Here is a 175063-nt window from a genome sequence, read left to right as displayed (position 1 = left end):
TGAGAATACTCCTTAAATTGTATATTTGCACTATCGATTAACATGCTCTAAGATAAACATTTTAGAGCAAATTAAAAAGTCCGAGCTTGGGAAAGTTCGGACTTTTACATAAAAAAAGAGGGTACCCTTTTCGGACACCCTCTTGTACACCCTCAGGGACTCGAACCCTGGACCCATTGATTAAGAGTCAATTGCTCTACCAGCTGAGCTAAGAGTGCTTGTTTCTCGTTTGCGGTTGCAAAAGTAGGGCTTTTATTTCATATTGCAAAACAAATAGGAATCTTTTTTATTCTTTTTTTCTCACACTTACTCAAATTCATAGAGCTCTGATGGCGTATTTCTCTTTAAAGCAAGCAGTTGCACATCCTTCCCAACAATGACGCCTTTATTCTTTAATTTCCATTCAACCGTTTTATAAGCCAGTTCCGGATGATTATTATCTTTGCTCAGATGACAAAGCCAGATATAACGAAGATGTTCCGTGATATTCTCAGCAAGAAAGTCGGCAGTATCTACATTACTCATATGGCCTGTACTACTTGAAATACGTTCTTTCAGATATGTAGGATAAGGTCCCATACGAAGCATTTCTTCATCATAATTAGCTTCAAGAATCAAATAATGGGCTTTACAGATATATCGGGCAGCAGTCGGAGTAATCTCTCCCAAGTCTGTTAGAAAAGAAAAGACTTTACCATCAACTTCTATACAATAACCCACATTGTCTGTTCCGTCATGTGGAACTTCAAAAGATTCAATGCGGAAGTCTTCCAATTGCATAGGCTCTTCTTTCTCCAGATAGCGTACAGAAGCATGCAATTTTTCTGTCATACAATAACTTTTATTAATCCCCGCATGTATACGTGCTGTGGTATATACCGGAATATTCAACTTCTCACCTAAATGCCCCACAGCTTTGATATGATCAGCATGATCATGCGTTATAAACACTGCGCGTATCGAATCCATCGTCACATTTATATCTCTCAACGTTTTTTTTATGGTACGAATTCCGATACCTGCATCAATGAGTATGCCGTATTTTTCGGTACCCAGATAATAACAGTTTCCGCTACTGCCACTTGCCAGGCTTATAAATCTAATCTTCATTATTATTCTCTTCTTTTAAATGCAAATTGCCGTCAACTTTTATGGCAAAGTGACGGCAAATATACATAAAAAAGGAAACAATCAGGTGTTAGCTTTCTTCTTTTTATCGATGAAATCGGTGATTTTTGCAAAAATAAGCAATGCAATTGCTGCAATCAAACCGATTGCTGCAAAGTAATACCAGATGTAATGAGCATTTACACTGGCGGCTTCCCAAGCTTCTCTGGATTCAAACAGGGCAGGATCCGGACAATACTTGGTCAGCAGCACCCCTGCGAGCCCAAAGCCAAAAATAGAAGACAAAAAAGAGTGAAGATGGCTAAAACCTAAGTACATGCCTTCTTCACCTTTAGGAGCTTGTAAAGAGAAATATTCCAGATAACGCGGAGAAATAAAGCATTCTGCCAAGCCTTGTACCACGATGCCGGCAATCATCATCAACGTAATATTACTCATTCCCGAGATAACTTCATTGCCCAAGAGATTACCACATGCCATCAACAGCGCTGATATCGGAATCAGAAACATACCAATATTCATCGAAGTGATAGCACTTCGTCTGGCCATCCAGCGAGTCACAAAGCTCACACAACAAACAACGACAAAAGGATTTACATTGGCAATCCACCCCGGTTTTGCAGTTTCACCAGCCATGCGAATAACATACTTAGGCATTGTAGCATAAAGCTGATGTTGTACCATCCAGAATCCCGTAATAATAAGGATTAAGATCAGCAAACGCCAATTAGTGACAATACGCAAGAAACCTTGTCCGATCTCACGCATACTCTTTCCTTCTCCTACGGTATGAGTCGATTTATACAAAAAGAAAACAGCCAACAAAGCGATGAGAGTCATGACTCCTGAGAAATAGTTAATATAGATATAAGCTTGGTCACCAATAACATTCCGTAGAGGATCGATAACCGTTTTACCGGTAAAGGCACCGATATTAACCATCATATAAAAAATAGAATATCCGCGTGCCCGAGTCGCTTCAGTTGTTTCCTTGGCAACAGAAGCTGAAATAACCGATTTAATAAATGCGCCGCCTATCATAATTATAAATAGAACCGGAACTATCAACCAACGGGAGGCACTATCCGTCAGTCCATCGAAATGAGTGTTTTCTCCATAAGTCACTAATCCGGCGCTTTCAAGTAACGTGGGTAATACTCCCAGGCCCAAGTATCCGGCTGTCAATAATGAAAAAGCAACAAGCATTGATTTGCGAAAACCGATTTTATCGGCATATGCTCCGGTAAAAATAGGAAGCAAGTATAATCCACCGGAAAAAAGGCCGGAAATCATACTTGCTTCAAAATCATTAAAACCTAAAATTGTAGATAGATAAATAGTGAGAACGATAAACACGGCATAGTAAGCCATGCGTTCAAACAGTTCGACTGTGTTGCTGACATAAAAGGCTCTTGTGAACCCTTTAGCAGCAGGCTGAGGGGAATTGTTCATTTATGTTTTTCTTTTTTTAATTGATAATCGAACGCAAAGATAAGATTTTTTGCCAATCCGACCAGCCACTCATGAAATAAAAGCCGGAAAAAGGCTTGGAGAACCAGTTTCCGACTTAATTTATTATAACAGTTAAATAAACAGGTAATTAAAACTGAAAAAAGTTTTTAGCATTAAAATAGCTGATATCTTTAACCATCTGACAGACACGGTCCATCTCAAATGCCGGTATTTCACCGCTTTCCACATCACGCCCCAATAGATTACACAATGTACGGCGGAAGTACTCATGACGAGGGTAGGAGAGGAAAGAACGAGAATCCGTCAGCATTCCTACAAAGCGACTCAACAATCCAAGTAAAGAAAGGGCGTTCAATTGTTTTTCCATTCCATCCTTCTGATCAAGAAACCACCACCCCGATCCAAACTGAATTTTTCCGGGGATACTGCCATCCTGAAAATTACCTATCATAGTAGCAATCATTTCATTTGCACAAGGATTCAGATTATATAGAATTGTTTTGGCCAGTCTACCTTTTGAATTCAGACGGTCCAGAAATTTACTCATTGCTTTAGCGGTCATAAACTCACCAATGGAATCAAACCCAGTATCAGGTCCCAGCAATTTAAACATCCGACTGTTGTTATTGCGAATTGCACCATAGTGAAATTGTTGTGTCCATCCCTTCTCCCAATCCATTTCACCCAGTATAATCAACATAGCCGATTTAAATTTCAGAACCTCCTCTTTTGTTAGTTCAGATCCACCATAAATTTTATTGAAAATAGCTTTAATCTCGCCATCCGTATACTCTTCAGCATAAAATTCTTCGATTCCATGATCAGACAGCTTACATCCCTGATCGGCAAAGTAATCGTGGCGTTTACGCAAGGCTGTTATCATATCGTCAAAATCAGAGATATCGACCTCACTTATTTCCGATAGTTTTTCAACATAAGCACGAAAGTCTGATGGTATTTCTACAGCCATCACTTTATCCGGCCGCCAAGTGGGTAACATCTTTATTTCAAATCCACTTTCACGTGTTTTAATGTGATACTCCAATGAATCGATAGGATCATCGGTCGTACAAACGACTTCCACATGATAGCGACGCATCATTCCACGGGCAGAATATTCTGGAGAAGCCAGTTTATCGTTACATTCATCATAAATTTCACGTGCTGTTTTGGGGTTCAATATTTTATCAATACCAAATGCTGTTTTCAACTCCAGATGAGTCCAGTGATATAAAGGATTACGTAAGGTATATGGAACTGTTTCCGCCCATTTCTCAAATTTTTCCCAATCTGATGTGTCTTTTCCTGTACAAAAACGCTCCTCCACACCATTTGAGCGCATGGCACGCCATTTATAATGATCACCACCGAGCCAGATTTCGGTTATAGATTTAAACTGGTAATCGTCCGCTACCATCTGGGGAACTAAATGACAGTGATAATCAATAATCGGCATCTTAGATGCATGTTCGTGATATAATTCCTGAGCCGTTTCTGTTTGCAGCAGGAAGTTCTTACCCATAAATTTTTTCATTTCTTTGTGTTTTTATTGTACAGAATAGTTATTTGTATTAAAGCCAAGGTATATTGTTGATTATAAATACAATATATTCTATTTATATTTCGATTTTATTTATCGTTATCGAACACAAAATTAAAAAAATTACTTAGAGATGCAAAGACAAACCAGATATTTATGAATTTAAACTTTAAAATAATATGGAAAAAACACTCTTTTAAAGGGAGGGGTAAGATATTAACTTCATAAAGGATAGAAAGTTAATATCTTGTTTGCAAGAAGTTAACTTCCTGCCTTTACGATATTAACTTCCTAAAAACACTGTTTTTCAGATTATTAGCATAAAAAGTATATCACTGTTCATACTCTATTGAGAATTCAGATTTCCTCTCTTTTTCTTGCGGAACGGAGAATAATAGTAGTAGCTCCAATAGTAATGATAGCTCCGTCTTCAATACGAATACGGTCTTTATCACCCAAAATTTCGTTCATAAGAAAAGTACCTGTCAGACTCGGGGCATCACGTAAAGTATAAACTAATTCCCCCTGCTTGTTACGTTTTACATTGATAATGCAGTGACGTCTGTCCATACTCATATCGCCGGTTTCAATCGGAGTATTGATATTTGTACCGATACATCGACGCCCAATGATGTTATCACCTTCCTGCAGGGGTAGGACTTGTTTGAAACCAAATACGTTCTCAATCACGACGATACAGCCATATTCTTCTTTATATACCTCCTCGTCCAATTTCTCTTCCTTACGGGAAGCTTTTATTTTGCTCTTTCCCAGTCGGATACTAAACTGTTTACCACAATGTTCACATACAAAAACCAATGATTGGCCTTCGCTATATTTGGTTTCATCAAAAGAAAGGTAATTTTCACACTTAGGGCAAAGAATTCTTTTCATTATAAAAATATTTATTTAGCCAGCATCCAGGCATTCTTATAAGCCTCGTTCTCTCTTAATTTCAACAATTGACGGTTAGCGTCTTCACGATTGGCACATGACATTATGCTAACACGAATTTTGCCGTCACCTGTCAATACACTGGCACCTGCATAACCTTTAGTTTTCAATTCAGCAGCCATTAACTCAGCCTCCTTGGTATTAGCTACACTGGCTATGATTATATGATATGGAAAAGAAGCTTCTGTAACCTTTGCATCAGCTGTTTTCATTGGCTTTTCCGCATGGGCAACTTTTACTTCTTTTACTGCAACCGGTTTTGTTACAGACGCTTTATAGACAGTCGTCGTTTTCTTCTTTGTAGTTACCGGTTTAGCTTGTGGAGTAGCAACGTTTGCTTTCAGCATAACCGGAGTCATTGCTACCGATTGTTTTTCTATCTTCTCAAACAAATCAGTAGGAAGCAATCGAGCATAATTACCCTTTTCTACATATGTATTTTGGACAGGAGTAGACATTAGAAAAAACAATGCAACCGCAGCAATCATTGCTACTGCATTTCTTAAAAATGCCCAGTTTACGCTGATTTCACGATTTTTCTTTTCTTTAGGAATGAGCGGAAGAATTTTCTCTCTTTCCGGACGTCGTAAAGACGTTAACTCTTTTATCTCAAACGAATCGAGTCCGTAAAGATAAGGAGTAGTAATTTTATTGTCGTATGGAATAAACTCGTAAGTGTTATGAATAGTATAACGGATTTCTCCAATATTAGGTAAATCAGTTTTTCCTTCTTCATGGAGAACGGCAATAAGCTCTGCCACTTCTCTTTCCACCATTTTTGTGGCATCCGAGAAATTGGTATCATACACAGCCATATATGATTGCACTAATACTCCGTCATTCAACCTCAATTGGGGATTGAAACCGATAACACGGGTAGGAGGGAGAAATATATTTTCTTCAGCCACTCTCATAGCAGGAGCGTAGTGAGCGATAAATCCACCAAATCCGGGAACAATTACACAATCATTCTCCAATAATAATACTTCAATATGCTGTGCCAATTCAATCATGTGTGCAAAATTAACAGATTAATTCAAGATATGCCATAAAACTGCACATTTTATTATTAACAAATGCTAAACTCAACCTTCCTTTCTTATCTATCTATACCTGTCATATTAGAAAAAATGCCTACTTTTGCGCTACTTAATAATATCATCAGAAACGAATGAATTATATACAAACAGAAATAGATGGTGTGTGGATCATTGAGCCGAAGGTTTTTTCTGATCCGCGCGGATATTTCATGGAAGCATTTAAGCAGCAAGAGTTTGATGCTACTATCGGGCAGATAAATTTTATACAGGATAATGAATCCAAATCTTCATTCGGCACGTTGCGCGGACTCCATTATCAGAAAGGAGACTATTGCCAAGCTAAACTGGTACGCGTCATTAAAGGCGAAGTTTTGGATGTAGCTGTTGATTTAAGAAAATCGTCTCCCACGTTCGGAAAACATATCAGCGTATTGCTAAGTGATGACAATAAGCGCCAGCTTTTTATTCCTCGTGGTTTTGCTCATGGATTTCTGGTGAAAAGCGAAGAGGCCGTTTTTACTTATAAAGTAGATAATATATATGCTCCTCAGGCGGAAGCCTCCATAATATACAATGATCCGGCATTGGGCATCGACTGGCCTATTGCCGATTCACAACTCGTCATGTCGGAAAAAGACCGGCAGGCAGGAAATTTCCGAGCAGCAGAGTATTTTGAATAGAAACCCTCAATAATCAAAAGAATATGAAAATTGCAATTGTCGGAACCGGATACGTAGGTTTGGTCACAGGAACCTGTTTTGCAGAAATAGGCGTGGATGTCACTTGTGTTGACACGAACAACGAAAAAATAGAAGCACTTAAAAAAGGTGTTATTCCCATTTATGAAAATGGGTTGGAAGAAATGGTTATCCGTAATACCAGAGCTGGAAGACTGAAGTTTACAACTTCATTGGAAAGCTGCCTGGATGATGTAGAAGTGGTGTTTTCCGCTGTTGGAACCCCTCCCGATGAAGACGGAAGTGCCGACTTGAGTTACGTACTTGCAGTAGCACGCACTATCGGACAGAACATGAAAAAATATAAACTGGTAGTTACCAAGAGTACCGTACCCGTAGGTACAGCCTGTAAAGTTCGTACTGCCATTCAGGAAGAACTGGACAAACGGGGAGCCAAAATAGAATTTGATGTGGCTTCGAATCCTGAATTCCTGAAAGAAGGTAATGCTGTTAATGATTTTATGAGTCCTGACCGTGTTGTCATTGGCGTCGAGTCGGAACGTGCAGAGAAACTAATGACCAAGCTTTACAAACCGTTTATGCTAAATAACTTTCGTGTGATATTCATGGACATTCCTTCTGCTGAGATGACTAAATATGCTGCCAACTCAATGTTAGCTACCCGGATCAGTTTCATGAACGACATTGCGAACTTGTGTGAATTGGTAGGGGCCGATGTCAATATGGTACGCAGTGGTATCGGTTCAGATACCCGTATCGGACGTAAATTCCTCTATCCGGGCATCGGTTATGGCGGATCATGTTTTCCAAAAGATGTAAAGGCTTTGATTAAAACGGCTGAACAGAATGGATATCAAATGCGGGTATTACGGGCTGTAGAGGATGTGAATGAAGCTCAAAAAAGCCTGTTATTCGATAAGTTAGTAAAACAGTTCAATGGAAACCTGAAAGGCAAAACCATTGCATTATGGGGACTGGCATTCAAACCCGAAACAGATGACATGCGTGAAGCACCTGCGCTGGTATTAATTGATAAGTTGCTTAAAGCAGGATGTCACGTACGTGCTTATGATCCGGCAGCGGCAGATGAGTGTAAAAGGCGGATCGGCGACTCCATATATTATGCACGCGACATGTACGATGCCGTTTTGGATGCCGATGCGCTGATGCTGGTTACCGAATGGAAAGAATTCCGTCTGCCTTCATGGGCTGTTGTGAGAAAGACAATGTCACAACAGGTAGTCATGGACGGTCGTAACATTTATGATAAAAAAGAAATGGAGGAACAAGGCTTTATATACCACTGCATCGGTAAATAATATCCAATATCCATATCCTCAAAAAAGTAATAACGGAGCTGAAAAGTCAGGAGTTTTTTTGTAATCCCCGACTTACTTTTCAGCTCCTTTTTATATCTTTATCGATATAAATGAGTAATTTTGCACAAAATTAAACAGATGATAAAGTACATTGCAACATTGTTACTGATGGTCTTATTCGTAGCATGCAATAATGGCAAAGGACAACAGCCCTCTGAAGACAATGAAGACCCCAAAGCTAAAGAAATCCTCCAAGGCATTTGGCTTGATGATGAAACAGAAACTCCCCTGATGCGCATAATCGGAGATACTATATATTATGCCGACACTCAGAGCACTCCGGTTTACTTCAAGGTTTTAAAAGATACTCTTTATACATATGGCAAAGATATAACCCGATACCAGATTGACAAACAGAGTGAATACTCTTTTTGGTTTCATTCTCTGGCTGACAACATTGTCAAGTTGCATAAATCAGAAGATCCGAATGATACATTGGTATTCTCTCGCAAATCTGCAGAAGTTATCCCAACTTATACGGAAGTTACTAAAAAAGATAGTGTAGTAATATACGATGGTGTCCGTTACAGAGCCTACGTATACATTAATCCGTCACAAATGAAAGTAGTAAAAACAACATATTCAGACGATGGCATCAGTATGGACAACATTTATTATGATAACGTGATGCATATATGTGTGTATGAAGGCAAAAAGAGTCTATATGCCAAAGATATCACCAAACAAATGTTTGTTGATGTGATTCCTGCCGACTTTTTGCAACAAGCCATTTTGTCCGATATGAATTTTACAGGAATTGATCGCACAGGTTATCATTACCAAGCCTTAGTTTGCATTCCGGAAAGTCCGGTATGCAATCTTGTGAATTTGACCATTAGCTTTAATGGACAATTGAATATAGCAGCTGCTAAATACAAATAAGCATCTGATTGTAAAAGATATCAAAGAGACATATTTTAGAAAAAAAGGGTAGGGGGCAGAAAGCGTACGCTTATTTTCTGCCCGATCTGGGTGATGCAGAGCGTCCCCCATTACTGTTTCTTCTACCTCCATTTCGAAAGTTTCTTCCTCCTCTTCCGCCACTATTATTCGAACGAGGGTTATATTGAGGTGCTTCTCCTAATTCTGAAGGTACAGGAATCTTATAAATTTCCTTCTCAAGAAAGTTCTCGATATTTTTAAAGTTTGTCTGTTCTTTTTCATTAACAAACGTAAGAGCGACTCCATCATTATTTGCACGCGCAGTACGTCCAATGCGGTGTACATAATCCTCACTGTCATGCGGTACGTCGAAATTGATGACTAAACGGATATCATCAATATCAATACCTCTGGATACGATGTCCGTAGCAACCAGAATATTAATACGTCCCGATTTGAACTCATGCATAATAAACTCACGTTGTGCCTGCTCAAGATCCGAATGCATCTCTCCGACATTCAATTTCATCATTTTCAAGGCTTTTGCAACCTCCTTTACCTTTAATTTGGAAGATGCAAAGATGATCACTCTTTCAGGAACTTCCTCCGCAAAGAGACTTCGTACAATGCCTAATTTCTGATTCTCGTAACAAACATAGGCAGCCTGAACGATTTTTTCAGCCGGTTTTGATACTGCCAGTTTGACCTCCACCGGATTATTAAGAATAGTATTGGCCAATTGCTGTATCTTGGAGGGCATGGTAGCAGAAAACATAATGGTCTGACGTTCCTTGGGCAAGTATTTTACAATCTGCATTATATCTTCGTAAAAGCCCATATCAAGCATGCGATCCGCTTCATCCAGAATAAAATAAGAAACTCGGGATAAATCAACGTAACCCAAACTCAGATGTGCAATCAAGCGTCCCGGTGTAGCTATAACCACATCAGCCCCGAGCATCAAGCCTTTCTTCTGTTGTTCGAAAAGTATTCCGTCATTTCCACCATAGACAGCTACACTTGAAACAGGCATAAAATAAGAAAATCCTTCCATTTGCTGGTCTATTTGCTGAGCCAGTTCACGAGTAGGGGACATGATCACACAGTTAATAGCATCCTCCGGGTGTCCGCCTTCGGACAATCTATTCAATATAGGCAACAAAAAGGCAGCCGTCTTTCCGGTTCCCGTTTGCGCTACTGCTATTAAATCTCTACCTTCAAGTATTACAGGAATCGCTTGTTCTTGTATGGGAGTACATTCCTCAAAACGCATAGCGTCGAGTGCTTCAAGTACATTGTCATTTAATTGTAATTCGGAAAACTTCATCGTTTCTTTTTATTTGCTCGCAAAGATAGAAAATTCACTACGTAGTACAAATTTTTCGGGTTCTTTTATTATTCCCACTCTTACATATTCAGATATGAGTCTTTAAAGCCCAGAAAATAGAGTACCCCATCAAGCCCAATTGTATTAATAGACTGCTTGGCATTGGCTACTACTTTAGGCTTTGCATGAAAGGCTATGCCAAGACCTGCAATCCCCAACATTGGCAAATCATTGGCTCCGTCACCCACGGCAATGGTTTGAGCAATATCCACTTTTTCTACCTGAGCAATCAGCCGGAGCAATTCCGCCTTACGCTTTCCGTCCACTACATCTCCCAGATAACGGCCTGTCAGTTTGCCATCGACTATTTCAAGTTCATTAGCATATACATAATCAACACCATATTTTTTCTGCAAGTACTGTCCGAAATAGGTAAAGCCTCCCGAAAGAATAGCAATTTTATAACCATATTTCTTCAGTACATACATCAGACGATCGACTCCTTCGGTAATTGGTAAACTCTCGGCAATCTCTTGCATAACAGACTCGTCCAGCCCCTTCAACAATGCAACCCGTTCGCGAAAGCTTTCCGTAAAGTCAATCTCCCCGCGCATGGCACGTTCGGTGATTGCTTTTACTTCGGCCCCTACACCCGCACGCATAGCCAGCTCGTCAATCACTTCGGTCTCTATTAAGGTAGAATCCATATCAAAACAGATTAGACGACGCATACGACGATACATATTGTCGAGCTGGAAAGAGAAGTCCATTTCAAGTTCACTGGCCAACTTCATCAATTGTCCCTGCATAGCTTCTTTATCCCGGGGGGTACCACGAACTGAAAACTCAATGCAAGCACGAGTGTGCATTTTCCTTTCGTCCAATGGAATACGTCCGGTCAGACGTTTGATAGCATCAATATTCATGTCCTGTTCAGCTAAGATGCGGGTTACCGCTGCAATCTGACGAGCAGTGAGCTTACGTCCCAACAAAGTAAGAATATAACGGTTCTTACCCTGCAGATTTACCCAGCTTTCGTATTCTTCCGCAGAAATTGGATAGAAACGAATAGTCACTCCCAAAGAAGATGCTTTGAAAAGTAACTCTTTCATCATAAATCCCGAAAGTTGCTCCTCAGTCATACAAAGAATACCCAACGAAAGAGTATTATGAATGTCTGCCTGACCAATATCCAAAATAGTAGCATCGTATTTTGCCAATATTTCTGTTACGGAAGCTGTGAGTCCCGGACGATCTTCACCGGTGATACGGATCAGAATTAGTTCTGTTTTTGATGGTTGCATAGCGGATTGTTCATTAAGTATCCTGCAAAAGTAGGAGAAAATTCCCAGTATTTATGCTAAATAACATAAAAAACTGCACCTAAAAAGTGAGAAATTTACTTGTTTATTTGGAAGTTGAAATAATATTTACTTACCTTTGCACCCGGTTTCTGAATTAAAGGCCTTGACAGTCAACAGATTCCTCTCTGTTGTGCCTAAAAAGACGATGTTTCGGGGAGAGACCACTGTTTAGAGGACAGTCCCGGATAGTATTAACTAAAACCGAATTACATGAGGCATGTAAAATGGATTTTTGTTGTATTACTAATTAGTTCCTTGACTTCTTTCGTAGAAAAAGACAAACCCACCGGAGGTTTGAACGTGGGTGACGTAGCCCCTGATTTCAGAATCGAAACTACGTCAGATGTACAGCACAATCTTGATTTAACCGATTTGAAAGGTAAATATGTGCTGCTTAGTTTCTGGGCAAGTTATGATGCGCAGTCCCGGATGCAAAACGCAAGTTTAAGCAATGCGCTTCGATCAACTTCTCAAGATGTGGAAATGGTTTCCGTTTCGTTTGACGAGTACCAGTCGGTATTTAAAGAAACCATTCGTAAGGACCAAATAGTTACGCCCACCTGTTTCGTGGAAACTAAAGGCGAAAGCTCCGGCTTGTTTAAGAAATACCGTTTGAACCGGGGTTTCACTAACTATTTATTGGATGGAAATGGTGTGATTATAGCCAAAAACATCTCTGCTGCAGAACTTTCTGCTTATGCAAACAAAATCAAAGGTTGATTTTAAGGCGTAAGAAGAAAGTGGGGGTTCCCTACAGGACTTCGGTCTTGGGAACGAGACAAAAGAGGAAATGAATACAACAAAAAATTCCGCCCGCACTTGTGATTTCACAGGAGCAGGCGGAAATTCTTATTTTTAGACCTTTCATATTCAGATGCACTCCATTATTTGGGAGCCTTTCTATATAAGTAAAATGCAATCAGTGCATATAGTAAGTTAGGAATCCACATTGCGATCACCGGAGGCATATTTCCATTCACTGCGAAAGTGGATGCTACGGTCTGGAACAGGATGTATGAGAAACTCAAACCAAGCCCGATTCCCAAATGTAACCCCATTCCCCCTTTTGTTTTTCTTGAAGAAAGAGATACTCCGATTACAGTCAGGATAAACGATGCAAATGACATGGCGATCCGCTTATGATACTCGATCTCGAACTCTTTGATATTAGCGATGCCTCTTTGGCGCTGTTTATCAATATAAGCGCTTAATTGCGGACTGGTCAGCATTTCCTGTTGATTACGCATGATCATAAAATCGGCAGGTTCCATCGGTATGATGGAGTCCAGTTTATCCCCACGGATAATTGTCTCCTTCAATCCGTCCAGATTACGAATCATATAATCCTTGATCGTCCATTTATTAACAGCTGTAGTGTCATAAGTTATACTGCGGGCGGTCAAATGAGACACCAGCTTCTTATCTACAAACTTATCCAGCGAAAAGCGGTTTCCCGTTTTGTTATAATCCTGATAATTATCAATATAAGCAATCACGCCTGTGTCGATCTCCAACTGTATGTTATGTACATAAGTAGTCTTTTTTTTCTTTACGTATTTATCTTCAAAATCCAAACGCGTCACACTTCCCCTCGGGATAACATACGATCCTAATATAAAGGTAGAGATCGCGATGATACCGGCCGATATCATATAAGGACGTAGCATGCGTTTAAAACTCATACCGGTAGAGAACATCGCGATAATCTCAGAGTTCTCGGCCAACTTTGAAGTAAAGAATATGACAGCAATAAATACGAACAACGGACTGAACAGATTTGCGAAATAAGGAATGAAGTTCATATAGTAATCGAAGATGATAGCCGACCACGGTGCACTTCGCTCCATAAACTTATCCATTTTCTCGTTAAAGTCGAATACTACTGCAATAGAAATAATCAATGCAATAGCAAACACGTATGTCCCCAAGAATTTCTTGATGATATACAAGTCCAGGCGTTTAATAAACCGATTGCTTCTCATAAGTTTATAGTCTTGTTGACACTCTTTTCACCATCATAGGTTTCCAGGTTGAAAAGTCCCCTGCAATAATGTGCTTGCGTGCTTCTCCCACCAACCACAAATAAAACGCCAGATTATGGATAGATGCTATCTGCATGGCCAGTAGTTCCTGAGCATGAAACAAATGGCGCAGATATGCTTTACTGTACAACGTGTCCACATACGAAGCACCATCAGCCTCAATAGGAGAGAAGTCTGCTTCCCATTTTTTATTACGCATATTCATGATACCATCTTTCGTAAACAGCATTCCATTTCGCCCGTTACGGGTAGGCATTACACAGTCGAACATGTCAACTCCACGTTCAATGCCCTCAAGAATATTAACCGGCGTGCCCACACCCATCAGATAACGAGGTTTGTCCTTCGGAAGTATTTCATTCACTAACTCTATCATCTCGTACATCTTGTCTACAGGCTCGCCTACAGCGAGTCCGCCTATGGCATTGCCATCTGCACCTTTAGAAGCTATATACTCTGCGGATTGTTTACGTAAATCAGGATATACGCATCCTTGCACAATTGGAAACAAAGACTGATTGTAGCCATATTTAGGTTCCGTCTCGTTGAACCGTTGAATACAACGGTCAAGCCAGCGATGCGTCAATCCCAATGACTTTTTGGCATATTCATAATCCGAATCTCCCGGCGGACACTCATCAAATGCCATCATAATGTCGGCACCGATAATACGTTCGATGTCCATTACTTTTTCGGGAGTGAAGATATGCTTACTTCCATCGATATGTGAACGGAATTCAGCTCCTTCTTCACGCAATTTACGAATTCCGGATAAAGAAAACACCTGAAAACCACCGCTATCGGTCAGCATCGGACGATCAAATCCATTGAACTTATGCAACCCACCGGCCTTCTCGAGCACCTCCAGTCCCGGACGCAAATAAAGGTGATACGTATTTCCCAGAATAATCTGAGCTTGAATATCCTCTTTCAATTCAGTCTGATGTACTCCTTTCACACTGCCGATTGTACCTACCGGCATAAATATAGGGGTTTGTATTTGCCCGTGGGCTGTCGTGATCAGACCGGCACGGGCATTACTTTTTGCGTCTGTATATTGTAGTTCGAATGTCATTCCTGGCTGGCTTTCTTTACGGATAAATCAATGGCATCGGCAACCTTCTCCTGGGTCAACGCAATAGCAAAAACTTCTTTTACATCATTCACATAATGGAAAGTCAGTCCTTTCAGATATATATCCTGTATTTCGTCAATATTCTTTTTATTTTCGGCACTCATGATGATCTCTTTGATACCGGCACGTTTAGCAGCCAGAATCTTCTCTTTAATACCACCCACCGGAAGCACCTTACCACGTAAGGTAATCTCGCCGGTCATAGCCAGGTTAGCCTTTACTTTACGCTGTGTCAAAGCAGAAGCCAATGAAGTAGCCATTGTGATACCTGCCGAAGGACCGTCTTTGGGAATAGCTCCTTCGGGAACATGGACATGAATATTCCAGTTATCAAAGATTTCTTCATTCAGGTTCAGAAGTGAAGCGTGTGCTTTGATATATTCAAGTGCCAACATTGCAGACTCTTTCATTACTTCACCCAAATTTCCGGTTAAAGTAAGACGACCGCCTTTGCCACGGCTCAAGCTGGTTTCGACAAACAAGATCTCACCTCCTACAGCTGTCCATGCCAAACCTGTCACTACACCGGCATAATCGTTGCCCTGATATTTATCACGTGTATATTCCGGAGCCCCCAGGAAGTCGTACAAATCAGCCGGTTTAATTTCGGTTTTGGAAAAGAAACCATCTGTAGCATATTGACGGGCGGACTTACGAAGGATCTTACCGATCTTCTTTTCCAGTTCGCGCACACCGCTTTCACGTGTATATGATTCGATAATAGCCTCCAAGGTGTCTTTTGGAATCTTGATATCGGTTTTCTTCATACCGTTTGCTTCCAATTCTTTCGGCACTAAATGCTTCCGTGCGATCTCCACTTTTTCCTCAGTGATATAACCACTTACTTCGATTAACTCCATACGGTCGAGCAATGGTCCCGGGATAGTATTTAAATTGTTTGCCGTAGCGATAAACATCACTTTAGACAAGTCATAATCCACATCCAGAAAATTATCATGGAAAGCCGTATTCTGCTCCGGATCAAGCACTTCAAGCAAAGCAGAAGAAGGATCTCCCTGACGATCGGCACTTACTTTATCAATCTCGTCCAAAATAAACACCGGATTAGAAGATCCGGCTTTTATCAGGTTTTTGATGATACGTCCCGGCATTGCACCGATATAAGTTTTACGATGTCCGCGGATTTCCGCTTCATCGTGCACACCTCCCAATGACATACGGATATATTTCCGTTTCAATGCAGCGGCAATGGATTTACCCAATGACGTCTTACCGACTCCCGGAGGACCATATAAACAGATAATAGGAGACTTCATGTCACCTTTCAACTTCAGTACCGCCAAATGTTCCAGAATACGCTCTTTCACCTTTTCCAGACCGTAATGATCTTTATTAAGAGTCTTTTCCGCATTCTTCAGATTCAGATTGTCAGTGGTATATACTCCCCACGGAAGATTAAGCATCGTCTGCAGATAATTTAACTGCACACTGTAATCAGGTGATTGAGGATGAGTACGTTCCAGTTTAGCCAATTCTTTCAGAAAAGTCTCATGCACCTCGGGACTCCACTTCATGTGTTCCGCTTTCTGACGCATTTCCTCTATTTCTTGTTCCTGGCCTCCGCCACCCAATTCATCCTGAATGGTTTTTATCTGCTGTTGCAGGAAATATTCACGCTGTTGCTGGTCAATATCTTCACGAGCACGCATCTGGATAGATGCTTTAATTTCGGCCAGTTGTACCTCGCGGTTCAAAATTTCAAGTAACCGATAGGTACGTTCGCGCAAAGAATCGATGCGTAACAATTCTATTTTCTCGTCCTTCTTTAATGGAAGGTTCGTGCAGATAAAATCTACCAGGAACATGTGATTCGTCAGGTTCTTGATGGCAAACGCCGATTCCTGATGTAAAGAGTCCGATGACTTAATATATCGTATTGTTAGGTCTTTGCAGGTTTCTACCAATGCCTGGAACTCCTTATCGTCTTTCGAAGGTATCTCTTCGTCAATAATGTTCACTTCTCCTTTCAGGTATGGATGTGTTTCTGTAATGTTCTTCAACTCCAGGCGTTTCATCCCTTGGATAATGACTGTTGTCGTCTGGTCAGGCATTTCAAGCACACGTACAATCTTACCTATCGTTCCGATTGGATGCAAATCTTCGAATGCCGGTTCGTCTGTTTCTGCCATTTTCTGGCAAACTACTGCAATATAGGATTTTTTCTTATCAGCTTCCCTCACTAATCTCAAAGATGATTTTCTACCTACAGAAACAGGCATAAATACTCCGGGAAACAATACCATATTACGGAGGGGGAGAACCGGAAGAGTTTCACCAACCTTAATATCAAACACTTGATCTTCATTTCCGTCAAAATCGGCAATCAATGAAAATGCGTTATCATTCTGGTCATCCATCTCTCTTAAATATCTTTCTTTCTTCATTTCGTATAAATTAGTTTATGTCATATCAGCGAGCATAAAACGTTCGCAAAGTTAATCGATTCTTCATTAAGAATAAAACATCTGTTCGATAAAAACACAAAAACAATGCCAAATAATAATACGGACGGAATGTCATATCACAATATTTACCTATTTTTGGCGAACTTAATTATTTATTAGCTAAATGAGCCAACCTTATTTTCAGTTTAAACAGTTTACCGTTTGGCACGATAAATGTGCCATGAAGGTAGGTACAGACGGCGTCCTGCTCGGGGCATGGACTCCCGTAAAATCCTCGGTCCGCATTCTCGACATTGGTACCGGCACAGGACTGGTGGCACTTATGTTAGCCCAGCGCAGTACAGCTTCCATTACAGCCCTTGAGATTGATGAAGCCGCTGCTGCCCAAGCAACAGAAAACATAAACCGCTCGCCCTGGAAAAATAGAATAGAGGTAATCCAACAAGATTTTAAACATTATAGCAGTAAAAATGGTATATCCAAATTTGATACAATAGTTTCCAATCCTCCTTACTTTAACGCTTCATTAAAGTGTTCTGACGAACAACGTAATAAAGCCCGTCACAACGACAGCCTGACATATGAAGAATTATTAGCAGGTGTATCCGGACTACTTTCGCAAGAGGGAGCATTCACTATAGTGATACCAATGGATGTCGGTGAGCAAATTAAAACACTTGCTCATAAATATGGGCTATATCCTTCACGTCAACTCTTTATCATAACCAAGCCCGGCGGAACGCCCAAACGAACTCTAATTTCATTTAGATTCACCAAACAGACATGCGAAACAGAAGAATTACTGACTGAAACCTCCCGTCATCAATATAGTGAAAAGTATATAGAACTCACCCGGGATTTTTATCTGAAAATGTGAAAAAACTAACACAAGTTCCATCTATAAAGCCGTGCAAGCGTTCTGTCGCAGATGGTATTCTTGGTATTATACGATGTGCATCAACAATTACATAACCAATTCACCATTGAACCGCAAGAAACCATCAACAAGAGCACTATTACGGAGTTTGGCAATAATTATCTCAGGCATACCGCAAAGATCGTTTCCTTTATAATCTTGAAATATCTCATAATATCCCAGGCGATGAATGAATATCACCATATCAGAATCATCGCATAAAGTATCACTATCCCGCAAATCGGTCAATTGAGAACGCTTAACTTCAAATCTTTTTCTAATTTCAATAGCCCGATTCATTTGAGAGATAACAATTAAAGGTATATATAAGATGGTTGGCTATTCTACAAATTATTCCCTTCTTGTATCCCATTTTAGAAGAGAAAGAAAGCATTTAAGTTTATCAGTGTAAATTGCTGCATGTACGATATGCTAATTTTCAATGGGAGCTTCTCATCTTTCTGTTTCACAGGTTGGCATAAGTAGAATTATATGGATAACATTTTAAAATTTGCGTTTTTTGCAGTATTTTCATTCTTGAAGAATCATAAATCCTGGTTCTTCTTCAAATTTGGCGGTAAATTCTTTATTTCTTTATTTTCAAGTTGATAATTGTCCTTTTTGCTTGCTTTAAAAAGACCAGACACCGGCTGAATAAGATAACTCAAGTTTCGGAAGTGAATTTGCGCCGTCCGGACCGGTATCTTCACTCTTATACCTTTCTTCAATTAACATTGTTAACGCCTTTTGGAGGTTGTCAGGTTCTTGTGCGCAAATAATAAGTCTTTTGCATTTAAAGAACTTGTTATTCACATCCAAAGAACAAGCTTTAACTCTGTGTTAAAACAAAGCTTTTGAGGATAGAAATCTTACTTTTTAAAGATATTGATTTTCAGATGGTTTATTCTAAAATTCGCTTCTTCACCTCATGGATGGACTCTTCGGGAGAAAACCGGGATACTTGCTTTTTTGTCAACTATAAACGAGGGCTTACACTTCCGAAAACGGAATTAGATTCCATGAGTAAAAGAAAACTTACCACCAAATTTGAAGAAGAACTTAAATCCTTTTAATATCCATCTGATAAATAAAAAACACTGATAGTTAAGTTGCAAACTTAATTACCAGTGTTTTTTTATTGTCGGGGTAGCGGGATTCGAACCCACGCCCCCCCTGCTCCCAAAGCAAAATAAAACGCTGATAATATATTATATATCAATTATATAGAAATAAGAGATCATTCTTTTGCATGAAATTTGCACGCAAAAGGACTTATTTCTAAATTTTAATGTCAGACTTAAAGCCTAATGAAGATTTCCATTCTTCTTTTATGTAAGCTGCTCCATAGATTTCTCCTTGGTGTATCCATATTCGAAATTTAGCTTTAGCTATACAATTATTATTTAACATAAATTCATAAAGCTCTCTATTTTGTTCTCTTCGAACGTATCCCATTAATTTGTGATCTCCTTCTCTGTAGACTCCAACCGCATATTTATCATACCGATTATTAAGCTCTGCTTTTGCATATCCTTCGTGTACGCCAATGTCAAATCCTGTTAGCGCTTGATATCTCATTCCTCCTAATTCGTAATAACAATATCCAGGTCCTGGGTGAGGCAACTGTCCTATTCTTACCAAATGCATGGATGCACTCTCCTGAATAGAGTGCATATTGGGAGGAGGGAGTATCTGATCTGAGTTTTGGTTGTAACGAGTACATATTATCTTTATTAAATAAATTGATATAGCGATTATAACCATGATATAAGCTAATACCAATACCATAATAATAAATTTAGCCGTCATATTTAGGTTTATTATCTATCCTTTAACATAAACTTAGTCAATAAATTATCTTTTAATCCATTTGCGACAACTCGCAAGCGATCATTTAAACTCATAATAGTTTAGTACTTAGATTTAATTTGACTGTAGCACAACTAAACAATTAAGCACATTTTTTAGATCATTTTTTTATGTTACCATTCTCAGCTCTGATTTTTTCCATCTTAAACTCCAACAATTCTTGAAGAACTTGAATTTTTCGTTTTAATAGGTTATTTTCCATTTTAAGTTCTTCTACTAAGACATCGGAACTAATGCTCGAAGAAGAATTACACACCCTACCTTTGCCTCTAAGAAGCCACTCGGAAGAAACATCTGGCAAGCATGCTACTATAGATATTAATGTATGCAAATCAAGACTCCTTGAACCAGTCAACTTTCTACAAAGTGACGTTTCCGACATAAGAATCATACCAGATAATTCTTTATAAGTAATATTCTTTTCAACTAAAAATTGATTAAGCCTTTGCGTTACAATATCATGCATCTTTTATATTCTATTAGATTTGTTTCAAAGTTAAGGATTATACACTCTTATTATTCATTATTTAGATTTAATAAAACCCTATTGGATTACAAGGTTTTTCTTCCGCCTTCTTTTCGCTTGCAATTCTGCCAAAGTTTGATTAATTAATTCCAATTGCATGCACGTATCATCATTTATATCATTGTAGTCAGTAAACACTTCTTCGATATAATCTTTTGTTAATCTCAATTACAACTTCACTGTTTAAAATAGAGGAAAGCATAGCTACGCCCAACTCAATAAAAGCAAAAGGCATATACCTTGTTCCATCCCTTTTGTTTGAGGTTATAAATTGACTCAAAGTATTTAACATAAAGTCGTCATGAAAACGTCTTATATTACACTATAGCATAATGCAAATAAAAATACGGGCTAGATAGATCCAAAATAAAATATCATTCAAGCTATTTAGTCTTGTTCTCTACTTTTCGGAGTAGTCCGGCTAGTAGTTTATCTTTTAATACCACCTGAGCCCTTAGAGCTTCCAATCTTACCTCCATTTGCTGCAATCGACTTTTATATTCATTTACCGAAACAAGAGTTATCGGCATCTCAGGAGTGGATTTATCTTGAATCATTTCTCCCTCTCCGGTTAAAAGCCAAGTCGCGTTTAAATTCGGTAGATACTTAGCTAAATTCTCCAAAACTCTAGCCGGAGGTTCTGTATTACTCCGAACAGACAAACAACTATAAGCTCTTTGGTCCGATATTTTTGCGGCTCGAGCAAAAGCCGCTTTATTCCCATGAAAAAATTCATTTACAACAATTCGTAAACGATCATTTAAACTCATAATAATCTACAGTTTAGTATTTAGGTTTAATTCTGTTACAACTTGATCTCTTAATAATCTATTGTCATCCTCGAGCTGACGAATACGCTCTTCCAATATACCATTTTGCTTTAATAAAGTTTTAACCTCTTCTCTTTCTTCTTTATACATACTGTATATAAACGAGGTCTCCCCTGTAAATATAGGTACTGATGAAGATAAAATAGAAACACCAGAACTAGATTTAAACATATCACCTTCGCCACGAAGAAGCCATTCAACAGAAAGATCCTCAAGCCGTATTGCAATGGATATTATTGTATTAAGATCTAGCGTTCTTGTACCATTCAATTTGCCTTTAAGCGTCGCCTCTGACATAAAAATCATAGCCGACAATTTTTTACAAGTGATATCTTTCTTTGCTAAAAACAGTCTAAGCCTCTGCGCTACAATATCATACATGGTTTATATTATTCTAGAACTCTTTTCAAAGTTAAGAATTACGCACTTTTGCCATTCATTGGGTGTCAGCGCATATTCATTGTTTAGTGTTTAGGTTTGATAAACCCTATTGGGTTACGAGGTTTTTCTTCCGCTTTCTTTTTCGCTTGCAATTCTGCCAAAGTTTGATTAATTAATTCCAATTGCATGCGCGTATCATCATTTATATCGTTGTAGTCAGTAAATGCTTCTTCGATGTAATCTTTTAATGCTTTGATTTCTTCTTTCAGTTTATCGACTCTATCAACCGGAGGATTGGAGATTAACTGACGAACTGCTATAAATGCCCTTATGATTTGAATATTAATCTCAATTGCCAAATCGCTGTTAAGAACTGAAGAAAGTTGAGCAACTCCATGTTCAGTGAAAGCATAAGGCATATATCGGGTCCCGCCTCTTTTTGAGGTGCTAAAACTGCACCTCAAACTGTCGAATTCTTCCTTCGTTAGCTCAAACATAAAATCTGATGGAAAACGTTTAATATTATTTTTTACTGAACGTTTTAAATATTTAGTTTCAGTACCGTACATTTCCGCCAAATCAAAATCCAGCATAACCTTCTGTCCACGTATCTCATATATTTTGCTTTGTATTAATTGCAATTGGTCCATATTTCATTTAATAACTTAATCGTTTCCTTTGCTTAACCTCTCAATAATCACCCAAAGAAATGTCACGCTTTTCCTGCTAACGGATGTTTGGAACTTGAAGGACGTTCTACGGGCGGATAATCTTCTTCGTAGTCTACTAATGGTAGATCGGAAAAAGTATCGGTTATCCTATCAGCTCCTGACTGACTTCTTAATGATTCATTGTCAGCTTCGAGTTGGCGGATGCGTTCCTCTAAAACGGCATTCTGCTTGATTAGGGTTTTATTTTCATCGTCTTTCTCTTTATACATCTTATAGATTAAAGAGTTTTCATCTGTAGATGCTGACTCAGCCCGATGAAGGCCAAGGTCTTCTCTTTTCTCCCTCAACATCTCACCTTCACCTCTAAGCAGCCATTCAGTAGATATGTCGGTATATATACCACACATCTTCATTAATATATCCGCGGTTGGATTTTTAGCTTTATTTATGTACCCTTTTGATAGGGATAATGTTTTCTCAAATCTATAATCACTAATTCCTTTATGATTAAGATATTGCTTAATTCTGTCGATTATATCCATAAGATGATTAGGTTAATAAATTATAATAGTTGGAAATATACCACCAATGTTTTTTTGAGAGTGGTTTATATTCTATTATATTTGTCCCCGTATTCAAATCACTCAAACGAAAACGGATACAAAAAAGGCTGTCCGAGAGCGCTCGTCACCTATATTTTCGTCTTTAGTCATTCGCAAATACCACTCAGCTATTGCATACCCAATCTATTTATTTAAATTTTCAATAATACGCAATAATCTATCTATTTGTTCATCCCTTTTGTTTAACAAGCTAATAAGTTTATCAAAGTCTGCTTTATTTACAGTGACATTGTGCCCGTTTATATTATCCCCGTTTATATTCCCTTGATGAATGGCACTCTCAGGTATTAAGTACTCTTTAACTACCTCTTCTCCATATTTATCGAAGAGAATTCTTGTTTGATACTCTTCAAGCCCTCTTTTTCCAGTCTCAATATCTGAAATATTGCTCTGCCCACAATTGAATAAATGAGCCACTTCAACCTGTTTTAAACCAAATCGTTTTCTAAACGCTTTTAAATCAAAGTTCATAATAATAAAATTAATGTTAATTATCAGTGATATATCTTGTTTATTGGGAATATATCACCGATATTTGTCCCCGTATTCAAATCACTCAAACGAAAACGGATACAAAAAAGGCTGTCCGAGAGCGCTCGTCACCTATATTTTCGTCTTTAGTCATTCGCAAATATAACCAGCCTTTTTCTTTTATCCAACAATTCGTATAAGAATTTGAAAGTGGCGCGGTTGCGTGGAAGTTTCCGCGAGATTTAAGGGTTAGTAAAGACATTGATAAAAGCTCGTTCCGAGTAATAGGCAAACTTCCACATTAGGCCTATGAAAGGTTCGAGCTTTGCTTTTTAAGGAGATAAGAATATGGAATCAAAGTTTCATGAACTGAAAAACAGGCTGCTGAAGAATATTGACCAGACGTCCGAATCTAGGCTTTATATGGATATACAGCTGGCTCAAAACTGCGAAACTCTTATGTCTATTATCAAAAAGGATATCGGATATCTGGCAAAGGAAGGTATCCTTTCCCCCGGCATAGCAGAAGATTTTAAGGACGTATTTCTATCTGCCGGCATAAAATGTAACTCCGGAGGCTCATCCGGATATATGTTAATATGGGACGGCACTGCGGTTGATATTTCCGGAACTGCCACGGCTGTAATCTGGAAAAGTGAACGAGCCTTCATCAAAGGACGCGCATGCGCTTTCCTTCTTGGAGAGGTCTCTGCAATAACCTGTGAACGTTCGATGGTCATTGCGGCAGGAAGCTCCACTATCCTTGCCGAGGGAGATTCCGTTGTTGGAGTTTCAGGCTATCATGCCTCTGTAAAGGCGTCAGACTATGCTACTGTCGTAAATATGAACTGTCCCAACATTGACCTTCGTGACAACACCCGCCTTTGGCTTCCTGCACGCGGAAGCTTTGCAGCCCGAAAAAATTGTGATATAATTATTAAAAACAAGGAGGAATAAGTCATGATCACATCCGAAGAACCAACAGTAAGCAGCACCGGTCGCTATACCGTAACCCAAACTTGCGAAATACTCGGAATACACCGCAACACTTTAAGGGAATATACCAGTAGCGGACGCATAAAATGCGGATTTCGCCGTGAGTCAGCACGAAAATTTTACGAAGGTAAGGAAATCATAAGATTCTGGAGGGCACAATTATGAATGAAACTTTCCTCGCCCTGTCCATGTGTCTGTGCATTGGCCTGTTTTGGGCCATCCTATTCCTGTTCCGGGCTTTGGAATCCCGGATCAGGCAGGATCTTACCGGACTTCGCGGCAAGATAGGCGAAACAGACTCCCGTCTTTTAAAAATATACCTCCTGACTCTGGAGGAAAAGATAAACAGCCTTATCGAAGAAGAGAGATACGAGGAAGCACAGAGCCTGACGCTCCTTCTCAAAAAAGAGCTTAACCCATTAAATGAAGAACAAGATGACAAACATGAATAAGCTTTCCAAACATATCATTATCGCAATCATTACGATAACGACCATTGCCGGCTGTATCTATGCCGGAAATGTAGAGCGTAACGATGCCGTCCTCTCGGGCATGTCCATGGAGAAGTACCAATATATCCACGACCGGATCGGCGGGCGGGCTTCCTCCTCCGATGTGGTGAAGGAGTACCTGCGCAATCAGGGATTTTACGATTCAAAAGATTATTAACCATAAACAGGAAAGGAGCACCCATGTTAGTGAATCATATACAAGTGGCCTATGTGCTACAGATAACACCCTTGGAAGCCAAATTTATGCTGGCTCCGCATATCGAGAGAATCCGGGAGATGGTCATACCCGGAAAAAAGGGTCTGGACGAATGCGCAAGGCTCGTCAGGGAAACAGATGTGGTAGAAAGCCTCTTGCTGAATATCAGATTCCGCCATCCGAGCCCCGAACTCGACGGCAAAGACCGGATAGCATATACCATTGAGAAACTGAAAGAAGCACCTCTCAGTCTTAAAAAGAAGATAGCGGATGATCCGGGTTGCCTGAAAAGCGGGAAAATATCCGGCAAATTCCGTGCTCTGAACAGTATCCTCGAAGAGGAATCTATAAAGGAGATAAGAGAAATACTGCGCCAAAGAGGTGGTTATATTGACAGAAAAGACACGGCCATGTCCCAAAAGAAAAGGAGGAGGGCGTCATGATCCTGGCCGTTGACTTTGACGGAACGATTGCGCGAAGCAGCTTTCCCGATATCCTGGGGGAACAACCGTATGCCGGTGAAGTGCTGCGCAAATTGCACGAAAGAGGCCACTATATCATTATCTGGACCTGCCGTAGCGGAAAGAACCTGCTTGATGCAATCAACTGGCTACTGGAGCACAACATTCCCTTTGACAGGGTGAACGACCACTGCCCGGAAAATATAAAGCGGTACGGGAAAGGATCCGGCAAGATATACGCCAATATCTACATCGATGACAAGAACCTCGGCGGGTTTCCCGGATGGCTCCGTTGCCTGGAAGAGATAGAGCGGATGGAATCTGCGGAAAACGACCAAATATGACATATATGGAACTTTTGAGAACATGAAAGTAATACATGTGCATTTGATCTTCAAAAAGAAGAACTACTATTTCGGTTCGCTCAGCGCCATTTTTGAACATCTGAGCGAAAACGATATAGGAATCAAAAAAGGTACGCTACTGCATCGGTCCAAAGAGGGAACGATCTCAACGGACCGGGCGATCATCATAAAAGGAGTCCTGCTTAAATGCAGGAAACATGTTAAACAATAACCAATGCCGGTACTAAAGGATGCCGTCGGGAGTGTGCCCCGGTTAAGTTTTATATTTTGCAAACCACTCCCCGGGGAGAAGTCCCCGGGATTCGGTTCCCCCGAAGCGGGAGGCTTAAAATGATCAGCTTATGAATATCATCCAGACCATCCCCCGTATCGATTGCAAGGCATTCGCCAAATGCGGAAAGAAATCCCTGTCCCATTGCAGGAGGTATAAGCTCACGGATGAAGAGTGCGCCGGCTGCGAGCTGGTCCGACGGCGGGAAAGAGGCAATTATCGCACCTTGTCCGACGGTCGCGTGATGAAACGGTGCTCCGTTTGCGGTGAGTGGTATGGCGTTCACCGGTTTTATCCCAGAACCCTGAAGAGAGGAGAGAAGGTATACTTTACTTTCAGTTCCGAGTGCAGGAGATGCAAATCACTGAAAGCTTCAGTATACCAAAGAAATAAACAGCAATTAAAAATCGAATGATATGGCAATGCATACCTGGTTTGAATGCAAGATCCGCTACGAAAAGACGATGGAGAACGGAATGATTCAGAAAGTTACCGAGTCCTATCTGGTAGACGCTTTGAGTTTTACGGAAGCGGAAGCACGCATTATTGAAGAGGTAACCCCGTTTATAACAGGAGAGTTTACGGTATCGGACATTAAACGCGCCAATTACAGCGAACTTTTTGTCAGTGATGAAGAAGCGGCGGACCGCTGGTTTAAATGCAGGCTCTTTTTTATCACCCTGGACGAAAAGAGCGGCGCCGAGAAGAAAACCGCCTCCTTTGTGCTGGTACAGGCCGCCGACCTGCGTGACGCCGTGAGGAAGCTGGACGAGGGAATGAAAGGCACTATGGCCGATTATCAGATAGGAGCGGTTACGGAAACGGCTATTGTGGATGTGTACCCATACGGTTCAACAGCATAAAACGCCTCGAGTCATGCTTACCCTTGTCAGTCCTGCTTGCGAGGTTAAACCCAGAAAGGACTATATCAACCATTTTCGCCAGAGCAAACCACTGGAAGGCATCCATTTTACCTCGTTTGCCCAGGAAATGCTTGAAAAGCGTTCCAGACGAAAGTCTGCACACTATGCCGCAGTCTATGATGCCATCATAAAGCACGTAGACAATTTCTCGAGAGAATACGACTGTGATATTTTCACCAATTCGGTTACAGCCGAGTTTCTGGATGACTTCATAATCTATCTTGAGAATTGCGGGCTACGACATAATACGATTGTAGGATATATCCAGAAGCTCCAGTCGCTTATCCGGCGGGCATCGCAATATAACTACGCCGTGGATACCACTTATGATGAAATTGACATGAAAGAAGAGCCAACGAATGCGATTTTTTTAAGTATGAACGAGATCACCCGTATCTACTATTACAAGTTCGCCAAACAGGACAAGCGCAAAGCCAAGGAGCGAATCCGGGACTTGTTTGTCATCGGTTGTCTGACCGCCCTGAGGTATTCGGATTACTCGACATTGACCCAAGACAACCTGCAAGGATGTTTCATAGTCAAGCGTACCAGGAAAACGAATGTGGATGTAAAGGTTCCTGCACATGATTATGTCAAAGAGATATTTGAGAAGTACGACGGGGATATTCCGACAGGGCTATGTATCCAGCACTTCAACAAATATCTTAAGGTGATCATGCGTGAAATAGGCTTGACTGACAAAGTTTCCTATTCATTTACCCAAGGCGGGAAACTGCATACGGTAACTAAAGAGAAATGGGAGTTAATCAGCAGTCATACCGCCAGGAGATCGGCTGCCACGAATATGTATCTGACCGGCCGCATGAAAACATTGGAGATCATGAAACTCACCGGACACCGGAGTGAGCATAACTTCTTCCGGTACATACGGTTAACGGGTGATGATACCGCCAGATCCATAAGCGGAGATATGTTTTTCAGAAAATAAACTTGTTAAATTTTAAAATTACGATTATGATAAAAAAAATTATCCGGTATTTGAGAAAGCGCAAAGATATGAAATTGCGCAAATGGTGCATAACGCTGGCAGCAAACGAATTATCTCGCGGAGAGGCTATCGATGCCGCCAACGAGATCTACAAGTGGGTTAAAGAGCAGCCTTAATCAAAGCCTTAACTTCTTCGTAAGATTCTTGAGCGTTAATAAAGATGTCCCCCTTGGACGACGGCGCTGTGAGTGTAATGCGCGTACGGCCGTCTTTTATAGTGTACAGACAACTGATAGTGTTAACATTCACAAGAAATTTGCCATTTTCTGTTGAAACTTCAATAAATTTTTTCATGGTGATAATTTTTAAAATTCGACAATGGCAAAAATAGAAATAAAAAGCAAGGAGCGCGTCTTTCTATATGATAATTTTAAAATTCGACACTTTGATTTTATCTCTTGGCGCGCTCTTTATTGACCGAAGTTTAGATTAGAAAAAATAAGATATGAATATAGATACAGAGTTTAATGTAGGTGATAGTGTATGCTATCTAAGTGGAGACAATATCTGTCATTCCACTATAAGCAAAATTACTATTGAAATATCCTATACAGATCGCAGTTTTTTTATGGTATACAAACTTTCTGACGGATTAAGTGTGCCGAGAAACAATTATCCACAATGGGATAAAAAACTTTTTAGAGACAAGGATGATCTTATAAGATATTTATCAGAATCATAACCGAATAGAAAGGAATAAAATGGAATTAAATAAGATATATAACGAAGACTGTCATAATGGTATAAAACGAATCACTGATACAAGTATAGATTGTATTTTAACTGACCCACCTTATTTGTATTTGAAGAATCAAAAGTTAGATCGTCCGTTTGATGAGAAAACTTTATTTCTTGAATTTAAGAGAGTTCTCAAGCCGACTGGTTTTGTAGTTCTATTCGGACGTGGAACTTCATTCTACCGCTGGAACACAATTCTTGCGGATTTAGGATTTGCGTTCAAAGAGGAAATTATATGGGATAAAGGACATTGCACATCTCCATTGATGCGTATGTCTCGCGTGCATGAAACAATATCCATGCACGGGATGCCTAAAGCAACAATCAATAAGTGTAAAGTGCCTTATTTGGAAATGAAAAAAAATGATATTCACGGAATAATTCAGGATATAAAACGCCTGCGTTCAGTTTTTACGCAATCTAAATCAATGGAGGCTGTTTATAATTTTTTAGAAAATAATTGCCGAGATACATCTGACAGATGGGAAGCAAACAACATATCAATATCATCTGATATTACTAAAGAAGATAGATGTGTCTCCGTAATGCGAGGGTTAGAGCATGGCATGAACGAAAAATCAATCATTCGAACTGATCGCATTGAATGCGATCAGTTCACAAAATTCGGAATCAACTCAGATAAGCGTAAAACAGGCGACAGATGCTGTAACGTGATGCAATCGATGGAATTTGGATTAAATGAGAAATCTATTATTAAGGCTGTGAGAGACCATTATTCCGCAATACATCCTACTCAAAAGCCTGTAAGGTTGCTAGAACGTATACTTGCTCTTACGACTAACCCCGGTGATGTAGTCTTAGATACATTTGCGGGAAGTTGCTCAACGGCTATTGCATGCGTAAATACAAATCGAAAGTTTATTGGTTTTGAGATTGATAAAGAGTTCTATGATGCAGGAGTGAATCGCTTGAAAGAGGCTCTTTCAGAACCTAAATTAGCAATGTAAATTAATTCAATACAGAACAGAAATGAGCAAAATAACAATATCAGAAAAAGTACAGCAATTTATTTCAGAGCGTACAGATAAAGCAGGTGGCTACTATGAGTATATCGATGTCATAGCACAAAAACATGCCTTAGAAGCTGCAGAAATGGTAAAGCAGGAAACAAAAGAGAAATGTCAAATAGCCTTTCGAAATTTTATGCTTAGAGCAACACTTGCAAATGTTTCCGGTGAATCACTTGACTTTGAAAAAGAGTTTGCAGATACTATGAGTCAAATTTAGCTAATAACATAACAGATATGAAAGAAAAGAGAATGGTTTCTGTGTTAATCCCGAAAGACGGATTTACAGGATTAATAGCCCAAAAGACAGGTAGAAATAAAGTGTGCCCTTGTGGCTCTGGAAAGAAAGCGAAAAAATGCTGTGGTGCTGATACCAAGTATTATTCCCGGCAACCGTGCGATTCTGAGACATCGGAAGATCGAAAACGTAGATTTGACGGAATAAAATAACGCATTGGAATAAATAATAACGCAACTATTACCCAGACCCGTTTTATTATGGCAAGACCAACGAAACAAGGTATTGAATACTTTTCCCTTGATGTGGATTTCTTTTCGGACATTAAAGTCCGTAGAATCTCCAAGGCTTGCGGTCCGGCTTCGACCTCCATACTAATTTGCCTGCTGTGTAATATCTATCGAGATAAAGGGTATTACATCGAGTGGGATGAAGATTTGCCTTTTGTGGTGGCTGACACCATTGGTACCACCGAGGGCGCAGTAGAGGAAGTAGTAAAGAAAGCCGTGCAAGTGGGATTCTTCGACAAGTCATTGTTCGACCAATACAGGATCCTTACCTCAAACGGTATTCAAAACCGCTTCAAAAGCGCCGTTTCCAGACGTGAAGGATTTGAGTATATTCCCGAATATCTGGTTTCTGTATGCAATAACCCCATTCAATCGAATTTCTGTATACAGAAACCCTCCTCAACCGAGTTTCTGTATGCAGAAACCCAGCCCAACCGAGTTTCTGCATGCAAAAGTACACAAAGTAAAGTAAAGGAAAGAATATCTCCCCCTCCTCACGCGCGTGAAGGAGGCATTTCCGGAATCAGACTTTTTTCAGACAAGTCTTTAACCGAGTGTTACGGGGAGCTGAAAGCGAATATCCCCTGGATGGAGCAATTCTGCATGAACATCCGTCTGGATTATCCGGATTTTACCCCGGAGCTGTTTTATGGCTTTCTGGACAGGTTCTTCCGTAAACTCCAGAATGAAGGGGAAATAGTCAAGTCACCCAAGGACGCCATGTCGCATTTTGCAAACTGGTTGAATATTGAACTTGAAAAATTAAAAAAAGATGGAAGTAGAACTAGTAAAAACCACCCTGCATGCGGTTCTGAGCCCGTCTCAGTTACAGAAACCCTGTGTCCGAAAGAAGGAGCTGACGCCTCTCCAGATCTCGTTAAAAACTGGATCGACGGCCTCTCAATTGGTGGATGAATGGGGCGGGACAATTGCCCAACTGAACATGGGCGCCCCACTTTACGATGTCGCCGCAAACGGAGAAATCCCTACATTGGCTGATGTGGGTGTGGTCTTCGGTAATTCGACATCCGTTCGGATTATCACAAGCCATCTGGAATCCGTTCTGAAGTACGCCGGCGTTGAATTGAGCCGCGAGCAGATGGCGGAAACCGCGCTGGCGATACTTTCAGGATACTGGTTCCTGAACCTGGCCGAGCTCTGCATTTTCTTTACCCGCCTTAAGAACGGAAGTTGTGGGCAGCTTGTCTGGGGAAAGAGCCTAAACAATCAGGCGGTCATGGTCGCCCTATCGGATTTCTGCAAGGAACGCCGTGAAGTGATCATTCGCAAAGAGACAGAGCGGATGGCCCGGGCTGTGGAAAAAGGCTTTTCCAGAACGGAGGATTTTGCCGCCGGTATTGTGTTGGGCGTACAGGGTATAGCCGTGAAACGTGAACGGGCCAAGGCCGACTTTAATGCTTTTTTGGAGTTTTTCCCCTGTCTGCCATCAGGATATGACCCGATAGCCTTATGGAAGGCCTGGGGCGGTGATCCGGATGCCATCAACTTACTCTTCGGCAACAATCCTCCCGGAGTGGAAGCGGCGGCGGAATCTGTCGGCAGATACCTGTGTGATTACAATGTCTATCAGGCCCGTGTAAAGGCCAAAGCCTCCTTGTAAACCATGAAAGTCGTCATCTATTGGCAGAAGAAATCCACCGTCCACCATCGCCGCCGGATCCGTGACAGATTCAGGCTTCCCGATGGTATGACCATTAACGGTGAAACTCCCGCCGATGTGAGGCCGGAGGATATGAAGGAACTACAGACCCTGGAAGAAATGGGTTATATTAAATTAAGAAACAAGTAAAAAAAACATCAACTTATGATAACCACGAAAATAACAGTAGAGCCGCACCTGGCTCAATATTGCTACGCCAAATATTCTTCCGATCCGGAAGGCAGCATGCCCGTCCGCTTTGCGGACCATCTGGATGTATACCATCTGGTTTATAACCTGCTGGAAAAACGCCCGGTTAACTGTCCCCGGGATAATGGCAATCTTGAGATCGTCTTGCCGGACCGCAGGCAGGGTGACGTCCCCGGTGGCAAATCCCCGGAGCGTTTCAACTATCTGGGCCAGCGCAGCCAGGGTATCATCAATAAGAAGCTAAAGCTGATGATGCGCGCCGAGCTCCATGACTTTATTGACGAGAACAAGCACCGGTTCGGTATCGACCAGCTTCAGTCAGTCCACTGCTTTATGAAGAAGTACTGCATTGACAGCTTAAGCGAGGATGCTCTTCTGAAAGACTACCAACGTTGGCGTGACCGGGTAAGACGTTCCAGCCTTAAGCGGCCCTACAAGAAAAAGTAGCATATATTTCACCTACCAAGCGTAGTTAATTGTCCTTTTTAGGAGGTAAAATTGACGGAAAAATGACGGAATTTTGACGTATTTTTGACGGAAAAATGCGGAGTATTTGAAAATCAATAAGTTATACAATATGAAAACAATAAAAAGACCCTATACCCCCGTTTGTGATCTGGAGTTGGTTCCGGTGGAGTGTATCAGTGATTTTGCAGTCATCCTGCCGCGCGCTTTTATTGCCGTGCGGGATGGTTCTTATCGCATTCCTGTTATTCCGGGATCATTCACTCCCGGAGTCGAATCCGAGCAGGCGGATTCAGGAACTATATATTATAATGTAGGGCATACGTTCGAGGTTGCCTTGACAGGACCGGACAGCCAGGAGTTGTTATCTGCCTTGAGCCTTCAGGACCTGGTGGCCATTTATACGAATGAAGCGGGAGAGCGTATTGTTTCAGGCAGCCCGCAAACACCACTTAAACTTACTTTTTCCATTGTTTCGGGCAAATACCAGTGCAAGTTATCCGGTAAGCAGGTTTATATCGAGGCCTATCACAGTCCTTTCTAAAGGATTTGCAAAAGGTTTCTTTTGCATTAAAAAAGAAACCGTGGATAAGATTCAGCAATTTTTTTTCGATAAGTGGGCCATTGAGGAAAGGAGATACCACCAGCTCCTTTCCATTCTGTTGCCCGGTCTGAAAAACGGCAACCTAGCGTCGGTGGAACAATATCTGGGGGCCAAGCATATAGAGGCCTATGCCGCCGTCCCCTATGTAGCCGACCGATGGGAACTGGATGACGCCTCCCTCCCTCAAGGAGCGGTAGTGGTGCTTACCTGTGAAGGCGTGCTGTATAGCTGGGAGACCTACCGGCTGGAGAGATATATTTCCGCCGCGATAGCCAACGACCGCATATCGGGTGTCGTTCTGTTTGTGAACGGGCCCGGAGGTATGATTACGCGTGTGGATGTCCTGGAAAAGCTTATACGGCAGTCCCCCAAACCCATAGTGGCCTATATCACGGGCGTATGCGCTTCGGCGCATTTCTGGTTCGTTTCCGCATGCGCACGCAGATTCGTCTCCTCGCCCATGGATGAAATCGGCTCCTGCGGGGTGGTCTACACTTTCCAGAGCTTCAAGGAGTATTACGCGCAAATGGGGATTGAGATCGAGGACATTTACCCCGACAGTGCGGACCTGAAGAACCGCGCCTATCGCGACAAGGAAGAAAAGCAGGATGACACCTTAATTAAAGAGAACCTGTCGTTTTACCACCATCTTTTTGCACAGACCATCGCCCGAAATCTGGGAGTGAAGTATGACGCGCAGGATCCCCTGTTCAGAGGGCAGACTTTCTTTGCCGATACGGCACTGGCCAAGGGGTATGTGGATGCCTACGGAAGCCTGGAGGATGCCATCCTGTGGGTATCCGCCCAGAAAACCGTAAAGCGGGCTAACAAGATGATTTAATACTCACTATAAAAGTAAATTTGTTTATGAAAAATTATTTCGCATCATTCATTCCGGCCGTAAAGGCCATTCTGGGTATCGAGGCCTGGAGTAAGGACGCCGACAAGAAAGACGCGTTACTGGAAGAGCAAAAGCAGAAACTTAAGGCATTGAATTTCAATGACACCTTTATCAATGGTTTTTGTGAGGCCCTGAAGGATGGATTCCCGGAGGATTCTTCCCGCAAGGACGGGGAGTCGGGCACGAAAGGCAGTGGTCCTGACCCCAATACCTCCAACGCAGTAATACAAGGATTACTGGCTGATATGACTGCCAAGCTGGTTACGGCCCAGGAGGAAATCGCTGTGCTTACCAAAGAGAAAGGGGAACTTTCACAGGAGGTATCCGCCAAACAAACAGAAATCACCGGTTTGCAGACCAAGATTCAGACCCTTTCCGGCCTTGCGGAGCAGGACGGGGGGAAGGGCTCCCAGCATGCACGTCTGGAACCGGACGCTAAAGACATTGTCATGAATTGGGATGACGAAAAACAACTGGGCGGCCTCTCGGGGGAGATGTTCGCAATGGACCGCCCTTATAACCAGCGCCTGCGCGCAGAGATGCTTTACCGCAAGGGGTTGACCGTTCAGGTGCCCACTGCCAGTTCGATCGATTACTCCCGCCTGAAAGAGGACCTGGGAGCCTTCTACCGCATCCCCTGGCAGGAGCGTTTACAGTCTTTCCTGACCCTGCTTCCTTCCATCGAGAGTATTTTCCCGCTGGAATCGGGATATCAGGACCTGGCCGTGCTGACAAACATCTGGTTGGGTGAGTTCTCCCAGGCTGACAATACCGCCAGTGATTTCGACAATGTAACGAAAGGTAATTACGAGTTCGACAATGAAACGCTGCGCATGTCGAGCGTCATGTTCGCGCATAAGTTCAAAGACCTCAAGGCACTTGAAAAATCATGGATCGGTTCTTATAACAAGGAAGGGTCGCAGGTCATCAAATGGTCGTTCATCGAGTACATTCTGGCCGAGACTGCCAAAAAGCTGCACAATGAACGCGAACAGCGACGTATTAACGGCGTCCGTAAAGAACCGGACCTGAACAAGCCCGGACGTGCGATGGAGGCTGCCGACGGGCTGTACGAATTCCTCAACAAGAAGGTGAACGGACACATTGACATCAATAACGGCAAACTGGTTTACCAGGTAAAACCCTTTGAACTGGGTACCCTTTCTCCTGAAAATATCGGTGAGAAGATCTACCTGGGCACCTCCATGATTCCTGCGGTCCTGCGCGACTCGGGTTCCCTGGCCCTGTATATGCCCTCACACATGATCGTGTGGTACCATAAATACAATGAGATGCACTATGGTCAGAACCAGGACTATAAGGCAGGTATCATGTTTGTGAAGGAGTATCCGTCCGTGAAGCTTATACCGGTTCCCAACGCTGACAACCACCACCGCATCTTCTGGACGATGGAGGGTAACATACACCTGTTCGAGCACCAGAGCGGCGAAATGACCCGGTTCAACATCGAGCAGCAGGACTGGACGCTGAAGGTATGGAGTAACTGGAAAGAGTCCGTGTGGGCTTATGCCGTCGGATTCAAATACACTAAAAAGGAAGATATGGACTATACCCGTCAGATGATCTTCTGCAACGAGTACGACCGCCCGGCTTCCTATTTCGTGGAAGCTGACAAGGACGCCCAGCCATCGGCCGGCTCCCATACCTCGATCGTGACGGCCGGCAATACGAACCTTTTGGCAATTACCGACATTGAGAATGCCGAGGTCGGAAGTGTCATTACCCTGAAATGCGGAAGCGTGAACAAGGGGGTAAAGATTGACAAGAGCGGTAAATTCGACCTGATCTCCGCGGCTTGGGAACCCAAGAAAGGCGATATGATCCGCCTGATGAAACGCCAAGACGGGAAATTCATCGAACTGGGCCGTGAGACGGGAGCTACGGGAGCCCTGCAATTCCCGGATAATGAAGCAACCCCATCGCTTCAGGGAGGTGACGTCTTCGTAACGGGAGCCAACACAACTCCTACCGCAATAACGAATTTTACTGACGCTGTTCCCGGCAAGACCTATACCATTCATGGAAATGGGGATAAGAATGCCAGCACGATTGCTGCGGGAGGCAACTTTGTGCTTACCTCAGAGATGACCCTTGGTACGGGGAAATTCATCAGGCTGGTAAAAGCTGATGACGGAAAATTCTATGAAGTGGCCCGCGGCTGATAATTTATCACCAGGGGGGGAGATCCCCCCTGGTTTTTCATCACTTAAAAATCGAGATATATGAATAATTACGTTAAGACTTCCGTTCCCAGACCGGTGGGCAATCCCGGAAACGGTATCAACCCCAAAGACGTGCTCACCCTGATCGACATCGACGATCTGGTCTATTTCCCTCCCCGTGACGGTGCCGGAGTGGTGCTGGAGGGTGACATCGTGGTAAAGCCGTCGGCTTACTCCACGGACTTGTATTTAACTCCCGGTACTGTGGAGCTGAGCTCCAACGGTGAAGGGGAAACCGACGCCAAGGGCTTCACCCCTTCGGTTAAGGGAAAACATCCGGGTAACAAACAGGAGGTTCGTGAGTTCAAGACCAACTGGCTGGGACGCCACTGCATAGCTATCCTGCAATACTGCAACGGGCAGGATCCGGATATCCTGGGTTCCCCTTGCAACCCTTTGGAAATGTCGGTCAATTATACCGGAAATAAAGACGGCAACGCCTCGGAGTTCACCTTCACGCAGATAAGCAAAGGAGACGATATCGGTATCTATAAAGGCACCATCCCACACGAAGAGCCGGTGGCGACTGTTCCCGCATCGGCAACGGAAATTCCCTTTAAAGGCCGCGGGCAGTACCAGCTAAGCGCCGGAGCGGCCAAGATCGCTACCATTAAGGGGGCCAAACACGGCGACCTGTTCACCCTGCTCGGGGTGGTGTCCGGCGTAGCTCCTACAATCGAAAAGGCAGGACAGACAGCCTTCATGCTGAAAAACGGAAAGACGTTCACCGCTTCACCGGGCAGCCAGATTACTTTCAAGGCCTTCGATACCGGCGGGGGAGCCATCCAGTGTGTGGAACAGTCGAGATTCGAGGTTTAATGCCCTTAGGATTGTATGATGGTCTGATATCAAGACCATTCCACTTTCAGGCAATTGCCTTGTTTTCCCTTTACGGGGCAAGGCAATTGCCTTTTTTCAGTCCTTTGTACCGCAGCCGGTATCGGGTATCTTTACGGCGTATCATTTAAAATTCAATTCAATGAAAGAGCAAATCATTTCCTATTTAGAAGGACCGCGTGATTACTCCCAAGGGGTAGCCCTGTATGAGCAGTTCGGTCCCAACCGCATGCTGAAGGCCAAGTTCCGGCAGATCGGGGAGTGTGAGATGACAAGGGGAACCCTTATCGAGGAGCTGCGCAAGCTTTCCGGCATGAGCGAGGCGGAATTTGCCGGCATGCACAGGAAGGCGCACCATATTCCGTCGAAGGCGGAACAGCCTGTCAGCCCCGTCCCTGTCAGGATGTATGCGGACGACCTGCTTATCGCCCTTGCCTCACGCCTGGGGGTAACGGTGGAAAAACTGGTAAGCGACGATTTTGTAAAAGAGCGGCTCTCCCAAAGTCCGGATATGGAACAGGTGCGGGGTCTGAAGGAAGAACTCGAAAACGCACAAAGCACGTACTCGGAGGCACCGGAAACCGTCCGTAAGGCCATCCGCTTCCGGGAGGAGTTTCCATTCCTGAGACAACCTGACTGTCCGGACGAACTCAAGGTGCTCGTAGCGGACATGTTCTCCGCTTATGATCTCTATCGGGAAAGCCACCGCATGCTGGTCGAGACACCGGATGACGTGGCCACCGGGGAGACTTACCTTTGGGCTAAAACGGCCGTGGAGAACTTCCTGGAGAACCGCCAAATGTGGGAAGAGTTGGAGTATTATAAGAATAACGGAGAAATCCTCGGAAAGGCGCAGGCCATGCGGCAGGCCAGGGAGAAACAGGAAATCTCCTCCCTGACGGATCTGGAACTGTCCAAGCAGCTGGGTAATGCCAAGTCTAACATATCCAAGGGAAAAAACGAACTCGAAAAAGCACCGGATGAAGAAAAGAGGGTCAAGGCCATGGAGAAGACCCGCAAATGGACGGAACGCAAAAATCTGCTGGAGGCTGAAATGGAATCCAGAAAAAAAAACTGATTTTTCATCGCCGGAGGCTGGAAATCAAAAGGGCCTCCTGGCTGAAAATGGGGACCCGTTACCTTCATCCCTGCGACCGCAGTGAAGCGGGCATGCAGGCACGGAAGCTGGATAACGAGATCCTCTCTTGTAATAACCGTTTAATGAATTTATATGAATAATATGGAGCGTTTGCCGGCGGACACCTTTTTCCTGGACCTTGAACTCCGCCAGGAGGTGGAGCGCATGGCCTCCCTGGGATATGCTCCGGACGATATCGCCTCTTATCTGGGGCTGGATGCGGAGAGTTTTGTCTTTGACGCCGGAAGGGAAGGGACCACCGTGTATTCCCTTATGCGCCGGGGAGCATTGAAGGCCGGGGCCGGAGTGGAGCTAAAACTGCAAGAACAGGCACTTTCAGGGGATTTGGATGCCATGGAACTGCTGGAGAAAGTGCGTGGTCGCAGGAGTTTTGAAATAATAGTGAAGCAAATCGATGAAGACGAATTTGGTTAAGCCCTCGAGGGTGAATTTTGAAAAAGCGGATATCGGGCAGATAGGGCGTATCCTCGCCACCGGTGATCTGGACTCGCTTCCCGAGGAGCAGCGGGCGTATTACGACCTGATGGAGATGGTGCGCGGACTGCGTGCCCGTATGAGGTATAACGGGAAGGTGATTACAAAAGCCGGGATCATCCGGCTGCTCAAGTCTGAGGTATACGGGCTTTCCGACTGGATGGCACGGCAGGTATACGCCGACTCCGTCAATTTCTTCTACAGCCAGGAAAACATACGTCCGCAGGCTTTTGCCAACCTCTATGCCGAAAAGCTGGAGAAGTGGGCCGATTCCATGTTCCTGACGGGCAAGGGGGAGGAAGCCTCCCGGATACTCGAGCGGGCGGCCAGGCTCCGGTTGCGCTTCGCATGTGACGAACAGGAGATACCCCAGGAACTTTTAGACAGGAAACCCGTGGTGATCTATACATGTGACCGGTCCGATATGGGCGTTCCGGATACGGACCGCAAGGAGCTGGAGGCGTTCATCGACTCCATTCCCGAGGTGCCTTCCGTGGTACGTGAGAGGGTAAAGGAGGATGCACGCATAAAGAAGTTTGACCTGAAAAAAAGGATGTTGGAAGATGCGGAAGAGTTCGGAGGGCAGGATGCACAATAACCCCACCGATGATGTGGAGGTTCGTTACTCCCATATCATCAAGGTCATCACCGACTGGATAGACACCACCAACCTGGTTGTCGTCGGCGGGCGCGGCCTGGCCAAGAGTACCGTCATACAAGCGCGCCGGTCGGCCGATTGCGTGTATGACATGCCCGGTGCGCCGTTGGCTTTCGTGGGGAATACATATACCAACTTAAGGGATAATATCATGCCGGCCGTCAAGACCGGCTGGGAACTGATGGGACTCTATGAAGGCGTGCACTATGTATCGTCCTGCCGGCCACCGGAATCCTGGCGCAGGCGTTGCAGCGTGATCGTCGACGATTACAAGAACACGGTCTCTTTCTTCAACGGATGCATTATCTTTCTGGGATCCCTGGACCACCCCTCCCTTCTGGCGGGCAAATCGGTCGTTCATTTGTTCTTCGACGAATCCAAATACGCCCCCGACAATAAAGTCAACCGGGCCATGCCCGTATTGCGCGGGGATGCCATACGTTACGGATGCAGCCACTATTTTCTGGGGGTGACCATTACCACCGACATGCCCGACGTGCTGGAGGGTGAGTATGACTGGTACTTCCGTTACGTCTGTCTGGTCGATCCTCAGCGCATCCTGCGTATCGCCCAGGCGGCTGCGGAGCTGAACAGCCTGCGCGTCCGCCTGGTAAAAGCGGGAAGGACACGGACGGACTGCGGGGCTCTTAAGAAGAAAATCGCCTGGTACGAGGCGGGGCTGCTGAAGATGCGCAAGGGGCAGACCTACTTCATCAACGCCTCGAGTTTTACCAACATCGACATCCTTACGCCTGAGTACGTCCGTCGCCTTCTCGACGGGGCGCTCGAACTCCACGACTTCCTTAAGTCTGTAGTGGGGATGCGTCCGGGGCTTCGCCGTGACACGCGCTTCTATATCGCTTTCGGGGAAAGGCACAAGTATACCGACGGGACACGGTACGGAGAACCTGCACAAAGCTGCCTGGACCTGCGTTTCCTCAGGCGCGGCGAGCCCATCGACGGCGGCGTGGACTTCGGTAACCAGCTGTCCCTGATAGTAGGACAGCAGGACGGACCGCTGTACCGCCTTCACAAGAACTTTTACGAGCTTCCTCCCGGATGGTTCAGGCAGCTGGCCGACCAGTTCCTGGCATTCTTCCTTAACCATGAGGAGAAGGAACTGAACCTGTATTACGACCGGGCGGGCAATAACTTCGAGAAGCAGAAAGAGGATTACGCCCGCAAGCTCAAGCAGGCCATCGAGATAGACGGTGACGGTAACCGCACGGGATGGATTGTCAACCTGATGAGCCGCAAACAGTCCAATATCCGCCAGGATGAAGAGTACGATTTCATGCAGGAGCTGATGACAGGCGACAACGACGCCCTCCCCACTTTGCTTGTTGACGCGGTGAACTGTCGCGAGACCATCTCCAGTATCGAGAAGGCGCCTGCGGGTATCCGTTACAAGGGACAGCAGAAGATCATCTACAAGGTCAAGAAGTCCGAGAAGCTGGAGCCCAAGAAACTGCCCATGCTCTCCACGAACTTCTCCGACGCCTTCAAGTACCTGATGATGCGGGGGGCCTGGAGGCGTGCCGTCAGGGGCAAGTCCGGCCGCAGCAGGTCCGGTCCCTACATGCCCGGACTCGATGACCTGACGGGGGGATAAGAAAGGCAATTGCCTTGTTTTGCCTGACCGCTTCCGGAAATACCGGAAGCGGTTTTTCGTTCCCAACCCTTCTGCCTGCCTGCCCTTAATGTAATCATATTTCACCATTTGCCCCTCAGGCAATTGCCTTTCGGCTTCTGAGCGGCGCGGTCTTCGGAAGGTGTTCTTTACGAGTGTTTGCGCGTGTAAAAACAGTTAATTGTTTTATTACAAGTAAATTAACGAAAGGAAGACCAAAATTTTATGTCCAAAAACGATGTTTTTAACACGTTTTAAATGAATTTCGTGCAAAAATCAAGGCAAAACGAAAAAAAAACTCATTTTGTGGATGGAATTTAGCTTTTTCCTCTTAAAAATGGCCTTTTCCCAGCCTCTTTTTTACTGTGTGATATAACCGTTGTTGCCTCTTAGGATGTGTCAATTTATTATTTTAAAGAATGCCTGTTGCATTTTTTCCACATCTATTCAAACCTGTATTTTCGCTCCTGTCCGGCTAATATCCGATACCGACCTGCATGATGTCGGCTTTGTCCTTTATCCTGTACCCTGAAAGGAGCAAATTTGCTTTAAAAAACAAAAGGATGAAAGGATTGACAGAACTGATTGTGGCGGGCTGTATTTTATTCGGCCTGCTTCTTACGCCGCTGGTTTTCTCCATACTGGATTTTATAAGCGGAGTGCGCAAGGCCCGGCAGCGCGGTGAAAGGATCACCTCGGACCGGTATCGCAGAAGCGTAAAGAAAGTGGCCGGTTATTATAACCTGCTGCTGGCATTGGTGGTTGTGGACTGTATGCACATGGGTTGCAGCTGGTTTCTCAACAGTTATTACGATTACCATATTCCTACGTTCCCGTTCGTTACCCTGGCGGGGGCGTTCTTTGTAGCCGCCATCGAGATCAAGAGCATACGGGAAAAGGCGGAGGATAAGGTCAAGAAGGAGCTCACCGACGTGGCCCTGCTTGCCGTGGAAATCGCCAAATACAAAGACACGCCCGCGGAAGCTGCCAAGGCGATTGCGGACTATTTTAACGGAACCTCAAAAAAGGAGTGATATGAAACATGTTTTATACGCCCTGCTCCTGTGCGCCCTTTTCCAGGGGTGTGGCAGCTCCAAGTCGGTCCTGGAGAAAACGGACAGACGGATAATGTCCGACAGCCTGGTGGAAATCAAGGGTAACCTCGAGCGGCGGGAAGGCGAAATACGGACCGATTCGGCAGGGTACATCCGGCAAGCCCGGCAGGACCGGATCGTGGTTATGTTCGACACCGGAAAACCGGTATCCTCACAAACCGGATTGCCCCCCGTCAAACAGATCTCTTTTACCGGGACCGCGCTTCATGAGGAATCGGGGTCCACCGCGGCGGTTTACTCCTTCCAAAGCAGGCGGGCGGATTCCTCCTTGCTGCTACGCACACACCGGGAAGAGGAAAACAGGAAAGAGCTCCGGAGCGATCGGAAGACAGCACCCGGATCACTGCTCCGAAGCATCGCTTTACCGGCCGGCCTGATCGTGGGTGCTTACCTCCTGCTGCGTATGCTATGTAAACGTTTGCCTGAAATCAAAGCGCTATGGAAAAGGATATTCAAAGGATAAACGTTTATACGGCCATCGAGCAGATGAAACGCCTTTCCCAAGAAGGGGAAACATTTTCCCTCTCTTTCCGCAAATATGACCGCCAGCGACACAGCGGCGGGGATACGGTAAGGCTCAACCACGCCCGGCTTCGCCCGAAAGCTTCGGATGAAGAGATTGAGAATGCCTCTTATAAGCTCTTTCTGGTGGATACCGATACGGGCAGGGCCATCAATTGCTGGCAGATTCTTGTGACCAGTTTTAACGGAATTAAAACTTATGTGTAGATTATGGAAATCAGAAGAACCGGAAATACCGGATTTATAGATACCGGGGAGGGGCAGCTTATCTCCTTCGCCATGGGAAAGGGATGGTCTCCTTCTTCCATCAGCTTCAGCCGCCCGGAGAGCTGGCAGACCCGCAAGATACGGGTCGCGGGTGTGAATATCGTGCCCATGGGTGCCAATAACGACCTTCCCGGCGACGTACAACGCCTGCTGGATAACTTCTACGGCGGTGAGGGTATCATGGGTAAAATACAGGGATTGCAGTGGGGAGAGGGCCCCCGCTTCTTTGAGGAGGCCATCGACTCCGAAAACAACCGCTTTTACCGCAAATGGATACTTGATGACGTCATACAGGCGGATCTGGAGAGCTGGGATTACCGTGACTATATGCTCCGCTGCCTGGTGGACCTGGTGCACATGCAAGGGTTCTGGGTAAAGTTCATCCGTAACCGGGGACCGCGTATCGGAGAGGATGGAAGGATAATCAGGCTGGAACATATCCCTTACAGGAAATGCCGCTTCGAATATCCCGATGACAGACACGATTTGCCACAGAACGTATATGTGGGCGACTGGCCCTTCCCCGATCCCGACAGGCTGGCCAAATATCCCGTTTTCAATCCGGCGGACCCGTTCCGGCATCCGGTATCGGTCGGCTATTTCAACATATACTCCTTTTGCAGGGACTTTGTCAGCACGCCCCGTTTCCTGGGGGCTTTCCCGTGGCTGGAACTGGCGGGCACCATCGCCCCCTTGCTGGCAGCCTATAATGCCAACGCGTCGGCACTGAGCCTGCATATAGAGAGCCCGCAGGCCTATTGGGACGCGGCAGAGGACAGGATCAGGGAAATATGCAAGCGTAAGGGGGTGCCTTATTCGGCCAGAATGCTCGAGGAATTCAAGGATGAAGCCATGGAGAAGTTCGCTTCAGGAGTGACCGGCAGGGAGAATGTGGGCAAATACATGCACACGACCAGGTTCTGGGATGCGGACGCCAATGACTTCCAGGGCTGGACGATAACCCCCATCGACAAGAAAATAAGGGATTATATCGAAAGCCAGATCAAGATCGCCAACAAGGCTGATGCCGCGGCCACATCCGGGTTCGGACTGGATCCGGTGCTCTCAAACCTGATCATGGATAACAAGCTGTCCTCAGGGTCGGAAAAACTGTACTCCATCAAGGTGTACAATGCCAGTGAGACGGCCATACCGGACATGATCCTGTGCAAACCGCTGATGCACTACATACGGGCCAATTATCCGGGAAGCAGAACACAGGTGGGGCTTTACCGGAGTGTGGTGGAATCCGAGCAGAGTGTATCACCCGCAAACAGGATGAAAGAAAATATATAAAAACAAAAAAGGAGGATCCATGAACCGTTTTTTTATAGACTATAACCAATTGAAGACCTTTGACAAAGAGCTTATACGGCTTTATCACGAAGAAGCGGGCAAACGGATGGCCGATTTAAAGGAAATCGAGTCCCTGATTACCGACAGGGCATACCGGCTGTTCAGTATATATTATGCGGTAGAGATAGCGGTGGTCGGGTACGTACTCACCCAAATAGATAAAACCCGGGATATGGGATTGATCAATGCCGGCATGGCAATTGTGGTTTTCACCGCAATATCGCTTTGGTATGTGGTTAAGGTTATGAGGCCACATGGGGTGATGCCGGCGGGCAGATCACCGGAAAACCTCCAAATCGGAAAGAACTGCAGGTATTTTGAAGAAAACAGATTCGCCAATAAGTATGCTTATATCATGGCAGGGGAGTTGATGAACCTGCAATATAAAATAGATGCCCAAAACGAGAAAAATGCGGAAAGAGCCAGGCTCAGCAATGTATCGATAAACTTCATGCTGGCAGGACTGGTTCTTGCCGTACTGGTCTTTGTCCTTACGGTTGTTTTCCGGTGAATCCGGGAATGTCTACCGGATTTGATCACCAAAACTTTCCGTTCCACCTGTTTCGGTGGGAATGTCATAATCTACATCCGGTATGACAGGGAGTGTATCCCCGTCATTGAGAAGGATTCCATAACCGTTTTTTTCTTCGTATGGCATATTTCCAAAAGGGTGAACCCCTATCACTACGTGCCCAAAAGGTACATCCGAACCTTTAATCCGATTTTACGGATTACGCAATGAAAAGGGATTCGTGTTATGATATTAATTGGGCGGGGCTAAGATACGAAATAATCCTAAACGCAGAAAGAGTCATGTATTTATATGCGGTATTTTTTAATGCAAGCTGAAAAAAAGTGATAAAAAATATGAAACTGATATTTGATAAAGATTCAAACGGCACGCAGGAACTGGTCGACGCCCTGGGTCTGATCGATGCCCGCACGGACTTCTCCAAATGGAAACCGTACATACCTTTAAGCGTACGTCGCCTGACCGCCATCATAGGGCAGGAGGTTTATGACAAGGTTCTCGACTTCTACCAATCGGCAAGCGTCGATCCGGATGGCAAGCTCACCCGCCTGTTGGGAATGGTGCAGCAGTCCGTAGCGCTGTTTACCTGGCTGAAAATCATCCCCACACTGGATGCGCAGCATGGGAACACAGGCAGGCAGAAGCGCCTGGGGGAGCACGAAAAAGGGCTGACAGCCTTACAGGAGTACAAGGATGAAGCCAACATCCTGAGTCAGGCCTATGAGTCGGTAGATGCCCTGATAGCATATCTGGAGCAGGAAAAGTTCGATTTCTGGATACAAAGCCCCAAAAGGAAGGCTGTATCGGAATTGCTCCTGAGTAGCAAGGAGGCATTTGATTTTTACTATGTAACCGGCAGCCACCGCCTGTTTCTGACCCTGGCACCCATCATCCGGGAGGTGCAACAGAGGCATATCATCCCGATAATCACGTACGGCCGTTATGAAAAGCTGGTAGCGGGCCAGCAGGTGGCAGAGGGGTTCCGAGACGCCGTCTGCCGGCCGCTGGCCCTGCTGTCCATGAGCAAGGCCGTGGAACGTTTGCCCGTGGAGGTCCTGCCCGACGGTGTGGTGCAGGTGCAGCTTGCAGGAAGCGTCCGTGAAAAACTCAGGGCGGAAGCCGAAGCGCGCAAGACAGTGGCAAAAAGCCTGGAACAAGATGGCATGCGGGATCTTGCCGCGCTGGAGGACCTGGTCGCGGCGCTCGACGCCGCACCGGACGAACCGGATCTGTATGTACCCTCGATCACCCTTCAATCAAAAGGCATAACATTCTGACTATGAAAGAAATTACATACAACAATCAAAAGAAAGAGATTCCGGACTCCCTGGAGGAGTTATCACCCAAGGAGTATTACCGTTACCTGGAGTTGGTATTAATGATGAATGCAGGGGAGATTTCTCCTTTCCAGATGCGCTGCAAGCTGCTTTCCTGCCTTCTGGGGATGAAGCACAGCCTTCTTCTGTGCCGGGGAGAAATACAGGAAGAACTTTTGGCGCAACTCCCCGCCCTGGACGGGTTCTTCGATATCACCTCGCAGGAGGGGATGACGGTTTACGACGCCCGCCTGAAAACTGGCCGGAACCTGCTGCCCGCCTATAAGGAGTGGAAAGGCCCGGGGGATATGCTCTCGGGGATTACTTTCGGACAGTTTATCGAGTGCATGGGTGTGATGGCGGAAATGGAGCGCGCCCGGGAGCAGGGAAATGAAGAGGGTATAGGGGAACTGATATCTTCCATAGGCAGACTGCTTTATAAGAAACAGGGTCCTCAGGAAACCGGCACTCCTCCTTTCCCGGTCTGCTTCCACGCATACATCTTCTTTCTCGCGGTCTGGGAGCTGATTTACAGTGTCCCCATTTCAACCAACGGGAAGGACATTGACTTCTCGATCCTGTTCGAGAGATCCGGGCGGGGGAATGCAGGGGACAATACCAGCTGGGTGGGAATCTCGTACGACGTGGCCGCATCGGGTGTTTTCGGTGATTTCAGACAGGTAAACGACACCCCTTTCTGGGATGTGATGCTATACATTTATAAATGCAGGTTTGAAATGTTACATAACAATAAGAAGCAATGAAGTATTTTACAATCAAGGAATTAAGCCACAGCGATACGGCCGTGGCGCGCGGGATTGACAATACCCCTACGGGGGAGGTGGTTCACAACCTGACAGAGCTGGTGGAAAACGTCCTCGACCCGCTCCGTGAAAAGTACGGGAAGCCCATCCGGGTAAGTTCCGGTTACCGGAGCGCTGTGCTGAACAGAAGCGTGAACGGGGCGACCTCCAGCCAGCACCTACTGGGTCAGGCCGCCGATATTACCGTAGGCAGCAAGGAGGGAAACCGCCGGCTTTTCGAGATCATCCGCAAGGAACTGCCTTTCGACCAGCTGATCGACGAGAAGGATTTCTCCTGGGTGCATGTGTCATTCCGCACAGGCAAAAACAGAAAACAGGTATTAAAACTCTAAAACTGTTCAGCTATGGTAGATTTACAGCAATATGAAGAATATTTCCGGGAACTCAGCCAGGCGTTACCCGGGATCGGTTCGATGCTCCCTGTCACCTATGATATAGACATATATGAATATGTCCAGTCACTCCGGGCAGAAGACCTGCCTGTACTGTTTGTAGTCCTGCCCACCTGCGAATCCCTCAGTCGGGATCCGGATTGTGTGGTCGAAAGGAATTTCGGCATGTGTCTTCTTCTGGACAAAACCGACTGGCAACGGGAACGCGGGTTGGATGCACAAAAGCGCCTTCAACCGACTTTTGAAGAGATCAAGAGCATGATGCGCCAGGAGTATGGCCGGTGCGGAATTTTTTCACGGCTGAACCTGGAGGAGATGACATCCTCTCCCGAGTCCGGACTGTTCAAGGAGTTGTCCGGATGGAGTCTGGGGTTTACGTTTGATTCAATATAAAGGCGGACAAAAATGGAGAACGACAGAGTTTCTTTAGAAGATTTGACCCAGGGACAGTGGCTGGAACTTCGTTACCAAATGGAACCCAGGAATTTCAAACGCCTGGTAGAGCGTGCCCGCAATGCCGGAATCGATGTTCCCGCCTGCGTAGGGGTAAAAAACTATGCCCCAAAGATTAAATTCTCTACGTTAAGTGAAACGGCACGTTATGTCCGCTCCCAGGATATTGAGGCTGTAAAGACCTTTAACCGCAGGTGTGAGAACTGGTCAATTTTCGTGACCGCCGAACTGCGCAGCCAGGCACGTATGTCCTTCCCTCACAATCCTAAGCGCTCCAAGGGTGCCACACCCTTGTCTGAAAGCATCAATGGCAATGTCAGATACGACAAGAAATACAAGGTGGAGGTCCGCTCCCTGGGCTTCTCCTTCGCCCGGCATGGCGTCATGCTGCATTACGGGGCGTCAAGCGGACACGGAGGATATATCGGCAGCAAGTGGAGGGATCGTTTCGGGAACATACGCACCACTAATCCCGCCAGTTTTGGCAAGATGGGGCAGGGGAACCGTAAGGCGGTGCACTGGTTCAATCCGGTGCTTCGCAAACATCTTCCCACCCTGGCGGATATCGCCGCCGAATACTGTATGGACATGTCTCTGAATCTGGCCGGGCTGTTCCTGGAAGAATAGCAACAACAAAGAGAGGTACGCGTGGAAGAGACATGCTCCCTCCCTTTGTCCTTTACCCCATGGACCGTATCCGTGATATTTGCCCTAAAAAAGAATAATATGGCGGACAAAGATCTAACCAGGGGTATCAAAATTTATCTGGATACCACTAAATACAGCCAGGGGATGAAACAGCTTTCCCAGGCGACAAGGGAATACGAATTCACGCTTAAGGGATTGCGGGAAGCGGGAAAGGGAAATACCGAGCAGGCCAAACGCCTGGAAGCCCAGATCGCACAGAACAAGAAAATCTACCAGCAATACAGCGCAGAACTCGATCGGCAGAAAAAGATACTGGAGAACCTGGACAAGGCTACTTATCCCGAACTGGTGGCCATGCAGAAGAAATTACGTGCCCAGGTGCAATCCAGCAAGCGGGACACTACGGAATATACCGTGGCATTACAACAACTGACCCGGGTAAACCTGGAGGTGGCCGAAGCTCAAAAAGAGATGCGCCGCCAGAGCGAAAAGCAGCAAGAAAGCTTTTCATCCCTTACCAGGATGAAATCCGCAGTAGTCGGTTTTTTCGCCGGTATAGGTGCCAGTGCCGGCTCCTTCTTTGCAAACAGCATCTCGGAGGCCAGGTCCTGGATGTCCGAAGGTATCAGACTGGCGGCAAACGCCGACGGTGTCAGGCGCGCTTTTGACAAACTCGACCGCCCGGGAATGCTTTCGGAGCTCAGGAAAGCCACTAAAGATACGGTGAATGACCTGGAGCTCATGCAGGCCGCGGTACGCGCCAAAGACTTTCGTATCCCGCTCGATGACCTGGGGAAATACTTGCAGTTTGCCCGGTTAAAAGCACAGCAGACCGGACAGAGCGTGGATTATCTGACTGACTCGATCATAACCGGACTGGGTCGTAAATCGCTGCTGATACTCGACAACTTAGGCCTGTCGGCCGCGGAGGTCAACGAGGAGATGGCCAAAACGGGGGACCTGATGACAGCGGTGGCTGCAATCGTGGACAGGCAACTCGCACAAGCGGGGGAGAATTACGTGTCAGCTGCGGACAAGGCCGCTCAAAAAGCCGCGGAGCTGCAAAACAGGCAGATGGAAATCGGAAGGCTCCTGCTTCCTCTGCAAGAAAAATGGAGCAGTCTCTTCCAGTCTCTCAAGCTCGGTTTTTCAGATGTGGCGCTCTGGATATTGGAACATAAAAAAAGCATCATTACGCTTATCTCCGTGGTTACCGGTTTTATTCTGGTTTATAAAACGGTTATTCTTCTGCAAAAAACATGGAACGGGCTTTTAATGCTGGGCAAGGCGGTCAGTCTGGCCTACGCCTCTGTTGTGGCCATGCAGAGAGGAAACATCCTCAGAAGCGCTGCCGTCATGAAAATGTATAATGCCTCGGTGGCGTCCAACAACATCCTGGTAAAGGCATGCACCGCATCCACTTATCTGTTTGCCGCCGCCAAGGCGGTGCTTACCGGGAATATCAACAAGGCCCGGATTGCCATGCAGGCCTTTTATGCAATCACCAAAATAAGCCCGCTGGCCATAGTGGCCACCGTGGTCGCCGCCCTGACATACAAGCTGGTGTCTTATCGCAGGGAACTTACGGCGACGGAAAAAGCGGAGCGGAGCCTGCACCGGGTGCGGGCGCAGGCCGCCGACACCGTAGCCACCGAAACCCGGGAACTGAATACCCTCCTGGGAATCGCACGCAACGAGAAAATAAGCAAGGAGCAGCGGATGGAGGCCATAAAAAGGCTCAACGCCTTAAGTGAGGAATACCTTGGCGGCCTGAGGCTGGAAACAATCAACACCAGGGAAGCCACGGCCGCAGTGAAGGACTACACGGACAACCTGTTGTCCATGGCCAGGATACGCTCGGCAAACTCAAGGCTGGAGGAGATCCAGAAAGAAAAAAGGGCACTGGAGGAACAACGTAAGGATATCCATGCCAACCGGAATCTCTGGGACAGTTTCAAACTGGGGCTCGCCAAAGGGTTCAATTCCTTGTCCGTAGCGGTAAAGGGGTATTCCGACACCTGGTCGGAGGGGGTCATCCATGACTATTTTGCAAGGGAATTCGATCAGATACAAGCCTTGAACCGGGAAGAAAAGAAACTTACGCAGGAGATCACGGCCTCACAGCAGGATATCATTAAGGTCGATACCCAATCCGAGGCAAAAACCAAGGACCTTATCCAGGCCAAAAAGGAAGAGATTGCCCAGGCTGAGCGGGAAGTCGCCTCGACGCCGGCCCTGCTGGCCGCCAAAAACCGGAAACTCCAACAGTTGAACGAGGAGCTTAAAGCGTTGCAGCAGCTGGGGACTATCCGGGAAACCCCGGACGGATTCGCCTCGCAGACCGACAAGGTCCTCTCGGCCCTGAATGAGAGGCATGAAAAGGAGCTGCTCAAGATCCGGGAAAACAAGGAGAGGCAGCAGCAGACACAGGCACAATATAATAAGGCCGTGCTGGCGGAAGACATAAGGTTTCACACCCAAAGGCTCGGTATCCTCGAAGGGCTGGAGAAAAAGACCGCCCGGACCAAACTCAGGCAGCTGGCCGACATCCGGGCAAAAATGACGGAAAGCTCCGCCAAAATACTGGAGTTACAGCGGAAACTGGATGAAAACGAGGTTGCCCTGCTACAGGAACAGCGGGATAAAAAACTGGCCATACAGGAGGATACGTACAAGGCCGCCAGGGCACAGATAGAATTGAATTATGCAAACCTGCATATTACGCAGCAGCAGCGCGACATGTTGCTGTTGAGCCTGGAGGAGTCCAATTCCCGGGAAAGACTCGGTATCCTGAAGGAATACCGGAAGGATGTGGAAGCCCTGGAGCTACAGACGGGGGATGTGAAAATACAGGCCGTCAAACTCTCCGGGCAAAAGGTATTGGAGGCGGAGCTGGCCAACGCCAAAGACAGGGCCGCGCAGCAAAAGGCGATCGAAACCATGCTTTCCTCTTTCAAAAAAGAGTTCAACCTTTTCAATCTGCCGGATGAAACGGACCTTCAGCTCAAGGTGCTGGAAGCGTCATACCGGGCCCGGCTGGAACTGATCCGCAATGCGCTCAAAAACGAGCTTGTCACAAAGGATCAGGCCGCCCGGCAGGAAAGGGAGCTGGAAGAAGCGTACAGCACCGCAAAACTGAACATAACCCGGGGTGCCGAAGAGCGCAGAAACGGGATTTTGGAGAAGTACGGGCTGCTCGGATTCCAGCAACGCTATGCCATGCAGATGGCGGCCCTCAAGCGGGAGAAGGAACAGGGGTTGATAGGTGCCGAAGCATATGCAAAGGCCGAAAAGATGCTCAAGATACAGTTCTGGAAAGAGGCTTTCGATTATTATTCCAACCTGTTTTCAGGCGCTGTCTCGGCCCTGCAAAACGCCGAGATCGCGAACATGGAGGCCAAATATGACGCCGAGATCGCCGCGGCACAGGGAAACGCGCAGGAGGTCGAACGACTGGAAACGGAGAAGGCGCAGAAGAAGCTGGAGATCGAGAAGAAATACGCCGACGTGCAGTTCGCCGTAAAAGCCAGCCAGATCATTGCCGACACGGCCGTGGCCATCATGAAAGCGCTCTCGCAACTGGGACCGATCGCAGGACCGGTGGCGGCAGCACTGATGGGAGTAACCGGAGCCGCCCAGCTGGCCGTGGCCAATGCTGAAAGACAAAAGGTAAAGAGCATGACGCTCTCCGGAGCGTCCGGCTCCACACCCGTAAGCGCCGAAAGGGTGGTGAACGCCTCCGGGGGATATGACCAGGGAGGTTACACCGGGGACGGAGACCGCTACGAGGTGGCGGGCGTCGTCCACAGGGGAGAGTACGTCATTCCGGTGCCGGAAATGAAGAACAAGCGGGTGGTCAACATGGTAAAGGTTATCGAAAGCATACGCCGCAACCGGACATCGGCCAATCCATGGCCCGGGTATTACGAGGGAGGGAAGGTCACGGAGAGAGAGCGCCCCGGACAGGACATCGACCGTCTGAACCGGGCGGCGGAGAAATTGGAAAGGGCCTCAAGGAATCTCTCCCGGCCGGCAAAAAGTTACGTCCTGCTGAGCGACATCAACGCGGCACAGGATTTACAGAAGAGTTCAGAGAAACCATTTACAAGAACAGACCAATAATACAACCAGTATGGCATTAACCATTCAGACAGAGAAAGGGATATTCGACCTTCCCCAGGATTTCAGCGTGGAGATAGAGAACACATCGCCCATGTACACCGACAAGGGCAGCCAGACGATCGCATCGACGTTGCCGGCAACTGGGCACAATCTTTCGATGGTGGATTACATCCACCGCCCGGATATCCGCAATGCGCCAAAGCGGGACGCCGCGGCGGTGGTGACCGACGGGGTTTACCGGCGGACAGGAAAGCTCAATATCACCTCCGTGTCAACGGAGTCGGGCATCGTATGCAACATCGGTTTTGATGAAAGCATCATGTACGAAGCCTGGAAAAACGTATCACTCAAGGAACTTCCGGGACTGCCGGTCATCAAATACCCGGAAGGCGTCGCAGCCCTTGCCCGTCACCTGGAGGAAGTGATGCGCTACCAAACCCCGGCGGATTATCACGTGTTCCGCATACAGGTGGCGTCTGAAACCCTGGAAGAGACGGAGTATCCGGAGTTCATCAATCCCATAGGGTCGGACGGGAAGACATACGCCCTGCTGAAGGAAGCACGGACCGAGAGGGTTGTCATATCGGGCCAGGCCGTAGATGTAAAGGTGCCTGCAGGATACGGGATATCGCCGTTCCTGAAGGTATCCCGCATATTGGAGATGATATTCTCGGCATACGGCTTTACATTGGTGGAGAATCCCTTTGCCACCGATTACCAGCTCAGCAAGATGGTCGTGCTCAACAATGTGGCGGACACCATTGTCACCGGAGAGATCGACTACAGGAATTTGATGCCGGACTGTACCGTCAACGAGTTCCTGGACGCGCTGTTTTGCCGTACCGGGGCCAAGGTTTACGTAAATGCCGGCCGGAAAGCCGTCATACGCCTGCTCAAGGATTCGATAGGCGCAACGGCATCCGCCGACTGGACACCGCTCAAGGCCTCGGAACCGGAAATAAACTACACGCCCGCAAAGCAGCTCAAGCTCTCGGCGGGCACATCGTTCAAGGAAGCCGAACCGGCGGCGGACTCCTTTGAGAAATTCCTTAAGCCTTATGGGGGGATCATTACGGAATTTACAGGGGACCGGGACGTGCCCGACGAACTGTACATAACCTACCAGCCTTCCACCGGAAGATATTACAAGCGGGACATCGTGAACAAGAAAAAGAAGTGGATATCCAGCGACTTTTTCCCATGGGACAAGGGCACCCCCGGTGTGGAATACCTGGAGATAACGGGAAAGGACGAATGTGTCCCCATGGCATTTAAAACGGGGCTGCTGACTCCCGGATATCTGGCGGGGGCGGTCAACATCAACACAACCCTCAGAGGGGCCGCCAAGGAGCAGGGGGAGAAGAAGCAGACACCCCTGGCTTTCTGCTTTGCCATGGGGAAAACCAATCAGATTATAGGGGCCGGGGCCCTTGTGGAGGAGTATTATTTCGGCAGCTCACTCTGCCGGGGGCCCAAAGGCGAATACTTTCAGGACCCGGGGGGGAATGTTTACAGGTATTCACTGGTTTTCAGGGGAGAGGACGGGGCGTTTAACCGGTTCTTTAAGGAGTACGACGCGGTCCTGAGGCATGCCGATCATGTCTATGCGGTGCAGATGAACCCGGACAAGGCCGGACTGCTGAAGCTGGACACTTCCCGGCCCGTCATGCTGCACGGACAAAGGATGATGGTCGAAAGCCTCAAGTACGCGCTTCCGCTGCGCAAAGGACGCCCTTGCCAGGTGAAACTGCGTTCCCTTAAACTCTTGCAGCCCTACGACCTGGACAAGGAGCAGGAATTGGTGCCGATGACTCCGCAGCAGGCGACATGGAAGGTCTTTACCTATTTCGACAGGGATATGGAACTCAGGGTGCAGGAGCTGCGGGAGCAGCCCGGGATCATCAGGGTCGACGTCGTGGCAAAAGAGGTGCTGACCAGGCCGGAAGAGGGTGATTTCGACATGTACCCGCCACCATCCTTGCAGGATGTTGCCGACAGAAGGAAGATCATGTACACCTATAAGGGGAAACTCAAATACAGACCGTATCCACCGGGGCTTACACAGGAGGAGGTTGTAAACTACAGGGCGGGAGTCATTGCCGTAAAGATATAAATCCTGTCCTTTAAACTACCGTGCCAAACGGTCATTTTTGCAGCATGGAAACAAAAAATCAAAATAAGATAGTGACGGCGCCCTCCCTGGAAAATACACGGGAGCTTTACGGGATTTACCGCCAAAGATACGGGGCTGACAAGACCCCGGAGGACTTTTACCGGTTTATGACAACCCCCGGCGTGGAAAGGCGATCCTTTCTGCTTGAGAATACCCGAACGCGGCCGCTATCCATTAACAACACGATCATTCATAAGTGCGTATGAGTTTCGAGATTATCAGAAAAACCGGAGAGATCGCCTTTGTGGCAAACCCTATCGCCTTTGAGGTAAAAACCTCCGGGGAGGCCGAAATTGAAATCCGTCTCAGGGTTGGAGCACAGGAGGTGTTTTCAGCCTCCTACGTACCTTTTGGCGACAGGATCCATTTCGACATTGCCGAAATCTTGCAGCCCTTCGTTACTTCCGGACCCTTGGAGGACTCGGAGGATCTGATCCTGCCCGTATCCGGTTTTATGGCCGGTTACACGCTCGAGGTAAAAGGGCGGGAGACCCGGACACTCACCGGCAAGGCGATATGCGGGGGGATCAGCAAACAGGCGGCAAGGGAAATGGCCGGCAGGGGAATGGACTTTATCCTGAACCGGCTCAGGGATTATTCATCACAATTCCTCTTTACCACGCGGACCCGCGGGAAGCATATTGCGATAAGGGAAACCGAAGTCTCCCCCCTGATCTTCATTCATCCGGACAAAAGGATACAGGTGGAATCTGAATATGGAAACAGAATAAAACTGCCTGAAGGGACAGCCGGAGAAATTTATGCTTTAAACATAGGGCAGATCCGGCGGGAGTTTTTCCACAGATATAACCAGATCGTGTCATTCATCCGGGTATTGGTGCCAGCCGAAGAAGCCTTTGACATTTCTTTCACACCCGGGGAAGTGTCAGAAAACGGACTGTCATTTCTCTTCAGAAACTCTTTGGGATGCTATGAAGTGATAGAAATGCCGGGGAAAATGATTTACTCCCTTGACCGGGGGGATGATGAAAACTACCGGACATTCGATGAAGAGGGCGGTGATTATATAACCGGACGTCCAAGGCCCGACCTCCTGCAAAAAATGAAGCTGAATACAGGATTCAAGAGGAAAACAGAGTTGAAATTCATTCAGGATCTGCTCTCCTCGGATGATATCCGGCTGCTTGACGGAACCGCCCGAAGGCGTGTACTGGTAACTTGCGAAGAGTACGGTTATGAAGAACCCATGAAGGAGCCGACATCCCTGGTGCTCGATATCGAGGTTGCCGAGCGGGAATCCAATTACACCCCGGACATGGACGGGGAGAACGCCCCGCCTTTCATCGAACTTCTGCCCGGGGAGGTGGAAATACCCTCAGAAGGAGGGCAGGTCAGAGTACGGGTCGAATCAAATATCATGTGGGAGGCGGTTTGATTCCTAGTTCTTATGGAACTTGGAAAACACCTCGGACGGGGAGTGAAAGCAAAGCGAATTAAAAACAAAGCGAATTAAAAACAGTAGAAATCATTTAATAAATTACAAGTATGGCAAAAGCAAGTTGGTGCAATGTAAGCCCCATGTCAGGCAAAGGAAATGGCACTTTGACAATTAGCGCTGGTGCTCACGGAGGGCGTGTAGCACGAAGCACGACGGTTACAGTAACGGCGGTAAACGGAACGAAACCGTCTAAAACAATAGCAGTATCCCAAGCAGGGGTAGGAACTGTGACTACAATGGATTCATCTAAACCAGATGTACCCGCTACAGGGGGAACTGTGACTATCAACGGAACATCTACCAGTTCAAAACTAAGATGGAAGATACCTGCACGCGCAGGCGCTTTACAGATTGTAGATCTTCTGACGGCGAGTATGTATGGTGTGACATGTGCTGTTACGGTAAACGGAGGAGCGATAACAAGTGATGCGGCGATAGCCGGTGACCCGGGAGCTTCAGGAAGATATAATTTTGTTGCTACGGTGACTTTTTCAGCGGCAAAATTTCCCGTTAACACGACGGTGAATTTTACGGTAATTGATGACACCGGTGCCGAAAAGGTATGTACTTTCACCTGGAACGCCGGGGCATCTACTCTTTCATTAGATAAGTCTTCCCTATCATTGGTTAACGGTGGAGCCGGACAAACCGTAAATGTTACTTCCAATGATGATTGGAATGTCTCTTAAAAGGTAAAAAAAGGATAGGAAGCGTCTAAATCGCAACCTATCCTTGTTTCTTATGATGCCGCCCATTCGTCATTGGAAGTAACATTTACGGTTTGTCCTGTCCCTGCATTCACAAGCGATAGCAAGGACTTGTTCACCGAAAGAGTAGACGTTCCCGCTGCCCATTTAAATTGGCACCTTGCCGTCTTTCCTGCACTATCAGTCACGTCAACATTAGGAGCTAACGGTGTGGGCAACGGATTGCGGGCTATTTCCAGTTTGATGGAAAACGCATAAGAACCGTTCGCTCCGGGGGCTGCTGGGATAGTAACCGTCTCTGAGGCGGCAAGCACTTTGTTAGTAATTCCCGGAGCATTGAATTTTGCGGAAGCGGTAACCCCCGGAAAGTTAATCAGAGGAACCGATATTTTCAATGTCGGGCTGTTAGAGCTCCCGTTAATAGTGACAGACCCTCCTTCTCCGGGTAAATCCGGTTTAGAGGTATCCATCGTTAATTGCACTCCTACGCCGGCTTGTGATACCGCTATACTGGCCGAGGGCTTCGTTCCGTTTTTAGCCGTGACGGTCACTGTCGTACTGCGGGCCTCCCGTCCGGCATGTGCTGCCACACTGATTGTTAAAGTACCGTTCTTGCTCCCTGACATGGGGCTTACATTGCACCAACTTGCTTTTGCCATACTAATCGTAATTTATTAAATGATTTCTACTGTTTTTAATTCGCTTTGCTTTCACTCCCCGTCCGAGGTGTTTTCCAAGTTCCATAAGAACTAGGATGTCCTTTACGCCCTGAAAAGAGTATGCGAACTTTGCGGCAACCATTAAAATTACATCGACGTGAAACTTATTGTTTATAACAGCCGGCTTGCAAAACGCATGCTGTTTCCGGGGTATTCGACAATCATGTTATTTGGCATTATCCTGACTAAAAGTGGGAAAGAAGAATGTCCGCCTGCATTGATCCGGCATGAGCAAATACACCAAAGACAGTATTTAGAGTGTTTTATACTCCCAGTTTTACCGGCCGTCCTGTTTACCCCATGGATACTGACCCTATGCCCTTTGAGTTTCTATATACTTTATCTGACAGAGTGGTTCATAAGTTTCGTACGGTATTTTTGGGGTCAGGGAATGACGGATCCGGGCAGAGCCGGCCATAGGGCATATATGTCGTCGGCCATGGAGATGGAGGCTAAGGTAAAAGAGGTGGAAACAGGGTATCTCGAAAGAAGAAAACACTTTGCATTTATGAGGTATTACGACAAAATATAAATGAGATACAACGGAGAATACCTAATTATAGGTAAATTAAAGTAGAGTTCTCCATAGTTTAACTTTTTTAACCAATAATAGTATGCAGGAATGTATTAATGAAATACTTTTGTGCAAAAATATATTTATTCGCCATAAAAACACTTCGTTGTGAAACGCGGGAGTTGCTTATATTTTATAGAAAAGGAGAAGAAAAATCTCCAATCTACACTAGGGGATACATATCTCTTCACTAATAAATGATCCCCACTCAGTGTTTAAGTTAAATTTTTATATGTATCCCCGCCACTTAGTGATAAGAGGCGGGGTTTGTTTTGGAAAATCATTATCCCTATTTAAATAACTTACTTCAATGGATATGGTAGTTTCCCTATAGATAAAAGTCCCGTTATTTATCGAATATACAAGGTCATCTACTGAAATACACAAGGTGATTTTGGGGAATTATGCCACAATATGTATAGCGATTCTACACTTTTTCTACAATCCTTTTTTTAGTCATATTATATAATAATCTATTTATCAGCATATTATACTTATTATAAAACTTTGGCATACACCTTGCTCTTTGATAGATAAAGTTAGTTTTAATTATCCATACTAAAAATGTAATTATGAAGAAAGTATTAGTAGCATTGACAATGGTTATGGGGATGGGCAGCGCAGTAGCGTTTGCACAAGAACCGGTTAAGCTCCCCGCTATGGAACAGAATCAACAAACATCTCAAGACAAATTCACAAAGATTACTGTCAAAGAGCTTCCGCAAGTAGTCAAGAGTACTTTGTCCAAGGATTACGAAGGAACTATAGTTAAAGAGGCTTTCGTTGCTGAAAAAGAAAACGGAAAGGTTTACAAGATAATTGTAACAGCAATCAAAGAAGACCAATCAACTGAAGAGATAACTGTATTGTTGAATGAAAAAGGGGAACCTGTGAATGAAAAAGATTGCTAAGGAAAGCATTTCATTCACTATGTGACGAAATCAATTTCTTTTTTTAATCTTTAAGTACGAAAAAGAGGGGAATAAATACCTCTTGAAGGCAAAACAGTGATTAGTACCTTCTCCAAGCGTAAATGTGTTAATAGTGTCCTGCTTCTTAGTGATAAGAAGCAGGAATTAAAAAAAAGTAGGTTTAAAGCGAATTATAATTTATATGCACGCTTTTTCGATAAAAATCTTTCATTAAATTATTTGCCACAAAATCCTCGTTGAGAAACGCGGAAGGTAGTTTGTTTTATATGGGAATGGCTTAATATTACCCCTCTTGCACTATCGGTCATTCTCGAGAAAGCTATTCATAAATAGTAATCTTTTTTATTCTATCCCGCTTCTTAGTGATAAGAGGTGGGATTTTGTTTTCATATCCTCACCTAAAGAGTTATCCTTCCCGTGTCTCAGATCTCCCTTTGCTAACTTAAAGAGCGCGTGCTAATCACTATTTATTGGTACTCCCCCTTCCTTGAAAAAGTGCATATCTTTAAAACAGGAAAATCCTAAATAGATTTTTCTAAAAAAGTGTATTTTTATCCAAGTATATATTATGTTTTAATTATATAATATTATATTTGCATCGGTTAATATTTCGTTGGGAAACGGAACACTCGATTATGTTTAGTTAGTGTAAAAGATAGGAAAACAGAAAAAGAGATTTCTGTATATAGTAAATGTATGATATTACATTTTTCACTTTTGCATAGTATAATTTTATAATTGTTGGTACTGCTTCTACAAAATGAAGAAGCGAAGATGTTTTTTACGCTAAACAAAATTGTACAGTGTATTGCCTACGTTGCGAAACGCAGGCAATATAATTAATAACACCAACATGACCATTGGGCTGTTTGAATGTGAATAGATGGCCGGGAACACGCAAGTAATAATTTATTAGATTGTTGTGAAACAAGACTTATCCCTCTATTATAAATCTAGTGTGTATCAACCAAAGAGAGGGGAGTTTGCTTCAAATATATATATCCCCTCTCCACTACATCGCATGAAGCGAAGTTTAGTTAAAAATCTATTTCTTAGAGCAAGGACTAAAAAAACTCTCATGCTTAGTATTCAGTATATATTGCCTACGTTTCCCAACGTAGGCAATATTATTCTTTTCTTCAACAGTATTTCATTTCAAGTTCTCTAAATAATCAAGCACCTGTCGGTTGGCTTTGTCCACTTTCTCCATATCATAATCGATATAAATACTTGTAGTTTTACACCCAAATTCATGACCAAGGGCCAATGAAATAACATCTTTTGACACTCCTATTTTATGTGCTATTGTCGCCCATGTATGACGCGCCCAATAAACCGTTAGCTCTGGAAATAAGGGAAAGCGTTTTTTTACTCGTCTTCTTTTACCATTAATCACCTTTTCTACTAGTTCAACACTTCCGATCTCTTGGAGGTTTTCATTAAGTCTGTGAGCGTAATCTTTATAATTCTTGTAACGCTCAAGAATATTAAGTAAATACTTACTTCCTTTGTATCGTTCGATTATCTCGGCTGCTTCGGGTTCTACTTTTATATTGTATATTTTCTTAGTCTTAGCCCTTCGATATTCAATTCTGCCGTTTCTAATTTTCTCCAAACGACATAAATCAACAGTATTTATGCCTACAAGATAGAAAATTAACATAAAAATATCAACATATTGCTTCTGATGCTCTTCGCAAGGATAATCTCTTAGAGTCACAAGTTCCTCTGGAGTCAATGCCCTTTTTGCAGTTGCCTCTTGTTTTATTTTAAATCTCCTAAATGGATAACATGAAATAGTTTCAGTATTAAGAGCATCATTAAATACAGCTCGGATATTTCTCATGTGAATACTAATCGAGTTAACTTTAGAGGTCTCTGAAAGATGAATCTCAAAACTCTTTAGCCAAGCATAGGTCACATCTTCAAATCTAAACTTATCTGGTACATCCACAAAACGACATATGCGATCAAGTGTATATTGGTAGACTGCCTTCGTTTGGGGATTTTTCTTTCCTTCCACAAACCTTGTATAATACTGCACAAAAGAACATCCAGTTTCTTCCTGTTTCTCCTCTAATTTTCCCCTCAATAATATTCGTTGAAGATGCTCCTTGAACTGTTTTCCTGTCATTAAGTCCAACTTTCCGGCAATCCTTAAATTCAATAATTCCGTTTCAGCACAATGCACTCGCTGGGAGATATAGCCATTAAGGAATGACTTGTTAGGACCATTGATCACCTTTCCTTTTGTGGAATCCCACTGATCTGGAGATAATAAAACACCAAGATTGATTAAGGCCTGCTGCCTTTTGTGTGTGACATTAATTTTAAGAGGAAACTTTCCATCTTTCCTATTCACACGTTTGTCGAAATACAATTTAATAGAAGCCATAATAAATACTCAAGATTTGCATGATTTTTGCATGATTCGGCATCCGAAATGCCCAAAATTCATCCAAATAATGCAATTAAACTCTTTTTTTTTAATGACTATTAGCAGAAAAAAAAATGCCAATAATCAAGTTCTAAAACTTAAATATCAGCATTTTTCTTTGTCGGGGTAGCGGGATTCGAACCCACGACCCCCAGCTCCCAAAGCTGGTGCGCTAACCGGACTGCGCTACACCCCGAAACACTTGTAAAAAAAAGAGAACTTCCTTTTTCTTTGTCGGGGTAGCGGGATTCGAACCCACGACCCCCTGCTCCCAAAGCAGGTGCGCTAACCGGACTGCGCTACACCCCGTTCTTATAGGGAAGTTCCTTTCAAAAGCGGTGCAAAGATAGGGACTATTTTTAAATATGCAATAGTGAAAGAAGCATTTTTTCATATTTATTTTTTAACATCCTATCAGTCACGCATTTGGATATATAAGAAAAATAGAAGCTATTAACCTAAAAAGTCCCGATTCCGCCAGAATCAGGACTTTTATGCTAAACACACGACAGAGACAAGTTATTCAAGATCCTCTTTGATCACTTCATCTATTTCCTTGATCTTCTTTTCTCTTATCTTTTTGCTTTGGGCAGGTTTCTTTTTGGTATCATCATACACATTGTCTGCACGATCCACCATCTCTTCACTCCAGTCATCATACATGTTCGATGCCGGCTGACCGGTCAGGGTGGTATTTTCTTCTGCGATAGGTACATCCCTATTAATTACTTTAGCCATATGTTCTACGTTTTATTGTTATGCTATAATGACAATAAAACATAGAAAAAGTTCTCTCTGTTAATGAAGTTTGATACTATTAGATAGATTTTAAACGGTACTTTCCGGCAATATTTCCGAAAGCTGTGAACTAAATCCCGTTTCAAACGTATAATACAGAAACATCACTATAAAAACAAATATCATGAGACTTAGAATTCCTAAACCTATGTATTTCATTGCTTTTGCCGGTATGGCTTTGTTTATGGGCAGTTGTGCCAAAAATACCACCATTATTTATGGCAACGGAGAAGATAATCTTCCCGAAACTCCACAAAAGGAGACGACACTCGTCACTTTCAATGCTTCTGTCGAAAGCCGAAACCTGACCCGTGCCATGTCTCCTATGAAAAAAGGAATCAAGAGCACTTTGTACGCCTATCAAAAGGCACAGAGTACCACCAGTCAGGAAACTCTGTTTGCCGAAGGATTGTACATCACTTCCTCTCCGGGGGTATTATCCGGAAAAGACGGGTATAAAATGTATCTTGCGAACGGCATCTATAATTTTTACGCCGTATCCGACAACTTCTCAACCATACCGCCTTCTTTTACCGGACAAGAATCAGAACCTTTATTCAATGGCATCGATTATCTTTGGTGGGGTAGTACCGACCAGGATGTAAGCAGTGCACAGATCAATATTCCCATTGTATTCCAGCATGCCTGTACACAAGTTGTCGTTGAAGTCTCTGCCGGAGATGGTATTCAATTAAGCAGGCTACTATCAGCTACTATCACTCCGCCGGTTCCAGGAGCGAGCATGACACTCTCCACCGGAGTTATTCCTCCCGCAACATCATATGACAAACCCGATAAAATGGGCATTAATGGATTTCTGGCGCAATATATCATGCTTCCACTGCAGACCAATGATCCGATGACACTTACGCTTGAAGTGGAAACAGATGGAAACAACAATTCGAAAACTTATAGCGTTCAGATCCCTGTCCCAAGCGGAGAGTTGAAAGCCGGAGATTCTTACTTATTCAGTGCGGTGATCAATGGCAGTTCCGTTTCTATTCCTTTCGTCAGCGTAAAGGATTGGACGGAAGTAGACGAGACAGGTAACCCGCTTTATCCATCACAAAAATAACAACTTTTATGCTTACACAATTTTTAAGTCTACTGGCTACTATTATCAGTGTCATCAGCTTGCTGATTGTCACTTATGGGGCGCTGATTGCTATCCTCTCTTTTATCCTCAATGAACTGAAGAGGATAACCGGCACCTATACCCCAACTAATATACGGAAGCTGAGAGCCGTATTCGGAACCTATTTATTATTGGGGTTAGAATTTCTGATTGCTTCGGACATCCTGAAAACTGTATTGGAGCCTACAATGAACGAACTGATTATTTTAGGCGGTATCGTTGTCGTAAGAACCATATTATCGGTATTCCTGAACAAAGAAATCAAAGAATTAGAAACAGAAAATAACTAAAATGTAATGAACCATCCATCTGTGGGGGTGTTTACATTATTATTAACTAAATAAAGGAGATCGGATTTATGAATACTGAAAAAGAGAAAACTTCATCGGAAGAACAGAAGAAGGCTGAAAAGGTACTTAAAGACAAAGTACCCGTACAGCAAACCGGAACTTACAGCGAAGCCACCAAAAAAGAAGTGCGCGATGCAGTAAAAGAACTCAATCCGGACATGAGCGGATTGGATAGGGGTTAACAGCCCCTATCTTCCCGGAAACATCAGTGTAAAACAGCTGCCTTTACTTATCTCTGAGGAAACAGTGATAGTGCCCCCATGCAGATTCATAATCTGTTTACACAAACTGAGTCCGATACCGGACCCCGAAGGTTTCGTCGTAAAAAACGGAACGAATATTTTATCCATCACTTCCGGAAGAATGCCCTCACCGTTATCACGGACCGTCAAACTGCAGACTTTTCCGGGTATTTGTTCCAATTCCACTTCAATCTGCGGAGCAGTACTTTGTCCACAGGCTTCTTTCGCGTTTTTAATCAGATTAATCAATACCTGTTCTATCTGTGCACGATCGATGTAGAGAGTAGCACCTCTATGTGTAGCCGCAAAATGGATAAACGCATCCGGAAATAGTTTCCTCAGATCAGAAAAAAGTTCGTCTACCATCACCAACGCACAGACAGGAGTAGGGATACGGGTCAGCCGACGATAGTTTTCCACAAACCCGAGCAGTCCCTTGCTTCTCCGATGAATGGTCTGCATAGCCTGCAACATGACACCGTATTCTTTCTCGCTAAGCCGTTCGGGTATTCCACGTTCACTCAATGTTTCAGACAGAGAAATAATAGGAGTAATAGAGTTCATAATCTCATGAGTCAATACCCGTATCAATTTTTGCCAGGCCTCCATCTCGTTACGTTCCAATACCGAATGGATATTTTTCAGACTGACCAGTAACCTTTCCTTGTTTTGTGCAGCAAACAGGGTGCAGGACACAGCCATTTCGACAGAAGTTCCTTGCTGCCGGATGCGTACTACTTGCGTCTCGTTCCAAGAAGTGGTAAGCCATTCCTGAGGCAATTGGGTTTCTTGCCCGACTAAAGCCACAGCCGCATGATTCATCCATTCTACCCGGCCTGAACGATCGGTCACCATCACAGCCGTATCTACCTTACTTAACAGATTCTCATAATATTGATGCTTTACTTCTTCCTCAAGCAGTCTGCCTCGGAACAATTTCAGCGTTTGCGAGAGTTCATCCGCCAGTTCAACCATCATCCTGCTTTTAAACGGCGGCTGAAAACTTTGCGTCATATCATTGAAGCGGATGCTATCCGTCAGTCGCCGCATCATGCCTGCCAATCTCATCTGAATGGAATAGAGGTGCACTCCTGTGGCAATCAGCAAAAGTGTCACAATCAAAGTGCTAAACCACAATTCGTAATGGAAGAGCAGATATCCTCCGATGGAGAGTATTACCAACAAAAGGATGTGTAGCACTACACTGATAGAATAGCGTTTCATAAGCCGAGTTTTTCGAGTTTACGATAAAGAGCAAAACGGGTGATTCCCAGATATTCGGCCGCCCGGGTGATATTGCCTTCGCTCAGGCGCATGGCTTTATCTACGGCTTGCCGTTCCAACTGTTCCAGATTGAGTACTTCCTCTTCTTTTTTCTGCCGTACAGAAGAGTGGAAAAGGAAATTCTCCGGCTTCAGCAGAGAGCCGTCGCCCAGAATCACAGCACGCTCTATGGTGTGTTGCAACTCGCGCACATTGCCGGGCCAGTTATATTTCAACAATTTATTCTTCGCCTCACGCGTCAGCCCATGCATATCCTTTTTATACTTGCGGGCATAACGTTCCAGAAAGAACTCGGCCAGCAAGATGACGTCATTACCACGTTCACGCAGGGGAGGAATATGGATTTCTATCGTATTGATGCGGTAAAGTAAGTCCTGACGGAAGTTTCCTTCATCCACCATTGCCCGGATATCCGCATTGGTTGCACATACCAGACGTACATCGATAGGCACCGACTGAGTGGAACCCAACCGACTGATTTGCCTCTTCTCAATCGCAGTCAGTAACTTCGATTGCATTGGAAGTGAAAGATTACCTATTTCATCCAGAAACAAAGTTCCGCCCGTAGCCACTTCCATCCGCCCGGCTTTCGCTTTCCGGGCATCGGTGAAAGCACCCTTCTCATAACCAAACAATTCACTTTCAAACAATTGTTCGGGGATACTACCCAGATCAATTGTCACAAAGGGCTTTCCGTAACGGGGAGAACAACGATAGAGCAAACGGGCAATCACATCCTTTCCGGTACCATTCTCGCCCAAGATCAGGATATTCGCATCCGTTTCACTCAATTTATTAATGGTAGCAAACACTTCTTGCATGGCTGCCGACTCACCGATGATCTCGTTCTCTGATCCTCCCTGTCCGCTCAATACTTCCACCTGTTCCTTCAGCATATTCACTTCGTGACGTGACTGTCGGAGTTTCATGCCCGAAGACAAGGTTGCCAGAAGTTTCTCTTTCTCCCATGGCTTGGGAATAAAATCTGTTGCACCTGCCTTGATGGCCCGTACAGCTTTGTCCGTATCGGCATATGCCGTCATAAAAATCACGATTGCCTGCGGGTCAATCTTCAGAATCTGTTGCAGGCTCTCAAATCCTTCCTGCCCACTGATGGCGTCACGGCTAAAATTCATATCGAGCAGGATGATGTCCGGGCCGAAAGTAGTCATAAAATATTCAATGCGATCGGGGGTAGTAGCCACTTTAATCTTTTCGGTATAAGGTTCGAGCAAAAGATTGAGGGCAAACAATACATCTTCATTATCATCTACAATTAATATCTTTCCAAGCTGTTCCATATTATATTACGAGCTAATTTATATTCCTTTAAAAGATAAGATATACCAGTTGTACAGCTCGTCATATCCCGGTTATACATCTCGTACATCTTATCTTACTATGCAATGATGCCAATGTAAGCCGGATACAACTGCTTACCTTTAGGCTGAGGGCAAAGATACAGATTATATTCATGCGTTGTGTGTGCTAATTCGCACTATTTTTGTGCGTATATGCACATGAAGACAAAGAAGCGCGCACATATAAAATGCTATTAAAAAGCAACTTACATTCATGGCACACCTTTTGAATGATTTATATAAAAAGTAAATACACAATGAATCTGAAAACGATATTTATTATTGCCGGATGCAGTTGCATCTCATTGGTCGCCGCACAGGAACACACGATGGAGCTCTCTTTGGACGAAACCGTGAAGCTTGCCAAGCTTCAGTCGCCGGACGCACAAACGGCACGCCATAGTTTCCGTTCGGCTTACTGGAATTACAAATATTATAAAGCAAACTATTTGCCTGCTTTGAGCCTGACTTCGGACCCCAATTTAAACCGGGCCATCAACAAAGTAACACTGGGAGACGGAACTGTAAAGTTCGTAGAACAGAATATGCTCAGCACAGACCTCACCCTAAGCCTGACTCAGAATATCCCCTGGACCGGAGGTTCACTTTTCATAGAGACGGCAGCGCAACGCATGGATCTCTTCAGTGATCATACAACGGCTTGGCAGACTTCACCTATTAATATAGGTTACCGCCAGTCGCTCTTCGGATACAACAGTTTGAAATGGGACCGCCGCATTGAACCGGTACGTTACCGGGAAGCAAAAAAATCGTATGTAGAAACACTCGAATTGGTAGCTGCACGGGCTACACAGAAGTTTTTTAACCTTGCCACCGCACAAAGCAATTACGAAACCGCCACCATCAATTATGCCAACGCAGACACACTCTATCAATATGCCCAGGGGCGCTATAACATCGGTACCATTACCGAAAACGAAATGTTGCAACTGGAACTGAACAAACTAACCGAAGAAACCAACCGAATGAATGCCCGTATTGAGATGGACAACTGCATGCAGGAGCTACGCTCGTATCTGGGCATTCAAAGTGATGAAGAACTAAAAGTGAAAGTCAATGACCATGTGCCGGACTTCAGTGTAGAATTGCACGAAGCGTTGTTGCTGGCCAACGAGAACAGCCCGGAGATACAGAACATGATGCGCCGGAAACTGGAAAGTGAAAGTAATGTGTCATATGCCCGAGCCAATGCCGGACTGAAAGCGGATATTTATCTGCGTTTCGGATTGACACAGACAGCCGATAAACTGGGGAGTGCATACAAACGGCCTTTAGACCAGCAATACGTCAGTTTGGGCATTGCGCTTCCCATTCTCGACTGGGGACGCGGCAAAGGCAAGGTACGTGTGGCACGTTCCAATCGCGACCTTGTATACACACAGGTGGAACAGGACAAAACCGACTTCGAACTAAATGTGCGCAAACTGGTGAAACAATTCAACCTTCAGGCGCAGCGGGTACGGATAGCCGCACGTACCGACGAAACTGCCCAACGGCGTAGCGACGTGGCACGCAAGCTCTATCTGCTCGGTAAGTCGACCATTCTCGACCTGAATGCTTCCATCACAGAGAAAGACCAGGCGCGCCGTAATTATATAACAGCCCTTTATAACTACTGGAGTTTGTATTACACCTTACGCAGCCTCACTCTCTTCGACTTTGAAGGGAAGGCACCACTCACCGAGAATTATGATCTGTTGATAGACTGATCCGAAACAAAAATCGTTAATCGAAAAAAATAAAAATAATATGGATATTAAAATTGAAAAGAAACCCTGGTACATCCGCTATAAATTCTACATAGCCGGAGGCATTGCATTCGCCGCTTTCCTTGTTTACGTCATTATTTTGTCGGTCGGTCCGCGCAAGCTCCGCATCGAATCGGAAAACATACAGATAGCCGAGGTCAAAGACGGTAAGTTTATGGAATATGTAGATGTGGAAGGACTGATCCAGCCAATTCTCACTATCAAAGTGAACACCCGCGAAGCCGGCAGCGTAGAGCGTATCATCGCTGAGGAAGGAAGCCTGCTCCAAAAGGGAGATACGATCCTTACCCTTTCTAATCCGGATTTGTTGCGCAGCATCGAGGACCAACGGGACGATTGGGAGAAGCAGCGCATCACTTACCAGGAAAAAGAGATCGAAATGGAACAGAAAAGCCTGAACCTAAAACAACAAACGTTGGAAACCAATTATGGACTGGCGCGGCTCAAAAAGAGCTTTGCGCTGGATAAAGAAGAATTTCGTATGGGTATCAAGAGCAAGGCACAACTTGAAGTATCGGAAGACGAATATAACTATAAGGTAAAAAATGCCGAACTGCAACGTGAAAGTCTGCGCCACGACTCGGCTGTGACCATCATCCGTAAAGATCTGATACGTACAGATATGGAACGCGAACGCAAGAAATATGAGCGAGCCACAGAGCGTCTGGGCAATCTGGTAGTAAAGGCACCCCTCGGCGGACAACTCAGTTTCGTCAAAGTGACACCGGGACAGCAGGTAAGTTCAGGTGAGAGCATTGCCGAAATCAAGGTACTCGATCAGTACAAGATTCACACTTCATTAAGCGAGTATTATATTGACCGCATCACCACCGGACTACCTGCTACCGTCAACTATCAGGGCAAGAGGTATCCGCTTCGCATTACTAAAGTCGTACCCGAAGTGAAAGACCGCATGTTCGATGTCGATCTGGTTTTCACCGGTGAAATGCCCGATAATGTACGTGTAGGCAAGAGTTTCCGTGTACAGATCGAACTGGGGCAACCAGAACAGGCCATTGTCATCCCACGCGGTAATTTCTATCAGGCTACCGGAGGACAATGGATCTACAAAACCAATGCATCAAAAACAAAGGCAGTACGTACGCCCATCACCATCGGACGCCAAAATCCTCAGCAATATGAAATCACCGGAGGATTAGAGCCCGGAGATTATGTCGTTACGACAGGATATGATACCTTTGGGGAGGCGGAAGAATTAATACTGAAGTAATATAAAAAATGGATCAAACTCACCACAGAGTAGCATAGAGATGGTTTTCTTTTAACATCCTATAAACAAGAGATTAAAACTCTGTGGTGCTCTGTGGTGAAATCAAACTCAAAACCATTACAAACATGAAAACTATAAAGCTGGCCTGGAAAGCCCTGGCACGTTTCAGAACATATACATTTATCAATATACTGGGCCTCGCCTTGAGTCTGGCTTGTGTACTTATCATCCTACGGTATATCCATCAAGAGGTTACTGTAAACCATTTCTGCAAAGACCTTGAAAACACCTATCTGCTATATTGCGAGTACGAAGATGGAACGCGGACAATAAGCAGCAATGAAGATAGAAATAACGACCCCAACTTTATCGATCCGTTGAAAGATCCGTCTGTTCTGAAAAGTACCCGGTGGATTAATTTTTCGGAAGACAGGATTACAGTCGGCAAACAGATATATAATGTGAAAACCGTGGTGACAGACAGTGCGTTTCTGCAAATACTGCCATATCCGTCTGTATCCGGTATCTCCTCTCTGAAATCTCCGAATGATGCCATCATCACCCGGCGATTGGCTGAAAGACTGTTCAAAGGAGATAATCCGATTGGGAAAACAATGACTTACAGCACAGGAGACATCATCACGATTACGGGAGTAATAGGGGAGCCGCCTACGAAAAGCTTTTTAGATTTCGACCTGATTGTATCCGAACAATTGCAACATTCATGGTCACGTTCAAGCTATAGCTTGATACAACTGATGCCCGGAACGGACTTTAAGAAGCTGAACGTCAAGAACGAAAAGTTTATGAAGTTAAGGTGCTATATGGACACACCGACTCGCCTGCAATTTTTTCCATTAAAAGATTTCTATTTCGACAAGACCATTCGTATCTATGATAACGGTAAGAGTAATTTCCAAAGAGGCAATTATAATAATATCTTAGTACTTGCTGTTGTCACCATTGCTTTGTTGATAATCGGTTTGTTCAATTTCATCAATATCTATACGGTAATGATGCTCAAACGCGCCAGAGAGTTTGGAGTTAAAAAGGTATACGGTGCCGGTACAAAGGATGTATTCGCACAGATTTTCACTGAAAATTTTATCCTGACAGGCATGGCTCTATGTATATCCTGGTGCATCATCGAAATAACCGGTGGTATGATGGAACATGTGCTCCGGATACCGCAAATCTCCAATACGGAATTCAGTGCCATACTTTCTGTCGGAGTACTGATTCTGTTGCCATTATTGACTTCTATTTATCCATTCATCAGATACAATTACGTTTCGCCTTCCGTATCTATCCGTTCGGTGAATGCAGGAGGACATTCCATCGTATCCCGTGTGCTATTTTTATTCGTTCAGTACCTCATCACCTTTGTGCTTATTATTGTTTCTCTCTTTTTCACAAAGCAAGTGCGTTTCATGTTGGCTGCCGATTTGAACTATACTACCAAGGACATCATTCAGTGTCAGTTATATGCCGAACGTTCTTCATATGATCTAAATATGTCGAACGAAGAGTGGGAGAGACGTAAACAAAGAGAGAAAAGTAATCTGGCTTACATCAAAGAAGAAATGGACCATTCTCCGCTCTTTATCCGTTGGGAGTATGGAGAGAACCCGAATCAATTGGACGGTAATTATAATAATGTGCGGAATGTGCAGCGGGACGAGTTCAAGCAAGTTATTTATAGCAGTCTAAGCAACAAATATATTGAACTGTTCGGCTTTCAGCTAAAAGAGGGGCGCCTGTGGAATGACTCTGTTGATCAATGGAGTGATTATAAAATGATCATTAATGAATCGGCCAAATCACTCTTAGAAATAGATAATATAGAAACGGCCCTGATTCAACCCGAAAGAAGATTGTGGTGGTCTTCTTCAAAATCCGAAGAAATGGAGAAGAATCCTCCATATCAGATTATCGGAGTGATCAAAGACTTCAAGATCGGTCACTTATCAAAAACCACTCCTCCGCTCTTCATTGTTTACGAAGATCCGCGGGGCAGTTATAGAGATCGACTGATGGCACAAATCATTCCCGGAAAAAAGCAAGAAGCCATTGCCTTCCTGAAAAAACTGCACGATGAAATACTGGGCGAAGGTGAGTTTGAATACAGCTTTTTAGAAGACGAGATAGCGACCATGTATCAAGAAGATAAGCGAACTGCCGAGATATACTCCTTGTTCAGTGTCATTGCCATTCTTATATCTTGCCTGGGGTTATTCGGATTATCTATGTTCGACATCCGTCAGCGATATCGTGAAATTGCACTACGTAAAGTGAACGGAGCCACCCTGAAGGAGATCTATCCGCTCCTGTTAAAGAAATACTCGATTATTCTGGGAGTGGCATTTGTCATCTCAGCACCTTTGTCCTGGTATATCATCTCAAAATATCTGGAAGGATTTGCCAACAAAGCTCCTATATCCTGGTGGCTGTTTGCTGTTGCTGCCATAGTGACTTCCTTCATTTCGCTGGCCACTCTGATATGGCAAATACGAAAAGCTGCCAATATCAATCCGGCCAAAGTGTTGAAAGGAGAGTAGTAAATTTGTATTTTTGTGCGCATGCGCACTATGATCGTGCAAATTCACACGGTGTATCTATACATCATAAGCATATAAACAATAGTGTCTCAACGAGTTGCTTCTTTGGCATACTTCTTGAAACACTATTTGTATAAACAAGAACCAAATGATACGACACTATTTTAAAATCGCATTCCGAAATCTGCAGAAATATAAAACTCAGAGTATCATCAGTGTTATCGGATTGGCTGTAGGAATTACCTGCTTCACGCTTGCTACCTTATGGATACGCTATGAAATGACATACGATACTTTTCATAGAAAGGCCGACAATATCTATATGGTTAGAGCACAGCTCAAATCGGCAACCGGTGTACTAAGCAATTCACTGCCATATCCTGCCATAGAATATCTGAAAAAGAATTTACCCGAGATAGAAGACATCTGCGGAATCTCTCCCATAAGACGGAAACTTCAGTTCAATGACAGGAGTGAGAATCTGCTGACTGTCGAAGTAGACTCTGCCTTTATCAACATGTTCGATATACGTCTCCTAAAAGGAAATGTCAACTTTCTTAAAGAAAGAGGAAAAGAAATAGCCATCACCGAATCGCTGGCTAAAAGTTGGTTCGGAGAAGAAGACCCTTTAGGAAAAGAGGTTGAGTTGGGAGGGCGTCTTTGCCGGATATGTGCAGTCGTCAGCGATTGGTCACAACACTCCAATCTGGCATACAGTATCTTGCTACCCATCCGCCATTACCCCGACTGGTTAAGTGAAACGGAACAAATATTTATTCGCATACGTTCCAATACGGACATCGAGAGCTTTCAAAAAAGAGTATCTGCTATCAACCTCTCTAAACAAGAAAAAGAGAGCAGTTTGGGCCAATTGGCCATAACGCCGATTACCTCACTCCGCTATTCAGATTACTTAAATAGAGACGAAATCGTTATTTCGTTTAATTATATCCGTTATTTTGCCATAGCAGGGGCTCTGGTCATCCTATGCTCGCTATTCAATTACCTGACTCTCTTTATCAGTCGTCTTCGCATGCGTGGCCGTGAAATGGGACTTCGCAAAGTTTGTGGTGCTACAGACCATTCACTGTTCGCACTATTCTCCATCGAATACCTGTTAGTATTGATTGCCGGATCTGCAACAGGAATGGTCCTTATAGAGTTATGTTTATCACGATTTATAGAACTGGCACAAATATCAGAAACAACATCACTATATTCAGAAGCAATGATATACATCATTGCGGTAATTATCCTGTCATTTATCATTTCACAAATCCCTCTGTATTACTTCAGAAAACGGACTTTACAAAATAATATTCAAAACAAAAAAGAGACCGCCCAACGGGGGATATTTCGCAAATCCGGATTGGTCATGCAGTTAATTATCAGCTTAGGCTTCATTTTCTGCACAGCTGTCATGATGAAACAACTTTATTATCTGAAAAACACAGATCTGGGTATGGAACGACACAACTTAGCCAACGTTGCCATCTGGATGAAGGGAGGTGATATCAATGAATGGAATACTAAAATTGCCGGTTTGCCCATGGTTACGGAAACTTTGCCGCCACACTATTTCCCGATCATTCCCACAGGGCCAATGATGTATACAGAGATCAACGGATGGGATGGACAGAACAAAACAAATGATGAAACATATTCGGTCGGTATCATGCCTTCGGGCGAAGATTTCTTCAAATACTACGGATTGCATTTGTCGGAAGGAGAATGGTTATCTGATAAGAGTATTACAAATGATGTTATCATCAATGAAACCGCCGCATTAAAATTCGGGTGGAAAAGTGCCGTCGGAAAGAAATTCTACTCAGAATACGACGGACAGAAAACATTCTATCATGTGATAGGAGTTGTGAAAGACTTTAGCCATCTTCCCCCTACGGTTGCTCCGCAACCTATCGCCTTTGTCCGTGCCGAAGAGCAGCAATATTTGTGGGGACGTGCCAGTATCCTATTCAAGTTTAAAGAAGGAAGCTGGAAAGCTTGTCTGGACACAATTCAAAAAATGCAGAACGAAGATTTCCCGTCTTCTTTCATGAGACTGTATAACGAAGAAGAGGAATACAACAAATATCTGCGCTCCGAAGATGCACTTATGACCTTATTGGGAATTGTTTCTTTGGTCTGTATCATTATCTCCATTTTTGGCATTTTCTCTCAAGTGACTTTGTCATGCGAACAACGACGTAAAGAAATAGCTATCCGCAAAGTGAACGGAGCTACCATAAAGAACATCTTGCAGATGTTCTTTAAAGAGTATTTCATTCTTTTGTTTATAGCCGCCATCATTGCGTTTCCAATCAGCCACATCATCATGCAAACATGGATTGAAAGTTACATCCGGCAAACGACTATTCCGGCCTGGATGTACGTCGCCATCTTTACAGGCATAGCGGGAGTTATTGTCATCAGTATTTTCTCAAGAGTATGGAGTGCTGCCCGGCAAAACCCGGCAGAGGTAGTAAAAACAGAATAAAAGAGGAAAAGTATGATACGACACTATTTTAAGATTGCTTTCAGAAACTTATTGAAATATAAGGCCCAAAGTATAATTAGTATAATCGGACTGGCTATGGGATTCACCTGTTTCGCTCTTACCGTTTTATGGATTCGCTATGAAATGACATACGACACTTTTCACGAGGGAGCCGACCGAATCCATCTAATATACAAGAAATCCATACTGGATGCTACAGGATTTGATAAAACGGTGCCATATCCGGTTTCAACTTCTTTAAAAAGAATGCTCCCTGAAATAGAGGATGCATGTGCTTTTGAATTTTATAAATCGGATATAACTGTCAATGACGGTGCCACACAACAGCTATACCGGATCAATGCTGACTCTTGTTTCATGAATATGTTTCGGATACGGGTTCTTGAGGGAAACCTTGACTTTTTAGAATCAGCCAATAAGATAGCCTTGACGGACAAAGCTGCCAACCGTCTTTTTGGAACAGAAAACCCTATCGGTAAAGAAATCAAAGTCTATGGAGACCCCAAAACAGTTTGTGCCATTGTCAACAGTTGGAGCGAACATACCAATTTACCATTCTCCATATTAGGAGGCGGAATACGGCAATGGCAGGACGTCTGGTACAATAATGGATTCTATGTTTTTATTAAACTTCATCAAGGAGTAGATGCCAAGGCACTAAGTAATAAACTGAAGCAAACAGAAATAAAGACAAATAAAAACGAGGGGGCTATCAAGGAGTTATTAATGATGCCTGTCAGTAAATGCCATTACACGATATTGGCAGACAATAATGCCATTCAGTTCAACTATATTATTCTCTTCGCTGTGATTGGAGGTTTGGTGATCCTTTGTTCGTTGATCAACTATCTGTCACTGTTTATCAGCCGCCTATGGATGCGGGCCAAGGAGCTTGCATTACGCAAAGTTTGCGGTTCGTCCAATCGGAACCTGTTTGCTTTACTGACCATCGAGTTCCTGGTTATCCTGATTTCGGCCGGATTGATAGGCATGGCATTAATAGAATTAGTATTGTCGGAGTTTAAGGAACTTTCGGGAGTGACAGACGGAAATATATATTGGGAATCATCTCTGTATTTTATGATTATTATTGGATGTTCTCTTTGCCTCTTCATGCCCGTCACTCTCTATTTCAACCGACAGACCCTGCACACCAACATACAGAAGAGTAACACAAACAGACATCGATATTTCATTCGTAAGGCAAGTATCCTGTTTCAGTTATCAATCAGTATAGGATTCATTTTCTGTATCTGCATTATAATGAAACAACTCTATTTCCTAAGTACTACAGATATCGGCATAGAACGTAAAAACATTGCTACCTTAAGCTTGTATCCGCAAGACAATCTACCTCCCGCAGCAGATAAAATAGAGCAGATACCTTCTGTTACTCAAATACTGAAAGGACATTTCTCTTTGCTCCCGAGAACAGTGTCTATGTCTATGGCTTTCAAGGACTGGGATGGCAAACAACCTTCGGACCCCGATATGAACATGGAAGTACTGATGGAAAGTGAGGAATTGGCCCAATTCTATGGCATCCGGCTTTTAAAAGGGAAAATGCTGAAAGAAGGAGAGAGTGACGCAAGCACTATTGTTATCAACGAAACGGCTGCAAAAACTTTGGGCTGGAACGATCCGATTGGCAAGAAATTAATCAGGCCTAACGGAACAGCCACCACTGTCATCGGTTTGGTCAAAGACTTCCACACTACTTCGCCCACTGTTCCTGTAAAACCAATAGCATTCATAGCCAAAGGGTTTTCCGGTTTCTATCTTGGCAAAGGAGATATTCTGATAAAATACAGGGAAGGGGAGTGGCCTAAACTGAAACAGGCTGTTGAAGATCTTTGCCGAAAAGAATATCCGGACACAAAAATCGTATTATCCAACATGGAAGATGTTTATAACGATTATTTAAAATCTGAACATGCACTCTTGAAATTATTAAGCTGTGTAGCAATAGTTTGCATTTTGATCGCAATTTTTGGAATATTTTCGTTAATAACACTGGCTTGCGAACAACGTCGCAAAGAGATAGCTATTCGAAAGGTGAACGGAGCAACACTTAAAAATATACTCTCTATTTTTGCAAAAGAGTACCTCATATTGATACTGCTCTCTTCTCTTCTGGCATTTCCACTCGGTTATGTCGTCATGAAGTCATGGTTACAGAGCTATGTGGAACAAACCTATATAAATGCTTGGATTTACATCGTTATCTTGGCAGGAACTACTATTGTCATAAGCCTTTGTATTGGTTGGAGAGTGTGGAAAGCCGCCCGGCAAAATCCGGCGGAAGTAGTAAAAACAGAATAAAAAAATAGCATGATACGATCTTATTTAAAAATAACATGTAGGAATCTTCTGAAGTATAAAGCTCAGAACATACTCAGCATTATTGGACTCTCCATCGGTTTTATAGCCTTTTTGTTAGGTGGCTACTGGTACTACTGGGAGCACCATTTTGACAGTTTTCATCCACAAAGTGAACATACTTATGCCTTGACGACTACCGGAATATTTAAAACAGCCGATGGGTTGGAAGGAGAACTGAACCAAATACACCAGCTGGCGGAGAAAGAGATAATAGCATTCCCTGAAATAGCTAAGGTATGCCATGTCAGCGATGTGAAATATGAAGCAGATGGTAAAGAAAGAAGTTGGATAGGAATGGCAGTAGACTCCACTTTTTTTGATATCTTCCAATGCCGGATGATCGAAGGAAATTATCATAAAACGCCTTATAACGCAAACTTTGTAATTCTGACCCGGAAAATGGCAAAACATCTTTATGGAGATAGCAGCTGTATAGGGAAAGAAGTGAAAATTAATAAAGAAATATCTTACACCGTTGCGGGAGTAATGGAGAATTATCCGCAGAACAGTGATTTTAAGTTTGAGTATCTCATTCTGAATACCCCCCAAGCCAATATTGTGAAGCGTAGTACCACTTATGTATTATTACACTCCAGTGCCAATGCATCACATCTGAATAAGAAAATAACATCTTTCCGGATTAAAGAGGCAGACACTCAAAGGGATACTTATTCCGAATGGCATTTCCACTTACGTTCATTGCCCGAGGTTCATGTCTACTGTTCTCCGGAACTCAAGGGAAGATTTCAACATATCGGCATTTTGGCAACAGCAGGTTTACTGGCTTTTGTCAGTGCGTTAATGAATCTGCTCGTATTGTTCATCGGACAACAGCAACGAAAAGCACGGTATAATTCAACTTTTTCAACTCTCGGAGCTTCTACCCTGAGCTTGGTAGGTAAAAACCTGCTTGAGCTCATTATACCTTTATTCATCGCTTTTTTGATATCAATGGGAGTTTGTGAATTCTTATTTCCATATTATAAAGATTATACCAGTCTGGTGGCAGAGAGTAACAGTTATTATTTTGGCACGATTCAAAGTATCACCAGACAGGAAATATTTGGAACAGCTCTTTGGATTTATCCGTTATGTTGTGTTGTTTTCCTTGTCATAAGTCTGCTTCCCATCATCGGATTGCTGAAACGAAGCAGTCATGGGACTTCAACGTCCTTACGAAACGGATTAATCATCGGACAAATATTTATTGGTGCTTTATTTCTTTTCACTTCATGTATGTTCTACAGTCAATATAGCTTCATGACACACACAGATAAAGGGCTCGTTACAGACCATATATGGCAAATCGATTTAGGATATGATGCGACTTATAATAAAGACTGCAGTCCTTTTATAGCAGCATTAAAAGAAAGCTCTGCTATCGAAGGAGTGACAGCTTTAACACAGCCGATCCTTGTTTTCAGAGGGGAATGGTATTGTACTTTCATTACCAATTTCCCTATTGAAGGACGGAATTCTGATGAATCTGAGGAGGATAACTGCGTCATCGTACAAAAGAATTTTCTCCCATTCTTTGGGATGAAGATGAAAGAAGGAGAATGGATACAAAATCAAGGAACAGAAGATATCGTTGTCAATGAAACCGGGGCACGCCAACTTAATATCCCTTCCTTAACAGGTCGTCCTATTATCAATAATACAGGAACCGATGCAAAGTCTTATAGAATCAGTGGTATTTTACGCGACTTTTACTATTGTCCGATGCAATATCCTCTGTCGAAGACCTTCTTTATGTATCAAAGCAATGCCGATGCTGCGAAAGCTTACAACGGTTTCCGGTACTTCTATATAAAGGTACGTCCGGGAAAAGAAAAGCAAGCATTGGAACATGTCCGGCAGATTTATCCGGAATATAGCAAAGGAGAGATTACTGAAGATGCACAGATCATTCAGCTCTCTACATTGATGGAATTGTTCAACCGGCCGGAAAAGATGATGTTCCGTATTTTCCTGCTATTGGCTATCCTTTGCATTCTCATTTCTTCATTCGGAGTATACTTTCTGGTTTCGCTCTCTACTGAGCAACGCAAGAAAGAAATAGCCATTCGGAAAGTAAACGGTGCACGATTCTCTGATATTTTGTGCCTGTTTTTTAAAGAGTATTTATGGCTGACTTTAACCGGTAATGCGATTGCTCTTCCGTTAGGATATATCTTTATCCGCCGCTGGCTGGAAACCTACGCATACCACACGGGCTTCCACGGATGGCTGTTTATATGTGTGTTTCTTTTTACCGGTATTATTGTTATCCTTTCCGTTATAAAACAAGTAATAATAGCAGCTAAAATAAATCCGGCGGAATGTATGAAAAGTGAATAAGCCGTCAGAGTGCGTATTCGCACCGGAATCGTGCAATATCACACACTGTTTTTGAATGAGCAATAGATGTAATATACATGAATACAGCACTATACAAGTTTGGCACATTTATTGAATCTATAATAACAATAATAAAGACATAAAAACAAATAATACAAACGAATTATGATATTACATTATATAAAAGCTGCATTCAGGCAATTGATAAAACACAAAACGCAGACTATCATTTCTATATTGGGAATCACTTGCGGATTGCTTTGCTTCAGTGTTTGCAATTATTATAATCGTATTTTCAGTACTGGCAATAAAGATTTAGCGACTTATGAACGTCAGGCTGAAATATGGATAGAGGGAAATGCATACCAAGTAAATATTCCAATACAAGATTTTGAAAAAAAAATCGGAAAAGAAAACTTTGAAGCAGTTGCTTTTTATTTCAATGCTAATGCCAAGATTACTTTGGATGAAACCATTTATTATAAGATAAGCAAAACTGAATGCAATGCTGATTATTTCAAAGTATTTCCTGCCAAGTGTGTGAACGGGTCATTACAACAGTTTGGAATATCATGTAATGAGGCAGTAGTAACTACTGATTTTGTAAGAGAATTCTGTGGTAATAAATCTCCGTTGGGAAAGAACATACTAACTGAAAATGGAAGAAACTATACGATTATTGCCGTCATAGAGCCTTATCCGGCAGGAATGAACAACTACCACAATCAGTATGATGTTTTTCTCCCGTTAGCAGAAAACGCTTCATTTGGAGCACACAAAATCTTATTAAAACATGCAGAAGATGCCGAACGGCTCTCTCAATATCTACAAAAGTTGGAACTTTTTCCAAAATTCCCGGAATGGGTACCTCAAATAGTATTAGAAAGCAAAATGGAGCACAAGTCCGGTGCCGAATTATGGATTGCAATTCTTGGGATATTGGTTTTATTGGTAGGTATGATCAACTATTTCTCGTTCAGCATAGGAACATTTGCCAATCGCTGCAAAGAAATCAGTCTGCGTAGTACATTAGGAGCTACTTATTCAGGACAATTCATGCTACTTTTCCTTGAACAAGCTGTCGTTATCCTGATTAGTGGAATAATCACCTTAGCTGTCACCGAAAGTTTCCTACCCTGGTTTATAAGTACGTTTTCGTATGAGATGCAAAAAGAATTGTATATTGATACCTATCGGCTCTGGAAATACGAATGCCAATACTTGATTGGGATACTGTCAATCAGTGCCTTAGTCTCTCTTCTTTCATCATGGTATATTACGCGTAAAACTGCGGCGCAAGGTTTAAAGGGGGGAACTGCTACCGGTCAGCGTCACATCATAAGAAACTCTTTATTGGGTTTCCAACTTTTCTTCTCCCTCTTATTCGTCATTGGAACAGTCAGTATTTGGATGCAGATGCAGGAGTATAACCGAATAGCCAATCCGTACTTGAGCGCTAAAGAAAAGAAAGAAATCATGGTATTGGATATTAGAGGATATAACCGTATCGAAGAGAACCGGCAGGAACTTATAAGTTTTCTCCGTTCACGCCACTGGAACGAAAAAATGGCATATAGTAACAGAGATTATGCTCAGGATTATGGGTTCACAGAACTTATTTACGTTTCAGACGAATATTTTGAATTGATGAATATAGATTGTAAACACCAGGCAGGGGAACCATTTTGTTATGTAAACGAACAGCTATATCAGACTTTACAGACAGATTCTACTCCGGAAATCTATCGTTATCAAAACAAAATATATCTAGTGAAAGGTTTGGTGCATATAGGTTGTGACTCACCAAGCGCAAAGCTACTCGCCATTCTGCCCATTTCTGCAATGAACAATGAAATTGGAAAAATTTATATCCAATTAGCCTCCAATGTTTCTCACAAAGATATAGAAGCAGAGATGGCCGGGGAGATAAATCAATATTTGCCGCAAAACGAACCTTTTGAGTTCATCAGCTTATATAAAGAACAAATCGGTCTGAGGACTATCTCACTTATATGGCTATTCATTGTTTGCTCCTCTATTTGCCTACTGATTACGATGTTAGGAATTTATGGTGCAATCAGTATTGACACCGTACGCAGACAAAAAGAGGTGGCTATCCGTAAAATTAATGGTGCACGCCTGTTGAATATTTATTGGTTATTTGGGAAAACCTACCTGATTTTATTCTTAATATCTTCTATTTTAGGGAGTTTGAGCAGTTTGTTTATCATGATTACAGGTAGCCAACATAAAATCATTCTATTTGATTACGCTAACCCATGGCTTTGGATATATTCTCTTTTGCTCTTAATAATAATTATAGCAGGTACTGTTAGCTGGCAAATATACCATATTGCACGAACTAACCCGGCGGAAGTTATTAAAAACGAATAAAAACAAATTACACTATACACCATTATGATACTACATCATTTAAAAATAGCCATTCGCAGTCTCTTGAAGTACAAGACTCACTGCTTGATCTCAGCCATTTGCCTTTCGGTAGGTATGACCTGTTTCTGTATTGTACATTTCTACATTAGTGAAATAGATGGCGCCACTCGTCGTCTGCCCAATTTTGAACAGAGAATCGGACTCCGGATCATGAACCCCAACAATAAGGAAGACAGGGCATGGGGATGGTTTCTCACCCCTTCCCAAATCAAAACATTAACAGATCATCCTATACCCGGAATCAAACAGCTCAGCTGCCGATCCTTTGAAAGTCAAGCTGAAGTCGTCTTTATCAATCAAGAACAGGAGGAAAAGCCCTATATTGTATCTTATATAAGTACAGACCCCAACTTCTTCCCGCATTATCAAGCGTCATTCTTATACGGGAATACACTTCCTGTTGAACCTGACGAGGTTGTGTTATCCGAAAGTTGTGCCCGCAAAGTTTATGGAGAAAAGAATCCGGTCGGTACTCTGCTGAAAATAGTACAATTCAAAGAAGAAGAAAAGAAAAAAGACATTTATTACAAAGTCGTTAACGTAGTAAAAGAGTTGCCGAAAGTACTTCGTGTACAAGCCGATATCTATTTCTCTTATCGCAGAGACGATGCCCAGCAAAATGGATTTATTATGGAAGGAGTGTTAGACACTCCTGACGGACTTGATAAAGCAAATGAAAGCTTAAAAGGAGTCCCTTTTCTGCATCGTGGAGAAATGACATATCTTGTTGCCTCCAAAGAAGCCGATTCATATCAAGAGCCACAACGCCTCATTGCTATGGCATTCATCACTTTCTTATCTTCCTTAATTTTGTTATCAGGCATGATTAACTTTTTAAAGTTTATCATACAATCTTTCTATAACCGAAACCGTGAACTGGCATTGCGCAAAAGTATGGGAGCAACTGCCCGAAGTTTGTTCGGACTATTGTTTACGGAAGTTTTCTGGATGCTTACCTTCTCTTTACTTCTTTCGTTGGTATTGTCTGAATGTGTAAGTGGTCTTCTTGTATATTACATTCCGCCAAAAGAAATGATTCCAATAGATATACAAACGTTATACTCTATCCAATTCCAAGTATATTTAGGTTTACTCATAATTTGTGCAATCATTATTCTCTTTCCAGTCAGACGACTTCAAAGATCCGGACTTGCAAGCAATATTACGGGGAAAAGTCATAAACATATTTTCCGCAATATCATGATGTGCATACAACTATGTGTGTGTATTTTCTTCTTGGGAACAGCCATTGCCGTTCATTTATTCAATAAGGAGGATAACCGTCTATACCTTCCTTTATCCGACCAAGAAACAGGCCGTACTTTCTGCCTTCAAATGAATAGCGTTACACTCTATAAAAACAAAGATGCTATCCTCTCACAAATAAAGATGTTACCCGGAGTGGAAGAAACAAGCGCAGCTTTGATGACCGGCTCATTCAACTCTTTCTTGACCAGCAGCTATGAGTCTGCGGATCATCGTACACTTACCATCAATGTCCGGCAAGGTGATCCCAGCTATTTCCAGTTCTTCCGGATTCCATTTCAAGGGGAAACTGTTGATGCCGATGCAAGTAAAGTGGTCTATATCAGCGAAGCCTTCCGGCAACAACTGGACAAAGATTCTATCAGCGGAAACGTGAAATTAGGAGAGGAGAGCTACCGGATTTTAGGAACCTATAAAGCCTGCTACGGAGAAAATCTTTCCGAATATAACCAATACCACATATCCGTATTTTTCCCCACCAAAGAAATATCAGTCATATACATTCGTTTTCGAAATGACATTGCCTTTTCTAAAGCGAAAGCACAAATAGAGAAGGTATGCCGTAACTATGTACCAGAATCACTGGCATTAGACATAGAGCCCTTGGACGTAAGAAAAAGTACGACTCAGGGAATTAGGGACATGATGGGTGATATTTCACTGTTACTTGCTATCATTAGTATATTGCTTGTGGTGTTAAGTGTGTATTCTGCAATCTCCATGGATACCGTTAGTCGGCAAAAAGAAGTAGCCATTCGTAAAATTAACGGTGCTACACCTAAAGTGATCGCTTTCATGTTTGGAAGAGTCTACATCATCCAATTCATACTGGCCTATATGATCACTTATCCATTGTTACGGCTACTGATCATTGATATGACCAAAAGTTCTCCAATCAGCAGTGTCAGCGGATTTGCCTGGGGCATTTACCTGTTCATTGTAATAGGTTTGCTTATCTTTGTAACAACGGCATACAAAATATACAGAGTGATGCACCTCAACCCGGCCGATATCATTAAAAATGAATAATATAAACCAATAAAAAATTACCATTATGATTAAAACAGTAAACTTACAGAAAATTTTCAAAACCGAAGAAGTAGAAACCTGGGCGTTAAACAATGTCAGTGTAGAAGTGAAAGAAGGCGAGTTTGTAGCCATTATGGGACCATCCGGTTGCGGAAAATCCACTTTGCTCAATATTTTAGGTCTGCTTGATAATCCTACAGGAGGCGAATATTACCTGAATGGGAAAGAAGTATCCAAGTATACGGAATCGCAACGTACCAATCTCCGCAAAGGAGTTATCGGTTTCGTATTCCAGAGTTTCAATCTGATCGACGAGCTGAATGTATACGAGAATATTGAACTGCCATTACTTTACATGGGTATTCCCGCTTCTGAACGTAAACAACGGGTGGAAAAAGCAATGGAACGCATGGCCATCACTCACCGCAGCAAACATTTCCCCCAACAACTCTCAGGAGGTCAGCAACAACGTGTTGCCATAGCACGTGCAGTCGTTGCTAATCCGAAGTTGATTCTTGCCGATGAACCTACCGGTAACCTTGACTCCAAGAATGGTAAAGAAGTGATGGGACTGCTGAATGAACTTAATAAAGAAGGAACTACCATCGTCATGGTGACACACTCCCAACATGATGCAGGATTTGCTGACCGAGTGATTAATCTGTTTGATGGTCAGGTAGTAACAGAAGTAAGTATTTAACTTTAAACAGAATGCAATATCCGGTTATACTGAAACTTATTTTAAGGAGTTGGTGGCGAAATAAACTATTCGCCTCCATCTCCTTATTGAGCTTAGCGATTGGCATTACATGCACTATCTTGCTGATATCATTCGTTACTTATGAGTACACTATAGAATCTTCCAATCCAAGAAAAGAAGATATTTTCCGGCTAACACAAAATGTTCCGGTTATGCAAAAGCAAAAACAAGGGACCTTTGTTTATGGAGGCAGTGTTCCGGACATTGTATCCCAATTCCCGGAAATTGAAAGTTATCTGCGAATGAATGAACTTCAAACGTCAGGTATTCGGGTCGGAAATGAAAAATTCGACAAACAAACAATAGTTAAAGCAGATAGTTCACTACTTCATTTTTTCCCTTTTGAAACAGTATATGGTAATTTGCCTGAAGTATTATCTCACCCCGGTCAAGTAGCCATCAGCGAGAAATTAGCTCGTCTTTATTTTGGAAATGAGAATTATGAAAATCGTACGATTACACTGGAATTGCCCGATACCATTTATACGGTACAAGTAACTGCGGTATTCAGACATTATCCACAAGCCATGTTACAAGCTGATATCCTTACCTCGTTGTCAGATCCCGAACAGGGAAGCTCTTGTATGATTCTCCTGAAAAAAGAAGTCCAGTCAGCCTCATTTCGTCAACGATTTGAAGAAACAGGACTGCCTACTTTGATGGGAAAAGGAAATTATCAGTTGTTAGGTCTGCAAGATTCTTATTTCAATACAGACCTCTCTGATACTTCCCAAACTATGGAACATAGAGAAATTACATTACTCAGCATAGGGCTGTTATCTGCTTTGTTAATATTATCCATAGCCTGTTTTAATTATGTCAATCTTAGTTTTTCACGATTGCTGAAACAGGTTAGAATGCTCCATGTAGAAACATTAATGGGAGCTACCCGTCAATATATACACAAGCAACTATTTGCCGATACTTTTCTGACTGTCATGCTTGCGTTCTTGCTGTCTGTACTGTTGATAAATGATCTTTTACCGGCATTCAACTCTCTTGTAGCAGCGCATTTAACATTCGGTTTCATATTTTCGGGGAAGGTATTGCCATTATTAGCTTTGTTTATTATAATCTTATCTGTCATTCCCGCACTTTACATGAGCAGGAAGATGTATTCTCTATCAGAAAGTAATTACCGCCTGTTCTTTATTGGTAAAAAAAAGAGGCGCATAGTCTCTATACTGATTATACTCCAGTTCATAATATCTATTGCCTTAATGACAACTTTCTTAATTATACGTTCACAATTAAATATGATAGAGAATGAAGGAAAGCGTTATGAAAATATAATTGAACTTGGAGATGGACAGCAACTATCATTACTCCCAATATATAATGATTTAAAAAGTCTACCTGGAATAAAAAGTGCGATTACTACCCGCGGGAACATTTTTGAACCCTGGAGCATGGCAGTACCTGTGAACCAGGAAGGAGAGGAAGAAACACTGGTCATGGTTAATTTGTACAATGAAAGCCCGAAGTTTCAGGAACTATATGACATGACTTTACTTCATCCGGAACGTACTAAAGAACTAATAGCCCAAACCGCTATACCGGTTATTGTCAATGAATCCTTCCAACATCATTTTGTACCCGCAGGAGAAGACCCCATTAGTCAGCCACTGAACAAATACAACAAGAATAATACTCAGCAAGGAGCTATTATTGTAGGAGTAATCAAAGACTTTAAACTGACCTCTTTTAATCAACCGGTAGCCCCATTGCAAATGATCTTGCAAGAAGTCCCCGAGAACCAATGTTATTATATATCTTTAAAGATCGATCCGGACCAACGAGTTGAAACCTTACAAAAGATACGACAACTATGGGAGACACATTTCCCTAATCGTTCTTTTACCGGTACAGATTTGTACATGAAATACTTGTCATTCAATCAAGAAGTAACTAATTTCTCTCAATTATTATTGGTATACTCAATCATAAGCTTATTCTTGACAGCTTTTGGTCTGTTCGGCATAGCATGGTACGCATCCGAACAACGCACTCGGGAGATAGGAATTCGTAAAGTGAACGGTGCTTCCACCTGGCAAATCGTTTGGTTACTTAATCGTCCATTCTTATGTTATATCTTAATTGCATTTATCATCGCAACTCCCATTGTATATACACTAATGTTGCACTGGATAGAGCAATTCGCTTATAGAGCCCCCATTGGATTGAAAGTTTTTATTCTTCCTCTATTGATAACTTTAGTCATGACAATATGCACTGTTAGCTTTAACAGTTGGCGGGTTGCAAAGTCCAATCCAATAGATGCAATTAAAGAATAGATAATGTCATGGGATACCCCTGATAAGGATAAGGATATTGATAACGTAAACTATAAATGGAAACAAAGGAGCCTTAAATGAAAAAGGGATTATGTCAAACAACATAATCCCTTTCGTATATTTATTCCTTATCTTATTTATAAAAGATCAAGTGCCTTGAAACATTTCACCAACTTACCGATAGCAAAGTCAATCTGTTCTTTGGAATGTGTAGCCATTAATGAGAAACGAATCAACGTATCATTCGGAGAACATGCGGGAGGAACTACCGGATTTACAAATACGCCCTCGTCAAATAACATTTTGGTTACCATAAATGTCTTCTCCATATCACGTACATATAGCGGAATAATAGGAGTGGAGGTGTGCCCGATTTCGAAACCAAGCTCACGGAAACACTTTAAAGAGTAATTGGTAATGTCCCATAAGTGTTCGATGCGTTCTGGTTCGTTTTTCATAATCTGGAGTGCGGCACGAGCAGCGGCAGTGGCAGCAGGCGTATTACTTGCACTGAAGATATACGAACGGGAATTATGACGCAAATAATTAATAATGGATTCATCAGCAGCTATAAAACCACCGATAGCAGCCAATGACTTACTGAATGTACCCATGATAAGATCCACTTCTTTAGTCAACCCGAAATGATCACAAGTACCACGTCCGTTATTGCCCAGAACTCCCAAGCCGTGTGCTTCGTCTACCATGATATTGGCATCATATTTCTTAGACAAACGAACGATCTCAGGCAAATTGGCTATATCACCTTCCATACTGAATACTCCATCTACTACAATCAGTTTCACTGCATCCGGACGACACTTCTGCAACTCTTTCTCAAGAGATTCCATGTCGTTGTGCTTAAACTTAAGGATGGTAGAAAAAGAGAGGCGACGCCCTTCAACAATAGAAGCGTGGTCAAGTTCGTCACAGATCACATAATCTTCACGACCTGTCACACACGAAACTACACCCAAATTTACCTGAAATCCTGTGGAATAAATGATAGCATCTTCTTTACCAACAAATTCGGCCAGTTCTTTCTCCAATTGAAGATGAAGGTCAAGTGTACCGTTCAGAAAACGCGATCCGGCACAACCCGTACCGTATTTGCGGGTAGCTTCAACAGCAGCCTCAATTACTTTCGGATGATTAGTCAGGCCTAAGTATGAGTTCGAGCCAAACATTAACACCTTTCTGCCACTCATTATCACCTCTGTGTTCTGTTCACTTTCGATACAACGAAAGTATGGATATACGCCTTTAGCCTTTATCTGCTGAGGGAGGTCGTATTTAGCTAACTTCTCTTGTAATAATCCCATGAATAGTTATTTATATAATTCGCTTATTGACTATCTTATTTATAACAGTCTAAATCCTTTTTCCTTAACAAGTGTTTAAAACAGGGGGCAAAGATAACAAAATATGTTTTTAGCTGTTCTTTTTCTATGAAAAAATATACTCTTTATAGTTTTAGAAAGCTGGGAAAGGGCAAAAATTAAGATATTTATATTACTTTTGTCGACCACAACATATAAATGATGGAACCAACTTGCATGATCGAAAATAAGAAAAAAATAATATTCATCGTTAATCCAATTTCGGGTACACAAAGTAAGGAACTTGTTCTGAGTCTACTGGATGAGAAGATAGATAAGGATAAGTATACTTGGGAAATTGTGTATACCGAAAGAGCCGGACATGCAATCGAAATAGCAGCAGATGCGGCAGATAGCCACACAGATATAGTAGTGGCTGTAGGAGGCGATGGAACAATCAATGAGATTGCCCGTTCGCTGGTACATACTAATACGGCACTGGGCATCATTCCTTGCGGCTCCGGAAACGGATTGGCACGACATCTTCAAATTTCGATGGATCCGCGTAAAGCACTTGAGATTTTGAATGATGGATTAGTTGATATTATAGATTACGGAAAAATAAATGGTACAGACTTTTTTTGCACCTGTGGAGTAGGATTTGACGCTTTTGTCAGTCTGAAATTTGCCAATGCGGGTAAACGCGGACTCCTGACTTATCTGGAGAAAACTCTGCAAGAAAGCCTGAAGTATCAACCAGAAACCTATGAACTGGAAACAGAAGACGGTACTTCCAGATACAAAGCCTTCCTGATAGCTTGCGGCAATGCTTCACAATATGGAAATAATGCTTATATAGCTCCACAAGCTACGTTGACAGACGGTTTGTTAGACGTAACCATTCTTGAACCATTTACCGTGCTGGATGTTCCGGCACTGGCTTTCCAACTCTTCAATAAAACAATTGACCAGAACAGCCGAATTAAAACCTTCCGTTGCAAGAAATTGTGCATCCACCGCAGTTCACCGGGAGTAGTCCATTTTGACGGTGATCCGATGCAGGCTGATGAAGATATCAAGATAGAGCTGATTCAGAAAGGATTACGAGTCGTTGTACCTACCGATAAAAAAAAAGATAATTCCAACGTACTGCAAAAAGCACAAGAATATGTGAATGGTATCAAGCTGATGAATGAAGCCATCGTAGAAGACATAGCACATAAAAACAAAGTTATTTTGAAAAAAAATAAGCAGCTGATACAAAAGCTTACTAAAAAATAGCCCTTTAGAAATAGTACAGAATCCGAATTAATATGTACTTTTGCAAACTACTTTAACAAAAATATAAAAATAATATATTAAATATGTTCAGAACGCACACGTGCGGAGAATTAAGAATCTCCGATGTTAATAAACAAGTCAAGCTGTCGGGATGGGTACAGCGCAGCCGTAAAATGGGAGGTATGACTTTTGTTGACCTTCGTGATCGCTACGGTATCACTCAATTAGTATTTAATGAAGAAATAGACGCTGAGCTTTGCGAACGTGCCAACAAGCTGGGTCGTGAATACGTTATTCAGATTGTCGGAACCGTCAACGAACGCTTTAGTAAGAACGGAAATATTCCGACCGGTGATATTGAAATTATCGTTTCGGAACTGAATATCTTGAATTCAGCCATTACTCCTCCTTTTACCATTGAAGATAACACAGATGGTGGTGACGATATCCGCATGAAATACCGTTATCTGGACTTACGTCGTAACGCTGTCCGTTCAAATCTGGAGTTACGTCATAAAATGACAATAGAAGTGCGTAGTTATCTTGATAAACTGGGCTTTTTGGAAGTAGAAACTCCGGTATTGATCGGTTCAACACCGGAAGGAGCCCGTGATTTTGTTGTACCTTCCCGCATGAATCCGGGGCAATTCTACGCATTGCCACAATCTCCACAGACCTTGAAACAATTGTTGATGGTTTCCGGTTTCGATCGTTATTTCCAGATTGCCAAATGTTTCCGTGACGAAGACCTGCGTGCCGACCGACAGCCGGAGTTCACTCAAATAGACTGTGAAATGAGCTTCGTAGAACAAGAAGATGTAATCGTTACATTTGAAGGAATGGCCAAACACCTGTTTAAGGTTATTCGTAATATTGAACTGACAGAACCATTCCCACGCATGCCTTGGAGTGAAGCAATGAAACTGTATGGTAGCGACAAACCGGATATTCGTTTCGGTATGGAATTCGTTGAATTAATGGATATCCTGAAAGGACACGGTTTCTCTGTATTTGATAATGCTGCATATATTGGTGGTATTTGTGCCGAAGGTGCAGCCAGCTATACTCGTAAACAATTGGATGCCTTGACTGAATTTGTGAAAAAACCGCAAATTGGTGCAAAAGGCATGGTATACGCCCGTATTGAAGCCGACGGTACTGTAAAATCAAGTGTAGATAAATTCTATACGCAAGAAGTATTACAGCAATTGAAAGAAGCTTTTGGCGCTAAACCAGGCGATTTAATTCTGATTTTATCAGGAGATGATGCCATGAAAACTCGTAAGCAACTCTGCGAACTGCGTCTGGAAATGGGTAATCAATTGGGATTACGTGATAAAAACACATTCGCGTGCTTATGGGTAGTAGACTTTCCACTATTCGAATGGAGTGAAGAAGAAGGTCGTCTAATGGCTATGCACCATCCGTTTACTTCGCCCAAACCGGAAGATATCCATCTGTTGGATACAGATCCTGCAGCTGTACGCGCCAACGCTTACGATATGGTAATCAATGGTGTAGAAGTAGGAGGAGGATCAATCCGTATCCACGACAGCCAGTTACAGAATAAAATGTTCGAACTACTCGGATTTACTCCGGAACGTGCACAAGAACAATTTGGTTTCTTGATGAATGCCTTCAAATTCGGTGCGCCTCCTCACGGTGGTTTGGCTTACGGATTGGACCGTTGGGTATCTCTTTTTGCCGGACTCGACTCAATCCGCGATTGCATTGCATTCCCGAAAAATAATTCAGGCCGTGATGTTATGTTGGATGCTCCTGCAGCACTTGATCCGTCACAACTGGAAGAACTGAATCTGATTGTAGATATTAAGGAGTAAGTGAAAGAGTCAGTACGCATTTTTCGATTTGCCGTAATTGGTACGCTCAATGCATTAATCACAGCCTTTGTTATTTGGCTGATGATGGATGAATTGTCATACGATTACATTCCGGCTAACATTACAGCGTACATAGTAGCCCAGATACATAATTTTATCTGGAGCAAATATTGGATCTTTCCGATTGAAAATAAAAAGAATAATATCTGGAAGCAGATATTATTCTTTTGTTCAGCTTTCGGATTGGCATATAGCGCCCAGTTCCTCTTTTTAGTTACTTTGGTAGAATGTGGGGATGTAAATGAGTATCTGGCACAATTCCTGGGATTGTTTATCTACGGAACAGTAAACTTCATCGTCAATAAGAAACTTACATTTAGATAAAAACTATTTTAAAATATTCAATAAAAAGTCCCGCAGATTATAGACTCTGCGGGACTTTTTATATTTACAGAAACGTAAGACTTCAATCGATAAAACGTTTCGTCAGGTTACCATATTCATCTATACGTCGGTCACGAAGGAAAGGCCACCAGCGACGTACATTTTCCGAGCGTTCAAGATCTACTTCAACAACTATATTTTCGGGACGTTCATTTCCTGCCTGCGCCAGATATTCACCTTGAGGACCAACAACAAAACTATTCCCCCAAAACAAAATACCATTGGTCTGCCCTGACGGATCGGCTTCGTGGCCTACACGATTTACAGAAATCACCGGAAGTCCATTGGCCACCGCATGTGCGCGCTGAGAAATAATCCAAGCATTGAGCTGACGGGCTTTTTCATCATCCGTATCTGAACTTTCCCAACCGATGGCAGTAGGATAAATCAAAATTTCAGCTCCTTTCAATGCCATCAGACGGGCAGCTTCGGGATACCATTGATCCCAGCAAACCAATATTCCCAATTTACCCAAAGAAGTCTGTATCGGTTCAAAACCAATATCTCCCGGAGTAAAATAAAACTTTTCGTAATAAGCCGGATCATCAGGTATATGCATTTTACGATATTTACCGGCAATGCTTCCATCCCGATCGAAAACAACGGCTGTATTATGATATAATCCCGGAGCACGTTTCTCAAATAAAGAAGTAACAAGCACTATCCGGTTAGTTGCCGCCAGTTCGGAATAGAATCCTGTAGAAGGTCCCGGAATCGGTTCCGCCAATTCAAATAGATCAGTATTTTCAGTTTGGCAAAAATACAATGAATTATGAAGTTCCTGAAGAACGACGAGTTGTGCGCCATGAGCGGCACAAGCTTCAATGCTTTTAGCCAGATTCATCAGATTCATCCTAATATCTGACGTATTGGCCTGTTGAATGATTCCTACTTTTATTTTTCTCATACTCAAATTTTATTATTTAATGACTCCCATCGGATATTGCATTGTTACGCAATGTAATGACCCGTGTTGTTTAATGAGTGCACGACAATCAATGCCCACCACTTCATATGCCGGGAAAGCTTCACGAAGCACTGTTCTTGCCAGTTCATCATTTTCCGGCTGATTATAAGTGGGATAGAGCACAGAATCGTTCAAAATCAGAAAATTAGCATACGTTGCAGGCAGTCTTTCTCCAGATACTTCTATTTTATCCGCCATAGGTAATGCCATTAAACGATAAGGATCACCAGATGCCGTACGGAATGTTTTCAACTGTTCTTCCATTTTATAAAGCTCCTCATAATGTTCATCTTTGGGATCGGAACACTTCACATATGCAATTGTATCCGGAGAACAAAACCTGGCTAATGTGTCTATATGACTATCCGTATCATCTCCGGCCAGATAACCATGATCCAACCACAACACCCTTTGCAAATGAAATACTCTGCAAAGGTGTTCCTCTATGTCAACCCGGTTCATCGGTGCATTACGATGCGGAGACAATAAACATTCGGAAGTAGTTAGCAATGTCCCCATACCATCACTTTCAATAGAACCACCTTCAAGCACAAAGTCCAGACAATCTTTATATTGCCCTTTCAGAACTCCAGCCTCTACAGCCTTACGGGTTATCTGATTATCTAAACCGGCTTCGAACTTTTTTCCCCAACCATTGAAAGTAAAGTCCAGCAAACATGCTCCATTCGTATCCATCAGAGTGATGGTCCCATGATCACGTGCCCAAGTGTCATTCGTTTCGCACTCCAGAAAACGTACATTGTTCATATTCACTATTCCGGCTATCTGATTCTTTACCGCCTCCGGACAGGGAGTAACAATAAGCAAAAGCTCACGTTTGGCAATTTCACGAGCTATGTTGATAAAACATTCCTGAACCTCAGAAAGCATATAAGCCCAGTCTGTTTCAGCATGCGGCCATGTTAATTGCACACCACTTTGCAAAAACCATTCCGCAGGCAGAAAAGGAGCCAACATCTCTACCTGATCATCGACAGTTAAACCAAAGTTCAGTTGCAAATCTTTCTCTGAACCTCCTGAAGTAGGAAGACCGACTATTATTCCCATTATATTTTAGTTTTTTGAAGAATAGGATACGGATAACAAGTGGATACATCTTTGAATGCCACTTGCTATCTATGTTATTTATTAGACTTACGATCAAAAAATGGATTCTTGGAAGAAGCACTAACCGGAATAGCCATTACTTGGCGACACCCCTTCAACCAGTCAAGACGTTGGGCAGCCAATCCGGCCGAAAACATTACACGGGTGTCTACCCGCAGATCAGCAGCTGTAGCACATGCCGAACCAATAGCAATACCCACATCAATACTATTCAATGCACAAGGCACACCTTCGGCACGCCCCGCACAAGTAGCATAACCGCAATGCCCACAATTCAGTCCCTGTGCTTGCTCCCGTGTACCTATTAACAGAATACATTCAGCCTGGAGAATATTATCTGCATCCCGCAAGAAAAATTTCATTCCCATCTCTTCGAACATAACTTTCAATGTGTCCGAAAGTAACTGTATTTCTTTACCGATGACAACTGCAGTTTCTATGATATCAATTCCTTTCCCTTTAGGGGCGGTACGTGCAGCAGTCATCATCTGCCGTGCCACATTCAATATATGCTCGTGGCGACTATCTCGTTCGTTCAGTATCATATCTTGTCCATTAATTAGTGATACAAAGATAAAAGAAATCCCGCACATATTATGAATTTTCACTAACTTTGCAAGATAGATTTAAAGATACACAATGTTACAAATAGACAATGCATGCATTGCTTTCGGGGAGGATATACTTTTTTCTGAGTTTTGTATGCAGCTTAAAAAAGGCGAAACAGCTTGTATAACAGGAGAATCCGGACGTGGAAAGACTTCTCTGCTCAACGCAATCATGGGATTCGTTCCTTTACGGAAAGGCCGAATCAAAGTAGGGGATATTTTACTTGAACCTGCCACCATTGATATTATACGCCAACATATAGCTTGGATTCCACAAGAGTTAGCGCTTCCCTCCGAGTGGGTAAAAGAAATGATAGCACTACCTTTTGCACTAAAAGCCAACCGACATATCTCTTTTTCTGAAGAAAAACTCTTCACTTATTTTGATGAATTAGGCCTGGACAAGGACTTATACCAGAAGCGGGTAGGAGAAATATCCGGTGGACAACGCCAACGCATTATGATAGCAGCGGCAGCTATGCTGGAAAAGCCTTTGATTATTGTAGACGAACCGACATCTGCATTGGATTCCGGTTCTACAGATAAAGTTTTAGCTTTTCTACGTAACCAGACAACAAAAGGAACAGCTATACTTGCCGTTTCACATGACCGGGCATTCGCCTACGGATGTAACCAGCTAATCACATTATAGTTATATGGGAACTATCGATATATCTTATTTCAACCTACTCGTAGGACTACTACTATTGGCAATCCCGCTTTTCTACCTGTGGAAATTCAAGACCGGATTACTGAAAGCCACCCTGATAGGGACGGGGCGCATGATTATACAGCTCTTCCTAATAGGCATGTACCTCAAATACCTGTTCCTGTGGAACAATCCATGGATTAATTTTCTTTGGGTTATCATCATGATTTTTGTAGCCGGACAAACCGCCTTAATGCGCACCGGGCTAAAACGTGAAGTACTTTTGATCCCTATATCCGTTGGATTTCTGTGTAGTGTTGTTCTGGTTGGCATGTATTTCATAGGCATTGTATTGCAACTGGACAACGTCTTCAGCGCTCAATATTTTATCCCCATCTTCGGGATCTTAATGGGAAATATGTTATCAAGCAATGTCATTGCATTGAATACATATTACAGCGGATTGAAACGGGAGCAACAATTGTACTGTTATCTGCTCGGCAATGGCGCCACCCGCCAGGAAGCACAGGCACCATTTATACGGCAAGCTATTATAAAATCCTTCAGTCCACTGATTGCCAACATCTCAGTAATGGGATTAGTAGCACTCCCAGGTACTATGATCGGACAGATTCTGGGAGGAAGCAGCCCGAATGTCGCCATCAAATACCAAATGATGATTATGGTCATTACTTTTACGGCTTCCATGCTATCACTAATGATCACCATCTCACTGGCCTCCCGTAAATCATTCGATGAATACGGCCGTATGTTACAAATAACCAAAGAATCCCTTAAATAAGTAACCATGACACTAACCGACTCCGTTTTACAATTAATAAGCGAAATACATATTCCGGGATTCTTCATTACCACAGATTTTCTGCAAACTGGAGAATTTCTCCCCCAAGGAATAGATTTTTTTTTAAAAGAAAAGCATGCGAAGATAATTCAAGGTGCCAACGGAAGAAAATTCATTTATCAACAATCCGGCTGGCGCATAGCATTCACATTCTATCCAACCGATCGGGTAGTCGATGAAAAATATGCAATGAAAAACAAAATGATAAAGAAACGATATGATTATTGATGTAAATCAAATCATTACTATCAATATTTGCCTATATTTGCGAACATTAATAATTAAACAATACTACAAAGAATATGCACATCAGTCACATTGCTATCTGGAGTACCCATTTAGAAGAGCTAAAAAATTTCTATATTACTTATTTCAACGGAACAAGCCATGAAAAGTATATCAATCCTAAAAAGGGATTTGAATCTTATTTTGTCAGTTTTGACCAAGGATTCGCTTCCCTGGAAATTATGCAACGACAAGACATTACTACCCCGGCATTAAAAGATAGCCTCGGATTGGCCCATTTCTCCTTTTCTGCCGGTAGTAAAGAAGCTGTATTGAAACTCACCGAACGTCTACGCAAGGATGGCTTTACGATCGCAAGTGAGCCACGGACTACAGGAGACGGCTATTTCGAAAGTGCAATCCTGGATCCTGAAGGAAATATTGTAGAAATCACTATTTGACACGCTTAGCAAGTGCAGGTATGTAGCGAAGTTGCACATATTGCTCGCCAGGATTAATATACCGATTGTCCATCAGTATCTTCTTAACTTTGAAATCTTTCAGCCGGTAACGGATATATCGTTGTGCATTTGCAGGCTGTACTTCCACAAAGGACTGAAGGGCAATCGTCCCATCAGTCCGAATGATAACTTTAGCCTTGGCCGTACGAAAAGAAAGAGCATCGTCCTTTTTCATTTCTTTCATATGGTATTTATCGATCCAGAAAATAGCCGTTGCCTTGGAAAGGCTATCTACTGTTTCTTGCAATCCATTTTCCTCTTCAGTAGCAGATATAGGAGTTTCTTTATGCTCTTGACATGAAATGATAAAAAAGAGAGAAAAAAATAATAATAGAATTGCCTTCATCGGTTTGTGCTTTTATAAATTTGGAGGTAAATATATTAAAAAATCAATAAAAGCAAGGTAAAGTATTGGCTTTTTCTTATCTTTGCAACAAATTTTCTACTGATAATGAAAATTAAAGAAATTGTAAGCGCCCTTGAACGGTTCACGCCTCTGCCATTGCAAGACGGATTTGATAATGCCGGCCTGCAAATCGGACTGACAGATGCGGAAACAACAGGGGCTTTGTTGTGTCTTGACGTTACCGAAGCTGTGCTTGACGAAGCTATCGCGTCCGGCTGCAATCTTGTTATATCCCATCATCCCCTTATTTTTAAAGGTTATAAATCGATTACCGGTAAAGATTATGTTGAACGTTGCATCTTAAAAGCAATCAAAAACGACATCGTCATTTATTCGGCCCATACCAATCTTGACAATGCTCCGGGGGGAGTGAACTATAAAATAGCTGAGAAAATAGGATTAAAAGATGTACGCATACTTGAACCAAAAGAAAACTGTCTGATAAAGTTAGTCACATTCGTCCCGACCGCACAAGCCGAAGAGGTCCGTAATGCTTTATTCACTGCCGGATGTGGATATATAGGCGACTATGACTCATGCAGCTACAACACAGAAGGCGAGGGAACTTTCCGTGCACAGGAAGGAAGTAAACCTTTTTGTGGAAATATAGGAGAACTTCATCATGAAGCGGAAGTACGGATTGAAACCATCCTGCCGGAATATAAGAAAAGAGAGGTTATCCGTACGTTACTATTGACACATCCCTATGAAGAACCGGCATACGACTTATATCCTCTTTACAATAGTTGGGCACAGGTCGGAGCAGGAATCATCGGAGAGCTGGAAGAAGCTGAATCGGAGCTTGAATTCCTGAAGCGTATAAAGAAGACATTTGAAGTAGGGTGTTTGAAACATAACAAACTAACAGGTCGCCTGATTCAGAAAGTTGCCCTCTGTGGAGGGGCAGGCGCTTTCCTTATTCCACAAGCTATAGGTAGCGGAGCTGATGTTTTTATCACAGGTGAAATTAAATATCATGACTACTTTGGTCGTGAAACAGACATTTTACTTGCAGAAATAGGACATTACGAAAGCGAACAATACACAAAAGAAATTTTTTATTCCATAATACGGGATTTATTTCCTAATTTTGCACTCCAATTTAGTAAGGTTAACACGAATCCCATTAAATATTTATAAGTAAAATGGCAAGAGAAGCTAAAAATGAACCGAAAGAGTTGACAGTGGAACAAAAGTTGAAAGCTTTGTTTCAGCTGCAAACAACATTATCTAAAATTGACGAAATTAAAACGTTAAGAGGTGAACTTCCATTGGAAGTGCAAGACCTTGAGGACGAAATTGCCGGTCTGAGTACACGTATCGATAAGATCAAGGCGGAAGTAGACGAACTCAAATCAGCTATCGCCGGTAAGAGAGTGGAAATTGAAGCAGCCAAAGCTTCGGTTGAGAAATATAAATCACAGCAAGACAATGTTCGTAACAACCGCGAATATGACTTCCTGACAAAAGAAATCGAATTCCAGTCCCTGGAAATAGAGCTTTGCGAAAAAAGAATCAAAGAATTCACTGCAGAAGAGCAGGAAAAATCTGAAGAAATAGAGAAAAATACCAAAGCACTGGAGGAACGCCAGAAAGACCTTGACCAGAAAAAGAATGAACTGGACGAAATCATCGAGGAAACTAAACAAGAGGAAGAAAAATTGAGAGATAAAGCTAAAGATCTTGAAACAAAAATAGAGCCGCGCTTACTCCAGTCTTTCAAACGTATCCGCAAGAATTCACGTAACGGATTGGGTATTGTTTACGTACAGCGTGATGCATGCGGTGGTTGTTTTAATAAAATTCCGCCTCAGAGACAGTTGGATATCCGTTCACGTAAGAAAATTATCGTTTGCGAATATTGCGGACGTATCATGATCGACCCGGAACTGGCAGGTGTGGAGATAGAGCACAAAGTAGAAGAAGCACCCGTTACAACCAAAAGAGCTATCAGAAGAAAAGCTGAATAAAGCCTTGCATTGATATTCTGATGGTCCGATTTTAAAAGTTCGGAATTCATTATATTTAAAACCCGTAATTTTACTATAGCCCGATTGTGAGCATAGTAAAGTTACGGGTTTATTCATTAATATCCGTTTCTTCAATAAAGAAAGTATATTCCCTTTAAGCATAGTGATTCTCTTATAGACAGGATAAACAAATATTTCTTTTCGTTGTTATGTTTTCATTTCTAAATAACCTAAACTTATGAAACTACGAATAGGAAATATCATGTTCTTGCTGTTTCTTTCGTCCGTAGCCTTTCCACAGGCTACGAACCGCTATCTGGACAAACCTTTGCCACAAGAATGGGAAGAAGATGCACAAATTTTTCAGCAAGTATTGCCGGTGGATGACCAATGGTGGAAAGCTTTTCAGGATCCGGTTCTCGATTCTCTTATTTCTGTTGCGGTCAAACAAAACTACTCGATACTGACCGCTATTGACCGTATCAATATGGCAAAAGCCAACCTGAGGATGGAACGTGGAAACTTTTTTCCAACGATCGGACTGAATGCCGGATGGACTCGTCAACAAAGTAGTGGCAATACCAGTGAATTGCCTCAATCCACTCAGCATTATTACGATGCCTCGCTGAATATGAGTTGGGAATTAGACCTCTTCGGAAGCATCCGTAACCGTGTAAAAGCTCAGAAAGAAAACTTTGCTGCCAGCAAAGAAGAGTACACCGGTACAATGGTATCACTCTGCGCCCAAGTAGCTTCAGCATATATCAACCTGCGGGAGCTGCAACAAGAATTGGCAGTAATACAAAAGAACTGCGCATCGCAGGAAGCCGTGTTGAAAATCACAGAAGTGAGATACAATACCGGACTCGTTTCTAAATTGGACGTAGCACAAGCTAAATCTGTGTTTTTCAGCACAAAAGCCTCTATCCCCCAAATTGAATCGGGTATCAATCAATACATTACTACCCTTGCTATACTATTAGGCACTTATCCTCAGGAGATACGTCCTACATTAGAGTCTCCAGGAATATTGCCTGACTATATGGAACCAATTGGAGTAGGACTTCCGGCCGACTTACTGCTTCGTCGTCCGGACATCCGTAGTGCAGAACGAAGTGTGAATGCTCAAGCGGCTTTAGTGGGGGCATCCAAATCGGACTGGCTGCCTCAGATTTTTCTAAAAGGTTCGCTTGGTTATACTGCTAAGGACCTGAAAGATCTGACCCATCATAAGAGCATGACCTATGAAATAGCACCGGCACTAAGCTGGACACTTTTTAAAGGGACTCAATTGGTAAATGCCACCAAACTGGCTAAAGCACAATTAGACGAAGCTATCAACCAGTTTAATCAGACTGTATTGACTGCCGTACAAGAGACAGACAATGCCATGAATGCTTACCGGAACTCCATCAAGCAAATAGTAGCTCTACGCGAAGTGCGTAATCAAGGACAAGAAACCTTGACACTCTCACTGGAACTCTATAAACAAGGATTAACCCCATTCCAGAATGTACTGGATGCACAACGCTCGCTACTCAGTTATGAGAACCAACTGGTCCAAGCAAGAGGATATTCCTTGCTCCAGCTGATAGCCATGTACCAAGCCCTGGGAGGCGGATGGTCCGGAAACCTAAATGATTAACTATAAAGACCTATCATAATGAAAAAACTAATGTATATTTTTCTCATCTTTCCTTTGGTAATGACCGGATGTAAAGGAAAAAAAGAAGCCGGAAGAGGAGAGATGCCTACTCCGGAAATCAGTGTGGCATATCCACTCGTACAAAACATTACCCTGACAAAAGATTATCCGGGATATCTGACTACCGAACAAACCGTAAATCTGGTAGCCCGGGTCAACGGCACCCTGCAATCCGCCTCATTCACACCGGGGACTCGTGTAAAGCAGGGGCAACTCCTGTTCGTTATCGAACCTACTATCTACAAAGATAATGTAACACAGGCTGAAGCGCAATTGAAAACTGCGCTTGCACAACTGGAATATGCCCGCAATAACTATACCCGAATGAAAGAAGCTTTGAAAAGTGATGCAGTCAGTCGTATACAGGTTTTACAGGCAGAATCAAACGTTGCCGAAGCCACCGCTGCTGTTAGCAATGCTGAAGCCACCCTGAATACTGCACGTACCAATCTGGGATACTGCTACATCCGTGCTCCTTTCAATGGAACAATCAGCCGCTCACTTTACGATGTAGGAAGCTATATCAGCGGAGCCGGACAACCTGTCACTTTGGCCACGATCTATAAAGACGACCGAATGTATACCTACTTTAATGTAGCAGACAACCAATGGCTATCCATGCTACTTTCACAAACCGGTAAGGAGAAAGAACTTCCCAAAAATGTTATCGTACGCTTGGGAGAAAACGGTACACAAAACTATCCGGCTACACTGGATTACTTATCGCCCAATGTAGACCTGGGTACAGGAACACTTAACGTACGCGCCAACCTCGATAATCCGAAAGGGGTTCTGAAAAGCGGACTATACGTCAGCATTACATTGCCATATGCCGAAGCGAAGCAAGCATTGCTCGTACCAGAAGCCTCTATTGGAACAGACCAGTTAGGAAAATACCTATATATTGTAAATGATTCGAATGTTGTGCGCTATCGCCACATCGAGCCGGGACAGCTGGTTAACGATACGTTACGTCAAATTAAAAGCGGGCTTTCGGCTAAAGAGCAATACGTCACAACGGCATTAATGAAAGTGCGTGACGGCATGAAAATCAAGCCAATATCAGTCAATCACGAGTCACAAACCTCTAATCATTAAGTACATGTTTTCAAAGTTCTTTATCAATCGGCCTATATTTGCCACGGTACTGGCATTGATTATCGTGGTGGCGGGATTGGTAACATTAAATATATTGCCTGTCGCACAGTTTCCGGAGATTACTCCACCTACAGTACAGGTGTCTGCTTTCTATCCGGGAGCAAATGCTGAAACTGTAGCTCAAACTGTCGGCATCCCCATTGAACAGCAAGTGAACGGAGTAGACGGTATGCTTTACATGAGTTCCACCGCATCCAGTTCGGGTGCCTATTCACTGACTATAACCTTTGCCGTAGGCACAGATATCGACATGGCTACCGTACAGGTACAGAACCGGGTAAGTGTAGCGCAATCTTCACTGCCGGAACCAGTTGTAGTCCAGGGAGTAACTGTACAGAAACAATCATCCAACATCGTGATGTTTCTCACAATGCAGGCAAAAGACTCTGTATACGACGGACTATATCTTACGAATTATGCACAACTAAATCTGGTAGATCAACTAACACGAGTACCGGGTGTAGGAGCTGTCAATGTAATGGGGGCAGGAAACTACAGTATGCGTGTCTGGCTCGATCCGGAAGCAATGCGTATCCGTAATCTCTCTCCTGCGCAAGTTTATCAAGCTATCCAGTCACAAAACATTGAAGTCAGTGCCGGCTATATCGGACAACCTATTGGAAAAAATAATAATAACGCCTACCAGTATACGTTGAATGTACAGGGACGGCTGACATCTCCCGAAGAGTTCGGTAACATCATTATCCGAACCGGAGAAGGAGGGAAAATGCTCCGACTGAAAGATATAGCACGCATCGACCTTGGCAGTTCCTCGTACAATGTTGTCTCTAAACTAAAAGGACATCCCACTGCTGCCATTGCTATTTATCAACAACCGGGTTCAAACTCGCTTGATGTTTCCAAAGGAGTCAAAGCTAAGATGCAGGAGCTTGCACAAAACTTCCCGGCAGGCGTCAGCTATAAGGTGACATTGGATACAACCGATGTCATCAATGCATCTATCGATGAAGTATTGGTAACTTTCCTGGAAACCACCTTACTGGTAGTACTTGTTATTTTCCTGTTCCTGCAAAACTGGCGGGCTGTTATCATCCCATGTATCACCATCCCTGTATCACTGATTGGTACTTTGGCAGTAATGGCTGCTCTTGGATTCTCAATCAATACTTTAACTCTGTTTGGATTAATACTTGCCGTAGCGATAGTGGTAGACGATGCAATAGTAGTGGTAGAAAATGCTTCCCGATTATTGGAAACGGGACAGTATTCTCCTAAAGATGCCGTCACCAAAGCAATGGGAGAGATCACCGGCCCAATTGTCGGGGTTGTACTGGTATTGCTTGCTGTTTTCATACCAACTACATTGATCAGTGGCATCTCCGGACAGCTTTACAAACAATTTGCCTTGACCATTGCCGCTTCTACCGTATTGAGTGGCATTAACTCGTTGACACTGACCCCTGCATTATGTGCCTTGTTTTTGGAACATAACAAGCCATCCAATTTTTTCATATACAAAGGATTCAACAAAGTATATGACAAGACACAGAATCTCTATGACCGCATTGTAAAAGGATTACTCATTCGTCCGGGACTTGCACTGATCTCTTATGGGATCATTACAGCGATAGCTGTCATTCTGTTCATGAAATGGCCTTCAACTTTCGTGCCCGATGAAGATGACGGGTATTTTATCGCTGTCATCCAATTGCCACCGGCATCGAGCCTCGAACGCACACAAGCTGTCGGACAAAAAGTGAACCGAATTTTAGATAGTTATCCGGAAGTAAAAGACTACATTGGTATCAGTGGCTTTTCTATTATGGGAGGTGGCGAACAATCAAATACAGGTACCTATTTCGTTGTACTGAAAAACTGGGATGAACGGAAAGGAAAAGAACACACTGCTGCAGCTGTAGTAGAGCGTTTCAATGAAATGGCTTATGGCATTCAGGAAGCGCAGATATTTGCGATGGTGCCTCCGGCCATTCCCGGCTTAGGAGCCTCGGGAGGTTTACAGTTACAACTGGAAGATCGTAACAATCTGGGACCGACAGAAATGCAGAGAGCTATCGAAACTTTGATGGCTACCTATCACACACAACCGGCCCTCGCATCCATATCCAGTATGTACCAGGCCAATGTGCCACAATACTTCCTGAATATTGACCGTGATAAAGTCCAATTTATGGGTATCCAGTTGGACAATGTATTCTCTACGCTAAGTTATTACATGGGGGCAGCCTATGTCAACGACTTTGTTCAGTTCGGACGCATCTATCAGGTAAAAATAGAAGCCGGGGAACAGGCTCAGAAAGTGATCGATGATGTATTGAAGCTCAGTGTCCCCAACGCCGCGGGAAATATGGTACCATTTTCTTCTTTTACAAAAGTTGAAGAACGTCTGGGTATGGACCAGATAAGCCGCTACAATATGTATTCAACAGCTTCCATAACCTGCAATGTAGCCTCAGGAAGTAGTTCAGGTGAGGGAATACAACAGATGGAGAATCTCATAAAAGAGCAACTGGGCAATGAATTCGGTTACGAATGGACTTCGGTAGCTTACCAGGAAACGCAGGCAGGAAACACAACGACCATTGTATTCATTATGGCACTATTGGTAGCATTTCTGGTATTGGCAGCCCAATACGAAAGCTGGACAAGCCCGTTATCAGCTATCATGGGACTACCAATGGCTCTGTTGGGTGCCATGATAGGCTGCTTCGTCATGGGTACCCCAGTGAGCATCTACACTCAGATTGGAATTATTTTGCTGATTGCCCTTTCAGCTAAAAATGGAATTCTGATTGTAGAATTCGCACGCGATTTCCGTGCCGAAGGCAACTCCATACGTGACGCTGCCTATGAAGCCGGACACGTTCGTTTACGCCCGATCCTTATGACTTCTTTCGCCTTTGTGTTAGGAGTAATGCCATTGCTGTTCGCTACCGGAGCCGGGGCACAAAGCCGCATTGCTCTTGGGGCAGCTGTTGTCTTTGGTATGGCACTGAATACATTGCTGGCAACCGTATATATCCCCAATTTTTATGAATTGATGCAGAAATTCCAAGAAAACGTCTTGGATCGGAAGAAAAAGAAATAGTTCTCTATATCACTATCTCTATTGTAAAAAACGTCCTTTTCATTTCACAGTCTATTGTCACCGAGCTGAATCTCGGATGACAATAGACTTTTTCTTATACTTATCACAAAAACAATTAAGTGCTTTCATGCTTATTCCATAAAAATAGGAATATGTTGAGTTATTAGGTAATAGTTCTGATTATAAACAAATTATGAAGACAACAATCTGTCATTACGAAGTTAACTTTAACAGTGTGTTAAAGTTAACTTCGTAATGATAAACAATTAGCTTTTTACATTTACGATATTAACTTCCTAAAGATAAATCAATAAAGGTCCAAATTCACTGTTAACATTGTTAATTTTACAAGATAGCATAATCCGGAATATCAGCCAGAAATGAATAACTTTGAGTATCATAATTCATCCGGCAGCAATAGTGTTGCATACCATTACTGACAACCAGATAATCAACCTTCAAAACCATATTATAACGAGTAATCTGATCAAAAACAGCTTGTGTGATCTCAATGTGGGGAGCTTTGTATTCAACAATCATTCTGGCAGTAAGATCACGCTTATAAAGCACTGTGTCACATCGTTTCTTGGTTCCATTCAAGTTCAACAGCACCTCATTGGCCATCAGAGACGACGGATATCCTTTATAGACAATAAGAAAGTGTACAAAGTGCTGACGGACCCATTCCTCGGGGGTCAACGCGACATAACGACGGCGAATCACATCGAAAATAACATTTTTTCCATTTCGAGTGGCGATTTTAGTGTCAAATACTGGTAGGTTTAACGATAACATTTACTATTTTTGTAAGTTAAATAATGGCTTCCTGTTATTGGGAGCACAAATTTAATGGAATCTTATGAAAACAAAGCAAGAAATCGTAGCTAATTGGCTGCCCCGTTACACCAAACGTAATCTGGAAGACTTTGGAGAGTATATCCTGTTGACTAACTTCAACAAGTATGTAGAAATATTTGCGGAAAAATTTAATGTTCCTATCCTTGGCAGAGATGCCAATATGATATCTGCCAGCGCAGAAGGGATTACAATCATCAACTTCGGCATGGGAAGTCCCAATGCAGCCATTATCATGGATCTGTTAAGCGCCATTTCTCCCAAAGCTTGTCTGTTTCTGGGCAAATGTGGAGGAATTGATAAAAAGAACAAAATAGGTGATCTGATCCTGCCAATTGCCGCTATCCGGGGAGAAGGTACCTCAAACGACTATTTTCCACCCGAAGTTCCATCGTTACCGGCATTTATGTTACAACGTGCCGTATCATCGGCCATCCGCGACTATGCACGCGATTACTGGACAGGAACCGTCTACACAACCAACCGCCGTATATGGGAACATGATGACGCCTTTAAGGAATACCTGAAGAAAACTCGTGCAATGGCAGTCGACATGGAAACAGCAACCTTATTCAGTTGTGGCTTTGCCAATCATATTCCGACCGGTGCTTTGCTGCTTGTATCCGACCAGCCTATGATTCCGGAAGGAGTGAAAACCGATAAAAGCGATAATATAGTTACTAAAAACTATGTAGAGGAACATGTAGAGATAGGTATTGCTTCATTACGAATGATTATTGACGAAAAGAAAACTGTAAAACACTTGAAATTCGACTGGTAACGCCACACCAACATTTATATGGCAAAACAAGAACTGACTTGCGACGATATCCTCAAAGAATTGAGGGCCAAACAATATCGCCCCATCTATTATTTGATGGGAGAAGAATCTTATTATATCGACTTGATAGCCGATTATATCACCGACAATGTATTGACGGATACAGAAAAAGAGTTTAACCTTACTGTGGTTTATGGCGCGGATGTGGATGTAGCAACCGTAATTAATGCCGCTAAACGTTATCCGATGATGTCCGAACATCAGGTTGTAATAGTAAAAGAAGCACAAGCTATACGCAATATAGAAGAGTTATCTTATTATCTGCAAAAGCCATTAAATTCAACTATCTTAGTCATTTGTCATAAGCATGGCACTTTGGATCGTAGAAAAAAATTAGCTGCAGAAGTTGAAAAAGCAGGTGTCCTATTCGAATCTAAAAAGATAAAAGAGGCGCAACTACCTGCATTTATCAGTTCGTACATGAAACGTAAAGGCATAGATATGGAACCCAAAGCCACTGCGATGTTGGCCGATTTTGTAGGGACTGATCTCAGCCGTCTAACAGGCGAACTGGAAAAGCTAATTATTACATTACCCAGTGGTCAAAAACGTGTCACACCTGAACAGATAGAGAAAAACATAGGAATTAGCAAAGACTATAATAACTTTGAATTGCGTAGTGCACTGGTTGAGAAAGATATACTCAAAGCTAATAAAATAATAAAATACTTTGAGGAAAATCCTAAAACAAACCCGATACAGATGACACTTTCTTTACTATTTAATTTCTACTCAAATCTTATGTTAGCGTACTATGCACCGGATAAATCAGAGCAAGGAGTAGCCACAATGTTAGGACTAAAAACCCCATGGCAAGCTCGCGATTATCTGGCAGCAATGCGAAAATACAGTGGAGTAAAAACAATGCAAATTGTAGGAGAAATACGATATGCAGATGCTAAATCGAAAGGTGTGGGCAATGGTTCAATTAGTGATGGAGACATCCTCCGCGAGTTGGTCTTCAAGATTCTTCATTAAAAACAATCCACTTTAAATCTACTCCCTATATGCATATATTTTGCCGGTATAAAATATGTGTATGGGGAGTAAATATATCCTCATAATCCGAAATATACTTTCCTATAATTATCCACTTGATTCTTCACATCAATTTTACACTCTTTTCCCTGTCTCTACCATACATATAAAACTTAAATATAGTATTCTGTTTCTTCTAAAAGAAAACAGATTTTGCATGGGGCGAATAAGTATACTCCCAATAGAACAATATAAAAATCAACAAAAAGAAGATAACATATCCCATATAATAAAATTGTGATTATACTGATTCCTATCAATCATCTATATGGGTGTGATATGGTGCTAATGCTTCATCATAATGCTATCTAAAGTAGTATAAATTATATCATAATGCTATTTCTCTATGTATAGATTCATTTTTCTAGAATATAAAAAAAATATATATCAAAAAACAAGCATATTCTTCTATATATCAAATAATTAGGTAATATTTGACTTCCTCAGAATCGAATAATTTCATTTGGATAACCAACCATACGGAAATAACGCAAAAATTTGGCATTATAGCCTAAATGTAAGGTATGATGACACGCTATTCTTTATATCTATATCCAATAGGCATAAAGACAAAAGCAACTCCCATGCTATTTGTTGCATATATAACGATACAATATGACAATTGTGAATAAGGACTATAGCCCTTATATGGATTTACAAAAGTAATAATATCATTTTTGTATAGCAAATAAATATAGCACAAATGTAAATAGACGACATTACATATGTGTATTTACATTTGTAGATGTAATAGAGGAGTAGTTAACATTTCCTTTTTTACATGCTAATGACAGAATAATCAATAAGAAAAAAAATATATATCAATCAAATATTCAACTAATGCATGAAAATATGGACACATTTGTAATAAACAAGCAACACAAGATAAAATACATAGATACATATTACAATAAATCAATATATTATAATATCTATATAAAGTAATACTTTATATATTATTACGACTGTATAGGCAATACAAACAGAATTAAAGAGGAAGTCCTATCTTGCGTTTACAATAGTAAAATATGAATTATGTATTTGTAATTTGCTTTTGTGATTTTTATTTTTTACTTTTGTGCACTAGTAAATATACCATTTACTTTTGTGAATTAATATATAAGTCATACATTTGTAAAACCTTCAAAGGATATGGAAATAAAAGATAGGATTAAAATGATCATGGAAAAAGAGAATATGGCTTCCGGTGCTTTCGCTGAAAGCATAGGTATCCAACAATCCACTCTCTCGCACATTTTGAATGGCCGCAACAATCCCAGTTTAGATGTTATCATGAAAGTACATCAAAAATATAATTATGTAAATTTGGAATGGTTATTATATGGGCACGGCAATATGTCGGAAGAAACCATTCAACCGACTTCCGATTTTCAGCCTTCTTTATTTGCTGAGAATGCTATAATTCCGTCCAATGAGACAATGGCTCCGGAAAATCGCAGAGAAACAGCGTTAGAAAGCCCCGAAACATCCCATAAAGAGATTGTAAAACAGGAAATTAGATATATAGAAAAGCCTTCCAGAAAAATCACTGAAATAAGAATTTTCTTCGATGATAATACATACGAGACATTCAGAGGAGAAAAATAAGACAGATAAATCACTGTTTGCACAATTTCCCGTATCTTTGCAACACGAATACGAATTTACTCACAATACATGAAAAAATTTATTTTAGATCTGACAGTAACTGAGAATCTCAGATTGCATTCTAATTATGTTCTGCTGAAATTGACATCTCAGTCCGTCCTCCCGGATATGCTACCGGGACAGTTTGCGGAAATTCGGGTGGATGGTTCACCTACCACCTTCCTGCGCCGCCCTATCTCTATTAACTATGTAGACAAACAACGTAACGAAGTATGGTTTCTGATTCAACTCATCGGTGATGGAACAAAACGCCTTGCACAAGCCGCTCAAGGAGATATAATAAATGTAGTACTCCCGCTTGGAAGCAGTTTCACAATGCCTAAAACACCTTCTGACAAGTTACTATTAGTAGGTGGAGGTGTAGGGACAGCTCCTATGCTTTATTTAGGCGAGCAGCTGTTCAAAAGCGGTAGCAAACCAACATTCCTTTTAGGAGCACGTAGCGACAAAGATCTGCTCCAACTGGAAGAGTTTACCGCTTACGGAGAGGTTTACACCACAACAGAAGATGGCAGTTATGGCGAAAAAGGATATGTCACTCAACATTCTATATTAAATAAAATAAACTTCGAACAGATATATACATGCGGTCCCAAGCCCATGATGATGGCAGTAGCCAAATATGCCAAAGCTAATCATATCAATTGTGAAGTATCATTGGAAAATACAATGGCATGTGGCATAGGTGCATGTCTTTGTTGTGTTGAAAATACTACAGAAGGGCATTTGTGCGTTTGTAAAGAAGGTCCTGTTTTTAATATAAATAAACTATTATGGCAGATTTAAGTGTAAATATTGGTAAACTACAAATGAAGAACCCCGTAATGACAGCATCGGGTACATTTGGATATGGTGAAGAGTTTGCAGATTTTATTGATATAACGCGAATAGGCGGTATCATTGTGAAGGGTACTACTCTTCACAAGCGTGAAGGTAACCCATATCCGCGTATGGCTGAAACTCCTTCCGGAATGTTAAACGCTGTAGGACTGCAAAATAAGGGTGTGAAATATTTTTCTGATCACATATATCCCCGTATTAAGGACATTCAAACCCATATGATTGTGAATGTTTCCGGATCGGCTATTGAAGACTATGTAAAAACAGCAGAGATTATTAATGAACTTGACAAAATTCCTGCTATCGAACTAAACATCTCATGTCCTAATGTAAAACAAGGAGGTATGGCTTTTGGAGTAACAACTAAAGGAGTATCAGAAGTTGTTCAGGCAGTTCGTTCTGCTTACAAAAAGACACTTATCGTTAAGCTTTCCCCCAATGTTACCGATATAGCCGAAATGGCACGGGCAGCTGAAGCTAATGGTGCCGATAGTGTATCATTAATTAATACATTACTGGGAATGGCTATTGATGCTGAACGCAGACGTCCCATACTTTCAACCGTAACCGGAGGTATGTCGGGAGCAGCTGTAAAACCAATAGCATTACGGATGGTATGGCAGGTTGCTAAAGCGGTAAATATTCCAGTCATAGGATTAGGAGGTATCATGAACTGGAAAGATGCCGTCGAGTTCATGCTTGCAGGGGCTTCAGCTGTACAGATTGGTACAGCAAATTTCATAGATCCGGCTATCACCATCAAAGTAATGGATGGTATAAATGATTACCTGGAAAGACATGGATGCAAGTCCGTTTCTGAAATTATAGGTGCACTTGAGGTATAGTAACAAACAGATAATAGCCCTTCGTCACAATTAGCCATAAAAAAGTTATTCAAACATGGATATTCCTTTCTCTGTTAATCCCAGAATAGGTTAGACAAATTCTGGTATTAAATAGAGAAGTTCCATGAAAACAAATTCCATTATTAATAGTATAGTTTCATAAAAAAAGAATGTCTTGTCTTTTAGCAAGACATTCTTTTTTACATACAATAAGAATTAGTTTTCCAATAAATCGGGGCGAAGTCTTTTGGTGCGCTCCAACGATTGTTGAAGTTCCCACTCTTTAATTTTGGCTTCATGCCCTGAAAGCAAGATTTCAGGTACCTTCCAACCATTATACTCTGCCGGACGGGTATAAACAGGAGCTGCCAACAAATTATCCTGAAAAGAATCAGAAAGAGCAGACTGTTCATCAGAAATTACTCCCGGAATAATCCGCACTATAGCATCCGCCATCACGGCAGCAGCCAATTCACCACCAGTCAGAACATAATCTCCAATACTAATTTCTTTCGTTATCAGATGCTCCCGAATACGATAATCAATACCTTTAAAATGCCCGCATAAGATAATAAGATTACCAGATAATGATAAACTGTTGGCCATCCTCTGATCAAACTGCTCGCCATCCGGAGTAGTAAATATCACTTCATCATAATCGCGTTCTGCTTTCAAAGCATTAATGCATCGTTCAATAGGTTCTATCTTCATCACCATACCGGCAAATCCACCAAAAGGATAGTCATCTACCCGACGATACTTATCTTCTGTATAATCACGCAAATTATGAATATAAATCTCAGCAAGCCCTTTGTCTTGAGCCCGTTTCATAATAGAACAATTGAAGAAACCCTCAATCATTTCGGGCAATACTGTTATAATATCGATACGCATAATCTTTAATTTTTCGCAAAAGTACAAATATTCGAAGAGAAACCTGTATTTTTGCCTAAAACAATCCAAAGAATATATGACTGTAAAAGAAAAAATAGATCAGCTTCGAATCCAACTCCACCAACATAATTACAACTATTATGTGCTGAATGCTCCGGAAATCTCCGACAAAGAATTTGATGACCTAATGAGAGAACTCCAGACTTTGGAACAGGAACATCCAGAATATAAAGATGAAAACTCACCTACTATGCGTGTAGGTAGCGATATCAATAAAAACTTTACTCAAGTAGCTCATAAATACCCAATGCTTTCATTGTCAAACACCTATTCTGAGAATGAAGTAACCGATTTCTATGACAGAGTACGAAAAGCATTGAATGAAGATTTTGAGATCTGTTGCGAGATGAAGTATGACGGTACCTCGATCTCTTTGACCTACGAAAATGGTAAACTTATCCGTGCCGTAACCCGTGGCGATGGCGAAAAAGGAGACGATGTAACAGACAACGTAAAAACCATTCGGAGTATCCCTCTTGTTCTGCATGGAAATAATTATCCGGATGTTTTCGAAATCCGTGGAGAAATCCTAATGCCATGGGAAGTTTTCGAAGAGCTAAACCGGGAAAAAGAGGCCCGTGAAGAGCCTCTTTTCGCTAATCCCAGAAATGCCGCTTCAGGAACTTTAAAATTACAAAACTCAGCAATCGTGGCTTCCCGAAAACTGGATGCCTACCTCTACTACTTGCTTGGCGATAATTTGCCTACTGACGGACATTATGAAAACTTGCAAGAAGCGGCTAAATGGGGCTTCAAGATTTCTCCTCTAATGCGTAAATGCCAAACATTACAGGAGGTATTCGATTTTATTAATTATTGGAACATAGAACGTAAAAACTTAAATGTTGCTACAGACGGAATCGTACTGAAAGTTAACAGTCTCAAACAACAAAAAAATCTTGGATTCACTGCCAAATCTCCACGCTGGGCAATAGCCTATAAATTTCAGGCTGAACGGGCACTCACTCGCCTGAATACAGTATCTTACCAGGTAGGAAGAACCGGAGCTGTTACACCTGTAGCCAACCTTGATCCGGTACAGCTTTCCGGAACAGTCGTAAAACGCGCATCTCTACACAATGCAGATATCATCGAAGGACTCGATCTACATATAGGTGATATGGTTTATGTAGAGAAAGGAGGAGAAATCATTCCTAAAATCACAGGCGTAGATGTTGCTGCCCGTTTTATGATCGGTGAAAAAGTAAAATTCATCACTCATTGTCCGGAATGTGGCAGCAAGTTAATAAGATATGAAGGAGAAGCTGCCCACTATTGCCCGAACGAAACTGCCTGTCCACCGCAGATCAAAGGAAAAATAGAACATTTCATCAGCCGGAAAGCAATGAATATAGACGGGTTAGGCCCTGAAACTGTTGATATGTTCTATCGTTTAGATCTAATTCATAATACAGCCGATCTTTATCAATTGACGACTGATGACATTAAGAATCTCGACCGTATGGGAGACAAATCTGCGGAAAACATCATCAGAGGAATTATGCAAAGTAAGGAAATTCCTTTTGAAAGAGTTATTTTTGCATTAGGCATTCGTTTTGTAGGTGAGACAGTAGCTAAAAAAATAGCTAAATCATTCAAAGACATAGTAGAATTGGAAAATGCAGATTTGGAAACTTTAGTCAGCATCGATGAAATCGGCGAAAAAATTGCCCAGAGTATTCTTAACTATTTTGCAAACGATTCAAACCGTAAATTAATTGACCGATTGAAAATAGCAGGATTACAGTTATACAGACCGGAAGAAGATCTAAGTGAGCATACTGACAAATTGGCCGGGCAATCCATCGTTATTAGTGGTGTGTTTACCCATCATTCAAGAGACGAATACAAAGATCTTATTGAAAAGCATGGAGGAAAAAATGTGGGAAGTATTTCCGCCAAAACCAGTTTTATCTTGGCCGGAGATAATATGGGACCTGCTAAATTAGAAAAAGCCAATAAACTGGGGATTAAAATTATGAACGAAGAGGAATTTCTAAAGCTTATATTGTAACATTTTTCTGCTATATTCTTATTTTATATATTATTATTGCTGTAAAAAAAGAAAATATTCGTACTTTTGCGAGCAAATTATTTAGAGATTATTATTAATACTCATGATACAGACTAGATTGAAAGGAATGGGGGTAGCGCTGATTACTCCTTTCAAAGAGGATGAAAGCGTTGATTACGATGCATTAATGCGATTAGTAGACTATCTGCTTCAAAATAATGCAGATTTTCTGTGTGTGCTGGGAACGACAGCCGAAACTCCAACTCTGAGCGAAGACGAGAAAAAGAAAATCAAAAAAATGGTAATCGACCGTGTCAACGGAAAAATTCCCATTCTATTAGGAGTCGGTGGAAACAATACACGAGCTATCGTAGAAACACTCAAAAATGATGATTTCACCGGAGTGGATGCCATCTTATCCGTGGTTCCTTACTATAACAAGCCCTCACAGGAAGGAATCTATCAACATTATAAGGCAATTGCAGGCGCTACAGAGCTTCCAATTGTATTGTATAATGTTCCCGGTCGGACAGGGGTTAATATGACCGCAGAAACGACTTTACGCATTGCTAAAGACTTCAAAAATGTCATAGCAATTAAAGAAGCATCAGGCAATATCACTCAGATGGACGATATTATCAAAAACAAACCGGCCAATTTTGATGTTATTTCCGGAGATGATGGCATTACTTTCCCTTTAATCACATTAGGAGCTGTAGGGGTTATTTCAGTTATCGGAAATGCTTTTCCACGTGAATTCAGCAGGATGACACGCCTGGCATTGCAAGGTGACTTTGCCAACGCCCTGACCATACACCATAAATTTACAGAGTTATTTAACCTGTTATTCGTAGACGGAAACCCTGCCGGAGTAAAATCAATGTTGAATGCAATGGGAATGATCGAGAATAAACTTCGTTTGCCACTGGTACCAACACGTATCACAACATTTGAAGCCATTCGAAACGTACTTAACGAGTTAAATATAAAATGCTAATAACTAAATCATTATAAGAAAGCAAAGAGTAAAGTTACATAAAAATTGACTTTACTCTTTTTTTGTATATCCAGACCTTTCCTCTGTCACACAGCCCTCTTCGTATTGATGTTTTTCTTGAAGAGATTTTTACATTGATCCGAGAAAGGCAGTCCATCAACTTACGTTGATCCCGGTATGATCCTAATGGCGGCATAAAAAAAAAGAAGGTATCCTTTTAAGATACCTTCTTTTGTGATCGCGACAGGATTCAAACCTGTAACCGGCTGATCCGTAGTCAGCTACTCTATTCAGTTGAGCTACGCGACCGTTTGTTATTTTTAGAGTGACCGCGACAGGATTCAAACCTGTAACCGGCTGATCCGTAGTCAGCTACTCTATTCAGTTGAGCTACGCGGCCATTAGTTAAACTTTAAAGTGATCGCGACAGGATTCAAACCTGTAACCGGCTGATCCGTAGTCAGCTACTCTATTCAGTTGAGCTACGCGACCATTGCTTTTGTTTAACGGGTGCAAAGATACGGACTTTTCTTGAATTTGCAAGCTTTCAGCAAACTTTTTTGCAAATAAATTATTCGATGAAACGATAGTTAAACAATTGCCAACCGAGCGTCAAACCGACATTCCACTCCCTTTTCGGTGAGCTATAATGATTTACATATGCCGAGATTGCACCAAACGGCAACTGACATACCACTGAAACTTCTCCCAAATATTCGAAACGAGAGAAAGCTTTTCCATAGTAAGCCTTATTAATTGGATTTCTTTCTATAGGAAAAATCGGCAAAAAGCCATAAAACTCTCCACGAACGTGAAACATCTGATTTAAACGATAAATAGGCCGTATCCCGGCTGCCAGATATTGATTGGCACGAAAAGCTTCATTATATGTTAATTTACTATGTGCAGTAGGTGCAAATTCACTGGCCTGCATCATTGTAGCTGTATAATTCTCTGAGAAGTTTTTAGACGCATATAATGCATCCAGATACCATCCTAATGTCCAATTTGCTCCCATTTTATGGTATTTCTCCTTCATATAGGATAACTGCAACCATGAATGTTTCTCTTCCGTAGATTTCCTGCTCTCAGAATTCACCCCAGGGCGAAAGCATTCCTTCCCTGTAAATATCTGTGCAACGAGTGCCTCTCGTGCTCCTTGAGTAGGAAATTGTCTAAAATTCAATGTACTACCATTAAAACTTACTGAACCGCCAAACAAACGATATTCACTTTTATCATATTTGTCTTTATCGAAGTCGATTACATTATTTTGGAAATACCGGTCTTCTATTTGCGCAATTCCAAACCCAAGCTCCACTCGTTTACTTGAAAGAAAAGGAAGAGCAACTTTGAGTTTCAGAAAACGCTCATCTTTTTGATTAAAAGCCGGTTTATCATTTTTAGAGAAAAGCTTATCCTTCTTAAAATAATCGAAAGTACTGATCGAAGCAATAAAGCGATAAGAAGTAGGAATAGTAGTGGCAAAGTCTACTTTTGCCATAAACTGAGCATTATTATATATTTTTCCCAATTGTCCATCGAATGTAAACTCCTTCGAATAATAGTTAAGATTCTGATATGTAAGTCCCAGATAAATTTGGTTAGAACTGGTAGTGGACACATTTCCGCCCAAACGAACAGAAAATTCATTTTCCATCTTTATCTTCAAATGCAAATCGTAAGTATCATCTTCAGGGTTAAAAACTGCATGAGGAATAATCTCTGAGATCATATTATCAGATAATAGACGAAAATATCCCCGTTTCAAATCCTCATAGGTAAACTCTTTATCATCTGAAGTATGGAATTCTTTCTTTATGTAAACCTGTTGATGAGAATTAGCACCATCGATATATATATTTTTGAAACGGAGTTCCGGATAATTACTTTTATAAACCAACCGCCTCAGTCGTATATTATCCATATTTACTCTACGATGAACACGACTTTTGATAGAATCCATTAAGCCCATGGCCCGATCATATCCTATTTTCACCAGTTCATCCATTCGTTGAAAATCCATCAGATTAACATCGTTGTACTTAAATGTCATCAATATTCCAGCCGAATCCGGAAGAGAATAATCAGTCTTTTGCATTACCATATTCTCAATCTGACTCATCAAATCATTTTCTTTCGGTTTTCCCGGGTTGGTAGAAACAACACTACCTATAATTATATCCGGATGAAAATCCTCTCGCATGACATCTGTAGGAAAGTTATTATAAATTCCACCGTCATATGCCAATAAACTATCTATTTCAATGGGCTTAAACATAAAAGGAAAACTCATAGAGGCTCGTACCGCATCTCCAAGATCACCACGCTTTAAGACAAGTTGTTTTTTATTATACACATCGGAAGCTATACATCGAAAAGGCACAAACAACTTATCAAAATCGCCTTCACAAGTAGCAGTCGCCCGTGCGTAAAGATCGATAAAGACAAGGTTCATCTGAATTGGATTAACCACACTGGTTGGCAAAAACTGTGGCTTTAAATTAAGTGAATCTTTGAACGAAAAGCGTATATTGAAAAGTTCAGGAGTCGGAAGATTCTTTTTGAAATAATACATATATTTTTCTTCCACTTCACCAGAATACCAACGTTTAAAGTCATCTGACTTCAGCAATGTCTCCATATCATCAGGTGAATATCCCATGGCATAAAGAGACCCTATAATAGCTCCCATAGAAGTACCTGTAATATAATCAATTGGGATATTATTCTCTTCCAGGGCACGAATTATTCCTATGTGTGTCAGCCCCTTTGCACCGCCACCACTCAATACTAACCCAACTTTCTGAGCGTGGACAAGCATTGGTAAGAACTGTAAAAAGAGAAATAACAATAAAAAAACTTTCTTCATAAGGCTCAACAAAACATCGTATAAATGGTTGATTTAACGTTCAAATATATACAATAGTTTCTAATCTATCGACTATGACCGCACATTTATTAATAAAAAAAGAGCATTACGGACACTTTTATCGTGCGCAATGCTCTTTTAATTTATGTTATATGAATTAAATGTGATAGACTAAATCAACTCAATACTTCTTTTTACAAAATTATTCAAGGCTTCACCTTTCAGCATGTTGTTCTGTAATAATGCCAGGTCAATCAGCTGACGAACAACCTTATTCTTACCTGCGTATCCTGCAAATATCGATTCTTTTTGTTGTTTCAAATTATCCCATTTCTTATCCAAATCGTTAAGTTCATCTTTTTCAGCAACAGGAATATCTTCGTCTTTTTTACCTTCTTGTTTTTTCTTGAGTGCATCACGGCGTTTTGTCACTTCATCCAATTCAGCTTGTACCGGTGCAATAGCTGCGCTACATTCTTTCTCCTCGTCAGACAGCACTTCTTTTACCAGTTTGTGATCAGAATTCAATACCAGATTAAACATATCCGGCATTTCGCCATAAAAACTCATTCCAGCCTGAATATTTGCCATCTCCTTCATGCGACGCATATATTCACTTTGCGTAATCATTACAGGAGCACCATTTTCGCCTAATGCCTGAGTCATCACATTAAACTCAACCTTTTCCATCTTTGGCAACTGGCTCTTGAAAGCTGCAGTCAGAGCTTCTTGCTTAGTGGCTTCAAGCACTTCGCTTTTCTTATCTTCTTTCACAATCAGATTGTCAATAACATCACTGTCTACACGAGTAAAGCGAGATTTCTCCAGTTTTTGTTCGAGCATGCTCACCATTGCCACATCCAACTGCCCATCCATCAACAATACATTATATCCTTTATTTTTGGCAGCTTCAATATAAGCAAACTGTTCATCTTTATTATTGGCATATAAATAAACCAGATTCTTATCTTTATCTGTCTGATTATCTTTAATAAGAGCCTGATATTCTTCGAAAGTGTAATGCTTTCCATCCGTATCTGTGAATAGGGCAAATTTCTGTGCTTTATCATAGAAATCCTCTTGGGTAAGCATTCCATAATTAATAAAGATCTTTAAATCATTCCACTTTTCTTCAAACTGTGTACGATCATTCTTAAAGATAGACTGCAAACGATCTGAAACTTTTTTTGAAATATAAGTCGAGATCTTCTTTACATTTGAATCACTTTGTAAATATGAACGGGACACATTCAACGGAATATCCGGTGAATCAAGTACTCCATGAAGTAAAGTAAGGAAATCCGGAACAATACCTTCTACCGAATCGGTCACATAAACCTGGTTGCTATATAACTGAATCTTATTCTTATTTAAGTCAATATTGCTTTTTACTTTCGGGAAATAGAGGATACCTGTCAGATGGAACGGATAATCCACATTCAAATGAATCCAAAACAATGGTTCATCAGACATTGGATACAACTCACGATAGAACTTCTTATAATCTTCATCAGAAAGTTCACTCGGTTTTTTAGTCCACAAAGGAGTAGTATCGTTGACTACATTATCTTCAGTGGTTTCAACCTGCTTGCCATCTTTCCACTCTTTTTTCTTACCAAAGGCAATAGGTACAGGTAAGAAGCTACAATATTTTTTCAAGAGTGCAGAGATACGAGCTTCTTCAAGGAACTCTTTGCAATCATCATCGATATACAATACAATATCTGTTCCACGATCGGCCTTTTCTATCTCTTCAAGAGTAAATTCCGGGCTACCATCACAAGTCCATTTTACCGCTTGTGCACCTTCTTTATAAGATTTGGTAATGATTTCTACCTTTTTAGAAACCATAAAGGCGGAATAGAAACCTAAACCGAAATGCCCGATAATGGCATTAGCATCATTTTTATACTTTTCCAGAAAGTCATTTGCCCCCGAGAAAGCAATTTGGTTGATATATTTATCAATCTCCTCAGCTGTCAAACCGATGCCTCGATCGGAAATGGTAATAGTATCCTTGCCCAATGAAACATGTACGGTCAAATCACCCAATTCACCTTTGAACTCACTGATAGAAGCCAGTGTATTCAACTTCTGTGTAGCATCAACAGCATTGGAGACTAATTCCCGAAGGAAAATCTCATGATCACTGTACAAAAACTTTTTAATGATAGGGAAAATGTTCTCTGTTGTAACTCCAATATTACCTTTTTGCATAATAACGTGTATTTTTTAATTATCTGGTTATTAAATCGAATTATTTTTTGTAGAGATACAGACAAAAAAAATGCCAGACCCGAAGGTCTGACATTTTGACGTATACTCAAAGGAAATAACTTAGCTATTCAGTCGTTTTGGCTTCATGATTCATTTCCAACTCTCCTTTTTCTTCGTTCAAAGAAACAGTTATTGTATCTCCTTCTTTCAAAGCAGCCGAAATGATCAGTTCAGATAAACCATCTTCCAGATAAGCCTGAATTGCGCGCTTCAACGGACGGGCTCCATATTGTACATCGTAGCCCTTAGAAGCAATGAATTGCTTAGCCTTATCCTCGATAACCAGCTTATAACCAATCGAATCTATTCTATCATATAAGCCTTTTAACTCGATATCGATAATCTTCGTAATAGCTTCCAATGATAATTGATCGAAGGTGATAATTTCATCCACTCGATTTAAAAACTCAGGTGCGAATGATTTATTCAAAGCCTTCTGAATTACACTTCGCGAGAATTCTTTATCGTCTAAGCGACTTTGTGTAACAAATCCGACTCCACGGCCAAACTCCTTTAGTTGACGAGTACCAACGTTTGATGTCATGATGATTACCGTATTCTTAAAATCAACCATTCTGCCATAACTGTCAGTCAAACGTCCTTCATCCATTACCTGAAGCAGGAGATTAAACACATCAGGATGTGCCTTTTCTATCTCATCAAGCAAAACAATGGAATAGGGCTTACGACGTACTTTCTCAGTCAGCTGACCGCCTTCCTCGTATCCTACATATCCCGGAGGAGCACCAACTAAACGCGAAACTGTGAATTTCTCCATATATTCACTCATATCAATGCGAATCAACGCATCCGAAGAGCCAAACATATATTTAGCCAATTCTTTAGCTAAGTGGGTTTTACCGACACCTGTCGGTCCCAGAAACATGAAAGTACCAATTGGTTTATTGGGGTCTTTCAGTCCGACGCGGCTACGCAAAATAGCTCTTACCAACTTCTCGATAGCAGCATCTTGAGCAATCACTTTCGACTGTAAGTCTTCTTTCATACCGGCCAATTTTATACCTTCAGCCTGCGCCATCCTCTGTACAGGTATGCCCGACATCATAGATACAACATTAGCAATTTCTTCTGCATCAACCGTTTCGCGATTATCTTTCAAACGCTCTTCCCACTCTTTTTTCATCACATCCAATTGAGTGGTAAGTTCTTTCTCTTTATCCCGGAAACTGGCAGCCAACTCAAAGTTCTGCGATTTCACTGCATCATTTTTTTTGTTCTTAGCTTCCTCAATCAGTTTCTCCTGATCTTCAATCTCTTTCGGAACACTGACATTTGTAAGATGTACACGTGAACCGGCTTCATCCAATGCATCAATAGCCTTATCAGGGAAGTTACGATCAGTTATATAACGATCTGTCAACTTGACACAAGCTTCCAGTGCAGCATCTGTATAATTTACATTGTGGTGATCTTCGTATTTATCTTTAATATTACGAAGAATCTGCAAAGTTTCCTCAGCCGTAGTAGGTTCTACCATCACTTTTTGAAAACGGCGCTCTAAAGCACCATCCTTTTCTATATTTTTCCGGTACTCATCAAGAGTAGTAGCTCCGATGCATTGTATCTCACCACGTGCCAAAGCTGGTTTCAACATATTGGCAGCATCCATCGATCCGGCAGCTGATCCGGCTCCGACAATAGTATGGATTTCATCTATAAACAAAATCACATTCGGATTCTTCTGCAATTCATTCAAAATAGAACGTATTCGCTCTTCAAACTGCCCACGGTATTTAGTTCCGGCCACAACAGCAGTCATGTCAAGCGCTACCACACGTTTATCAAACAGAATGCGGGACACTTTTTTCTGAATAATACGAAGCGCCAATCCTTCCACAATAGCCGATTTACCAACACCTGGCTCACCAATCAGGATAGGATTATTCTTTTTACGACGACTAAGTATCTGTGCTAAACGTTCTATTTCACGTTCACGTCCTACAACAGGATCTAATCGACCTTCTTCGGCCGCTTTAGTCATATCCGTACCGAAGTTGTCAAGCACAGGAGTATCATTTGTCGGCTTTCTGGAAGCTGTCTGTGCTTGTTGCTGATGTTCACCCGCTCCATGAGCGGACCGAGACTGATTCATCTCATCTTCATCGTCATCATCCTCTGTGAATCCCATACCTGCACTGATATCAGGTTGTAATGACAATTGTTCAAACACCTGCTGATAGTCTACATGGTTGGCTTCAAGAACTGTAGCTGCCAAATTATCCTTATCTTTAAGAATAGCCAGCAAAACATGTTCTGTATCTGCAACTTGACTTTTCATCACACGTGCTTCTAAAATACATAATTTTAATATCTTTGCAGCCCCATTTGACAATGGAACGTCAGCATCAGGCAGCAGCATGTCATCTGCATGTTCTTTCAGTATGGCCTCAATCTGCTTCTTTATGTCGGTCAGGTTTGTTTTGAGCTTAGACAATATCTCGATTGCTTTTCCCTCACCATCGCGAAGCATGCCGAGCAATAAGTGCTCAGGGCCTATATAGCTACTTCTCAGGCGGTTGGCCTCTTCCTTGCTATATACGATAATATCGGAAACTTTTTGTGAGAATTGATTATTCATACTTTTCTTCCTTCTTCTAAGAGATTATTTACTTGCAAATATACGCATTTCATATCGTTTGCTTATGCATCATTTGCTTTATTTGTTATATAACAAATGTCGTGCCATTATTTCTTTCATTTCTATACATTATAATATAATAGAGCAATAAAACACACAAAAACTACTAAAGAAAAGAAGTTGATACAGCCGGTATACAAGCATCATCATATTATAAGAACTAACTTCGGGCCCTTTTAAAAAGCCTAAAAACTTTCTTCGTTAAAACTTTCGTATATCAAGGAAAAGTAGTACTTTAGCGTGGTTTTTCATAAGCCACAAATGTATAATTAATAATCTTTTTAAATGCTTGAACAAGACAGAATTATAAAGATTAACATTGAGGAGGAAATGAAGTCATCGTACATTGACTACTCCATGTCGGTCATCGTTTCACGTGCCCTTCCTGATGTTAGAGATGGATTTAAGCCCGTTCACCGTAGAATTCTTTACGGAATGATGGAACTGGGAAATACGTCAGATAAACCTTATAAAAAATCAGCTAGAATCGTAGGTGAAGTACTTGGTAAATATCACCCGCATGGAGATTCTTCCGTATATTTTGCTATGGTACGCATGGCTCAAGAATGGGCAATGCGTTATCCGTTGGTAGACGGACAAGGAAACTTCGGTTCTGTAGACGGTGACAGTCCTGCTGCCATGCGTTATACTGAAGCACGCTTGAATAAATTAGGTGAAGAAATGATGCAGGACCTCTACAAAGAAACTGTAGACTTTGAGCCTAATTTTGACAACACACTGATGGAACCCAAAGTGATGCCAACACGCATTCCTAACTTACTGGTCAACGGGGCTTCGGGTATCGCTGTAGGTATGGCCACGAACATGCCACCTCATAATCTGTCTGAAGTCATCGATGCCTGTGAAGCTTATCTTGACAATAAAGATGTTACTGTAGAGGAATTGATGGAATACGTAAAGGCACCCGATTTTCCGACAGGAGGATATATATATGGTATAAGTGGTGTACGTGAAGCCTACCTTACAGGACGTGGGCGTGTTGTCATGCGTGCAAAAGCCGAAATAGAGTCTGGACAAACACATGACAAGATCGTTGTTACAGAGATTCCGTACAACGTTAATAAGGCAGAATTGATCAAAGCAATCGCTGACCTTGTTAATGAAAAGAGGATAGAAGGCATCTCCAATGCTAATGACGAGTCCGACCGTGAAGGTATGCGTATTGTTATCGATATCAAGCGTGATGCTAACGCAAGTGTAGTGCTGAACAAACTTTATAAAATGACAGCATTGCAGACTTCGTTTGGTGTAAACAACGTAGCATTAGTCAACGGACGTCCTAAGATGCTGAATTTACGTGACTTAATCGTATATTTTGTAGAGCATAGACACGATGTGGTCATTCGCCGTACCCAGTTTGATCTACGTAAAGCTAAAGAACGTGCACACATATTAGAGGGGTTAATTATTGCTTCGGATAATATTGATGAAGTAATCCGTATTATTCGTGCAGCAAAAACACCTAACGACGCAATCTCCGGGCTGATGGAACGTTTCAAACTGAGCGAAATTCAAGCACGTGCTATTGTTGAAATGCGTCTGCGTCAATTAACCGGCTTGATGCAGGATCAGCTTCATGCTGAATACGACGAGGTTATGAAGCAAATAGCTTATTTGGAAAGTATCTTGGCTGATGATGAAGTATGCCGTAAGGTGATTAAAGATGAACTATTGGAAGTAAGAGCTAAATACGGTGACGAACGACGTTCCGAAATCGTATATTCTTCAGAAGAATTTAATCCGGAAGACTTCTATGCAGACGACCAAATGATCATCACCATTTCGCATATGGGATATATCAAACGTACACCATTAACTGAGTTCCGTGCCCAGAACCGTGGCGGAGTAGGCTCCAAAGGCACTGAAACCCGTGACGAAGACTTTATTGAGCATATTTATCCGGCAACAATGCACAACACTATGATGTTCTTCACTCAAAAAGGTAAGTGCTATTGGTTGAAAGTATACGAAATTCCCGAAGGTACCAAAAACTCAAAAGGACGTGCAATACAGAATTTACTGAACATAGATTCAGACGATGCTGTTAATGCATATCTGCGTGTAAAGAGCTTGAATGATCAGGAATATATTAATAGTCATTACGTACTGTTCTGTACCAAGAATGGTGTTATAAAGAAAACATCATTAGAACAATATTCGCGTCCACGTCAGAATGGTGTAAATGCCATAACTATTCGTGAAGACGACCGTGTAATTGAAGTACGTATGACAAACGGAAACAATGAGATCATTATTGCTAATCGTAATGGACGTGCAATACGCTTCCATGAAGCAGCAGTACGCGTTATGGGACGTACAGCGACTGGAGTTCGAGGAATCACATTGGATGATGACGGGCAGGACGAAGTGATAGGTATGATTTGCATCAAGGATCTTGAAACAGAATCTGTAATGGTTGTTTCGGAACAAGGATATGGTAAACGTTCCGATATTGAAGACTATCGCAAAACGAATCGTGGTGGTAAAGGTGTAAAAACAATGAATATCACCGAAAAAACAGGTAAATTGGTTACAATTAAGTCTGTAACAGATGACAATGACTTGATGATTATCAATAAGTCAGGTATCACGATTCGTCTGAAAGTAGCTGATGTTCGCATTATGGGACGTGCAACTCAAGGAGTTCGTCTGATAAATCTTGAGAAACGGAATGACCAGATTGGCTCGGTATGTAAAGTAACGTCAGAGAGTTTGGAAGATGAAATTCCTGCAGAAGAGGGAGAGGGAAATATTCCAAGTAATCCAGAAACTGACACGTTGGTAAATGAAACAGAAGAATAGACATAATATTAATAATTAATCAAACAACAATCATGAAAAGAGTATTATTTTCAATGGTCTTACTGATGGCTGTAAGTTTTGCTTTCGCTCAAGAAAAGAATGTGAAAGAAGCGAAAAGTATTGCCGGTGAAGTAAAACCTGACTTCGCAAAAGCTGAACAGTTGATCAATGAAGCACTAACCAATCCTGAAACAAAGGATAATGCAGCTACTTGGGATGTAGCTGGTTATATCCAAAAAAGAATCAATGAAAAGGAGATGGAAAATGCTTATCTGAGAAAACCCTATGATACATTGAAGGTATACAACAGTGTACTGAACATGTATAATTATTTTGTTAAATGTGACGAATTGGCACAGATTCCCAATGAAAAGGGTAAGATTAAAAACAAATATAGAAGTGCCAACTCAAAAACGATTCTGGCAGAACGCCCCAATTTAATTAATGGTGGTATTCAGTATTTTAACCTAAACCAAAATGAAGAAGCATTAAAATTCTTTGCTGCTTACGTAGATGCAGCTACACTGCCTATGTTAGAAAAAGAAAATCTACTGGAAAAAGACACTATCTTACCGCAAGTAGCATATTATGCTACTTTGGCTGCCGATAGAGTAGGCGATAAGGATGCTGTCATGAAATATGCTCAATATGCCTTGAAAGATAAAGAAAATGGCCAATTCGCAATGCAGTTGTTAACAGACGCTTATAAAGCTAAAGGCGATACTGCCAAATGGGTAGAGAAGTTGCAGGAAGGTATTGTTAAATTCCCAGAAAATCAATATTTCTTTGCTAATCTGGTTGATTATTATAGTAGCTCTAACCAGAATGACAAAGCAATGCAATTTGCTAATGACATGTTGGCTAAAGATCCTAACAACAAATTATATTTGTATGTAAAAGCGTATTTGTATCATAATATGAAAGATTATGAGAAAGCAATTGAATTCTATAAGAAGACTCTTGATGTAGACCCTACATATGCAGAAGCATGCTCAAACTTGGGATTAGTCTATCTGCTACAGGCACAAGACTATGCTGATAAAGCACCAACAGATATTAATGATCCGAATTATGCTACAGCACAAGCCAACATCAAAAAGTTCTACGAGGAAGCTAAACCGTATTACGAAAAAGCAAGAGAACTAAAACCTGATCAGAAAGATTTGTGGCTGCAAGGTCTTTATAGAGTTTATTATAACTTAAATATGGGACCGGAATTTGAAGCTATAGAGAAACTGATGAATTAATCTCACTGATGGATTAATCAGAGATATAAATTACAAAACTTGTCTTTAAAAAGAGGTATCACAAGCTAAAGTGATACCTCTTTATTTTTCCAGAAAAATATAAGAAATAGTGTATTTATCATTATCAAAAAGGCAACTTACTTAAGTATAGTAAGTTGCCTTTTTCTATTAAACATAATGCAGATTATTCCATTATTTTAAAGCGCGCATTTTGAGAACTTGATCATCCATTAATAACTAAGAGCGGTGTATCAGAATGAAAGATCATCTTACGAGCTATGCCTGGATTAAACAAACGAGAAAATATATTCCGCTTATAAGAAGTTAATGTAATAATATCAATCTGATTTGTTTTAATGTAGTTTTCTAAACTATTCAGAAAATCATTACTCATTACCACATCATAATGAATTTCAAGATCCGGGTATTGCTTCTGGAAATAGTCTTTAATGCCTGCCAGTTTTATCTCATTCCATGTATCTTTTACATCTGATAAGTGAATAAGAGAAACAGAAAAATGAAATGGATCAAGTCCATTGATAAATGAATCAAAAGCAATCAAATCACGCTGATCAAAGTTTGTCATAAAAGCTATCCGTTTCACTTCATTAAAACTATTAAATGGAGTATTCTCAGGGATAGCCAATACTGTAGTATGACTACGTTCTATCACTTCAGCGGTTACACTACCAATAAGATCAATATCTTTTTGATTTTTACCACGTGTACCCATTATAATGATTCTAGGACGATGTTCTTTATTATACCGTAATATTTCTTCCTCAGGAATGCCTTCTCGTAACACACAGGTATATTTCACATCAGGGAATTCGCCTGACGCTACCTTTTGTTTTATTTTCTCTGATAAAGCATTCAAATCATCATGAACTTTATGCAACACATTCTTTACGGTCTCTTCATCGCTAATCTGATAATTAAATACATCACCATATGGCAGTGATGAAGCATAAATTGGTGTAAAGTAAACATGTAATAGTATTACCTCCGCATCATAAGATTTCGAGAAATTAAAGCCAAATTCACAAGCCTTCATCGAATAATTAGAGAAATCGACTGGAATAAGTACCTTTTTAGTACGGTGTTCTACTTTAGGCGCCTTCTCTCCCACTATACTTTCAGCAAGCCAAGCTGAACTTTCTGTGATTTTTAAAGCACGAGGTAAGTCGCTTTCTTTAATACGCAAACGCACACCAGATGACACAACCGGTTGTATTTGGTTAACATTGTGAATATACGTCTCTATACCCTCATTTTCAAGAACATTCTTCAATATCTGAGCTTTTGTATAAGTCAGAATAGCTAAAGTTACTAATTTGTCTTCCATAATTCGTTTGTTTTATTGAATTTAACAAATAAGAAATCCCAATTGTTTTTGCCAATTGGGATTCTGACTTTATCTTTTATTTAAGCCTGCATAGCTTCGGTAGCTTCTTCTTTTCTCATATTCAATTCATCCAATATCCTTAATGCCCGATCAAGCACAGTGGTATCATCAATCATAACCAATCCACCATCCGGACCAGGCTCAAGATGTATTCCGACACTTTTCCCCTCCTTAAAGTTATGACCACCAAAAAAATTTCTCACCGTGTCGACGTTTAAATTTAGTTCGTCGGCTATTCTATGCATGCTACCGCTAGGCAATGAATCTTTAATTTTACGAAGTTCATTAAATGTTATTGTTCTCATGTCTCATAAATTTAATGGTTAATACTACGTGACTATATTATCACGCTATAAACTTAAGGAAAAAAAAAGATAAAACAAAAAAAAAGTGCTTCTTTTTTCGCTAAAACAATCTAAATCAATAGTAACTTCTTATAATACAATAAAGTCCCTCTTCAATAAATCCAATACTATTAAAGAGGGACTTTGATAAAATATTTATAGATTCTATTCTCAAATAATTTCAATCGAACTAACCGGTACCCATCCTACCTTTCCATCTTCAAGACGAATTTCTTTCCAGTCTTTCATAGAGCTATCTTTAATATCAACTTTATGCCCTTCATGAAGAATAAACAAACTAGTACCACTCTCACTGGGTGTACTCCTAACCGTAACACTTGGATTCATTATGATTGCACTATCCCGATGCAATAATTCTTCTTTTTGCTTAGAAGCAAAAACATTGGCCATTACAACAACTATTAGAAAGACTATGCCTGTAATAAATCCCACTTTCTTCAACACCACTTGTTTTGAGAATATAAAGAAATAGAGAGATACGATTAGCAACAGGAAGCTCACAACACCCCATACAGCCCATGCATCTACGCTCATACTATTAATCAATGCTTTGGTCCACGTCACAAAGAACACCTCGGGCACAGCTTCCACCTTGTCAACAGTCTTACCACGAGCTATCTCTAAATTAGCACGAATATCTCCGTTACCAGGTTGAAGTAATAATGCTCTTTCATAATTTAAGATAGCCTTTGCTATCTCATTGACTTTATAATAGCTATTTCCAAGATTATAATATACATCAGCTGCATCTCCTTTACGTAATAGTGATTCATAAATTTGAATTGCAGATGCAAAATCATTTCTTATATAAGCACTGTCGCCTTCAGATTTCGTAGCATCCTCTAATTTAGAACTGGAAAACTCTGTATTACGAATATTGACAGAATCTCCTTCCATCCTCTGAGTAGAATCTGTTACTAATGAATCCTGCCCGAAAGAAGTCACTGCCACTAACAAGCCCAAAGTAAAAAACAATATTTTTTTCATGACTTTATCTTCTCTAATTTAGCGTTTTATTGAATTCTCCATCTTACTAACCACTTCCAACGATGATGAATAAACCTTATCCATAGCTTGGCTTTCATCTCCCGGCGCAAAACGTGCAAACTCACACTCATTCAGAGCAGCCAAGAAATCTTTTATCAACTCGTCACTGACTCCATGATTTCTAAGTTTATCTTCCACATTATCTTTTGACAAACGAGAAACCGGAATATTGAGTTTATCACTAATATACCCCCATAAAGCTTTAAGTACTTCATCATAAAATGCTTCTTTCTTATTCTCTGCAAGTAATTTTCCAGCCAACTTCATTCGTCTTGCAGCTACTTTATTAGCTTTCTTTGTACGCATCTTAGCTACATTTGCATTTTCTGCAGCTTGCTTACGGTAAACTATGAAGAATATAATAAATACAACAGCAGGAATAGTGTAGAATAGCCAATAAAGTAAAGAACCGAATAAAAGACTGTCTTTCGGCTGAAGTTTAACATCATTCAATTTTATATAGCGAATGTCTTCACCTAATATTTTCAGATCCTCTTTATTAGTAAAGTTTGCAATAACCTGATCTGCATTTCCTGCCCCTTTTTCCACTTTGACTTCATAATCTTCAGTACTCAGTGTTTTATAAGACTTTGACTTTATATCAAAATAACTGAAAGAAACTCCCGGAATCTTATAAACTCCAGCATGTCTCGGAATGGCAAGATATTCAATAACCTTACTCCCTGAAAGTCCTTCTTGAGTCAAACGAACTTTACTGTCCATCTTCGGTTCATATACATCAAAATCCTCCGGGAATTTTATTTCCGGGTTAGCTATTAATTTTAAATTACCAGTTCCTGAAATTACCAGCTTTACCGTTATAGCATCATTCGTCTTTACTTCTTTAGAATTAATAGAAGAAGTGATGCTAAATTCCCCTACTCCTCCTGAAAAGTTAGTGGGTTTACCAGCAGGCAACGGAGTTACATTAATTGTAATCTTGGGTGTCACGATTACCTTACTCACATTTACATAATTGCTACCGCCATTAAAAAAAGCATCAAATGGATCATCAGATTGTACAACTTTCGCGATAGTAGCATCAAAACGTGCAGGTTCAATCGTCAGCTTTCCGGATTGTTGAGGAAACAATACAAATTGACGATATACAGTCGTAAAATAATTCCTTCCCTTATAATGTTCCTGTGACCATTTTGCATTAGCCGGCATTTCTATTTCTTGAGAATGGAATCCCTTAAAATCAGGTAGTTTCACATTCTCAAATCGAAGTTGGGACTCACGAGTATAAATTTTAAAAGTTAAAAGGAAAGCCTCCTGTTCATATACATTAGTCTTATTGGCTGTAGCAGTAATAAGCAAATCTTGATTGGAAACGGAAGAGGATGTCCCAGTTGGGCTACTTGATGACGAAGCGCTACTACTGCCAGTACTTCCTCCAGTCTTATCGGGAGGAAGAACCTTTATTTTTACCGAATTAGAAACCATCTGATTTCCATCTGCCGTAATCGTAGCACCCGGAATAGAATATTCTCCTTCAGCCGTAGCCATCAGAATATAAGTAAAAGTAATACTATTATTGGTAACCCCATTAATCGATTGCATACGTTGCGAACGATTAGGTCCCATTAATACATCAAACCCTTTTATAGAAGGCACACGAAAATCCCTTACTTTTATCGTATTTACTGTATACGATAACCTAAACTGGTCACCCACTACTACAGCATCAGGTGCAGATGCAGTAAATACTACCTTCCCATCAGCCCACGCCTGTGTAGTCACCGCTACCAGTGTAATCAATAAGAAAATCAATTTTCTCATTTCCTCTGAAGTTTTTATCATCAATTATTTTATTATTACCAATCCTTCTCTAAACGTCTTCCCTGAAGAGTCTGCTGCTTCTTCACTTTATCTTGAACACCTTTTTCATCTTGCATTACAGAATTAAGCAACTGCTCTGCATTTTCCTTAGACATTTCATTGTCGTTTTTCTCAGATTTAGGAGGTTGCTGTTGCTGTTTATCCTTATTTTGATCATTTTGCTTATTCTGATCTTTATTATCTTGTTGCTTTTGCTGATCATCTTTATTCTGATCCTGATTTTGGTCTTGGTTCTGTTGATTTTGCTGTTGATCTTTCAACAACTTTTGAGCCAATGCCAAGTTATAACGGGTTTCATCATCTTTCGGATTATTTCTCAAAGACATCTTATATGCTTCAACCGCTTTCTGATAATCTTTACCAGACTGGAATAATACTCCCATATTATGATAAATCTGTCCCAACTTGGCCTTATCTTTTTCTATTTGAGTTGCAGCTACATATTGCTCCATCGCATCTTTAAACTTTTGCTGTTGCGACAACGTATTACCCAAATTATACATAGAAACAATTGATTTGGGATTCACCTCTAATGCTTTTCGGTAATTAACCTCAGCATCCACAAAAACACTGTCCTTAAAAAGACGATTGCCTTTACGGATATAATCACGCTCAGCTTTTTGTGCAAATGTACCCAGAGAGAGGGATAGCAACAGAGCGAATAATATATATTTACTTCTTGACATACACATTATTACTTATTAGAAAACAACCGAATGTTTTTAAATAATGGATTTTTACGATCTAAAATCAACATCTCTACCAATAATAAAAGCAATATCATCCAAGCAATTACTTGGAATTGTTCATTATATTCTGTATAAACCTTAGACTCAACATCTGATTTAGCCATCTTATTAATTTCTTGATTAATAGCCTTTTGCGCAGAATTTGAGTTATCTACACGAACATAAATCCCATTCCCGACCTTTGCAATTTCCTGACACATAGCCTCATTCAAACGGGTCACAATTACATTGCCTTCACGATCACGGCGAAAATCGTTACTACCTTCAATTGGAATAGGAGCACCATCGGGCAAACCAACTCCCAAAACGTTCACTTGAATACCTTTTTTGGCAGCTTCTTTAGCAGCTTCAACAGCCCCACCTTCATGGTTCTCACCATCGGTAATCACTACAATAGCACGTCCTACTCCTTCTTGTGGAGTAAAGCTGCGAGCTGCCAGACTGATCGCTGCACCAATAGCTGTACCTTGTTTAGATATTAACGAAGGATTAATAGATTCCAGAAACATCTTAGCGGAAATATAATCACTCGTTATTGGCAACTGAGTAAAAGCATCTCCCGCAAATACAATCATACCCACTTTGTCATTCTCCATACCATCCACTAATTTAGATATAAGCCTCTTAGCTTTTTCCAAACGACTTGGCTGAACATCTTGTGCAAGCATAGAGTTAGAAATGTCCAATGCAATCATAACCTCTACTCCTTTACGCTTTACAATTTCAAGTTTAGAGCCGAATTGTGGACGGGCTAACAATACCGCAAACAGACCTATGGCGGTAAATACCAACCAGAACTTTACATCGGGACGATATTTAGATACATCAGGCATCAGTTGTGCCATCAATACCGGATCCCCGAATTTACGAATAGCTTTCCTCCTTCTATAGTTAGAAAAAAGATAGAAGGCTACCAACAATGGTAGCAACAACAACAAATATAAATATGCAGGTTCTTCAAATCGAAACATCTTTCTATCTATTTTATGGTATCTTCTTCAATATTGAGTTATGTAACAGTAGTTCAAGCAGTACACATAAGAAAGCAGCCAGCGCAAACCAACGATATTCTTCCTGACGCTTACTATACTCTTTCACGTTCAATTTCGTTTTCTCCAATTTATCAATCTCTTCATAAACCTCTTTCAGTTTCGAATTGCTGGTAGCACGAAAATAGTTTCCATCCGTAATACCTGCTATTTGAGTAAGGGTTTTTTCATCAATTTCAACCGGCGTATTAATATACTGTACTGTTCCCCCAACCGGTACCGGATAAGGAGCCATACCATTTGTTCCCACACCAATAGTATAAACACGTATACCAAAACTTTTTGCTATTTCAGCAGCTGTCAATGGAGAAATATCTCCTTTATTATTTGTACCATCTGTCAGCAAAATAATCACTTTTGATTTTGCTTTACTATCTTTCAGCCTAGTTACTGCATTAGCAATTCCCATTCCCACTGCTGTCCCATCCTCAATAATATCGCACTTAATACCTTGAAATAGATTCAGTAATACAGCATGATCTACCGTTAAAGGACACTGAGTAAAACTTTCACCGGCAAAAAGCGTAATACCTATATTATCATTCGGACGGCCATTAATAAATTCCGCAGCTACATCTTTAGCAGCCTCCAATCTATTAGGCTTCAAGTCCTCTGCCAACATACTGGTAGATACATCGATAGCTAACATAATATCAATACCTTCGATTTCGCTGTTTTGCCAGCTATTGGTTGTTTGAGGGCGTGCCAAAACCAAGATGATCAATATTAGAGCAATGATGCGCAAACCAAAAGGTACATGCAGCAAATAGTTCCTATAACTTTTCGGTGCATGTGCATATACACGTGCATCAGAAATCTGAAGAGTCGGCTCCGTCTTCTTCCGCTTCATTATATACCACACAATATATGGTATAAGCAACAGCAGCAAAAACAAATATTCAATATTGGCAAAAACCATTCTATTTACAATTTACTATTTCTTATTTTATATGATAAAAGTAAAAACCTATTACGCAAACAGATTATAGAGTTGTAACCCTATATATACAAAGGTTCCAATAAGAGCAGCCGACAAAAATACAATACCACATATCAGTAATATCTTTGTACGCAAAGATCTTTTCTCTATAATGGTGATTTCAGTAGGCTGTGGCTTCAGGTTCTCTTCTTCCGGTTGTTTGGTTTCATTAATAAAATCAATTGCATTAATTAAATTCGCATCATTTTCGTTCATTTGCGGATCATGCTTAGCGAATTTAACCAAATCGGCTGTCTGGAATAAATATTTTAAATCTGATATAGCTTCTTTATCATTAAATTCAAGCAATTTATCTATAATTTCAGATGAAGTCATTTCCAATGCATTAAAACCAAATCGATTCTTAATATATGTGCGAAGGGCATCTGTCAATTCCGTATAATACTCCTTCGGTTGTCCCTTTTGCCATATCTTCTCTGTCTTAATACGCTCTATCTCTTTCATTGCCAGTTGATGTGGAGGCAACTTAGGCTCAACCTTTATTTTACGAATAATAGGCTTATTATCACGGATGCGAACAATCAAATAAATGAGCAATCCTAACAGTGGTAATGCCAAAAAAGAGCAACCAATCAAGCCATACCAATCTTCCCATGCAAAAGGAGCCTTCATAACGGTCTTCTGACCAAAAAACTGATCAGGATGCAAAGTATCCACAGGCATTGAGTACACTTTCAATGCCAATGCTTTCGATTTATACTCTTTATTATCAATCTTCACACCCATAGGAGGAATATAATATAAAGCTGAATCAAAAGAAGTTACCGTATACTCCTGGGTAATTAACATTCTCTGGCGATCATTTAAATATTGTGTATCAGGTTTAGCAGTTTCCACAATTTCCACCCCACGTACCAGCGTATCTGTAAATACCGGAAAAACAGCTTTCTGCTTCACATCCATCGCTACTTGTAACTGCACTTTTGCCTGTTCTCCTATTAGAATTTGCAAAGAGTCTATTTTAGCATCGACAGTCACAGACTGTGCAGCAATTCTGCCAGAAACCAGAAATAACAATACTATCAGAAATATATTTTTATTCATCTTTCCTGTTAATTTCGTTTAGCAAATAAATTCAGTAACGCTTTCACGTAATCCTGATCAGTACGTACCGAAACAGAATCAACATTACTTTTGGTAAACGTCTCGTCTAACTCAGTTTGTTTATTTACCCACCATTCATGATGCGCCTTACGCACTCCGGCCGAAGATGTGTCTATCCACTGTTCATGTCCGGTTTCCGCATCTTTAATCCGCATCAAACCTACTGCCGGTAACTCAGCTACTCTCCTGTCATATACTTGAATAGCGACAACATCATGTTTCCTATTGGCTATGGTCATTGCATTCTTAAAACTTTCCTGATCTATAAAATCGGATAAAATGAAAGCTGTACAACGTCTTTTCATGACATTCGTCAGATATTCCAGAGCAAGGCGAACATTTGTACGACGACTTTCGGGCTTAAAATCAATCAATTCACGAATAATGTACAGAATGTGTTTACGCCCTTTCTTGGGAGGAATAAATTTTTCTATTCTGTCTGAAAAAAAAATAACTCCGATCTTATCGTTATTCTGAATAGCAGAAAATGCGAGAGTAGCTGCAATTTCTGTTACCATATCCTTCTTCAGTTGTTTTACGGTGCCAAATTCCAAACTACCGGAAACATCCACCATCAACATCACCGTCAGTTCACGCTCTTCCTCAAACACCTTCACAAAAGGTTTGTTAAAACGCGCTGTCACATTCCAGTCAATGTCACGTATATCATCACCAAACTGATATTCACGCACCTCAGAAAAAGCCATACCTCTACCTTTGAAGGCCGAATGGTACTGTCCTGCAAAAATATTGTTCGACAATCCACGCGTCTTTATTTCAATCCGACGAACTTTTTTTAGAATTTCACTTGTTTCCATCTATTTAATTGAGAATTGAAAGTTGGTAATTGAGGATTATTCATTCTCAATTAAAATTAAGGCACTTCTATCTTATTCAATATTTTACTTACAATTTCATCAGAAGTTACATTGCTGGCTTCCGCTTCATATGTCAATCCGATACGATGCCGGAGGACATCATGTGCAACAGCACGTACATCTTCCGGAATCACATAGCCACGACGTTTAATAAATGCATAAGTACGTGCAGCCAAAGCCAGATTAATGGAAGCACGAGGTGAACCACCGAATCCAATCATATCTTTCAGCTCTTTCAAATCATATTTTTCGGGATAACGTGTAGCAAATACGATGTCTACAATATAGCGTTCAATCTTTTCATCCAGATAAACCTGGCGTACTACTTTACGGGCTTCAATTATTTCTTCTGCCTTCAAAATAGGTTTCACATTGAATTTCTCTCCATTAATGTTTTGGCGAATAATTAATTTCTCCTCTTCCTGCTTCGGATAATCAATAATCACCTTAAGCATAAAACGGTCTACCTGAGCTTCCGGAAGCGGATATGTACCTTCCTGCTCAATCGGGTTCTGTGTAGCTAACACAAGGAATGGCTCAGGCAACAAGAATGTCTCTTTACCAATGGTCACCTGACGTTCCTGCATTGCTTCAAGCAGGGCACTCTGCACTTTGGCAGGCGCACGGTTTATTTCATCGGCCAATACAAAATTAGCAAAAATCGGACCTTTTTTCACTTGAAAGGTTTCATCTTTCTGACTGTAAACCATAGTACCTACAACATCGGCAGGCAACAAATCAGGCGTAAACTGTATGCGGCTGTATTTTGCATCGATCAACGAAGCCAATGTCTTGATTGCCAAAGTTTTTGCCAATCCTGGTACACCCTCAAGCAATACATGCCCGTCAGAAAGTAGCCCGATTAACAGTGACTCTACCAAATGTTTCTGACCCACAATGATCTGGTCCATGCCTGTTGTAAGATTGGTAACGAAAGCACTCTGTCTTTCAATCCGCTCGTTCAATTCGCGGATGTCAATTGATTCAGCCATAAATACTAATTATTTTATTGTTTAATTTCTTACTTATAATATAAATGAAACCTATGTTGTAAGGCTTTTTAATTTCGATTCCAAAAGTACACTATATCTTTAACCATTCCAACTAATTTTTATTAAAAAACAATGCGAAGTCTTTAGATTAAGGTACTTTCATACGCTTTTGTATTTGTATAACATAAACACGGCACCCGGATGTATACAAGTTTATACACCCGGGTGCCATACAAAGCCGTTACTTTTTAACAAGTTCCGGTATTTTAAGTACAGTACCATATGGCACACTATTCGGATTCTTAATCACTCCCTGATTATGCTTAACAATATAAGGCCACAAATCTTTTGTACCATAGAAGCGTAAAGAGACCTTGGTTAAAGTCTCCCCCCCTTTCATCGTATAGGTAGTCTTAGTACCGGTAATTATGTAATTTACAGAATCCGGCTTAACAGGTATTGACACCACCTTCTTAGTAACCTTTTCCTGAGAAACCAATTTACTCTCCGATACTTTATCCGTTTTCACCGACACAGGTTTAGGATTCACTACCTGTTGTTTATCCTGCATTTTTACCACCACTTCGGCTATAGTATCTGTTTTCATAACAGTATCTAACGGGACTTCCTTTATAGGCTCTTTTTTCTCCACCGCTTCAATTACGGTTGATTGCATTTCTTTTTTAGAAAACAAATCCGGATAATAAACAAAAACCAGAGCCGCACTACAAAGCAGCATAACAACCGCTATGATAGTTACCAAATAAGGGACAGGAGACTTCTCTTTTTTGAATTTAATTTCTTTTTGGGGGTGCCTCTCCTTTCTCGTAGGAACAATCGGAACTTCTGTTTTCTGAATCTCCCGAGCAATTATTTCTTCTGCAGTCAGTTTAGGAGCCTCGCCTTCTTCTATTTCTTTTTCCGCCTGCTCTTGTTCTTCCTCGAATCCTTCGTCAGTCTTATCTGGTTTAATGTCTTCCGATACTTCATCAACAGATAATCCTTCTATTTCTATAATAGTCTTTGTGCCCGTATCCTTGCAGGTTTCCTTTTCAACTTCTTCTGGCACATCAACCATTCGACCTCCAATTTCTATATTTTCCGTTTTTTTCGTATCCTCCTCAATATCCCCAGTAGTAGTCTCAGCATTCTCAGTGCTTTGCTCCGGCATACCCTCCGATTCTACTGTTTCTATCTGCTCTGCTGCCTCTATAGGCTCTGTTTCAATCTGCTCTTTCCCTGAGACATCCTCCATAAACTGTACCCCTTCTACTCCAGGCACATCCACCGGATCTCCCTCCAATTCCTCTATCGGCGTATCTTCCAATACAGTATTCTCATTCAGTACAACCGTCTCAAAATGAGAAAAAGGCCTATTAATAATATCCCGCAAAGAAGGATCAGGAGTAAAAGAAATCTTTGTATGTCCTTCTATCTTAATTCGTTCGCCTGTATTGATATTTACACTTTCACGGCTATTAACCCCTATCAGTTTAAATGTTCCCAGCCCCTTGATTTTCACGTACTGATCATTCTCCAGAGCCTGTTCTATCAACAGAAAAAACTCCCGAACAAAAACATCGGCATCTTTTTGAGGGACCCCATGCCTGCTAACCAGTAAATCAACAAGATTCTGTATAGTCAACCTTTCATTCATACGGAAATGCTTCTTTAAACTTATCCTTTAAGATTGGACTTGGCTTGAATGCCAACACCAGTTTGGGTGGAACCAACAAGCGTAGTCTGGTGACAGGATTGATGACAATACGCTCAGCCTTCTTTTTTACTTCAAAAGCACCAAATCCCTGTATTCCTATAGCATTACCTTCCTGCAGCTCCTGAATGATGTCAGACAGCAGAGTAGTTATCAAGTCAGAAGTATCTTTTGTATTATATCCTAACCTGCGCGAAAGTTCTGAAGTAAATTCTTTGTTATTCAAAATACTACAATTTTAAAAGTGTGTTGCTATATTAGTCAATCCGAATGAAAAAAACAAATTCTTAGGGAAATATCTTTAGATAACTTTCGCAAAAAGATCGAATTCATCGGAATCAATCACCTCTATTTGATAAAAGTTACCAACCCTCAGACTACCTCCCTCGCACTTTATTAATACCTCAGGATCTACTTCCGGAGAATCAAATTCAGTGCGCCCAACATAATAATCACCCTCTATACGATCAATGATAACTTTCATTTGCCACCCCACCTTAGATGCACTAAGTTCAGCAGAAATCCCCTGTTGAATATCCATCAGTTCATCCAAGCGGGCCTGTTTCACTTCTTGAGGAATAGAATCTTCATAATTAGCTGCCGCATACGTGCCCTCTTCCTCTGAATAAGCAAAAGCCCCCATTCTATCGAAACGGACTTTACGGACAAACTCTTTCAATTCCTCAAAATCCTCTTCTGTTTCACCCGGATGCCCCACCATCAACGTTGTACGTAAATGAATACCGGGAACTTCTTTACGAAACTGTTCAATTAACCGAAAGGTGTCTTCTTTGGTCACATGACGCCGCATACGTTGCAACATGTTATCACTAATATGTTGCAATGCTATATCCATGTATTTGCATACATTATCCCGTTCACGCATCACTCTAAACAAGTCTTCAGGAAAATGTGCCGGGTATGCATAGTGTAAACGTATCCATTCCACACCCGGAATCTCAGAAACACGCTCAATCAATTCCGGGAGCATTTGTTTCTTGTATAAATCGACTCCATAGTAAGTCAACTCCTGGGCAATCACCTGAAACTCTTTCACACCATTGGAAACCAAGTATCTCACTTCGTCCAAGATCTCTTCCATGGGACGAGACACATGACGTCCTGTTATGATTGGTATAGCGCAATAAGAACATTTACGGTCACACCCCTCTGATATTTTCAGATAAGCATAATGTTTAGGGGTAGTTAGCGTACGTTCAATATGAAGTTCGTCATGATAGGCTTTTCCCAAGTCCTGCAACAACTCTTTCCAGTTGAATTTACCATAAAACTTATCAACCTGAGGAATTTCAATCGCCAATTCTTTTAAATAGCGTTCCGAAAGACAGCCCATAACAAAAAGTTTTTCCAGACTTCCTTCTTCTTTTTCCTGGGCAAATTCCAGAATCATATTAATTGATTCTTCTTTCGCATCACCGATGAAACCGCAGGTATTAATAACTGCTATTTCTCCTGTCGGTTTTTCCGAATCATGGGTAACATCATATCCGGCTTCTTCCAACTGACGCATCAACTGCTCCGAATCCACCAAATTCTTAGAGCACCCTAATGTTATGATATCTATAGTTTTTCTTTTCATGCATTCTCTCCAAATAAGGAGTCTACAAATTCTTTCTTGCGGAAAACCTGCAGGTCTTCCATACCTTCACCCAATCCAATATATTTCACCGGAATCTTAAACTGATCTGAAATTCCGATAACAACGCCTCCCTTTGCCGTTCCGTCCAGTTTTGTTATAGCCATGGCAGTCACCTCTGTAGCCAACGTGAATTGTTTAGCCTGCTCAAAGGCATTCTGCCCGGTTGAACCATCAAGCACCAGCAACACCTCATTCGGAGCATCAGGTACCACCTTCTTCATTACATTCTTAATCTTCGTCAGTTCATTCATCAAACCGACCTTATTGTGTAGGCGTCCTGCTGTATCTATAATCACAACATCCGCATCATTAGCAACGGCCGAGCTTAATGTATCAAATGCAACCGAAGCGGGATCAGCACCCATTTTTTGTTTTACCACCGGTACACCTACTCTATCTCCCCAAATTACAAGCTGTTCTACAGCTGCTGCACGAAATGTATCGGCCGCACCCAAGTAAACAGATTTACCAGCTTTCTTGAATTGATAAGCAAGTTTACCAATGGTAGTTGTTTTACCAACTCCATTCACACCCACTACCATAATGACATAAGGCTTTTTCTCTACCGGAACATCGAAATCAGCAACATCATCCGAATTATTCTCAGTCAACAATGCTGCAATTTCTTCACGCAGAATTGAGTTTAGCTCTTGTGTATTTACATATTTATCTTCTGCCGCACGTTTTTCAATACGTTTAATGATATTAAGAGTAGTCTCTACTCCCACATCCGATGTGATAAGCACCTCTTCCAGATTATCCAGCACTTCATCATCCACCTTCGACTTGCCGGCTACCGCACGGGCAATCTTGCTGAATACACTTTCTTTGGTTTTAGATAATCCTTTATCTAAAGTTTCCTTCTTTTCCTTTGAGAAAAAACTAAAAAATCCCATGATTACAATTATTTGTATAATACATTATGCTACAAAGATATAATAAAACTGGCGTAAAGTAAAAATTGAAGCGAATAAAATTGGCAAAAAAAATCCCCTCAATGAATATCAGTGAGAGGATTTTTCAGGTTGCAATCTAATGCAACCGGCTTATTTCTTAAAAAAGTCTTGTACTTTTTCGTTAGGAACCATTTGTTCATCAAAAATGTAAGCTCCAGTCTTCGGAGATTTAACCATTTTGATAACCTTAGTATAAGCACGACCTTCTTTAGATCCTTCGTGCAAACTTGCTACTGTTTTCTTTGCCATGGGTTATACTCTTTCTTTTTTATTTAATTTCTTTGTGTACTGTTACTCTCTTCAGAATCGGGTTGTATTTTTTCAACTCAAGTCTTTCTGTAGTATTCTTTCTGTTCTTAGTTGTGATATAACGAGATGTTCCCGGCATACCGCTATCTTTGTGTTCTGTGCATTCCAGAATCACCTGAACTCTATTACCTTTTGCTTTCTTTGCCATAATCAGTTTCTCCTCTTACGTTTTAGCCAATAACTTTAATGGTTTTCCAATCACAATACCCTTTGGCAACTGCATCATTCAGAGCAGCGTCCAAACCTTTCTTATTAATAATACGCAAACCAGCAGCGCAGAGGCTCAGGCTGATCCAGCAGTCCTGTTCTACATAGTAGAACTTTTTGTTAAACAAGTTCAAATCAAAGGTTCTCTTAGTTCTTCTCTTTGAGTGTGAAACATTGTTGCCAATCATGGCTTTCTTTCCGGTAATTTGACAAATCTTCGACATTTCTATCTTATTTTTATAGTTTTAATCTATACTTCTTTCAAACAGAGCGCAAAGTAAGCACTTTTATAGATATAAAACAAGCATTTCTTAAATAAATTCATTACTCAGCAGTAATTTTTCTTCATTTCACCAATTTTCGAAGTAACAGAAGAGCATTATTACCTGCTCTCTCCACATTCATTTCTCTTCCGCGGTCAGTTTCCTGCTTCATAGTGCAAATTTCATTTTTATAGGCAGCAGCAATCCAGACTGTACCAACAGGCTTCTCCTTAGTACCTCCACCAGGACCTGCGATACCCGAAGTGGCGACTGCACAATCAGTTTTCAGCGCTTTCATCGCACCTTTTACCATCTCAATTACGGTTTCCTCGCTTACAGCACCTTTCTTTTCAAGCGTTTCCATCGACACACCCAGCAATTTCATCTTTACTTCATTAGAGTATGCCACTACACTTCCTTTAAAATATTCCGAACTTCCGGCAACCGAAGTAACACGGGCTGCAATACTTCCACCGGTGCAACTTTCTGCGGTGGAAAGGGTCAATTTCTTCTTTTTCAGAAGTTCCCCAATCAGAATCTCAATCGGTGTATCTTCTTCATCCAAAATATCTTCACCTAAAATGGCTTCCAATTTGGCGCTCTCAACATTTAAGTATGTCTCTACTTCCTGACGATCTTGTCCACGTCCTGTCAATCTCAAACGAATCAAACCGGGTTTAGGCAAGTAAGCAAGTTTAATACAAGACGGCAGCGCCACCTCCCAAGCCTCCAGTTTTTCAGCCAGCACTGATTCCGGATAGTTTTGCACAGTAAAAGTACGATGTACAATGGCATCTGTATGAAACTTTGCGCACAAACGAGGAATCACTTCTTCACTCATTACCGTAGTCATCTCCTGAGGAACACCGGGCATGGAAACAAGCACTTTACTATCCTTTTCAAACCAACTGACAGAGGCACTTCCCACCCGATTATTAATGACCGTACAATTCTCTGGCACCATCGCCTGACTCTTATTCAACGCATTCATCGGTATTTTTCCAGCTAATACCCGCTTCACATTTTCAAATACAGCCTCACTAAAAATCAGTTTGGTACCAAAATATTCACAAAGGGTTTGTTTGGTGATATCATCCTTAGTAGGACCCAAACCACCTGTCATCAATACAATATCCGCCCTTTTCATCGAGGCATCCACTGCTTCGGTTATCTCTTCTGCACGATCACGTACAGACACTACACGAATAACTTCGATACCGACTTTATTTAATTCGCGTCCCATCCATGCCGAATTAGTGTCAGTCACCTGACCTATCAGCAACTCATCACCGATGGTTATTATCTCTGCAAACATGATTTTTTTTATTTAACTTTCTCAATATTATAGATAGAAGAAGAAAGATCTACCCTCTTTTCTTTTATAAAGTCACACGTGAATAAGCCGGCAATTCCATAGGACAGAAGTCTTTATCCTGATATTTAAAATATCCCGTAATAGCGATCATTGCAGCATTGTCCGTGGTATAGCTAAACTTTGGAATAAAAATCTTCCAGCCATACTTCTCCGCATGCTCACGGAAAGCATTACGCAAACCGTTATTGGCGGACACACCACCTGCTACAGCTACCTCGTTAATTTTATACTGTTTGGCTGCTTTACGGAGTTTATCCATCAATATATCTACAACAGTCGCTTCAAGAGAAGCGGCTAAATCAGTCTTATGATGTTCGATGAAATCGGGATCTTCTTTCATCCAATCACGCAACGAGTAAAGAAACGATGTCTTCAATCCACTAAAACTATAGTCCAACCCCGGGATGTGGGGTTTGCTGAATGTATAAGCCTTCGGATTGCCCTGACGTGCCAAACGGTCAATAATAGGACCGCCCGGGTAACCAAGCCCCATCACTTTTGAACATTTGTCAATAGCTTCTCCGGCAGCATCATCAATTGTCTGTCCCAAAATCTCCATATCATTGTATGCCTTCACCAGTACGATTTGAGAATTACCTCCGGACACCAACAAGCAAAGGAATGGGAAAGTGGGTTGTTCATTCTCTTCACCCTCTTCTTTAATGAAATGTGCTAATACATGTCCTGTCAGATGATTAACATCAATCATGGGAATGTTTAATGAGCGGGCAAACCCTTTCGCAAAAGATACTCCCACCAGCAACGATCCCATCAGTCCGGGACCTCTCGTAAAAGCTACCGCACTCAATTCCTCTTTCGTCACCCCTGCACGTTTCAATGCTTCATGCACCACAGGTACTATATTTTGCTGATGCGCACGTGATGCTAATTCGGGTACTACACCACCGTAAGCTTCATGCACCGCCTGACTGGACACTACATTCGACAACAGAAAACCATCTTTTATTACCGCAGCCGACGTATCGTCACAGGAAGACTCAATTCCTAATATAATTGTACTCATACGCTTTTTGATATTTAAACGATGCAAAAGTAATGATAAAAGTAGGATTCATAACGAACTATTTTATATTTTTGTTCGCAAAATAAAAACAACCGCTTATCAGAACGCTGAAGAAGACTGTACGCTGGGTTATCGGTATTATATTAGGTGTATATATCGGAACTATCATTTTGCTGAATATTCCTTTTATTCAGCGAAATATGACCACGTTTGTCGCAAAAGAACTATCCCGGACATTAGGTACTGAACTGACTATCGGTAAGATAGATATCGGACTATTGAATCGTATCATCATAGACGATGTGCTGCTCGACGATCAATCGGGCAAAGAGATGCTTAAAATTACTCGTCTTTCCGCCAAGTTTGATATTATCCCCCTATTCAACGGAAAAATCGCAATCAGCAGTGTACAATTGTTCGGCTTTAACATCAACCTGAACAAACCTACTCCGAATACGGACCCTAATTTCAAATTTGTCCTTGACGCATTTGCCTCTAAAGACACAGTAAAAACAGACAAGAGCCTCGACTTGCGTATCAACTCTATATTGATACGCCGTGGTAAGTTGGCTTACGATGTACTGTCGGAAAAAGAAACTCCCGGAAAGTTCAACCCCAAGCATGTCAAATTGCATAATATCATTGCCAACATCTCTCTCAAAGCACTTCAAGGCGATTCGATCAATGCGGCCATCAAACGGCTAAGCGTGGATGAACAATCGGGCTTTGAGCTGAGAAAGTTGAGCCTGAAAGTCATAGCTAATGACAGAGGCATGAAAATAGAGAATTTTGCTATAGAAATGCCGGGTACCGAAATGAAAATGGATACCATTCAGATGGAATATGACAGTTTGGGAGCACTCAATCATTTTGCCGATGAAGTCCGCTTCTCTTTCCGTACTCTGCCATCCTACGTGACCCTGAATGATATTTCAGCTTTTGTTCCGGCACTATCCAACTTTAAAGAAAAGCTGGATCTGGGCATCGATGTAGAAGGTACACTCAACCAGTTGAACTGCAAAACGCTGGAAATTAATGCAGGCGATAAATTCCGACTGAAGGGAGATGTCTCTTTACAGGATCTATCACGCCCGCAAGATGCCTATGTATACGGGCATCTTGCCAATCTATCTGCTAATAACGATGGAATCGGATTCCTGGTACGCAACCTGAGTCCGCATTACAATGGGGTTCCTCCTATTCTGCAGCGTTTAGGAAATGCTTCCTTTCACGGTGAAATATCAGGGTATTTCACAGATTTGGTCATGTACGGTCTGTTTCGTACCAACATTGGTTCTGTCCAAACTGACTTAAAGCTCAGTTCCGATAAGGCCAAAGCCTTGTTTTCTTATTCGGGAGGTGTAAAGACCACCGACTTCGCACTGGGACAGTTGCTGGATAACAAGCAACTGGGCAAAATTACCTTTAATCTGAATGTTCAAGGCAGCCACTACCGTAACCAGTACCCCGCCATCACGCTAAAAGGCCTGATAGCTGCCCTCGAATACAGTAATTATAAATATGAGAATATCACACTCGACGGAGAGTTCGAACGTGGCGGCTTCGACGGAAAGGTGGCACTGGATGATGAAAACGGTTCGATACATTTAAATGGTAACATCAATGTAGTCGAGAAAATCCCGACTTTCAACTTCAATGCTGTAATAGATAAAGTACGCCCGCACGACTTGAACCTGACCAAGGATTATCCGGACGCAGAATTCTCTCTGAAGCTGAAAGCTAACTTCCGTGGCGGTTCCATCGATGAAATGATAGGTGAAATCAACATAGACAGTCTACAATTCACCGCACCCGAAAAGAATTACTTTCTGGATAATATCAACATCATAGCCACTCGACAAGACAAACAAAACCAACTGAAACTGACCTCCAGTTTCCTGAAAGCAAGTATTGAAGGCAATTATCTGTACCACACACTTCCGGCAAGCGTAATGAATATTATGCGGCGATACATTCCTTCATTGATCCAGCCGGATAAGAAGCCGATTGAAACGAATAACAACTTCAGTTTCGATGTCCACATATTCAATACAGAACTGCTGTCTACCGTATTCGACATCCCATTGAAGATATATACTCACTCGACTGTAAAAGGTTACTTCAATGACCAGGCACAGCGGCTGCGAGTAGAGGGCTATTTCCCCCGGCTACAATATCAAAACACGTTTATCGAGTCCGGACTGGTGCTCTGTGAAAATCCTACTGACCAGTTCAAGGCCAAGATACGGTTCAATAACCTGAAAAAAGAGAGTGCCGTAAGCATCTCACTGGATGCGCAAGCCCAAAATGATACCATAAGTGCCAACATCAATTGGGGCAATAATACCATCAATACTTATAGCGGACGATTATCCGCTGCTGCCAGCTTCTTCCGCAAGGCCGAAGAAAAGTCGGCACTGAAAACAGTCGTAGACATTAAGCAGACAGACATTATCCTGAACGACACTTTGTGGCAGATTCATCCGTCACAAGTAGTAGTAGACTCGGGCAAAGTAGATGTAAACGATTTCTATTTCTCGCATAAAGACCGTCACATCCGCATCGACGGACGCATCTCGGAACATGCCGAAGATACACTGAAGGTAGACCTGAAGGACATCAATGTGGGTTACGTATTCGATGTGGTAGATTTTGACGATGTGGACTTTAAAGGAGATGCCACCGGAACGGCATATGCCAGTGGCATTTTGAAGGAGCCGGTCATGAATACCCGCTTACATTTTAAAAACTTCACTTTCAATGATGCTTCTTTGGGAGCAATGGATATTTACGGAGCATGGGAGAACGACAAACGTGCCATCTTCCTTGATGCTCACATGGAAGAAGAAGGGCTATCGAAAACGCACGTCATCGGGCACGTCTATCCGTTAAAGCCGGAAAGTAAACTGGATTTGAATATAGAAACGGAGCATACAAACATTCAGTTCCTCCAATATTTCATGCGTTCCATTGTCGAAGACCTGCATGGACGTACCAGCGGCAAAGCTCATTTCTATGGAAAATTCAAGGAACTCAACATCGAAGGGGATCTGATGACAGATGCGTCGTTGAAGATAGGAATATTAAACACATCATTTGCCGTAAAAGACACTATCCGTCTGTCCACCACCGGTATCACTTTCGACAATATACATATCGCAGATATGGAAGGGCACCAGGGCACAATGAACGGCAAACTGAATTTCAGGCATTTCAGGGATTTGAGCTATCACTTCGAATTCAACGTGAACAACATGTTACTGATGGACACGAAAGAAAGCTCTGATATCAACTTCTACGGAAAAGTGTATGGAACCGGCAATGCGATGCTGGTTGGCAATCCGCAGGAACTGCAAGTCAATGCAGCCGTCACGACCAACCGCAATACCAATTTTGTCTACATAACCAATGCCACTGCTTCAGCAGCCAGCAACCAGTTCATTAAGTTTATCGACAAAACTCCGCGCAGATTCGTTCAAGATTCCATCAATGTAATATCAGAATATGAGCGGCTGCAGCAGGAGATGGAGGAGGAAGAGACAAAAACGGATATCCGCCTGAATCTGTTGATAGATGCTACTCCGGACGCTACTATGAAAATTATCATGGACCCCATTGCCGGAGACTACATCAGCGGTAAAGGCTCCGGCAACATACGGACAGAGTTCTTTAATAAAGGAGATGTGAAAATGTTCGGAAACTACCGCATCAGCCAGGGTATTTATAAGTTCAGCTTGCAGGAAGTCATCCGCAAAGACTTTATCATAAAAGACGGAAGCAGTATCACTTTCAACGGTCCCCCGTTGGATGCGACGCTCGATATACAAGCCAGTTATACGGTGAACTCTGCTTCGCTGAATGACCTGATCCCCGATGCCGCAGACCCGATCACCCAGCAACCCAATGTAAAGGTGAATTGCATCATGAACCTGACCGGAATTCTCTGGCGCCCCAATATTAAATTAGGTATCGAACTCCCCAACGAACGGGACGAGATACAGACGCTGGTACGCAATTACATCAGTACGGAAGAGCAGATGAACATACAGATACTCTATCTGCTGGGTATCGGCAAGTTCTATCCACAGGAGAGTACCGGAGGCACCCAAAACTCCAATATGACATCGTCAGCCCTATTCTCTACCCTGTCCGGACAGTTAAACAATCTGTTATCGCAGGTATTCGATAACAACAACTGGAACATCGGAACGAATCTCAGTACCGGTGACAAAGGCTGGACGGACATGGAAATAGAAGGTATCCTGTCCGGACAGTTATTGAACAACCGTCTGATTATTAATGGTAATTTCGGCTACCGGGATAATCCGTTAGCTAATACCAATTTCATCGGAGACTTTGAAGCGGAATGGCTGCTCAACCGCTCAGGAGACATACGTCTGAAGGCGTATAATGAAACGAACGACCGTTATTATACACGAACCAACCTGACTACCCAAGGAATCGGTATCATGTACAAAAAAGATTTTAATAAATGGAGTGAACTTCTCTTCTGGAATAAATGGAAGTTGAGAAACCTGAGAAAGAAACAGGCTGCCGCACGAGACAGCATCCCGAATGACACGGTAAAGGACATCACCAAAGCTAAATCGGAAATGAAAAGAGAGCATCCGATGTGACGCTCTCTTTTCTTCAGTCTTTATTTTCGTATGTCTCTCTTACAAAGAAAGAATACAAAAACGGAAAGTGTATGAATACCGATAAAGGGATGTGAAGAAGATAGAACGATTAAAAGCCCTTATCGACAATAACCTTTCCGAAGGGAGTCAGAGCCAGTCCGGCAAGTTTGAAGTGTTGTCTCCCGAATGGTATACCAATGATTGTGATACAAAGCAGAATTCCCCATCCCAGGTGAGAGAGGCTGATCCAAATTCCACCAAGAAACAGCCAGACTATATTCATTATGATACTGAGGCAACCTCCCGAATCGGGGGTGCTCCTCACCTCTTTGCCGAACGGCCATAAAGCAAGCCCGGCCAGTTTCAGAGTCTGAAAGCCAAATGGAATACCAATAATGGTAACCATCATCAAGAGACTTGCAATAAGATACTCTATCGCAGTAAAAATGCCGCCACACAGCAGCCAGATAAGATTCAAGAATGGATTCATAGGCTATTAGAATAACGGTAGTAAAGAAAAAGGTCGGAAGTTCATTTAGGTACCTCCAACCTTTTTTCCTTATACCTTATATTAATTATTAATAAGAACGAGCAAATATCACACGGCAAGCAGAAGGTTTGCCGGTTACCATACACTTACCGGGCTCTTTGTCACCTTCAACAAACGAATCGAACGGGATACAACGAATAGTAGCTTTTGTCTCTTCCTTGATCTTCTCTTCTGTTTCCGTAGTTCCGTCCCAATGAGCCAGAATGAAACCGCCCTCTTCGATTTTTTCCTTGAATTCATCGTAGCTGTCTACCTTAGTGATACGTGAATCGCGATAAGTACGCGCTTTCTTGTAGATGTTGGCCTGAATCTCTTCCAACAGATTTTGAACATATGTCTCGATACCATCGCAAGTAACGGTCTCTTTCTCCAATGTATCGCGACGCATCACCTCCATCGTATTGTTTTCCAGGTCGCGTCCGCCCATTACCAGACGAACCGGTACACCCTTCAGTTCATAATCGGCAAATTTGAAGCCCGGTCGTTTGTTATCGGCATTATCATATTTGACCGAAATGCCCAATGCCTTCAGCTTCGCTACAATACCTTCTACCTTGGCATCAATCTGTTTCAGCTGCTCGTCATTCTTATATATAGGAACGATCACTACCTGAATCGGAGCCAGATGCGGAGGTAATACCAGACCGTTGTCATCCGAGTGGGTCATGATCAATGCACCCATCAGACGGGTAGAAACACCCCATGAAGTAGCCCATACGTACTCAAGCTTATTTTCTTTATTAACAAACTGCACATCAAACGCTTTCGCGAAGTTCTGTCCCAGGAAGTGAGACGTACCACTCTGTAACGCCTTGCCGTCCTGCATCATCGCTTCAATGGTATAGGTGTCAAGCGCACCGGCAAAACGTTCATTGGCCGACTTCACCCCTTTCACCACCGGAACCGCCATGTATTTCTCTGCAAAGTCAGCATATACATTCAGCATGCGGATTGCTTCTTCTTCTGCCTCCTCACGTGTTGCATGTGCCGTATGGCCTTCCTGCCACAGGAATTCTGCTGTACGGAGAAACAGTCGTGTACGCATCTCCCAACGGAAAACGTTTGCCCACTGGTTGCATAAGATAGGCAGGTCACGATAAGACTGAATCCAGTTTTTATAAGTATTCCAGATGATTGTTTCGGAAGTCGGACGGATAATCAGTTCTTCTTCCAACTTTGCAGCAGGGTCAACCACCACACCCGAACCATCTTCGGCATTCTTCAGGCGGTAGTGAGTAACTACGGCACACTCTTTGGCAAAGCCTTCCACATGCTCAGCTTCACGACTCAAGAATGATTTTGGAATCAGCAACGGGAAATAAGCATTCACATGTCCGGTTTCCTTAAACATATCATCCAGCTGACGTTGCATTTTCTCCCAAATAGCGTATCCGTAAGGCTTAATCACCATACATCCGCGTACAGCCGATTGCTCTGCCAAATCGGCTTTCACTACCAAATCATTATACCACTGCGAATAGTTTTCGCTGCGTTTGGTCAGGTCTTTCAGTTCTTTTGCCATTATATTTTTCTTCTTTTAAAGTTTTCTATCTTCAAAACAGGATGCAAAAATACTAAAAATGGGTGAACTGTGATCATTCTTTATCTATAATTTTAAGAGGGAACCCGGCAGGGCAGTTCATAAACAAGCCGGTTTATCGATTGACAACCGGCTTATTTATGATTTTTCAGAAAGCAGAATCACCACTTCTTGCCTTTTTCTTCCAACGGAAGTCCGTCACTGAATCCCATGGAAGCATGCGTACCGTCGCAAAACGGTTTATTGGACGACTGTCCGCAACGGCACAAAGTCACCCTGTTCCTGATTGTATAGCTTTTGCCATCCGCACTCTCTATGCGGATACCGCCTTTTACCCAAATAGGTCCGCTCACTCTGATTCCGGGATCCTCAATAATACCGATAGAGGGCTCAAAAGGCGGTTCGAAGACTTTTTGCGTCTCTTTGTCCCAAACGACGAGCCGCCCGGCAGGACAATGGCCAGCCTCTCGACGGACAAGTTCACGCTCTTCTTCCGTTTCAGCGAGTTGTACCAGATTCCAGATTCGGCCGCGTGCATCGCAGAAACGGGCAAAAGCACAATACTTTTCGTTATCGGCAAGCACCATGGCAGGGCCTTCCAATTCCTCGGCTTCTTCAAGTAACGGACGTTTGTTATTGGTTTCATTAGAGTCCCAATCGGTGGCACGCTTATGAGAACCGTCACAGAAGGGTTTATGGCGGGAATGCCCGCAACGGCACAGAGCTACCGGAGTGGCCGAACTGTCGAAACTCAGCCCGCGTTGATACACCCACGAAGAACCTTCTTCATTGGGAAGAATAATTTCCTGGTCAATGGGAGGATTACCATAAACAAGATAAGGGCCGTCAGGAGTTATTTTGATATAATACTTCTCGGGTGCTTGCCGACTGCCCTCTTCTACTAAAACTTCTTCTTTCTTAGTCATAATTTTACGCCATAAGGAGGTTTAACATATCCTTTATCGCTTAAAGAACAGATAGTCAAGCTAAAAAGTTTCTTATAACACCGTCTAACTTCTTACGGATTCGTTGATACCAAACCCGAAAAGTGCAAAGTCTCCCTTCACCGGATCATCCGGCCATATCTCCCGCAATGCATCGGTAATACAACGCGCAGTCTTCAGACATTTACGTGCATCGGTCAGTCCAAGATCGACTGAAATGCGATGCACATGCGTGTCGAGAGGAATAATCAGATCCGAAGGATCAAAACTCCGCCAGATACCCAGATCCACAGGAGAATCCCGACGAATCATCCAGCGCAGGAACATACACATCTTTTTCGCTTCGGAGGCACTTGCCAAAGCAGGCATCCCATTGATATGTCCGAACACGGATTGCAGTCTTTCCAACGGAGTACCCCAAGAAAGCGAATGGCACAAATGTGACTCCAGGTCTTCATGTTCCTGATAGGCCGCATACAAAGCCTGACAAAGTAAATAGAAATCGTTCCAGGAATAATAACGATAGAAGCTGGTTTTTACTCCTCGATATTTCTTCCACTCCTCATTAAGTATATACCGGTAAGGAGCATTCGAGAACAGTTCACGGTCAATCCGGTCGCCACTTTTGATAATAGCTTTCCGGTTTCCGGTAGCAATCCAAGAGACTACCAGGGCAGAGATCTCAATATCGGCCTTGCTGGTATAACGATGTGGAAACTGTATAGGGTCGTCCATAATAAATTCGGCTACCTCGTATTTATCTGCCAAAAATGCAAGTTTATTCTTTAGTTCCTGTTTCATAAACGTTAGAAGGTATGTACCAAAAAGAAACACCACAGATTACGCGGTTCTATACAGAACTCTGATAATGAGTCTGTAAAAGTACGTGGAATCTGTGGTGAAAACCTCTTACTGCAATCTCAGTAAGTTTTTTATTTACTAAAATCTCTCGGAGCAGGTACCGGAGCCAATGGTTTACGGTCTTGAAGCTGTTTCATAACCTCTTCGATGGCTCTGTTCAGCTGTTGATCCTCTCCATTCCACTCTTTCACCGGATCATTATCGATCAGGATATCCGGGTCCACACCATGGTTTTCGATAATCCATTGTCCCGTCTTCGGGTCATAACTGGTAAAGAACGGAACACGTATGTCTGTTCCATCCATATATGGCAATGAACCACTAATGCCGACAATACCTCCCCAGGTACGCGTACCTATCAACTTACCCAAGCCAAGTGCGCGGAAGCCCCACGGGAACAGGTCGCCATCTGAAGCGGAGTATTTATTAATCAAACAAACCTTCGGTCCCACCTGTACAGCATCAGGCACTGTTCCCACATGGCTGGTACCTCTACCCATAGTCAGGCGATAAGGTTCACGGGAAAGACGTTCCAGGATCATTGGTGAAACATTACCTCCACCATTGGCACGATCATCAATAATCAACCCTTCTTTATCAAGTTGCGGATAGAAATAGCGGGCAAACTCGTTCAAGCCTTCCGGTCCCATATCCGGAATATAAATATATCCGATACGTCCGTTGGAAGCCTGGTCCACTTTCTTTATATTATCCTGTACCCAATTGTAATGTATCAAAGGATATTCATTGGCAAGCGGACTGACCACAACCTTACGTGCTCCGGAAAGCTGAGGTTTGGCATTCAACGAAATTTCAGTAGGTATCTCTGCTTTACCCACCAGTAAAGAATACATATCTTTAACTGTATTGGTCGGCACACCGTCAATAGCTACGATGTACTCTCCTACTTTCACATCAACCCCCGGTTCCGTAAGCGGAGAGCGTAGCTCTTTGCTCCAAGATGCTCCGGGGAATATCTTCTCCAGACGGAAAAAGCCACTCTTGTCGCGGGTAATCTCCGCACCAAGCAAACCGGTATTGATCCGTTTGGGCTGTTCCGTTTCTCCCGGATTGACATAAGCATGCCCACAGTTCAATTCACCTATCATCTCACCGATAATGTAATTCAGGTCTAAACGAGTTTTAACGTAAGGCAGCAAGACCGCATATTTTTCTTTAATTGCTTTCCAATCTACACCGTGCATGCTCTCCTGATAGAATCCGTCACGATAGGCACGCCAAGCTTCATCAAAGATTTGTGCCCACTCTTTCGGATAATCCACAGTAATCTTCATATTGCTTAAATTGACCGGAGTGGTCAGTTCTGTCTTACCCGAAGGAAGATTGGTCACATAAATCTGACGGCCTTTAAAGAAAAGTGCCTTCTTACCATCGTAAGTAACATCCATCGAAGCTCCATCGGCAATCGATTCCTCTTTCTGACTTGCCAAGTCATACATTTTCGTACCACCACGTCCCCAGTAGTACACCTTGTTGCCATCCGAATAGAAGTTACCATAATAAGACGGAGACAAGGGCAATCGAACAATGCGATCGGTAATGCCATCCGGATCGAACTTCACCAACGAAGCATCAGCCACTTCCTTTTTATCTGCCGGTTTCTTATCCCCGCTTTTGGGTGTAGCATTAGATGCAGCCACTTCCGCATCTTTCTGCATGAAAGGAGACGATGTATCTTTAGACAGCAAAGCGATGTACACACCATACATATTATTATATACATGGTTCCATTCCAATGATCCGTAAGTCGGATTAAAATCACGGGCAGAAGAGAATATCAGATACTTTCCGTCGGCACTGAACACCGGAGAAGAAGAGTTATACCATTTGTCGGTCACCGGATATTCTTTCTTTTCCGCAATATTGTAGACATATACGACATTGATTTCATTTTTACCCATCCGTGTATAAGTCAACCACTCACTGTCCGGAGAGAAAGTAACTCCACCCGGCACTCCCATCGGATCTTGCAATAATAATGAAACTTTCCCGGAAGCCACATCCAGCAGATTAACTCGGTTCTTACGATCCATATACACTATCTTCTTAGAATCCGGACTCCATTTAAAGCCACGGATATATGTATCGTTCTTATGGGTTAACTGCATCGGTTCGCCACCTGCCGCATTCTGCAGATAAAGTTCGGTTTCGCCTGTAGCATCAGAGATATAAGCAATCTGTGTTCCGTCCGGTGACCACTGTGCGTCACGGTCGTGAGCTCCCGGCGAACGAGTTATATTTTTTGTAACCCCTTTCTCTACCGGCAGATTGAATACTTCACCCCGGCTTGTCACTACCATTCGTGCTCCATCCGGCGACAGACTGGCCGCAGTCACATAATTCGCTCCGTCTTTCAAATCGGTACGGGCATAGATGTTATCCGAAGCCAGTGTAATGTTTACCTTTTCAGCCTTCCGGGTAGCGGCATCCATCTTATAAATATATCCACCGTTCTCAAAGACAATGGTATTTCCACTGGCACTTGGGAACTTCACATCATACTCAGTGAAATCAGTTACCTTGGCAGTCTGTTTAGTCTTCGTATTGTATACAAAGATATTCATGATGCGGTCACGATCGGAAAGGAAAAAGATTTCATCGCCAATCCACATCGGAAAAATGTCTTGAGCTACATTATTGGTAATGTTTTCCACTGTTTTGCTGTTCGGATTATACACCCAGATATCATCCGCCATACCGCCTTTATAATACTTCCAGGTACGAAATTCGCGCATCACCCGGTTGTATGCCAATTGTTTTCCGTCCGGTGAGTAACTGCAAAATCCGCCCTCCGGAAGAGGAATTGCTTCTGACAATCCGCCTTCCTTGTCCACTGTAAACAGTTTGCCGGAAAATCCATCACTGATACGGTTACGGTATACGATGCGCTGTCCGTCCGGTGTCCAGGTCATGACAATGTTATTGGGTCCCATACGGTCACCCAGGTCATCGCGGCTATTGGTAGCCGTATAGGTAACTCGTAACGGTTCACCCCCTGTCGCAGGCATGGTATACACTTCTGTATTTCCATCATACTGTCCGGTGAATGCAATCGTTTTGCCGTCCGGAGAAAACCGGGGAAACATTTCGTATCCCACATGGGAAGTCAGACGCTGTGCCTCACCTCCCGCAGCAGGCACTTTATACAAATCGCCCGCATACGAAAATACGATCTCCTTTCCGTTCGTAGCAGGAAAACGCAGTAATCGTGCTTCTCCCGCAGCCGATAACAGTACAGGAGCCCCCGCCAGAACGAAGATAGATAAGATTAGTTTCTTATTCATGTGATTATCTATTAAAATTGATTCACAAAGGTAAGAAAAGAACAAAGAGTGAAAGAGGAAATACACAAAAAAACCGCAGATTCCATCATTCTTTTCTCACAAAAAGATCAAGGGAACCTGCGATATTTACTTTTGACTTGAAAACATGAATTGAGCGGTAGGCGAGGGTCGAACTCGTGACCTGCGGCTTGGGAAGCCGCCGCTCTGCCAACTGAGCTACTACCGCAATATAATTGCTTCCGTTTTGTAAAGCAGTGCAAAGATAAATATTGTTTCTGAAATACCCATGGCAATGGCACAATATTTTGCATCCGGGAACGGAAATATAAAATATTACCGTACATTTGCTAACCGAAAATACACAGATAGATTCATGAAACAGATCATACTTATCACCGGAGGGGCCCGTTCGGGCAAAAGCAGCTATGCCGAACGGTTAGCATTATCTCTCTCCCCCAATCCGGTCTACCTGGCCACCTCACGCATCTGGGACGAAGAGTTCCGTCAACGGGTGTTACGTCATCAGGCCAACCGGGGACCAGAATGGACCAACATAGAAGAAGAAAAGGAACTGAGCCGCCATTCTTTGCAAGGGCGTGTAGTGCTGATCGATTGCGTAACACTCTGGTGTACCAATTACTTCTTCGACCTTGAAGCGGATACAGACAAGGCACTCGTCGCCATAAAAACCGAGTTTGACCGGCTGACAGAACAGGAAGCCACCTTTATCTTCGTCACCAACGAGATCGGCATGGGAGGCACCTCAGAGAGCCTTATACAACGAAAGTTCACCGATATGCAGGGGTGGATGAACCAGTATATTGCCACCCGGGCCAATCAGGTCTTATTAATGGTATCGGGCATTCCCGTAAAAGTAAAAGATGAAAAACAAACGATAGACTAACCCTATATAAAATGAAAACATTTCAAATCACCAGACCGGACGAAACAATCCGGGAAGCATTGACTGACAAAATAAACAATCTGACCAAGCCCAAAGGTTCTCTGGGAACACTTGAAGAACTGGCTTTGCAAATCGGGCTTATCCAGCAGACACTGACTCCCACGCTGAAATGTCCGCAGAACATTATATTTGCAGCCGATCATGGCATTGTCGACGAAGGTGTCAGCCTCTCTCCCAAAGAGATCACCTGGCAGCAAATCAGCAACTTCCTTCATGGAGGGGCAGGTGTCAACTTCCTCTGCCGCCAACACGGATTCGAATTAAAGATCGTGGATGCCGGAGTGGATTACGATCTGCCTTACGACAGGGGAATTATCAATATGAAAGTACGCAAAAGTTCACGCAACTACCTGCATGAAGCGGCCATGACGGAAGAAGAGATGGACTTGTGTATAGACCGTGGGGCAGAGATAGTCCGCCGGTGCCACGCCGAAGGATGCAATGTGCTCTCCCTGGGTGAAATGGGAATCGGCAACACTTCATCCTCCTCTATGTGGATGACCTGCTTCACCCGTATTCCCCTCGAACAATGCGTCGGCGCCGGAAGCGGACTCGACAATGCCGGAATCCGTCATAAATACAGCGTATTGCAGCGGGCACTGGACAATTATCAGGGAGACGGAAGCGTACGCGATCTGATTCGTTACTTCGGCGGCCTGGAAATGGTAATGGCGGTAGGTGCCATGCTTCAGGCAGCCGAACTGAAAATGATTATCCTGGTGGACGGATTCATCATGACAAACTGCATCCTCGCGGCATCCCGGCTTTACCCTGAAGTAATGCACTACGCCATCTTCGGCCATCAGGGAGACGAGATTGGACACAAGCTTCTGCTTGATGCCATGGGAGCCAAGCCGTTATTGAATCTGGGTTTGCGCCTTGGAGAAGGGACCGGAGCCATCTGCTCCTATCCTATCGTAGACTCTGCGGTGCGGATGATCAACGAAATGGACAACTTTGCGCATGCGTCCATCACCAAATACTTTTAAAGAAGCCCCACATGAATATATTAGCAGCATTTATCTTTTTCACCCGTCTCCCCTTCTGGCGCATCCGGGAAGTTCCGGCAGAATGTTTTAAGCACGTGGTGCCTTACTGGCCCCTTTCAGGATGGCTTACGGGCGGCATCATGGCGGGGGTACTCTGGTCGGCCGCACAGGTTCTCCCCTTCACCGTTGCCGTATTGCTGGCACTTATCAGCCGATTGTTGATTACAGGCGCATTGCACGAAGACGGGCTGGCGGATTTCTTTGACGGATTCGGCGGAGGAACCAGCCGGGAACGTATCCTCTCTATTATGAAGGATTCGCACATCGGCAGTTATGGGGTCATCGGATTGATCGCATACTTCTTCCTGCTATGGAATCTCCTGACAAGCCTTCCTCTCTCCTTCGCCTGCTCTGTACTGATTGCAGGCGACACTGTGAGCAAGTTGACTTCATCACAGATCATTAACTTCCTGCCTTACGCACGGAAAGAAGAAGAGAGCAAGGCGAAGGTGGTTTATAATAGAATGTCGCAAGGAGAATTTGCTTTCGGACTTTTATGCGGAATACTTCCTTTGACGCTCCTGCTTCCGTACAGGTATTGGATTGCCATTATATTCCCGCTGGCAGTGTTGTATCTACTATACAGGCTGATGAAACGAAAGTTACAAGGGTATACAGGCGATTGCTGCGGTGCACTGTTCCTTTTAAGCGAACTGTCCTTCTACCTGGGGGTAGTTATTCTTATATTCATATAGTTTGACTCACCACAGAGTAACACAGAGTTCCACTGAGATGATTTATCTCTTAAACATCTTATAAACAAGAATTTAAAAACCGGTGATACTCTGTGTTACTCTGTGGTGAATCAAACTCATACTTAAACCAACAAGATCATGGAAATCATATTGATCCGACATACCTCTGTCGATGTTCCCAGAGGCGTCTGTTATGGCCAGACCGATGTTCCCTTACGGGATAGTTTTAAAGAAGAAGCCACAATCACGGCTCAACAGTTGCAGGATGATGTGTTTGATGCCGTATTCACAAGTCCTTTGAGCCGCTGCACCCGTCTGGCAGAGCACTGTGGCTATCCGGATGCCATTCGTGATGCCCGTCTGAAAGAACTGGACTTCGGTGAATGGGAAATGAAGGAGTTCGACAAAATAGATGATCCGCGACTGCAAGAGTGGTATGACGACTATTTCCATGTGGCAGCCACAGGCGGAGAATCGTTTATAATGCAACTTCAACGGGTCTCCGAATTTCTGGATGAAGTGAGCAGGCAAAAGTACGGGCGCGTGGCTGTCTTCGCACATGGCGGAGTACTGATTTGTGCACAGATCTATGCAGGAACATTAAAGATGGAAGATGCTTTCGGCGCACTGACACCTTACGGTGGAATAGTCCGGCTGCAACTTAACCCAAAGACAGCAGAACAGTCAGCCACACCAACGCGACCATCAACGTCTCTGCCTTCTGATTGACGGATACCGCTTTCCTCATATCCGCTGTTGTCAATACCCGTTCGTTATCACCGATGAACGGTTTCCATACCTCCTCCCCGAAGTAATAATGCGGACCGCCGAACCGGCAATTCAGGATACCTGCCAATGCCGCCTCCGGATAACCGGAGTTGGGACTGGCATGGCGACTGCCGTATTTACCCACAAACCTGAATAAAGAAAGCCGTCCGCTGACGATTATCATCAACAGAGCCGTCAGGCGGGCAGGAATGTAATTGGCGACATCATCTATCCGGGCCGCTATACAGCCGAACTGACGATAGTGCTCGTTTCGGTAACCAATCATCGAGTCGAGCGTGTTCACCATCTTATACGCCATCATGCCGGGTACTCCCAGCACAGCATACCAGAAAAGGGGTGCAATCACTCCGTCACTCAGATTTTCCGCCAAGGTTTCCAAAGCCGCCGTGCGCACTTCCTGCGCAGATAAAGCAGAAGTATCCCGCCCCACGATACGCCCCACCTGTCGGCGTCCCTCGTCCAACGAACGGTCCACCGCCTCGAAAACCATCCGGACCTCACGTATCAACGTCGTTCCGGCCAGGCAGCAGAATATCAGCAGGGTCTTTATCAGAGCCGTCAATACAATGGAATACTCTTCGGTCACCCTGAGAAAGAAGAAAGTAAAAAGATAGACTCCCGCAATCAGCACTGCCGATACCAGCCCACCTTTCCAAACGCGGGCACTCCCCACATTCATCGACTTTTCTCCCCAAGCTATCAGTTTGCCGAATCCCACCACAGGATGCGGCAACCAGGCAGGGTCTCCCAACCAGCGATCCAGCAGCCAAGCCAAAGGCAAGGGGGACAGCCGGCAGAAATATACAAGGCAAACAAACCAAAAAAACATCTCGTCCATACTCTGATACATCCTTAATCTGTCATTATTCCGCCATCCACTTCGCAATGGCCCTCACCAGTTCATCATTCTCTTCCGGTGTCTGGGTGGCAACTCGGAAGAAACGTTCGTCCAGCCCTTCGAAGTTGGAAGCATCACGAATCAGAATTCCTTCTTCACGGGCCAGATACTCTTTCAAGGCAGCAGCTTTACCGAATCGCAAACAAACCAGCATAAAGTGCGTATCGGTAGGCCATACTTCCAGTCCGCCTATCGCTTCAAGCGAACTTTTCAGACGGGCACACTCTGCCAGATAGTCCTTCATGGAGAGAGCTTCCGGAATGCCCTCGGAAAGCAGGTAGAGACCTGCCTCGATGGCAAGCTGATTGACCGACCAAGGCATGCGGTTCGTACGCAGACGGGCCATCAGCCCCGGCTGCGCAGTTACGTATCCCAGACGGAGCCCCGGTATGGCATATCGCTTGGTCATGGAATGCAAGAGGATCACATTAGGAAATCCGGCAGCTTCACGTGCGGTGAAGAGTTCCTCCAACGTAAAGTATTCATACGACTGATCGATCACGAAGCAAACCTGCGGATGTTTCCTGATCAGTTCGGTCAGGAGCTCTTTACCATGCACCTCTCCTGTCGGATTATTCGGGTTGCAGAGCCATACCATACGCACGTCCTCCGGCACTGCCTCCAGCGTATACAGGGATGTGACCCTATGCCCGTGCATGCGGCAGGCATCGGCATATTCGCTGAACGTAGGCATCAGGATGGCCGTATTCGTCCCCCGGAAGGTTTGCGCTATCAGATAAATGGCTTCTGTGGCACCATTCGTCACGCAAACCGAAGCGGCAGGCAAAGCGTGACGGTCGGCCAGACGGGCCTCTAATGTATAAGGTTCCGGTTCGGGATAAGCAGAAATGGTGGAGATACGCCCGCACAAATGCGTCCGCAACCCGTCAAGGTTTACCTTATTATATACGTTCGAACTGAAATTACTCCGTATCGGGCGGAGGTATTTATAAGAATCGTCTCCGTGTCCTTCAATCATTGTCTGTCAATATTTGATAGATAAGCGGCAGGTCGACATGCTTGCGGACGTGGGCTGCCAGTTTATCGTATTGTTCTTCTTTAAACGCTTTATAGTCGAAAGTGGTCTCCTTCAGCTTATCGGCGAAAGGTTCCAGCAGATAGTCGATGACCGAAGGATTGTCGAGAATGCCATGTACGTATGTCCCCATACAGGTACGGTCGGCAAGATATCCGTCCTCCCTTCCGTCTGCCAGATGGTTGAGTGGCGAAGCGGGAACATCGGCAAGGGGCGTCGTTGTGCCCATGTGTATCTCGTATCCTTCACAGGTCTCGCTGCCTTCAAGAAAATGAAAACGTACCTGCCGCGTAATCTTTTCCCCCTGCATACGAGTGCTGACGGGCAATAATCCCAATCCCGGCAAGCGTTCTATCTCACCTTCCACATGATCGGGATCGCAAACCTCCTGCCCCATCAACTGGTAACCTCCACAAATGCCCATTACCGTGGCACCTTCGCGGTGGGCACGGACGATGGCCTGCGCCACTCCGTTGCGGCGCAACTCATACAGATCGGACAAAGTGCTTTTCGAACCGGGCAACAGGATGATATCCGCTTTCATCAACTCGTCCGTATTGTTGGTGTAGAACAGGTGTACACGCGGATCGCGCTCCAATACATTGAAGTCGGTAAAGTTACTTAAATGCCGGAGCAGCACTACGGCCACATTCACTTTGCCTTGTCCGGCACGGATATTCTTGGTCTGAAGCATCACCGAGTCTTCTTCCTCAATATAGATATCTTTATAGTAGGGCACCACCCCAACCACCGGAACACCACAGAGATCTTCCAGCATCTTTACCCCCGACTCGAAAAGACGGATATCTCCACGGAATTTATTAATCAATATCCCCTTGATATGCTTCCGCTCTTCCGGCCGAAGCAGCATCACCGAACCGTAAACACTGGCAAACACTCCTCCACGGTCTATATCCGCCACGAGAATCACATCTGCTCCGGCATGCATAGCCATAGGCAGGTTCACCAGATCGCTGTCACGAAGATTGATCTCGGAGATGCTCCCCGCCCCCTCCATCACTACCGGATTATATCGGGCAGCCAAACGGTCGAATGCGGCATGAACCTCTTTTCGCAATTCCTCCCGCCCTTCACGGCGGAAATATTCGTAAGCATTCCGGTTACCGATGGGGCGCCCGTTGAGCACCACCTGTGAAGTATGATCGGACGATGGTTTCAGTAGCAACGGGTTCATATCCGTATGGCAAGGCACGCCTGCGGCCTCGGCCTGCACAGCTTGTGCCCTTCCTATTTCAAGTCCCTCGGGAGTGGCATATGAATTTAATGCCATGTTCTGTGCCTTGAATGGCGCCGGATGATAACCGTCTTGCAGGAATATGCGGCAAAAAGCTGCGGCAATGATGCTTTTACCCACATCACTACCGGTTCCGGCCAACATTAAAGGGTGTAAATTCTTATTCATATCGTGTTTGTCACGTTAATGGGCGACAAACTTAGTGAAAATATTCGGGGGGGACAAGTGGGGGTATCAAAAACTCACCACAGAGAACACAGAATAACACAGAGAGGGGGTGTGTCGAAACTCGTATTCACAACAAATTTATACAGATAAGTATCATTAGTTATCAACAGATTAAGTTTGCTCTATGGAACTCTGTGTTACTCTGTGGTGAATAATGACACATCCCCAATCCATGCAGAGTGCTTCCATGCGGAAGTCATAACAGTCTCAACTTTCTTGTCACATTCTTTGCTATTCCCACAAGATTCTTTATCTTTGTCACTTAAAAGCCGAAGAGAAATGCGGCATATTGAAACGTTTTTTGCGGAAAGAAAAGTACCAAATTTAATTAATGCATAAAAACAAGAACTTCAATAAATCAGTTTCATACGTGCGACGTAGGGTCGGGCGTGTGAACATATTTATGAAGTTCTAGGTATTGGTACTACCTCTTTCCGCGTAAATATGAACTCAGCGCCCGACTTCTTATATATTAAGGTATACATAAGGATGTGGACGTTCATAAGAATGACAGGCCAATCAAAAAGGTAGTCGATCGTGTAAACATATTTATTAAGTTCAGGGGTATTGGTAGTACCTTTCATCCGATAAATATGAACTCAGCGCTCGACTTCTTATATATAAAGAGGTATACATCAAGATATAAGCATTTATAATAATCAGAAAAGCATAAACAGCCCCCTTATTGACTGGTAACCTCCTCACTGAGGTGTAGTTTCCCTAAACTTTCTTGTCACATTCTTTGCTATTCCCACAAGATTCTTTATCTTTGTCACTTGAAAGCCGAAGAGAAATGCGGCATATTGAAACAATTTTGCAGACGAAGAAAGTACCAAATTAATTTAATGCAAAAACTGTATATCAATAAATCTGTTTCATGCGTACGACGTAGGGTCGGGCGTGTGAACATATTTATTATATACAGGGGTATTGGTACTACCTTTCGTCTGGATAAATATGAACTCAGCGCCCGACTTCTTATATATATAAGGTATACATAAGGATGTGGACGTTCATAATAATCAGAAAGGTATGAACAGACCAATCAAAGAAGTAACAAGGAGGGGCAGGCATGGCTAACTGGATAACCCTCAAACAACTGTCGGAGAAACGCGGTATTGCCGAATCCGACCTCCGCACATGGGCAAACTTGGGATATATCGCTTCATCGAGGATAGAGAACGTCCTAATGATTGATGACGAAAGCCTGGCCCAATATCTTGATGTTCACCAGACCAAAGATTTAGGTGAGAATTATCTGGAAAAGATCATCAAAGAAAAGGAACTGGAACGTGAAGTACTCCTCTCACAATGTGACGACGAACTATTTCTATTGAAAACCCAGAAACTACACCAACCGCTTTTCCATATCCTCATTCAGGAACTCGGTCAGTTGATTACGGACGATCACGAACGGGAAATATTCCTTTCCGTCTCCAGTGGCGAACCCATCGCACGGGTGGCGAAACGTAACAAAATGACGTATGCACGAGTGGCGACTTACTATAGTTCCATCCTCCGGACTCTGGGCGAACATAAGGGGCGAATCGCCACATTTCGCAGTCGGACGATGGAACTGATGTTCGATAAATGCAATACGGTCACACCCGTAAATACTCCCCTATCAAACCTTGTCGGCGCGCATGCCTATAATGTTTTATATGGAGAGATGGGATTCAGGACAGTACGCGACCTTCTGCAATACACCACCCAGAACGGATGGCAAAGCCTGAGACGCTTCAAGGGCATGGGACTGGTTACGTATAAGAGTGTGATGAACGCACTAAGGGATGCCAACTTCATCATTGTCCGCAAAGACGGAAACATCGAGCTGTCACCAGAGATCGCTGCGCTGGTAATATAAAAAAGATAGAACCGAGTATCCCGAAGGGAATTGAGACAGACACAAAGTACCCTTTTATCAAAATGATAATCCAAACGCTTCAGATTCGCTTTTTCCCGTACAAAGTACCAAGGATGGGCAAAAATCGCCGTATTTTCGCATCAAGAGAATACCGTTAGAAACCAATACATCAATTACGAGAACAAAAGGATACCTATTTTGCATTATCGTTTAACAACAGAAACAAAAACCAATAAAATATCATATTTTTATCAATCATCAACCTATCACTCTACGAAAGCAACCAGAGAAATAGGACCACTGTTTTCACTCCCAAACAAGAACAATATATGTAATGGAAGAAAACATATAGAGATATTGGGCAAAACTCTTATTCATTTTTGAAAAACGCAACCGTCTTTCGGAGCAAATGCTTACTTCTTTTAGTCGAAATGCCGGCTCTTCAAGGTGAAAACGCCGGCTCTTCCTCCTCCCAAGCCCGGCTTTCCGGGCGAAGAAGCGGAAAGTTCCGGGACATTCTCTCCTATATGGGCAAGAAGATGAAAAGGGATAGTTAGCGGAAAAGGCCATTAGCCGTCTTTTTGATTCCGAAAACGTTTTATAGACATCAATTAGGCAAATGAAATTAATTCTGAACGGAACCTTATTCGCTATCAATTAATTTATTATCTTTGTATTCATACTAAAAAAACAAGACGCATTATGAAGGAGTCTAAAAAATACAAGCAACAAGAAGAGGAAACAACCAAAATATCCGAACCGGTAGTAGCTTACAATAGTATGGCTTATCTTGAATTGGAAGCAGAGAAAGCAGAATTGATCCGGACTATTGCCAATATAGACAGCAAAGAGATCATCGACAAAGTGAAGCAGAAACTTCACGATGTGCTCGGTTTGAGAGAGAAAACTGCTGTTAAGAAAGCAGCTCCCTGCCAGCTCACAGAAGATGAAATTAAAGAAGAAATAGAACAAGCAATAGATGAAATACAACAAGGACAAATCATCAGCAGCCAAGAAATGCACACTACTTTTAAACACTATCTATTATGATGAAGATAGCATGGACAATTCAAGCACAAAGAAGGGTTATTGAAATTTTAGAATACAGCCAACAAGAGTTTGGTAACAAAGCAACCGATCGCCTGGCAAGAACCATTGAACAAAAAACATTGCAACTAATCAATAACCCATTCCGAGGACCTGTAGAACTGATACTTGCCAAAGAGAAAAAGATTAGCTGCCGATACTTACTCGTAAATCCTTATAAAATTATATATTATGTAGATGAAAAGGAAGAAAGCATATACATCGTAACTTTGTTCCATACTCACCAACATCCTTCAAAGTTGGACAAAGAAGTCGAATTATAAAGACGGCATTCCCTTACATTTTCTGAACAAACCTCCCCCCTCGTCTGTTACAAGGACTCATAAACCTAAACCGTAACAGACGTATGGAAAAAAAGAAAATACCTGTCGCGCTGATGATAGCGGCAGAAATACTCTTATACAGCAACACCGTTCTGGCGCAAAGCCTCCCTCCCACGCGGGAAACTTCGCAGCAGCAACTCAGCTTTGATGAAGCGTTGCAACTGCTGCACAAGGGCAACCAAAGCCTCAAGATAGCCGACAAAGGTATCGACATAGCCCGTGCCGAACGGGGAAAGCTCAATGCCTTCTGGATGCCCAGCCTGCAATCGACGGGCGCATTTGTGCACCTTTCCGAAAAGATCGAAGTGAAACAACCTCTTTCCCAGTTCACCGATCCGGCCAAAGACTTTGTACATACCATCCTGCCGGATGATAAGATCATATCGTCCATACTCGACCAGATTGGTACGAACACACTTATTTTCCCGTTGGCGCCGCGTAACCTGACCACTGTAGACCTCACCGCCGAATGGGTGCTCTTTGCCGGAGGCAAACGTATTCATGCCACCAAGATAGGTAACACAATGATAGACCTCGCCCGTGAAAACCGGGCACAGGTAGACGCCACGCAGCGCACGCTGCTTGCCGAAAGTTATTACGGCCTGCGCCTGGCGCAGGAAGTCGTCAGTGTCCGCCGGGAATCGTACCAAGCACTGAAGCTCCATTACGAGAATGCGTTAAAGCTGGAGGCCACCGGCATGATAGACAAGGCGGCACGCCTCTTTGCCCAAGTCAACATGGACGAGGCACTGCGCGAGCTGGAAGCCGCCCGCAAGGAAGAGGCCGTGGTGCAACGTACGCTGAAAACCCTGCTCAATCTGGAAACAAGCGGAGACATCACACCTTCCTCTCCCCTGTTTATCAATGATACCCTACCTCCCAAGATGGAGTTTTTGCAGGTGGTAGGCATCAGCAACTACCTGCTCAACCAACTGAACCTTCAGGAACACATGGCCAAGCAACAGGTCCGGATAGACCAGAGCGGCTATCTGCCCAATATCGCCCTCTTCGGTAAGCAGACGCTTTACTCTCATGGCATACAAAGCAATCTGCTGCCTCGCACCATGGTCGGCATAGGTTTCACCTGGAACCTTTTCGACGGACTGGAACGGGAGAAGCGGATCCGGCAATCGCGCCTGACCCAACAGACTCTCGCATTGGGGCAGGAGAAAGCACGTGACGATCTTTCCGTCGGAGTGGACAAACTGTACACCGGTCTGCAAAAGGCGCTTGATAACGTGCGGGCACTGAACACTACCATCGAGTTGAGCGAAGAATTGGTGCGGATGCGGAAAAAAGCCTTCGCCGAGGGAATGGCGACTTCAACAGAAGTAGTAGACGCAGAAACTCTGCTATCGAAAACAAAGGTGGCCAGACTGGCAGCCTACTACGAGTATGACGTAACCCTGATGAATCTGCTGGCACTCTGCGGCATACCGGAACAATACTCGAACCTGCAAAATAATCAATAAAACAATAATAAAGAGATGGAGAAGTCAGAATCTAAAAAAGGCAGAACCTTAAGCATCGCCTTCATCGCCGTACTTGTGGCAGTAGCCTTGTTCACTGCCATCGGAATGATTGCCATGCGCCGCCAGCCCCTGATCCTGCAAGGTCAGGCCGAAGCAACCGAAATCCGTATCAGCGGCAAACTGCCGGGACGCATCGACACCTTCCTGGTGGACGAAGGCGAGTGGGTGAAACAGGGTGATACGTTGGTGGTCATCAACAGTCCCACCGTAGAGGCGAAATACCGCCAGGTGGACGCATTAAAGCAAGTGGCTGTAGAGCAAAACAAGAAGATAGATGCCGGAACCCGCCGGCAAATCATAGCTACGGCGCAGCAACTGTGGAACAAAACCCAGAGTGACCTGGCACTGGCACGGACAACGTATAACCGCATCCTCACCTTATACAAGGACAGCGTGGTCACCTCTCAACGCAAGGACGAGGTAGAAGCCATGTATAAAGCGGCTCAGGCAGCCGAGCGTGCGGCCTACGAACAATACCAGATGGCAGTGGACGGGGCGCAGAGTGAAGATAAAGCTTCGGCCCGCTCCATGGTAAACGCGGCCAACAGCACGGTCGATGAAATTTCATCACTGCTGGTGGATGCCCGCCTGATTGCGCCGGAAGACGGGCAGATAGCAACTATCTTCCCCAAACGGGGCGAACTTGTGGCACCGGGCACTCCGATCATGAATCTGGTAGTGATGGACGACGTGCATGTCGTTCTCAATGTAAGGGAGGACCTGATGCCAAACTTCCGCATGGGAGGTACATTCATTGGAGACGTGCCGGCCCTCGCCGAAAAGGGAATCGAGTTTAAAATCTACTATATCAGTCCGCTGGGGAGTTTTGCCACCTGGAAGTCGACCAAACAAACAGGAAGCTACGACTTACGGACTTTCGAGATCCACGCCCGCCCTACCCGGAAAGTGGAAGGGTTGCGTCCGGGGATGTCGGTATTGGTGGAGATCAAATAGAGAATAGAAATGAATACGATTCACCACAGAGGACACAGAGGGCACAGAGAAAATATATTTTTCTCTTTAATATTCTATAAACAGAAAATTTAAACTCTGTGCCCTCTGTGTCCTCTGTGGTGAATCAAACTCAAAAACCAATCATTATGCAACAATCCCCTATCACCCGTGTCGTACAACGTGAGTGGCGACGGATGACCTCACGGCGCCTTTACTTCGGCGTCTGCCTGGTGCTTCCGCTATTCACGCTTTTCTTCATGGCTACCATATTCGGCAACGGACAGATGGAGAACATCCCCATCGGCATTGTCGACCAAGACAATACGGCCACCTCGAGGGATATTACCCGGCGGATGTCTGCCGTACCCACCTTCCGGGTGGTTCGTCACTTCGTCGACGAAGCCGAAGCACGCAAAGCGGTACAGCAGAAAGAAATATATGGTTACCTTTCCATTCCTCCACGCTTTGAGCAAGATATGATATCGGGACAGGACGCTACGTTGAATTATTATTATCACTATGCACTGCTCTCGGTGGGAGGCGAGCTGATGGCCGCCTTCGAAAGCTCGCTTGCTCCCGTAGCCCTCTCACCTATCGTGATGAAGGCCGTGGCACTGGGCGTAAACGAACAGCAGATAGAAACCTTCCTGCTCCCCGTACAAGCCAACAATCACCCGATTTACAATCCATCGCTGGACTACTCGGTCTACTTGAGCCAGCCCTTCTTTTTCGTACTCTTCCAGGTGCTGGTACTGCTTATCACGGTATATGCGGTGGGGAGCGAAATCAAGTTCCGTACGGCCGGCGAATGGTTACAGGCGGCCGGGGGTGACATCACGATAGCCGTTATCGGCAAGTTGCTGCCTTATACACTTATTTTCAGCCTGATCGGCATACTGGGCAACTTTGTCATGTTCGGCATCCTGCACATACCTTTTCAAGGGAACTGGTTGCTACTCAATGGAATGACGGTACTTTTCATTATCGCCACCCAGGCACTGGCTCTGTTCATCTTCTCCCTGTTTCCTGCCGTGGCAATCATCATCAGTATCGTATCCATGGTCGGATCGCTGGGGGCTACCTTGTCCGGCGTCACCTTCCCGGTACTCAACATGTATCCGTTGGTGCGAGACGCCTCTTATCTGTTCCCCGTGCGCCATTACACCGAGATTACACAAACCATGCTCTACTATGGTGGCGGATTCATCCACCTATGGCCTTCGGCAGTGATACTTTGTATCTTCCCGCTATTGGCATTGGCGATGCTCCCCCACCTCAGACGAGCCATAATCAGTCGTAAATATGAAAATATCCGGTAAACTATCGCAGATTTCCTTCATCATCACACGTGAATTCCGTGCCATCAGCACCAGTTATGCCGTACTGTTGGTGCTGATGGGAGGTATCTTTGTTTATGGGCTGCTCTATAATTACATGTATGCTCCCAACATCGTGACCGACGCTCCCGTAGCAGTTGTCGACAACTCGCACAGCAGCCTTAGCCGCCAATACATCCGTTGGCTGGACGCCACGCCGCAAGTAGCCGTCTATGCACAGGCAATGGACTACCGGGAAGCCCGCGAATGGATGAAAGAAGGCAAAGTGCAAGGCATTCTGTATATTCCGCATGATTTCGAAACCCGCGTCTTTCAAGGACGGGAAGCAGTATTCTCGCTATACGCCACCACAGATGCCTTTCTCTATTTCGAGGCGTTGCAGGAAGCCACTTCACGCGTATACCTTGCCCTCAATGATGCCTACCGCATGGATGGTGCCGTATTCCTTCCTCCGCAGGGACTGCTTGCCGTAATGATGGCTAAACCTGTCAACATAGCAGGCACGGCACTCTATAACCACACCGAAGGGTATGGCTCCTATCTGATTCCGGCTGTCATGATGGTCATTATCTTTCAGACATTGCTGATGGTCATCGGTATGCTGACGGGCGACGAATATCAGCACCGTGCCACAGAGCCGTTACTTCCGGGATTCAGGACGACCGGTAAAAACGGGCTTTGGGGAGCGGCAACGCGCCTTGTGGCGGGAAAAACATTTGTATATTGCGGGCTTTATGCGATCTTTTCCATGTTCCTGCTCGGGCTGTTACCCCACTTCTTCAGTATCCCAAACATTGGGAACGGACTGTACATCACCGCCATGATGGTGCCTTACCTGATGGCAACCTCTTTCTTCGGGTTGGCCGCCTCGCGTTTCTTCACCGATTCGGAAGCCCCACTGCTGATGATCGCTTTCTTCTCGGTGGGACTGATTTTCCTGTCGGGAGTCTCCTATCCGTTGGAGCTGATGCCCTGGTATTGGCGTATGATGCACTACATCATCCCGGCCGCACCCGCCACTCTCGCCTTCGTCAAGCTGAACTCGATGGGGGCCGATATGGCAGACATACAACCGGAATACATCACCTTATGGATACAGGTCGTTGTTTATTTCGGACTTAGCGTGTGGGTATACAAGAAGAAACTGGAAGCGTAAACCAGAAGCGTGAGCCCTTCCCAAATTCGGAAGTGACACCGATACGTCCGCCCATCTTTTCGATAATGCTCTTGCACAAAGGAAGGCCGAGGCCCGTACCCTGTGCGAAACTGTCTACTTTCATAAAGCGGTCGAAAACTGCCGTCTGATTCTCAGCAGAGATACCGATGCCGGTATCTTCTACAAACATTTCAAGCTGCCGGGCGGCATCGATCTGGTAACCGATGGTGATAGTGCCCCGGTGCGTAAACTTAATCGCATTGCTCACGAAATTGGTAATCACCTGGTTCAAGTATCCGCTGTCGGCGTTGAACCAGGCATCGAGCGGTGAGTCTTCATCGATCCGTAACTCTACTCCTTCGGGTACTCTATCCTTCATCTTCTGTAGCATCATGGCACAGAACTGATAAAGATAAACAGGCTTCGGCACATACTCAAACGAACCTGCATCGATCTTAGAAAGGTCGATGATATCGGAGAACAGTTGCAGGAGCAATACGTTGTTTTTCTGTATGGTCTGGCGGAACTCTTCCTGCTCCGCCGGATCGTCCACTGTCATCAGAAGGTCGGAAAAACCGACAATGGCATTAAGCGGCGTACGTATTTCATGGCTGATATTTGCCAGAAAAGCGGACTTCAACCGGTTGGACTCTTCCGCTTTATCGCGGGCCGCCCTGAGCTCTGCCTCTGTTTCTTTCTGGACCGTTATGTCATAGTTCACCTCTACTAATTCCAGTCTCGGATCGGGCGACTGGTAGGCAGTCACCATGGAAGATTTATGTATCCAGTTCCATTCGTCCGAACCCTCTGCCCGGCGGATACGCAGATCACCGTCAAAGAAACGTTCCGTACCCGCTTTGGCCTTTTCATAGAAATCGAGTACCAACTTCCGGTCATCGGGGTGCATATGTGAGAATATACCGATAATATCTGCCAAAGGTGTATCATGGCTTTCTCCCAGATTCCTGTACCACTGGCGGATGGCGTATCCGGTGTGATCCAGCAGATTGATTTTCGCATATCCCACCTTGGAATAGTCGGAAATAATAGAGAAGAAGTTCTCAAAATCATGCACTTTGCTCAGTGCATGATTGCGTTCGGTATTATCTATATTCATCAGCAGATAGTTCGACAGATTCCCTTCCGCATCATAAAGCATCAGTGTCTGTACGTCCAAATCGGCCATCCCCCTCCGCTCTGACTGGAAAAATTTACATTCTTCATCGAAGTTATAATGCAAATAGAAACTACCGGGGCGGCCCGCCTGAAGACTTTCATGCATATCTTTAGTCACATTGGGACTCTCAAACAGACTCAGACCGATGATCCGGTTCTTGTCTGTAACGCCGAATATCTCAAGATTCCGATTATTGCAGTCCAGCAGCACCCCTTCTTTATTATATAGCTCGAGACCGACCGGAATATGATTGAATATATCATGAAACAGCTTCTCGCTACGTTGACTCCATACACACTGATCACCTTCTGCCGCCGGATTCTCTATCCGTTGACTATATCCGGTAACAATCAGTTGCCCTTGTTCATTTTCCTCTTCCATGCTCAGTGCACAATGCATCCAGAAGATGTTACCGTGGTTGGAAGATACGGGAAAGGTCTGTTCGAATACTCCTTTTTGGGGAATGGACATGAATTCGTCCGTGATGCGTTTACGATAGTCCCGGCGTACGGTGGACATTAATTCGTCTATGCTCAACAATTCACTGCTGACTTCCAGCGCCTTAAGCAGGGTTTCCGCAATAAGGCATTGTCCTGTGTTAAAGTTCACTTCCCACCATCCGATTTGTGCATCGGCACAAATCTTATTCAGTTTGGCTACATTGTCCAAAGGAGTTTTGCTAATCATTATGTTTGCTTTGTTTTGACAGAATTTGGGATAGGCCCCTTATTTTTTCTTTGTCTTATATGCGAACGACTGCCAGCGCTCTTCCGGCCAGTCCTGTTGTTGCATGTCATAGCGTGCCATAACAAAAAACAGGTCGGACAAGCGGTTAATAAAGCTCAGGATTTCTTCCGGGACGGCATCTTGCCGGTTCAAAGTCCAAAGACGGCGTTCTGCTCTTCGGGCAACTGTGCGGGCAAACTGCAATTGGGCAGAAACCGGTGTGCCTCCGGGCA

General features: G+C 42.8%; 156 protein-coding genes, 7 tRNA genes and 2 pseudogenes (1 of these 165 cut by a window edge). 93 read left to right on the top strand and 72 right to left on the bottom strand.

What is annotated here, in order from left to right; translation table 11 throughout:
- Positions 1-145: 145 nt before the first annotated feature.
- The 6 genes from KO473_RS08135 to KO473_RS08110 form a co-directional block, all read right to left on the bottom strand.
- Positions 146-218: transfer RNA gene (locus KO473_RS08135), tRNA-Lys, on the bottom strand.
- Positions 219-306: 88 nt separating this feature from the next.
- Positions 307-1110, bottom strand: a complete 804-nt coding sequence (locus KO473_RS08130; protein ID WP_005777763.1) for an MBL fold metallo-hydrolase — start codon at positions 1108-1110, stop codon at positions 307-309.
- Between the two features lie 81 nt (positions 1111-1191).
- The gene (locus KO473_RS08125; protein WP_005820255.1) at positions 1192-2580 is read right to left on the bottom strand and encodes an MFS transporter; all 1389 of its coding nucleotides are present in this window, start codon (positions 2578-2580) and stop codon (positions 1192-1194) included.
- A 148-nt stretch (positions 2581-2728) separates the two neighbouring features.
- A complete protein-coding gene (gene uxaC / locus KO473_RS08120) occupies positions 2729-4135 on the bottom strand; it encodes a glucuronate isomerase (RefSeq protein WP_005820257.1) in 1407 nt (468 codons plus the stop codon).
- Between the two features lie 363 nt (positions 4136-4498).
- The gene (locus tag KO473_RS08115; protein ID WP_005777770.1) at positions 4499-5035 is read right to left on the bottom strand and encodes an FHA domain-containing protein; all 537 of its coding nucleotides are present in this window, start codon (positions 5033-5035) and stop codon (positions 4499-4501) included.
- 11 nt (positions 5036-5046) lie between these two features.
- Positions 5047-6108: an SPOR domain-containing protein gene (locus tag KO473_RS08110; RefSeq protein ID WP_005820259.1), complete on the bottom strand. Its 1062-nt coding sequence runs from the start codon at positions 6106-6108 to the stop codon at positions 5047-5049.
- A gap of 158 nt (positions 6109-6266) precedes the next feature.
- Here KO473_RS08110 and rfbC point away from each other — a divergent pair, with 158 nt between their 5' ends.
- The 3 genes from rfbC to KO473_RS08095 all read left to right on the top strand — a co-directional run bounded on the left by rfbC (position 6267) and on the right by KO473_RS08095 (position 9094).
- On the top strand, positions 6267-6815 hold the full coding sequence (gene rfbC, locus KO473_RS08105) for a dTDP-4-dehydrorhamnose 3,5-epimerase (RefSeq protein ID WP_005777775.1): 549 nt from the start codon (positions 6267-6269) through the stop codon (positions 6813-6815).
- A gap of 23 nt (positions 6816-6838) precedes the next feature.
- Positions 6839-8152 (top strand): UDP-glucose/GDP-mannose dehydrogenase family protein, encoded by a 1314-nt coding sequence (locus KO473_RS08100; RefSeq protein ID WP_005777777.1) that lies wholly within the window; start codon positions 6839-6841, stop codon positions 8150-8152.
- 138 nt (positions 8153-8290) lie between these two features.
- Positions 8291-9094, top strand: a complete 804-nt coding sequence (locus KO473_RS08095) for a DUF4738 domain-containing protein (protein ID WP_005777779.1) — start codon at positions 8291-8293, stop codon at positions 9092-9094.
- Between the two features lie 70 nt (positions 9095-9164).
- Here the strand turns inward: KO473_RS08095 and KO473_RS08090 are convergent, their stop codons facing one another.
- A complete protein-coding gene (locus tag KO473_RS08090; protein ID WP_005777785.1) occupies positions 9165-10421 on the bottom strand; it encodes a DEAD/DEAH box helicase in 1257 nt (418 codons plus the stop codon).
- 80 nt (positions 10422-10501) lie between these two features.
- The gene (serB, locus tag KO473_RS08085) at positions 10502-11725 is read right to left on the bottom strand and encodes a phosphoserine phosphatase SerB (RefSeq protein ID WP_005777787.1); all 1224 of its coding nucleotides are present in this window, start codon (positions 11723-11725) and stop codon (positions 10502-10504) included.
- A 270-nt stretch (positions 11726-11995) separates the two neighbouring features.
- On the opposite strand from serB, the gene KO473_RS08080 reads away from it, so the two are divergent.
- A complete protein-coding gene (locus KO473_RS08080; RefSeq protein WP_005777789.1) occupies positions 11996-12505 on the top strand; it encodes a thioredoxin family protein in 510 nt (169 codons plus the stop codon).
- 164 nt (positions 12506-12669) lie between these two features.
- On the opposite strand, the gene KO473_RS08075 is transcribed toward KO473_RS08080, so the two are convergent.
- Genes KO473_RS08075 through lon form a run of 3 tightly spaced genes read right to left on the bottom strand, consistent with a single transcriptional unit; the run spans position 12670 to position 17367 of the window.
- The gene (locus KO473_RS08075; protein ID WP_005777794.1) at positions 12670-13767 is read right to left on the bottom strand and encodes an LptF/LptG family permease; all 1098 of its coding nucleotides are present in this window, start codon (positions 13765-13767) and stop codon (positions 12670-12672) included.
- A 4-nt stretch (positions 13768-13771) separates the two neighbouring features.
- Positions 13772-14902, bottom strand: a complete 1131-nt coding sequence (tgt, locus tag KO473_RS08070) for a tRNA guanosine(34) transglycosylase Tgt (RefSeq protein ID WP_005806101.1) — start codon at positions 14900-14902, stop codon at positions 13772-13774.
- Entirely contained in the window at positions 14899-17367 is a 2469-nt protein-coding gene (lon, locus tag KO473_RS08065) for an endopeptidase La (protein ID WP_005806104.1), read from the bottom strand. Before lon ends, tgt begins: the two co-directional genes overlap by 4 nt.
- A gap of 184 nt (positions 17368-17551) precedes the next feature.
- On the opposite strand from lon, the gene KO473_RS08060 reads away from it, so the two are divergent.
- Positions 17552-18265, top strand: coding sequence for a tRNA1(Val) (adenine(37)-N6)-methyltransferase (locus KO473_RS08060; protein WP_005777798.1), 714 nt, complete (start codon positions 17552-17554; stop codon positions 18263-18265).
- 99 nt (positions 18266-18364) lie between these two features.
- Here KO473_RS08060 and KO473_RS08055 read toward each other — a convergent pair.
- The 9 genes and pseudogenes from KO473_RS08055 to KO473_RS08020 form a co-directional block, all read right to left on the bottom strand.
- Positions 18365-18634, bottom strand: a pseudogene (locus KO473_RS08055) (DnaB-like helicase C-terminal domain-containing protein); the annotation flags it as partial.
- Between the two features lie 948 nt (positions 18635-19582).
- Positions 19583-20113, bottom strand: a complete 531-nt coding sequence (locus tag KO473_RS08050; protein WP_005793922.1) for an HIRAN domain-containing protein — start codon at positions 20111-20113, stop codon at positions 19583-19585.
- Positions 20114-20273: 160 nt separating this feature from the next.
- The gene (locus tag KO473_RS08045; protein ID WP_005793920.1) at positions 20274-20639 is read right to left on the bottom strand and encodes a hypothetical protein; all 366 of its coding nucleotides are present in this window, start codon (positions 20637-20639) and stop codon (positions 20274-20276) included.
- A gap of 67 nt (positions 20640-20706) precedes the next feature.
- Positions 20707-21018: pseudogene (locus KO473_RS23395) on the bottom strand (ORF6N domain-containing protein); the annotation flags it as partial.
- 64 nt (positions 21019-21082) lie between these two features.
- A complete protein-coding gene (locus KO473_RS08040) occupies positions 21083-21469 on the bottom strand; it encodes a hypothetical protein (protein WP_005793917.1) in 387 nt (128 codons plus the stop codon).
- A 6-nt stretch (positions 21470-21475) separates the two neighbouring features.
- A complete protein-coding gene (locus KO473_RS08035; RefSeq protein WP_005793915.1) occupies positions 21476-21910 on the bottom strand; it encodes a hypothetical protein in 435 nt (144 codons plus the stop codon).
- Between the two features lie 83 nt (positions 21911-21993).
- Entirely contained in the window at positions 21994-22560 is a 567-nt protein-coding gene (locus tag KO473_RS08030) for an ORF6N domain-containing protein (RefSeq protein ID WP_005793913.1), read from the bottom strand.
- 62 nt (positions 22561-22622) lie between these two features.
- A complete protein-coding gene (locus tag KO473_RS08025; protein ID WP_005793911.1) occupies positions 22623-23123 on the bottom strand; it encodes a hypothetical protein in 501 nt (166 codons plus the stop codon).
- Positions 23124-23327: 204 nt separating this feature from the next.
- Complete coding sequence (locus KO473_RS08020; protein WP_005793909.1) at positions 23328-23675, bottom strand: helix-turn-helix transcriptional regulator; 348 nt, start codon at positions 23673-23675, stop codon at positions 23328-23330.
- Positions 23676-24023: 348 nt separating this feature from the next.
- Here KO473_RS08020 and KO473_RS08015 point away from each other — a divergent pair, with 348 nt between their 5' ends.
- The 10 genes from KO473_RS08015 to KO473_RS07970 all read left to right on the top strand — a co-directional run bounded on the left by KO473_RS08015 (position 24024) and on the right by KO473_RS07970 (position 28348).
- Positions 24024-24632, top strand: coding sequence for a hypothetical protein (locus KO473_RS08015; RefSeq protein WP_005793908.1), 609 nt, complete (start codon positions 24024-24026; stop codon positions 24630-24632).
- A 3-nt stretch (positions 24633-24635) separates the two neighbouring features.
- Positions 24636-24836, top strand: coding sequence for a helix-turn-helix domain-containing protein (locus KO473_RS08010; RefSeq protein WP_005793906.1), 201 nt, complete (start codon positions 24636-24638; stop codon positions 24834-24836).
- Positions 24833-25123 carry a hypothetical protein gene (locus KO473_RS08005; RefSeq protein WP_005793904.1) on the top strand — a complete coding sequence of 97 codons (291 nt, stop codon included), beginning with the start codon at positions 24833-24835 and terminating at the stop codon, positions 25121-25123. Before KO473_RS08010 ends, KO473_RS08005 begins: the two co-directional genes overlap by 4 nt.
- Positions 25107-25340, top strand: coding sequence for a hypothetical protein (locus KO473_RS08000; RefSeq protein ID WP_005793902.1), 234 nt, complete (start codon positions 25107-25109; stop codon positions 25338-25340). Before KO473_RS08005 ends, KO473_RS08000 begins: the two co-directional genes overlap by 17 nt.
- 23 nt (positions 25341-25363) lie before the next feature.
- Positions 25364-25822 (top strand): hypothetical protein, encoded by a 459-nt coding sequence (locus KO473_RS07995; protein ID WP_005793900.1) that lies wholly within the window; start codon positions 25364-25366, stop codon positions 25820-25822.
- The gene (locus KO473_RS07990) at positions 25819-26184 is read left to right on the top strand and encodes a hypothetical protein (RefSeq protein WP_005793898.1); all 366 of its coding nucleotides are present in this window, start codon (positions 25819-25821) and stop codon (positions 26182-26184) included. The genes KO473_RS07995 and KO473_RS07990 overlap by 4 nt, the downstream gene beginning before the upstream one ends.
- 22 nt (positions 26185-26206) lie before the next feature.
- On the top strand, positions 26207-26416 hold the full coding sequence (locus tag KO473_RS07985; RefSeq protein WP_008768837.1) for a hypothetical protein: 210 nt from the start codon (positions 26207-26209) through the stop codon (positions 26414-26416).
- A gap of 130 nt (positions 26417-26546) precedes the next feature.
- Positions 26547-26891, top strand: coding sequence for a hypothetical protein (locus tag KO473_RS07980; RefSeq protein ID WP_005793896.1), 345 nt, complete (start codon positions 26547-26549; stop codon positions 26889-26891).
- A 1-nt stretch (position 26892) separates the two neighbouring features.
- Positions 26893-27339, top strand: coding sequence for a DUF4494 domain-containing protein (locus KO473_RS07975; protein WP_005793894.1), 447 nt, complete (start codon positions 26893-26895; stop codon positions 27337-27339).
- A 13-nt stretch (positions 27340-27352) separates the two neighbouring features.
- Positions 27353-28348, top strand: a complete 996-nt coding sequence (locus KO473_RS07970) for a phage integrase SAM-like domain-containing protein (RefSeq protein WP_005793891.1) — start codon at positions 27353-27355, stop codon at positions 28346-28348.
- 159 nt (positions 28349-28507) lie between these two features.
- On the opposite strand, the gene KO473_RS07965 is transcribed toward KO473_RS07970, so the two are convergent.
- Positions 28508-28702: a hypothetical protein gene (locus KO473_RS07965; protein WP_005806135.1), complete on the bottom strand. Its 195-nt coding sequence runs from the start codon at positions 28700-28702 to the stop codon at positions 28508-28510.
- A gap of 151 nt (positions 28703-28853) precedes the next feature.
- On the opposite strand from KO473_RS07965, the gene KO473_RS23770 reads away from it, so the two are divergent.
- The 21 genes from KO473_RS23770 (at position 28854) to KO473_RS07865 (ending at position 45314) form a co-directional block, all read left to right on the top strand.
- Positions 28854-29090, top strand: coding sequence for a hypothetical protein (locus tag KO473_RS23770; protein ID WP_005793879.1), 237 nt, complete (start codon positions 28854-28856; stop codon positions 29088-29090).
- Between the two features lie 19 nt (positions 29091-29109).
- Entirely contained in the window at positions 29110-30114 is a 1005-nt protein-coding gene (locus KO473_RS07960; protein ID WP_032581531.1) for a site-specific DNA-methyltransferase, read from the top strand.
- A gap of 22 nt (positions 30115-30136) precedes the next feature.
- Positions 30137-30394, top strand: coding sequence for a hypothetical protein (locus tag KO473_RS07955; protein ID WP_014299382.1), 258 nt, complete (start codon positions 30137-30139; stop codon positions 30392-30394).
- 17 nt (positions 30395-30411) lie between these two features.
- A complete protein-coding gene (locus tag KO473_RS07950; protein ID WP_005793864.1) occupies positions 30412-30624 on the top strand; it encodes an SEC-C metal-binding domain-containing protein in 213 nt (70 codons plus the stop codon).
- Positions 30625-30672: 48 nt separating this feature from the next.
- A complete protein-coding gene (locus KO473_RS07945) occupies positions 30673-31617 on the top strand; it encodes a DUF4373 domain-containing protein (protein ID WP_005793861.1) in 945 nt (314 codons plus the stop codon).
- Positions 31618-31801: 184 nt separating this feature from the next.
- Positions 31802-32323, top strand: a complete 522-nt coding sequence (locus KO473_RS07940) for a DUF6633 family protein (RefSeq protein WP_231873295.1) — start codon at positions 31802-31804, stop codon at positions 32321-32323.
- Positions 32324-32326: 3 nt separating this feature from the next.
- Positions 32327-32512 (top strand): hypothetical protein, encoded by a 186-nt coding sequence (locus KO473_RS07935; protein ID WP_005793856.1) that lies wholly within the window; start codon positions 32327-32329, stop codon positions 32510-32512.
- A 15-nt stretch (positions 32513-32527) separates the two neighbouring features.
- A complete protein-coding gene (locus KO473_RS07930; RefSeq protein ID WP_005793854.1) occupies positions 32528-33019 on the top strand; it encodes a hypothetical protein in 492 nt (163 codons plus the stop codon).
- Positions 33020-33149: 130 nt separating this feature from the next.
- Entirely contained in the window at positions 33150-33581 is a 432-nt protein-coding gene (locus KO473_RS07925; RefSeq protein WP_005793852.1) for a hypothetical protein, read from the top strand.
- Positions 33582-33621: 40 nt separating this feature from the next.
- Positions 33622-34482, top strand: coding sequence for a S49 family peptidase (locus tag KO473_RS07920; RefSeq protein WP_005793850.1), 861 nt, complete (start codon positions 33622-33624; stop codon positions 34480-34482).
- Positions 34483-34508: 26 nt separating this feature from the next.
- Positions 34509-36725: a hypothetical protein gene (locus KO473_RS07915; protein WP_032561365.1), complete on the top strand. Its 2217-nt coding sequence runs from the start codon at positions 34509-34511 to the stop codon at positions 36723-36725.
- A 60-nt stretch (positions 36726-36785) separates the two neighbouring features.
- On the top strand, positions 36786-37604 hold the full coding sequence (locus KO473_RS07910; RefSeq protein ID WP_032561366.1) for a hypothetical protein: 819 nt from the start codon (positions 36786-36788) through the stop codon (positions 37602-37604).
- Positions 37605-37890: 286 nt separating this feature from the next.
- Positions 37891-38700 (top strand): hypothetical protein, encoded by an 810-nt coding sequence (locus KO473_RS07905; RefSeq protein WP_229104957.1) that lies wholly within the window; start codon positions 37891-37893, stop codon positions 38698-38700.
- A gap of 153 nt (positions 38701-38853) precedes the next feature.
- Complete coding sequence (locus KO473_RS07900; protein ID WP_005806167.1) at positions 38854-39195, top strand: hypothetical protein; 342 nt, start codon at positions 38854-38856, stop codon at positions 39193-39195.
- A complete protein-coding gene (locus KO473_RS07895) occupies positions 39176-39853 on the top strand; it encodes a hypothetical protein (protein WP_032561368.1) in 678 nt (225 codons plus the stop codon). The genes KO473_RS07900 and KO473_RS07895 overlap by 20 nt, the downstream gene beginning before the upstream one ends.
- Complete coding sequence (locus KO473_RS07890) at positions 39819-41525, top strand: hypothetical protein (RefSeq protein ID WP_005793844.1); 1707 nt, start codon at positions 39819-39821, stop codon at positions 41523-41525. The genes KO473_RS07895 and KO473_RS07890 overlap by 35 nt, the downstream gene beginning before the upstream one ends.
- A 515-nt stretch (positions 41526-42040) precedes the next feature.
- The gene (locus KO473_RS07885) at positions 42041-42577 is read left to right on the top strand and encodes a phage holin family protein (RefSeq protein WP_008768859.1); all 537 of its coding nucleotides are present in this window, start codon (positions 42041-42043) and stop codon (positions 42575-42577) included.
- Between the two features lies 1 nt (position 42578).
- The gene (locus tag KO473_RS07880; protein WP_032574321.1) at positions 42579-43121 is read left to right on the top strand and encodes a hypothetical protein; all 543 of its coding nucleotides are present in this window, start codon (positions 42579-42581) and stop codon (positions 43119-43121) included.
- On the top strand, positions 43097-43387 hold the full coding sequence (locus tag KO473_RS07875; protein WP_005793839.1) for a hypothetical protein: 291 nt from the start codon (positions 43097-43099) through the stop codon (positions 43385-43387). The genes KO473_RS07880 and KO473_RS07875 overlap by 25 nt, the downstream gene beginning before the upstream one ends.
- Before the next feature lie 3 nt (positions 43388-43390).
- Positions 43391-44743 carry a hypothetical protein gene (locus KO473_RS07870; protein WP_032561370.1) on the top strand — a complete coding sequence of 451 codons (1353 nt, stop codon included), beginning with the start codon at positions 43391-43393 and terminating at the stop codon, positions 44741-44743.
- 19 nt (positions 44744-44762) lie between these two features.
- Positions 44763-45314 carry a hypothetical protein gene (locus KO473_RS07865; RefSeq protein ID WP_032574323.1) on the top strand — a complete coding sequence of 184 codons (552 nt, stop codon included), beginning with the start codon at positions 44763-44765 and terminating at the stop codon, positions 45312-45314.
- Positions 45315-45326: 12 nt separating this feature from the next.
- Here KO473_RS07865 and KO473_RS23665 read toward each other — a convergent pair whose 3' ends face one another.
- Positions 45327-45461, bottom strand: a complete 135-nt coding sequence (locus tag KO473_RS23665) for a hypothetical protein (protein ID WP_256444590.1) — start codon at positions 45459-45461, stop codon at positions 45327-45329.
- A gap of 209 nt (positions 45462-45670) precedes the next feature.
- Between KO473_RS23665 and KO473_RS07860 the strand changes: the two genes are divergently transcribed.
- The 9 genes from KO473_RS07860 to KO473_RS07820 all read left to right on the top strand — a co-directional run bounded on the left by KO473_RS07860 (position 45671) and on the right by KO473_RS07820 (position 57411).
- A complete protein-coding gene (locus KO473_RS07860; RefSeq protein ID WP_032574324.1) occupies positions 45671-46612 on the top strand; it encodes a DUF6712 family protein in 942 nt (313 codons plus the stop codon).
- 2 nt (positions 46613-46614) lie between these two features.
- Positions 46615-47415, top strand: coding sequence for a hypothetical protein (locus tag KO473_RS07855; protein WP_032574325.1), 801 nt, complete (start codon positions 46615-46617; stop codon positions 47413-47415).
- Positions 47412-47807 (top strand): D-Ala-D-Ala carboxypeptidase family metallohydrolase, encoded by a 396-nt coding sequence (locus tag KO473_RS07850; protein ID WP_009292357.1) that lies wholly within the window; start codon positions 47412-47414, stop codon positions 47805-47807. The genes KO473_RS07855 and KO473_RS07850 overlap by 4 nt, the downstream gene beginning before the upstream one ends.
- Positions 47808-47819: 12 nt before the next feature.
- On the top strand, positions 47820-48260 hold the full coding sequence (locus KO473_RS07845) for a hypothetical protein (RefSeq protein WP_032574328.1): 441 nt from the start codon (positions 47820-47822) through the stop codon (positions 48258-48260).
- A gap of 12 nt (positions 48261-48272) precedes the next feature.
- A complete protein-coding gene (locus tag KO473_RS07840; protein ID WP_008768868.1) occupies positions 48273-48947 on the top strand; it encodes a hypothetical protein in 675 nt (224 codons plus the stop codon).
- Positions 48948-49046: 99 nt separating this feature from the next.
- A complete protein-coding gene (locus KO473_RS07835) occupies positions 49047-53090 on the top strand; it encodes a hypothetical protein (RefSeq protein ID WP_225550651.1) in 4044 nt (1347 codons plus the stop codon).
- A 10-nt stretch (positions 53091-53100) separates the two neighbouring features.
- Entirely contained in the window at positions 53101-55203 is a 2103-nt protein-coding gene (locus KO473_RS07830) for a hypothetical protein (protein ID WP_032574331.1), read from the top strand.
- Positions 55204-55465: 262 nt separating this feature from the next.
- The gene (locus tag KO473_RS07825) at positions 55466-56659 is read left to right on the top strand and encodes a hypothetical protein (RefSeq protein ID WP_032574332.1); all 1194 of its coding nucleotides are present in this window, start codon (positions 55466-55468) and stop codon (positions 56657-56659) included.
- A 110-nt stretch (positions 56660-56769) separates the two neighbouring features.
- Positions 56770-57411, top strand: coding sequence for a BACON domain-containing protein (locus KO473_RS07820; RefSeq protein ID WP_032574333.1), 642 nt, complete (start codon positions 56770-56772; stop codon positions 57409-57411).
- A gap of 50 nt (positions 57412-57461) precedes the next feature.
- On the opposite strand, the gene KO473_RS07815 is transcribed toward KO473_RS07820, so the two are convergent.
- Positions 57462-58088, bottom strand: coding sequence for a BACON domain-containing protein (locus KO473_RS07815; RefSeq protein ID WP_032574335.1), 627 nt, complete (start codon positions 58086-58088; stop codon positions 57462-57464).
- A 157-nt stretch (positions 58089-58245) separates the two neighbouring features.
- On the opposite strand from KO473_RS07815, the gene KO473_RS07810 reads away from it, so the two are divergent.
- Together KO473_RS07810 and KO473_RS07805 are read left to right on the top strand one after the other, a co-directional pair.
- The gene (locus KO473_RS07810) at positions 58246-58680 is read left to right on the top strand and encodes a hypothetical protein (protein WP_008768873.1); all 435 of its coding nucleotides are present in this window, start codon (positions 58246-58248) and stop codon (positions 58678-58680) included.
- A gap of 614 nt (positions 58681-59294) precedes the next feature.
- Positions 59295-59633: a hypothetical protein gene (locus KO473_RS07805; RefSeq protein WP_005793807.1), complete on the top strand. Its 339-nt coding sequence runs from the start codon at positions 59295-59297 to the stop codon at positions 59631-59633.
- A gap of 1171 nt (positions 59634-60804) precedes the next feature.
- Here the strand turns inward: KO473_RS07805 and KO473_RS07800 are convergent.
- The 4 genes from KO473_RS07800 to KO473_RS07785 all read right to left on the bottom strand — a co-directional run bounded on the left by KO473_RS07800 (position 60805) and on the right by KO473_RS07785 (position 62829).
- Positions 60805-62049, bottom strand: a complete 1245-nt coding sequence (locus tag KO473_RS07800) for a site-specific integrase (protein ID WP_005806198.1) — start codon at positions 62047-62049, stop codon at positions 60805-60807.
- Positions 62050-62212: 163 nt separating this feature from the next.
- Positions 62213-62287 (bottom strand) — tRNA-Pro (locus KO473_RS07795).
- A gap of 38 nt (positions 62288-62325) precedes the next feature.
- Positions 62326-62400, bottom strand: a tRNA-Pro gene (locus KO473_RS07790).
- A 210-nt stretch (positions 62401-62610) separates the two neighbouring features.
- Complete coding sequence (locus KO473_RS07785) at positions 62611-62829, bottom strand: hypothetical protein (protein WP_005777804.1); 219 nt, start codon at positions 62827-62829, stop codon at positions 62611-62613.
- A gap of 184 nt (positions 62830-63013) precedes the next feature.
- Here KO473_RS07785 and KO473_RS07780 point away from each other — a divergent pair, with 184 nt between their 5' ends.
- The 3 genes from KO473_RS07780 to KO473_RS07770 all read left to right on the top strand — a co-directional run bounded on the left by KO473_RS07780 (position 63014) and on the right by KO473_RS07770 (position 64556).
- Positions 63014-63964, top strand: a complete 951-nt coding sequence (locus tag KO473_RS07780) for a fimbrillin family protein (protein WP_005820274.1) — start codon at positions 63014-63016, stop codon at positions 63962-63964.
- 8 nt (positions 63965-63972) lie between these two features.
- Complete coding sequence (locus tag KO473_RS07775) at positions 63973-64314, top strand: DUF1622 domain-containing protein (protein ID WP_005777808.1); 342 nt, start codon at positions 63973-63975, stop codon at positions 64312-64314.
- A gap of 68 nt (positions 64315-64382) precedes the next feature.
- Positions 64383-64556, top strand: coding sequence for a hypothetical protein (locus KO473_RS07770; protein WP_005777810.1), 174 nt, complete (start codon positions 64383-64385; stop codon positions 64554-64556).
- 6 nt (positions 64557-64562) lie between these two features.
- On the opposite strand, the gene KO473_RS07765 is transcribed toward KO473_RS07770, so the two are convergent.
- Together KO473_RS07765 and KO473_RS07760 are read right to left on the bottom strand one after the other, a co-directional pair.
- Positions 64563-65840 (bottom strand): PAS domain-containing sensor histidine kinase, encoded by a 1278-nt coding sequence (locus tag KO473_RS07765; RefSeq protein ID WP_005777812.1) that lies wholly within the window; start codon positions 65838-65840, stop codon positions 64563-64565.
- Complete coding sequence (locus KO473_RS07760) at positions 65837-67201, bottom strand: sigma-54 dependent transcriptional regulator (protein WP_005820276.1); 1365 nt, start codon at positions 67199-67201, stop codon at positions 65837-65839. The genes KO473_RS07765 and KO473_RS07760 overlap by 4 nt, the downstream gene beginning before the upstream one ends.
- Positions 67202-67518: 317 nt before the next feature.
- Here KO473_RS07760 and KO473_RS07755 point away from each other — a divergent pair, with 317 nt between their 5' ends.
- From KO473_RS07755 to KO473_RS07710, 10 genes are all read left to right on the top strand, one after another.
- Entirely contained in the window at positions 67519-68991 is a 1473-nt protein-coding gene (locus KO473_RS07755) for a TolC family protein (RefSeq protein WP_005777816.1), read from the top strand.
- A gap of 40 nt (positions 68992-69031) precedes the next feature.
- Complete coding sequence (locus KO473_RS07750; protein ID WP_122130584.1) at positions 69032-70282, top strand: efflux RND transporter periplasmic adaptor subunit; 1251 nt, start codon at positions 69032-69034, stop codon at positions 70280-70282.
- A 125-nt stretch (positions 70283-70407) separates the two neighbouring features.
- A complete protein-coding gene (locus KO473_RS07745; protein WP_005820277.1) occupies positions 70408-72840 on the top strand; it encodes an ABC transporter permease in 2433 nt (810 codons plus the stop codon).
- A 148-nt stretch (positions 72841-72988) separates the two neighbouring features.
- Entirely contained in the window at positions 72989-75337 is a 2349-nt protein-coding gene (locus KO473_RS07740; RefSeq protein WP_122130583.1) for an ABC transporter permease, read from the top strand.
- Between the two features lie 12 nt (positions 75338-75349).
- Positions 75350-77680, top strand: a complete 2331-nt coding sequence (locus KO473_RS07735) for an ABC transporter permease (protein WP_005820315.1) — start codon at positions 75350-75352, stop codon at positions 77678-77680.
- A gap of 9 nt (positions 77681-77689) precedes the next feature.
- Positions 77690-80080 (top strand): ABC transporter permease, encoded by a 2391-nt coding sequence (locus tag KO473_RS07730; protein WP_005820318.1) that lies wholly within the window; start codon positions 77690-77692, stop codon positions 80078-80080.
- Between the two features lie 165 nt (positions 80081-80245).
- A complete protein-coding gene (locus KO473_RS07725) occupies positions 80246-82474 on the top strand; it encodes an ABC transporter permease (RefSeq protein WP_122130582.1) in 2229 nt (742 codons plus the stop codon).
- A 24-nt stretch (positions 82475-82498) separates the two neighbouring features.
- Positions 82499-84829, top strand: a complete 2331-nt coding sequence (locus KO473_RS07720) for an ABC transporter permease (RefSeq protein WP_032544121.1) — start codon at positions 82499-82501, stop codon at positions 84827-84829.
- 25 nt (positions 84830-84854) lie between these two features.
- Complete coding sequence (locus KO473_RS07715) at positions 84855-85529, top strand: ABC transporter ATP-binding protein (protein WP_005777825.1); 675 nt, start codon at positions 84855-84857, stop codon at positions 85527-85529.
- An 11-nt stretch (positions 85530-85540) separates the two neighbouring features.
- Positions 85541-87883 carry an ABC transporter permease gene (locus tag KO473_RS07710; RefSeq protein WP_005806221.1) on the top strand — a complete coding sequence of 781 codons (2343 nt, stop codon included), beginning with the start codon at positions 85541-85543 and terminating at the stop codon, positions 87881-87883.
- A gap of 137 nt (positions 87884-88020) precedes the next feature.
- Here KO473_RS07710 and KO473_RS07705 read toward each other — a convergent pair whose 3' ends face one another.
- Complete coding sequence (locus KO473_RS07705) at positions 88021-89205, bottom strand: aminotransferase class I/II-fold pyridoxal phosphate-dependent enzyme (RefSeq protein ID WP_005777827.1); 1185 nt, start codon at positions 89203-89205, stop codon at positions 88021-88023.
- Between the two features lie 219 nt (positions 89206-89424).
- Here KO473_RS07705 and KO473_RS07700 point away from each other — a divergent pair, with 219 nt between their 5' ends.
- From KO473_RS07700 to KO473_RS07690, 3 genes are all read left to right on the top strand, one after another.
- Positions 89425-90483, top strand: coding sequence for a diacylglycerol kinase family protein (locus KO473_RS07700; protein WP_005806223.1), 1059 nt, complete (start codon positions 89425-89427; stop codon positions 90481-90483).
- Positions 90484-90566: 83 nt separating this feature from the next.
- Positions 90567-92324 carry an aspartate--tRNA ligase gene (gene aspS, locus KO473_RS07695; RefSeq protein ID WP_005777829.1) on the top strand — a complete coding sequence of 586 codons (1758 nt, stop codon included), beginning with the start codon at positions 90567-90569 and terminating at the stop codon, positions 92322-92324.
- Positions 92325-92708, top strand: coding sequence for a GtrA family protein (locus tag KO473_RS07690; RefSeq protein WP_005777830.1), 384 nt, complete (start codon positions 92325-92327; stop codon positions 92706-92708).
- Positions 92709-92790: 82 nt separating this feature from the next.
- Here the strand turns inward: KO473_RS07690 and KO473_RS07685 are convergent, their stop codons facing one another.
- From KO473_RS07685 to KO473_RS07675, 3 genes are all read right to left on the bottom strand, one after another.
- Positions 92791-93675: a carbon-nitrogen hydrolase gene (locus tag KO473_RS07685; RefSeq protein WP_005777831.1), complete on the bottom strand. Its 885-nt coding sequence runs from the start codon at positions 93673-93675 to the stop codon at positions 92791-92793.
- Positions 93676-93687: 12 nt separating this feature from the next.
- Positions 93688-94803: an agmatine deiminase family protein gene (locus tag KO473_RS07680; protein ID WP_005777832.1), complete on the bottom strand. Its 1116-nt coding sequence runs from the start codon at positions 94801-94803 to the stop codon at positions 93688-93690.
- Between the two features lie 74 nt (positions 94804-94877).
- Positions 94878-95408, bottom strand: a complete 531-nt coding sequence (locus KO473_RS07675; RefSeq protein ID WP_005820326.1) for a ferredoxin domain-containing protein — start codon at positions 95406-95408, stop codon at positions 94878-94880.
- 94 nt (positions 95409-95502) lie between these two features.
- Between KO473_RS07675 and KO473_RS07670 the strand changes: the two genes are divergently transcribed.
- From KO473_RS07670 to KO473_RS07660, 4 genes are all read left to right on the top strand, one after another.
- On the top strand, positions 95503-96123 hold the full coding sequence (locus KO473_RS07670) for an ATP-binding cassette domain-containing protein (protein WP_005820328.1): 621 nt from the start codon (positions 95503-95505) through the stop codon (positions 96121-96123).
- Positions 96124-96127: 4 nt separating this feature from the next.
- Positions 96128-96922, top strand: coding sequence for an ABC transporter permease (locus tag KO473_RS07665; RefSeq protein ID WP_005777835.1), 795 nt, complete (start codon positions 96128-96130; stop codon positions 96920-96922).
- Positions 96923-96928: 6 nt separating this feature from the next.
- Positions 96929-97210, top strand: coding sequence for a hypothetical protein (locus tag KO473_RS23390; protein WP_005777836.1), 282 nt, complete (start codon positions 96929-96931; stop codon positions 97208-97210).
- Between the two features lie 74 nt (positions 97211-97284).
- The gene (locus KO473_RS07660; protein WP_005777837.1) at positions 97285-97668 is read left to right on the top strand and encodes a VOC family protein; all 384 of its coding nucleotides are present in this window, start codon (positions 97285-97287) and stop codon (positions 97666-97668) included.
- Here the strand turns inward: KO473_RS07660 and KO473_RS07655 are convergent.
- Complete coding sequence (locus KO473_RS07655; RefSeq protein ID WP_122130581.1) at positions 97661-98074, bottom strand: DUF4891 domain-containing protein; 414 nt, start codon at positions 98072-98074, stop codon at positions 97661-97663. The genes KO473_RS07660 and KO473_RS07655 overlap by 8 nt on opposite strands.
- A 105-nt stretch (positions 98075-98179) precedes the next feature.
- On the opposite strand from KO473_RS07655, the gene KO473_RS07650 reads away from it, so the two are divergent.
- From KO473_RS07650 to KO473_RS07630, 5 genes are all read left to right on the top strand, one after another.
- The gene (locus KO473_RS07650) at positions 98180-99274 is read left to right on the top strand and encodes a Nif3-like dinuclear metal center hexameric protein (RefSeq protein ID WP_122130580.1); all 1095 of its coding nucleotides are present in this window, start codon (positions 98180-98182) and stop codon (positions 99272-99274) included.
- Between the two features lie 5 nt (positions 99275-99279).
- Positions 99280-100104, top strand: a complete 825-nt coding sequence (locus tag KO473_RS07645) for a zinc ribbon domain-containing protein (protein ID WP_005777840.1) — start codon at positions 99280-99282, stop codon at positions 100102-100104.
- 238 nt (positions 100105-100342) lie between these two features.
- Positions 100343-101749 (top strand): efflux transporter outer membrane subunit, encoded by a 1407-nt coding sequence (locus KO473_RS07640; protein ID WP_005806235.1) that lies wholly within the window; start codon positions 100343-100345, stop codon positions 101747-101749.
- An 18-nt stretch (positions 101750-101767) separates the two neighbouring features.
- Positions 101768-102907, top strand: coding sequence for an efflux RND transporter periplasmic adaptor subunit (locus KO473_RS07635; protein WP_005820339.1), 1140 nt, complete (start codon positions 101768-101770; stop codon positions 102905-102907).
- A gap of 4 nt (positions 102908-102911) precedes the next feature.
- Positions 102912-106034: an efflux RND transporter permease subunit gene (locus KO473_RS07630; protein WP_122130579.1), complete on the top strand. Its 3123-nt coding sequence runs from the start codon at positions 102912-102914 to the stop codon at positions 106032-106034.
- A gap of 345 nt (positions 106035-106379) precedes the next feature.
- Here KO473_RS07630 and KO473_RS07625 read toward each other — a convergent pair whose 3' ends face one another.
- Positions 106380-106829, bottom strand: a complete 450-nt coding sequence (locus tag KO473_RS07625) for a type I restriction enzyme HsdR N-terminal domain-containing protein (RefSeq protein WP_005777844.1) — start codon at positions 106827-106829, stop codon at positions 106380-106382.
- 64 nt (positions 106830-106893) lie between these two features.
- On the opposite strand from KO473_RS07625, the gene KO473_RS07620 reads away from it, so the two are divergent.
- The 5 genes from KO473_RS07620 (at position 106894) to KO473_RS07600 (ending at position 112121) form a co-directional block, all read left to right on the top strand.
- The gene (locus KO473_RS07620) at positions 106894-107670 is read left to right on the top strand and encodes an AMP nucleosidase (RefSeq protein WP_005777845.1); all 777 of its coding nucleotides are present in this window, start codon (positions 106894-106896) and stop codon (positions 107668-107670) included.
- An 18-nt stretch (positions 107671-107688) separates the two neighbouring features.
- Positions 107689-108708 (top strand): DNA polymerase III subunit delta, encoded by a 1020-nt coding sequence (gene holA / locus KO473_RS07615; protein WP_005777846.1) that lies wholly within the window; start codon positions 107689-107691, stop codon positions 108706-108708.
- Between the two features lie 1212 nt (positions 108709-109920).
- Positions 109921-110376 (top strand): helix-turn-helix transcriptional regulator, encoded by a 456-nt coding sequence (locus tag KO473_RS07610; RefSeq protein ID WP_005777850.1) that lies wholly within the window; start codon positions 109921-109923, stop codon positions 110374-110376.
- Positions 110377-110445: 69 nt separating this feature from the next.
- A complete protein-coding gene (locus KO473_RS07605; RefSeq protein WP_122130578.1) occupies positions 110446-111222 on the top strand; it encodes a dihydroorotate dehydrogenase electron transfer subunit in 777 nt (258 codons plus the stop codon).
- On the top strand, positions 111210-112121 hold the full coding sequence (locus tag KO473_RS07600; RefSeq protein WP_005820340.1) for a dihydroorotate dehydrogenase: 912 nt from the start codon (positions 111210-111212) through the stop codon (positions 112119-112121). Before KO473_RS07605 ends, KO473_RS07600 begins: the two co-directional genes overlap by 13 nt.
- Before the next feature lie 216 nt (positions 112122-112337).
- Here KO473_RS07600 and trmD read toward each other — a convergent pair whose 3' ends face one another.
- Positions 112338-113015 carry a tRNA (guanosine(37)-N1)-methyltransferase TrmD gene (trmD, locus tag KO473_RS07595; protein WP_122130577.1) on the bottom strand — a complete coding sequence of 226 codons (678 nt, stop codon included), beginning with the start codon at positions 113013-113015 and terminating at the stop codon, positions 112338-112340.
- Between the two features lie 76 nt (positions 113016-113091).
- Here trmD and ligA point away from each other — a divergent pair, with 76 nt between their 5' ends.
- Complete coding sequence (ligA, locus tag KO473_RS07590) at positions 113092-115089, top strand: NAD-dependent DNA ligase LigA (protein ID WP_122130576.1); 1998 nt, start codon at positions 113092-113094, stop codon at positions 115087-115089.
- A gap of 103 nt (positions 115090-115192) precedes the next feature.
- Positions 115193-116086 (top strand): 4-hydroxy-tetrahydrodipicolinate synthase, encoded by an 894-nt coding sequence (gene dapA / locus KO473_RS07585; protein WP_005777861.1) that lies wholly within the window; start codon positions 115193-115195, stop codon positions 116084-116086.
- A 235-nt stretch (positions 116087-116321) separates the two neighbouring features.
- On the opposite strand, the gene KO473_RS07580 is transcribed toward dapA, so the two are convergent.
- From KO473_RS07580 to KO473_RS07555, 6 genes are all read right to left on the bottom strand, one after another.
- Positions 116322-116395, bottom strand: a tRNA-Arg gene (locus KO473_RS07580).
- A 17-nt stretch (positions 116396-116412) separates the two neighbouring features.
- Positions 116413-116486 (bottom strand) — tRNA-Arg (locus tag KO473_RS07575).
- Positions 116487-116504: 18 nt separating this feature from the next.
- Positions 116505-116578: transfer RNA gene (locus KO473_RS07570), tRNA-Arg, on the bottom strand.
- Positions 116579-116657: 79 nt separating this feature from the next.
- A complete protein-coding gene (locus KO473_RS07565; RefSeq protein WP_139479130.1) occupies positions 116658-118910 on the bottom strand; it encodes a patatin-like phospholipase family protein in 2253 nt (750 codons plus the stop codon).
- A 219-nt stretch (positions 118911-119129) separates the two neighbouring features.
- On the bottom strand, positions 119130-121175 hold the full coding sequence (gene htpG / locus KO473_RS07560; RefSeq protein ID WP_005806267.1) for a molecular chaperone HtpG: 2046 nt from the start codon (positions 121173-121175) through the stop codon (positions 119130-119132).
- Positions 121176-121299: 124 nt separating this feature from the next.
- On the bottom strand, positions 121300-123834 hold the full coding sequence (locus KO473_RS07555) for an ATP-dependent Clp protease ATP-binding subunit (RefSeq protein ID WP_005820344.1): 2535 nt from the start codon (positions 123832-123834) through the stop codon (positions 121300-121302).
- Between the two features lie 345 nt (positions 123835-124179).
- Between KO473_RS07555 and gyrA the strand changes: the two genes are divergently transcribed.
- Positions 124180-126717, top strand: a complete 2538-nt coding sequence (gyrA, locus tag KO473_RS07550; RefSeq protein ID WP_005777867.1) for a DNA gyrase subunit A — start codon at positions 124180-124182, stop codon at positions 126715-126717.
- A 32-nt stretch (positions 126718-126749) separates the two neighbouring features.
- Entirely contained in the window at positions 126750-127964 is a 1215-nt protein-coding gene (locus KO473_RS07545) for a tetratricopeptide repeat protein (protein WP_005777869.1), read from the top strand.
- A 223-nt stretch (positions 127965-128187) separates the two neighbouring features.
- Here the strand turns inward: KO473_RS07545 and KO473_RS07540 are convergent, their stop codons facing one another.
- The 19 genes from KO473_RS07540 to tsaD form a co-directional block, all read right to left on the bottom strand.
- On the bottom strand, positions 128188-129309 hold the full coding sequence (locus tag KO473_RS07540) for a universal stress protein (RefSeq protein ID WP_005777871.1): 1122 nt from the start codon (positions 129307-129309) through the stop codon (positions 128188-128190).
- A gap of 80 nt (positions 129310-129389) precedes the next feature.
- A complete protein-coding gene (locus KO473_RS07535) occupies positions 129390-129674 on the bottom strand; it encodes a hypothetical protein (RefSeq protein ID WP_005777873.1) in 285 nt (94 codons plus the stop codon).
- A 210-nt stretch (positions 129675-129884) separates the two neighbouring features.
- Positions 129885-130721: a tetratricopeptide repeat protein gene (locus KO473_RS07530; RefSeq protein ID WP_005777875.1), complete on the bottom strand. Its 837-nt coding sequence runs from the start codon at positions 130719-130721 to the stop codon at positions 129885-129887.
- A gap of 18 nt (positions 130722-130739) precedes the next feature.
- On the bottom strand, positions 130740-132563 hold the full coding sequence (locus KO473_RS07525; protein WP_216035098.1) for a BatD family protein: 1824 nt from the start codon (positions 132561-132563) through the stop codon (positions 130740-130742).
- A gap of 35 nt (positions 132564-132598) precedes the next feature.
- Complete coding sequence (locus KO473_RS07520) at positions 132599-133309, bottom strand: tetratricopeptide repeat protein (RefSeq protein WP_005806280.1); 711 nt, start codon at positions 133307-133309, stop codon at positions 132599-132601.
- Positions 133310-133317: 8 nt separating this feature from the next.
- Positions 133318-134343: a VWA domain-containing protein gene (locus KO473_RS07515; RefSeq protein ID WP_122130574.1), complete on the bottom strand. Its 1026-nt coding sequence runs from the start codon at positions 134341-134343 to the stop codon at positions 133318-133320.
- Between the two features lie 13 nt (positions 134344-134356).
- On the bottom strand, positions 134357-135340 hold the full coding sequence (locus tag KO473_RS07510; RefSeq protein ID WP_005777882.1) for a VWA domain-containing protein: 984 nt from the start codon (positions 135338-135340) through the stop codon (positions 134357-134359).
- A gap of 51 nt (positions 135341-135391) precedes the next feature.
- On the bottom strand, positions 135392-136465 hold the full coding sequence (locus KO473_RS07505; protein ID WP_005777884.1) for a hypothetical protein: 1074 nt from the start codon (positions 136463-136465) through the stop codon (positions 135392-135394).
- An 8-nt stretch (positions 136466-136473) separates the two neighbouring features.
- Entirely contained in the window at positions 136474-137343 is an 870-nt protein-coding gene (locus KO473_RS07500; protein ID WP_005777886.1) for a DUF58 domain-containing protein, read from the bottom strand.
- Positions 137344-137399: 56 nt separating this feature from the next.
- Positions 137400-138395 (bottom strand): MoxR family ATPase, encoded by a 996-nt coding sequence (locus KO473_RS07495; RefSeq protein WP_005777888.1) that lies wholly within the window; start codon positions 138393-138395, stop codon positions 137400-137402.
- A 241-nt stretch (positions 138396-138636) separates the two neighbouring features.
- A complete protein-coding gene (locus KO473_RS07490; RefSeq protein WP_122130573.1) occupies positions 138637-140052 on the bottom strand; it encodes an HU family DNA-binding protein in 1416 nt (471 codons plus the stop codon).
- Entirely contained in the window at positions 140045-140335 is a 291-nt protein-coding gene (locus KO473_RS07485) for an HU family DNA-binding protein (RefSeq protein WP_005777892.1), read from the bottom strand. Before KO473_RS07485 ends, KO473_RS07490 begins: the two co-directional genes overlap by 8 nt.
- A gap of 75 nt (positions 140336-140410) precedes the next feature.
- Entirely contained in the window at positions 140411-141709 is a 1299-nt protein-coding gene (gene rimO, locus KO473_RS07480; protein ID WP_122130572.1) for a 30S ribosomal protein S12 methylthiotransferase RimO, read from the bottom strand.
- A complete protein-coding gene (gene ftsY / locus KO473_RS07475; RefSeq protein WP_005806289.1) occupies positions 141706-142665 on the bottom strand; it encodes a signal recognition particle-docking protein FtsY in 960 nt (319 codons plus the stop codon). The genes rimO and ftsY overlap by 4 nt, the downstream gene beginning before the upstream one ends.
- A gap of 150 nt (positions 142666-142815) precedes the next feature.
- A complete protein-coding gene (locus KO473_RS07470) occupies positions 142816-142974 on the bottom strand; it encodes a DUF4295 domain-containing protein (RefSeq protein WP_005777897.1) in 159 nt (52 codons plus the stop codon).
- Between the two features lie 19 nt (positions 142975-142993).
- Positions 142994-143182, bottom strand: coding sequence for a 50S ribosomal protein L33 (rpmG, locus tag KO473_RS07465; protein WP_002560155.1), 189 nt, complete (start codon positions 143180-143182; stop codon positions 142994-142996).
- Positions 143183-143204: 22 nt separating this feature from the next.
- Positions 143205-143465 carry a 50S ribosomal protein L28 gene (gene rpmB, locus KO473_RS07460; RefSeq protein WP_002560154.1) on the bottom strand — a complete coding sequence of 87 codons (261 nt, stop codon included), beginning with the start codon at positions 143463-143465 and terminating at the stop codon, positions 143205-143207.
- Positions 143466-143586: 121 nt separating this feature from the next.
- On the bottom strand, positions 143587-144819 hold the full coding sequence (locus KO473_RS07455; RefSeq protein WP_216035097.1) for a CinA family nicotinamide mononucleotide deamidase-related protein: 1233 nt from the start codon (positions 144817-144819) through the stop codon (positions 143587-143589).
- A gap of 64 nt (positions 144820-144883) precedes the next feature.
- Positions 144884-145903: a tRNA (adenosine(37)-N6)-threonylcarbamoyltransferase complex transferase subunit TsaD gene (tsaD, locus tag KO473_RS07450; RefSeq protein WP_005806292.1), complete on the bottom strand. Its 1020-nt coding sequence runs from the start codon at positions 145901-145903 to the stop codon at positions 144884-144886.
- A gap of 200 nt (positions 145904-146103) precedes the next feature.
- On the opposite strand from tsaD, the gene KO473_RS07445 reads away from it, so the two are divergent.
- Positions 146104-150540: a translocation/assembly module TamB domain-containing protein gene (locus KO473_RS07445; RefSeq protein ID WP_122130571.1), complete on the top strand. Its 4437-nt coding sequence runs from the start codon at positions 146104-146106 to the stop codon at positions 150538-150540.
- Between the two features lie 109 nt (positions 150541-150649).
- Here KO473_RS07445 and KO473_RS07440 read toward each other — a convergent pair whose 3' ends face one another.
- The 6 genes from KO473_RS07440 to KO473_RS07415 form a co-directional block, all read right to left on the bottom strand.
- Positions 150650-151030, bottom strand: a complete 381-nt coding sequence (locus KO473_RS07440; RefSeq protein WP_005820355.1) for a YccF domain-containing protein — start codon at positions 151028-151030, stop codon at positions 150650-150652.
- Positions 151031-151118: 88 nt separating this feature from the next.
- Entirely contained in the window at positions 151119-152612 is a 1494-nt protein-coding gene (gene proS / locus KO473_RS07435) for a proline--tRNA ligase (protein ID WP_005777918.1), read from the bottom strand.
- A gap of 179 nt (positions 152613-152791) precedes the next feature.
- A complete protein-coding gene (locus KO473_RS07430; RefSeq protein WP_044300211.1) occupies positions 152792-153556 on the bottom strand; it encodes a CDGSH iron-sulfur domain-containing protein in 765 nt (254 codons plus the stop codon).
- 84 nt (positions 153557-153640) lie between these two features.
- The gene (locus tag KO473_RS07425; RefSeq protein ID WP_122130570.1) at positions 153641-154375 is read right to left on the bottom strand and encodes a TIGR02757 family protein; all 735 of its coding nucleotides are present in this window, start codon (positions 154373-154375) and stop codon (positions 153641-153643) included.
- A 131-nt stretch (positions 154376-154506) separates the two neighbouring features.
- Positions 154507-157740, bottom strand: coding sequence for a S41 family peptidase (locus KO473_RS07420; RefSeq protein WP_122130569.1), 3234 nt, complete (start codon positions 157738-157740; stop codon positions 154507-154509).
- A 153-nt stretch (positions 157741-157893) separates the two neighbouring features.
- Positions 157894-157966: transfer RNA gene (locus tag KO473_RS07415), tRNA-Gly, on the bottom strand.
- Positions 157967-158032: 66 nt separating this feature from the next.
- Here KO473_RS07415 and cobU point away from each other — a divergent pair.
- The 4 genes from cobU to cobC all read left to right on the top strand — a co-directional run bounded on the left by cobU (position 158033) and on the right by cobC (position 161177).
- On the top strand, positions 158033-158644 hold the full coding sequence (gene cobU, locus KO473_RS07410; RefSeq protein ID WP_005820360.1) for a bifunctional adenosylcobinamide kinase/adenosylcobinamide-phosphate guanylyltransferase: 612 nt from the start codon (positions 158033-158035) through the stop codon (positions 158642-158644).
- A gap of 11 nt (positions 158645-158655) precedes the next feature.
- Entirely contained in the window at positions 158656-159693 is a 1038-nt protein-coding gene (gene cobT, locus KO473_RS07405) for a nicotinate-nucleotide--dimethylbenzimidazole phosphoribosyltransferase (RefSeq protein WP_122130891.1), read from the top strand.
- 11 nt (positions 159694-159704) lie between these two features.
- Positions 159705-160448: an adenosylcobinamide-GDP ribazoletransferase gene (locus tag KO473_RS07400; protein ID WP_005820364.1), complete on the top strand. Its 744-nt coding sequence runs from the start codon at positions 159705-159707 to the stop codon at positions 160446-160448.
- A gap of 138 nt (positions 160449-160586) precedes the next feature.
- The gene (cobC, locus tag KO473_RS07395) at positions 160587-161177 is read left to right on the top strand and encodes an alpha-ribazole phosphatase (protein WP_005820366.1); all 591 of its coding nucleotides are present in this window, start codon (positions 160587-160589) and stop codon (positions 161175-161177) included.
- On the opposite strand, the gene cbiB is transcribed toward cobC, so the two are convergent.
- Genes cbiB through KO473_RS07380 form a run of 3 tightly spaced genes read right to left on the bottom strand, consistent with a single transcriptional unit; the run spans position 161110 to position 164594 of the window.
- Complete coding sequence (gene cbiB / locus KO473_RS07390) at positions 161110-162066, bottom strand: adenosylcobinamide-phosphate synthase CbiB (RefSeq protein WP_181996069.1); 957 nt, start codon at positions 162064-162066, stop codon at positions 161110-161112. The genes cobC and cbiB overlap by 68 nt on opposite strands.
- A 34-nt stretch (positions 162067-162100) precedes the next feature.
- The gene (gene cobD / locus KO473_RS07385) at positions 162101-163114 is read right to left on the bottom strand and encodes a threonine-phosphate decarboxylase CobD (RefSeq protein WP_005820370.1); all 1014 of its coding nucleotides are present in this window, start codon (positions 163112-163114) and stop codon (positions 162101-162103) included.
- Positions 163107-164594, bottom strand: coding sequence for a cobyric acid synthase (locus KO473_RS07380; protein ID WP_005806321.1), 1488 nt, complete (start codon positions 164592-164594; stop codon positions 163107-163109). The genes cobD and KO473_RS07380 overlap by 8 nt, the downstream gene beginning before the upstream one ends.
- Positions 164595-165726: 1132 nt before the next feature.
- Between KO473_RS07380 and KO473_RS07375 the strand changes: the two genes are divergently transcribed.
- The 7 genes from KO473_RS07375 to KO473_RS07345 all read left to right on the top strand — a co-directional run bounded on the left by KO473_RS07375 (position 165727) and on the right by KO473_RS07345 (position 172927).
- A complete protein-coding gene (locus tag KO473_RS07375) occupies positions 165727-166518 on the top strand; it encodes a hypothetical protein (RefSeq protein ID WP_005820372.1) in 792 nt (263 codons plus the stop codon).
- A 702-nt stretch (positions 166519-167220) separates the two neighbouring features.
- Positions 167221-167568 carry a hypothetical protein gene (locus KO473_RS07370; protein ID WP_005820374.1) on the top strand — a complete coding sequence of 116 codons (348 nt, stop codon included), beginning with the start codon at positions 167221-167223 and terminating at the stop codon, positions 167566-167568.
- Positions 167565-167888: a type II toxin-antitoxin system RelE/ParE family toxin gene (locus KO473_RS07365; protein ID WP_005777957.1), complete on the top strand. Its 324-nt coding sequence runs from the start codon at positions 167565-167567 to the stop codon at positions 167886-167888. The genes KO473_RS07370 and KO473_RS07365 overlap by 4 nt, the downstream gene beginning before the upstream one ends.
- A gap of 83 nt (positions 167889-167971) precedes the next feature.
- Positions 167972-169420, top strand: coding sequence for a TolC family protein (locus tag KO473_RS07360; protein ID WP_005820376.1), 1449 nt, complete (start codon positions 167972-167974; stop codon positions 169418-169420).
- 15 nt (positions 169421-169435) lie between these two features.
- Complete coding sequence (locus KO473_RS07355) at positions 169436-170434, top strand: HlyD family secretion protein (protein ID WP_122130889.1); 999 nt, start codon at positions 169436-169438, stop codon at positions 170432-170434.
- Positions 170435-170580: 146 nt separating this feature from the next.
- Positions 170581-171753 carry an ABC transporter permease gene (locus KO473_RS07350; RefSeq protein ID WP_032537408.1) on the top strand — a complete coding sequence of 391 codons (1173 nt, stop codon included), beginning with the start codon at positions 170581-170583 and terminating at the stop codon, positions 171751-171753.
- Positions 171737-172927, top strand: a complete 1191-nt coding sequence (locus KO473_RS07345) for an ABC transporter permease (RefSeq protein WP_122130887.1) — start codon at positions 171737-171739, stop codon at positions 172925-172927. Before KO473_RS07350 ends, KO473_RS07345 begins: the two co-directional genes overlap by 17 nt.
- Here the strand turns inward: KO473_RS07345 and KO473_RS07340 are convergent.
- The gene (locus tag KO473_RS07340; RefSeq protein WP_122130884.1) at positions 172890-174794 is read right to left on the bottom strand and encodes an ATP-binding protein; all 1905 of its coding nucleotides are present in this window, start codon (positions 174792-174794) and stop codon (positions 172890-172892) included. The genes KO473_RS07345 and KO473_RS07340 overlap by 38 nt on opposite strands.
- A 36-nt stretch (positions 174795-174830) precedes the next feature.
- A protein-coding gene (locus tag KO473_RS07335) for a cob(I)yrinic acid a,c-diamide adenosyltransferase (protein ID WP_032537088.1) crosses the window boundary here: on the bottom strand, positions 174831-175063 show its final stretch. It continues 340 nt past the right edge of the window; the window shows 233 of its 573 coding nt (coding positions 341-573); its start codon lies off the right edge, out of view — the gene reads right to left on this strand; it ends in the stop codon at positions 174831-174833.

The organism is Bacteroides sp. HF-4919, from assembly GCF_018860125.1.
This window is presented reverse-complemented; position numbering and strand designations above follow the sequence as displayed.

Coding starts and splice junctions, on each gene's coding strand:
- KO473_RS08130 (WP_005777763.1), bottom strand. CDS start 1,110: ATGAAGATTAGATTTATAAGCCTGGCAAGTGGCAGTAGCGGAAACTGT.
- KO473_RS08125 (WP_005820255.1), bottom strand. CDS start 2,580: ATGAACAATTCCCCTCAGCCTGCTGCTAAAGGGTTCACAAGAGCCTTT.
- uxaC (WP_005820257.1), bottom strand. CDS start 4,135: ATGAAAAAATTTATGGGTAAGAACTTCCTGCTGCAAACAGAAACGGCT.
- KO473_RS08115 (WP_005777770.1), bottom strand. CDS start 5,035: ATGAAAAGAATTCTTTGCCCTAAGTGTGAAAATTACCTTTCTTTTGAT.
- KO473_RS08110 (WP_005820259.1), bottom strand. CDS start 6,108: ATGATTGAATTGGCACAGCATATTGAAGTATTATTATTGGAGAATGAT.
- rfbC (WP_005777775.1), top strand. CDS start 6,267: ATGAATTATATACAAACAGAAATAGATGGTGTGTGGATCATTGAGCCG.
- KO473_RS08100 (WP_005777777.1), top strand. CDS start 6,839: ATGAAAATTGCAATTGTCGGAACCGGATACGTAGGTTTGGTCACAGGA.
- KO473_RS08095 (WP_005777779.1), top strand. CDS start 8,291: ATGATAAAGTACATTGCAACATTGTTACTGATGGTCTTATTCGTAGCA.
- KO473_RS08090 (WP_005777785.1), bottom strand. CDS start 10,421: ATGAAGTTTTCCGAATTACAATTAAATGACAATGTACTTGAAGCACTC.
- serB (WP_005777787.1), bottom strand. CDS start 11,725: ATGCAACCATCAAAAACAGAACTAATTCTGATCCGTATCACCGGTGAA.
- KO473_RS08080 (WP_005777789.1), top strand. CDS start 11,996: ATGAGGCATGTAAAATGGATTTTTGTTGTATTACTAATTAGTTCCTTG.
- KO473_RS08075 (WP_005777794.1), bottom strand. CDS start 13,767: ATGAGAAGCAATCGGTTTATTAAACGCCTGGACTTGTATATCATCAAG.
- tgt (WP_005806101.1), bottom strand. CDS start 14,902: ATGACATTCGAACTACAATATACAGACGCAAAAAGTAATGCCCGTGCC.
- lon (WP_005806104.1), bottom strand. CDS start 17,367: ATGAAGAAAGAAAGATATTTAAGAGAGATGGATGACCAGAATGATAAC.
- KO473_RS08060 (WP_005777798.1), top strand. CDS start 17,552: ATGAGCCAACCTTATTTTCAGTTTAAACAGTTTACCGTTTGGCACGAT.
- KO473_RS08050 (WP_005793922.1), bottom strand. CDS start 20,113: ATGACGGCTAAATTTATTATTATGGTATTGGTATTAGCTTATATCATG.
- KO473_RS08045 (WP_005793920.1), bottom strand. CDS start 20,639: ATGCATGATATTGTAACGCAAAGGCTTAATCAATTTTTAGTTGAAAAG.
- KO473_RS08040 (WP_005793917.1), bottom strand. CDS start 21,469: ATGAGTTTAAATGATCGTTTACGAATTGTTGTAAATGAATTTTTTCAT.
- KO473_RS08035 (WP_005793915.1), bottom strand. CDS start 21,910: ATGTATGATATTGTAGCGCAGAGGCTTAGACTGTTTTTAGCAAAGAAA.
- KO473_RS08030 (WP_005793913.1), bottom strand. CDS start 22,560: ATGGACCAATTGCAATTAATACAAAGCAAAATATATGAGATACGTGGA.
- KO473_RS08025 (WP_005793911.1), bottom strand. CDS start 23,123: ATGGATATAATCGACAGAATTAAGCAATATCTTAATCATAAAGGAATT.
- KO473_RS08020 (WP_005793909.1), bottom strand. CDS start 23,675: ATGAACTTTGATTTAAAAGCGTTTAGAAAACGATTTGGTTTAAAACAG.
- KO473_RS08015 (WP_005793908.1), top strand. CDS start 24,024: ATGGAATCAAAGTTTCATGAACTGAAAAACAGGCTGCTGAAGAATATT.
- KO473_RS08010 (WP_005793906.1), top strand. CDS start 24,636: ATGATCACATCCGAAGAACCAACAGTAAGCAGCACCGGTCGCTATACC.
- KO473_RS08005 (WP_005793904.1), top strand. CDS start 24,833: ATGAATGAAACTTTCCTCGCCCTGTCCATGTGTCTGTGCATTGGCCTG.
- KO473_RS08000 (WP_005793902.1), top strand. CDS start 25,107: ATGACAAACATGAATAAGCTTTCCAAACATATCATTATCGCAATCATT.
- KO473_RS07995 (WP_005793900.1), top strand. CDS start 25,364: ATGTTAGTGAATCATATACAAGTGGCCTATGTGCTACAGATAACACCC.
- KO473_RS07990 (WP_005793898.1), top strand. CDS start 25,819: ATGATCCTGGCCGTTGACTTTGACGGAACGATTGCGCGAAGCAGCTTT.
- KO473_RS07985 (WP_008768837.1), top strand. CDS start 26,207: ATGAAAGTAATACATGTGCATTTGATCTTCAAAAAGAAGAACTACTAT.
- KO473_RS07980 (WP_005793896.1), top strand. CDS start 26,547: ATGAATATCATCCAGACCATCCCCCGTATCGATTGCAAGGCATTCGCC.
- KO473_RS07975 (WP_005793894.1), top strand. CDS start 26,893: ATGGCAATGCATACCTGGTTTGAATGCAAGATCCGCTACGAAAAGACG.
- KO473_RS07970 (WP_005793891.1), top strand. CDS start 27,353: ATGCTTACCCTTGTCAGTCCTGCTTGCGAGGTTAAACCCAGAAAGGAC.
- KO473_RS07965 (WP_005806135.1), bottom strand. CDS start 28,702: ATGAAAAAATTTATTGAAGTTTCAACAGAAAATGGCAAATTTCTTGTG.
- KO473_RS23770 (WP_005793879.1), top strand. CDS start 28,854: ATGAATATAGATACAGAGTTTAATGTAGGTGATAGTGTATGCTATCTA.
- KO473_RS07960 (WP_032581531.1), top strand. CDS start 29,110: ATGGAATTAAATAAGATATATAACGAAGACTGTCATAATGGTATAAAA.
- KO473_RS07955 (WP_014299382.1), top strand. CDS start 30,137: ATGAGCAAAATAACAATATCAGAAAAAGTACAGCAATTTATTTCAGAG.
- KO473_RS07950 (WP_005793864.1), top strand. CDS start 30,412: ATGAAAGAAAAGAGAATGGTTTCTGTGTTAATCCCGAAAGACGGATTT.
- KO473_RS07945 (WP_005793861.1), top strand. CDS start 30,673: ATGGCAAGACCAACGAAACAAGGTATTGAATACTTTTCCCTTGATGTG.
- KO473_RS07940 (WP_231873295.1), top strand. CDS start 31,802: ATGGCGGAAACCGCGCTGGCGATACTTTCAGGATACTGGTTCCTGAAC.
- KO473_RS07935 (WP_005793856.1), top strand. CDS start 32,327: ATGAAAGTCGTCATCTATTGGCAGAAGAAATCCACCGTCCACCATCGC.
- KO473_RS07930 (WP_005793854.1), top strand. CDS start 32,528: ATGATAACCACGAAAATAACAGTAGAGCCGCACCTGGCTCAATATTGC.
- KO473_RS07925 (WP_005793852.1), top strand. CDS start 33,150: ATGAAAACAATAAAAAGACCCTATACCCCCGTTTGTGATCTGGAGTTG.
- KO473_RS07915 (WP_032561365.1), top strand. CDS start 34,509: ATGAAAAATTATTTCGCATCATTCATTCCGGCCGTAAAGGCCATTCTG.
- KO473_RS07910 (WP_032561366.1), top strand. CDS start 36,786: ATGAATAATTACGTTAAGACTTCCGTTCCCAGACCGGTGGGCAATCCC.
- KO473_RS07905 (WP_229104957.1), top strand. CDS start 37,891: ATGACAAGGGGAACCCTTATCGAGGAGCTGCGCAAGCTTTCCGGCATG.
- KO473_RS07900 (WP_005806167.1), top strand. CDS start 38,854: ATGAATAATATGGAGCGTTTGCCGGCGGACACCTTTTTCCTGGACCTT.
- KO473_RS07895 (WP_032561368.1), top strand. CDS start 39,176: ATGAAGACGAATTTGGTTAAGCCCTCGAGGGTGAATTTTGAAAAAGCG.
- KO473_RS07890 (WP_005793844.1), top strand. CDS start 39,819: ATGCGGAAGAGTTCGGAGGGCAGGATGCACAATAACCCCACCGATGAT.
- KO473_RS07885 (WP_008768859.1), top strand. CDS start 42,041: ATGATGTCGGCTTTGTCCTTTATCCTGTACCCTGAAAGGAGCAAATTT.
- KO473_RS07880 (WP_032574321.1), top strand. CDS start 42,579: ATGAAACATGTTTTATACGCCCTGCTCCTGTGCGCCCTTTTCCAGGGG.
- KO473_RS07875 (WP_005793839.1), top strand. CDS start 43,097: ATGGAAAAGGATATTCAAAGGATAAACGTTTATACGGCCATCGAGCAG.
- KO473_RS07870 (WP_032561370.1), top strand. CDS start 43,391: ATGGAAATCAGAAGAACCGGAAATACCGGATTTATAGATACCGGGGAG.
- KO473_RS07865 (WP_032574323.1), top strand. CDS start 44,763: ATGAACCGTTTTTTTATAGACTATAACCAATTGAAGACCTTTGACAAA.
- KO473_RS23665 (WP_256444590.1), bottom strand. CDS start 45,461: ATGCCATACGAAGAAAAAAACGGTTATGGAATCCTTCTCAATGACGGG.
- KO473_RS07860 (WP_032574324.1), top strand. CDS start 45,671: ATGAAACTGATATTTGATAAAGATTCAAACGGCACGCAGGAACTGGTC.
- KO473_RS07855 (WP_032574325.1), top strand. CDS start 46,615: ATGAAAGAAATTACATACAACAATCAAAAGAAAGAGATTCCGGACTCC.
- KO473_RS07850 (WP_009292357.1), top strand. CDS start 47,412: ATGAAGTATTTTACAATCAAGGAATTAAGCCACAGCGATACGGCCGTG.
- KO473_RS07845 (WP_032574328.1), top strand. CDS start 47,820: ATGGTAGATTTACAGCAATATGAAGAATATTTCCGGGAACTCAGCCAG.
- KO473_RS07840 (WP_008768868.1), top strand. CDS start 48,273: ATGGAGAACGACAGAGTTTCTTTAGAAGATTTGACCCAGGGACAGTGG.
- KO473_RS07835 (WP_225550651.1), top strand. CDS start 49,047: ATGGCGGACAAAGATCTAACCAGGGGTATCAAAATTTATCTGGATACC.
- KO473_RS07830 (WP_032574331.1), top strand. CDS start 53,101: ATGGCATTAACCATTCAGACAGAGAAAGGGATATTCGACCTTCCCCAG.
- KO473_RS07825 (WP_032574332.1), top strand. CDS start 55,466: ATGAGTTTCGAGATTATCAGAAAAACCGGAGAGATCGCCTTTGTGGCA.
- KO473_RS07820 (WP_032574333.1), top strand. CDS start 56,770: ATGGCAAAAGCAAGTTGGTGCAATGTAAGCCCCATGTCAGGCAAAGGA.
- KO473_RS07815 (WP_032574335.1), bottom strand. CDS start 58,088: ATGGCAAAAGCAAGTTGGTGCAATGTAAGCCCCATGTCAGGGAGCAAG.
- KO473_RS07805 (WP_005793807.1), top strand. CDS start 59,295: ATGAAGAAAGTATTAGTAGCATTGACAATGGTTATGGGGATGGGCAGC.
- KO473_RS07800 (WP_005806198.1), bottom strand. CDS start 62,049: ATGGCTTCTATTAAATTGTATTTCGACAAACGTGTGAATAGGAAAGAT.
- KO473_RS07785 (WP_005777804.1), bottom strand. CDS start 62,829: ATGGCTAAAGTAATTAATAGGGATGTACCTATCGCAGAAGAAAATACC.
- KO473_RS07780 (WP_005820274.1), top strand. CDS start 63,014: ATGAGACTTAGAATTCCTAAACCTATGTATTTCATTGCTTTTGCCGGT.
- KO473_RS07775 (WP_005777808.1), top strand. CDS start 63,973: ATGCTTACACAATTTTTAAGTCTACTGGCTACTATTATCAGTGTCATC.
- KO473_RS07770 (WP_005777810.1), top strand. CDS start 64,383: ATGAATACTGAAAAAGAGAAAACTTCATCGGAAGAACAGAAGAAGGCT.
- KO473_RS07765 (WP_005777812.1), bottom strand. CDS start 65,840: ATGAAACGCTATTCTATCAGTGTAGTGCTACACATCCTTTTGTTGGTA.
- KO473_RS07760 (WP_005820276.1), bottom strand. CDS start 67,201: ATGGAACAGCTTGGAAAGATATTAATTGTAGATGATAATGAAGATGTA.
- KO473_RS07755 (WP_005777816.1), top strand. CDS start 67,519: ATGAATCTGAAAACGATATTTATTATTGCCGGATGCAGTTGCATCTCA.
- KO473_RS07750 (WP_122130584.1), top strand. CDS start 69,032: ATGGATATTAAAATTGAAAAGAAACCCTGGTACATCCGCTATAAATTC.
- KO473_RS07745 (WP_005820277.1), top strand. CDS start 70,408: ATGAAAACTATAAAGCTGGCCTGGAAAGCCCTGGCACGTTTCAGAACA.
- KO473_RS07740 (WP_122130583.1), top strand. CDS start 72,989: ATGATACGACACTATTTTAAAATCGCATTCCGAAATCTGCAGAAATAT.
- KO473_RS07735 (WP_005820315.1), top strand. CDS start 75,350: ATGATACGACACTATTTTAAGATTGCTTTCAGAAACTTATTGAAATAT.
- KO473_RS07730 (WP_005820318.1), top strand. CDS start 77,690: ATGATACGATCTTATTTAAAAATAACATGTAGGAATCTTCTGAAGTAT.
- KO473_RS07725 (WP_122130582.1), top strand. CDS start 80,246: ATGATATTACATTATATAAAAGCTGCATTCAGGCAATTGATAAAACAC.
- KO473_RS07720 (WP_032544121.1), top strand. CDS start 82,499: ATGATACTACATCATTTAAAAATAGCCATTCGCAGTCTCTTGAAGTAC.
- KO473_RS07715 (WP_005777825.1), top strand. CDS start 84,855: ATGATTAAAACAGTAAACTTACAGAAAATTTTCAAAACCGAAGAAGTA.
- KO473_RS07710 (WP_005806221.1), top strand. CDS start 85,541: ATGCAATATCCGGTTATACTGAAACTTATTTTAAGGAGTTGGTGGCGA.
- KO473_RS07705 (WP_005777827.1), bottom strand. CDS start 89,205: ATGGGATTATTACAAGAGAAGTTAGCTAAATACGACCTCCCTCAGCAG.
- KO473_RS07700 (WP_005806223.1), top strand. CDS start 89,425: ATGGAACCAACTTGCATGATCGAAAATAAGAAAAAAATAATATTCATC.
- aspS (WP_005777829.1), top strand. CDS start 90,567: ATGTTCAGAACGCACACGTGCGGAGAATTAAGAATCTCCGATGTTAAT.
- KO473_RS07685 (WP_005777831.1), bottom strand. CDS start 93,675: ATGAGAAAAATAAAAGTAGGAATCATTCAACAGGCCAATACGTCAGAT.
- KO473_RS07680 (WP_005777832.1), bottom strand. CDS start 94,803: ATGGGAATAATAGTCGGTCTTCCTACTTCAGGAGGTTCAGAGAAAGAT.
- KO473_RS07675 (WP_005820326.1), bottom strand. CDS start 95,408: ATGATACTGAACGAACGAGATAGTCGCCACGAGCATATATTGAATGTG.
- KO473_RS07670 (WP_005820328.1), top strand. CDS start 95,503: ATGTTACAAATAGACAATGCATGCATTGCTTTCGGGGAGGATATACTT.
- KO473_RS07665 (WP_005777835.1), top strand. CDS start 96,128: ATGGGAACTATCGATATATCTTATTTCAACCTACTCGTAGGACTACTA.
- KO473_RS23390 (WP_005777836.1), top strand. CDS start 96,929: ATGACACTAACCGACTCCGTTTTACAATTAATAAGCGAAATACATATT.
- KO473_RS07660 (WP_005777837.1), top strand. CDS start 97,285: ATGCACATCAGTCACATTGCTATCTGGAGTACCCATTTAGAAGAGCTA.
- KO473_RS07655 (WP_122130581.1), bottom strand. CDS start 98,074: ATGAAGGCAATTCTATTATTATTTTTTTCTCTCTTTTTTATCATTTCA.
- KO473_RS07650 (WP_122130580.1), top strand. CDS start 98,180: ATGAAAATTAAAGAAATTGTAAGCGCCCTTGAACGGTTCACGCCTCTG.
- KO473_RS07645 (WP_005777840.1), top strand. CDS start 99,280: ATGGCAAGAGAAGCTAAAAATGAACCGAAAGAGTTGACAGTGGAACAA.
- KO473_RS07640 (WP_005806235.1), top strand. CDS start 100,343: ATGAAACTACGAATAGGAAATATCATGTTCTTGCTGTTTCTTTCGTCC.
- KO473_RS07635 (WP_005820339.1), top strand. CDS start 101,768: ATGAAAAAACTAATGTATATTTTTCTCATCTTTCCTTTGGTAATGACC.
- KO473_RS07630 (WP_122130579.1), top strand. CDS start 102,912: ATGTTTTCAAAGTTCTTTATCAATCGGCCTATATTTGCCACGGTACTG.
- KO473_RS07625 (WP_005777844.1), bottom strand. CDS start 106,829: ATGTTATCGTTAAACCTACCAGTATTTGACACTAAAATCGCCACTCGA.
- KO473_RS07620 (WP_005777845.1), top strand. CDS start 106,894: ATGAAAACAAAGCAAGAAATCGTAGCTAATTGGCTGCCCCGTTACACC.
- holA (WP_005777846.1), top strand. CDS start 107,689: ATGGCAAAACAAGAACTGACTTGCGACGATATCCTCAAAGAATTGAGG.
- KO473_RS07610 (WP_005777850.1), top strand. CDS start 109,921: ATGGAAATAAAAGATAGGATTAAAATGATCATGGAAAAAGAGAATATG.
- KO473_RS07605 (WP_122130578.1), top strand. CDS start 110,446: ATGAAAAAATTTATTTTAGATCTGACAGTAACTGAGAATCTCAGATTG.
- KO473_RS07600 (WP_005820340.1), top strand. CDS start 111,210: ATGGCAGATTTAAGTGTAAATATTGGTAAACTACAAATGAAGAACCCC.
- trmD (WP_122130577.1), bottom strand. CDS start 113,015: ATGCGTATCGATATTATAACAGTATTGCCCGAAATGATTGAGGGTTTC.
- ligA (WP_122130576.1), top strand. CDS start 113,092: ATGACTGTAAAAGAAAAAATAGATCAGCTTCGAATCCAACTCCACCAA.
- dapA (WP_005777861.1), top strand. CDS start 115,193: ATGATACAGACTAGATTGAAAGGAATGGGGGTAGCGCTGATTACTCCT.
- KO473_RS07565 (WP_139479130.1), bottom strand. CDS start 118,910: ATGCTTGTCCACGCTCAGAAAGTTGGGTTAGTATTGAGTGGTGGCGGT.
- htpG (WP_005806267.1), bottom strand. CDS start 121,175: ATGCAAAAAGGTAATATTGGAGTTACAACAGAGAACATTTTCCCTATC.
- KO473_RS07555 (WP_005820344.1), bottom strand. CDS start 123,834: ATGAATAATCAATTCTCACAAAAAGTTTCCGATATTATCGTATATAGC.
- gyrA (WP_005777867.1), top strand. CDS start 124,180: ATGCTTGAACAAGACAGAATTATAAAGATTAACATTGAGGAGGAAATG.
- KO473_RS07545 (WP_005777869.1), top strand. CDS start 126,750: ATGAAAAGAGTATTATTTTCAATGGTCTTACTGATGGCTGTAAGTTTT.
- KO473_RS07540 (WP_005777871.1), bottom strand. CDS start 129,309: ATGGAAGACAAATTAGTAACTTTAGCTATTCTGACTTATACAAAAGCT.
- KO473_RS07535 (WP_005777873.1), bottom strand. CDS start 129,674: ATGAGAACAATAACATTTAATGAACTTCGTAAAATTAAAGATTCATTG.
- KO473_RS07530 (WP_005777875.1), bottom strand. CDS start 130,721: ATGAAAAAAATATTGTTTTTTACTTTGGGCTTGTTAGTGGCAGTGACT.
- KO473_RS07525 (WP_216035098.1), bottom strand. CDS start 132,563: ATGAGAAAATTGATTTTCTTATTGATTACACTGGTAGCGGTGACTACA.
- KO473_RS07520 (WP_005806280.1), bottom strand. CDS start 133,309: ATGTCAAGAAGTAAATATATATTATTCGCTCTGTTGCTATCCCTCTCT.
- KO473_RS07515 (WP_122130574.1), bottom strand. CDS start 134,343: ATGTTTCGATTTGAAGAACCTGCATATTTATATTTGTTGTTGTTGCTA.
- KO473_RS07510 (WP_005777882.1), bottom strand. CDS start 135,340: ATGGTTTTTGCCAATATTGAATATTTGTTTTTGCTGCTGTTGCTTATA.
- KO473_RS07505 (WP_005777884.1), bottom strand. CDS start 136,465: ATGAATAAAAATATATTTCTGATAGTATTGTTATTTCTGGTTTCTGGC.
- KO473_RS07500 (WP_005777886.1), bottom strand. CDS start 137,343: ATGGAAACAAGTGAAATTCTAAAAAAAGTTCGTCGGATTGAAATAAAG.
- KO473_RS07495 (WP_005777888.1), bottom strand. CDS start 138,395: ATGGCTGAATCAATTGACATCCGCGAATTGAACGAGCGGATTGAAAGA.
- KO473_RS07490 (WP_122130573.1), bottom strand. CDS start 140,052: ATGAATGAAAGGTTGACTATACAGAATCTTGTTGATTTACTGGTTAGC.
- rimO (WP_122130572.1), bottom strand. CDS start 141,709: ATGAAAAGAAAAACTATAGATATCATAACATTAGGGTGCTCTAAGAAT.
- ftsY (WP_005806289.1), bottom strand. CDS start 142,665: ATGGGATTTTTTAGTTTTTTCTCAAAGGAAAAGAAGGAAACTTTAGAT.
- KO473_RS07470 (WP_005777897.1), bottom strand. CDS start 142,974: ATGGCAAAGAAAACAGTAGCAAGTTTGCACGAAGGATCTAAAGAAGGT.
- rpmG (WP_002560155.1), bottom strand. CDS start 143,182: ATGGCAAAGAAAGCAAAAGGTAATAGAGTTCAGGTGATTCTGGAATGC.
- rpmB (WP_002560154.1), bottom strand. CDS start 143,465: ATGTCGAAGATTTGTCAAATTACCGGAAAGAAAGCCATGATTGGCAAC.
- KO473_RS07455 (WP_216035097.1), bottom strand. CDS start 144,819: ATGTTTGCAGAGATAATAACCATCGGTGATGAGTTGCTGATAGGTCAG.
- tsaD (WP_005806292.1), bottom strand. CDS start 145,903: ATGAGTACAATTATATTAGGAATTGAGTCTTCCTGTGACGATACGTCG.
- KO473_RS07445 (WP_122130571.1), top strand. CDS start 146,104: ATGACCACGTTTGTCGCAAAAGAACTATCCCGGACATTAGGTACTGAA.
- KO473_RS07440 (WP_005820355.1), bottom strand. CDS start 151,030: ATGAATCCATTCTTGAATCTTATCTGGCTGCTGTGTGGCGGCATTTTT.
- proS (WP_005777918.1), bottom strand. CDS start 152,612: ATGGCAAAAGAACTGAAAGACCTGACCAAACGCAGCGAAAACTATTCG.
- KO473_RS07430 (WP_044300211.1), bottom strand. CDS start 153,556: ATGACTAAGAAAGAAGAAGTTTTAGTAGAAGAGGGCAGTCGGCAAGCA.
- KO473_RS07425 (WP_122130570.1), bottom strand. CDS start 154,375: ATGAAACAGGAACTAAAGAATAAACTTGCATTTTTGGCAGATAAATAC.
- KO473_RS07420 (WP_122130569.1), bottom strand. CDS start 157,740: ATGAATAAGAAACTAATCTTATCTATCTTCGTTCTGGCGGGGGCTCCT.
- cobU (WP_005820360.1), top strand. CDS start 158,033: ATGGCACAATATTTTGCATCCGGGAACGGAAATATAAAATATTACCGT.
- cobT (WP_122130891.1), top strand. CDS start 158,656: ATGAAAACATTTCAAATCACCAGACCGGACGAAACAATCCGGGAAGCA.
- KO473_RS07400 (WP_005820364.1), top strand. CDS start 159,705: ATGAATATATTAGCAGCATTTATCTTTTTCACCCGTCTCCCCTTCTGG.
- cobC (WP_005820366.1), top strand. CDS start 160,587: ATGGAAATCATATTGATCCGACATACCTCTGTCGATGTTCCCAGAGGC.
- cbiB (WP_181996069.1), bottom strand. CDS start 162,066: ATGTTTTTTTGGTTTGTTTGCCTTGTATATTTCTGCCGGCTGTCCCCC.
- cobD (WP_005820370.1), bottom strand. CDS start 163,114: ATGATTGAAGGACACGGAGACGATTCTTATAAATACCTCCGCCCGATA.
- KO473_RS07380 (WP_005806321.1), bottom strand. CDS start 164,594: ATGAATAAGAATTTACACCCTTTAATGTTGGCCGGAACCGGTAGTGAT.
- KO473_RS07375 (WP_005820372.1), top strand. CDS start 165,727: ATGGCTAACTGGATAACCCTCAAACAACTGTCGGAGAAACGCGGTATT.
- KO473_RS07370 (WP_005820374.1), top strand. CDS start 167,221: ATGAAGGAGTCTAAAAAATACAAGCAACAAGAAGAGGAAACAACCAAA.
- KO473_RS07365 (WP_005777957.1), top strand. CDS start 167,565: ATGATGAAGATAGCATGGACAATTCAAGCACAAAGAAGGGTTATTGAA.
- KO473_RS07360 (WP_005820376.1), top strand. CDS start 167,972: ATGGAAAAAAAGAAAATACCTGTCGCGCTGATGATAGCGGCAGAAATA.
- KO473_RS07355 (WP_122130889.1), top strand. CDS start 169,436: ATGGAGAAGTCAGAATCTAAAAAAGGCAGAACCTTAAGCATCGCCTTC.
- KO473_RS07350 (WP_032537408.1), top strand. CDS start 170,581: ATGCAACAATCCCCTATCACCCGTGTCGTACAACGTGAGTGGCGACGG.
- KO473_RS07345 (WP_122130887.1), top strand. CDS start 171,737: ATGAAAATATCCGGTAAACTATCGCAGATTTCCTTCATCATCACACGT.